Origin of the sequence: Kitasatospora sp. NPDC058032 (assembly GCF_042885845.1) — a bacterium.
Taxonomy (GTDB): Bacteria; Actinomycetota; Actinomycetes; order Streptomycetales; family Streptomycetaceae; genus Kitasatospora.
This window is the reverse complement of record NZ_JBHVRK010000007.1, coordinates 14869-245554: the sequence shown is the minus strand read 5'-3', so window position 1 is coordinate 245554 and position 230686 is coordinate 14869. Positions and strand designations below refer to the sequence as shown.

Sequence of the window (230686 nt, the reverse complement as noted above, 5' to 3'; positions counted from 1 at the left end):
ACGAGGACCGCGACGCCCCCGGCGTCTTCGTCTTCTACGAGGCCTGGCGCAGCGAGGAGGACCTGGACGCCCACCTCGCCCTGCCCCACATGCGCGACTTCTGGGAGCACCGGATGGACTACCTGGAGCAGGACCTGGAGATCCGCCGGCTCACCATGCACAGCCCGTACGAGTCCCCCGAGCGGCGCACCGCCCCGGTACGCTGACGCGATGCTGCTCCCCGCCGTCCCGCGCATCCGTCTGCGGCCGCCGTTCCGGCCGACCGTCGACACGCCGTTCGGCCCGCTCGCCTTCGAGACGGACCTCGGGGACGCCGCCCTCCTCCCGGCGCGGCCCGACGAACTCTTCACGCTGCCCGGCCCGGACGGCCGCCTGATCGCCCGCTGGACCCGCCCCTCGGCCCGCGTCGAACTGCTGCTCACCGCGTACGACCCGGAGCTGGACCCCGGGACCTGGGGGCCGCTGACCGACTGCCGGGCGGCCGTCTGGCGGATCGACGCCCGGGTGCCGCTGCGGCGGGTGCGGTTCTCGGCGTCGCTGCCCACTCCGCTGCCCGCCGGCGCCGACTCGGGCTGGGACGGCGGCCAGGCACTGGCCGCGTTCACCGTCGAGGACGAGCGGACCCGCCTCACCGTCGGCGGTCACGACGAGGAGGCGATCTGCGGGGCGGCCGCGGCGCGCGAGGCCCCTCGGCGCTGGACGGCGCTGCTCGACGAGGTGTACGCGCGTTCGTTCACCACCTGGGGTGTCGACGCCGGCGGCGGCCCCGACATGACGTGGACCCTGCCGCCCCTGGAGCCCGGCGACCACTGCGAACTCCCGGTGGTGGCCGCCTGGGCGCCGGTCGAGGACGACACCGCCAACACCTGGTACGCGGTCATGCCGTCGTCGACGGTGGTGCTGCGTCAGGTCGCGGCCACGGTCCCGAACGGCCCCGCGCAGCGGCCTTGATCGACCGCCCGCCCCGGCCCGCCGCGGCAGGCTAGGCTGCGACGATGGACCGCTTGACCGACGCGCCCGAGACCCCCGCCGAGCTTGCCGCGGAGCCGCCCGCCGAACTCTCCGTCGAGCCCGAGCTGCCCGCCCCGGCTCGGGTGAACGACTACGACGGCTTCGCCGAGGCGTTCTCGGCGGAGACCGAGAACAACCTCCTCAACGCCTACCACGCCCGGCCTGCGATCCTCGCCCTCGCCGGGGAGGTGGCCGGCCGCCGGATCCTGGACGCGGGCTGCGGCTCCGGCGCCCTCTCCGCCGACCTGCGCGAGCGCGGTGCGACCGTGGCCGGCATCGACTCCAGCGCCGGCATGCTGGAGCTGGCCCGCCGCCGCCTCGGCGAGGACGCCGACCTGCACGTGGGCGACCTGGGCGACCGACTGCCCTTCGAGGACGGGGCCTTCGACGACGTGGTCGCCTCGCTGGTGCTGCACTACCTGGAGGACTGGGGGCCGACGCTCGCCGAGATGCGCAGGGTGCTCAGGCCCGGTGGCCGCCTGATCGCCTCCGTCCAGCACCCGTTCGTCGACTACGCGATCCAGAACCCCCGGCCCGACTACTTCGCCACCACCAGCTACACCGACGAGTGGACGTTCGACGGCCGGACCTACCCGGTGACCTTCTGGCGCCGCCCGCTGCACGCGATGACCGACGCCTTCACCGCGGCCGGCTTCCGCCTCACCGCCCTCAGCGAACCCCAACCCGACCCGGCCGCCCGTGAGTTGTTCCCCAAGGACTTCCACCACCTCTCGACCAAGATGAGCTTCCTCTTCTTCGTCGTCGAGGTCCCGGAGCCCGTGCCGGCCGTGGCCGACTGACCCCGCACCGCCCGGAACGGGGGGCGGGTCGAGGCCGAAAACGATCGTGCACCACCCGGGCGGTCGCGAAGCCGGGCCTAGGATGTGGGGTGGATCATCGCCCCCAGTGGGAGGTTTCGCACGGATGAGTGGCACGGTCGCCGCGGTCAGCGGCAACGGGGAGTACTCCTTCACCAAGCCGAACCGCGACAGCATCACGCTGCTCGCCGGGCTCGGGGTGGAGGGCGACGTGCATGCGGGGGTGACCGTCAAGCACCGGTCACGCGTCGCGAAGGACCCGACGCGGCCGAACCTGCGGCAGGTCCACCTCATCCACGAGGAGCTGTTCACCGCGGTGGGGGAACAGGGATTCGCCGTTTCGGCCGGCCAGTTGGGGGAGAACGTCACCACGCGCGGCATCGACCTGCTCGGCCTGCCGACCGGCACGCTGCTGCGGATCGGCACGGAGGCGGTGGTCGAGGTCACCGGCCTGCGCAACCCGTGCCTGCAGATCGACCGCTTCCAGGCCGGCCTGCTGAAGCAGGTCCTCGGCCGCGACGAGGCCGGGAACGTGGTGCGCAAGGCCGGGATCATGGGAGTGGTCCGGGAGGGCGGGCCGGTCCGCCCCGGCGACACGATCGAGATCGAGCTGCCGGAGGGACCGCACCGCCCGCTCGAATGCGTCTGAGGCAGGGCCTGGCGGACGACCTCGGGAACCGGGCGCGCGTAGCCGCGGTCCGCCGGGGCGAGCGCGGTGGCGGGACCGGGCGCGCCGCGACTCCTGGTGGCACGGGCGCCGTTCCCGCGCTGAGCAGCGGGTTCCCCCCGGGCCGCGTCCGGCCCGGGGGAAACCTCAGGTGTTCACGAGGCCGGCTCAGGCGAGCTGCAGGCCCCAGGTGTTGTAGATGTCGACGACCTCGGTCCAGCGGATGGTGGTCCCGCCGCCCCAGCTGTTGATGCCGCGGGCCTGGCGGGTGTCGCCGGTGATGCCGAACACCAGCCCGCCGCTGTCACCGCCCTGGATCGCGGTGTAGCCGCTCACCTGGGTGCCCTCGACGCCGCGGTGGCCGACGCCGTTGCTGCCGGTCCAGGACTTGTCCTGGTCCACGACCTTGATGCCGCACATGACGCCGGTGGTGTAGCCGTCCTGGCAGACGAAGTCACCGTTGTACGAGTACGCCGAGCTGGTCAGCGTCAGGGTGAAGGAGTTGTTGACCGGGCCGTCCCACTCACGGCCGGCCGTCCAGCCGGTGCCCTGGACGTCGATCGCGATCGCGTCCCACTGGTCGGCGCGTGCCACGACGTTCCCGAGGTAGTTCCGGCCGCCGTTCTCCCACCCCGTGTAGACGGAGGCCCCGTCGGAGAAGCAGTGCGCGGCGGTGATCAGGAACGAGCGGTTGTCCGACTTGCGCCGGGTGGGCACGCCGGACGTGCACTTGTACCCGCTGCTCCAGCCCGCGTCGGTGAGGGCCTCACCCGCGATCCACGCCGGGGTGTCCCGCAGCCGCGACATGTCGGAGCCCTCGGTGGAGGGTTCCAGGACCGTGTCGACGCCGGCCGGGTCGCTCGCGGTCAGCGCCCGGCTCGCGGCCGCCTTCTGCTTGGCGCGCTCGACGTTCTTCACACCGATCCGCAGCCCGCTGCCGTCGGACGGCACGGAGACGCTGTCGAGCTCGTTGCCGTACTCGCCCTTCGCCCCCAGGACGCGATCACGGGCCTCGTGCAGCGCCTGGCGCGTGTACTTGGCCTGCTTGATCCGGGCCAGGTTGGTGTCGATGCTCGGGTCGGCGGCCTTGGCCGCCGCCAGGAACCGCTTCGCCTCGCTCCGGTCGGTCAGGTAGACGTTGACCGTGTGCGCCCCCGCGTTGAGCTCGACACCGGCGTAGACGCCGGCCAGGTCCGCCTTGCCGACCGCGTCGGCGGCGCTCGCCAGCGCGCGCAGCGGGTTGAGCAGCTTCGCCTGCTCGGCCGGCGCCATCGAGGCGATCTGGATGTCCGACAGCGACGGCAGCGGGCTCGCCGCGAACGCGGAGCCCGGAACCACGGCCGTGACCGTCACCACCGTGGCAGCACTGACCAGGGCAGCCTTCAGCGACCTCTTCATACGTCCCCCCTAGGAGTATCACCGAGTGCGAACGTCTGTTCGCTGGAGGAGAACCTAGCCGAATCGCGCTGCGCGGAGGAGGGGGTTCGGAAAGGTTTCCGGAAGATCCGAGGTGCTCCCTACTTGCCGGAATCTGCCATGAATTGACGGCCATTCATCTATTTCCGGCGATGGGGGAGGGGGTGAAGCGCAGGGAAAGGCGACGCCCCCCTCCGTCATGGACATGCTGTATGCACGTCATCGCAGTTCAGGGCCGACGGCCTGGCTCGGCCATTCCGGCGTGTCGATGACGAACACCGCGAGACCGGGTATTTCCGGGCGTGCCGGTTCCCCCACCCGTGGACGCCGGTTCGGCGCGAACCCTCCGCGAGCGGGAGAGCCCCCGCCTGTGCGACAGCGGATTCCGCTTCGGTGTGTGAATGATGAAACCCGCTACCGCACAAGGTAGTTGTGGAGGTGTGCGGCGGCGTTCAGCATCGCCAGGCCGCGGTCCGTCAGTCGTTGCTGCCAGCCTGCGAGGGTGGCGGCGAGGGCGCTGGTGCCCCCTGCTGTGCGGATCTGCTCGACGACCGCCGCGATGTCCTGGAGTCGGTAGCCGCCGCGGCGCAGCAGGTGGGCGAGGTCGGCGTCGCGAACGTCGCTCGCGTGGAAGACGCGGTAGCCGGTGGCGGGGTCGCGGGCGGGTCGGAGGATGCCCGCCGCCTCCCAGGTGCGCAGGGTGGCGGGGGTCAGCCGGAGGCGGTGGGCGAGTTCGCCGATGCTGCGGGGGAGGGGGCCGGCGGGGTCTCCGGGGGCGGGGACGGGGGCGGTGATGGTGGTGGTGGCGAGGTGGTCGACGGCTGCGCGGACGGCGGTGAGGGTTTCGCGGTCGCGGAGCAGCTGGGTGTGCCCGCCGTGGACGGCGGTCAGGGCGTCGTCAGTGCGCCCGTCATGCACGGCGTTCATGATCGCTCCGGCGGTCCGGTGCCCGTAGGCCCGCACGAGCGCGAGGAAGGTGCGCAGCGCCGTCGCGTGCAGCTCGGTGTAGATCCGGTACCCGGTGGCCGTCCGCTCGGCGGGCGGGAGGAAGCCGTCCTGCTCGTAGTTGCGGACGGCCTGCGGGGAGAGACCGTGCTCGCGTGCGAGGTCGGCAGGGCGCAGGGTCGTCCGTTTGCTGCCGGGGTTACCGGGGCTACCGGGGTTGCTGACCACTTTGAGACTTTATAAGAGATTCCTCGGGCCGAGAACCGAAAAAGTCTCAACCGCTCTTTCAGAGATACGCTTGAGGCTCATGACACAGGACATCCGAGACTTCCTGCCCTCGTCGTGCGGCCTGGTGGCGTACGGGGAGCCGACGCACCAGGAGCCGGCCTTCGGGCGGGCCCGCAACGAACTGTTCGCCCAGTTGGTCGGGCACGGCTTCCGGTCGATCGTGCTGGAGACCGACCGGGTGGCGGCGCTGACGGTCGATGCCTTCGTCCGGGAGGGGGTGGGGTCGCTGGAGGACGTGATGCGGGACGGCTTCACCCACGGCTTCGGCGAGCAGGAGCCGAACCGGCGGCTGGTGGCGTGGATGCGCGAGTACAACCGCACCCGGCCGGCGGAGGAGCGCCTGGCGTTCCACGGCTTCGACGCCCCGACCGAGAACGCCTCGGCCCCGAGCCCCCGCCCGTACCTCGAACACGCCCGTGACTACCTGGGGATCGACTTGGACGTGGTGGCCCTGGTCGGCGACGACGAGTGGTGGAGCCGGACGGAGGCGGTGATGGACGCGGCGATGTCGCCGGGCGCTTCGGCGGAGGCGGACCGGCTGCGGGCGGTCGCCGACGATCTGCTCGGCCGGCTGCACGCCCGCGCGGCGGAGCTGATCGCGGCCACGTCGAGGGCGGAGTGGGAGGTGGCGAGGACGCATCTGACGGCGGGGGCGGGGCTGTTGAGGTATCACCGGCAGGCGGCGCGGCCGATGGAGCCGAGCGATCGGCTCGCGGGGCTGTTGGGGGCCAGGGACGAGATCATGGCCCGGAACCTGCTCGACATCCGGAGCCTGGAGGCCGGGCGGGGTGGGACGTTCGTGTTCGCCCACGACGCCCACCTCCGGCGGAACCCGAGCGTGTGGCGGATGGGAGAGAAGGACGTGACCTGGAACGGAGCCGGCCGGATCGTGGCCGCGTTGGTGGGCGGGGAGGACTACTTCTTCGTGGCGGGAGGCCTCGGCCGGCCGGGGCCGTGGCGGCTGGAGCCGGTGGGGGAGGAGTCTCCGCTCGCCGACGCCGATCTGCTGCTGGAGGTCGAGGGCGGTGGTTCCGAGGCCGGCTGAGCCGGTTGTCGGAGGCTGCCACTACGGTGAACACCCATGAGCTACGACGTGTCCTTCCTCGACCTTCGCCGGTATCCCCTGTGGGAGGCGATCGCGGCCGACGGCAGCGACCAGCGGACGACCGTTCCGCAGGACCTGGTCGACGCATGGCAGCGGATCACCCCGAGGGCGCTCGAGCTGCTGGGTGACGCGGAGGTGGGCGGGAACGAGCGGTGGCTCGGCCTCGACCACAACGCGTCCGGCCTCCAGCTGTCGGTGCGCGGCGGGGACGTGATGATGAACGTGCCCTACTGGCACCAGGGCGAGCAGGCCGAGCGGGTGATGGCGCTGGTGCACGCCCTGGCCGTGATCGTGGAGGAGGAAACCGGCCTGAGCGCCTACGACCCGCAGACCGGCAACCTCCTCACCGAGTCCCCGGCTCAGGAGGCCGCCGAGGTGGTGAACAGCACCGCCGCCTGGGTCGAGCGTTACTGACGGAGACGGTCGAACTCCCCGGCGCGGGTGGCGCGCCCTGCACGCCCGGACCGGCCTCCACCGCAGCGACCTCTTCGGTGCCCGCCTCGCCGACCCCCGCGACCTGCCCACCCTCCTCAGCCCCGCCCTCCTCAGCCCCGCCCACAACGCCCGCACCCAACAGGCCCCTCGCCACCCTCGGCCGCACCCTCCCCCTCCTCACCCACGGCCAACACGCCGCCCCCTGGCCGGGGCCCTGGAGCAGGAAGTCGGCGGGCCCGACTTCCCACTCCGGGGTCGTTCACCCTCAGTCGACCGTGAGCGGTTCGTCGGCGGGGCCTTTGGTGTAGTCGTCCACCCACCGGAGCTCGTGCTCGCAGTTGCCGTAGGCGTGGCCACGGGGGTTGAGGCACTGGTAGCGCCAGTAGCCGCTCACCGGTCCGCTGTAAGGCGGCCACCGTGGCACGTCGATGTCGGCCGTGTCGAAGTCGGGGGTGAACTCGGCGATGCCATAGGCGTATTCGAGGCCGTCGAGGCTGTCGAGGTCGTCGGGATCGTCGGAGTCGTCGTCGGCGGTTCCACGGGCGACGGCGACGGCGATGACGCCTCCGACCACCGCGGCGGCCACGCCGATCAGACGCGCCCGTTCGGCGGGCCCGAGGTTCTTCCACCGGTCGGCGATGCGCCGACCCAGGGGCTTTCTCCTGCCGCCCTCCTCCGGCGGCGGGTCGGACGGCGGCTCGGGCGCTGGTGGCTCGTCGGTCATGTGTCGCCCTCCGCGGGGAGTTGCCAGGGCCGCCCAGTCTGCCAGGGCCCAAGCCCCTCTTCATCCACGGCCAACATGCCGCCGCCTGAGCGGGTGTGACCTTCTCTGCGAGGATGACCGGATGCCGCACTTCACGTCATATGACGGAACGACGTTGTTCTATGAGGTCACCGGGACGGGCCCCGCGCTGCTCTGCCTGGCGGGCGGGCCGGGTGCGGACGTCCGCGACCTCGGCAGCCTCGGCGGACTGGACGCGTTCCGCACGCTGATCATGCTGGACGGCCGGGCCGCCGGCCGTTCCGAAACCCCAGAGGACCGGGCCGGTTGCGCGTTCACCGCGCAGGCCCGCGACCTGGAGGAGCTGCGGGGGCGGCTGGGGATCGAACGCCTGGACGTGCTGGCCCACTCGGCCGGCACGCTGACCGCTCAGGCGTTCGCGGCCGACCACCCGGTGAACACGGGCCGGCTCGTCCTCGTCACCCCGGCCGGCCTGGTCTCCCGGGAGGCGGACGAGCCCGACGTGGCGGCGATCCGGGCCCGGCGCGCCGCCGATCCGGGCACCGCCGAGGCGGTGGCGGCCGGGGCGGAGCCCTGGCACTACGGCGCCTGGTCGGAGGCGGCGCGTCGGCACCACGAGGCCGGGGGCGACTGGCCGCAGCCGCCGTCGTGGCTGCGCGAGGCCTTCTACGTGCGGCCGGCCTCCGAGGCGGCCGCGGCGACCGAGGCCGCCCGACGGGCCGCCGTGCGGTGCCCGGTGCTCGTGGTCGCCGGGGCCGAGGACGGGGTGGCGGGCGTCGACAAGCCGCGCCACGTCGCGTCCTGCTACCCGGCCGGACGCCTGGAGGTGCTCACCGGGAGCGGACACTGGCCGTGGGTCGACGAGCCGACGGCCTTCCGTGACCTGGTCACCGGCTTCCTGGCCGACTGACGGCGGTCACGGAGCCTCGACCAGGCGGAACGCCAGGCAGACCACGGGGGTGCCGTCCTCCACCCGGCTGCCCTCGCGCTCCCAGAAACCGCGGTGCCCGGCGCGCCACTCCTCCAGCGAGGCGTCGCCCTCCCCCTCCGCCCGGGCGTGCTCCCAGTCGACCTCGGCGAACGGCTTCACCTCCACTCCGGTGATCTCGATGACCCCGACGGGCCGTCCGTCGTCGTCCAGCAGCACCAGCCGCTCACCGGGGTGCTCCAGGTCCTCCGCCTCCTCGGCGTACTCCGCCAGCAGGCCGGTGGTGGCGGTCTTCCGACCGGCCAGGGCCAGGGAGTTCAGCTCGGCCCGAAGTCCTCCAGGAGTGCCGAGTTCCATCGACCGCATGCCATTGACCCGTGGCCACATTCCGCCATCGCCCCTTCCGAGTGCCGCCGACCGGTTGATCGTCCCCACCTGACGATAGGGGGTCCGGGGTGGCGGCTGGGGACGAACACCTCGTTAGATAGGTTAGCCTTACCTAAATCAAGGTGAGAGGAGACGGCCCTGACCAGCACCAGCGCCCCCGCGCGCTTCCTGCTCTTCCCGCTCCAGGTGGTCCGGGCCACCCGGATCACCCCGCACATGGCCCGCATCACCCTCGGCGGTCCCGCCCTCGCCGGGTTCGTCAACGGCGGCCTCGACCAGCGGGTGAAGCTCCTGCTGCCCCTCCCCGGGCAGACCGAACCCCTGGTGGTGCCCGAAGGCGAGGAGGAGTTCGGCTGGTACCGGAGCTGGCAGGCCATGGACCCGGCCGTCCGCCCGGTACCGCGCACCTACACCGTCCGCGCGCGGCGTCACGACCCGGACGAGGTCGACATCGACATCGCCGTCCACGGCGACCACGGACCGGGCTCGCGCTGGGCCGTGACGGCGGCGCCCGGCGACCGGGTGATCGTCTACGGGCCGGCGGTCGAGGAGGCCGGCGGCGTCGAGTTCCGGCTGCCCGACGGGGCGGACTGGGTGCTGCTCGCAGGGGACGAGTCCACGCTGCCCGCCGTCGCCGCGATCCTCGGCGAACTGCCCGCGGGCCTGCCGGTGAAGGTCTTCGCGGAGGTCGAGGGGCCGCGGGAGCACGCCTATCTGCCCGCCGGCCGGCCGGGCACCGACATCACCTGGCTGCACCGGGGCACCCCGGGGACCCCCACCCTCCCCGACGCCGTCCGCGCGGCCGAACTGCCCGGCGGCGCGCCGTACGCGTGGATCGCGGGCGAGGCGGCGGCCGTCCGTGAGCTGCGCCGCCACCTGGTGCGCGAACGCGGCTACGACCGGCGCGCCGTCTGCTTCATGGGCTACTGGCGGCTCGGCCGCACCGAGGACCAGCGCGCCGACAAGCCGGTGGAGGCGGACACGGAGTGAGGCGGGCACGGAGTGGGGCGGGCGCGGCCCGAGCGGCCCGGCGTGGTCGAGTCCGGATTCGAGGAGCGTCGAAGGGCTTTGCCCGGCCGCCCCGCGCGCGGTGAGACTCTTCGAGGCAATCCGCCACCAGGAGAAGTGACCTGAGGAGAGTGTCCGTCATGAGGATCGCGCGTTCCCTCGTTCCCCGCACCGGTGTCGCCCTCGGTGCCGTGCTGATGGCGGCCGGACTGCTGGGCGGCACCGCCGCCCAGGCCGCCGACGGCGCCCCGGTCGCGAGCGCCCCCGCCGCCACCGCTGCCGCCGCGGTGTCCGACGCCGACCAGACTGTCATCCACGGCACCGCGGGCCTGAACCGCGGCGAGAGCTGGTCCTCGCCCGACGGCAGCACCGTGCTCTTCCAGCAGTGGGACGGGCATGTGGTGCTGTACAAGAACAACGTCGCCATCTGGACGGCCGTCGGCACGTACGGCGTCGGCACCTACCTCTACATGCAGGCGGACGGCAACCTCGTCGCGTACGACGCCGCCATGCGCGCCGTGTGGAACAGCCGGACGCCGTACCACCCGGGCGCGTACCTCGCCATCCAGAACAGCGGCAACCTGGTCATCTACTCGGGCAGCACCCCGCTCTGGTGGTCCAACTACCGCCCCGGCGGCTCCGACCCGACCGACCCCGAGTGCCGCCCGGGCCGTCTCTGCCCGTGACCGCGGCCGTGATCGCGACCGTGATCGCGAGACGACGCGACCGCGTGCCCGCGTAGCCGGGCAGCCGGATGGCCCGGAAGCGCGGCAACCCGAGGACCCGCCCCGCCCGGCCCCCGTCCGGGCGGGGCGGCACCCAGCGCGTCGTGCACTTTGCAAAGTTTGCAAAGTCTCACACTTTGCAAAGTGTGAAGTCCGAGCCCCACCGGTTGCGTTGGCGCGCTGACCTGTAGGTATCCGTCAGAACTTTGCAAAGTGACACTTTGCAAAGATGCGGAGGGGAAGGCGGAAGCGGGCGATCGCTGGAGGCCGGTGAAGGCCGGTGAAGGCCGAACCGGCCGGCTTCCGCCACGCCCCTACCGGCGCGGCGGGTCGATCCGGGTGCGGGCCGGGGCGAGGAGGCGGTTGAGCAGTTCGGCACCCTCGGCGGTGTCCAGCGCGACGGGCGCCGCGCCCGTCGGCTTGACCATGGCGGGCGCGTCGCCGCGCTCGTAGAGGATGCAGGCGCTGCTCCCCAGGTCCCGCTTGGACGGCCACCGCAGGCCGTGCGCCCACGGTGCCTGGCCGCGGATCCAGGCCGCCCAGCGGCGGGTGCGCGGGTAGGCGTCGGGGGTGGAGTGGATCAGCCACTCGTCCTGGTGGACGGCCGCGAGCTGGTCGAGCGTCATCAGGCCGACCAGCGGGATGTCGCAGGTGGTCTCGATCCGCGAAAGCACCCTGCCCCGCACCGCGGCACGCCGGATCCGCCGCCAGCCGCGCTCGTCGAACGGGACGCCGCGCACCAGGGTCTCCATCACCGCCGTCCGCTCGGAGAACCCGGCGTACAGGTACGGCAGGTGAGCGCCGTCGCCCTGGTAGGAGCAGAACCGCCCGCCCTCGTAGTGGGTGTCGGAGGGGTTCGGGTTGAACGTGGTGGCCGGGTACGCCGCCAGGTGCACGCGGTGCAGGACGGTACCGGCGGGCAGGACGTCGCGGTGCGGGGTGGCGCGCACGGTCGGGGCGGGGACCTTCACGTCGGGCATGCCCTCACCACTCCGCGATCTCGGCGCGGGCGGCGGCGAGCAGTGTGTGCTCACCGGCGGTTCCCAGCAGACGGGCGGGCACGGTGTCCAGCCAGGCGTTGGCGCCCAGCCACCAGTCCGCCACGCCCCACGGGTCGTCGTCGGCGTCGAGCAGGCGGTTGACGGCCACGACGACGGGCAGCGGGCGGCCGGAGTCGCCGTCGAACTGGAACGACGGCAGGCGGACGGTGCCCTGGCGGTCGGTCAGCCGGATGAGGTCGGGGTCGGCGGGGTCGTGCCCGCCCGCCCGGTAGTCCGCGGCGGTGACGGAGTCGGCGGCGAGCAGCCAGTCGTCGGCGTCGTCGGGCGGCGTGGGCGGGCCCAGGAGCAGCGCCCCGAGGTTGCCCACGCCGACCGCCAGGGCGCCGGACGCCGTCACGTCGCCGCCCCGGGCGTAGCGCACGTTGTCGTCGAGGAGCTCACGCACCGGGTGCCCGTCGGGAAGGGCGGCGCGCACGAGTCGCTGGACCTTGCGCGCGATGCGCTCCGGATCGCCGCTCGTGTCCGCGGCGAGCGCCCGGAGTCCGGCCCGGGACGGTTCGTCGAGGAGGTCCCAGATCTCGTCCCAGTGCTCACGCAGGGCTGCCAGTACGTCCTCCGGCACCATCGTCCCTCACCCCCGCCCGCTCCCGCTCCCGGCCCGATCTGCCGCGCGCCTGTCGGCCGTCCGTCAGGGTAGCGCGTCGCGGCGTTCCGCGGGCCGTGATCTCGGATTCGCAAAGGCAGGACGGATCCGGCCGGTTCTGCGGCATGATGGTCGTTCAGCAGCACCTCGGGGGCGGTGCCGGTCTGCGAGCGGTCGTTCGTCATGTGGCGTGTTCCCGGTTCGTGCCGCAGGTCACGACTCGCGCCAGGAGGGCGGCCGGTGAGCAGTTCTGCGGGATACGGGTGGTCCTATGTCGATCAGGAGGCCGAGCGCCGGCGGCAGTTGCGCGCCCGGTTGGCGGCTGAGGGCCAGCGCGCCGAAAACCTCCGGCAGATCGAGGAGGCTCGGGCGGCGCTGTGGGCCAGGCTGGCCGCCGAGGAGCGCCGGGCCGGGCTGCGGGCCAAGCTCAACGAGCTGGGCGAGGAGGCGCAGGGGCTGCGCGGTGAGGCCGAGCGGCTGCGGCGCGCCTACCGGATGGACCGGGTGACCGTCGAGACGGTCACCGTCCGGGCGGGGGCGGACGAGGCCGAGCTGACACGGGCGGTCGAGCGGGCGTGGGCGGCCAACGCCCGTGCGGCGCGGGAGCTGGAGGAGGCGGTCCAGGACGTCTGGTCGGCGGTGCTTCCGGAGGCGGTGGTCGAACCGGAACGCCCGCGTCCGGCCCGCTCGGGCCATGGCGCCCCGGCCGATGCCGCCCGCGCGGCGGCGGAGGCCGCCGAGCGCGAACGGGCCGAGCGGATCGAGCGGGTCCGGTCCGGCGCCCTCGTCGAGGCGCAGGCGATCCTGGACCGCGACGTGCCGCGCTGCGACCCGGCCGACCTCGAACGGGTGGCCGGCCTGGTGCGCACCCTGAAGGCGGCCGGCACCGTCTCCGACGTACGGACGACCCTCACCGACCTCGCCGCACTCGTCCAGCACTCGGTGCAGCGCCGCACTCGCGAGGAGGAGCGCGCCGAACTGCGCGCCGCCCTGGTCGAGCTGGCCCAGGACGCGGAGCCGGCCGACCGGGACCGGCTGGTCGCCGACCTCGCCGCCGCCGAGGACCCGGCGTACCTGCGGCCCGCCGTGGAGGCGGCGGTGGCCCGGGCGGACGCGCGCCGCCACCGGGCGCCGGTCGCGGCCGCGCTCGCCGAGGTGCTGCGCGAGCGGGACTACCAGGTGGGCGCGGACTTCGCGGACCTGCTCGCCGAGGAGGGCGAGGTGGTGGTGCCGTTCGGCGACCCGGACCCCGAGCGGACGGCGACACCCGGCGCGGGGGAGGCGGACGACGAGCCGCCCGCCGCCGGCTACGGGCTGCGGCTGGTGCTCGCACCGGACCGGGCGACCCTGTCCACGGCGATCGTCCGCCGCGACGACGCCGGAACCGCCGACGGGGAACACGGTGAGCAGGAGGAAGAGGAGCGGGACGAGGCCGTCCAGCAGTGGTTCTGCGACGAGCAGTTGCCCGCCATCGAGGACGGCATCCGGCAGCGCGGCGTCCAGGTGCAGCGGACGTCCGCGATGCCCCCGGGCGCGCTGGCGGCCGGGCTCGTCCCGGGCGGCTGGTGGCCGCAGCCGCCGTCCGAGGCCGCGCCGCCGCGCCGCCGTCCGAAGCCGAAGAAGCGCGACGCCAGGACCGAGTCGACCGGCTTCCGCACCAAGCCGCAGGAGCGCCACCGTGACCGCTGAGCCCCCTCCCGAGGACCGCGCGAACCTGCGAAAGGACGCCCCGGCGGCGCCGGACGAGGACAACCCCACAGCCGGCACGCCCAGTTGGATCCGCGAGCTGGACATGGCGCTCACCGTCTACCCGCAGGTGCTGCTCACCGGCAACGTCCGCGACCAGTACCTGCTGCCCGACGACCACGCCGCCGGCAGCAGCGAGTCGCTCGCGCCGTACAGCCTCGGCGGGGTCGTCGAGTCGCTCTGCACGGCCCGCGAGTACGGGGCGATCGCGTTTGTCGACCAGGTCAACGACCGCATCGCCCTGCTGCGGCTGAGTGCCACGGTGGAGCAGATCCCGCGGGCGATCCGGGAGTTCGTCGAGCGCGACGAGCGGTGGCGGCGCGGCGGCGGCGGTCCAGGGTCGGACGGCTCCGGTGAGGGTGGTTCCGGCGAGGAGGACGACGGTGAGCCCGACATGCTGGACCGTCTGCGCGACGCGATGGTCGCCGTCGTCCAGCACCCCGGCCCGCCGATCGCCCTGGTCGTCCCGTACGCCGGCCGGCTGGGCTCGCCGCAGGCGCCCGTCGCCGGTGAGGCCGCCAGACTCTTCGCCGCCGCCGAGGAGTTGGGCCACACCGCGCGTCCGGTGCAGGGCGCGACCGCGGTCACGCCGTACAACACGGTGGTCTGGGTGGTGGAGCGGCAGGAGGAGCTGCCCAGGGAGTTCGCGGTCGGCAGCCGCGCCCTGCGGGTGATCAACGTGCCGGAGCCGCCGCACGACCAGCGGCTCGCCGCGGCGCGGCACGTGGTCGGCGGACTCGCCCGCTACCAGGCGGCGACCGGCGGACCGTCCCTCACCGCGGAGGAGACCGCGGCGGCGGCCAAGGCACTCGCCAACTCCTCGCACGGAATGGGCAGTTCCGAGGTCATGGCGATCGGCCGGATGGCCCTGGACCGCGGCCTTCCGGTGCAGCGGCTCGACGAGGCCGCCCGCCTCTACCGGATCGGCGTGCTCGACAACCCGTGGGCGACCGCCGAACTGCGCGAACGCATCGTCGACGGTGAGGAGTTCCTCAACAGCAAGGTGATCGGCCAGCCGCACGCCGTCCGTCGCACCCTGGAGATCTTCATGCGCTCGGCGGCCGGGCTCAACGGCGCCCAGGCCTCCAGCTCGCCCAGCCGGCCGCGCGGCACGCTGTTCCTGTCCGGCCCGACCGGAGTCGGCAAGACCGAACTCGCCAAGGGCGTAGCCGAGATGATCCTCGGCAAGGACGCCCGGCCGATCCGGTTCGACATGAGCGAGTTCGCCGAGGAGCACGCCCGCGACCGTCTGATCGGCGCCCCGCCGGGCTTCGTCGGCCACGACGCGGGCGGTGAACTCACCAACGCCGTCAGGGCCAACCCGATGAGCGTGCTGCTCTTCGACGAGATCGACAAGGCGAACCCGCGACTGTTCGACCTCTTCCTGCAGATCCTGGAGGACGGGCGGCTCACCGACGGGCACGGTGCCACCGTCTACTTCACCGAGTGCGTACTGATCTTCACCTCCAATCTCGGCATCACCGCGATGGTGGTGGGCGATCCGCCGAACGGCGGGGCCAAGGCGGGCGGCGACGCGCCCGGCGGCGAGGCGGCTGTCGCGGACGGGAGCGCCGGGAACGGAGAGGGTGGCGGGAGCGCCGGGGCGTACGGAAGCGCCGGGCCTCGCACGGTCCGGCGGGAACTCAGCCGTCACGACGATCCGGTGGCGGTTCGGCAGGCTCTGCGCGACGCGTTCGACGTCTTCTTCAACGACCAGATCAAGCGGCCCGAGCTGCGCAACCGCTTCGGCGACAATTTCATCCCGATGGACTTCATGCAGGAGAAGTGGGTGCCGCAGATCCTCGACAAGGCCATCGCCTCGGTGGCGTCCCGGGTCCAGGAGGTCCACGGCGCCGCACTCACCCTCTCCGACGACGCCTGGGAGGTGCTGCGGGTCGAGGCCACCCGGCGGCTGGACCATGGCGGTCGCGGCGTGCTGACCGCCGTCGAGTCGGCGCTGGTCAACCCGCTGGCCAGGGAGATCTTCCGGACCCCGCCCCGGCGCGGCGACCGGATCGAGGTGGTCGCCGTCGAGGGCGACGAGGACGGCGAGGGCTACCGCCTGGAGGTCGAACGGTGGCCGGCCTGAGCGCGGACGGCGTGGCCGACATGGACGACACGGACAGGCCGGTCGTCCCGGCTGCCCTGGTCGCCCAGGTCTCGCGGCCGGTGACCGCGCTCGGCCCCGGCCGGCGGCTCGGCGTCTGGTTCCAGGGGTGCACGCTGGCCTGTCCCGGCTGCATGTCCCGGCACACCTGGGACCCCTCCGCCGGGCGGGAGTTGACGGTCGACCGGTTCGCCGGCCTGTGGCGGGCCGCGCTCGCCGACGGTCTCGACGGCCTCACCGTCAGCGGCGGCGAACCCCTGGAGCAGCCCGTCGCGCTCGCCGCGCTGCTCGCCGCCGCCGACGCGGAGCGCCGCCGGGCCGGGGCCGTGGCCGATCTGCTGGTGTACACCGGCTGGGAGCCGGAGGAACTGGCCGCCGACCCGGCCACCGCCGCCGCCCTGGACGGGGCGGACGCGGTGATCACCGGCCGCTACCGGGCCGGGCAGCCCACCCGGCTGGCCTGGCGCGGCTCGGCCAACCAGCGGCTTGTCACCCGCACGGCGCTCGGCCGCGAGCGGTACGCGCCCTTCCTGGAGCACCGGCCGGAGCGGCCCGAACTCCAGGTGCATGTGAGCGAGGGCGAGGTCCGGGTGATCGGGGTGCCGCGCCCCGGGGACCTGAGCCGGATCGAACGCGACCTGGTCCGGCGCGGCGTGACACTTCGGGAGAACTCTTGGCGACCGTGATCTACCGCTGCCCGGTGGGCGCGCCGGGGGAGTGTCCGACCTCGGCCACCCGGGGGTACTGCCAGGTGCACATGTTCCAGCAGCTGGAACGGTACGACCCGGCCGAGGACACACCACCGCCCTCGCCGCCGACACCGCCTGCGCCAGCCACCTCGCCGGCACCGCCGACACCGGCGGCCGCACCGCCCGCCGACGTCGCGGACCGCGAGCCCGGGCCCGGGCCGGTGACCCGTCCGGCGAGTCCTGCCCGTCCGGCCGGTCCGGCCCGGCAGCCGGTGGTCCGGCTCGCCCTGGTCATCGCCGGGACCCTGCTGCCCGTCCGCGCCGAGAGCCGGCGCGGGGGCGGCGGACTGGCCGTCGGCCGCGACGAGCCCGACTGTGTCGCCGTCCCCGGCCTGGCCGCCCTCGACCAGCTTTCCCGCCACCACGCCCGGCTGCGCTGGATCGACGGCGCGCTGCACGTCGAGGACCTGGACTCGACCAACGGCACGTTCGTCGACGGCCGCCGGATCACCATCCCGACCCGCGTCTGGCCGGGCGTGCGGCTGCGGTTCGCGCTGGACGTGGACGCCCAGGTGGTCGAGATCGACGAGTTCGGCGCGCCCCGGTGAGCGGGGGACGTGAGGAGGAGAACGGCGCGATGGCCGACACACCGCCGGAGCCGAGCCCGGCCACCCGTAAGCAGGGCGGCGGGCGGGCGAACGGCCGGGGCCGCGCTGCCGGCCGGCCCCCGCAGCCGGACCCGGGGGACGGCGACACCGCCACCGCCGAGAGCCCGCGCACCCGCGTCCAGCGCGCGCGTCCGACGCCCACCCCCGCTCCCACTTCCGCTCCCGAACCCGGTGGCGCCGTCCCGGGGCCGCGCACCCGCGTGCAGCGCGGCGCCCCCACCCGCGTCCAGCGGCCGGGCGGCCCCGTCGGATCCGCCGAGCCCGGAGAATCGGCCGAACCCGCCACCCCCGCCACCCCCGCTGCGTCGGCCTCCGACCCGTCCGGCGCCTTCCCCGCCGCCCTCACCGACCGTTACCACCCCCTGGGCCCCGTCGGCTCGGGCAGCGAGGGCACCGTCTGGCACGTCCGCCGCGCCGACGGCGCCGGCGAGGCGGCCGTGAAGGTCGGCAATCCCGGCGTGCGGGCCGACACCGAACTCCTCGCCCACCTCGCCGGCGACCCCGCCTTCCGCCGGCACGTCCCCGAGATCCTCGGCCACGGCCAGGTCGAGCACGCGGGCGCGCTCTGCGACTGGATGGCCATGGAGTACCTCCCGGTCACCCTCGCCGATCACGTCGACGAGCTGCGCACCCGGCGCCGCCTGGACCGGCGCGGCGAGAGCGAGCGGATCATCCGTGAACTGGTGGACCTGCTGGCCTTCTGGCAGAGCACCATCGCGCGCAACCCGGTCGACTTCAAGCCCGCCAACATCCTGGTCCGCCCCGCCGGGACGGACGGCCGCTCCGCCGCCCAGTTCGTGGTGGCCGACTTCGGCGGCGTGGCGAAGCTCACCGCCAGCCGCCGCTTCTCCGCCGACATGCAGGTCACCGTCGCCTACATGGCGCCGGAACAGCTCGCCGGCCACAACCACCCGGCGGGCCCGTGGTGGGCGCTCGGCACCATCCTCTACGAGGTGTTCACCGGCGCCGGCCGCTACCGGCGCGCGGACGGCGGGCTGATCAGCGACGAGGCGCTGCAGATCCGGCTGGTGATGGACGCCGAGGTGGACGTCTCGGCGGTCGCCGACGAGCGCCGCCGACTGCTGCTCCAGGGCCTGTTCACCAAGGACCCCACCGACCGGTGGACCGCGGACCAGGTGCGCGCGTGGCTGACCGGCGGCAGCCCGGAGGTGGTCCGCAGCCGGATCGACCCGCCGCGGCCCGAGCCCGCCCCGACCGCGCCCACGCACCGTCCGATCGCCTTCCGCGGCCAGGACTTCCGCGATCCGGCCGCGCTCGCCGAGGCGCTGCTCGGACGGTCGGCGGACGCGGCGGCGTGGCTGGTCAGCGGTGGTGCGCGGCGGCTGCGCGACTGGCTCCGGGACGAGGTGAAGGACACCGTCCTGGACCTGCACTACCTCGAGGACGTCGAACGCGGCACCCCGGCCGACACGTCGGCGGCGGCCTCCCGGGCGGTGCTGGCGCTCGGCGTGGCGTTCACGCCGGAGGCCGTCCCGTACGTGCGGGACCGCCGGGTGGACGCGGCCGGGCTCGCCCGGCTGGCGGGGGAGGCCGACGGGCCGGCGTTCGTCGAGGAACTGGTCGCCGCCGGGCTGGTCGGGCTCGCCGCCCGTTTCCACTGCGGGCACGCCGACTGCCCGGAGGGGGCCTGTGCCCGGCTGCTCGGGCTCAGCGGGATGGCGGCCGTGCTGAACGCGGTCGAGCGCGAGGCCCGCACCCTCGGCGGGCGCACCGGCGGTGGACTGACCGAGAACGAGCGGGTGGCCGCGCGACGCTGGGTGCTGCTGCTCGCCCTCCAGCCGAAGCAGCAGCGGCGTGCCGTCGTCCGGCGGCTCTCCCTGCTGCCGGGCCCGCTGGCGGCGTTGCCCGCGGGGGTCCAGCGGGTGGCCGCCGCCGTCGAGGCAGCGGTGGGGACCGTGGCGGCGCGGGTGCGCGTCGGTGATCGTGACGGGTTCCGGCGGTGGTCGGACCTCAGGCGCCGCGCGCTCGCCGCCGATCCGACGACGGCCGACGGACGGGGCGTGCTCGCGGCGGCGGCCGTGCTGCAGGTGCGCGGCCTCCGGGCGGGCGGCGCAGATCGCGGGCGCGCCCGCGGGGAGCGAAGGGTGGACCTGCGCGCCTGGTGGGGCGGCGCACGCACCGCGCTGCCCCGGCGCGCGGTGGCGGCCGTACTGCTGTTCCTCGCGCTCGGCCTCACGCTCTGGTCGGGGGCGGTGCTGCGGTCCGCCGTCGACTTCGGCGCGGGCGGGCGGCTGCTGCCGGGCGGTCCCTTCGACGGCCCGCTGCGGACGGTCGGCGAGGCCGCGGCGCTGGCGACGTCCGGCCGGCTCGGTGCGGCGCTGGTCGCGGCGGTGGCGGTGGTGGCGTTCCCGGGCCGGGTCGGGCGGCGGATGCTGTTCCTCGTGGTCGCGGCCTCCTTCACCATCGGCTATCTGCACCTCGGACCGCCGATGACGGTGCTCGAAGCGCCGCAACCGGTGGTCGAGCGGGTGGTCAGGTTCGGTGGCGGAATGGAGAACTGGACGGGCGTCGGCGCGCTGGTGGCGATCGTGCTCGCGCTGTACCTCAACAACCGCCCGGTGACCTGGCTGCTCACCTCCGCCCACACGGCCTCGGAACGGGCGGCCGGCGACCGTCGGCTCGCCGAGGCCCGCCGCCGCGCCGCCCGCGGGGGCGGGGCCGCCGACTTCCGCGACCGGCTGCTGTTCTGGCTGGGCGGGACCCTCGTGCTGACCCTGCTGCTGTGGTCGGCGGTCGAGGTCCGGATCGCCGTGGTCGACCGGGACCGCCACCTCACGCCGGAGTCCTGGGGCACCGGCCGGATCGGCGCCGCCTACCAGGCCGACTACCTGCTGCTCCTGGCCTTCCTCGCCTTCCTCGCGGCCTGCGCCACCCCCCGCGCGGCCCGCCGCCTCCTCGCCGGCTCCGCGGTCGGCACGGCCGTGCTCGGCGCCTGGCCCCCGCCCCTGGGCCCCTTCGAAGCCCTCCGCATCCCCGTCCTGGGCCCCTGGTTCCGCTCCCTCGCCACCCTCTGGGGTCACGCCGCCTTCTGGGCCGCCGTCCTCCTCATGCTCCCCCTCGCCTGCCACCTCGCCCGCTGGACCACCCGCCGCCTCCCCACCCCCGCGGTGGAGTAGGAAGTCGGACCGGCCGACTTCCCACTCCACCCGCCCGCGCAATCTATGCGCGTAGATACCCCGGGAGTGGGTGGTGGATGGGCTTCGGAAGTCGGGTCCGCCGACTTTCTGTGCCGCCTGCGCTGGCCCGCGGGTGCGGGTGGCGTGTGGGAGTGGGAAGTCGGGTCGGCCGACTTCCTGTTCCGCCGTGCGCTGTGCGGTACGTCGCGCCCGCCTGCCGGCGATCGGGCGCTCCGCGTGGTCTATGCGCATAGATGCCCCGGGGGTGGGTGGTGGGTGGGATGGAAAAGTCGGACCGGCCGACTTTCTGCTCCCGGCTCGGGCTCAGTGCGGGCGCAGGCCGTCGAGGAGGACCGTCAGGACGTGTTTGCGGGCGGCCGGGTCGGGGCCCAGCTGGTCCAGGGCGGTGGTGGTGCCGACGAGGAGGGCGAGGATTTCGGGCAAGGTCAGCTCGGGGCGGGCGGTGCCGGCGAGTTGGGCGCGCCGCAGGAGGTCGGCCAGCAGTTCGCGGATCGCGGTCGAGGGGGCGCGCAGGGAGGTGTGGACGTCGACCCCCGCCGCCGTGAGTGCTTGGGCGAACGCGTTCTTGCCCACCGACTGTTCGGCGATCAGCCGGAAGCAGGCGGACAGGGCTTCGGCGGGCGCGGATTCGGCGGCCACCCGGGCCGCCCCGGCGGCGATCGCCTCCAGTCGGCGCACCATCACCGCTTCCAGCAGTGCCTCCTTGGTGGGGAAGTGGCGGAACAGCGTGCCGACCCCGACCCCGGCGGCGCGGGCGATCTCCTCGGTCGGGACGCCGACGCCCCGGGTGGTGAACACCTCGGTGGCGGCGTCCAGCAGTCTGGCCCGGTTGCGGGCCGCGTCCGCCCGGAGCGGGCGGTCCTGAGTGCCGGTCAACTCTCCAACTCCCTTTCCTCGTCGGCGGGAACGGCGGACGTCCGGCCCTGGACAACCGGAGTGGCCAGTCCGTATGGTCTAAACGGAGCCACTGGTCCGGTTCCGGTGGCGCAGATGTCGTTCCGGGGGTTGATCATGTCCGAAACACGCTCGCCGCGCGAGGTCTTCCACGCGCTGCTCGACGGCATCACGGCCGGTCGGTTCGCCGAACTGGCCGGGCTCTACGCCGAGGACGCCGTGGTGGAAATGGTGTTCGAGCCGGTCGGCCCGCGTCGGTTGGAGGGGCGGGCGGCCCTGCGGGAACGTTTTCTCACCGTCGGCGAGCACTCACCGCTGGACCTGGGCGCCCGCAACGTCGTGGTCCGCGCGACGGACGACCCCGAGGTGGTCGTCGGCGAATGGGACTACGACGTCCGCCACCGCACCACCGGGCGGGAGCTGACCGTCGCCAACCTCCAGGTGCTGCGCGTGCGCGACGGCCTCATCGTGCACAGCCGCGACTTCCACGACCACCTCGCCCTCGCCGGCCTCCTCGGCTCCCCGCCGCGACCGGCCGCGCGGTAGCCGCCGCCGTCCGGGTACTCAGCGCGCGAGGATCCGGCGGAGCCAACGGGTCCGGGCGTCGCGGGCGTCCCGGCTGAGCGCCGCCTCCGGCGCGAAGGTGTCGAAGCCGTGGAACGCGCCCGGCCAGACGTGCAGTTCGGCCCCGCCGCCGGCCCGCCAGATCCCGTCGGCGTAGGCCACGGCCTCGTCGCGGAAGGTCTCGGCCGACCCCACCTCGACGTAGGCCGGGGGCAGTCCCGACAGGTCCGCGGCCCGCGCCGGGGCCGCGTACGGCGGCAGGTCGGGGGCGCCGTGGAGCTCGCCGAGCGCGGCCCGCCAGGCCGTCGCGTTGGAGGTCCGGTCCCAGGTGTCGTGGCCGGCCGACTGGCGGGCGGAGAAGCTGTCGTTGCGGTCGTCGAGCATCGGGCTCAGCAGCAGCTGTCCGACCGGGACCGGTCCGCCGCGGTCGCGGGTCAGCAGGGCGAGCGCCGCAGCGAGGCCGCCCCCGGCGCTCTTGCCGCCGACCACGACGCGCCCGGCGTCGACGCCCAGCCGCTCCGCCCGGTCGGCCGTCCAGCGCAGCCCGGTGAAGCAGGCCTCGACCGCAGCGGGGTACGGCGCCGCCGGCGCCAGCGGGTACTCGACGGAGACCACGGCGATCCCGAGCGGCTCCGCCAACTCCCGCAGCAGACGGGGGAGCACCGACCAGGCGTTGCCGGTGATCAGCCCGCCGCCGTGCAGGTAGTACAGCAGCGGCAGCGGGCCGCCCGCCCCGGCGGGCCGGGCGCTCACCAGCGGCACGCCCGACGCGTCGAGCTCCGCCACCTCGAACCGCCCGCCGTCCCGCAGCGCCTCCACGGTGGGGCGGGGGCGGACGGCGGCGTCCCGCTCCTGCCACGCGGCGAGGTTCTCCGGGGTGACCGGCCCCCGTGCCACCGCGCCCGCGGCCGTCAGCGCGGCACTCAACTCCGGATCGAACGGCGGGGGAGCCGCAGCCCCGGCGCCCTCGCCACCGTCCCGGCTGCCGTCCCCCATGAAGACCGCCCGCCCCTCGTCCCGTCGTCCCCGCCGGAGGCCCCGACCCGCCCAGCTTGCCAGGCCGGGCCGCCCGCCACCCCGCCGGAGTGGAAAGTCGGCCGGTCCGACTTCCCACTCCGCGGCCCGGTTCCCGGCCTCGGGGCTACTTGCCCGGCGGAATGTCGTAGATGTGATCGGGGGTGATCACGCTCGTGATGGCCCGGCCGAGCAGGGTGCTGGGTTCGGAACCCTCGGACGAGATGTCGGTGTTGAGCAGCACGACCAGGGTCGCGCACTCCTCCGGCAGGTAGATGGTGAGGCTCTCGTAGCCGGGCAGCGAGCCGTTGTGGCCGATCCACCCGTTGATGTCGAAGATCCCGAGGCCGTAGCCCGCGCCGGGGACGCCGGTCGGCAGGACGGCCAGGCGCTGGGCCTGGGTGCCGGGCGACAGCAGGGTGCCGGTGGCGACGTCCTTCGCCCAGCGGCCGAGGTCGTGCAGGTCGGAGACCAGCGCGCCCGCCGACCAGGCCCACGAGGGGTCCCAGTGCGTGGAGTCGGCGACCGCGCCGCTGGGGGTCTGGTCGGTGTAGCCGTGGGCGTACGGCTCGGGGAGCTCGGTGCCCCGGGGGAAGAGGGTGCGCCGCAGCCCGCTGGGCTCGGTGATCCGGTCGTGGACGAAAGCCTCCAGGCTCCGGCCGCTCACCCGCTCGACCAGCAGGCCGAGCAGGATGTAGTTGCTGTTCGAATACTGGAACTGCGAGCCCGGCGCGAACTCGTTCTCGTGCTTGTAGCCGTATGCGAGCAGTTCCTCGGGGGTGAAGACGCGGTCGGGGTCGGCGAGGAACGCGTTGATGAAGTCCTCGTCCGAGCTGTACGGGAAGAGGCCGCTGCGCATGTCGAGCAGGTCGCGCACCCGGATCTCCTCGCCGGACGGGACGCCGTCGAGGTACTTCGCGATCGGGTCGTCGAGGCCGATCAGGCCCTCGTCCACCAGCTGCAGCACGGCGGTGGCGGTGAAGGTCTTGGTCTCGCTGCCGATCCGCATGTTCAGGCGGTCGGTCATGGGCGCGCCGGTCTCCTTGTCGGCCACGCCGAACGCCCGCAGGTAGCCGCCCTGACCGGGGATCCACAGGTCGACCTGTACACCGGGGATGCCCGCCTCCCGCATCACCTGCTGGATCGTTTCGTCCAGCTGCGCCTGAAGCTCCGGGCTCAGCTCCCGGGCCTCGGCGGAATCCTCGCCGGCCGTCCTCACGGCCACGGGTGCGGCGGCGGGCCCGGCGGCCGGCGCGGCGCCGAGCGTCAGCGGGAGCAGCCCGACGACGGCGAGCGCCGCCGCGCCGAGCGTACGGGCCGGGGAACGTCTTCTCATGGTGCGGGGCCTCTCTGCGGTCCGGAGGGGGTCTGCTGGGCCGATCGTCGGCGACGAGGGCCCGGCCGACCGCCCACCCGATCCGCAGGCCGGGTGAAAAGACTGATGATCCATCCGATCGGCCCCGCCACCCCTCACCCGCCCGGAGCCGGGGCCGCGGCCGGTTGTCGGGGGTTCCACGCCCCGTGGGACGGTGGCTACGACACCTGAGAACGCCCGCTCCCGGGTGGCCGGGGCGGCGTCGTCCGGCACGGGTGCGTCCGGTCCGCCGGTGGCCCGGCGGCGGCCCAGGTGGCCAGGGTGGTGAAGTCGGCGATGGTCAGGCCGGTGCGCGGGTCCACGTGGTGGAGGAAAGTCCTGACAGGGGGAGCCTTCAGGGCGGAGTATGAGCACCGGCTCAGGTTTGCAACTGAGCGCAACCGGCTCGACACGGGAGGATCAGATGGCACTACGGTTCGTTGCGAAGGACGAGAAGTCGGGGGATCACGGCTCTCCCACTGTGTGGGTAGACCCCGAGACAAGGGACTTCGTCATTCAGGGGTGGAAGATTGACGAGGCCACGACGGCGGACTGCTTGGCTGACGGTCCGATCCCGGATCATGAGACCGTGGTCCGCATCCCTGCCCGCATGGCCAAGGCGCTCAAGGAGGCGTTGGATGTCGCAGAGCTTGAACAGCTTCGCTGACCTTTTGAGGTCTGCGCGGGAGTCGGCGGTCCACCTGGAACTGCGCGATGTCTACGCGGTCGACAACGAGGACGAAGGCTTTCGCGCATGGAAGTCCGGTCACCGACTCGACCCTGCTGATCGCGCGTCGTGGTGGAGGCCGTGGCTGGACCTCGTCCAGGAGGTAACCGCCAACGGTGTCTCCCTGCGACGAGCCAGGGTCATTTCGGAGCCCGCCAGCGAGTACATCCGGTACGAGCACTCGTTCACGTTCACCAACGTGGCCGGCGGCGAGCAGGTGCGCTGGCTCCCTCGCCGGGGCGCCTCTGATCTCCTGCTGCCCGGAAACGACTTCTGGCTGTTCGACGGCAAGACCGTCCAGTTCAACATCTTTGACGGCGACGGCCGATGGGTGCACACCGATCAGAGTGACGATCCCGCTGTGGCGCGCAACTGCGCGGCGGCTTTCGACGCTGTGTGGGAGCGTGCTGTCCCTCATGAGGCATTCAGCGTCGCCGAGTAGTCACCGCAGCCGGCCAGTTCATGTCCTCTTCTCCTCTCTCCAGTGCCCAAGCCGCACGGAAGGCGCTCGCCGATCAGCTCGACCAGATCCGGCGGGACGCCGGACTTTCAGGGCTTGAACTGGCCGCGCGGTGCGGGTGGCACAAGTCCAAGTCATCCCGCATCGCCCGCGGCCTGACGGTTCCCTCCGACAGCGACATCCGTGCTTGGTGCACAGCGTGTGGGTCTGCGGAGAAGGCAGCGGATCTGATCGCAGTGTCGCGGACCGCTGAGTCGATGTACACGCAGTGGCGAGACCTCCACCGCGACGGCATGAGGCGGGTGCATCAAAAGACGCTGCCGCTCTACCAGCGGACACGAAAATTCAAGGTGTACGCCTCCAACGTCATGCCGGGGATGACGCAGACGGCACCGTACGCGACCGGGCTTCTCCGTTCGATTACGACCTTCCAGGGCACTCCGGACGACGTGGAGGACGCGGTCAAGGCCCGGCTGAAGCGATCCCGTGTCCTGCACGATGCCAGCCATCAGTTCGCCCTGATCCTGGAAGAGGCCGTTCTCTACTACGGCGTCTGCGATGACGAAGCACTCGCTGGTCAACTTGACCACTTGCTCGGGGTCTCGTCCCTTCCGAACGTCTCCGTCGGCGTGATCCCGTTTCGGGCTCGCCGGACCGTCTGGCCCCTCGAAGCGTTCTACGCATTCGACGAGAGCCTTGTGGCAGTCGAGACGCTTGCGGCGGAGGTCAACGTCACCGCTCCTGGTGAGATCCGCACCTACCTTCGTGCCTTCGCCGAACTGGCCAAGATCGCAGTTCACGGAGCCGAAGCACGAAGCCGAATCGCCAAGGCCCGCAGCGCTCTCGGGTGAACCTGTGCAACCGCGTGCAACTTCGTGGCACCGTCTGTAGCCGACTCCCTACGGTCTATCACGCACCCCCCACCGCCGCGGCGAAGGAGGACAGACCGATGGCGAGACGCAACCCCCCCCGCGTGAGTACCGCGAGGTCGTGACCGGCCCGAGCAAGAGTGAGTCGAACCGACCGGCCGCTGGCTGGAACCCGCTGGACGACTACCGAGCAGCGAACCCCACTGGCAGTCCCCCCTCCGTGGGCTCCCTGCTCCAGCGGGACGCCGTGCTCTCCTCCTGCGTCTGCCGGGACTGCAAGGCCCGCAGTCCGGCGGCATGACCGCCATGCCCAAGGCCGCACGCCAGCGCATGGAACCGCCGCCGCTGTGCCCGTTCTGCTTCCTTCAGACGGCGTACGACTCCCCGTCGCCCACCGACGACACCTGGGGATGCGACATCTGCGGGCGCTACGGCTTCCTCCTGTCGGCCGAGTACATCAGGGCCCACCCCGGCATGGACGCGGTGGTCGTGGCGGGAGTCAACCGCCACCCCGCCGGCCGCGCGGCCTGATCGGCAACGAGCACCACCACACCGCACGCCAGTGTGATCCAGGGAGACCCGGTCCGGCACCGGACGGCCGGCTGGACGGGCACCGTCGCCGAGACCCCGAGCAAGCTCGCCAACCACGCCTGGGTGAACCCGGACAGCTCCAGCGACCCCTACCCGCAGATGGTCCTCCTGACCGACTTGGAGCCCGCGGAATGAGCGCCCAACCGCTACCCGTCCGCGTGACCTCGCCGCTCCCCGTCCGAGGGGACATCCCCCCGCCGACGCCGGTACGGATCGTGGGCGAGGGGGTGGTCGTGGACCGCCCCGACGGCTACCGGCAGGGGACCTGCTGGGTCTGCCACCGCGAAACGCTGGTCTGCGCGGGCACCACGCTCCAGGCCCCCGGCGACAACGAGAGCACCTGCCACTCGATCTGCGACGACTGCATCGCCCGCGCCCGCCGGCCCCGCCGCCGCGCCGCGATGCGGGCCGCGCTCGACAAGCGCCCGGCGTAGGCCGCCGTGGACGACGGACAGGAGGAGTACCGCGAGGCCGCCGACCGGGCCGCCCGAGGACTCCCGACCCCGCTGCCGGTGGCCATCGCGCAGACGGTCGCGCTGGTCCTGCTCGCGGTCGTGGCCACCGCGCTCATCGCCTCCGGCCGCTGCTGACCGTCGAGTCGCGCCCCCGGGAGCCCCATGAACTCCCGGCTCGTCGTGAACCCCCGACGGGCCGGGGCACCACGCACGACTGCCCGTTCGCACCCGGGCGAGCAGAGCCAACCCGATTGGAGAGGCACGTGAGCACCGCCACCACCCCCAGCTCCACCGTGGAGCTGGACGAGCTGGGCAAGTTCTTCACCATCACCGCCCGCCGGATCGACGCGGGCGACATCGGCCCGCAGATGTTCTCCGGCGCGATCGACGCGGCGTGGCACACCCTCGTCGCGGACCCGGCCGCGCACGAGGCGTTCACCCTCCGGCACGCCGGCCGCAAGCTGGCCCACGCCGAGAGCGCGGGCAGCGGCTTCATCTCGTGGGTGAGCGCCTACGAGGAAGCGTACGGCCCCCTGCCGGAGGCGTGGTTCACCGACGCCAACGGCACCGTCAACACCGAGGCCCTGGCCCGCTACCGTCACACCGGCCAGGTCTGGGCGGAGTGGGACTGCTCGCCCACCGGCGGCGACGGCGACGACGTGGCCCCGGCGGCGTCCTACCTGTGATCACCGCACCACACGACGGGGCGTCCCGGCTCACCGCCGGGGCGCTCCGCCTCACCGAGGCCCGCACGGAGAACCCCGTCAGCGTGGACGTGGACGGCTACCTCGCCGACCTGACCGAGCACTGCCCGTTCCTGCGGCCCTCCGCCCGCCGGGGCATGACCGGGTGGACCGTCTACGAGATCGCCCCGGGCAGCCACCGCTACGCCGTGGAAGCGGAGTTGTTCTACGCCGGGGTCCAGGCCGCGGAGTGGGTTCGCCCGCTCATGGGCCGCCCGTTCGGCCTCCTGGCGTGCGAGAACGTGGTGTTGGTCGGGCACTGCGAAGGGGCGGACCACCGGGAGCTGATGGCCTGGCCGCACTGGGCCCTCAAGAACCTCTACACCCCGGTCGGCGTGATGTTCGGGAAGTTCGCCCAGGGGGCGGTCGAGACCGGCCGGCGCGGGCAGAGCATCCCGCCGCCGCCGTTCTCGTTCCTGCCGGTGCGGGCGGGCGTCCGGCCGCTGGACCCGAAGTTCCTGGAGGCGACTCCCGACCTCGCCACGGCGCTGTCCGTGGCGGTGGACGACGGCCGGGACGTCTTCGAGCACATCCCCTGCGAGTGGAAGGCAGTACGAGAATGGGCGAGTTCCCTTCCGAGGCCAGAGCGGCACTGAGGGCAGCGGAGGCCGCCTGCGGGGCGCTGGAGCTGGAGGAGGTCAGCGACCGGCGGGGCTCGGCGGTGTGGAAGGCCAGCGGGCCGCGCGGGGTGGTGAGCATCAAGCTCGGCACCGGCGAGGCCGCCGAGGTCACCGCCCGCGAAGCCTCCGTGCTGGACCAGCTCCCCGGCTACACCGTGACCGTCGGCCGCTTCGACGGCGGGGTCTGGTTCGTCACCCCGTGGCTGACCGGACCGTCCACCTGGGACGTCTTCCGCCCGGTCCGCACGGGCGAGGGCGGGCGGGTCGAAGCCCTCGCCGCTGCGGTCGATCTGTGCCGGGCGGTGACCGACCTGCACGAGGCCGGATGGGTGCACGGCGACCTCCAGCCCCAGCACGGCATCCACACCGAGCAGGGTGTTCGGCTGATGGACTTCGCGTGGTCCCGCCGGCTCGGCATCACGCCGGGGTCGACGTTCGACGGCACGATGATCCACCTCACCGCGCCCGAGCTGGCCGCCCGGATCATCAACGGACCCCAACCCGTCGAGACCACGCAGAGCGCCGACGTCTACGCTCTAGCCGGCACCCTGTGGACCTGCGTCACCGGCACCTGGCCGCTGGACTACGAGACGGCCGGGCTCGCCAAGGGAACGCCGCTGGATGCCCTGCGCAAGGCCATCGCCCACCGCGCCGTCCCGCTGACCACCCGCCTGCCGTGGCCGTCCCTCCAAGCCCGCCTGCGGCACGTCCTGCTGGCCGCCCCCGACCACAGGCCGAGTGCCGCCGAGCTGACCATGCTCGTGAAGGCAGCGGACGCGTGATCGAGCTGCGGGAGCTGGAGCCCGATGACGCCGAATCGGTGCAGCGGATCTACGGCCCGGAGTCGGTCAGGTGCCTGGGGCGGGGCCCGATGGAACTCCGCGACGCGCAGGAGTTCGTGGCCGATGCCGTCGCTGCGGCGAAGCAGAGCCCGCGCACGCTCCACACCCTCGGCCTGGTCGTGGACGGTGACCTGCTCGGCGTCCTCAAGCTCCACGTGGACCGCCCCGCCGCCGCCATCAGCTACATCCTGCGCCCCGACTCCTGGGGCCGGGGCTACGCCACCGAGGGGGTTCACAACATCCTCGCCCTGGCGTTCGGCCGCCTCGGTCTGCCGGAGGTCCACGCCAAGCACCACCCTGACAACCCGGCCTCCGGCCGCGTCCTGCTCAAAGCGGGATTCGTCCCGACCGGCGAGCACACCGACTGCCACACATACGTCGTCCGGCCAGTGCGAACGGTCGGCGGCTCCCTTTTCGAACCCGCACTCCCGACCCCCAGGGACACCCCCATGAGTGACAGTTCCGGCCCCGGCACCTTCGACCCCGACGGCAAGCAGTGGCACGCCGAGTACACATTCCTGGGACAGGCCGCGGTGCCCGGCCCGGATGGCCTGCCGGGCCTGCGCGGAATTCCCGACAACATCGGCTGGTCGGCCGCCGACGACTTCGAACGGCTCGCCGCGCAACTGATCGCCTCCGCCGCGCGCCAGTGGAGACCGCTTGAACTCGACCCGAGCGTGTACCACTTCGGCGAGGCCCTGCTCAAGCACGCGCGGCGCGTTGCCCAGGATGTGGGCCGCTGGACGTACGAGCCGAACACGAAGCAGCAGTGGGCGGACGTCGTCGTGACCTTCCGCGCTGCTGGCAACTGACCACCTCGCACCCCCGCCGCCCTCAACCCCCGGCGGCGGGCCAGCCCCCGTTTCGTGACGACCCCCGCAGTCACGAAACGGGGGCGCTCTCGACATGCCCGGAACCCGCAAGACCGAACGGACCTCCGTGCCACCCAAGATCCCCGAGCCCACCGGCAAGGCCCGCACCGACCTGATCACCGCGTACGCGAACCGAACCCCGGTGATCGTGCTCGCCCAAAGCCACGGGGTGTCGGAGGGCACCATGGCCAAATGGCTCCGGAACTGGGAAGCCACCAAGGGCCCGGTGGACAGCGACCCCGCCGTGGACCGCGAAGAGGCCACCCGCCTCTACAAGGGCGGCACCTCGCTCTCCACCCTCATGGCGTACTACGGCGTGACCCGCCGCCGCATGGAAATCCTCTTCGAAGCCTGGAAGATCCCCCTGCGCAGCCGAGAAGAGGCAGCCCGCGCAGCCGCACGGGCCGGCCGGGCAAACCAGGCGGGGGCTGCCACCGAGCTGTGAGGTGCTACGGCAGCATCGTCGCCTCTTGCACCTCACGCCGTTTCCGCAGGTCGGGAACAAGGTGCAAGGGTGATCCGTTCTCCCAGGTCGTCGCCCAGACCAGATCGAAGGGCAGCGCGGTGAGGGACGGACCGTGTTCCGGGTTGAGCCAGACGCGCAGGGGTTTGGCGGTTCTGTCGGGCAGTCCGTACGCGGTCAGGCGTCGGCGTTCGGCGGCCTCCCAGCGCGGGGTGAGGAGGCGGTGCGTGGTGTAGCCCTCGGGGCGGCGGTGCGGCTTGGCCGCGTAGGGGTTCAGGGGGCCGTCGACGTCGATCAGCAGCAGCGGCCGCATCGGCTTTCTTTCCTGGTCGGTGCCGTGGTGTTCAAACCACTCGAACGAAGGATCGGACGGGGTGGTTCCGGCGGTTGGCGGCGGGGATTGACAAGGTGTCGGCGGTGCGGTCGCCCGTCGTCCGAGATCGTGGTGCGAGATCGTGGTGCGGGGAGGGGAGGACCGGTGGCGGTGGTGGACGAGACGCAGGTGCTGGTCGGGCGTGGTCGGCGGCTGCTGGAGGAGTACGACGCGGCGCCCGATCGGCGGCGGGCCGGCCTGGCGCTGTCCGGGGCGCTCACCGCGTTCTCGGCGGCGCGCACCCAGCTGGAGGAGGCGGGTCCGGAGGTGCCGCCGGGGGCGCTCGCCGAGGCGCGCTACCTGGTCGGGCTGACGCTGTCCGTGCGCTACTGGTGGGCCGCCGGACAGCCGGAGTTCGTCGAGGACGAGGAGCTGCGGCCCGCCGTGCTCGCCGAACGGGCCGAAGCGGCGGAGCTGTTGGCGTTCACGATGGCCGCGTTCGACCGGGAGGCGCCGGAGTGGGCGGAGGCGGCGTTCCGGCTCGGGCTGCTGCTGCACGCGCGCTTCGAGGACGGTGCGGTCGTCGGCGTCGCCGACCCGGCGGCCCGCCCGGAGGACCTGGACCGGGCGATCGACCTGCTGCGGCTCGTCTGTCCCCTCCCGGTGCCGTCCGATCCCTGGCGGGCCGAGGCCGGGGACGTCGCGGCGGAGGAGGCGGAGGCCGCGTACGACGCGCAGCACCACTTGGCGCTCGTCACCCTCGGCCGCGCCCTCGCCGACCGGGCGGAGCGCGACGGCGTCGACCGCGACCGCAACGACAGCGACGGCGACCGCGCCGCCGCTGAACGAAAGGCCGCCGAAGCCGTGTTGGAGAGTCTGCTCGAACGGGTGTACCCGGAGCCGTGGGGCGAACCCGGGGAGCCGCCGTACCGCCCCGCCCCCGACGCCGAGCCGGGACCGGACGAGGTCGCCGACCCGATCGAGCTGTTGGCCCGGGAACGCCTCGCCCGGCTGCTGCTGGACGGGCCGGGCGACCCGGACGAGCGGTGCACCGAGCGCGCCCTCACCCATCTGGAGGCGATCACGGCCACCGCCGCGCCGGACTCCCCCTTCCGGCTGTTCGCCGCCCTCCGGCTGGTCGACCTGTACGCCGCCCGGGGCGACGGCGGGGGTATCCGCCCCGAGGACGCCGCGCACCGGCTCGCCCGCCTTCGCGAGCTGCGCCGGCTGCTTCCGCCCGAGCACCCGCAGGGCGGGACCGTGCGCTGGCTGCTCGGCAACACCCTCTCCGCCCTCGCCCGCCGGCGGGGCCACACCGTCAGTGCCGAGGCCCGGGAGGCGGTCGGGGTGCTGCGCGAGGGCGTGGCCGGCATGGCCGAGGACGACCCGGTGCGGCCCCCGTCGCACGCGGTGCTCGGCTCGCTCGTCCACACGCTGGGCCAGCACGACCCGCAGACGTACCGCATCGAGGACGCCGTCCACCACCTCACCCGGGCGGCGGACACCATGGAGGAGGGGGAGCACGGCGTCCTGCGCGGCGAGATCCTCCAGCACCTCGCCGACGCATCCCTGTCGAGGACGGAGTTCTCCACCGACCGGGCCGAGTTGGACCGGGCGATCGACCTGCTCGAGTCCGCCCGCTCCGCCCGCGACCGGCCCTCGGACACCCTGTGGTCGGAGGAGCAACTGCACGGCTCACTGGCGGCGGCGATGGCCAAGCGGTTCGCGCTCACCAACGCCGTCAGTGACCTCGACGCGGCGATCCGCCACCAGCGCGCCGCGTTCCGCCGGGCGGCGCCGGACGACGTCAACCGGGTGGTCTACCTGGAGAACCTCGCGGGCAGCCTCTACCAGCGCTACCTCGTCGGCGGTGACCACCAGGACCTGGAGGCCTGCCGCCGCTACATCGACGAGGTGGTCGCGCACCTGTCGGCCTCCGAATACCCGGGCGTGGAGCGGCTCCTGGCCACCCAGCGGCCGGCCCTGGAACGGACCCGGCTGATGCTGGACCTCCAGGTGGCCGTGACGACCGGTGACGTCCCGTCGATGGCCCGGACGGTGACCGCGCTGGAACCGCTGGTCGCGGCGATCCCCGAGGACGACCCCCTGCGGCTGCTGGCCCTCGGCGACTTCGGCTCGGCCATGTTCGTCCTCGCGCTCCACGGGCCGATGGACATGCTGCCGCGCGCCGTCGCACTGATGGTGGAGGCGGCGGAGCGGACCCCGGCCGGGCACCTGTACAAGGGCATGCTCACCATGCGGGCGGCCAGCGCGCTCGGCGGGCTCGCGCTGTTCTCCGTGTCCGCCGCCTTCTCGGAGCGCCAGGTCGAGACCGCGCTGCGGTACCTCGACACCTTCCTCGCCGAAGCGGACCCCGACCCCGCCAGCAGGGAGGGCATCCGTGCCCAACTGCTGCGGGCCGTCCTGCTGATGCTGCGCTACCGTACCGCGCGCCGGCCCGCCGACGCCGTCGACCTGCTGGCCACCGCCGGGGCCCTGCGCGAACGGCTGCGGCGCGGGACGCCCACCCAGGTGCTGGCGGCGGTGAGCCGGCTCATCGCCGACGCCCACCGCGCGCGGCTGGGGCCGGGCGACCGGCGGGCCGGCCGCGAGGCCGGGCTGGCCGGGCTGCGCGAGACGGCCGCGGCCACGCTGCTGCAGGCGGCGGCGGCCCCGGCGCTCGTGGTGGCCCGGGAGAGCGCGGCGCGTGCGCTGACCATCGCCCGGTGGTACCTCGCCGACCGGGAGGAGGAGCCGGAGGAGGCGCCGGAGGAGGCGTCGCAGGAGACGCCGGACGGGGCGGCGCCCGGCGGCGAGCCGTACCTGCGCGCCGCCGTGGAGGCGCTGGAGCTGGGCCGGGGCCTGGTGCTGCACGCCTCCACCGCCACCACCGACGTCCCGGACCTGCTGCGCACCACCGGACACCCCGAGCTCGCCGACTCCTGGCTGGCCGGTGGCGCCCCCCAGGACGGCCCGGCCGCCGACCCCTTCGACTTCGACGCGTTGCTCGGCCTGCCGGGCACCCTGCTCGACTCCCTGCCCGACGGTGCCGGCATCCCCATGCCGGACGACCTGCGCCGCCGCGCGCTCACCGCGCTCGCCGCCTCCCCGGCCGGGGAGGCGCTGATGGCCCCGCCGCCGCTCGACGAGATCGCCCGCGGCCTGCGCGCGGCCGGCGCCGACGCCCTCGTCTACCTGCTGCCGCCCGGCACCGGGCGCAGCGGCGAGGCGGTGCTGGTCACGCCCGGCGAGGACGGCGCGGGTGCCCTGCACCTGCTGGCGCTCACCCTGGTCCGCGCCGACGCGGTGCGCTCCGCCGGGCGCGGTCCGCTCGCCGCCTACCGGCAGGCGCACCTGGACCGGCAGGCCACCCTGGACGGTCTGCCGCCCCGGCACCCACGGCGGGTCGCCGCCCGGCGCCGCTGGCGGGCCACCCTCGCCGAACTCTGCGACTGGGCCGGTACCACCGTGCTGCGCCCGCTGCTGCGCCATCCCGCCCTGCGGGCGGCCGTTCGCCGCGGCCCGGACGCACCGCCGCGGCTGGTCCTGGTGCCGTTCGGCGAACTCGGCGGCGTCCCCTGGCACGCGGCGCTGCTCAGCAGCGGGCTGCGGGACGGCGGCCGGCCGGTGCGGGCCGTGGAACGGGCGGTGATCTCGTACGCGGCCTCCGCGCGGCAGTTCTGCGAGGTGGTCCGGCGGCCCCGGCTGCCGCTCGCCGAACGGCCGGTGGTCGTCGGTGATCCGACCCGGGAGCTGATGTTCGCCGAGGCCGAGGCCGAGTACCTGCATGCCGACTACTACCCGCACGGCACGCTGCTCGGCTACGTCGAGGACGCCGAGGGGGAGGGCACCCCGGCGGAGGTGCTGGCCGCGCTGCCCGCGCCCGGGCGGGCCGGGGCGTCCGTCCTGCACCTGGCCTGCCACGCGGTGCCGTCCGGGGAGTCGCCGCTGGACGCCTATCTCGGGCTCGCGCCCGGCCCGCGGGCCGGGGAGCGGTCGGGCCGGCTGCCGGTGGGCGACATCCTGCGCCAGGCCCAGGGCCGCCCGCCGGACTCCCCGGGCGGCCTGGTCGTCCTCGACGCCTGCGTCAGCGACCACACCGGCGGCGACGTGGACGAGGCGCTCACCCTCTCCAGTGCCTTCCTCGCCGCCGGGGCGACGGGGGTGGTCGGCTCGCGCTGGGAGGTGGTGGACGAGATGGTGTGCGTGCTGATGTACGTCTTCCACGGCCGCCTCGCCGCCGGTGACCCGCCCGCCGAGGCGCTGCGCCGCACCCAGCTGTGGGCGCTCGACCCCGACCGTCGCCTGCCTCCGGACGCGCCACCCGAACTCGTCTCCCTCGCCTGCCGTGACCCCGACGCCCTCGACGTCTGGGCGGCCTTCGCCTACCAGGGCAGCTGACGGGGGCACACGGCGGTCGGGGGGCCCGGCGGGTAGGCGGCTCGGGGGAGGGTGGACGGGGCTAGGGAAGGTCGAGGTCCTTGCGCGCCTCGGTGATCTGGCGCAGGATGCCGTGGGCCTCGGCGGTCGTGGCCAGTTCGGTCGCCTCGGCGAGGACGGCTGCGGCGTCCTCGCGCCGGTCCTGCTGGGCGGCGAGGTAGCCGAGGCCGACCAGATTGGCGGCGACGCCGGGCAGGAAGCCCAGCTCCCAGCGCAGGCGGGTGGACTCCTCCAGCCGTTCGCGGGCCTCGGCGAGCCGCCCGCCGGCGTGGGCGGCGATGCCGAGGTGCCGCAGCGCGTAGGACTGGGTCAGCAGGTCGTCGGCGCCGGTGGCGAGGGCGAGCGCGCGTTCCAGGACGGGGAGCGCGGCGGGCGCGTCGTCCCGGACGACCTGGTGGAACGTTCCGGCCCAGAACAGCGCCTCGCCCTCGCCCCGGGTGTCGCCGAGCTCCCGGTAGAGCGCGGCGGCGCGCTCGAACAGCTCCAGCGCGCGGGGGTCCGCGACCCGGTCCGCCAGGAACCGGGCGTGCAGCAACCGCCCCCGGGCCAGCGCCAGGTCCGCCTCGACCCCGTCCAACCCCTGCTCCGCCGCCGCCAGTCCGCTGCCGTCGCCACCGAACACGGCGCTCTCGTAATGGAGTTCGGCCTGTTCGATCCGTGTGTCCCTGGTCATGCGCCGATCCTAGGGCTTGCGGCGGAAGAGCGCGGTGAGCGCGCACGTCCCCGGTGCGGGTGGGGTGCTTCGGGCCGAGCCGGGCCGGGTGGAGACGTTCACGGGGCCTGCGGCGGCGGCACCGTGGGAGCGGCCGGCCGCCACCACCGGTGCTCCGCGAACGCGCGGGTCGAGCCCATCGGCTCCCCGCTGACGGCATCTCGGGAGTGCGGGGAAACGCGCGCCGCTCCGCCAACGGTCCGAGTTGCGGATGCTCGGTGCGGAGCGAAGGCTGGAGAACAGACGTATCGGGTGACTTGCCGGACCGGAAGCCGTACGCGCCGGTGGGACGGACCCCGGCCGGCCGGTGCGGTGGGCAGTCGTCTCCGGAGTCAAGGCGATGAGGGGAAGATGGCATGGCAACCTTCGAGACGTCCAACGACGCCGCCACACCTGCCGTCGAGGGAGAGAACACGGCGGGAGGCGACGCGCTTTTCGGGCAGGCGGCACCAACCGGCCGTGGTGTCGTCGGAGTCAGCGCGGCCCACACCGCCGTTGAGGGGAACACCAAGACCGGTTACGGGGTCCTGGGCACCGCGGACGGACCCAACGGCCGCGGTGTTGTCGGCACCAGCATCGAGCAGGCCGGGGTCGTGGGTTCCAGCCGGAATTTCGTCGGTGTATGGGCGGAGACGAAAAACGCGGATCAGCCGGCCTTGCTGGCCAAGAATCCGACCGGATACGCCGGAAGGTTCGAGGGAGACGTCGTCGTCACCGGCACCTTTGTCAATCCACAGGTGGATCAGCGCCTCACCCAGTTGGAGAACGAAGTGGCCGATCTGCAGAAGACCGTTGCGGTGCTGGTCGGCATGGCGCATCCGCAGGGAACCGGGTGAGGCCAGTGCGCCGGTTGCCTCGCCGGTTGCCTCGCCGGGTTCCGCGCCGGGTGCGCAACGTTGAACGCCGAGTTCAGAGTTCGGCGCAGGAGGGCGGGGACCGCTACGTCGTGCGCATGGCGGCGATGGCGGTCATCCGGGCGACGCGGCGGGCCGGAAGGACGGCGGCGGCGAGGCCGGTGAGGACGGTGAGGGCGAGCGCGGCGAGGACGGGGAGCACGGGCGGGCCGCCGAGGGTGCCGAGGGTGGCGGTGACGGAGCGCGCGCCGGCCCAGCCGTAGCCGATCCCGAGGGCGGTGCCGAGCAGGGCGGTGGCGAGCGAGAGCAGCAGTGCCTCCAGGGTGAGCATGCGGCGCAGCCGGCTGCGGGACATCCCGACGGCGCGCAGCATGCCGATCTCGCGGGAGCGTTCGTTGATGCTGAGGACGAGCGCGGCGGCGACGCCGAGGCCGGCGATGACCACGGAGGAGCCGAGCAGGGCCATCGAGATCAGCATCATCCGGTCGAGCAGCGAGCGCAGGCTCTCGGCCTGGGCGGCGGTGTCGGTGACGGTGAGTCGCGGGTGGGTGGCGAGGGCGCGGTCCATGGCGCGGCGGGCGGTGGGGCGGTCGGTGCCGGCGGCGGGGGTGATCCAGACGGTGGTGGCGGGGGCGCCGGGGGCGATCCGATCGAGGGTGGCGGGGGTGACCAGCAGGGTGGCGTCGGTCTGGAGGGTGAACGGGAGGGGGCTGCGGCCGGGTTCGACGCGCAGGGTGGTGTCGGGGCGGCCTGCGGTGCCGGTCACGGTGAGGGTGCGGCCGCCTTCGATGCCGCCGAGGGCGGTGCCGTCGGTCAGCGCGCGGGCGCGGTCGACGTCGTCGGCGGTGGGGTTGAGCCCGGTGGGGTCGACGGCGGCGACCACGGTGTCGCGGCCGTCGACGCGCACGGTGGCCGAGCGGACCGGCGTGACGGAGAGTTCGCGCTCCCCGGCAAGCGCCGCGAGCGCCCCGGCGGGCAGGGCGCCACCAGCGGCGCCGCCACCACCGGCACCGTCACCACCGGCGGCCGTCGCGGAGAACACGCCGGGCTGGCGGGCGGAGAGCGCGGGCACCAGCGAGTGGGAGGTGATCGACAGGGCGGTGACCGCGCCGACCATCACGGTCACCCCGAGCAGCAGCGCGGAGCCGGTGGCGCCGGTGCGCAGCGGGTTGCGGCGCAGTTGCTGGGTGGCGAGCCGGCCGGCGGTCCCGCCGAGGCGGCGGGCCGGGCCGCCGAGCAGGGCGACCGCGGCGGGCAGCAGCCGGTGGGCGAGCCGCAGGACGCCGAAGAAGCTCGCGATGGCGCCCACGGTGACGGCGAGCAGCGAGAGCGGCGGCGCGGTGAGCGTGCCGAGCACGACCAGGGCGGTGCCCGCCACCAGCAGGAACACCGCCCACACGGTGGCCCGGACCCGCGCGCCGGTGCCGCCCGCCCCGCCCTGCCCGGCGCCGTGCCCGGTGCCGCCGAGCGCGGCGATCGGCGGGACGGCGGAGGCGGCCTTGGCGGGGCCGCGGACGGCGAGCAGCGTGAGCAGGATGCCGAACAGCGCGGCGAGGGCGCAGACCAGCGGCGAGGGGGCGAGCGAGAGGTGGACCGGGCCGAGGTCCGCACGGGCCGCGACGGCCTGGCCGGCGGTGCAGACGCCGAGGCCGAGCAGCACGCCGGCGGCGGAGGCGCCCGTGCCGAGCAGCAGGCCCTGGCGGCGGATCAGCCGGCGGACCTGGACGCGGTCGGCGCCGATGCAGCGCAGCAGCGCCAGCTGGCGGGTGCGCTGGGCGAGTACGACGGTGAAGGTGTTGCCGACGACCATCCGGGCGACCGCGAGCGCGATCAGCACGAAGGAGAGCGCGGCGACCAGCACCACGCCGTACAGGGTGCCGCTCGACCGGGTGGCGTCCCGCACGGAGACCTCCCGGGTGTGCACCTCGGGCGCGGGGGCGGTGCTGCCGGGCGCCCCGCGCAGTGCCTCGCGCAGCGCCTCGACGGTACGGGTCGGCGAGGTGCCGGGGGAGAGGCGGAGGTCGAGCCGGGTCGCGACGGCGCCGACGGCGTACCGGTCGACGGCGTTCTCCGGGACGGCGATGACGGGGTGTCCGGAGAGGCTGGGCGCGCCGCGGCCGTCGAGGGTGCCGGTGAGCCGGGCGGTGGCGGGCGTGCCGTCGGCCCGGGTGAGCCGGACGTCGGAGCCGGGGCCGAGGCCCAGGCCCAGGCGCTGCGCGGTGTCGGCGTCGAGCATCACCTCGTCCGCTCCGGCGGGCCACTGCCCGGACTTGAGCAGCTGCCAGCGCAGGCCGGGGTCGGCGGCGACGGAGCTGACGACGGCGGCCGCGTCCAGCGGGCGCCCGTCGGCGGTCAGCAGTCCGCCGCGGCCGGTGAGGCGCGGGGCGAGCGCGGCGACGCCGGGCACCTGCCGCGCCCGGTCGGCGGCGTTGGTGGCCGTGGCGGCGGCAGTGTCCGGCGCGTCGGCGGCCGGGAGGGTGATCTGCACGTCCCCGGGTCCGACCTCGGCCGCGGCGCTCTGGCTGAACGAGTCGACGAGGGCGCCGCTGCCGCTGACCGAGGCGATGAGGAAGGCCACGCCGAGGGCGATGGCGGCGCCGCTGAGGAGGAGCTGGCGCAGCTGCCCGCGGAGTTCGGCGAGGGTGTGGCGGTAGGTGGTCATCGTTCCCGGTCTGTCCGTGCGCGGCCGGTGTCCGGCTCGTCGTCGCTGGTCACCGGGGGTGTTCCCGATGATCGACTTCGAGCGTAGGAGGCGGGTGACGCCGGTTCGGTAGGCATGAGGTCGTGTTCATGTTCACACCGGCGTCGGAAGGCGGGCCCGCCCGTCTCCTCCTTGGGAGGTACGCCGCCCCCGAGGGGCCGGTTGTCCCGGGGCGTCCCCGCTCGTCCCATTGGTCACCCCGGTCCCACCGGCCAAACTGGTCCAGACCATTGACGCTGCAAGGGGGGGCTTCCTAGCATGATCGACGTTGCGGCGGCCATACGGGGGCCCGCCGCCGATCCGCCGAGCGCGCTACTCCCTCCCACCCCGCGGGCATGTGGCCGGGCGTTGTCCGAGACTGCCGTTCCGCCGTGAGGCGAGTGCCGAGGAGTGTCATGTCCACGACCTTCCAGGAGTCCGTCCACGAACCCGGCCGGAGCGCCGAACCCGCACAGGAAAGCGCCCTGACCGTCGGCCAGGAACGCCTCTGGTTCCTCGACCAGCTGGACCCGGGCGACCCCTCCTACAACATCCCGCTGGTGCTGCGCCTGACCGGCGAGCCGTCGACCGCGTCGCTGCGCGCCGCCCTCGACGCCGTGGTGGCCCGGCACGAGGCGCTGCGCACCCGCTTCCCCGCCGAGGACGGCCGGCCCGCCGCCGTCGTCGACGCGCCGACGCCCGTCCCGCTCGACCTCGCCGACCTGCGCGGACGCCCGCAGGACGAGGTGGCCGCCGCCCTCGCCGAACGGGTCAACCGCGGCTTCGACCTCGCCGCCGGACCGCTGCTGCGCGCCGCCCTGCTGCGCACCGGCGAGCAGGAGCACGTGCTCTGCCTCGTCCTGCACCACATCGTCGCCGACGGCTGGAGCCTCGGCCTGCTGCGCACCGAACTCGCCGAGCGCTACGCCGCCCACCGCGCCGGCGTCCCCGCGCCCGAGCCGCCCGCCCCACCCTCCTACGCCGCCCACGCCGCCGCCGAACGCGCCTGGCTGGCCGGGCCCGAGGCCGCCGAGGCGCTCGCCCACTGGCGCGAGCGGCTCGCCGACGCGCCCGCCCTGGACCTGCCGCTGGACCGGCCCCGGCCCGCCGAACCGAGCAGCGCGGGCGCCTTCCACACCCGGATCCTGCGCGGCCTCGGCCCCGAACTCGACGCCTTCGCCCGCGCCCGCCGGCTCACCCCGTTCATGGTGCTGGCCGCCGCCTACCAGGCCCTGCTGCACCGCTGCACCGGCCAGGACGACTTCTGCGTCGGCGTGCCCACCGCCGCCCGCACCACCGTCGACAGCGAACGGACCGTCGGCTACTTCTCCTCCGCGCTCGTGCTGCGCGCCGACCTCGCCGGCGCCCCCACCTTCGACACCCTGCTGCGCCGGGTGCGCACCGACTGGCTCGGCGCGCTCGGCCACGGCCGGGTGCCGTTCGAGCAGCTCGCCGAGGAGCTGCGCCCGGACCGCGACCCGGGGCGCACCCCGCTCTTCCAGACCCTGCTCACCGTGCACACCCAGGACGGCGGCGCCCTCGGCGAGCACGCCTTCGCCGACCTGCGCTGCGTCGAGATCGACGGCGGCCACACCGCCGCCAAGTTCGAACTCGCCCTGGACGTCCGCCCGGACGGCGACGACCTGCAGGCCGTCTTCGGTTACCGCGCCGACCTGCTGGACGAGCCGTGGGCCGTACGGCTCGGCCGGCGCTTCGACACCCTGCTGCGCGCCGCCCTCGCGGCCCCGGACACCCCGGTGCACCTGCTGCCGCTGCTGGACGCCGAGGAACGCGCCGAGGCGGCGGCCGGCTCGGCCGGGCCCGCGCTGCCCGCGCACCCGGCGACCGTGCTCGACGCGATCGACCGGGCGGCTTCCGAGCAGCCGGATGCCTCCGCCGTCGAGGGGCGGGACGCCGACGGACGCGACACCCGGCTCACCCGCGCCGGACTCGCCGACGCGTCGCGCGCCCTGGCCGCGCGACTGGCGGCGGCCGGGGTGAGCCGCGGCGACCTGGTGGCGTTCTGCCTGCCGCGCGGACCGCGCGCCGTGGTCGCCATGCTCGCCGCCTGGCGGGCCGGCGCCGGCTACCTGCCACTGGACCCGGAGTACCCGGCGGCCCGGCTCGCCTTCATGCTGACCGACAGCGGCGCCACCGCACTGGTCACGACGGACGGCGCGCCCGTCGAGGGACTGCCGGCCGCCGTGCCGGTCCTCGCCGTGACCGGGGGAGCGGACGCCCCGCCCGCCGCCGCAGCCGACGACGCGGCCGCCGGCCCCGACGACCCCGCCTACCTCGTCTACACCTCCGGCTCCACCGGAACCCCCAAGGGCGTGCTCGTCCCGCACCGCGCGCTCGCCGCCCGGGTCGCCTGGATGCGCGAGGGCTACCGCCTCACCGCCGCCGACCGCGTCCTCCAGTACGCCTCGCTCTCCTTCGACACCTGCGCCGAGGAGGTCTTCCCGGCCCTCGCCGCCGGCGCCACCCTGGTCGTCGCGCAGGCCGGCGCCGCGCTGCCCGACCAGCTCGCCGAGCCCACCGCCGCCGGCCTCACCGTCCTCGACCTGCCCACCCCGTACTGGCACCAGCTGGTCGCCGACCTCGACGCCACGCCCTGGCCGGCGAGCCTGCGGCTGCTGATCCTCGGCGCCGACCAGGTCCGCCCGGAGGCCGTCGCCGCGTGGCGGGCCCGGTTCGGCGACACCGTCCGGCTGGTCAACTCCTACGGGCCCACCGAGACCACCGTCATCGCCACCACCGCCGACCTCGGCGCGGCCGACACCGCCCGGCGCCCCCCGATCGGGCGGCCGATCGGCGGCACCACCGTCGCCGTGCTCGACCGCCACGGCCGCCCCGTGCCGCCCGGCACCCCCGGTGAACTCGTGGTCGGCGGGGCCGGCGTCACCGACGGCTACCTCGGCCGCCCGGGCGCCACCGCCCGCGCCTTCGTGCCCGACCCGGACGGTCCGCCCGGCGCCCGCCGCTACCGCACCGGCGACCTGGTGCGCCGGCGCGGCGACGGCGCGCTGGAGTTCCTCGGCCGGATCGACGCCCAGGTGAAGGTGCGCGGCTACCGGGTCGAGCCCGGCGAGGTCGAGTCCGCGCTGCTCGCGCAGCCAGGCGTCGGCCAGGCCGCGGTGCTGGCCCGCGCGGACCGCCTGCTCGCCTACGTCGTACCGGAGGCCCCCGCCGACGCCCCCGCCGACGCCCCCGACCCCGCCGCGCTGCGGGCCGCGCTCGCCGCCACCCTGCCCGGCCACCTCGTCCCCAACGCCGTCCTCGTGCTCGACGCCCTGCCGCTCACCCCCAACGGCAAGCTCGACCACCGCGCGCTGCCCGACCCCGACACCCGCCCCGAGCTGCGCGCCGCCTACCTCGCCCCGCGCACCGAGGCCGAGGAACTGGTCGCCGAGGTCTGGCAGGAGGTCCTGGGCCTCGACCGGGTCGGCGTCCACGACGACTTCTTCGACCTCGGCGGCCACTCCCTGCTCGCCACCCGGGTCGTCGCCCGCATCCGCGCCGCGGCCGACCTCGCCGTGCCGCTGCGCACCCTCTTCACCCACCGTACGGTGGCCGCCTTCGCCGACGCCGTCGAAGCCGCCCTGGTCGCCGAACTCGACGCGCTGTCCGACGACGACGCCGAGGAACTGCTCGCCGCGCAGGACGCCCTGGAAGGGACCGCTACGCCGTCATGAGCACCGACACCGCCCCCGCCGCCACCCCCTCAGGGTCCTCCGCCGGGCTCACCGCCGCCAAGCGCGAACTGCTCAGCCGCCGCCTGCGCAGCCGCACCGCCGCCCGGCAGACGATCGCCCGCCGCGCCGCCGACGCGCCGGTGCCGCTCTCCTATGCCCAGGAACGGCTCTGGTTCATGGAGCAGTTCGCCCCCGGCACCGCCGCCTACAACATCCCGGTCGTGCGCCGGCTGCGCGGCCCGCTCGACGTCCCCGCCCTGCGCCGCGCCCTGGACGCCTCCCTCGCCCGGCACGAGACCCTGCGCTCGCGCTACCCGGCCACCGACGACGGCCGTCCGCTGCTGGTCATCGACCCGCCCGGCCCGGCCGACCTCACCCTCGCCGAGGCCGACGACGCCGCGCACGCCGAACGGCTGGTCGACGAGGCCGCCGCCGTCCCCTTCGACCTGGAGCACGGCCCGCTGCTGCGCGCCCACCTCGTCCGGCTCGCCGCCGACGACCACGTGCTGCTGCTGGTCGTCCACCACAGCGTCAGCGACGGCTGGTCCAGCGAGGTGCTGCTCGGTGAGGTCCTGCGCGGCTACACCGCCCACGTCGCGGGCCAACCCGACCCGCTGCCCGAACTCGCCGTCCAGTACGGCGACTTCGCGATCTGGCAGCGCGAGCGGCTGAGCGGCGACCGGCTGGCCGCCGAGGTCGCCCACTGGGCCCGTGAGCTGGCGGGCGTCGAACCCCTCGAACTCGCCTGCGCCGCCCCCCGGCCGCCGCGCCAGACCTTCGACGGCGCCGGCTACGGCTTCGAGGTCGACCGCGCACTGCTCGACCGGCTGACCGCCCTCGGCAAGCGGCACGACGCCACCGTCTACATGGTGCTGCTCGCCGCCTTCCAGGCCCTGCTCGCCCGGTTCAGCGGCCAGCGCGACTTCGCCGTCGGCTCACCCATCGCCGGCCGACCCGAGCCCGAACTCGAAGCGCTGGTCGGCATGTTCGTCAATGTGCTGGCGCTGCCCGCGCGGCTGGACGGCGACCCGACCTTCACCGAGCTGCTCTGCCGCACCCGGGACACCTGCCTGGAGGCCTACGCCCACCAGGAGCTGCCGTTCGCCCAGCTGGTCACCGAGCTCAAGGTCCCCCGCGACGTCAGCCGCCCGCCGGTCTTCCAGGCCGTGCTCGCCGTGCAGAACTACGCGGTCCAGCGCGAGGCCGCCACCTCCGGCGAACTCCCCGTCGAGGTCGAGCCGTTCGGCGTGCGCGCCAGCGGCACCCGGTTCGACCTGGAGCTGTTCCTCCAGGAGTGGCCGCAGGGCCTGCTCGGCTCGTTCAACTACAACACCGACCTCTTCGCCGAGGCCGACATCGCCCGCCTCGCCGAGCACCTGGGCCGGCTGCTGACCGCCGTCGCCGACCGCCCGGACGCCCCGCTGTCCGCCCTCGACGACCTCCCCGAAGCCGAACGCGCCTTCGAGATCGAGCGGTTCAACGACACCGCGACCGACCGGCCGGCCACCACCCTGACCGCCCTGGTCGCCGAGCAGATCGCCCGCACCCCCGAGGCCGTCGCCGTCTCCTTCGAGGACGGCGCGAGCCTGACCTACCGTCAGCTCGACGCCGCCGCCGACCGGATCGCCGTCCGGCTGGCCGCCGAGGGGGTCGGACCCGGCAGCCTGGTCGCGATCAGCGCCGAACGCTCGCCCGAACTCGTCGCCGGCCTGCTCGGCGTGCTGCGCACCGGAGCCGGCTACACCCCGCTGGAACCGGGCTACCCCGCCGAACGGCTCGCCTTCCTGCTCGCCGACAGCGCCGCGCCCGTCCTGCTCACCCAGCGCCGGCTGCCCGTCCCCGACGGCTGCACCGCCCGGGTTCTGCTCCTCGACGACCCCGCCGAGTGGCCCAAGGTCCGCGCCAAGGCCCCGCGGCCCGCCGGGCCCGCCCCCGACGACACCGCCTACCTGATCTACACCTCCGGCTCGACCGGCCGTCCCAAGGGCGTGCCCAACACCCACCGGGCCATCGCCAACCGCCTCCAGTGGATGCAGGACACCTACCGGATCGGCCCCGCGGACCGCGTCCTGCAGAAGACCCCGGCCGGATTCGACGTCTCCGTCTGGGAGTTCTTCTGGCCGCTGATCACCGGCGCCCGGATCGTCCTCGCCAAGCCCGGCGGCCAGAAGGACGCCGGCTACCTGCGCGACCTGGTGGTGCGCGCCGGCGTCACGGTCGCCCACTTCGTGCCCGCCATGCTCACCGTCTTCCTGGCCGAGGACGGCATCGAGCGCTGCACCACCCTGCGCCGGGTGGTGTGCAGCGGCGAGGCCCTGCCGCCGGACACCGCACGGGAGTTCACCACCCGCCTGCCCGACTGCGCGCTCGCCAATCTGTACGGGCCCACCGAGGCCGCCGTCGACGTCTCCTCCTGGGAGTGCGAGGGCCCGCTGCGGGTCGTCCCGATCGGGCTGCCGATCGACAACACCCGCCTGTACGTGCTGGACCGCGCCCTGCGGCCGGTGCCGCCCGGCGCCCCCGGCGAACTCCACATCGGCGGCACCGCCGTCGCCCTCGGCTACCACCGCCGCCCCGGCCTCACCGCAGCCCGCTTCGTCCCCGACCCCTACGGTCCGCCCGGCTCCCGGCTCTACCGCACCGGCGACCTCGCCCGCCGCCGCCCCGACGGCACCCTCGAACACCTCGGCCGGATCGACCAGCAGGTCAAGATCCGCGGCCTGCGCATCGAACCCGGCGAGACCGAGGCCGCCCTGCGCGCCCAGCCCGGCATCGCCGACGCCGCCGTGGTGGTCCGCGAGGATCGGCCCGGCGACAAGCGCCTCACCGGCTACCTCGTCCCCGCCCCCGGCGCCGACGAGCCCGACCCGGCCGCCCTGCGCGCCACCCTCAAGCGCACCCTGCCCGACCACCAGGTGCCCGCCGCCTTCGCCGTCCTGCCCGCCCTGCCGCTCACCCCCAACGGCAAGCTCGACCGCCGCGCCCTGCCCGCGCCGCAGATCCGCCGCGACGCCGGGGCCGCCAAGCCCGTGACCGAGGCCGAACGGGTGCTCGCCGCGATCTGGGCCGAGGTGCTCGGGCTGCCCGAGGTCGGCACCGACGAGGACTTCTTCGACCTCGGCGGGCACTCGCTGCTCGCCACCCAGGTGGTCGCCAAGGCCCGCAAGCGGCTCACCGAGGCCGGCGCCCGACCGGTCAGCGTGATGGACCTCTTCACCTGCCGCACCGTCCGGGACCTCGCCGCCCTCGCCACGCTCGACGAGCAGGACCGCGGCCCGCGCCGCCTGCTGCACCGGCTCACCCGGCCCGTCCCGGCCGAACGCCGCCGGCTCACCCTGGTCTGCGTCCCGTACGGCGGCGGCAGCGCCGTCGTCTACCAGCCGGTCGCCGACCTGCTGCCCGCCGACACCGAACTGTGGGCCGTCGCGATCCCCGGCCACGACATCGGGGTCACCGAACAGCACCTGCCCTTCGACGAACTGGCCGAGCAGCTGGCCGCCGAGGTGCGCGAGCGGGTCGACGGGCCGGTCGTCGTCTACGGCCACTGCGGCGTCGGCACCGCCCTCGCCGTCGCCACCGCCCGGCTGCTGGAGGCCTCCGGCCGGGAACTCGAAGCCGTCTACGCCGGCGCCCAGTTCCCGTTCGCCAAGCCGCGCAGCAAGGTGCTCACCGCGCTCAGCGGGATCGCCGCCCTGGAGCCGTTGCTCGGCGACCGGGTCTACCTCAACTGGCTCACCGGCATGGGCGTCGACACCTCCGAACTCGACCAGGAGCAGGTCCGGTTCATCGTCGGCAACATGCGCCGCGACTCCAAGGCCGCCGAGGCGTACTTCACCCGCGCCATCGAGGAGGTCGACGCCGGCGCGCCCCGGCTGCGCGCCCCGCTGGTCTCGCTGGTCGGTGACCACGACCCGGCCGCCGACTTCTACCAGGAGCGGTACCGCGAATGGCTGCTGCTCGCCGAGCGCTCCGCCGTCGCGGTGCTCGACCAGGGCGGGCACTTCTTCGTCAAGTACCGTGCGGCGGAGGTCGTCGAGGCCGTCACCACGGTGCACCGCGCCGTGCTCGACGGGCGGACCGACACCCTGCCCGCGCGCGGCCCGGACAGCTCCTGGTGGTTCCACGGCGAGACCGGCGCACCGGTCCGCGAGGAGGAGGCCCGGGCGGAGGGGTCCGCTTCGGCGGGACCGGCTTCGGCGGGGCCGGCTTCGACGGGGTCCGTTCCGGAGGGGCCGCAGCCCAGCATGGGCCGCTTCCTGGCCGTCGCCGCGGGCCAGTTGGTCTCCATCACCGGCTCGGCGCTCACCGAGTTCGCGCTGCCGATCTGGATCCTGCTGGAGACCGGCTCGATGGCCCGGTACGCGCTCTACGCCGTCATCGCCATGCTGCCCGGCATCGTCGTCGGCCCGCTGGCCGGCGCCCTGGTCGACCGACTGGACCGGCGCAAGGTCATGCTCGCCGGGGACATCGGCGCCGGGGCCACCCAGGCCGCCATGCTGGCCCTGCTGCTGGCGGGACAGCTGCACTCCTGGCAGGTCTACGTCCTGCTCGGCGTGCTCTCCGTCGCCCTCACCTTCCAGCGCCTCGCCTACGCCTCCGCGGTGCCCCAGATCGTCCCCAAGCAGTACCTGGGCCATGCCAACGGCGTCGTCCAACTCGCTTTCGGAGCGGCACAGTTCGTCGTGCCACTGGTCGCGGTCGCACTGCTCGCCGCGATCGGCCTGCGCGGCATCCTGATCATCGACGTGGCCAGCTACACCGTCGCCGTGGGCATCCTGCTGGTGGTGCGCTTCCCGCGCACCCTGCCGTGGACCAGGCGCGAACCGCTGGTGGAGGAGATCAAGCAGGGCTTCGGCTACTCCTGGCGCCAGCGCGGCTTCCGCTCGATGCTGCTCTGGTTCGCCGGACTGAACGTCTTCCTCTCCCCGCTGTTCCTGCTCACCACCCCGATGGTGCTCGCCTTCTCCGACCTGAACGGCGCCGCCCGGGTCGCCGTCGCCGGCGGCGCCGGGGCCCTGCTCGGCGGCATCGCCATGGGCTTCTGGGGCGGACCGCGCCGCCACCGGCTGCGCGGCATGCTCGGCCTGGCCGCCGTCCTCGCCCTGGCCGGCGCCGTCACCGGCCTGCACGCCGGACTCTGGGTGATCGCCGCCGGCGCGTTCGGGATGTCCTTCGCGCTCTCCCTGGTCAACGGCGTCTACTCGACGATCGTCCAGGTCAAGGTGCCGCAGCGGTTCCACGGCCGGGTCTTCGCGCTGAACACCCTGGTCGCCTGGTCCACCCTGCCGCTCGGCCACGGCGTGATCGCCCCGCTCGGCTCGGCCGTGTTCGGCCCGCTGATGGAGCCGGACGGCGCGCTCGCCCCGGTCTTCGGCCCGCTGATCGGCACCGGACCCGGGCGCGGCATCGCCCTGATGTACGTGCTGTTCGGGCTCGCCATGCTGGTCCTGGTCGCCGTCGGCCTGCGGCTGCCAGCCCTCGCCCGCTTCGACCGCGAGGTGCCGGACGCCGAGCCGGACGACCTCGTCGGCCTGCGTGAACGCGCCCGCGTGGCAGCCGCCCGCACCGCCGCCCGCAGGACCTCGGACGCCACCCGGGAGGCCGCGTGAACCGCGCCGTCCCCACCGGCCTGGCCCAGCTGCTCGCCCACCGGGCCGCCGCCCACCCCGAGCGGACCGCCGTCGTCAACGGCGCCGACCGGCTCGACTTCGGCGCCTGGCAGGCCCGCTCCGGCGCCCTCGCCGCTGCCCTGCGCGGCGCCGGACTGCGCCCCGGCGACCGGGTCGGCCTGCGCCACGGCACCGCCGACTGGGCGGCCTACGCCGTCGCCCACCTCGCCGTGCTGCGGGCCGGCGGCGTCGCCGTCCCGCTCTCCGACCGGCTCGCGCCCGCCGTCACCGCGCACGCCCTCGCCGACTCGGGCGCGGCGCTCCTGCTGCACACCGGAAGCACCCCGGACGTGCCCGGGGTGCGCACGCTGACCGAGGCCGACGCCGCCGGCCACCCCGCCGAGCCGGACCTGCCGCCCGTCGACCCGGGCGCGCCCGCCCAGATCCTCTACACCTCCGGCACCACCGGCACCCCCAAGGGCGTCACCGCCACCCACGCCAACCTGGCGTACGGCTGCACCCTCGACGAGCGCCGCCGCCCGCTGCGCCACTCCCGGGCCTTCCTGCACGCCTTCCCGGTCGGCACCAACGCCGGGCAGACCATGCTGGTCAACGCGCTCAACGCGCACGCCACCTGCGTCGCCGCCCCGCAGTTCACCCCGCTGCGGTTCGTCCGGCTGATCGCCGAACACGGCATCGGCAGCGTCTTCCTGGTCCCCGCCATGGCGATCGAACTGCTCGCCTCGGCGGCCCTGGCCAAGGCCGACCCGAGCGGCGTGCGGCTGGTCGGCTCCACGGCCGCCGCGCTGCCCCAGCCGGTCGCGCTGGCGCTCAGCAAGGCCTTCCCGCGCGCCCAGATCGCCAACTACTACACCTCCACCGAGGCCGCCCCCGCCCAGATCACCCTGCTGTTCGACCCCGAGCACCCGGACTCGCCCGGGCAGCCCGCCTCGCTCGCCGACCTGCGGATCACCGACGCCGACGGCCGGCCGCTGCCGCCCGGCGAGGCGGGCGAGCTGTGGCTGCGCTCGCCCACCGCGCCGCGCGGCTACCTCGGCGAGCGCGACGGCGCGGTGTTCCAGGGCCGGTGGGTGCGGATGGGCGACCTCGGCCGGATCGACGCCGACGGTTTCCTGCACCTGCTCGACCGGGAGAAGGACGTCGTCAAGTCCGGTGCCCACAAGGTCTCCACGCTCCAGGTCGAGAACGCCCTGCACGCCCACCCGCTGATCGCCGACGCCGCCGCGTTCGGCGTCCCGCACCCCGTGCTCGGCGCGGTGGTCGCCGCCGTCCTGGTGCCCGCCCCGGGCACCGAGCCGCCGACCGCCGCCGAGCTGCGGACCTTCCTGCTCGGCCATCTGGCCGCACACGAACTGCCGGCCACCGTGCTGTTCCGCGAGGCGCTGCCGCGCAACGAGGGCGGCAAGGTGCTCAAGCGCGAGCTGCGCCGACTGGTGGCCGGTGACGGCCCCGTCGCGCCCCCCACCGCCGGCCGGACCCCGACCACCAGCGAGGCCAACCGATGACCACCCCGCTCAGCCCCGCCCAGCACGGCATCTGGCTCACCGAGCAGACCCTCGACGCCGGCGCCGCCTACCACCTCGCCGTCACCGTGGAGTTCACCGGCCCGCTCGACACCGCGGCCCTCGCCGGGGCCTGCGCCCGGGCGGTCCGGCGGCACCCCGTGCTCGCCGGACGGATCGACCCCGACGGCCCCGCCCTGCGGCCCGGGTCCGCGCCCGGGCTGCGGACCGTCGACTGCCCGGCCGAGGACCTGGACAAGCTGCTCGCCGACGAGAGCGCCGCCCGCTTCGACCTCGCGGCCGGGCCGCTCGCCCGGTTCACCCTGTACCGGACGGCCGCCGAGCGGCACGTGCTGCTGGTCACCGCCCACCACCTGGCCTTCGACGGCGAGTCCAAGGACCGGCTGGTCGCCGATCTCGCCGCCGCCCACCGGGGCGAGCCGCTCGCCGCCCCGCCCGCCGTCGCGGTGGCGGACGGCGCGCCGTCCCCCGAAGCCGCCGCCGGGTACTGGGCCGAGCGGTGGCGCGAACCCGGTCTGCCGGTCCTGCCCGGGCTGCGGACCGTCACCGACCCGGGCACCGCCCCCGGCACCCTGCCCGGGCCCGGGACCGCCACCGGGTTCCGCCTCGACGGAGCCCGGCACGCCGCGCTCGTCGCCACCGCCGAGCGCCTGGGCGTCACCCGCTTCGAACTCCTCACCGCCGCCTGGCACGCCCTGCTGCTGCGCTACGGCAACCCGGCGCCGGCCACCGCCGTCGAGCTGTCCGTCCGCCGCCCCGGCGAGCCGGTCGCGGTCGGCCTGGCCGTCAACGAACTCCCGCTGTTCACCGCCCCGTCGGCGGACGTGTCGTTCGCCGACTTCGCCCGCGCGGTGCGCGCCGAACTGCGGGCGCTCTACCCGCACCGGGACGTCCCGCTCGGGCGGGCGGTGCGCGGACTCACCCCGCGCACCGCGCTCACCCCGCTGTCCGTCAGCTACCGCCGCCGCCCCGCCGGCACGCCGCGGCCCGACTTCGGCCCCGGCGTCGCCGCCACCGTCCGCTGGATCGGCTTCGCGGGCACCGCCCGCAACCTCGCCCACCTGCAACTCGTCGACTCCGAAGGATCGTTGGACGTCAGCCTGCAGTACCGGACGGAGGCCTTCGGGCCCGGCGCGGCCGAGCGGATCGCGGGCCACCTCGCCACCCTGCTGGACGGCGCCCTCGCCGATCCCGCGACCCCGGTCGGCGATCTGCCGCTGCTCGGCGCCGACGAGCTGGCCGCCCAACTCGCCGCGCCCGCACCGGAACCCGCTCTCGCCCGGGCGACCGTCCCGGCGCTGTTCGCCGCCCGCGCCGCCGCCACCCCGGAGGCCGTCGCCCTGGTCGCCGACGGCACCGCGTACCGCTACCGGGAGCTCGCCCGGCTGGTGGCGCACGCCGCCGCCGCGCTCACCCGGCACGGCGCCGGGCCCGGCACCCTGGTCGGCATCGTCCTGCCGCGTGGACGGGACCAACTCGTCGCGATGCTCGGCGTGTTGGCGGCGGGCGCGGCCTATCTGCCGCTCGACCCCGAGTACCCCGCCGACCGGCTCGCCTTCCTGCGCACCGACTCCGGCCTCACCCTGCGGATCACCCGCGAGCCGTCCGCGCCCGGCGACCTCGCCCCGGGTGACCTCGCGCCCACCGATACGGCCGCGGGCGCCGACGCGGACACCGACGCGGACACCGAGGCCGACGCCGACCTGCCCACCGGCCCCTCGCCCGAGCACCCCGCCTACGTCCTCTACACCTCCGGTTCCACCGGCACCCCCAAGGGCGTCGAGGTACCGCACGGCGCGCTCGCCAACCTGCTCGGCAGCCTGCGCGACCACCTCGGCGCCCGCCCCGAGGACCGCTGGCTCGGCCTGACCTCGCTCTCCTTCGACATCTCCACCGTCGAACTGCTGCTGCCGCTCGTCACCGGCGGACGCGTCGTCCTCGCCCCCGAGGGCGCCCACCGCGACGGTCCCGCACTGCTCGACCTGATCGCCCGGGAGGGGGTGAGCCACGTCCAGGCCACGCCCAGCGGCTGGCGGGTCCTGCTGGAGGCGGGCCTCGCGGAGGCACTCCCCGGCGGCCTGACCGCACTCACCGGCGGCGAGGCCCTGCCCGCCCCGCTCGCCGCCGACCTGGCCGCCGCCACCGCCCGGCTGGTCAACGTCTACGGCCCCACCGAGACCACCGTCTGGTCCACCCTCGCCGAACCCGCCGCCCCCGACGGCCGGGTGAGCATCGGCGCACCGCTCGCCAACACCCGCGCCTACGTCCTCGACGAGCGGCTGCGACCCGTCCCGTACGGGCTGCCCGGCGAGCTGTACCTCGGCGGCGCGGGCGTCGCGCACGGCTACCGGGGCCGCCCCGGGCTGACCGCCCGCCGCTTCCTGCCCGACCCCTACGGCCCGCCCGGCGCCCGGATCTACCGCACCGGCGACCTCGTCCGGCGCCACCCGGGCGGCGGACTGGAGTTCGTCGGCCGCGCCGACACCCAGGTCAAGCTGCGCGGCCACCGCATCGAACTCGGCGAGATCGAGGCGCGGTTGGCCGGCCACCCGGCCGTCGCCCAGGCCGCCGCCACCCTGCACGGTCCCGACGGGGACCGCCGCCTCGCCGCCTACGTCGTCCCCGCCGGGACCGCCGCGCCCAGCTCCGAGGAACTGCGTGCCCACCTCGCGGCCACCCTGCCGGCCGCCGTCCTGCCGGGCACGTACACCGTCCTCGACGCGTTCCCGCTCACCCCCAACGGCAAGCTGGACCGCGCCGCGCTGCCCGAACCCGCCGCCGAACGTGCCGTCGAGCGCGCCGGGTCGGCGGACCCGGGCGGTGCGGGGGAGGAGTCGGACACCGACCCGGACACCGTCGCCGTGCTCGCCATCTGGCGCGAGGTGCTGCGGCTGGACGACCTCGGCCCCGACGAGGACTTCTTCGACCTCGGCGGCCACTCGCTGCTGATCACCGCGATCGCCGCCCGGATCCGCCAACAGCTCGGCGTGGCCGTCCCGTTGGACGTCTTCTTCGACACCCCCACCGCGCGCGGCGTCGCCGCCGCCGTCACCGACCTGCGTCAGGAGTGAACCCCGTGAGCCCTGTGAGCCCCGTGAACCCCGTGAGCAGCACCGAAGCCCCGTACCAGGTGGTCGTCAACGACGAGGAGCAGCACGCCCTCTGGCCCGCCGCCGCCCCGCTGCCCGCCGGCTGGCGCGCCGAGGGGTTCAGCGGCACCGAGGAGGAGTGCGCCGCCCACGTCGACCGCGTCTGGCCGGACATCCGTCCGCTCGGCCTGCGCCGCCGCCTCGCCGAGCGGACCGGTGGTGATGCCCGATGACCGCCCCAGCCGACCTCGCCCCCGTGCGCGCCCGCCTCGCCGAACTGGTCAGCGCCGCCACCGACGGGCAGCTCACCGTCGCCGAACTCCTCGCCTCCGAGGAGTCGTTGACCGCCCTCGGCGTCTCCTCGCTGGCCCTGCTGCGGCTCGCCGACAGCCTGGAGGAGGAGTTCGAGGTGCTGATCGACCTCGGCGACCCCGCCCTGCACGCCGAGGGCCTGACCGCCCTCGCCGCCCGTCTGTACGAGCACGCCGGATGAACGGAGCGACCACCGCCGCCGGCCCCGCTTCCGCAACGGTCCGCACCGCCCCCTCGGCCGTTCCCTTCACCGGCGCCCGGGCCGGTCGCGCCCCGCTCACCTGGGGCCAGCGCGCCATCTGGCACGCCATCGGCCGCACCGCGCCCAACGACCACTACTTCAACCTCGGCCGGATCCTCCCGCTCGCCGACCGCGGCGCGCCCGTCGACGGGCCGCGGCTGGCGGCGGCCGTCGCCGCGCTGCTCGGCCGGCACGAGGCGCTGCGCACCCGGCTCGCCCTGGGCGAGGACGGCGAGCCCGGTCAACTCCTCTTCGCGGAAGGGGAGATCGCCGTCGAGGTGTACGAGGAACCCGACCCCGCGCGCACCGACCTGGCCGCCGAGGAGCTGCTGGCCGGGCTCACCGGACGGCGTTTCGACTACACGGGGGAGTGGCCCGTGCGCTTCGGCGCGGTGCGCTGCGGCGGGCGGATCACCCACGCCGTGTTCGCCCTGTGCCACCTCGCCGCGGACGGGCACGGCGCCGAGGTACTGGTGCGCGACCTGCGGCTGCTGGTCCGGCGCGGCTCGGCCGGCCGCCCCGCCGCCGGTACCCCGTACGACCTCGCGCACGCGCAGGCCGGTCCGGCCGGGCGTCGCCGGGGCGCGGCGGCGCTGGCCCGCTGGGAGGCCGACCTGCGGCGGATGCCGCCGACGATGTTCGCCGAACCGGTGGCCGAGCCGCGCGCGCCCCGGTTCTGGACCGGGCGGCTGGTATCGGCGGCGCTGCCCCGGGCGGTGGACGCGCTCGCGGCCGTCCACCGGGTCAGCGGCTCGACCGTGCTGCTCGCCGCCGCGGCGGCCCTGGTCGCCGCCGACCGCGGCCACCCGTCGGCGGCCATCATGCCGATCGCCGGGAACCGGGCCGCCGCCGACCACCGCGAGCTGGTCAGCACGCTCTCCCAGGACGCCCTGGTCGTGCTCGACCTGCCGGAGGACCTCGACGGCGGAGCCGTCTTCACGGACCTGCTGCCCGCGGCGTGGCGGGCCGCCCTGGCCGGCTACCGGGCCGCCGCCTACGACCCGGTGGAGTGGGACGCGCTGCTCGCCCGGATCGCGCGGGAACGCGGCACCGAGGTGCACCCGTACTGCTGCTTCAACGACATGCGGCTGGTGGAACGGCCGTTGTCGGCCGCGCAGTTGCCGACGGCGGAGGAGCTGGACGGGCTGCGGCGGCGCACCGTGCTGGACTTCCCGGCCACCCAGGAGCTGGTGGCCTGCCGGTACTGCCTGCACCTCACCGGCGACGACTCGGCGCTCACCGTCACGCTCACCGCGGACACCGCCCACCTGCCGCCGGCGGCGATCCACGCTCACCTGCGGGCGATCGAGGAGGTGCTGGTCGCCTCGGCGGCCGGCGACCCGCCCCGGCTCGCGGCGCTGCCCGGGCTGCTGGACCGGTTCACCGACCGCGAGTTCACCGAGCACGGGTTCACCGAGCACGGGCCCGCCGAGCACGCGCCCGCCGCCGAGCACCGGGACCCGGCCTCGTGACGGCGGCCGGCCCCGACGGCGTCCCGCGTCCGCTGGCCGCCGCCGAGGCGACCTCGTGCGTCCAGGGCGGCCGGCTCCGCTTCCGGCTCGGCGCCCGGGGCACCGCGGGCCGTCCGCTGCGCGGCCGGGTGGTCGTCACCGACGAGGTGAGCGGGGAGGTGCGGCTGAAGGCGGCCCTCACCGGCGTCACCCGGTGGGACCTCGACGTCCCCGCGCACTGGCCGAGTTCGCTCTACCGGGCCAGCTTCCACGACGAGCGCCCCGAGCAGCCCGCGCCCGAGCGCGACGCCGAGCACGAGGTGTGGTTCGTCGTGCGCGCCGCCCGCCCCGGCGCGGGCTCCGGCACAGTGGTCTCGATCCCGTTCGCCACCTGGCGCGCCTACCACCGGGCCGGGCAGCCCGGCCGGGGCCTCTACTACGCCGAGCAGCCCGGTCGCGCCGCCCGGGTCCGGCTCGACGCCCCCGGCGGCGGACCGCCGCCCGAGCGCTGGGAGGAGCCGCTGCTGCGCTGGCTGCCCCGGGCGGGGTACCCGGTCGAGTACTGCTCGGGCCTCGACCTGGACGACCGCTCCTTCACCCGAACCCTGTCCCGCTACCGGCTGTTGGTGGTCAACGGGCACGACGAGTACTGGTCCGCCGGCATGCGCGACAGCGTGGAGGAGTTCGCCCGCCGGGGCGGCAACCTGGCGTTCTTCGCGGCCAACACGGCCTGGTGGCAGATCCGGATCGAGGAGGAGCCCGGCGGCGGTCGCTCGCTGGTCTGCCACCGTGACGCCGCCGCCGACCCCGTGACCGCCACCGACCCGCGCCGGGCCACCGTCGAGTGGTCCAGCTCCCCGGTGGAGCGGCCCGAGAACGCCATGACCGGCGTCAGCTTCCGCAACGGCGCTGGAGCCTGGGGCGACGGCATGGCGGTGATCGGCCGCGAGTCCTACACCGTGCGCTTCGCCGACCACTGGGTCTTCGAGGGCACCGGCTTGGCCGACGGCGACGGCTTCGCCCGCGGCTCGCTCGGCTACGAGACGGACGCCGCCGAACTCGACTGGTCCGCCGGTGTGCCCCGGGCCACCGGGCGGGACGGCACACCGCGCTCCTTCGCCGTGCTCGCCACCGCCGACCTGCGGCACTGGCGCCGCCACGGACAGGGCGGCTGGGCGACCATGGGCGTGTTCCGGCTCGGCGCCGGCACCGTCTTCAACGCCGCCACCATCAACTGGGGCCGGGCGCTGGGTGATCCGGTGGTCGACCGGATCACCCGCAATGTGCTGGACCGGCTCGGCGGCGCCGCACCGGTGCCGCGCTGGCACACCGTCGGGCGGGCGGACGGCGTCCGCGCGCTCGCCGCCTGCGAGGGACTGCTGTTCGCGGTGGCCGCCGACGGCACCACGCTGCTGCACCGGGAGCCGTCCGACCAGAACCTGCCGTGGACGCCGTGCCCGCCCGCCGAGGGCCCGTCGGCCGAGGGCCCGCCGCCGAGGATCCGCTGCCTCACCGCACCGCGCGAGGCCGCCGGCCCGATCCCGCTGGCACTGCTCGCCGTCACGGAGGACGACCGCCTCCTCGCCCGCGACCCCGTCCCCGGCCCGGCCCCCTGGACCCCCGTCGGCCGCACCCCGCCCGGCACGGCCGCCCTCGCGATGTGCGACGGCACGCTGTTCGCCGTCACCCCGCACGACGACACCCTGCACCACCGCCCCGCCACCGACCCGGACGCGCCCTGGCGCCCCCTGTGCCGCGCGGGGGCCGCCACCGCCCTCACCGTCCTGGCCGGCCGGCTGCACGCCACCACCCCCGCCGGCCTCACCACCCGCCCGCCGACCACCACCCCGGACCCGCCCTTCACCCCCGCCACCCCGTTCCCCCCGACCCGCACCCTCACCTCCTACGCCGGCCGCCTCCTCTCGACCACCCCCACCGGCCACCTCCTCACCCACCCCGGGCCGGGGCCGTCCGGTACGGTGAGGGCGGACGAGAGGAGGGGCGGGGCGGATGTCCACAGTGCCCGGGGACGACGGTCTGAGTGCGGATGAGGCGGTCCGTGCGATGCTGCTCCTCATGCCGAGGGTGGCGGCGCGGTTGAAGCGCACGCCGTTGCCCGAGCGGTTGCGTTCGGCGAATCTGGCGCCCCGGCACCTGTCGATGCTGTCCTATCTGGTGTTCGACGGGCCGATGCCGGTGAACCAGTTGGCGGCGCGCCTCGAGGTGGCGCCGACCACGGTGAGTCTGATGGTGAGCGACCTCAGTCGGCAGGGTGTGGTGGAGCGCGAGGCCGATCCGGCGGACCGTCGCCGCACGATCGTGGCCATCACGGAGGAGCCGGAGACCAGGGCCGCGATCGAAGGCTGGCTGGCCAACGGCGCGGCCTCCTGGCGCAGCGCCTTCGAGCCGCTGGCGCCCGAGGAACGGGCCCTGTTCGTCCGCACCATCGAGGCCTACGAGAACGGCGCCTCCGGCTCCCGCGACTGAACCACCCCCGCGACCGGACCACCCCCGCGACCACCACGCGGTTCGTCGGACGCGTCCGGGCAACGGGTCCTGGCACGGGACGGCGCGGTGGACGCCGGCGCCGCCCGCCACCCGCACCCCGGGTGGCGGGCGCCGCCGCGTGGCGGGTCAGTCCGCCGGCAGGTGCGCGAGCATCCGCTCCATGCCGCCGATCCAGTTGGCCCGCAGTGCCGTGATGGCGCCCGGCAGGTCGTCCGCCAGGAGCCGGCGGGCGATCTCGCAGTGCTCCTCCGACTCGCGGGCCACCGGCTCGTCCTCGGCGACGACCAGGTTCTCGTAGCGCCGCATTCCGGCCTTGACCCGGGTGAGCAGGTCCAGCAGCCGCTCGTTGGCGCAGCCGCTGAGCAGCAGGCCGTGCCACTCGTCGTCGCGCCGGTCGACGGTGGAGTGCGCGGCCACCTGGTCGGGGAAGCCCTGGGCGAGGTCCAGCAGCCGGGGCGCGATGGTCCGCAGGTGCTCCGGGTCGGAGGACTCCAGCGCCAGCGCCTCCAGGGCCGCGACGATGGCGACCAGTTCGCGGAACTCCTTGCGGCTGACCGGCGCGAAACGGAAGCCCCGGCCCTGGCTGCTCTCCAGCACGCCCTCGCCCGCCAGCGCGATCAGGGCCTCCCGCAGCGGGGTGCGGCTGACGCCGAGTTCGGCGGCCAGGACGGCCTCGTTGACGTCGGTTCCCGCCGCGAACTCGCCGCGGGTGAGGCGGTCCATCAGCTCGTCGCGGATCTGCTCGCGCAGCGGACGGCGCTCGATCGCCATCGCGTCCCCCTGACTTCCGGATTGAGGCCCACCTCTTGACCCCCTCCAGTGTACTGCACTATGCATTTTGAATACAAAATGCGGAACGAGATGGAGACGGGGTGGCCGACCCCGGGAAAGGGGCATGGCATGGGCCTGACACGGTTACCGGGTCTGCTGTTCGGCGGCGACTACAACCCCGAGCAGTGGCCCGAGGAGGTGTGGCGGGAGGACGTCCGGCTGATGGCCGAGGCCGGCGTCAACCTGGTCACGGTCGCGGTCTTCTCCTGGTCCCGGCTCGAACCCGGGCCCGGCCGCTACGAGTTCGACTGGCTCGACCGGGTGCTCGACCTGCTCCACGCCAACGGCATCGCCGTCGACCTCGCCACCGCGACCGCCACCCCGCCGCCCTGGCTGGTCCGCGCCCACCCGGAGATCCAGCCCGTCGACGCGGCCGGCACCCGGCTGGAGTTCGGCTCGCGCCAGGGCTACTGCCCCTCCTCCCCGGTGTTCCGCGCCGCCACCGTCCGCCTCGCCCGGGCGATGGCCGAGCGCTACCGCGAGCACCCGGCGCTGGCGATGTGGCACGTCAGCAACGAGTACGCCGACCACACCGCCGAGTGCTTCTGCGCGGAGTCCGCCCGCGACTTCCGCCGCTGGCTCCAGGACCGCCACCGCTCCCTGGACGGCCTCAACGCCGCCTGGGGGACGTCCTGCTGGGGCCAGCACTACACCGACTGGACGCAGGTCGAGCCGCCCCGCAAGGCCCCAGGACCGGTCAACCCGGCCCAGCTGCTGGACTGGCGGCGGTTCTCCAGCGACGCGCTGCTCGCCTGCTTCGAGGCCGAGCGCGCCGTCCTCAAGGAGGTCACCCCGGACATCCCGGTGACCACCAACTTCATGAGCGTGCTGCGCGACCTGGACTACTGGACGTGGGCCGCCGGCGAGGACGTCGTCACCGACGACGCCTACCCGGACCCGGCCGACCCGCGCGCCGCGGTCAAGGCCGCGCTCAGCTACGACCTGATGCGCTCGCTGAAGCGACAGCCCTGGCTGCTCCTGGAGTCCGCGCCGAGCGCCGTCAGCTGGCGCGCGGTCAACGTCCCCAAGGACCCGGGGGTGATGCGCCTGCACAGCCTGCAGGCGCTCGCCCACGGCTCGGACGGCGTGATGTTCTTCCAGTGGCGCCAGGCCAGGTACGGCCCGGAGAAGTTCCACTCGGCGATGCTCCCGCACGGCGGCACCGCCACCCGCCGGTGGCGCGAGACGCTCGCCCTCGGCGCGGACGTCCGGCGGCTCGCCGAGGTGGCCGGCACCGACACCCGGGCCGAGGTCGCGCTGCTGCTCGACTGGGACAGCTGGTGGGGCCTGGAGGCACCCGAGTCGATGCCCTCCGACCGGCTGCGGCTGCACGAGCTGCTGCTCTCCTGGTACGCGCCGCTGCACGCCCGTGGCGTCGCCGTCGACCTGGCCCCGCCGGGGCGCGACCTCGCCGGCTACCGGCTGGTGATCGCCCCCAACCTCTACCTCTGCACCGCCGAGCACGCCGCCGCGCTGGCCGGCTTCCCCGGGCGGCTGGTGGTCGGCCCGTTCAGCGGCGTGGTCGACGCCGCCGACCGGGTGCACGAGGGCGGCGCGCCCGGGCCGCTGCGCGAACTGCTCGGGGTGAGCGTCGAGGAGTGGCGCCCACTGCCCGACGGCGTCACCCAGGAGGTCGTCACAGCGGACGGGACCGCGCTGACCGCCCGCACCTGGACCGAGTGGCTGGACACCTCCGGGGCCACCGAGGTCCTGGCCCGCTACCGGGGCGGCCCGCTGGACGGGCGCCCGGCCGTCACCCGGCGCGGCACCGCCACCTATCTCGGCTGCCTGCCCGAGGACCCGGCCCCGCTGCTGGACGAGCTGCTGGCCGACGCCGGGATCACCGGCGTCACCGGGCCGGGCCTGCCCGCCGGCGTCGAGGCCTGCCGCCGCGGCCCCTACCTCTTCCTGCTCAACCACGGCATCCGGCCCGCCGCGGTCCCGCTTCCCGTGGAGACCGGCTTCACCGACCTGCTGACCGGCCGTCCGCTGCCCGGCGGCCCGGTGACCGTCGCACCGCGCGACGCCGTGGTCCTGAAACCCCGACCGACGCCCTGAGGAGTGTGCGTGTCCCACCCCTACATCCCCAACGCGGGGCCCGAGACGCGGGCGGCGATGCTCGCCGAGATCGGCGCCCCCGACGTCGCGGAGTTCTACCGCGACATCCCCGCCGACCTGCGCCTGGACCGTCCGCTCGACCTCCCCGAGCCGTTCGCCGACGAGCAGGGCCTGACCCGGCACGTGCGCGGCCTGCTGGCGCGCAACACCGACCCGGCCGCGCTGCTGAGCTTCCTCGGCCACGGCTGCTACCCGCACTACGTGCCCGCGGTCTGCGACGAGGTCAACGGCCGCGGCGAGTTCCTCACCGCGTACGCGGGCGAGCCCTACGAGGACCACGGCCGCTTCCAGGCGCTCTTCGAGTACGTCTCGATGATGGCCGAACTGCTGGAGATGGACGTCGTCAACGTGCCCACCTACGACGGCTACCAGGCCGCCGGCACCGCCCTGCGGATGGCCGCGCGCCGCACCGGCCGCTCCAGGGTGATGGTCGGCGCGGCGATCGCGGCCGACAAGCTCGCCAAGATCCGCGACTACCTCGCCCCGGACATCGAGGTGCTGCTCGCCCCGGTGGCCGACTCCGGGGAAACGGGCGAGGTGCGGCTCGACGACACCTTCGCCGCCCTCTACCTGGAGACGCCCACCGTGCACGGCGTCGTCGAGACCCGCGGGCGCGAACTCGCCGACCTGGCGCACGGCGTCGGCGCCCTGCTGGTGGTCGGCACCGACCCGATCACGCTCGGCGTGCTCGCCCCGCCCGCCTCCTGGGGCGCCGACCTGGTCTGCGGGGACATCCAGTCGCTCGGCATGCACCCCCAGTACGGCGGCGGCCAGGCCGGGTTCATCGCGAGCCACGACGACGAGCGGCTGGTCGCCGAGTTCCCGTCCCGGCTGTTCGGCATCGCCCCGACCGCGGTCCCCGGCGAGTACGGCTTCGGCGACGTCTCCTACGACCGCACCTCCTTCGCGCTGCGCGAGGAGGGCAAGGAGTGGGTGGGCACCGCCGCCGCCCTGTGGGGCATCACCGCCGGCGTCTACCTGGCGCTGATGGGCCCGCAGGGCATGCGCGAGATCGGCGAGACGATCCTCGCCCGCACCCGGTACGCGATGCGTGCGCTGGCCGCCGCCGGAGCCGTGGTGCGCCACCAGGAGGCCCTGCACTTCCGGGAGTTCGCCATCGAGGTGCCGGACGCCTGGGCGCTGCTCGCCGCCCTGCGCGGCCGCGGCATCCTCGGCGGGGTGCCGCTCGGGCCCCGGGAGGTGCTGGTCTGCGTCACCGAACAGCACTCCGTCGCCGACATCGACACCCTCGCGGCCGCCGTCGCCGAGGCCCTCACCGCTCCCGGAGGCACCGAGTGAGCACGCACGGAGCACCCGAACCGTTCGCCGCCCTGCCGGTGGCCGCCAAGCCCGGCCTGCGCCGCTTCCACCAGGCCCGCTGGGACGAGGAGATCGTCTTCGAACTGTCCCGGCCCGGCCGCCGCGGCGTGGGCGTGCCCGCCCCGGACGCGCCGCTCGTCGAACTGCCCGAGGGCGTCGCCCGCCGCACCCCGCCCGCGCTGCCCGAACTCTCCCAGAACCAGGTGGTCCGGCACTACCTGCGGCTCTCCCAGGAGACCCTCGGCGCGGACTTCAACATCGACGTCGGCCAGGGCACCTGCACCATGAAGTACAGCCCCAAGGTCAACGACTCCTTCGCCCGTGACCCGCGCGTCGCCGCCCTGCACCCGCTGCAGCCCGAGTCCACCGTGCAGGGCGTGCTGGAGATCTACTGGCGGCTGGAGCAGATCCTCAAGGAGGTCTCCGGCATGGCCCGGGTCTCCCTGCAGCCCGGCGCCGGCTCCGCCGCGATCTACGCCAACATCGCGATGATCCGCGCTTTCCACGCCGCCCGCGGCGAGGGGGAGCGGCGCGACCAGGTGATCACCACGATGTTCTCGCACCCCTCGAACGCGGCCTGCGCCAAGGTCGCCGGCTACGAGGTGATCACCCTGATGCCGGACGCCGAGGGCAACCCCGACATCGAGGCGCTGCGCGCCGCCGTCGGCCCGCGCACCGCCGCACTGATGATCACCAACCCGGAGGACACCGGGATCTTCAACCCGCGGATCCGCGCGTTCGTCGACCTGGTGCACGCGGCGGGCGGCCTGGCCTGCTACGACCAGGCCAACGCCAACGGCATCCTCGGCATCACCCGGGCCCGGGAGGCGGGCTTCGACCTGTGCCACTTCAACCTGCACAAGACCTTCTCCACCCCGCACGCCTGCGGCGGTCCGGCGGCCGGGGCGTGCGGCGTCTCCGCGGCGCTGGTGCCGTTCCTGCCCGGGCCGGTGGTCGACCGGGCGGGCGAGTCCTTCACGCTCACCGTCCCGGAGCGCTCGGTCGGCAAGATCCGGCCCTTCCTCGGCGTCACGCCCAACGTGGTGCGCGCCTACGCCTGGGTGATGGCGCTCGGCGCGCGGGGCCTGCGCGAGGTCGCCGAGACGGCCGTGCTCAACAACAACTACCTGCTGGCCAAGGTCGCCCGGATCCCCGGCGCCGGCGTGCCGTGGGCCGAGCGCCGACGGGTCGAACAGGTCCGCTACTCCTGGCAGCGGCTCACCGAGGAGACCGGCGTGCACTCGGAGGAGATCGGCGTCCGGGCGGCGGACTTCGGCGTGCACTACTGGACCAGCCACCACCCCTACGTGGTGCCCGAGCCGTTCACCCTGGAGCCGACCGAGTCCTACTCCCGGGAGGACCTCGACGAGTACGCGGCGATCCTCGCCCACGTCGCCGACGAGGCCCGCAAGGACCCGGAGTTCGTCCGCGGCGCGCCCTACCGGCAGAGCGTGCACCGGATCGACCCGGCGACGCTGGACGACCCGGCGCAGTGGGCGCCCAGCTGGCGCGCGTACCTGCGCAAGTACGGCGCGAAGCGGCCCGGATGATCGTCGGCCTGATCGTGAACCCGGTCGCGGGCCTCGGCGGCGCCGTCGCCCTCAAGGGCAGCGACGGGGCGGAGGTCCAGGCCAGGGCGCTCGCGCTGGGCGCCGTCCCGCGGGCCCGGGCGCGCGCCGCCGCAGCCCTGCGCGCCCTGCGCGCCCGCCGCCCGGAGGTCCTGGTGCGCACCGTGGCCGGGCCGATGGGGGAGGAGAGCGCGCTCGCGGCGGGCGTGCGGTACCAACTCGCCCACCGGCCGCCCGCGTCGGGCACGGGCGCGGCCGACACCCGGGCGGCGGTGGCGGCGCTCGGCGTGGTGGACCTGCTGCTGTTCGCGGGCGGCGACGGCACGGCGCGCGACGTCCTGGACGCCGGCCCGCGCCCGCCGGTGCTCGGCGTGCCGGCCGGGGTGAAGGTCTACTCGGGCTGCTTCGCGGTGAGCCCGGCCGCGGCGGGCGCGGGCGCCGCCGCCTTCGACGGGCGGACCGTCGAGGCGGAGGTGGTCGACCTCGACGAGGAGGAGCACCGCGCGGGCGGCCCCGGCGTCCGGCTGTACGGGACCGTGCGGGTGCCGGCCGGGCGGGTGCGGCTGAGCGGGCGCAAGACCGGCTCCTCGGCGGCGCCGCCCGGCTCGGCGGAGTCCATCGCCCGGGCGGTGGTGGCGGCCATGCGGCCCGGCACCGCGTACGCGCTCGGGCCCGGCGCGACCACCCTGGCCGTCGGGCGGGCGCTCGGGCTGGAGCTGACGCCGCTGGGCGTGGACGTCGTGCGGGACGGCGCCGTGCTCGCCCGGGACGTCACGGAGCAGCGGCTGCTCACCCTTGCCATGTCACACGTGACGCAGGGCGTGCTGTCGGTGATCGGCGGCCAGGGCTTCGTGATCGGGCGCGGCAACCAGCAGTTCAGCCCCCGGGTGCTGGACGCGCTCGCCGGGGTCACCGTGCTCGCCACCCAGCAGAAGCTCGCCGCGCTCGGCGGGAGACCGCTGCTGGTGGACAGCGGCGACCCGATGGCCGACGCCGCGCTCGCCGGCCACGTCCGGGTGGTCACCGGACACCGTGAATCCGTGCTGTACCGCATCCAGTCGGCAAGTGAGGAGCTCCCATGAACGGCACCAACGGCATGACCGGCATCCCTGGCACGACCGGCACCCCCGGTACGACCGGCACCGGAACCCTGCGCAACAAGGTCGCCGTCGTCACCGGCGGTGCCTCCGGCATCGGCCGGGCCACCGCCCGGCTGTTCGCCGCCGAGGGCGCGGCGGTGGTGGTCGCCGACCTCGCGGACGCGGGCGAGGTCGTCCGCGAGATCGAGGCGGCCGGCGGCCGGGCGGTCGCGGTGCGCGCCGACGTCTCCTCCGAGACCGACTGCGAACGGATCGTCACCATCGCCGTCGAGACCTTCGGCGCCCTGCACGTCCTGTTCAACAACGCCGGCATCATCCGCCGCCAGACGGCGCTGGAGATCTCCGCCGAGGACTGGGACCGGGTGATGGCCGTCAACGTCCGCTCGGTCTACCTGATGTGCCGCTTCGCCGTCCCGGCGATGACGCAGGGCGGCTCGATCGTCAACACCGGCTCCGGCTGGGGGTTGAAGGGCGGCGGCAACGCGCTCTCCTACTGCGCCTCCAAGGCCGCGGTCGTCAACATGACCCGGGCCCTGGCGATCGACCACGCCGCCGCGGGCATCCGGGTCAACTCGGTCAACCCGGGCGACACCATGACGCCGATGCTCCGCGACGAGGCGCGCCAGCTCCGGGAGGAGTGGGCGGTCTTCGAGAAGGACGCCGCCGACCGGCCGATGGGCCGGGCCGGCTCGCCCGAGGAGATCGCCGCCGCGGTGCTGTTCCTGGCCGGTGACGCCAGCAGCTACATGACCGGCTCCGCCCTCGTCGTCGACGGCGGCGGCCTCGCCTGACCTGCGCGCCCGTCGTTCCCCCACCCTCATTTCCCTCACGAAAGCCCAGGAGGCACCCGTTGTCCGCTTTCACGAGAAGGTCAGCCCTGGTCGCCGCGGCGATCGCCCTGACCACCGTATCCGCCTGCAGTGGCAGCGGCTCCGGGGGCGTCGCCGGCGGCGGTGACCCGGCCGACGGCGGCAAGGTCACCCTGCGCTGGTCCACCTGGGGCTCGGCCGAGGACACGGCGGTCTTCAAGGCCTTCACCGACGAGTTCGCCAAGAAGCACCCGAACATCACCCTCAAACTGGAGCAGGTCGCCTCCTACGACGACTACCAGCCGAAGCTGCTCACCCAGCTCACCTCCGGGACCGCCCCCGACGTCTTCTACGTCGGCGACGACTACATCGGCAAGCTCGTCGCCGACGGCGTGCTCGCCCCGCTCGACGACAAGCTCGCCGGACCGGACAGCCGCAGCAAGCCCGCCGACTTCTTCGAGGGCATCTACGGCGGCGCCAAGAAGGACGGCGTCACCTACGGCGTCCCCAACGACACCAACCCCGAGGTGCTCTGGTTCGACAAGAAGGCCCTGGCCGCGGCCGGCATCACCGAGGACCCTGCCGCGCTCGACGAGGCCGGCCAGTGGACCATGGCCAAGTACCTCGAGATGAACGCCAGGCTCAAGGCCGCCGGCCTGACCGGCTCGATCTTCTGGAACTGGTACGGCGCCAACTACAGCGTGGTCAACGGCTTCGGCGGCAAGGTCTGGGACGGCGGGAAGTTCGCCGCGACCAGCGACCCGAAGACCCGCCAGGCGCTCAAGACCCTTGCCGACGGCTACCGGGACAAGACCTTCGCCTCCGCCGACCTGCTGCCCGAGGGCAACGGCGCGGCCACCCAGTTCGTCAAGCACAAGGCCGGCTTCTACGCCGGCGGCCGCTGGGTGATCGAGGGCATCGACAAGGGCGGCGACCGCGCGAACTACGACATCGTGCCGTTCCCGTCCGAGTCCGGCCGGCCGATCCCGGGCGCCGTGGCCGCCTCCTACCTGGCCATCAACAAGGACAGCAAGCGCCAGAAGGAGGCCTTCACCTTCCTGACCGAGTTCGTCAGCAAGGAGGGCCAGCAACTGCGGCTCAAGGGCGGCAGCGGCGTGCCGTCCGTGCGCGGCGCCGAGAACCTGGTGACCGACGGCAACTACCCGCCGCACGCCCGGACCTTCCTGGACGTGCGCGACCGGGGCTTCGCCAACTACCCGGACGAGGTCGCCGTCCCCGGCCTGACCAAGGCGATCAACGACCAGCTGATGAGGATCTGGGAGGGCAAGGTCGGCTTCGACGAGGGCCTGAGCCGGCTGCAGACCCTGGTCGACGACATGAAGGGCAAGCAGGGGTGAACGCCGTCACCCAGGCGACCGACCGGCGGCGGCGCAAGCGCTCCGCCGCCGGGCCGGCCCCCGCCGTCCCCGCCGCCCCCGCCTCGCACGGCGGCCGCGAGCCGCTCTGGCGCCGCCGCGACCGCCGCTGGGCGCTGCTCTTCCTCGCCCCCCAACTGCTCGGGCTGCTGGTCTTCCTGGTCGGCCCGCTCGGCTTCGCCGTCGTCCTGTCCTTCATGCGCTGGGACGGCCTCGGCGACGCCACCTGGGTCGGCCTGGACAACTTCCGCGCCCAGCTGACCGACCCGGAGTTCGGCCGCGCCGTGTGGAACACCGTCAAGATCGGCCTGATCACCGTGCCCGGCGGCCTCGCCCTCGCCCTGCTGATCGCCCTCGCCCTGCACGGCGTGCGCGGACGCACCGCGTACCGGATGGTCTACTTCCTGCCCGTCGTCACCAGCTCGGTCGCGGTCTCGGTGATCTGGCAGATGATCCTCGGCGGCGGCACCGACGGCATCCTCAACGGCACCGTCCACGACCTGTTCGGCCTCACCCTGCCGGACTGGCTGGCCGACCCGGACTGGGTGGTGGTCGCCGTGGCGGTGGTGACGATCTGGTCCTCGCTCGGGCTCAACGTCGTCATCTTCCTGGCCGGCCTCGCCACCATCCCCACCAATCTGCTGGAGGCCGCCCGGATCGACGGCGCCGGGCCGTGGCAGACCCTGCGCTCGGTCACCCTGCCGCTGCTCTCGCCCACCGTCTTCTTCACCGTGGTGGTGTCCGTGATCAGCTCGTTCCAGGCCTTCGACCTCGTCTACGTCCTGGTCAACCCGGACCACAACGAGGGCGCCCAGACCATCGTCTACAAGGTCTACCAGCAGGGCTTCCGGGAGTTCCACTTCGGCCTGTCCAGCGCCGCCGCGCTGCTCCTGCTGCTGCTCACCCTGATCGTCACGGCGGTCCAGTTCCAGGCGCAGAAGCGCCTGGTCCACTACGAGTCCTGAGGCGCCGCCATGACCGTCCGCCACACCACCGCCCCCCGGCAGCTGCTCCTGCACACCGGGCTCGTCCTCGGCGGCCTGCTGATGCTGTTCCCGTTCGTCTGGATGGTGCTGACCTCCTTCAAGGGCGTCGGCCAGATGATCAACGAGCCGCTGTCCTGGCTGCCCTCGCCCTGGCGCACCCGCAACTACCCCGACGTGCTGCGCGAGGTGCCGATCGGGCGGGCCTACTGGAACAGCATGTACATCGCGGCGATCACCGTCGCCGCCACCCTGCTCACCGGCGCCATGGCCGCCTACGCCTTCGCCCGCATCCCGTTCCGCGGCTCCGGACCGCTGTTCGGCCTCTTCCTGGCCACCCAGATGGTCCCGGCCCAGGTCACCATCGTGCCGCTGTACATCATGCTGGCCAAGCTCCAGCTGATCGACTCCCACCTGGCGCTGATCCTGCCCGCGATCGCCAACCCCTTCGCGGTCTTCCTGCTGCGCCAGTTCATCCGGGCCGTCCCGGTCGAACTGGAGGAGGCCGCCCGGATCGACGGCGCCGGCCGCTGGACGATCTTCTGGCGGATCGTCCTGCCCAACATCCGGCCCGGCCTGTGGACGCTCGGCATCATCGTCTTCCTGGCCAGCTGGAACAGCTACTTCTTCCCGCTGGTGTTCCTCAACTCCTCGGAGCTGTTCACCGTCCCGCTGCTGCTCGACTCCTTCAACTCCCAGCGCGGCGGCATCGACTACGGACTCACCGCGGCGCTCTCCGCGATGACCGTGGTGCCGATGCTGATCGCCTTCCTGATCGGGCAGCGCAAGATCCTCGACAGCATGGCCTCCTCGGGCCTGGGAGGGCGCTGATGTCCCCGTCACCCCGGGTCGAACTCGACCTCGTCGAACGGCCGTTCACCGAACGCGGCGCCCGCCTGCTGGTCACCGCCGAACCGGAGCGGGACGGCGGCCTGCGGGTCGCCCGGGCCGCGTACGAGACCCCGCTCGCCGCCACCACCGAACTCACCACTCTGCGCGTGCACGACGCCGCCGGGCGCCCGCTGCCCGTCGTCCGGGCCACGCCCGTCGAGGTCGCTCTTGCCGGCGGGGTGTCGCTGCTGTTCGCCGACCCCGCCACCCTGGTGCTCACCGGGCACGGCGCGCGGGCGTCCTGGCGGCTGCCGGACGGCACCGCGCGCACCCTCGCGCTCGACGGCTGCCACGTGCTGGCCGGCCCGCCGGGGCGGTGGTCCGCCCCTGCCGTTCGGGCCGCCGCCGAGGCCCGCTGGGCCGACTGGTTCGCCCGGATGCCGCCCGTGCGCCCCGACCTCGCCGAGCGCGCCCGGATGGCCTGGTGGACGCTGGCCGTCAACCTGCTGCCGATCGCCGGACGGGAGGGCCTCGTCCCGTCCAAGTACGGCTACGTCGGCGTCTGGAACTGGGACGCCCTGTTCCACGCCGTCGCGCTGCGCCACGGCGACCCGGCGCTCGCCCGCGACCAGATCCTGCTCGTCCTGGACCACCAGCTGCCCGACGGCCGGCTGCCCGACGTGGTGCACGACCACGGCGTGCTCGCCGACACCACCGACCTGCCGCGCGCCGACCACGCCCGCCTCGCGGAGCACGTCGGCAGCGCCAACGGCGCGCGCCCCGAGCGCGCGCCGGTCCCGGTCACCAAACCGCCCCTGGCCGCCTGGGCCGTCTGGAAGGTCCACGAGACCGCCCCGGACCTCCCCTTCCTCGCCGCCGCCTACCCGCGGCTGGTGCGCGCGCACACGTGGTGGTTCGCCGCCTCCGACCCGGACGGCGACGGCCTGCCCGAGTACCTGCACCCCTACTCCTCCGGCCTGGACGACAGCCCGGTCTGGGACCACGGGCCGCGCGCCGAGCCTCCCGACCTCAACTCCTACCTCGTCCTGGAGGCCGACCGGCTGGCCGACATCGCGGCCGCCCTCGGCCGCCGGGCCGAGGCCGCCCGCTGGCGCGAACGGGCCGCCGCCCACGCCCGGCTGCTGGTCGAACGGCGCTGGGACGGCGCCCGCTTCACCACCCTGGCGGGCGGATCGCCGGTGCCCGTGCGCACCGCGCTCGACCTGATGCCGCTGTTCAGCGGCCGGCTGCCGGCCGGGATCGCCGCCGCCCTGGAGCGGACCCTGCGCTCACCCTCCTACTGGGGCGGGCGGCCGGTGCCGACCGTGGCCTTCGACGACCCCGCCTTCGACCCGGAGGCGATGTGGCGCGGCCCGGTCTGGCTCAACGTCAACTACCTGCTGGCCGAGGGCCTGGAGCGCTCCGGCTTCCCGGGGACGGCCGCCGAGCTGCGCGAGCGCACCCTCGCCATGGTCCGGGACGGGGGTGGCCTCTACGAGTACTGGAACCCGCTGACCGGCGCCCGCGCGCGCCGTGCGACCTCCGGCTTCGGCTGGTCCGCGGCGCTCTTCCTGGACCTCGCCAGGATCGTCGGATAGTACGACTGTCCCTTTCTCCCTTCATCACCTGACGCACCCTCACTAACCTTCCCCCCGGACGGAGGCCCACCACCACAGAGATGGAGCACCGACCATGCGACCGACCATGCGACCGACCGCGCGACCGACCGCGCGAACCCTGTTCAGGACCACCCTCGTCGTCCTCCTGACCACCCTGCTCGCCGCCGCCGCGGCACTGACCGCCGCCGCCCCGGCCGGCGCCGTCGTCGGCGGCACGGCGGCGAGCGCCGGCCAGACCCCCTACCTCGTCTCCCTCGCGCGCGGCTCGCACTTCTGCGGCGGCGCCCTCCTCGACCCCGGCACGATCGTCACCGCCGCCCACTGCGTCAAAGGCGTGAGCGCCGACGCCCTGACCGTGCGCGCGGGCAGCCTCCAGCACGCCTCCGGCGGCGTCCGCGCCAAGGCCGCCTCCGTCCTGCTGCACCCCTCCTACGACCCGGCGACGCTCGACTACGACCTCGCCCTGGTGCGCCTCGCGGCCCCGCTCGGCGGCAGCGGCGTCGCCGCGGTCCCGCTGCCGGCCCGGGACAGCGACCCGGCGGCCGGCGGCGCCCAGGTCTCCGGCTGGGGCGCGACCGCCCAGGACGGCCCGCTGTCCGCGTCCGCGCGCATCGCCGCCGTCCCCCTCATCACCCGCGACAAGTGCCGCACCGAGTACGGGCCCGCCAACGTCACCGACCGGATGATCTGCGCCGGGGAGGACGCCGGCGGCAAGGACGCCTGCCAGGGCGACAGCGGCGGCCCGCTCGTCGCCGGCGGCGTCCTGGTCGGCGTGGTCTCCTGGGGCCTGGGCTGCGGCCGCCCCGGCTACGCCGGCGTCTACACCCGGATCGGCGCGCTGCGCTCCTGGATCGACTCCCACCGCGGCGGCTGACCCGCCCGGAAACCCGTTGCGCGGACGGCGGAGGGCCGGTGATGATCCGTGGCATGAGCGCCGACCCCGTCCTGCACCCCTACCCCAAGATCTCGGCGCGCGGCGGCGTCGCCGCCTCCGGCGCCCGCGGCTGGGTCGCGGCGGAGAAGGTGCACGGCGCGCACTTCGCCGTCGTCTGCGACCGGGAGGGCGTGCGGCCCGCGAAACGGCGCGAACTCCTCGGCGACGACGCGCTCGACGACTTCTTCGGTGTCAGCCGGATCTGGCCCGCGCTCGCCGTCGCGGCGGCCCGCCTCGCGGCGGCGGTGCGCGAGGGCTCCGGCCCCGCCGCCGTGGTGACCGTCTACGGCGAACTCGCCGGCGGCGGCTACCCGCACCCGGAGGTGCCCGCCGCCGACGGCGTCCAGCCGGTGCAGACCGGCGTCTGGTACGCGCCGGGGCTGCACTGGCTGCTCTTCGACGCCACCGTGGAGACCGCCGACGGCCGGTGCTGGCTCGCAGACCGCGCCCTGCGCGAGGCCGCGACCGCCGCCGGGCTGACCTGCGTCCCCGCCCTCGGCCACGGCGCCCTGACCGCGCTCCAGGAGCTGCCCGCCACCTTCCCCAGCCGTGTCCCCGCGCTGCTCGGCCTGCCCGGGCTGCCCGGCAACCTCGCCGAGGGCTACGTCCTCAAACCGGCCGGTCCCTGGCCGCCCGAGGCCGGTCCCCGGCCGCTGCTGAAGGTCAAGCAGCCGGCCTTCGCCGAGGACGAGCGCTTCGACGGCTCCCGCCCCTACCTGCCGCCACCGGACGGCGCGGCCGGCGTCCCCGCCTGGCTCCTCGTCCAGGCCGCCGCCCTGCTCACCCCCACCCGCGCGGCCGCCGCCGTCAGCAAGCTCGGCCCCCGCACCCCGCCGGACACCGTCGCCGCCGAGATCGCCCACGACATCGCCGCCGAACTCGCCGAAGCCCTCGGCGGCCTCCCCGCCCCCACCCGTCTCGCCCTCCGGCGCGCCCTCACCCCCGCCGCCACCGCCCTCGCCCACTTCGACGCGGAGGACCGCCGCACCGCCTGAGCGGCACCGCCTGCCCCGGCGGCCTCCCCACCACCCAGCACCTCCTCGCCGGCCCGGTGCCGAGGGCCGGCCCATCGCCGCGCGCGTCGAGCCTCGGCATCCGGGGCTCCACGGCGCGCGTGTGGCCCCGGCGTCGGAGGCCGGGCCGGGAGCACGGTCGAGGAGCCTGGCGGCGCTCGGGAGCAGGAAGTCGGCGGGGCCGGCTGCTGAATCCGCGCCCCGGTCCGCTTCGGCGGGGCGGACCGGGGCGACGGCGGCGGTTCGGGCCGGGCGGGCGCGTCAGGCCCGGGTGACCTCCGCGTCCTTCCGCTGCGGCGCCGCCGGGGGGCGGGTGGCCGTGAAGACCAGGCGGCCGGCGGGGAGGATGAGCGCGGCCGGGGCGGCCAGCAGGTAGAGGCCCGCGGCGGCCAGCAGGCCGGTCGCGGCGGAGCGGATCGGCGGGTGGCCGCCGTCCAGCAGACCGAAGTAGACGGTGCCGAGCAGCGCCACGCCGGAGGCGGCACCGATCTGGATGGCCGTGTTGACCAGTCCGGCCGCGGCGCCCACGTGGTGGCCCGGAGTCTTCGCCAGGACGGTGGCGATCAGCACCCCCGAGGTCATCGACATGCCGACGCCGCTGATCAGCAGACCGGGGATCAGCTGCCAGGAGTGCAGCCCGGTGCCGTAGCGGACCACCGCGAGGGCGGTGAGACCCAGGCCGAGGGCCAGCACCAGGCAGCCGAGCACCGCGAGCGGCCGGCCGAGCTGCCGGAGCCTGGTGGCGAAGGGGGAGAAGAGGCCGACGCCGACGGCGGCCGGCACCAGGGTGAGCGCGGTGTGCAGCGGGGAGAAGCCGACGGTGCTCTGCAGGTGGACCGTCACGATCACCGGGTACGCGGCGCCGGCGAAGAACAGGACGGCGACCGAGAGCCCGCCGAGGACGGCCCGCCTGCGCAGCAGGGCGGGATCGATCAGCGCGCCGTGGCCGCGTGCGACGACAGCGCCCTCGTAGCGGCCGAAGAGCCACAGCAGAGCCGGGCAGGCGGCCATGTCGGCGAAGGTCCACCAGGGCCAGTCCAGGGTCCGGCCCTCGACCAGCGGGTAGAGCAGGGCGAGTACGGCGGCGGTGGCGAGGACGAGGCCGCGGATGTCGGTGGTGGTGGCGTGCTCGGAGCGGGAGTCCCGGCAGAGCACTGCGGTCCCGATCAACGCGGCGATGCCGACCGGCAGGTTGACGAAGAAGATCGGCCGCCAGCCGAGGCCGAACAGGTCGGCGTCGAGCAGCAGGCCGCCGAGCAGCGGGGCGCCGACGCCGCCGATCGAGAAGGTCAGCCCGTAGACGGTGGCGGCGCGCTGCTGCTCGACGGGCGGGAACTCCACCCGGAGCATCGCGAGCACCTGCGGCACCATCAGGGCGGCGGAGGCGCCCTGGAGGATCCGGGCGGCGACCAGCATCTCCGGGTTGACGGCGGCTCCGGTGAGCAGCGAGGTGAGGGTGAAGGCGATCAGTCCGGCCTGGAAGACCTTGAGCCGGCCGTGGCGGTCGCCGAGGCGGGAAGCGGTGATCATGCCGGAGGCGAAGGCGAGGGTGTAGCCGGCCATCGCCCATTCGAGCTGGGTGGAGGAGGCGCCGAGCTCGCGGCGGAGCGTGGGTAACGCCACCTGGAGAACCGTTCCGTCGATCAGGTCCATCACGGTGGCCGCCATGGTGACCACCAGGGCGGCCCAGCGGCGGGGGTTGTACGGCGTGGTTGCGGGCCGGGGCACGGGCATGTGAGGCCCCTTCCGGTACTCGGCGGGAGCGGACAGGATGCTTTGCTTTGAAAGCAAAGCTATTGGGCCCGTGAAGAGGTGTCAACGGACGCCCCACCGGCCGGGCCGGGCGCCATACTGGGCGTTCGTGCGTTCATGGGCGCGTGTGTTCGTGCGCTCGGGTGTTCATGCGGCCGGACGGGCAGGGGAGGAGCGGCGGGTGGTGGAGCGGACGTTGCGGGGAGCGGTGGCACTCGCCGAGGCCGTCGTGGAGGTCGGCCACGCCCCGCTCGGGCTGGACGTGCCGGTGGCGGGGCTGGAGGTGTTCGACCGCGCCGAACCCGGGGCGGACCCGGGCACCCTGCTGGTGGCCGTCGGGCTCGACCCGCGCTCGGAGCGGGCCCTGACCCTGGTCCGCGCGGCGGGGCGCGACCGAGCCGCCGGGGTGGTCTTCCGCGAGGAGGGCGCCGGCCCGCCCAACGACGCGCTGCGCACCGCGGCCGACGAGGCCGGCACCGCCCTGCTGTTCCGCCGGACCTGGGCCGACTGGGCACAGCTGATCGGCACCCTACGGGCCGGCCTCGCCGTCGCCGAGGAAGCCGAGGTGGCCAACGTGCCGCTCGGCGACCTGGACGCGCTCGCCGAGGCGCTCGCCGCGCTGGTGGGCGGCGCGGTGACGATCGAGAGCCCCGACTCCCGGGTGCTCGCCTACTCCTCCAACAACCGGGACGTCGACGACATCCGCCGCTCCACCATCCTGGCCCGCCGGGTGCCGGCCGAACGCCGGGCGGCGATGCGCGAGGACGGCTTCTACGCGCTGCTGCGCCGCACCCCGGGCGCGCTGCACCGCCGGGCCGACGGCACCGCCCCCGAGCGCGCGGCCGTCGCGGTACGGGCCGGCGAGGAGGTGCTCGGCTCGCTGTGGGTCGCGCCGACCGGCCGCCCGCTGCCGCCGACCGTCGCCGAGGCGCTGCGGGCGGCGGCCCGCATCGCGGCGCCGCACCTGCTGCACGACCGGGCCCGCCGCACCGGGCAGCGCGAACTGGTGCTGGAAGCGGCGCGCGCCCTGCTGGCGGGGCGCGGATCGGCGGACGTCCTGGCCGCCCGCACCGGACTGCCGCCGGCCGAGCCGTGCGCGGTGCTGGCGCTCGCCCTCGCCCCCGGGCCGGATCCCCGGCCCTCCGGCGCCGCCCCGGTCAGCGGCGGGCGGCTGGCCCGCTCGGCGCACGCCGCCTGCGCCCGGCGCGGCCACGCCACGGTGGCGGTGGCCGCCGACGGCGGCGCCCGGGTGCTGCTCGGCGGCCTGGAGCACGATCCGCGGCAGGCCGCCGCCCGGCTCTCCCGGCTCGCGGGCGCGCTCGCGCCGGAGCTGTCGGCGGAGCTCGGCCGGCCGGTACGGATCGGCATCGGCGAGGTCCGGGCCGCCCTCGACCGGGCCGCGGACTCCTCCCGCACCGCCGAGCAGGCATTGCGCGCCCTGCGCCTCGGCCGCTCGCCGAACCCGCCGCCCGCCGCCGGCATCGGCGAACTCGCCGACACCGTCGCCCTGCTGACCGCCCTGGACGCGCTGCGGGCCCACCTGGCGCCGGCGCCGGAGAGCTCGGTGGCCCGATTGGTGGCCCACGCGGCGAAACCGGGGGAGGAGGTGCTGCTCGACACCCTGCGCGCCTATCTGGAGCACGCCGGGGACAGCGCCCGGGCCGCCGCCGCCCTGGGGGTGCCCGCCAGCACCTTCCGCTACCGCAAGCAGAAGGCGGAGAAGGTCTGCGGCATCGACCTGGACGACCCGGACGCCCGGCTGCTCGCCCAGCTCCACCTGCGCCTGCTCGCCCTGGACGCCGCCGAACGCGACTGACGTCGCCCGGCGAAACTCGCGTGACCCCACGGACGGTACCGGCCAGACTGACGCCATGACCGGAGCCGCACCGCCCCGACTGCTTCGACCGCGCGCCCTGAAGCCCGGAGACCTCGTGGTCATCGCCGCGCTGTCCGGACCGCTGCCGGCCGCGTACGAGCCCAACGTCGAGCGGACGGTGGCGGTGCTCGAACGGATGGGATTCCGGGTGCGCCGGGCCCCGCTGCTCGAAGCGGGCCGGTGCCGCTGGTGGAGCGCGGCCACACCGACGGAGATCGCCGGGGAGCTCAACGGCCTGCTGCGTGACCCCGAGGTGCGCGCGATCGTCGCGAGCGACGGCGGCCAGACGGCGCTCGGCTACCTCGACCTGATCGACGTCGAGGCGGTCGGGGCCGACCCCAAGCCGATCCTCGGCCACAGCGACATCTCCCTGCTGCACCTGGTGCTCCACGCGCGCACGGGCCTGGTCGGGTTCCATGCCGACATGGCCGTCCCCGGTTTCGGCGGCCACTGGCAGTCCGCACCCGCGGCGCGCCGAGCGGAACTGGAGAGGCTCTACACCGGGTTGCTGACCGGCACCGAGGCGATCGGCGCGCTGCCCGCGAGCCCGTCGTGGGAGTGCTGGCGCCCCGGCCGCGCCGAAGGCCGGCTGATCGGCGGGGTGATCAACCGCATCGTGCTCGCCCAGGCGACGCCCTTCGCGCTGCCGCTCGAACGGTTCGACGGCGCGGTGCTGTTCTGGGAGGAGATGGGCGGCCTGGCATCGTACGTGTGGAGCTATCTGCAGGTGCTGCGGCACTGCGGCATCCTCGACCGGATCGCCGGCATGGTCGTGGGCGTCCCGCACGAGATCGGCGGACTCGAACCCGGCGCCTCCCCGACCCTGCGCGAGATCGTCCTCGACGTCCTCGGCGACTGCGACATCCCGGTCCTGGGCAACGTCGAGTTCGGGCACGCGGGCCCGAACCTGCCGATGCCGGTCGGCCTCCGGGTCGGCCTCGACGCCCGACGGCGGACGCTGTCGCTGCTCGAACCGGCGGTGTCGCCGTCCCGCTGAACGTCCGCGCCCCGGATGCGCCCCGGACCGGGACCTTCGAGCTCGGTACGGACGTGGGAAGCGGTCCGCTGCCGCCGGTTGTCAGCCCGTGGTCGACTGCGGGTGGCGGAGCGTCATTCGGTGGGCCGATGCCGCCCACCCGCCCCGCGTGACAGCGTTCCGCGCATGGACACCACGCCGAAGGACATCGCGCCGATCGCAGGCAGTACCGGACCGACCCGCCGCCGTCTGCTGGGCGCCGCCCTCGCCTTGAACGTCATCGCGCCGCTGGGCCTCGCCCGCGCCGCCTCGGCCGCTCCCGCCTCCTCCGGTGCCGTCCGCTCCGGCGGCACCGGCTCCCCCGCGCGGCTCACCCTGCCCGCTCCCACCGGCCCCTTCCCGGTGGGCATGGTGCCGCTGCACCTGCGCGACGAGTCCCGGCTCGACCCGAACGCCAGGCCCGGAAGGTTCCGCGAGCTGATGGCCACCGTCTGGTACCCGGCCCGGGTCGCGAACGCCGACGCGTACCCGCTCGCCCCCTGGATGACCGAGGGCGCCCTGAAAGCCTTCCTCGACGACACCGGCTTCCCGCTCCCTCCCGAGCTCGTCCCGCTCACCGCCGGCCACCAGGGCGCGCCCGTCCACCGGACCGGCCGGCCGCTGCCCGTCGTCCTCTACTCGCACGGTGCGGGCGGCCACCGAGGCGACCACACCATCATGGTGCAGGAGTTGGCCAGCCACGGCTTCGCCGTCGTCACCGTCGACCACACCCACGACGGCATCACCGAGTTCCCGGACGGGACCGTCGTCACCCGGGACGGCGTCGCCCCCGGGCTGTACCCGAAGGACTACGCCGCCGATCTGCTCTTCCTGCTCGAACGTGTCGTCGACCTCGCCGACGGACGCAATCCCGATGTCGACGTCCGTGCCCTGCCGGCCGGCCTGCTCGGCGGCCTGGACGCCCGGAACATCGGTGTCTCCGGCTGGTCGAAGGGCGGCACCGCCGCCGCCCTCGCCATGGTCGCCGACCGGCGCATCCGCGCCGGTCTCACCCTGGACGGCCGGATGGAGTCGAACCCCGCCATCACCACCGACATCGACCGGCCGTTCATGATGATGACCGCCGTCTACGCCCGGGCCACCAGCCCGTACGTCGAGACCTTCTGGGGCCACCTGCGCGGCTGGCGCCTCGATGTCCAGGCCACCGGCGCCCTGCACGTCTCGTACGGCGACAACATGGCGCTGATCCCCCAGGCGGGCAGGCTGATCGGCATGACCGAGCAGCAGATCCAGTCCCAGGTCGGCACCCTCGACCCCGACCGCGGCGCCCTCATCCAACAGGCCTACCCGCGCGCCTTCTTCGACCTCCACCTGCGCAACCGGCACTGCGGCAACCTGCTCGACGGACCGTCGAAGGCCTTCCCTGAGGTCGTGTACCACCCGTAGGCCCGGTACGAGCGGTGGGCGGCAGCCCCGGGGAGAACCACCGCGACCGCGCCATGCCTAGTACTGCAACGGTGCTTACCGTGACGTCCGTTGGGTTCACTCGTTGGGCTGTTCGGACCTTCAGGGGCAGATCGGTGTCGGTCAGGCACTGGTGGAGGGCCTCCCAGTGGGAGCCGTCGTCGAGGGCGACGGGGTCGGGCCGGGGCCGGAGGAAGGACGGTGAGGTCGCGGCTATGGCCGCGGTGTCGCGCCCGCACAGGGTGCTCGCCTGCGGGTCCTCCGGCACGTCGGGGTCCGCCCCGGCGGCGTGCACGGCGACGACCGCGGGCTCGGCCCGGCCCGGGTCAGGCACCTCGCTGGGGTGCAGTTCGAAGAGGACGACGATCGAGGCCATGGTCCGAGGATCGGGCCCCGGGGCGGTTGCCACACCCGGGGTCGGCCTGTCGGCCCACGCCGACCACCAGCCCCTGCCCCGGGCTCGTCGGTGGCCGGCGAGCGCGTCCTCGCGCGTGGCGTGCGGCGTACGGTGGGGGTATGGGCCGCGCCGCTTCGTGCACCCGAGGTCCCGCCACCCGCATGCGAGGCCTTGTTGAGCGCACTGTGCAGGCCGCGCCTGCGCCGGTGCTCCGGCGAGAGCGGCAGGTCCGCCGGCGTCTTCACGGGGGGCGTCCGTGCACAGCAACGCGTCGGCCGATTCGAACAGCGTGTCCTGGCGTTCGTCCAGGCAGTCGTAGGGTTCACCCGGCAGAGTGGCGGTTCCGCGAACGCCTTCCGCTGGGCCTCGCTCTTCGTCACACTCGTTCATCGTGGCCTTCACGTCGATTCCCGTACCTGATAGCCGAGTTCAAGATCACATGAAGGCCGTTCCGGCGTCCGCCGAACCCCCGTGTGGGCGACAAGGCGGACCACCCAAAAGTTGGCATGCCCACGCCTAAATTCGTTGCCGTCCGGTATAGAACAGCAGGGACCATCGGGCCCTGCGAGCCGAAGGACATCCGGCACTTCGGCAACTCACTCCTGGAGTAGCCCGTGTTCCGCACCACACTTCTCGCCGCCGCACTGGTCATCGCGTCGGCCGGAGCCACCACGGCCCCCGCCATCGCCCAACCCGCCACTCTGAACGCTGTCCTGCACTTCAGCGGCAACAGGTGCCCCGACGACAGTCTCTGTCTCTACAAGGACGGCAATTTCACCGGCGGCGGGGTCGGCCTCCAGCGCGGGAACGAACTCCCGGCTCTCAACAACGTCCGAATGAACGACATGCTCTCGTCCTGGTCCAACGACTCCGGCGTCACGTGTTACTGGTACGAGCACGAGAACTTCAAGGGCGCCTCGCACGACATGAAGAACGGCTACCGCGTCAACCTCCCCGACAATGAGAACGACACGGCATCCTCGGTCCGCTGCGACAGGTAGCACCGCGAGGATCGACCTACAGCCGACGGCGGCACCGCGATTGGCTCTCGGGGGCGGGCCGTGCCCCGCCGGGGTGGCCGCCGCGAGGCGGTTCCCGGCGGGGAGGCCTCCGCGCACGTCGGCACGGACGTCTCCCCGAACGGCAGGAACGGGTCGATGTCAGCTGGACAGGGCGAGTTGGCGGATCTGCTCGATCTCGACCTTCGGGCCGGGCAGGCCGCGGGGGGCGTTGATGTAGGTTCTGAGCTGGGCCCCAAGTCCTAGTACTGCAACGGTGCTTACCGTGACGAGGCTTCAGCCGTCGGGCTGTGGCCTCGTCTCTTGTAGTGGCTGATCCGGGCCGGGTACTGCCGTCGGCGGCGCCAGCGGGACCAGTGCAGGACGTGGGCGATGCTGCGGCGGACCGGCTGGGCGAGGCGGGTGACCAGGCGGCGGATTTCGGGGACGGTCAGCGGTATAAGGTCTGGCGTTCGAGCGGGTCCAGCCCCTTTTCGAGCCGCTGGGCGCGCAGGACGGCGAGGTAGGCGTGGACGGCCATGGCGAGTGTGATGTGCCGGTACCAGCCCTGGTGGCGACGGACCTGGTAGTCGTCCAGGCCGCACTGGCCCTTGGCGCTCTGGAAGCACTCCTCGATCGCCCAGCGGGCACCCGCGACGGCGACCAACTCGTTCAGGGTGGTGTCGGCGGGCGCGTAGGCGATGTAGTAGGCGACCTTCGTCGGATCGGTGATGCTGCGGCGGGCGGGCACCCAGTGCCGCCGGTCCGGGCGATGCCCGGGACGGACCTCCACGCGTGCCCAGTCGTAGATCCGCAGGCCGTGGGCGCCTTCACCGCACGAGCGGCGCTTCCACTTCTGCCGGGACAGGCCCGCAACCAAGTCGTGAAGCCGGTGGTCCATCGCCCACCGAGTGACGACCGTGTCGTGGCGGGTGGTGGCCACGACGTGGAAGACGTCGGCCTGTTCGAGCTCGGTGCGCCAGCCCTTGCTGTTGCCGTAGCCGGCGTCCGCGGTCATCCACCGGAACGGGATCCCGTCGTCGATCGCCCGGCGGGCGATCTGGTGCTTGGTCGCGAACTCGACCTCGTCGCCGATCCCGGCGGCCCGGCAGCGCTCGCGGTCGTCGGTCCAGGACTTCGGCAGGTAGAGCGCCCGGTCGATCAGGGTCCGGCCAAGCCGTCTGGAGTAGGCGAGGAAGACGCCGACCTGGCAGTTCTCGGTGCGGCCGGCGGTGCCCGAGTACTGCCGCTGAACCCCGGCCGACCGTACGCCCTTCTTCAGGAACCCGGTGTCGTCCACGATCAGCACGCCGCCCGGGTCGGCCAGGTGCTCGACGACGTACTCGCGCACGTCGTCGAGCACCCCGTCCGCGTCCCAGTCGATCCGGTTCAGCAGTCGCTGGATCCGGTCCGGCCCGCCGTGACCGGCCTCCTCGGCCACCGTCCAGCCGTTCTTGCGTTCCAACGGCGCCAGCAGACCCCGCATGTACGCCAGCGCGGACTCCCGCGACTCACTCCGCGTGAACCGCTGCGCAAACCGCTCGTGCAGCCCAGCCAACCCATCCGACCAGAAACGAGCATCGACCTCGGATATGTCCCCACCCATGAACAGCCCAACGAGTGAACCCAACGGACGTCACGGTAAGCACCGTTGCAGTACTAGCAGGCGACAGGCGTTTTCCGGCGCCGTTCATTTCTGTCGGCGGGGTCGACAATTCCTAGCACTGCTCCAACTCTCCCGGTGTGACCGATTGGCCGCACGCGACGGTGCTCCGGCCCCGGGTTCGCCGTCGGGCACCAACCCGGCGGTTCCGGGGGCGGCGTCCGGGCGGGTGACGCGGGGCCGTGCCCGGAAATCCGCGCCGTGGGACGAAGACGCGGCAGCCGTCCGCCGGGCAGCCTGGTGCCACGCCCGGGCCACCCTGTCCCCGGTCCCGGGCGTCGGGCGGCCCGATCATCCGGCCGCCGCCCGGCCCCCGACCGCCCGACGAGCCCGTGGAGCGCGACACCATGACCCTTCCCCAGCCCGCCACCGGCCCGGGCGCCGCCGGCTCGCCCGCCACCGGCCCGGGCGCCGCCGCCCGCCGCGAACTCGTCCTGCGCGAGGCCGTCCGCCGCCGGCTGCTCGACCCGGAGGACGCGCTGCTCGCCGTCTTCGTCGACCTCGACGGCGTGGCCGCGAGCGTCGCCGAGCTGCACGCCGCCTTCCCGCCCGAGGTCGAGGCGCTGCACACCTTCGCGGCGAAGGCCAACTGCCTGGTCCCGCTGCTGGCTCGGCTGCGCGGGCTGGGCATGGGCTGCGAGGTGGCCAGTCCGGGAGAGTTCGCGCAGGCCCTGGCGGCCGGCTTCGACCCCGCGCGGATCGTCTTCGACTCGCCCGCCAAGACCCGCCGGGAGCTGGTCCGGGCGCTGGAGCTCGGCGCCGCCGTGAACGTCGACAACTGGCAGGAGCTCGACCGGGTCGACGACCTCCTGCGGGCCGGTGCCTCCGCCTCCCGGATCGGCGTGCGGGTCAATCCACAGATCGGCGGGGGCAGCATCGGGGCGATGAGCACCGCCACCCCCACCTCCAAGTTCGGCATCGCCCTGGCCGACGAGGGCAACGCCGAGCGGCTGGTGGAGGCGTTCCGCGCACGCCCCTGGCTCAGCTGGATCCATGTGCACGTCGGCTCGCAGGGCTGCCCGCTGGACCTGATGGCCGAGGGTGTCGCCCAGGCCGTCGCCTTCGCCGAGCGGGTCAACGCCGAGCTGGGTCGCCGCCAGGTGGAGGGCATCGACCTCGGCGGCGGACTGCCCGTCAACTTCGCCGACGACACCACCGCTCCCGGCTACGCCGACTACGTCGGGCGGTTGCGGGCGCACGCCCCGGCGCTGTTCGACGGCCGCTACCGGCTGGCGACCGAGTTCGGCCGCTCGCTGCTCGCCAAGAACGGCTTCACCGCCGCGTACGTCGAGTACACCAAGGAGTCCGGGGGCCGGCGGATCGCGGTCACCCACGCCGGCGCCCAGGTCGCCACCCGGACGGTGTTCATGCCGGACGCCTGGCCGCTGCGGATCACCGCGCACCACCCCTCGGGCGCCGCCAAGGACGGCGGCGACCCGGTGCCGCAGGACGTCGCCGGACCCTGCTGCTTCGCCGGCGACCTGCTCGCCAGGAACCGTCCGCTGCCGCCGCTGGAGCCGGGCGACCTGGTCGCGCTGCTCGACACCGGCGCGTACTACGCGACGACCCACTTCCAGTACAACAGCCTGCCCGAGCCGGCCGTGCACGGTTTCACGGTGGACGCCGGGGGAGCGGTGCACTTCGAGCCGCTGCGCCGGGCCCAGCCGATCGAGGAGCTGCTCCGGCCGGTCGACTGACCCGACTCCGGGTCACGGTGCGGTGACGGACGGTCAGAACGGCAGGCGGGAAGGGGTTCGCGGGCGGCGTGGCGCGGGTATCACCCTGCCGCGACCGCCGGCCCCGGCCGCGGTCCGACAGCCTCGGCTCGTTCAAGGAGGCCTCGTCATGACCGCCCGCATCCCCGCCGAAGCCCGACCCCCCGCCGATCCACAGGCCCAGGACGTGCGCACCGTGCGCCGGCTGCGCCTCGGGATCGGCCTCCTCGGCTTCCTCCTGCCGATCGTGCTGCCCGTCGGCAACAGCCTCACCTCCGCCCGGATCGCCCTGCTCGACTCGATGAGCGCCTCCTACTACACCCATATGCGCAACGTCTTCGTCGGCGGTCTGTGCGCCATCGGCGTCTTCCTCATCTGCTACCGCCACGACCGCCGCGAGGACCGGCTGAGTTCGGTGGCCGGGGTGCTGGCGATCGGGGTGGCGCTCTTCCCCACCGAGCCGCCGGCCTCCGTCACCGCGCACCCCAGCGGTGTCCAGACGGTCGTCGGCGTGCTCCATCTCGTCTTCGCCGCCGGGCTGTTCGGCGTGCTGGCGTACTTCTGCCTGCGGCTGTTCGCGGACTCGCCGGCCACCGGTGGCCGCCGCCCGGCGCGTGACCGGATCTACCTGGTCTGCGGCTGGGTGATCGTGGCGGGCATCGGGGCGGTCGCCGTGGCCGGGGTGCTCCACCTGGCCCGGGACTGGCCGCTGACCGTGCCCTACCTGGGCGAGGCGGTCTCGGTGTTCGCCTTCGGTGTCGCCTGGCTGGTGAAGGCGGAGGCCCTCACCGGCCTCGCGCCCCGTCCCGCCCCGGCCGCCGCCCCCGCCGGTCCCTGACGGCCACCCGACCCGCCTGCCGGGCCCGGCCGCCCGACCCGACCCAGCGGCGTGCCCGACCCGCCCCGGCGGCGCGCCCGGCCCGCCCCGGCCGCAAGCATCCCGCCGATGGCAGGATGCTTGCGGCCGGTGTCGGACCGGCCGGGGCGTGCCGCGGCGCCCATCGGCACCGCGGGGAAGTGGAGAGGGTCCGATGGGCCGCAGGAAGCACCAGGTGGCCGTGCTGGTCCTGGAGGGCGCGAAGCCGCTGGACGTGGGCATCCCCGCCCAGGTGTTCTCGAGTCGGCCGAGCATGCCCTACACGGTGCGGGTCTGCGGCCCGGCGCCCGGGCTGGTGGCCGGCGGTGACGGCCTCTCCTACCACGTGGCCGAGGGCCTGGAGGCGGTCGAGCACGCCGACACCGTCTTCGTGCCCGGGTACCGCGACCCGGCCACCACCGAACCCCCGGCCGCGGTCGTCGAGGCGCTGGTGGCCGCGCACGCCCGCGGTGCCCGGCTGGCCGCGATCTCCACCGGGGCGTTCGCACTGGCGGCCACCGGTCTGCTCGACGGCAAGCGGGCGACCACCCACTGGCACTACGCCAAGATCCTGGCGGAGCGCCATCCGCGGATCCGGGTCGACGAGAACGTGCTGTTCGTGGACGAGGGCGCGGTGCTCACCTCGGCCGGCGCGGCCTCCGGCATCGACCTCTGCCTGCACCTGGTGCGGCGCGACCACGGGGTGGGCCTGTCCAACCACGTGGCGCGGCGGCTGGTGGCCGCGCCCTACCGCAGCGGCGGCCAGGCCCAGTACGTGCCGCGCAGCGTGCCCGAGCCGCTGGGCGACCTCTTCGCCGACACCCGGGAGTGGGCCCTGGGGCACCTCGCCGAGTCGCTGACGCTGGAGGGGCTCGCCCGGCACGCCCGGGTCTCCGCGCGCACCTTCTCGCGGCGGTTCGTGGAGGACACCGGCTACACGCCCATGCAGTGGGTGCTGCGGGCCCGGGTGGACCTGGCGCGCGAACTGCTGGAGCGCACCGACCTGGGGGTGGAGCAGATCGCCGACCGGGTCGGGCTCGGCACGGGGGCGAACCTGCGGCTGCACTTCCACCGCGTCCTCGGCACCTCGCCCACCGAGTACCGCCACACCTTCGCGGCCCGCTCGGACGGGTGAGCACGCGGGTCCGGACGTCCGCGCCGCGTTCGGTGCCCGATCGGGCAGAGAAGGACCGGTCCCGTCCCGCGGGGGCCCCGGATCGTCGATCGTTGACCTCAAAAGTGGTCTAGTCCATCGCGGTCGGACGGGCCGGTAGGAGTCGCCGTCCGGGACACAGTCACGATCTCGACTCCGCGCCCTCACGCCGCATTTGACGATCAGACGGAGAAGCGCGCACCATGCAAAGAGTCTGCCTCGCCCTGCCCACCATGCGTCCCTGTCCCGGCACCATCGTGGACCTCGCCGAGGAGGCGGCCTACGCCGTCGCGAACTTCGGGGTCGAGGTGCACCTCCTCATCCTCGACACCACCGACGCCGCCGGGGTCGCGAAGAACGCGGCGGCCGTGGCCTCCCTGCCCCTCACGCCGGGCGTGTTCGTCCACCACCTCAGCGAGGCGCAGCAGCGGGAGTTCTTCCGCCGGGTGGCCGAGCGCTCCGGTGCCGCCGACCCCGAGCTGCTGCTCGACATGATGCTCCCGCCGGCCGTCGCGTACGGCTCCTGCGTCAACCGGATCTTCCTGGGCGCCGCCGCCCTGGGCTGCACCTCGGCGCACCTGCGCAACGACGACGCCGACTTCCAGGTCCTCGACGGCCGGAAGATCTTCCCGATCCACCACGAGCTGCTCTCGATCGGCCGCCCGGCGGGCGAGGCGGCGGCCGATGTGACCCGCTCCGAACTCGACCCGGCCGACGCGGACATGCCGGTGCTGCTGGTCAGCGGCTCCTTCATGGGCGAACTCAACGTGGACATCGGCGAGATCCGCGAGCTGGACCCGGCCGTCTACCGCGACGTCGTGCGCCTGTGGACCCCGCCGGTGTGGCCGGACGAGGACCGCGACGCGATGGTGGACGTCTCCTTCAAGGGCACCGGCACCGAGCCGTTCACCGCCGACGAATCCGTCCTCGGCGCGCCCGACATCTGGAACGTCTTCATGTGCAACGTCGCCCTGGACCACCGGGCCTACGAGGTGCTGCCGCTGCTGCCCTCGATCAAGACCCTCGGCTGCGACTACGCCCTGCTGCACGCCCTGGTCCACGCCCGGATGCCCGCCGTCATCCACAACCGGCACATCGTCAACTACTACACGCCCGAGCGCCGCACCGGCGCCGGCTTCGTTCCCTACCAGATGGGGTTCGTGAAGCTGCTGCTCTCGATGCTGTACCTGTACCCGGTCTACGGCGGGATGATCGACCTCGGCCGCGGGCTGCTGGACGAGCGGCACGGGCTGAAGGTCGAGCCGATCCTCGACCTGGTCCGGGGCAGCGTCGACTGGGACCGGGCCGGGAACGAGCACTGCCTGGACGTCCTGGACCGCTCCTACCGCAAGCTGGGCGGCAAGTACGCCGAGCTCGCGGACGTGGTCGCCGGGCAGCGCGAGCAGCTCCTGGACGAGGCGCAGGAGGACGCCCGGCGCTGGGCGGTGCTGATCGAGGCCTGGGCGCCGATGGTGGCCGCCTCCCGCGCGGAGGGGCTCGGCGCCGCTTCGGAGGTCCCGGCCCGGTGATCGAGGACCTCCGGATCCGGCGGCTGACCGACGAGGACTGGGACGCCGTGGTCGCGCTGGAGCACGACGCCTACGCGGCCGACGGCCTGTCGGAGGGCCGGGAGGCGCTGCAGTCCCGTGCCGTCGGCTCGCCGGAGACCTGCTTCGTGCTGGAGCAGGACGGCACGGTCCGCGGCTACCTGCTGAGCCTGCCGTACCCGCCGCTGCGCTGCCCGGACCTCGCCGGCCCGGAGAGCGCGGCGTTCGAGTCGAGCAACCTGCACGTGCACGACCTGGTGATCGCCGAGGACCTGCGCGGCCGGGAGGTCGCGCTGGAGTTCATGCGGTACTTCCGGGCGCGGGCGCAGGAGCTGGGCTTCGAGCGGATCTCGATGGTCGCGGTGCGCGGGGCGGACATCCTGCTGCGCCTGCTCGGCTACCGCGCGCACCGCGAGGTGGCCGTCCCCGCCTCCTACGGGCGGCGTGCGGTCTACATGTCGATGCCGGTCTAGGGCCTGCTGGTGGCGGCTGCACCCCGGGTGCAGCCGCCCGTGGCGGGATCCTTGCGCTCGATGGCAAGGTGTCTGGCGGGATCCTTGCGCACCATGTCGATCCGGCCCCTGTCCGGGCTGTTCCGATTTTCGGATGATTGAACCGTCATCAAACGGACGGACACCCGGACCACCCGGCACGACCCAGGGAGCCCTCATGACCCGCATCGCCATCAACGGCTTCGGCCGCATCGGCCGCAACACCCTGCGCGCCCTGGTGGAGCGCCGCAGCGAGCTGGAGGTGGTCGCGATCAACGACCTGACCTCCGTCGACGCGCTCGCCCACCTGCTCCGCTTCGACAGCTCGCTCGGCCGCTTCCGCCGCCCGGTCGCGGTCGAGGGGAGCGAGCTGGTCGTCGACGGCCGCCGGATCAAGGTGCTCGCCGAGCGCGACCCCGCCGACCTGCCGTGGGCCGAGCTCGGTGTGGACCTCGTGCTGGAGGCCACCGGCCGGTTCACCTCCGCCGAGGCCGCCCGCGCCCACCTCAAGGCCGGTGCCCGGAAGGTCCTGGTGAGCGCCCCGTCCGACGGCGCGGACGTCACCCTGGCCTACGGCGTGAACACCGACGAGTACGACCCGGCCGAGCACGTGATCGTCTCGAACGCCTCCTGCACCACCAACGCGCTGGCCCCGCTGGCCGCCGTGCTGGACGAACTGGCCGGCATCGAGCACGGCTTCATGACCACCGTGCACGCCTACACCCAGGAGCAGAACCTCCAGGACGGCCCGCACCGCGACCAGCGCCGCGCCCGCGCCGCCGGCGTCAACATCGTGCCGACCACCACCGGCGCCGCCAAGGCGATCGGCCTGGTGCTGCCGAACCTCGACGGCAAGCTCTCCGGTGACTCGATCCGGGTGCCGGTCCCGGTCGGCTCGATCGTCGAGCTGAACACTACGGTCGAGCGCGAGGTCACCCGCGACGAGGTGCTCGCCGCCTACCGCGCCGCCGCCGACGGCCGGCTGAAGGGCATCCTCGACTACGCCGACGAGCCGCTGGTCTCCAGCGACATCACCGGCGAGCCCGCCTCCTCGATCTTCGACGCCGCCCTCACCCGGGTCGACGGCAAGCACGTCAAGGTGGTCGCCTGGTACGACAACGAGTGGGGCTTCTCCAACCGCGTCATCGACACCCTGGAGCTGCTCGCCCGGGGCTGACCCGCCCCGGCCCGCCCCGGCCCGCCCCGGCCCGCTCCGAGGACGCCGCCGGAACCGCTGCGGGAACGTGACACGTGTGTTGCGCCCCGTGGCGATCCTCCGGCGGCCCTTGAGCGGCCCCGATCGGTGTGTGACGGTGGACGGCACGCCCGTCCCGTCACCCGCCGGGCGGGCAGAGCCGAAGAAAGAGGACACCGGTGCCGACCCACGACCAGCCCTTGCGGAAACTGGGATTCCTGACCATCGGGCTGTTCGACCCGGCCGACCCGGCCCGCGGCCACGAGTCCACGCTGCAGCTCATCGAACTCGGCGAGCAACTGGGCTTCGACAGCGCCTGGGTGCGCCACCGTCACCTGCAGCACGGCATCTCCTCCCCGGTCGCCGTGCTCGCGGCGGCCACCCAGCGCACCCGGCGCATCCAGCTGGGCACGGCGGTCATCCCGGTCGGCTGGGAGAACCCGCTGCGACTGGCCGAGGACCTCGCCACCACCGACCTGCTCTCCGGCGGACGGCTCAACCCGGGCGTGAGCGTCGGCCGGCCCGGCCACTGGGAGCAGGTGGCCGGGGCGCTCTACCCGGACACCGCCGAGGCCGAGGACTTCGGCTACCGGCGGGTGAGCCGGCTGCTGGGCTTCCTGCGCGGCGAGCAGGCCACCGACTTCAGCGGGGTCGAGGGCATCGAGGTGTACTCGGACAAGGTCCAGCCGGTCTCGCCCGGCCTGGCGGACCGGCTCTGGTACGGCGGCGGGAGCCTGCGCTCCGCCCGCTGGGCCGGTGAGCAGGGGCTCGGCCTGCTCACCAGCAACGTGGTGCGGGCGGAGGAGTCGGAGGACTTCGCCGAGATCCAGCGCTCGCAGATCGTCGCCTTCCGCGCGCACCACCCGCTGGGCGCGCGGGCCCGGGTCTCGCAGGGCCTGGTGGTGATCCCCACCGACAGCGCCACCGCCGGTCAGCGGGCGCGCTACCAGGAGTACGCCCGCAACCGCACCGCCCGCACCGCGACCCCGCAGGGCCCGTCCCGGGTGATGTTCGCCCGCGACCTCGTCGGCAGCTCCGCCGAGATCGCCGAGCAGCTGTACGCCCACGCCGGGTTCCGGGAGGTGGACGAGGCGGTCTTCGCGCTGCCGTTCACCTTCGGCCACGAGGACTACGTGCAGATCCTCACCGACATCGCCACCGTCCTCGCCCCCGCCCTCGGCTGGAAGCCGGCCACCGGCGCCTGAGCCACCGCGCCCGGGCCACCGCGCCCGGGCCACCGCGCCCGGGCCACCGTGTCCGGCCACCGCGCCCGGGCCGGCGGGCGGTCAGAGGCGCTCGGGCACCGGGTTGCCGACGGCCTCGATCGCCCGCCGCACGGGCACCTTCAGCAGCACGGCGAAGCCGATCACGAAGAACACCAGCAGCGAGATGATCGCCGACCGGTAGCTGCCGGTGACCTGGTAGGCGAGGCCGAACACCAGCGGCCCCATCCAGCTGGTGCCGCGGTCGCTGACCTTGTAGAGGCTGAAGTACTCGGCCTCCTTGCCCGGCGGGATCAGGTGCGAGAACAGCGAGCGCGACAGCGCCTGGCTGCCGCCGAGCACCAGGCCGATCATGCAGGCCAGCGCGTAGAACCAGGCCGGCTGATGGGCCGGCATGAAGTAGCCGAGGGCGAGGGTGACCACCCAGCCGACCAGGGAGCCCAGGATGGTCCGCTTGGCGCCGTAGCGGTGGGCGATCCGGCCGAGCAGCAGCGCGCCGGCGATCGCCACGACCTGTACCAGCAGCACGGCGGTGACCAGTGAGGTCTGGTCCATGCCCAGTTCCTCGCTGCCGAACAGGGAGGCCTGCGAGACGACGGTCTGGATGCCGTCGTTGTAGCAGAGGAAGGCGGCCAGGTAGAGCAGGGTGAGCGGGTGGCGCCGCATGCCGCGCAGAGTCCGGCCGAGCTCCCGCAGGCTGCCGGCGGCGGGCTCGGTCCCGGGCTCGGTCCCGGGCTCGGTCCCGGGCTTGGTCTCGGCCTCGGTAGCGGCCCCGGTCCCGGCCTCCACGGCCTTCGGCGCGTGTCCGGGGAGCACCCCGGCCCGGGACGGCAGCCGGAGCATCGGCACGATGGTGAACAGCGCCCACCACAGGCCCGCCGAGGCCAGGCAGATCCGCACCGCGGTGCCCTCGGAGAGCCCGAAGGCCTCGTGCCCCTGGAACAGCGCCAGGTTGGCGATCAGCAGCAGCCCGCCGCCCGCGTACCCGTACGCCCAGCCCTTGGAGGACACCGCGTCGCGCTCGTCGGGCGAGGCCAGGCCCGGCAGGTAGGCGTAGGAGAGCGCGACCGACACCGCGTAGGCGAGGTTGGCGACGACCAGCAGCGCGCCGCCGAGCAGGTAGCGGTCGCCGTCGAGGAAGAACATGCCCATCGTGGCGGCGGCGCCGAGGTACGCGAAGGCGCCCATCAGCTCCTTGTGCCGCCCGGTCCGGTCGGCGACCGTCCCGGCCAGCAGCATGGCGCCGACCGACAGCAGCACGGAGAAGGAGACCGTGTAGGGGAAGAAGGAGCCGGCCCGGATCGCCAGGCCGAAGGGGTGCACGTCGCCGTTGGCGTCGGCGGCCTCCTTGGCGACCGAGGTCAGGTACGGCCCGAGGAACACCGTCAGGACGGTGGCGGAGAAGGCCGCGTTGGCCCAGTCGTTGATGTACCAGCCGACCTGTATGCGGCGCAGTGCGCGGCCGTCGTCGGTGGCGGTCGCCGGGGGCTCCGGCCGGTGGGTCGTGGTGGTCATGGTGTTCCAATCCCCGTGCTGGAGCCGTCGCCGCCGGGGGTCCAGCGGCCGCGCTCGCGGAGGACGTCGCGCAGGACGTCGATGCGATCGGCCATGATGCCATCCACCCCCAGGTCGAGCAGAGAGCGGATGCGTGTGGCGTCGTCCACGGTCCAGACGTGAACCTGCAGGCCCAGGCGGTGCGCGGCGCGTACGAAGGCCCGGTCGACCACCCGCACGCCCCGGTGCCGCTCGGGCACCTGTGCGCAGACGCCGGCCCACGGCGCCCCGTCGCCGCGCAGCAGCGGCCCGGCCAGTGAGCGCAGCCGCAGCCGGGCGACCTCGCGCGGGCCGAGCGAGGTGGCCAGCCGGGGCCCGGCGGCGGCGCGGACGGCGGCGAGCCGGGCGTCGGAGAAGCCGCCGACGCAGACCCGGTCCCAGGCGGAGGTCCGGCGGACGGCCTCGACCAGCGGTCCGACGGCCGGCATCGCCTTGACGTCGATGTTGAAGCGGGCGTCGGGGAAGGCGTCGAGCAGGTCCTCCAGCAGCGGGACCGGCTCGGTGCCGCCGATCCGGGCCTGGCGGACGGTGTGCCAGGGCAGTTCGGCGACCGCCCCGGTGCGGTCGGTGACCCGGTCGAGCCGGTGGTCGTGGAAGGCCACCAGCACGCCGTCGGAGGTGGCGTGCACATCCGTCTCCAGGTACCGGTACCCGAGGGCGACGGCGGCCTCGAAGGCGGCGAGCGAGTTCTCCGGACGGCCGAGGTCGCCGCCCCGGTGGGCGAAGGCGAGCGGCCCCGGGTGGTCGAGGAAGGGATGCATGTGGTGCTCCGTGCGCTGTGCTGCCTGGTGCGTGACATTGTTACACCTACTGTCAAGCTGTAACGCCCGCCGGGGCCGCCGGGCCGCCTATCATGCCGGTGCGGCAGGGCCGGCCCGGCGCCTGCCGCGTCCGTCGCTCACGTACCGCCCGAGAGAGGAGCCCCTGAGTGGGTAGCACTGTCGAGACGCTGGAATTCCAGGCCGAGACGCGTCAGTTGCTCCGGTTGGTGATCCACTCGATCTACTCGAACAAGGACATCTTCCTGCGCGAGTTGATCTCCAACGCCTCCGACGCCTTGGACAAGCTGCGGCTGGAGTCACTGATCGATTCCGGCCTCGACGCCGACACCTCCGACCTCCACATCACCCTGGAGGTGGACCCGCAGGCCCGGACGCTGACCGTCCGCGACAACGGCATCGGCATGAGCCGCGACGACCTCGTGGAACTGATCGGCACGATCGCCAAGTCCGGCACGGCCGGCCTGCTGGAGAAGATCAAGGAGACCGACGACGCCGCCGCGGCGCAGAGCCTGATCGGCCAGTTCGGCGTCGGCTTCTACTCGGCGTTCATGGTCGCCGACCGGGTCACCCTGACCACCCGCCGTGCGGGCGGCGAGGCCGGCACCCGGTGGGAGTCCGACGGCGAGGGCACCTACGAGGTCCAGGCCGTCGACGGCCTGCCCGTGGGCACCTCGGTCACCCTGCACCTCAAGCCCGCCGACGGCGAGGACGGGCTGGCCGACTACCTGGCCGAGTGGAAGATCCGCCAGATCGTCAAGCAGTACTCCGACTTCATCCGCTGGCCGATCCGGATGGCGAGCGAGCACACCGACGCCGAGGGCGCCACCACCCGGCAGGTCGACACCCTCAACTCGATGAAGGCGCTCTGGGCCCGGCCGCGCAGTGAGGTCACCGAGGCCGAGTACACCGAGTTCTACCAGCAGATCAGCCACGACTGGCTCCCCCCGGCCGAGACCGTCCACATGCGCGCCGAGGGCACCTTCGAGTACGAGGCACTGCTGTTCATCCCCGCGCAGGCGCCGTTCGACCTGTTCTCCCGCGACGCCAAGCGCGGCGTGCAGCTGTACGTCAAGCGGGTGTTCATCATGGACGACTGCGAAGCGCTGATGCCCGACTACCTGCGCTTCGTCAAGGGCGTCGTGGACGCCCACGACCTGTCGCTGAACATCTCCCGCGAGATCCTCCAGCACGACCGCCAGATCCGCGGCGTGCGCCGGCGTCTGGTGAAGAAGGTGCTCGGCGCGCTGAAGGACGTCCAGGCCAAGGACGCCGAGCGCTACGCCAAGCTCTGGGAGCAGTTCGGCCGGGTGCTCAAGGAGGGCCTGATCGAGGACGCCGACAGCACCGAGGCCCTGCTGGAGCTGGTGTCGGCCACCTCCACCCACGACCCGGAGCGCTCCACCACCCTGCGCGAGTACGTCGGGCGGATGAAGGACGGCCAGGAGGCGATCTACTACCTGACCGGCGAGGACCGGGCCACGGTGGAGAACTCCCCGCACATGGAGGCCTTCGCCGCCAAGGGCTACGAGGTGCTGATCCTCACCGACCCGGTCGACGAGGTCTGGGTCGAGCGGGTGCCGGGCTTCGACGGCCACCGCCTGCAGTCCATCGCCAAGGGGCAGGTCGACCTCGACGAGCCGGCCGACGGCGACGAGCAGGCCGGGGCCGAGAAGGCCCGGCGCGAGCAGGAGTTCGCCGCCCTGCTGCCGTGGCTGACGGAGGCGCTGTCCGGCCAGGTGAAGGAGGTCCGGCTCTCCTCGCGGCTGACCACCTCGGCGGCCTGTGTCGTCGGCGACGCCCAGGACATGACGCCGACCCTGGAGAAGATGTACCGCGCGATGGGGCAGGAACTGCCCCCGGTCAAGCGGATCCTGGAGCTCAACCCCACCCACCCGCTGATCGTCGCGCTGCGTACGGCGCACGAGGCGAACCCCGGGGACCAGGCCCTGGCGGAGGTCGCCGAACTGGTCCACGGCGGCGCGCTGCTCGCCGAGGGCGGCGACCTGCCCGACCCGGCGCGCTTCACCCGGCTGCTCACCGACCGGCTGGCCCGCGGCCTCTGACCGCACCCGCCCTCACCCCTTTGGCCCGTCCGACGACCCGGCCGCACCCCGCGGCCGGGTCGTCGGACGGGCCGTCATCCCTCCTGCGTCACCTCGTCAATGGGTGACGAAAAGAAGGCCCTGCCGGGCCGGGGCGGTCGGACGCCGATCGATCCGGACGGGGCGGTCCTCGCCCGGTGCCCGGAGGGCTCGAGGGCGGGCTTCCGGGCGGCTTCGGTGCAGCCCGGCCGGAGCGGTCTTCTTCCGCGCGCGGTAGGCCGCGGCCTTGATCCTGTTGCCGCAGGACCGGCCCCGGGTACGACCCGGACGGCCCCTTCAGGTTCTGCAACCGCCTGACCGTCGACTTCGGTCTGTAGCGGCCGGCACGTCTCCGGTACCGCCCGCCGGTCCGCCCGCCGCCCGGGTGACCCGGCGGAGCGGCGCGGCCGGGTGCCCCGGGGGCCGGGGAGATGATCGCCGGGTTCACGGGTGCCCACGCCGCCGGAGGCGCACATGCGGATCCTGCTCGTCGCGAGCGCGTACAACAGCCTCACCCAGCGGGTCCACGCCGCGCTGCGGGACCTGCGCCACCCGGTGGAGGTCCACCTGGCCGGGGACGACGGGGCGCTGCGGGCGGTGGTGCGGCGCCACGCCCCGGACCTGGTGGTCGCGCCGATGCTCACGACGGCGCTGCCCCGCGACGTCTGGTCCGCCGTCACCTGCCTGATCGTGCACCCCGGCCCGCCCGGCGACCGGGGCCCGTCCGCCCTCGACTGGGCGATCCACGAGGGGGCCGCCGAGTGGGGCGTGACGGTGCTGCAGGCCGACGAGGTGATGGACGCCGGCCCGGTCTGGGCCTCGGAGCCCTGCCCGCTGCCGCCCGTCGCCAAGAGCGACCTGTACCGGGGCGAGGTGGCCGACGCCGCCGTCGAGGCGGTGCTGCGCGCCGTACGGCGGTTCGCCTCCGGCACCCACACCCCCCGCCCGCAGAGCGGCCCCGACTGGCGGGTGCCCGACCGCACCCGGCCCTACCTGCGCCAGGAGGTGCGGCGGATCGACTGGGCGCACGACACCACCGACACCGTGCTGCGCAAGCTCCGCGCCGCCGACTCCCGGCCCGGCGTGCTGGACGAACTGCTCGGCGCCGAGTGGTACCTGCACGGCGGCCACCCGGAGCGGGCGCTGCGCGGGCGCCCCGGCGAGCCGCTGGCCACCCGGGCCGGCGCGCTGTGCCGGGCGACCGCCGACGGCGCGGTGTGGATCCCCGAGCTGCGCCGGCGCCGCACCCCGGGCGGGCCCGCCACCTTCAAGCTGCCCGCCGTCACCGCCCTCGCCGCGGCCGGGCCCGGCCGGCCGGCCCTGCCCCGGCTGCCGGAGCTGCCCGCGCCGCTGATGCCCGCCGAGGACGACCCGGTCTGGTCCGACATCCGCTACACCGAGCGGGGACCGGTCGGCCTGCTGCGGTTCTCCTTCCCCGGCGGCGCGATGAGCACCGCGCACTGCCGCCGCCTGCTCGACGCCTACCGCTTCGCGCTCACCCGGCCGACCGCGGTGCTGGTGCTCGGCGGGGGCCGCGACTTCTTCTCCAACGGCATCCACCTGAACGTGATCGAGGCGGCCGCCGACCCCGCGGCCGAGTCCTGGGCCAACATCAACGCCATCGACGACCTGGTCGAGGCGGTCCTCACCACCACCGACCGCCTGGTGGTCGCCGCCCTCGGCGGGAACGCGGCGGCCGGCGGGGTGATGCTGGCACTGGCCGCCGACGAGGTGTGGTGCCGCCGGGGCGCCGTGCTCAACCCGCACTACCGGCTGATGGGCCTGCACGGCTCGGAGTACTGGACCTACACCCTGCCGCGCCGGGTGGGCGCGGCGCAGGCCCGCCGGCTCACCGAACGGGCGCAGCCGGTGACCAGCGCCGCCGCCCTGCGGATCGGGCTGGTCGACCGCGTCCTCGCCTGCACCCCGCAGGAGTTCGGGCCCGAGGCCGCCCGCCTGGCGCGGCTGACCGCCGCCTCGCCGACCGTGCACGGCCGGATCGCCGCCAAGAAGGCCGCCCGCGAGGCCGACGAGCGCATGCGGCCGCTCGCCGACCACCGTACGGCGGAACTGGCCGTGATGCACCGCCAGTTCTTCGACCCCGAGGCGCCGTACCACGCGCTGCGCGCCGCCTTCGTGCGGAAACTGCCCGCTCCCGCCGCCACGGCGTGACCCGGACGGCCCACCCGGATTGCGGCCGTCCGGCTGCTCCGCCCGGCTGCGTGGACCGGCGGGCCGGGCCGGGGGCTGTTATGACGGTTGTGAGCCACTTCGTCCGGCTCCCAGTTCCGAGGAGGCATCCTCATGGGTGCTGCAGCAACGAGCGCCACCGACACCGGCGTGGTGCACATTCTCTGGATCAACGCGGGCCTCAGCTGCGACGGCGACTCGGTCGCGCTGACCGCCGCCATGCAGCCGAGCATCGAGGAGATCGTCACCGGCGCCCTGCCGGGTCTGCCGAAGGTCGCCGTGCACTGGCCGCTGATCGACTTCGAGTGCGGCCCGGTGCAGGGCGCCGACAACTTCGTCGAGTGGTTCTTCAAGGCGGACCGCGGCGAGCTCGACCCGTTCGTCCTGGTCGTCGAGGGTTCCATCCCGAACGAGCAGATCAAGGAGGAGGGCTACTGGTGCGGTTTCGGCGACGATCCGGCCACCGGCCAGCCGATCACCACCAGTGAGTGGCTGGACCGGCTCGCCCCCAAGGCCACCGCCGTGGTCGCCATCGGCACCTGCGCCACCTACGGCGGCATCCACGCCATGGAGGGCAACCCGACCGGCGCCATGGGCGTGCCGGACTACCTCGGATGGGAGTGGAAGTCCAAGGCGGGCCTGCCGATCGTCTGCGTGCCCGGCTGTCCCATCCAGCCCGACAACTTCGCCGAGACCCTGACCTACCTGCTCTACCAGCTGGCCGGCTCCGCGCCGATGATCCCGCTGGACGACAAGCTGCGGCCCACCTGGCTGTTCGGCGCCACCGTGCACGAGGGCTGCGACCGCGGCGGCTACTACGAGCAGGGCCAGTTCGCCACCGAGTACGGCCGGCCGGAGTGCCTGGTGCGGCTCGGCTGCTGGGGGCCGGTCGTCAAGTGCAACGTCCCCAAGCGCGGCTGGATCAACGGCGTCGGCGGCTGCCCGAACGTCGGCGGCATCTGCATCGCCTGCACGATGCCCGGCTTCCCCGACAAGTTCATGCCGTTCATGGACCCGCCGCCCGGCTCGACGGTGTCCACCCGGGCCAGCCGGACCTACGGCTCGGTGATCCGCCGGTTGCGCGGGATCACCCTCGACACGCTCGACAAGGAACCCAGGTGGCGCCACAAGGGGCGCACCCTGACCACCGGCTACCGCCCGCCGCGGTGACCGGACGGGCCGCCGCGCCGTGTGCGCGGCGGCCCCGCCGTCCATCCCCTCCCGCCTCCAGAAGGGCACGACAGACACGATGACGACGACGAGCAGGGCGGCCGGGGACGGCAGCGGCCTGGTGGAGATGTCCTGGGACCCGATCACCCGGATCGTGGGCAGCCTGGGCATCCACACGAAGATCGACTTCAAGCAGAAGAGGGTCGCGGAGTGTTACAGCACCTCCTCGGTCTTCCGCGGCTACAGCGTCTTCATGCGGGGCAAGGACCCGCGCGACGCGCACTTCATCACCAGCCGGATCTGCGGCATCTGCGGCGACAACCACGCCACCTGTTCGGTCTACGCCCAGAACATGGCGTACGGCGTCAAGCCCCCGCACCTCGGTGAGTGGATCATCAACCTCGGCGAGGCCGCCGAGTACATGTTCGACCACAACATCTTCCAGGAGAACCTGGTCGGGGTCGACTACTGCGAGAAGATGGTCCGCGAGACCAACCCGGGCGTGCTGGAGCTCGCCGAGCGCACCGAGGCCCCGCACGCCGGCGACCACGGCTACCGCACCATCGCCGACATCATGCGCTCGCTCAACCCCATCGAGGGCGAGTTCTACCGCGAGGCGCTCCAGGTCAGCCGCTACACCCGGGAGATGTTCTGCCTGATGGAGGGCCGCCATGTGCACCCCTCCACGCTCTACCCGGGCGGCGTCGGCACGGTGGCCACCGTCCAGCTGTTCACCGACTACCTGACCCGGCTGATGCGCTACGTGGAGTTCATGAAGAAGGTCGTGCCGCTGCACGACGACCTCTTCGACTTCTTCTACGAGGCCCTGCCCGGCTACGAGGAGGTCGGCCGGCGGCGCGTCCTGCTCGGCTGCTGGGGCAGCCTCAACGACCCCGACCACTGCGACTTCACCTACCGCAACATGACCGACTGGGGCCGGCGGATGTTCGTCACCCCCGGTGTCGTGGTCGACGGCAAGCTGGTCACCAACGACCTCACCCGGATCAACCTCGGCATCCGCATCCTGCTCGGCAGCTCCTACTACCAGGACTGGCAGGGCGAGGAGCTCTTCGTCACCCACGACCCGCTCGGCAACCCGGTCGACCCCCGCCACCCCTGGAACCAGCACACCATCCCCGCCCCGCAGAAGCGCGACTTCGACGACAAGTACAGCTGGGTGATGTCCCCGCGCTGGTTCGACGGCACCGAGCACCTCGCCCTGGACACCGGCGGCGGCCCGATCGCCCGCCTGTGGTCCACCGCGCTCTCCGGGCTGGTCGACATCGGCTACGTCAAGGCCACCGGGCACAGCGTGAAGATCAACCTGCCGCGCTCGATGACCAAGCCGGAGACCACCTTCGAGTGGAAGATCCCGCAGTGGAGCAACGCCATCGAGCGCAACCGCGCCCGCACCTACTTCCAGGCCTACGCGGCCGCCTGCGCCCTGCACTTCGCGGAGAAGGCGCTGGACGAGGTCCGGGCCGGGCGCAGCCAGACCTGGGAGCGCTTCGAGGTGCCCGACGAGTCCATCGGCTGCGGCTTCACCGAGGCCGTGCGCGGCGTCCTGTCGCACCACCTGGTGATCCGTGACGGCAAGATCGCCAACTACCACCCGTACCCGCCCACCCCGTGGAACGCCAGCGTGCGCGACAGCTACGGCACGCCCGGGCCCTACGAGGACGCGGTGCAGAACACGCCGATCTTCGAGGAGAACCCGCCGGAGAACTTCAAGGGCATCGACATCATGCGGGCCGTCCGCAGCTTCGACCCCTGTCTGCCCTGCGGCGTGCACATGTACGTCGGCGGCGGCCGGACCGTGCAGCAGCTGCACGTGCCCACCGGCCTGAGCGGGCTCACCGCATGACGGCGGAACAGACCGGGCAACGCGTCCAGGAGGCCCTGGACCGGCTGGAGGGGCTCGACGGGGACGGCGCCGGCCGGCAGGCCGGCGAACAACTGGCGCGCGACCTCATGGACTTCTACCACGACGGCCTCGCCCGGATCGTCGCCGCACTGCCCGGGCCCGCCCTCGCCGCGCTGCTGGACGACCCGGCGGTCGCCGGACTGCTCGTCCTGCACGAACTGCACCCCGAGGACACCGGGGCCCGGATCGCCCGGGCGCTGGCCGCGCTGCCCGAACCCGTCGAGCTGGTCGGCTTCGACCCCGCCACCGGCACCGTCCGGCTGCGCCGCACCCGCGGCGGCTGCGGCTGCTCCGAGGAGGACGTCGAGGCCGTGCTCGCCTGCCACGCGCCCGAGGTGACCAGCACGGTGTTCGAACGCGCGCCGCAGCTCCTGCAGATCGGCACCCGCCCGGACACCTCGGCGGGGGCCGCCCGGTGAGCACCCGCCGACTCGCCCGCCCCGGCACCGCCCTGCTGCACCGGCTGCGCGAGCCCGCACCGCCGCAGGCCGAGCGCTGCGCCTTCTGCGGCCAGGGCGTCCCCCCGTCGCACCGGCACCTGGTGGACACCGAGGAACAGACCCTCACCTGCGTCTGCACCGCCTGCGGACTGCTGTTCCGCCGGCCCGGCGCGGCCGGCGGACGCTACCGGCACGTCCCCGACCGCCACCTCGCCGAGACCGGCCACCGGATCGACGAGCAGGCCTGGGCCTCCCTCGGCATCCCGGTCGGCACCGCCTTCCTGTTCCGCAACTCCCGCCAGGACCGGCTCGTCCTGCTCTACCCCGGCCCCGGCGGCGCCACCGAGAGCGAACCCGACGAGGCCGCCTGGCGGAGCGCCCTCGGCGGCAGCCGGCTCGCCGCCGCCCTGGAACCCGACGTGGAGGCGCTGCTGCTGCGCCGCACCGACACCGGGATCCACTGCCTGCTGGTGCCGATCGACACCTGCTACGAACTGGTCGGCCGGCTGCGGCGCTGCTGGAAGGGGTTCGACGGCGGGGCCGAGGCGAGGGCCGAGCTCGACGCCTTCTTCGCCCGGCTCGCGGGCCGGGCCCGGCCGCTGGGAGAGGACGGACCCCGATGACCCCGCTCGCCTTCTCCTGCACCGCCGTCCGGGCCGCCGAGCACGCCGCCGGGCCGACCCTGCTCTTCCGGCTGCGGATCACCGCCCCGCCCGAGACCCGGGTGCACGCCCTGGCCCTCCGTTGCCAGCTGCGCATCGAACCCGCCCGGCGCGGCTACGACGAGGCGCAGGCCGGGCGGCTCACCGACCTGTTCGGCGAACGCGCGCGCTGGGGCACCACCCTCAACCCGGTCGAGTTCGCCCAGGTGCCGCTGATGGTCCCCGGCTTCACCGGCTGGACCGAACTCGACCTGCCCGTCCCCTGCAGCTACGACCAGGACGTCGCCGCCGCCCGCTACCTGCGGGCCCTGGGCGACGGCGAGGTCCCGCTGCTGCTGCTGTTCTCCGGCACCGCCTTCGCCGGACCCGGCGGATTCCAGGTCTCCCCGGTGCCCTGGGACCGGGAGGCCACCGTGCGGATGCCGGTTCGGGTGTGGCGCGAGGCGATCGACCGGCACTTCCCGGGTTGCGGCTGGCTGCGGCTGCCCGAGGACGTGATGGACGCGCTGCTCGCCTACCGCTCGCGCCGCGCCCTGCCGACCTGGGAGGCCACCGTGCGTGAACTGCTGGCCGGCGCCGAGGTCGGGGAGGCGGCCCGGTGACCGCCCCCGCCACCGCCTTCACCCCCGAGGTCGAGGCCAGGTTCGCCCAGGCCCGGCAGATCGCCGACGCCGTCCTGTTCGAGGGCTACGTGCTCTACCCCTACCGGGCCTCGGCGGCCAAGAACCGGCTGCGCTGGCAGTTCGGCGTCCTCGTCCCGCCGGGCTACGGAGCGGACCGCGGCGAGCACTTCCACCAGCGCACCGAATGCCTCATGGAACCGCGCCCCGGCGACCGGCTGGCCGTCGAACTGCGCTTCCTGCGGGCGCGGCGGCGCACCGTCGAGCGGGCCACCCGCGGCGGCTACGAGGAGGTCGAGGAGCTGGAGCTCGCCGACCGGGTCCTGGTGCCGTGGGACGAGGGCGTCGAGGACCGCGTCGAACTCGTCGTCGGGGTGGAGGAGTTGGCCGGCGAGGTGGTCCGGCCCTTCCATCTCCCGGCCGGCCGGGAAGTGGAACGGCTGCGCGCGGACGGCGCCACCGTCGGCCGGCTGCTGCGCCGCTGGGAGCGGACCGACGGCCTGCTGCGGCTGACCGCCCGGGACGTCCCCGGACCGTACGGGGTGCGACTGCTGACCGCCGTGGTGGAGAACACCACCGACTGGGCGCCGCGGCCCGAGGACGGGCGGGACGCGGCACTGGCACGCTCGCTGGTCTCGGCGCACCTGCTGCTGGGGCTCGACCACGGCTCCTTCCTGTCGCCGACCGACCCGCCCGAATGGGCCCGGGCGGCCGTGGCGTCGTGCCGCAACGAGCACACCTGGCCGGTGCTGGCCGGCCCGCCCGGCCGCGACCGGGTGGTGCTCTCCTCGCCGATCATCCTGGAGGACCACCCGGCCATCGCCCCCGAGAGCCCCGGCGCCCTCTACGACGCCACCGAGATCGACGAGATCCTCGCGCTGCGCACCGCCGCCCTGACGGACCGCGAGAAGCGGGAGGCCCGGGGCACCGACGACCGGGCCGGCGCGGTGATCGACCTCGCCGACTCGATGCCGCCCGAGGTGCTGGAGCGGCTGCACGGCGCCGTGCGCGGCCTGCGCGCGATCACCGGCAACGCTCCCGACCGGCCCTGGTGGGACCCGGGCGACGACCCCGAGGTGGACCCGGACCGGGACAAGGTCCTGGTCGACGGCCGCGAGGTCGGCGCCGGCAGCCGCGTCCTGCTGCGGCCCGGACGGCGGCGCACCGACGCCCAGGACCTCTTCCTGGACGGCCGGACCGCCCTGGTGGAGGCCGTGCTGCACGACGTCGACGGCTCGGTGCACCTGGCGGTCACCCTGGAGGACGACCCCGGCGCCGACCTGTGGCGGGCCCAGGGCCGCTTCCGCTACTTCCAGCCCGACGAGATCACCCCGCTGGAGGCGCCGTGACGGAGGGAAGGGCGGAGGGAAAGGCGGCAGGGGGAAAGGTGCTGGTCGCCGGGGTCGGCAACATCTTCCTCGGCGACGACGGCTTCGGCGTGGAGACCGTGCGGCGGCTGCGCGAGCACCCGCTGCCGCCCGACGTCGAACTGCTCGACGTCGGCGTGCGCGGGGTCCACCTGGCCTACCAGCTCCTGGACGGCTACCGGATGCTGGTGCTCGTCGACGCCACCGCCCGCGGCGGCGAGCCGGGCACGGTCTACCTCATCGAGGCGGACGCCGGACCGGTGGAGGCGCCCGTGCTGGACGGGCACCGGATGGGCCCGGACGCCGTGCTCGCGCTGCTCGGCACGCTGGCCGCCGGGACGGGCGGCTCCCCGCCCGCCCGGGTCCTCGTGGTGGGGTGCGAGCCGCGGTCGCTGGAGGAGGGGATCGGACTGAGCGCACCGGTGGCCGCCGCCGTCGAGGAGGCGGTCCGGCTGGTCCTGCGGACCGTCGGTGCCCGGGAACTGGCCAAGAGAGAGGTTTCACCGTCATGAGGAAGCTGCTGTGCCTGGCCGTACTGGCCGCCGTCGTGGCGCTGGTCGTGCAGAACCTGGACGACCTGAAGCGCTATCTGCGCATCCGCCGGATGTGAGCGGGGTGTTGGTGCGTCCGGTGTAGTCCCGGGCGCGGCGGCGGCGCGGCTTCGGGCCGCTGCCGCCGCCGCGGCCTGTAATGAGGCCTGTTGCCTCCCACGGCGGGAACGGGGCCCCATGCACGAGATGTCGATCGCGACGGCCGTCGTCGAGCAGGTGGACGCCGCGGCGCGCGCGCACGGCGCGGACGCGGTCGCGCGGGTGCGCCTGCAGGTCGGCGAGCTGGCCGGGGTGGTGCCCGCGGCCCTCGACTTCTGCTTCGAACTGGCCTGCGCCGGAACGCTGGTGGAGGGCGCGGTGCTGGAGACCGAGGCGGTTCCCGCGCGGGCCAGGTGTCTGCCGTGCGCGGGCGAGTGGGCCGTCGGCATGCCGCCCGACCTCGGCTGCCCGCACTGCGCCGCCGGCGGCCGGGTCGAGCTGCTGGCGGGCCGCGAACTGCAGATCCTCGGCGTCGAGTGGGCCGCACGCCCGCCGGGCGCCGGGGCCGGTGCCGGACAGGAAGGCTGAAACCCATGTGTCGCTCGGTGGAACTCCGGCAGGCGGTCCTCGCCCGGAACGACGAGGGGGCCCGTGAGCTGCGCGCCCGGCTGCTCGCCCGGGGCACCGTCGTGGTGAACCTGCTCTCCAGCCCGGGCAGCGGGAAGACGGCGCTGCTGGAGGCCGAACTCGGGCTGGCCCGGGAGCGCGGGATCGCCGTCGCGGCGCTCACCGCCGACCTCGCGACGGAGAACGACGCGGTGCGCCTCGCCCGTTCGGGCGTGCCGGTGAAGCAGGTGCTCACCGACGGGCTGTGCCACCTGGAGACCGGGATGCTCACCGGGCAGTTGGCCGGCTGGCTCCCCGAGGGCACCAGGCTGCTGTTCGTGGAGAACGTCGGCAACCTGGTCTGCCCGGCCTCCTACGACCTGGGCGAGTCGCTGCGGGTGGTGCTCGCCTCGGTCACCGAGGGGGAGGACAAGCCGCTCAAGTACCCGACGGCGTTCGGGCTGGCCAACCTGGTGCTGGTGACCAAGGCGGATCTGGCGGCGGCGGTGGAGTTCGACGAGGCCGCGTTCCTGGCCGCCGTCGCGCGGGTCAACCCCGGCGTGGAGGTGGTCCACACCTCGGCCCGTACCGGGCAGGGGGTGGGGGAACTGCTGGAGCGGGCCCTCGCGGTGCTGGACGGCGTGCCGGTCCACCGGCCGGTGATGGCGGGTGCGCCGCAGCACGGGCACACGCACGGGGACGGGCACGGACACACCCACCCGCACGCGCATCCGCACGAGGACGAGCACGACCACGAGCACGCGGTCGCGGAGACGTCGTGACGCCGGCTGCGGCACCGGCGGGCCGGGAGCGGCGCCGGGTGGCCGTCAGCGGGCTCGTCCAGGGCGTCGGCTTCCGGCCTTTCGTCTTCGCGCTCGCCACCGAGCTGGGACTCGCCGGCACCGTCACCAACACCGGCGAGGGCGTCCTGGCCGAGGTCGAGGGCGAACGCGCGGCGGTCGAGGCGTTCTGCCGCCGCGTCGCGGGCGACGCGCCGCCGCTCGCCCTGGTCGCCGCCGTCGAGCACACGCCCCTGCCCGCCACCGGCGACCGCGGCTTCGCCATCACCCCGTCCCGAGGCGACGGCCCGCGCCGGACCCTGGTACCGCCGGACACCGCCACCTGCGCCGACTGCCTCGCCGAACTCGCCGACCCGGGCGACCGCCGCCACCGCCACCCGTTCATCAGCTGCACCAACTGCGGCCCGCGCCACACCATCGTCACCGGCCTGCCCTACGACCGGGCCAACACCACCATGGCCGGCTTCCCGCTCTGCCCCGACTGCACCCGGGAGTACACCGACCCCGCCGACCGGCGCTTCCACGCCCAGCCGGTCTGCTGCCACGCCTGCGGGCCCCGGCTCGTCCTCACCGTCCCCGGCCGGCCGGACGTCGAGCGCGAGGCCGCCCTCGACGGGGCCCGCCGGCTGCTGCGCGAGGGGGCGGTCCTCGCCGTCAAGGGCCTCGGCGGCTACCACCTGGCCTGCGACGCGCGGAACGAGGAGAGCGTCACCCGGCTGCGCCTGCGCAAGCGGCGCGGCGCCAAGCCCTTCGCGCTGATGGCCCGGGACCTCGCGGAGATCGCCGCCCTGGTCCGGCCGGGCCCGGTCGAGGAGGAACTGCTCACCGGCGCGGCCCGGCCGATCGTGCTGCTGCGCCGTTCTGGGCGGGCGCTGGACGCCGTGGCGCCCGGCAGCCCCGACCTCGGCGTCATGCTGCCCTACACCCCGCTGCACCACCTGCTGCTCGCCCCGCCCGGGCCCGGGCTGCTGGTGATGACCAGCGCCAACCTGTCCGGTGAGCCCATCGTGACCGACGACCGGGAGGCCCTCACCCGGCTCGCCCCGCTGGTCGACGCCTGGCTGACCCACGACCGGACCATCCACGTCCCCTGCGAGGACTCGGTGGTGCGGGTGGTCGACGGGGAACAACTGCCGCTGCGGCGCTCGCGCGGCTACGCGCCGCTGCCGCTGCCGCTCCCCGTGCCGGTCCGGCCCGCGCTGGCCGCCGGCGGCGACCTGAAGAACACCTTCGCGCTGGCCGAGGGCGGCTACGCCTGGCTGTCCGGCCACATCGGGGACATGGACGACCTCGCCACGCTGGGCGCCTTCGACCGCGCGGCGGCGCAGCTGGGGGCCGTCACCGCCGTGCGTCCGGAGGTGCTGGCGGTGGACCGCCACCCCGGCTACCGCTCCGCCCGGCACGCCCGGCGCACCCACCCGGCGGCGCAGGTGCGGACGGTGCAGCACCACCACGCGCACGTCGCCTCGGCCATGGCCGAGCACGGACTGGACGGCCGCCGCCCGGTCATCGGCGTCGCGTTCGACGGCACCGGCTACGGCGACGACGGCGCGGTGTGGGGCGGCGAGGTGCTGCTCGCCGACTACGACGGCTTCCGCCGGTTCGGCCGGCTGGCGTACGTACCGCTGCCGGGCGGCGACGCGGCGGTGCGCCGCCCGTACCGGATGGCGCTCGCCCACCTGTGGGCCGCGGGTCTGCCGTGGACGGCCGACCTGCCCGCCGTCCGGGACTGTCCGGGTGATGAACTGGCCGTTCTTGAGCGTCAGTTGGAGCGTTCGCTGAACTGCGTGCCGACCTCCAGCATGGGGCGGCTGTTCGACGCGGTGTCCGCGCTGGCCGGGGTCTGCCGGCTGGCCGGGTACGAGGCGCAGGCGGCGGTCGAGCTGGAGGCGGCGGCGCTGGAGCACGGACCGGCCGACGGGTACGCCTTCGCGCTGCGCCACGAGCACGGCGTGCTGGTCGGGGACCCCGGGCCGGTGCTGGCGGCGGCGGTCGCCGACCTCGCCGCCGGGGCGTCCGCCGGCCTGGTCGCCGCCCGCTTCCACGCCGCGGTGGCCGACCTGGTCCGCGCCATGTGCCGGGCCGCCCGGGAGGAGGGCGGACCGGAGACGGTCGCGCTGACCGGCGGGGTCTTCGCCAACGCGCTGCTCTCCGCCGACTGCGGCCGGGGCCTGCGGGCCGACGGGTTCACCGTGCTGCGCCACCGCCGGGTGCCGCCCAACGACGGCGGGCTGGCGCTCGGCCAGCTGATGGTGGCGGCCCGGGCCGACGGGCCGTACGTCGCTTGAGAGTTGCGAGTCGAGAGCCGAGTCGAGAGCCGAGTCGAGAGTCGAGAGTCGAGAGTCGATGGGAGAGAGCGCATGTGCCTGGCGGTGCCCGGCAGGGTGATGGAGATCGCGGAGCGGGACGGCACGCGGATGGCGGTCGTCGACTTCGGCGGCGTCGTCAAGGACGTCTGCCTGGAGTACCTGCCCGATCTGGCGGTGGGTGAGTACGCCATCGTGCACGTGGGGTTCGCGCTGCAGCGGCTGGACGAGGAGTCGGCCCGGCGGACCCTCGACCTCTTCGCCGAACTCGGCCTGCTGCAGGAGGAGTTCGGAGACCCGTGGGAGGCGGCGGCCGGGCCGGCCGGAACGGAGGAGCGGAATTGAGGTACCTGGAGGAGTTCCAGAACCCGGAGCTGGCGGGCGGACTGCTCGCCGACATCCGGGCGGCGGTGACCCGGCCGTGGGCGCTGATGGAGGTGTGCGGCGGGCAGACGCACAGCATCATCCGGCACGGGATCGACCAACTGCTGCCCGAAGAGGTGGAACTGATCCACGGGCCGGGCTGCCCGGTGTGCGTGACCCCGCTGGAGGTGATCGACCGGGCGCTGGCCATCGCCTCCCGGCCCGGGGTGATCTTCTGCTCCTTCGGCGACATGCTGCGGGTGCCGGGCACCGACCGCGACCTGTTCCGGGTCCGCGGCGAGGGCGGGGACGTGCGGGTGGTCTACTCGCCGTTGGACGCGCTGCGGATCGCCAGGGAGAACCCGGACCGCGAGGTGGTGTTCTTCGGCATCGGCTTCGAGACCACCGCCCCGCCGAACGCCATGGCCGTCCACCAGGCGAGGAAGCAGGGCGTGCGCAACTTCAGCATGCTGGTCTCGCACGTACGGGTGCCCCCGGCGGTCGAGGCCATCATGAACGCGCCGGAGTGCCGGGTGCAGGCCTTCCTCGCCGCCGGGCACGTGTGCAGCGTGATGGGCATCGAGGAGTACCCGGCGCTGGCCGAGCGCCACCGGGTGCCGATCGTGGTCACCGGCTTCGAACCGCTGGACATCCTGGAGGGGATCCGCCGCACCGTGCGGCAGTTGGAGCGCGGTGAGCACACCGTCGAGAACGCCTACCCGCGGGCCGTCCGTCCGGAGGGGAACCCGGCGGCCCGGGCCATGCTGGCGGACGTCTTCGAGGTGGCCGACCGGGCCTGGCGGGGGATCGGCGTCATTCCGGACAGCGGGTGGCGGCTCTCGCCGCGCTACCGCGACCACGACGCCGAGTACCGCTTCGACGTCACCGGGATCACCACCCGCGAGCCCGAGCAGTGCCGCAGCGGCGAGGTGCTGCAGGGGCTGCTCAAGCCGGACCGGTGCGAGGCGTTCGGCACCGTCTGCACCCCGCGCAACCCGCTCGGCGCGACCATGGTGTCCAGCGAGGGGGCCTGCGCCGCCTACTACCTCTACCGGCGGCTGGGCGCGCCGGGCGTTTCCCGGGAGGCGAGCCCCGTTGGCTGACACCGAGACCCTGACGGAGAACCCGGCGGGGACCCCGGCCGAGCCGTCCGTCGCGGCCGACTTCTCCGGGTGGAGCTGTCCGCTGCCGCTGCGCGACCACCCCCGGGTGGTGATGGGGCACGGCGGCGGCGGGGCGCTCTCCGCCGAACTGGTGGCGGGCGTGTTCGCCCCCGCCTACGGCGGCCGGACGCTGGCCGGCCTCGCCGACTCCGCCGTGCTCGAACTCGGCGGCGCCCGGCTCGCGTTCTCCACCGACTCCTACGTCGTGCGGCCGCTGTTCTTCCCCGGCGGCAGCATCGGCGACCTGGCCGTCAACGGAACGGTCAACGACCTCGCCATGAGCGGGGCGCGGCCCGCCTACCTGTCCTGCGGGTTCATCCTGGAGGAGGGGGTGGAGATGGCGGTGGTGGACCGGGTGGCCCGCGCCCTCGGCGCCGCCGCGCGGGCGGCCGGGGTGGAGGTCGTCACCGGGGACACCAAGGTGGTCGAGGCCGGCCGCGGTGACGGCGTCTACCTGAACACCGCCGGGATCGGGCTCGTCCCGGCGGGCGTGGACATCCGGCCGCAGCGGGCGGTGCCGGGCGACGTGGTGATCGTCAGCGGGGCCATCGGGCTGCACGGCGTGGCGATCATGAGCGTGCGCGAGGGCCTGGAGTTCGGGGTCGCGATCGAGAGCGACTGCGCGGCTCTCGGCGGCCTGGTCGAGGCGATGCTGGCCGTCACGCCCGACCTGCACGTGCTGCGCGACCCCACCCGGGGCGGGCTGGGCGCGGCGCTCAACGAGATCGCGGCGGCGGCTGGCGTGGGCGTGGTGGTGAACGAGCGCGCCGTCCCCGTGCCGCCCGAGGTGGCCAACGCCTGCGCCGTGCTGGGCCTGGACCCGATGTACGTCGCCAACGAGGGCAAGCTGGTGGCCTTCGTACCGCGCGCGGAGGCGGACGCGGTGCTCGCGGCGGTGCGGGCGCACCCGCTGGGCGCGGGCGCGGCGGTGATCGGCGAGTGCGTGGCCGAGCACCCCGGCACGGTCGTCGCCCGGACGGCGTTCGGCGGCACCCGGGTGGTCGACCTGCCGATGGGGGAGCAGCTGCCGAGGATCTGCTAGCCGGCAGGGCGGGGCGGGCCCCGGTGGACGGCGCACCCGTCCGCCGGGGCCCCGCGCTGTCCGGTCGCCCACGAACGGCGGTCGGGGTAGCGTCACTCCTGGTCACACGGTCGTCGCGGACCGCATGCCCGGGACGGGGTGCGGGTGGGGGCCGGCGTGGCCCCGCCGTCCCACCCGTCGACCCGACAGGAGTGTTCCACCGTGGCCGTACCCACCGCCTTCGACCAGCAAGCCACCGGATTCAGCCTTCCGCTCGCCTACAACCTGGCCGAGGCCGCCGAACTGGCCTACAAGGACGAGGCCACCATCGAGGCGCAGGCCCGCGAGTGGGGCTTCGACACGGTGCGTCACCATCAGACCCGCTTCACCCCGCCGTTCCCGCTCCAGGACACCCAGGCCTACACGATGGCCGGCGACCACATGATCGTCACCGCCTTCCGCGGCACCGAGCCCGCCCAGATCCGCGACTGGCTCACCGACGGGACCACCCCGCCCTGGCCCGGACCCGCCCGCACCGGCTACGTCCACTACGGCTTCGCCGAGGCCCTCGAATCCGTGTACCCCGACGTCGCCAAGGCCATCGCCGACCTGCGCACCGACGGGCAGAGCGTCTGGTTCACCGGCCACAGCCTCGGCGGGGCCCTCGCCATGCTCAGCGCCGCCCGGCTGAGCCTGGAGGACCCCCGGCTCCAGGCCGACGGCGTCTACACCTTCGGCCAGCCCCGCACCTGCGACCGGCTGCTCGCCGCCGCCTACGACAAGGGCCTCCAGGGCCGCACCCACCGCTTCGTGCACGACAACGACATCGTGCCCGAGCTGCCCCCGGAGCCCGCGTTCACCCATGTGGAGACGCTGCACCGGATCGACTCCGAAGGCCACGTCCGGGGCAGGAACGGGCTGGTCGGCGCGGTGGGCGACCGGGCGAAGGGCCTGGGTGCCGCCGCCTTCTCCCCGGACGGCGAGGGCATCCGCGACCACCTGATGCGCAACTACCTGGCCGCCCTGGAGAAGGCGCTCGCCTGACGGCGCGGGCGGCGCCGGAGGCCGGCCGGGACTTGACACGCCCCGCGTGCGGTTTCGAGGCTGGGCGGCATGTCGCCGAACCGCCGGCTGGGCCAGGCCCCAGCGATGACCTCCGTGGACGCCGCAGCGCACACCGGGCCGACCGCTCCGATGGGGCCGACCGGGCCGACCGGGCCGGAGCACCTCGACGTCCTGATCGTCGGAGCCGGGCTGTCCGGCATCGGCGCCGCCTGTCACCTGCGGCGCGAGCACCCCGGGCGGTCCGTCGCGATCCTGGAGGCGCGGGACGCGATCGGCGGCACCTGGGACCTCTTCCGCTACCCCGGCGTGCGATCCGACACCGACATGTTCACCCTCGGTTACGCCTTCGCGCCCTGGACCGGCGCGAAGGCGATCGCGGACGGCGCCTCCGTCCGCGAGTACATCCGGCGCACGGCGGGCGAGTACGGCGTGGACCGCCTGGTCCGCTACCGGCACCGGGTGGTGCGCGCCGAGTGGTCCAGCGCCGAGGCCCGCTGGACGGTGACCGCCGAACTCGGCGACCCGGGTGGCCCCGGTGGCGGCGGCGGGACGGTGACGCTCACCTGCCGGTTCCTCTACGCCTGCAGCGGCTACTACCGCTACGACCGGGGCCACACACCCGACTTCCCCGGCGTCGAGGACTTCGCGGGCCGGCTCGTCCACCCGCAGCTGTGGCCCGAGGACCTCGACCACACCGGCAAGCGCGTCGTCGTCATCGGCAGCGGCGCCACCGCGGTCACCCTGGTCCCGTCGCTCGCCGCGCGGGCCGCCAAGGTGACGATGCTGCAGCGTTCCCCCACCTACCTGGTCAGCCTCCCGGCCCGGGACGTCCTCGCCGACACGCTGCGCCGGGCGCTGCCACCGCGCACCGCCAACCGGATCGTGCGCTGGAAGAACATCCGGGTGGGCCTGGCCACCTACCGACTCGCGCGCCGGGCACCCCGGTTGGCCCGCCGGCTGCTGATCGCCGGCGTCCGCCGCAGCCTGCCGGCCGGCTACGACGTGGCGACGCACTTCACCCCGCGCTACGCCCCCTGGGACGAGCGGCTGTGCGCCGTACCGGACGCCGACCTCTTCCGGGCGATCCGCTCGGGCCGCGCCGAGGTCGTCACCGACCGGATCGGGCGCTTCACCCCGGACGGCCTGCGCCTGGAGTCCGGTGCCGAGCTGCCGGCCGACATCGTCGTCACCGCCACCGGGCTCAGCCTGCTCGCCCTCGGCGGGATGCGGCTGGCCGTCGACGGCCGGGAGATCGAGCTCGGCCGGCACGTCGCGTACCGGGCGATGATGCTCTCCGACGTCCCCAACTTCGCCTTCACCATCGGCTACACCAATGCCGCCTGGACCCTCAAGGCCGACCTGGTCGCCCGCTACGTCTGCCGCCTGCTGGCCCACCTGGACGGGACCGGGCAGCAGGTGGTCACCCCGGTCGCGCCCGCGACCCTGGAGCGCGAGCCCCTGATCGGCCTGAGCTCCGGGTACGTCCGGCGCGCGCTGGAGGACTTCCCCAGCCAGGGCACGACCGCCCCGTGGCGGGTGCACCAGAACTACCCGCGCGACCGCCGGACCCTGGCCGAGGGCCCGGCGGCCGACGGCGCCCTGCGCTTCTCCTCGCCCGCCGCGGCCGGGCCGGCGGGGGGCGACGGCCCGCGAACGGTCACGGTGGACGGGCGGCGCGTGCGCTACCGCGACACCGGGACGGGCCGGCCGGTCCTGCTGATCCACGGCCTCGCCCGATCCCTGGAGGACTGGAGCGAGCAGCACCGGCTCCTCGGCGAGGGACACCGCGTCATCAGCCTCGATCTGCCGGGCTTCGGCGGCTCCGAACGGCTGCCCGGTCCGACGACCCTGCCCGCCCTGGCCGCCGCGGTGCGCGCCTTCCTCGACGAAGTCGGCGTGCGCGAGCCGGTCCGGGTGGCGGGCAACTCGCTCGGCGGCGCCGTCGCCATGCGGCTCGCCGTCGACGCGCCCGACCGGGTGCACAGCCTGCTGCTGGCCGGCAGCGCGGGCTTCGGCCGCGAAGTCACCGCCGCCCTGCGGATCCTGGCGGTCCGCCCGCTGGGCCGGATGCTGCTGAGCCGCCCCGGCCGCTCCGCCGTCGCCCGGGCCGAGCGGGCGATCTTCCACGATCCGTCGTTCGCCACGACCGCCCGGATCGAGCACGCGCTGCGCCTGGCCGACCGGCCCGGCGCGGCGGACGCGATGCTGGAGGTCCTGGCGGACCTCGGCTCGCCGCGCGGCGCCCACGAGGCCTGGCGCCGCACCCTGCTCGCCGGGGTCGGCGCCCTGGGCCTGCCGGTGTTCGTCGTCTGGGGCGACCGCGACCGCGTGCTGCCCGCCCGGCACCTGGCCGCGGCCCGCGTGGCCCTGCCGAAGGCCCGCACCCGCCTGTTCCGGGCCACCGGCCACATGCCGCAGATCGAACGCGCGGAGGACTTCGCCGAGTTGGCGCTGGACTTCTGGGCCTGACCGGGCGGCGCGGGCCGGCCCCGGGTCGGGCCGCGGCGGGCAGTCGTCGTGGGGGGTGTCCCGGTGCGCGTCGGGTGCGCACCGGGACACCCTTCGGCCGACCGGCCTCAGCGCCGCACGGTCAGTTGGCGACGACCCGGGCCGTGGTGGTGACGCGGTTGAGTTCGAGGTCCGCGATGTACAGCGAAAGGTCGACCGAGGACCTGCTCCACGCCTGGTCGGCCGAGGCGGTGGTCACCGGGACGGTCACCTTGCCCGGCACGCCGACGCAGGGGACGTGGATCGAGCCCCTGCCGGACACGCCGGACTGGGTGCCCTGCACGGTGATGGCGGCCGACTGGAACTCCGGGAGGCACTGGTAGGTCACGGAGACGTTCAGCGTACGGCCGGAGTCCGCCACCGTGGCACCGTCGGCGGCGATCGAGATGGAGCGGGCGTAGGCGGGCGCGGTCGCGAGGACCACGCCGGCCGCGGCGACGGCGGGGACGGCCAGGAACCGGGTGAACTTCGTACGGGCGGACGAGCGCATGGTGATCTGCTCCAGTGGTGAGATGACGGCGGGGAATTCCCGCGCCCCATCGTGCTGTCGGCAATCGCCGGGATCGGCCGGAGAATCGGCGGGCGTCCGAAATGGCACGGCGAAATGGCGTGGAGTCGTCCGCCGGAAATCGCGTGTACGGCGTGTGTACGGAACGTAGACCGCATTTTCCTAGGGTTGGAATTTTCCGGGCCCGCGAATTCGGGACGACGGTCGAAATCGAAGTCCGGGGAGAACCGGTCTCACCCGCCGAAAAGGCGGGCGTGCTGCCGGAGGTATTCGCCGACGCCGGTGGCGGGGCGTCCGGTGACCTGCCGGACGCCGTCGGCCCGGCGGTCGTAGCGGTTCTCGGCGTGCAGGCGGGCCATGGTGGAGATGTGCTGGAAGGTGTGCTCCGACAGCGCCAGGGGTTTGAGGTCGCGGTCGATCCACTCGTCCAACGGGACGTCGGCGTAGCGGACCGGCCGGCCGAGGGCGTCGGAGGCCTCGGCGGCGAGGGCGGGGCCGTCCAGGGAACGCGGGCCGGTCAGTTCGAGGACGCGGCCGAGGTACGGGGCCGGTTCGGCCAGGACCTCCGTGACGACGGCGGCGACGTCGGCGGCGGCCACGGGGGAGGTGCGGGCCCGGCCGAGCGGCAGTCGGACGGTGCCGTCCACGGCGATCGAGGACAGGCCGGCCCGGAACAGCGGGTTCTCCAGGAACACGGTGGGCCTGATCTCGACCACGGGCAGTCCGGACCAGGTGAGGGCCTGTTCCACCAGCCACTGCTGACGGTGCTGGTGCGACTCGCCCGCGTCCCTCGGGCCCAGCTCGGAGACGGTCAGCTGCGACATGTTGACGAACACCTCCGGCCGCTGCCGCGCGCGGGCCACGGCCGCCGTCGTCAGGGCGGCTTCCAGGTACCCGGCGGAGACGCCCATGCCGAAGTACACGCGCGGGCAGCCGGCCATGGCCGCCGCCACGTCGTCGATGCGGGTCAGGTCCCCGACGACGACCTCGGCGCCGGTCGCGCGAAGGGCGTCGGCGCGTTCGTCCGCACGGCGTACCAGGGCGCGGACCGGGAGGCCGCGTCGGCGCAGGTTCTCGACCACGGATCGTCCGACGGCGCCCACGCGGCCGGCGGCGCCGGTCACCAGAATCGGTTGCACGGTGTCCCTCCAGGGTGTGGGTACGGCACACCAAGGGTGACCGCTCGCCCGCCCGGCCGCCGAGCGGGAGGGCGGGCGGGAGGGCGTCAGTGGGTGCGGTAGGCGTCGACGACGGTCTGGTCGAGAGTGTTGCCCTCGGTGTCGGTCAGCTCCGCGCGCAGCGAGACGGCGGTGTCCGCCGCCGCCGGGTTCGGGACCGTGACGGCGCCGGCGTCGACCGGGAGCCGGGTCCAGGAGGCGCCGCCGTCCGCGGACATCGAGACCGTCAGCGAGCGGACCCGGCCGTTCGCGGCGGCGCCCTGCACGGTGACGGGCACCCGGATCGGGCTGCCGGCCGCGGCGGTGCCGTCCGGGTTCAGCTCGGGCGAGAACCGCACGACGCTCACCGGCAGCGGGGTCGGCCCGGTCGTCGCGGCCGAGGGGAAGGTCCACGAGGCGTTCACCCGGGTGGTCGCGCCGGTCGCGGCCCTGCGGGTGACGGTGGCGGCCAGGCGGTACGAGGCCGGGGCCGCGGGCACCGTGAACGCGGCGCGCCCGGCCGCGGCGTCCGCCCCTGAGCGGGTGCCGATCAGTGCGCCGTCGCGGTGGAGCGCGGTGTAGGCCGTGTCGAAGGACGGCGCCGAGGGCACGTGGCCGTCGCCGTCGGCGAGCAGCGGGAGGTTCGCGGTGATGGTGTCGCCGTCGCGTTCGACGCCGGCCCGGTCGGTCAGCGCCGGGCCGAGGACCGGGCCCTCGAAGGTCTGGGTCGTGGTCGTCCCGGCCCGCAGGGCGAGGCCGTTGGCGAAGTAGCGGTTCGTCCGGGCGCCGTCGCCGCCGGGCGGCGCGAAGCTGAGGTCCCAGGTGCCGCGGTGGGGCGTGACGTGGACGGTGGCGGTGCCGGGGAACGGCATGCCCTGCGAGAGCCCGATGGTCGGTCCGGCGGCCGGTCCGGGGGTCGGCCCCAGATCGAAGGTCGCCGTCCCCGCGCCGCCCGGCCGGGCCGCGCCGCGGATCCGCAGGGTGGCCAGCTCCTGGGCGGTGTAGTGATGGGTGAGCCCGGTCAGCGCGCGGGTGCCGGAGAAGGTCCGGCCGAGCGCGTAGGTGTCCGTGTCGCTCGCCCAGTACGTGTCGTACCACTGCCTCACCGAGCCGGGTTCGCTATCGGGACCGAGGTGGGCCACCCGCAGCGGGTTCGGCGTCAGCTTGACCATGCTGGCCATCCTGGTGGCGCCCTCGTGGGTGACGTCCAGGAACATCCCGGCCTGCAGGAAGCGCGCGGAGCCGTCGGCGGGCCGGACGTCGACGGGGGCGGTGGTCCGCGCGTCGACGGTGACGGTGGTGTCCTGGTCGAGGTCGAGCCGGGGCTGGACGATCCAGTCGGTGCCGTCGGCCGGCCGCTCGGTGAACAGCGTGCTCTCCAGCAGGTACCGGCCCTTGGGCAGCCGCAGGGTGGTGACGCCGGAGGCGTCGTAGGGCTGCTCCGTGCGGTCGGCGCCGGCGCCGGAGATGCCGAAGACGGAGGTGACGTACCTCGCGGGCGCCTGGCCGGCGCGGTCCAGGTGGCGGATCGTGAGGGTGTACGTCGGCGGCTCCGCGGCGACGGCCGCGCCGCTCCAGGCGGGCGTCAGGCCGCCGACCAGCGTGACGGCGACGGCCAGGACACGGAGGACGGTCCGGCGGGGTGTGGAAGTTGTGCTCATGCCCTGACCTGGCCGCAGGGGCCCCGGAGTTCCTGTGATCCGGGCCACGTGCGCGGGCCTGCCGTCCCGGCGGGCTCGCCGGCCCCACGGTTTCCGGGTGCGCCGGGCGGCCGGGATCGGCGATGTGCGGGTCTTGCCGCCGTGCCGTTGCCACGGCCGCCGTGAGCTGCGGATCACGCTCCGGGCGGACGAGGGGACCGCCGTGATCGACGTGCCGGTCGAACCGGTGCGCCGCCGGCTCCACGATCGGGCCTTCGCCCTGGTGCCCCGCGGTGGGGGGCCGAACTGGTCGACTGGGACCTCGAGTCGGGCCGCTTGGCCGGGGGCGGTCCGGGACGCTGCTGTCCGCCCGTACCGGGTCTCCGGGTACGGGCGGACAGCGGGCGTTCGGCGGGCGCGCTCAGCGGGTGCCGCGGCGGCGGGCGACGCGGGTGAGCACCGCGCCGGAGAGGATCGCGGTGGCGGAGGCTGCGCCGATGGCGGCGAGGGCCTGGGCGGGCGAGCCGGTGGCCGCGAGCTCGGCCGGGGCCGTGCTGTCGCGCCCATCGCGTCCGTCGCGTCCGTCGCGTCCGTCGCGTCCGTCGCGTCCGTCGCTTCCGTCGCGGCTCGTGCTCGCGGCCTCGCGGATCTGGCGGGTGACGACGTCGGGGTGGGACATCATCGACACGTGCGAGGAGTCGACCTCGACGGTGCGCGACCTGCCGCGTTGGGCCTCGAAGCGTTCGAGGTCGGGGGCGATGGCCTTGTCCTGTCCGGAGACGACGAACCAGGACGGGATGTCGTGCCAGGCGGCGGCGGTGAGCTTCTCGCCGAACCCGGCCTCGGAGACCGGACGCTGCTCGGCGGCCATCCGGCGGGCCCGGGGCTCGGGCAGGTCGGCGGCGAAGACGTCGTGGAACCTGTCGTTCCTGATGTACAGGTCGGTGCCGCTGCCGCCGCGGTCCTTGAAGGGCACGGGGTTGAGCGAGGTGCCGAGCTCGCTGCCGGTGAACTTGGCGGACAGCTCGGCCGGGGACTCGCCGACGTCGGGCATGAACGCCGACACGTAGACCAGGGCCTGCACGTTCGGGTTCCCGGCGGCGGCCTGGGTGATGACGGCGCCGCCGTAGGAGTGGCCGGCCAGCACGATCGGGCCGATGATGCTCTTCAGCAACTCGGCGACGGAGGCGGCGTCGTTGGCCACGCCGCGCAGTTCGTTGGGCGGGGCCAGGACGGGGAAGCCGTCGGCGAGCAGGCGTTCGACGACGGCGTCCCAGCCCGAGGCGTCGGCGAACGCGCCGTGCACCAGGACCACCGTCGGCTTCCCCCCGCCACCCGGTCGACCGCCACCACTCGGCCCGCCCCCGGCCTGGGCGGCGAGGGCGGGGGCGGCGGTGGCGGCGACCGCACAGGTGGCGAGTGCCACCGTGGCGGCGGTGAGGAGCGGGGAACGGGGCAGTGATATGCCCATGATTCCAACCTTTCGAATGGGGTGGGGCTGCAACCACCCTGTGCACACCCGAGCGCCGGCAGCACCTCGCGCTGCGCACGGGGAGTGAACCCGCACGGCCGTTCGGGTTCCGTGGCGGTCGGCGGGGGCCGACCGGCGCGCGACCGGGAAACGACCTGGCGCGCGGGGTCGCGGGCGGGGCCGGCGGCCCTAGCATCGAGGCGGCGGGGGGAACTTGTCGCGATGCTGTTCCGCGCTCGATCATTGCCGTATGACGGCTGGTACTCCGCAGTTTGACGTTGCGTCGATTCTCCGCGAGGTGAAATTGGTCCGCTCCGAGGGGCTGGTCCGGATCCGTGACCTGGACCTTCCGTTGCTTCGTGGGATGGCCGTCTGGGCGCCCGGGGCCGTCGTGGAGGCCTGGCCGGTCGAGGTGGAGAAGCTGCTGCGCGAGGCGGTCTCCCGGCTGGGCGGCGGGGACCTCCAGGAGGCCGCCGAGCTGACGCTCGGGCTCGCGCCGGGCATGCGGGACAGCGTGGCGGCGGAGCGGCGCAAGCGCGCCGCGCGGGTCTACAGCCTGAGTACCGAGCGCTTCCGCAAGAGTCAGGAGGGGACGGTCCTGGCGCAGGTGGTCGAGCAGCTGTGCTGGATCGCGGGGGCGGGCGCGCGCGACGTTCCGGGGGCGGGCGGAACGGTGCCCGCGCCTTACCGCCAGCACCGCGAGTTGCGGATCGATCGCCAGGGGCGCGCACGGCGGGTTCTGCTGCACATTCACCCGGTCGAGTGGCTGCGCTGCGTGGACGTGGTCGTCTCGCCCAGCAACACCCACTTCGAGCTGCCCCCGGTCTACAAGTCCTCGGTGGCCGCCTCGCTGCGGCGGGCCGCGGCCGGGCGCGACGCGACCGGCGAGGTGGTCGCCGACCACCTCGCCGACGCCCTGGCGGCGGCGCGGCACGAGCGCGGGCTGCCGGCCGGGCCGGTGCCGCCGGGGGCCGTGCTGGCGACCGCCCCGGGGGCACTCGCCCGACGCGGCGTGCGGCGGATCTACCACGCCGCCGTGACGGCGCCGAGGCCCGGCACCAACGACTACGACACCACACCGCAGGGCGTCGCCGACGCGGCCGCCCGGGTGCTGGAGCTGATGTCCCGGGAGGGCGCCGCCTGCACGCCCCCGCTGCGCTCGGTCTGCTTCCCGCTGCTGGGCGCCGGCCGCGGCGGCCTGCCGGTCGAGGCCAGCGTCGGGGCCATGTGGCCCGTGCTCGACGCGGACGGCGGTCCCGACCGGGAGGTGCACCTCATCGTCCGCCGCCCGGACACGGCGGACCAGTTGGCGAGGTTCCTCGGCGCCGAGCAGCTGCCCCCCGACGGCGCGGCCGCGTGCTCCGGCGGACCGGCGGAAGGAGAACGGCCGTGGTGAACGCCGTGGCGTTGCTGGCCGGGTTCGCCGCGAGCTGGTCGCGGCTGTCGCCCCTGCTCGACCCCGGCGCGCGCCGGGCCCTGGTACCGATCCTGGCCGAGTTCAGGACGGTGGCGGGCGCCGACGAGGCCGACGCCCGCACGCTCGCCGCCCGTGCCGTCGCGACGGTGCTGGACGGACTCCCGGCCGACGAGGCCGAGCGGCTGCGGGCCGACGCGCAGGGCGCGCGGTTCTCCGACGCCTCACCGGACCCGCGCCACGACGGCTACAGCGCCGCCGACCTCTGTCTGCTCGTCGTCGACCGCAACCCCATGGTCGGGCCGCTGCTCGGACCGATCCGCGAACGGCTCCTCGCCGCGCCGGCCGTCGTCCGGCCGGTCTGGGAGGAGATCGACCCCAGGCTCGTCGTCCTGACCGGTCCGGACGGCCGACGACGGCTGCCCGCCTTCCAGTTCGAAGCCGCCCTGATGCCCTGGGCCGTCGTCCTGGACGTCAACGCCGCCCTACGGGCCGACGCCGACCCCTGGGGCGCCGCCGACTGGTGGCTCTCCGGCCACAGCCTGTTCGGGGCCGCGCCCGCCGAACTGCTGGGACGCGGCCGGGACGCCGAACTGCTCGGCGCTGCCAGGGCGTTGGCCGGCCTGGACGGGGAGGGGTAGTCGTGCCGAGGTACCCCTGCCCCGACAGCCTGCCGGGCGAGCCGATCCGCGCCGTCCTGGCCGCCGGAACGACCCTCTACCGCGTGCACTCCACCCACCGCTCCCCGGTCGCGTTCAACTCCGTCCCCGCGAAGGCGCTCTACGACGGCGGCCGGTTCGACGGCACGCCGAACGACGAGTACGGCTTCCTCTATGCCGGGTTCGGCCCCGGCGCCGCGCTCTGCGAGGTCCTGCTGCGCTCCATCCCGTTCGACGCGAGCGGAGGCCCGCGACTGCTCCAGCGGGCCGCCTTCGAGCGGCGCAGCCTGTCCGTGCTGCGACTGCGCGAGTCCGTCCAGGCGGTCTCCCTGATGTCCGGTACGGAACTGGCCGCCGTGGGACAGGACTCCTGGCTGATCCACGCCGAGGGCCTGGAGTACCCGCAGACCCGCGACTGGGGCCACTGGATCAGGGAGCGGACCAAGACCTGGTCCCAGGGCTTCGTCTGGCCGTCGAAGCGCGAGCCGGCCGACCGGGTCGTCGTGCTGTTCGAGGACCGCTGCGGCGACGCGCCGCTCGAACCGACCGGCCACACCGTCGACTTCGGCACCGAGGAGGGCGAGGAATGGCTGAACGCGGCGCTCTCCCCGTACCTCACCCGGACCTCCCCGAAGCAGCCCGGAAGGTGGCTCTGACATGGCGGCGGACTACGACCTCCACGTGCTGTTGTACGAGATCCAGGAGGCGTCCCGGGGCGGTCTCCTCCTCGCCCAGGACATGAACCGGATCACCGGTACGGTCCTGGACCACCTCGGCTGCGCCACCGGCGACGAGGCCTTCGAACTGCTCTACCGCGACTGGAAGGCGCTGCCGGCCGGCACACTGCTGTCCGGGATGCGCGCCGGCCAGATCATCTCCGTCCTGCCGCTGCTCCAGCTCGACCGCAACGCGCCGCTGCACGGCCGGGACGCCGAACTGCTGGCCGCCGCCAGGTCGCACGGGCCGACCGGGAAGCCCTGGCAGACGGACATCGGCGCGCTGGCCGCCGGGCTGCAGGCGCGGGGCGACCTGACGTCCCCGGCCGAGCTGGAGCGGACCCTCGCCGAGGTGGACCGCCTGCTCGCGGACGTGCCGCAGGACGGCGATGCCCACGGCGCGCTCACGTTCATGCGCGCCTCCCTGCTGTTCAACCTCGCCCAGATCGCGGGCGGTCAGGACGACTTCGACGAGGCGGTCGACGAACTCGTCCGCCTGGCGGACCGACCGGTCTTCGCCGCCCCCGGGATGCGCCAGGTCTTCCCGGCGCAGCTGGCGATGTTCCGATCCAGCCAGGCCACCCGCCGCGAGGACGAGCCCGCGCTCGCGCAGGCGATCCGGGAGATGGAAGCGGCGCTGGCCGAACTGCCGCCCGACTTCATGGACCGCGCGAGCTTCATGACGGTGATCGACACCGCCAAGTACAACCTCCGCGCGCTGCGGGCCCGACGCGGCGGCGAGGGGGACTGGAAGCTCACCCCCGACGCCCTGACCGCCCCGGCCCCGATCGAGGAGATCCGCCGGCACTGCGCGCTGCTCCCGCCCGGCCCCAGGGCCGACGCGCTCACGGATGCCGCGATCGGCCGCAGTGCGCACGCGCTGGCCGCCGGGGACGGGGTCCTGCTGGCCGAGGCGATGGCCCTCGTGGAGGACGCGCTGGAACTGACCGACCCGGACAGCGACAACTGGACCCGCCAGACCCACCTCCTGGGCGTCGCCCACTGCGCGGCACCGGAGCTGGGCCCTATGCCTCCCGGTCTCCGCCGGCACCACCTGGACCAGGGCATCGCCCTGCTGAGACACTCCGCGCGGGCGGCCAGGGGACCGGAGCACACCCTCTGGGGCGCCACGACCATGAGTCTGTCCCAGGCCTTTCGCCGACGGGGCCGGACGCGTCAGGTCCGCGCCGGGTCCGCGGGCGGCGACCACGCGGAGTCCCGGCGCCTCGGCCTCGACGCCTTGCGGGCCCCGGCCTGGAGCGTCCTGCTGCAGTCGGGTACCGCCCACGCGGCCGAGGTCGCCCGCCTCGCCGGTGCGCAGGCCCGCGAGGTGGCCCGCTGGAGCCTCGCGGACGGCGCGTACGAGGACGCCGTCCGCGCGCTGGACGCCGGCCGGGGGCTCGCCCTGCACGCGGCCACCGTGAGCGCCACCGTGCCCGACCTGCTGGTCTCGCTGGACCGGGCGGACCTGGCCCGGGAGTGGCGGGCCGCCGGAGCCGAACCGGTCGTCGACCACGGCGCGGCACTGTCCGCGCCCGGTTCGCCCGCGGGGCCGTCGAGCCGCTTGCGGCGCCGGGTGCTGGAGACGCTCGCGGCCTCGCCGGTGCGCGGGCGGGTGCTGGAGACCCCGGAGCCCGGTGAGATCGGGGCGGCGCTGCGCGCGCTCGGGGCGACGGCGCTGGTGTACCTGCTGGCGGGCGACGACATGGGCCAGGGCGCCGCGCTGCTGGTCCACGCGAACGGCCGGGTCGAGGCGATCGTGCTGGACGGGCTCAGGACGGACGCCCCGCCGCTGACGCGCTACCGGGCCGCCGGGACCCCGGGACGGGTGGCCGGTGCGCCGCCCGGCGGGCCCGCGCCCGCCGGGCCCGCCGCCGGGACGGCCGCCGACCGGGCGGACGCCCTCGCGGAGCTCTGCGACTGGGCGGGGCGGGCGGTGATGGGCCCGCTGCTCGACCGGGTCGGCCGCAGCCCGGGCCGGGCGCCCACCCTGGTGCTCGTCCCGATGGCGGAACTCGCCCTGGTGCCCTGGCACGCGGCGCGCGTCACCGGGCGTCGCGGTCGGCGGAGCCGGGCCTGCCAGGAGGCCACCGTCTCCTACATCCCCTCCGCCCGGCTGCTGTGCGAGGTGGCCGCGCGGCCCGCGTCGGCGGCCCGTGAGGTGCTCGTGGTGGGCAACCCCACCGGCGACCTGCACCACGCCGGGGCGGAGGCCGCCGCCGTCCACCGCGACTTCCACCCGGACGGCGCCCTGCTCGACGCCCGCACCGCGACCCCGGCGGCCGTCCGGGACTGGCTGCGGCGCCAGCGCGGCGGCGTGCTGCACCTCGCCTGCCACGGGACGGTCCGCGAGGGCGAGCGGCACAGCGCCTACCTCGCGCTGTCGGGCGGCACCCTGGCCGCCGAGGAGCTGACCGAGGACCTCACCGGCCGCCGTGCGCTGGAGCTGGTGGTGCTCGCCGCCTGCCGTACCAACGTCTCCGGGCGCGGCTACGACGAGGCCTACAGCCTGTCCACCGCGTTCCTGGTCAGCGGCGCGCGCTCGGTGCTGGGCTCGCTCTGGCCGGTGCCCGACGAGGCGACCTCGCTGCTGATGTACCTGACCCATCACTACCTGAGCCGGGAGGGCCTGTCGCCGGGGCAGGCCCTGCGCCGCGCCCAGGCGTGGTACCTGGACGACCGCCGGCAGGCGCCGCCCGGGATGGCTCCGGAACTGGCCGCCCAGGTGCCGGGCGTCCGGGCCGACGATCTGGTGAGCTGGGCGGGGTTCACGCACCTCGGCTGGTGAACCCCGCCCGGGCCGGCCCGGGCACCTCGGCTCCTCGGCTCCTCGGCTCAGGGAACCTCGGTCCGTACCACCAGCGCGGCCGTCCCCCACCGTCCGTGGCCGCCCGGCGCCGCCCCGGCGACCCGGTCGCCGCTCGGCGGACCCAGGTGGACCAGCGGTCCGTTGTCGGCCGGGTCGGCCGAGCGGGCCGACCATCCGGTCCACGCGTCGAGCTGGAACGGCACGGTGTTCAGCACGTTCTCGGCCGCGATCACCTTGAGCACGTCGACGGTGGACGCCCCGCTGCGCGGCGGCTGTGTGTGGGGCAACTGGAAGCACACCGGCTCGTTCGCGCGGGCGACGCCCCGGTACCGACCGACGACGAAGTCGCCCGGGTAGTTGTCCGTCGTGGCGGCGTAGTCGGTGCTGAGGGAGACCAGGGTGCACCACAGGGTGCGGTCGGAGTCGTTGTGGATCAGGACCCTCAGCTGCGGGGGCCGGCCGTCCCGGGTGTACGAGCAGACGATCTCGCCGGTGCCGGTGCGCCGGCAGGTGCCGACCGAGGGGGAGTCGACGGTCACCCGGAGCAGGGTGGAGAGCCACGGGTCCGGGTTGGCGAGGTCCCTGATCCGGTGCCAGCGCGTGACGTGCGTCAGGAAGTCGGCCAGCCGGGTCGCGTCCGCCGCGGAGCGCAGCGGCAGGAACGGGGCGTCGCCACCGGCGCCCAGGACCTCGGCCGCGCCGTCGCGCAGCACCACGCGCAGCGGCAGGCCGTCGCCGCCGCGGGCGAGCAGCGGCGCGGCGGCCACCGCCCGCTCGACCAGCCGGACCGCGGCCCGGTCGTCCCCGGAGACGGTGACGGCCGCGGGCGGGAACGCCAGCGAGGACGGGGTCACCGGGTAGGCCGCGCCCGTGTCCTCCCGCCGGGCCCACGAGCCGACCGGGTCGACCAGCGCCGACTCCGGCCGCAGTTCGCGCACCACGACCTTCCGGCCGGCTCGTGAGGCGTCGGTGCCGGCGTCCGGGAGCAGGGTGAACTCGGCGCCGATGCGCCGGAGTCCGTGCGCCAGACCGCAGTTGACCTCGAAGCCGGCCGAGGTGGAACGGAGTACGAACGGGGCGGAGGTGAGCTCGTCGCCGTGCAGGAAGCGGCGGTTCTCGGCGCCCCGCAGCTCGGGGTGCTGGGGGCCGGAGGTGCGCCGACGGACCTGTTCCTCGGCGAGCGCGTGCAGTTGGCCGTAGGTGGTGTGCGGCCCGAGCCGCTCCAGGGCGTCGAGCAGGGCGTGGCTGAAGTGGCCGCGGTGGGTGCCGTCGATCAGCCCCTCGTGGGCCTTCTCCTGCGGCCGGCAGGCGGCGAGCAGGACGTGCCGGGGCGGCTCCGGGCCGGTGCCGCCCGCGCCCCGGGCGCCGGTCGGCGTGTCGGCGGACGGCCCGGTGGGCGGCTGCGTCGAGGGACCGGCGGCCGGCTCGGCGTCCCACCAGGGCATCCACTCCACGCCGCGGGTGGTGAGGCCCGGGTCGTCGTCGCGGCTCGCTCCGCCGGCGTGGCAACAGTCCAGGACGGCGACCACGTGCGTGCCGCCCCGGGCGAGTCCGTCCAGCAGCGGGCCGAGGGTGGTGTCCTGGAGCAGGGCCCGCCCGCCCTCGGTGAGGCTGTCGTGGCAGACCAGCGCCTGGTACCGGCCGGTCGCCTCGCGCGGGTCGCCGGTGGGGCGGGAGGCGCCGTGGCCGCTGAACCACAGCAGCGCGGTGTCGCCCGGCCCGCACCGGCCCAGGTGGTTCCGGATGCCCTGGCGCACCGCGGCGGTGCCGGCCTGTTCGTTGAGCAGCGTCCGGATCCGCGTCGGCGGTCCGGGTCGGCGGGTCAGCCAGGCCTCCACCGCGCGGATGTCGTTCTCACATCCCTTGAGCGGTTCGGTCGGGTAGCGGTCGATGCCCACGAGGAGGGCGTAGACGGTGCGCATGCGGTGATCCTTCCAGCCCGGGCCGGTCGGGCGCGGGTCGTTCGTCGGGCGGGTGGTGGGCGGGGTGCGGGCGGGCGGCAGTAGGGTGCGGCGCTGCAGGGTTGACTGGGTGTCGGCAAACGGGCAGCGCGCGCGTGAGGAACTTGGTGTGACGTACGGAAATCAGAACTCCTTTCCCCGGCGGGACGTTTCGCTGCGGCAGCGGTTCCGGGGTGAGGAGTGGCCGACCCTGCGGGAGCTGGTGGCGCCGGTGTGGCGGGCGGTCAGCGGGTGGGTCCTGGTGCCGGTGCTGTTCTGTCTGTGGCCGTTCCTGATGTTCCTGGGGCTCTACCCGATGGCCCGGTCGGCCCGGCGGCTGGCGCGGCGGGTGTTCACGGTGGCCGGGCCGCAGGGGATGACCGACCTGGCGGTGCTGCGGGTGCAGAAGGTGCGGGCGCGGCTGGCCCTCGCGGCAGGGTTCGTGGTGCTGGTCGTGTACGGGACGCCGGAGGACTGGGGAGGGATCGGCGATCAGGTGCAGCTGCGGCTGCTGATCACGCCGTGGCTGGTGCTGGTGAGCGCGCCGGTGGTGGTCGGGGTGCTGTTCCGGCTCGCCGGACCGGACGCGCGGCCCGCCATGCGGGCCCGGGTGCGGCCGGCGGTGCGGATGGCGCTGCAGTACGTGGGCGCCTGTTCGGCGGTGCCGGTGCTGCTGTGGCTCGCCGACCGGGTGCAGGGGTCGGTCCACACCCTGCTGCTCGGGCAGGTCTTCGACCTGCTGGTCCTGGCGGTGCCGATCTGGGTGCTGATGTTCGTGGCCTTCGCCTCGCCGACGGTGGTCCGCACCGCCTTCACCCTGGACCGGGCCCACGCGGCGCTCCCGCCGGTGCTGACCGGTGTGCTGGTCTGGGAACTCGCCCTGACCGGCCTGCTGTTCGGCGGTCCGCCGCCCGGCCCGCTGCCCGTCCAGCTGTGCGCCGTCCTCGGCGGACCGGCCGGCGTGACCGCCGTGGCCTGGTGGGAGGTGCGGCGACTGCGCACCCGCTTCGGGGTCTCCCTGCGCGGTACGGCCGCGGCGGTGAGCGCCGCCGGGTAGCGTCTACGGGGCCATGGTCAGGCCCGCTGAGGCGGCGCCGCGGCTGAGGACCACGGAGCGGATGTGGTCCAGGGCGCGGGCGTAGTCGGTGCGGCCGGGGGCGCGGTGGGTGGCTTCGCGCAGGTCGAGGACGCGGTAGGGCGGGCCGAGGTCGGTCAGCTGGGGGATGAACTCGGCCTTGGCGACCGTCCACCGCAGGCCGGGGGCGCTCGGCGGGGTGAAGGTGAAGCGGGCGATCGAGCTCCAGTTGCCGCGCGGGTCCTCGGCGCCGTCGTAGGTGAACATGTGGCCGGCGAGCTGGTCGCCGAGGCCGTACACGGCCCAGGTGTCGTTGATCTTCTCGTACGCCTGGGGGATGTGGGCGTGGGTGCCGAGGATCAGGTCGATGTCCGGTCGGCCCTCGCCCTGTCCGGTGGCCAGCTCGCGGGCCAGGGTGAGCTGTTGCTCGTTCGGGGTGTCCTGCCACTCGGTGCCCCAGTGGACGCTCACCGCGACGACGTCGGCGCCGTTCGCCCGGGCGGCGCGGGCGTCGGCGAGGATCCGGTCCCGGTCGATCAGGTTGACCGACCAGGGGCGGTCGGCCGGCAGCGGGATGCCGTTGGTGCCGTAGGTGTAGGCGAGGTGGGCCACGGTGGCGCCGCCGGCCCGGAGCAGTGCGGGTCCGCCCGCCTCGGCCTCGTCGCGGGCCGAGCCGGTGTGCGCCAGGCCGACGGCGTCCATGGCGTCGAGGGTGCGCCGGATTCCGGCGGGGCCGTCGTCGAGGGTGTGGTTGGAGGCGGTGTCGCAGGAGGTGTACCCGGCGTCCTTGAGGGCGCGGGCGACCTGCGGCGGCGACTTGAAGGTCGGGTAGCCGGTGAACGGCCCGCCGTCGGCGCCGTAGACGGTCTCCATGTGGCAGATGGCCAGGTCCGCGCCGCTGATCAGCGGTGTGACGCCGGCGAACATCCGGGTGAAGTCGTAGCCGGTGCCGCCGGCGTCCTCCTGGGCCTGCCGGATGATCTCGGTGTGCGGCAGGACGTCGCCGGTGGCGACGAGCGTGAACGCCCGCGGCCCGGTGGCGGTGGTGGCGACGGCGGGGGTGGCGGGGGTGCGGTCGTCGACCGGGGGAGGGGTGGCCGGGGAGCCGCAGCCCGCGGCGGTGAGGAGCAGCGGGACGGCCAGCGCGGTGGCGGGTCGGCGGGGCAGGCGCATGGTCGACTCATCTCATGATCGGAAGGTGTCGCCGGCACTCCGACTATGCGACGCCCCGGCGCCTCCTCCGCGCCCCCACGCCCCGGGGTCACCCGGGGACGAAACCCGGTGACAGGTGCCCTGCGGGCAGGTTGACTGGCTCCCGAGGACGGAGATGACGGATGCGGACGGGTGAGGGACGGGGGCGGCAGGGTGGCACTGGCCAGGAAGGGGTCCCGCCGGATCGTCGTGGACGGTGTCGAGTACCGCTGGCGGGTGGGCAGGCGGCACCTGTGCTGCGACTACGAGGGCAGCACCTTGGGCTATGTGGCGGAAGCCGCGGTCGGCCCGGGATCGACGCTGGTCGTGGAGACCGGCCGTCCGGCCCTCGTCGGCCCGCGCCCGCTACCGGAGGAGGTCGTCCTGCCGCGGGAGGTCGCCGCCGGCATCCGGGCCGCCCGGGCGAGGGGCTGGACGCCCGGTGCCGACGGCTCGCCGTTCAGGCTGTCCTTCTCGCCGGGAGCCGATGACGGCTCCGGTGCGCGGGCGGACTACGGTCGGGGTCGAGAGGTGTCGGAGGAATGAACCGGAGGGCGGACGGATGCGGATCACGGTGCTGACGGTGGCGGGCTGCCCCAACGCCCGGCCTGCGGTGGAGCTGGTCGAGGCCGCTCTGGAGGGGCGGGAGGCGGAGGTGGAGCTGGTCGAGGTGCGGGACGAGGCCGAGGCCGTCGAGCGGGGCATGTACGGGTCGCCGACCGTTCTGGTCGACGGTACCGACCCGTTCGCCCCGCCCGGGGCCGTGCCGAGCCTGTCGTGCCGGCTGTACCGGGGCGCCGACGGCACCGTGTCCGGCGTGCCGGGGGAGGCCGCCCTGCGCCGCGTGCTGGCCGGGGCCCGCTGAGCACCCGCGGTCAGCGCTCGGCGGTGGTGGGGGAGGCGCTCAGCAGGTCGAGCCGGGCATCGGCGGGGAAGCCCGCCGCGGGGCCGCCGGCGAGGCGGGTGAACTCCGCGATGCCGAGCAGCTGCCGCGGGCCCAGGCCGTAGTCGAGCGCGCGGGTGAAGTAGTGGCGCAGGGCCGCGGCGTCGAACGGCTCCCAGCGGGCCGCCCGTCCGCACAGCCGGTCCACCTCGCGCAGCCCGAGGTCCCGGGCGGCCAGCAGCTGGGCGTGGACCTCGCGCACGGTCGCCGGATCCCGCCGCACGAGGTCGCGGCGGGCGGCGAAGAGCGCGAAGACGAAGGGCAGCCCGGTCCACTCCCGCCAGAGCCGGCCCAGGTCGTGCACCTCCAGGCCGGCGGGCGCGGGGTGGCGCAGGGCGGCCCGCAGCGCAGGGTCGCCGATCAGCACGGCGGCGTCCGCGTCGGCGAGCATCACCGGAAGGTCCGGCGGCCGGACCCGGTAGCGGGGTTCGACGCCGAACCGCTCGCGCAGCAGCAGCCGGGCGAGCCGCACCGAGGTCCGGCTGGTCGAGCAGAGCGAGACCGTCCGGCCGTCGAGCCGGGACAGCGGCACCCTGCTGACGATCAGGCAGGACATCACCGGTCCGTCACTGCCGACGGCGATGTCGGGCAGGGCGACCAGCCGGTCGGTGTTGCCCAGGTAGTCCGCCAGGCTGATCGGGCCGATGTCCAGCTCGCCGGCCACCAGGGCGGCTCCGAGCCGGCCGGGGTGGCCGGTGGTCAGGTCGAGGTCGAGCAGGCTGCCGGTCCTGGCCAGCCCCCAGAGCAGGGGCAGGCAGTTGAGGAACGCGATGTGGCCGACCCGGGGCCGTCGGCGGGAGGGGGCGGTCGTCATGGCGCCTCAGCGGGCCCGGTCGGCGGCGTCGCGGGCGACCGTCCAGGAGGGGTGGGAGTTCACCTGCGCGACGGTGGCCAGGGCGAGTTCCTTGTAGCCCCGCGCGATGGCCTCGGCCCGGTCGACGGGCAGCGGACCGCCGTGCTCCGCGGCCCGGGCGATGATCTCCTCCGGTCCCAGCTCCCGGTTGCCCAGCACGATGGCGTTGACGGTCGGGCGGCGCAGCTCGTCGTACTGGCGCAGGGCGGCCACCGGGTCGTGCTCCCGGGCCAGGCACCAGGCCAGCACCCGGGCGTCGACGACGGACTGCGAGCCGCCGTTCATCCCCATCGGGAACATCGGGTGCGCGGCGTCGCCCAGCAGGGTGACCCGGCCGAAGCTCCAGCGGGGCAGCGGGTCGCGGTCGAGCATCGGGTACTCGAAGATCGCCGAGGAGCTCCCGACCAGGGTGGGCAGGTCGATCCAGGGCAGGCTCCAGCCCGCCAGGCCGGCGAGCGCCTCGGCCGGCGCGATGCGGCGGTTGGAGCGGTCCAGCGGTGCGGCGGACGGGTCGTGCCGCACCTCCAGCACCCAGTTCATCAGGGCGTCGCCGCCCTCGGTGGCGGGGTCCTCGATGGGGTAGGCGACGAACTTGGCGCCGGGGCTGCCTCCGGCCACGGCGATCGACCGGCCGCCGAGGACGTGCGGGTACGGCGCGACGCCGCGCCACATGTGCACGCCGTTCCAGTGGGAGGGGCCCTCGTGCGGGTGGAGCTGGGCGCGGACGGCGGAGTCGATGCCGTCGGAGCCGACCAGCAGGTCGGACTCCTCGACGACCGGGGCGCCGCTCGCCCGGTCCAGGAAGTGGGCCCGGACGCCGTCCGCGCTCTGCTCGAAGCGCCGGAACCGCTGGCCGGTGCGGAAGGCGTCCGGCCCCAGGCGCTCGCGCGCGGCGGCGAGCAGCAGCAGGTGCAGCCGGCCGCGGTGGACCGAGTACTGCGGCCAGCGGTAGCCGGCGTCGACGCCGAGCGTCTCCTCCCACACCGGCGAGCCGGCCCGGTCGTAGTAGTTCAGCCGGCGCGGGCGCAGCGCGACGGCGTCCAGTTCGTCGGCCAGGCCGAGTTCGGAGAGCTCCCGGGCGGCGTGCGGCAGCAGGTTGATCCCCACGCCGACCGCCTCGATGCTCCGCGCCGCCTCGCACACCAGCGGCTCGAAGCCGGCGGCGTGCAGGCTCAGCGCGGTGGTCAGCCCGGCGATGCCGCCGCCCACGATGGTGATCCTCATCCGTGCGAGCCTGCCTTTCGTCGGCGCACCACGACGGGGACTCCCCGGCGGGGGCGCATGGCCATGATGCTGACCGGGGTCACCGGGCCGGCCGGCGTTAGTTCGGTCCGCCGGAGCAGCTCCACGAGGACGGTCTTGAGTTCGGCGGTCGCGAACGGCGCGCCGATGCAGCGGTGGCGCCCGCCCCCGAACGGCAGGAAGCCGGCCGGGGTGACCTCCCGGTGCAGGGGGTGGCCGCGCTGCCACCGCTCGGGGACGAAGCGGGAGGGCTCGGGCCAGACCCGGGACATCCGGTGCGTCACGTAGGGGCTGATCGCCAGCCGGGTGCCGGCCGGCAGCCGCCGGCCGGCGAACTCGACCTCCCGGGCCGTGACCCGGGGCAGGACGACCACCGGCGGGTGGAGGCGCAGCGCCTCCTGCACCACGCCGTCCAGGTAGTCGAGCTTCTCCAGCGCCTCCACCGTCACCGGTTCGTCGCCGAGCAGCGCGGTGACGGACTCCCGGGCCCGCTCCCACGTCCCGGGGGTGCTCAGCGCGGCGTGCACCACCCAGGCCATGGCGGCGCTGGTCGTCTCGTAGCCGGCCACGATCAGGCTGATCACCTGGTCCTGGATCTCGCCGTCGTCGAGCGGGCAGCCCTCGCCGTCCGTGGCCGCGAGCAGCGCGCCGAGGCCGTCGCCGTCCGGTTCGGGGTGGCGGCGCCGGTGCTCGATCTCGGCCTGGACCCGCTCGGCGACCCAGCGGCGGGCCCGTTCGGCCCGGGCGGTGACCGGGTTGGGGACGCGGGTGAGGAAGAGCTGCAGCCCGAGGGGCAGGTCGGTGGCGTCGAGGGCGATCTGCAGCCGGGCGCCGATGGCGTCGTTCTGGGCGGCCAGCCGGGAGCCGTAGAGCGACTCGACGGTGTTGCGGCGGATCAGCGCGCGCAGCTCGCGGTAGAGGTCGACGCGCCGGCCGGTGTCCCAACGGTCGACCGTCGCCGCGGTGTTGCGGGCCATCAGACGGACGTAGTCCTCGATGCGGCGGCGGTGGAAGGCGGGCAGCACCAGGTGGCGGCGCCTGCGGTGGCTCTCGCCGTCGCTCACCAGCAGGGCGCTCTCGCCGAGCACCGGCAGCATCACCTCGAAGGAGTCGCGCCAGGAGAACAGCTGGGGGTTGGCGAAGACGAAGGAGTTGGCCTCCGGCCCGAAGAGGAAGGTCGAGCGCTGGCGGCCGTACCCGACCTCCACCACGTCGCCGTGGACGCGCTGGGCGCGCAGCATGCCGGTGAACGGGTCGGCGGCGAACCGCAGCACCTCGGCGGGCGTGAGCCTGGGAACCGCCGCGGTGCTCATCCCGCCGCCTTCGCGGAGCGGGCCGTCCCGGGTGGGGCGTCGAGCAGCTGCGCCACCTCGGGCAGGAGGCCGGCCAGCATCCGGCGCAGCGCCGGTACGCCGTGCGGCCGGGGCAGGTCGGCGGCCTCCAGGCAGTCGAAGGCCGTCCGCAGCCGGGCGCCCGCGGTGTCGGCGGCCCGTTGCAGGGCGCCGCAGTCGCGCAGCACGGCGAGCACCTCGGTGACCGTTCGGTCGTGGTCGCGGTCGTGGTTCTGGTCAGGAGTGGACAGCAGTGGGCGCAGCCGGTCGCCGGCCGTCTCCAGCCCGAAGAGGACGGGCAGGGTGTAGACGGCGTTGCCGAGGTCACGGCCGGCGCCCTCGCCGGGCGCGGTGAGGTCGCCGAGGTCGTTCCAGATCTGGAAGGCCACGCCGAGGTGGTGGCCGAAGGCGGCCAGGGCCCGCCGGCGGCTTTCGTCGGCGCCGGCCGCGATGGCGCCCAACAGCGCGCTGAAGGAGAGGAGTTCGGCGGTCTTGCCGGAGACGGCGGCGAGGTAGCCGGGGACGGTGCGGTCCGGGTCGCCGGTCGCGCGGAGTTCGACGAGCTGTCCGACGCAGATCCGCCGGGCGCAGTGCGCCGCGGCGGCGGCGGCCTCCGGGCCCAGGGTGGCGGCGAGGCCGAGGGCGGTGGCGAGCAGGTAGTCGCCGAGCACCAGGGCGGCGCTGTCGCCGTAGCGCGCGTTGACGGTGGGTACGCCGCGGCGGACCCCGGCGCGGTCGCACAGGTCGTCGTGGCAGAGGGTGGCGAGGTGGAGCAGTTCGACCGCCGCGCCCGCGGTGACCACCTGCTCACTGGCCGGGGTGTCGGCGCCGAGCAGGTCGGCGGCGCCGAGCACCAGGGCGGGGCGCAGGAACTTCCCGGGGTGGCGGACCAGGTGCTGCAGGGCGTCCTCGATCGCCGGGTCGTCCAGCGTCAGCTCCTTGACGACGCGGTCGCGGACGCGCGACAGGTCGCCGGCGAGCCGGGGGAGATCCGGGCCCTGCGGGGTGGGGCCGGTTCCAGCGGGCGGCATCTCAGATCCACGCTCCGATCGCGAAGAGGACGAAGTCGGCGATCATCAGGTAGTACAGCCAGGCCCAGGAGATCATCGACGGGCCGATCCGGGACCGGGCGACCGAGACGGCCAGCGCGGCGGCCCAGGGCAGGGTGAGCAGCGGCAGCAGCACGCCCGCCGCGTGCAGCCGCCCGGCCACGGCGGCGTCGACCAGGTAGAAGCCGGCCAGGCAGCCGCCGTACAGCAGCTTGGTCACCGCCGGGCTGACCACGTGCGGCAGGGTCGTCTTGCCGACCGCGGCGTCCTTCTCGGTGTCGCGGGCGTTGTTGTGCAGCATCAGCGCGGCGAACAGGAACCCCGGGCCCAGGGCGGCGAGCAGCAGGGTGGTGTCGACGCGGCCCGCGTTCAGCCAGGCCAGGATCAGGGTGACGCCGAAGCCGGTCACCACGAAGTCCAGCAGCTCGCCCAGCGCCCGGTGGCCCAGCGGCCGGGGGCCGCCCGCGTAGCCGAAGTAGGCGAGGTAGCAGAGCGCGATCAGGGGCGGCAGCCACCAGGAGGTGGCGGCGGCGAGCACGGCGAGGCCGATCCAGGCGACGGCGAAGCAGCCGAGCCCGGCCAGCCGCAGCCGGCGCATGTCCAGGCCCTGCGCGAGGGCGCTCTCGGGGCGGACCCGGTCCGTCCTGTCGAGGCCGCGCACGTAGTCCTCGTAGTCGTTGACGTAGCGCCGGCCGACGCAGTCCGGGACCAGCACGAACAGGGTCAGCGCCACCCGCCAGGGCTCCAGCGGATGGACCTGGCGGGCGACGGCCACCGCGTACAGGCCCTGCAGCACGATGACCAGGACCAGCGGCGGTCCGGCGGCCACCAGCCAGGCCCGCGCGCCCGGGCGGGTCCGGGCGGACGCCGCCGTCGCGGACTCCACCGTCACCGCGCGCCGCCCGAGGCCGGCAGGCGCTTGGTGCCGATCGCCTGGAACATCACGTTGGTGGAGCGGGTGGGGAACATCGGGACCGTCGACCGGAGCTTGAAGAACCAGGGGATGAGTGCCCGGGCCTGCGGCCAGAGCCCGTACAGCCGCAGTTCGACCCCGCCGAGCGCGGCGGTCTGGGCCAGGCGCAGGCGGTTGACGAAGAGCCGGTGGTCGTGGCAGCCCTTGGGGGCCATCCCGGGCAGCGGGAGGTTCTCGGTCAGCGTGACGATGAGGATCCGGGCCAGGAAGGTGTCGGCGATGGTGTCGAGCAGCAGGGTGCCGCCCGGGCGCAGGATCCGGCAGCACTCGGCGACCACGGCGTACGGGTCCGGGACGTGCTCCAGGCACTGGCCGGCGACCACGACGTCCACGCTGTCGTCCTCGAACGGCAGCTTGGCGACGTCGGCCAGGACCGTCTCGTCGACCCCGTGGGCGGCGGCCACCTCCAGCGAGCGCTCGGACTGGTCCACGCCGATGTGCCGGTAGCCCTTGCTGGCCAGGTACGGGTGGAGCAGACCGCCGCCGCAGGCGACGTCGACCAGGCGGGCGCCGGGCCGGTCGGCGGGCGGGATGAGCTCGCCGCGCTTGGCCGCGATCCAGCCGAGCGCGGCGAAGGGGCCGCGCGGGTCCCACCACTGGTCGGCGAGGTCGTCGTACTGGGTGAGGTCGTTGGCCTTGACCCTGGGCTTCTTCACGGAACTCCGTTCGTGGTGGTCGTCGGTGGTTGCCGATGGTTCGGGGCGGCTCCGGTCCGGGGGGGGCTGTGCCGGTGGTCCGGGGAAGCGCAGGCCGAGGGCGGCGCCGGTGGTCCGGGGGGGCGCCGGTGTTCTTCGGGGTGGCGCGGGTCAGCGCTGGTAGCGCCCGAGCGCCATGACGGGGAAGAGGTGGCGGTACATCGGGTAGCTCATGTAGAACTGCCGCGGCAGGACGGTGCCGGTGAACGGCTCCTCGTCCCAGCCGCCGTCCTCCCGCTGCGCGGCGACCAGCCAGGACAGCCCCCGGTCGACCCGCTCGTCGTCGGCCGGCAGGCCGGCCGCGTGCAGGGCGAGCAGCGCCCAGGAGGTCTGGCTGGGGGTGGAGGGGCCGCGGCCGCGCCAGGCCGGGTCGTCGTACGAGCGCAGGCTCTCGCCCCAGCCGCCGTCGGTGTTCTGATGGTTCGTCAGCCAGTCGACCGCGCGCCGCACCGGCCGGCTGTGCGGCGGGACGCCGGCGCTCAGCAGCGCGGTGACCACCGCCCCCGTGCCGTACAGGTGGTTGGCGCCCCAGCGGCCGAACCAGGAGCCGTCCGCGTCCTGGTGGCGCGCCAGCCAGCGTGCGGCGGCCCGGATCCTCGGGTCGGCCGCCAGGCCCTGGCGGGCCAGGCTCTCCAGGGCGTGCGCGGTGATGTCCGGACAGGGCCGGTCGGTGAGTTCGGTGAAGTCGAGGGTGCTCAGGCGGGAGACGGCCCACGAGGTGTTGTCCGCGTCGTAGGCGGCCCAGCCGCCGTCCGAGGACTGCATGGCGAGCAGCCAGGAGGTGCCGCGGACGGCGGCGCCGCGCAGCCGGGCGGCCTCGGCGGGGTCGGGGGCCGTCACCCGGGAGAGCGCGTCGACGACCACCGCGGTGTCGTCGCAGTCGGGGAAGGCCTGCTCGACGAAGCCGACCGACCAGCCGCCGGCGGCCCGTCCGGGCCTGGCGACGGCCCAGTCGCCGTGCGAGGTGACCTCCTGTCCGGCGAGCCAGCGGGCGGCGCGCAGCAGGGCGGGATGGTCGGTGTCCAGGCCGGCGTCGGTGAGCGCGGTCACGCACAGGGCGGTGTCCCAGACCGGGGTGGGCATGCAGTTCATCCGGCGGACCGGGCCGTCCGGGCCCTCCTCGTGGACCGCGAAGCCGTCCAGCCCGCGCAGTCCGGCGCGGATCGCGGGGTGCTCGGCGCCCAGGCCCGCGGCGTGCAGGCCGAGCAGGCAGAACACCGAGGCCACGTTGCAGGCCAGCCAGGCGCCGTCGGCCTCCTGGCGGTCGGTGATCCAGCGGACGGCGCGCTCGACGGCCCGGCCGCGCGGCAGGCCGAGCGCGTGCTCGTTGTACCAGCCGACCGCGCGGTCCACGGCCCGCAGGGCCGGCGGCAGTGCGGGTGGGACGGGCTGGCCGGTGCGCAGTTCGTCGGTCCGGAAGCCGGGGTCGTGGCGGGGCCGGGAGCGGTGCACCAGGCCGAGCGGCACCATCGTCAGCCGGGCCCAGGTGGACATCCGGTAGAGCGAGAGCGGAGCGCGCGGCGGCAGCAGCACCGCCTCGGTGAGCACGGTGGGCACGGCCCGCCAGTCCTCCTGGCCGAACAGGGCCAGCCACAGGTGGGCTTCGAGGCGGCAGCGTTCGGCGCCCCCCTGGGCGCGGACGAAACGGGCCGCGGCGGCCATGTGCGGTTCCTCGGGGGTGTCGCCGGCCAGCCGCAGCGCGAGGTAGGCCTCCACGGTGGTGGACAGGTCGCCGGGGCCTCCCGGGTACAGGCCCCAGCCGGCGTCGGGGAGTTGGCGGGAGCGGATCCAGCGGGCGGTGGCCGCGAGGACGTCCTCGTCGCGCACCCCCAGCAGCTCGCGGATGAAGAGGTCGACCGCGTCGACCATCACATTCGCGTCCGGACAGCGGGACCACCAGCCGTCCGGTTCCTGGATCGACAGCAGGTGGTCCACCCCACGGGAGACGGCCACTTTCAGATCAGTGCGCACGATAGTAACCCTCGGTATCTGGACTAGTGGCCAGTAGCGGGTGGGACGTGACACTCGGGAGCTCTCGGTCGTACTATAAAAGCATTGGGGCCGCACTGCTCCCACCCGTCGATGTATTCACAACTGGGGGATCATCTTCCATGCGGTTACTGATAGTTGGTGCAGGAATCGGCGGCCTGGCACTCGCCCGGGGACTGCTCGCGACCGGGCACCAGGTGACCGTACTGGAGCAGGCGCCGAGCCCCCGGACCACCGGCTCGGCGATCACTGTCTGGAGCGGCGGAGTCGGCATCCTCCGCGCGCTCGGGGTCTCCGGCGAGGGGCTGGGCGCACGGATCGACCGGCTGGAGAACCGGACCGACGCGGGGGAGCACCTCTACTCCATCGACGTCGGGCACGCGACCCGGCGGCTGGGCCACCCCAGCATCACCGCGCCGCGCCGCGACCTGCTCGCCCGCCTCGCCGACGGCCTGCCGGAGGGCACCGTCGAGTACGGGCGCCGGTTCGTGCGGGCCAAGGAGGGCGGCTCCGGCGTGCAGGCCGTCTTCGCCGACGGTGGCACCGTCGAGGGCGACCTGCTGATCGGGGCCGACGGCCACCACTCCGCGGTACGGCGGCACCTGTGGGGCCATGACCCGACCGAGCCGGCCGGCTGGGCGACCTGGCAGGGCCTCACCGGCCTCCGCTCCCGGATCACCGGTCCGCACCACGGGCTCATGATCAACGGGCGGGCCGGCTTCTGCGGACTGCTGCCCGCGGGGCCGGACACCCTGCAGTGGTGGTTCAGTTTCCCGTGGCGCCCCGGCGCACCCGGCGCACCCGGCGTGTCCGGAGCACCCGAGGCATCCGGTGCACCCGACGCACCCGACGCACCCGACGCACCCGCCCTGCCGCTGCTGCGCGAGCGCTTCGCCCACTGGGCCGCGCCGGTGCCGGCGCTACTGGAGGGACTGCGGGAGGCGGAGATCGAGATGTTCCCGCACCACACCCACCGGGTCCGCCGGGTCTGGGGCGGCGAGCGCTCGACCCTGCTCGGCGACGCCGCCCACACGATGCCGCCCATCGTCGCCCAGGGCGCCAACCAGGCGCTGGAGGACGCCTGGGTGCTCGCCCGGCTGCTCGCCCACCGGCCGGGGAACCTCACCGCGGCGCTGCGCCGCTACGAACACCTCCGCTCCCGGCGGGTCTCCCCGATCGCCCGGCTGGCCGCCACCGAGTACACCTACCGCTACCACCCGCCGCGCTGGGACCGCCTGGTGCCCAGCCCGCTGGTGACCCGGGCGTACGGGCGCTGGCTGTACGCCACCAGCGACTACCTGCGGGGCCGCCGACGCTGGTGGTAGGGGTGGCCGCCGCTCTTGGCCGGGGTCGGGGAGCTATGTACGTTAGAACATAGATCCGGGCGAGAGGCCCAGTCCGATACGAAGAGGACCCGCGCATGACCGACCCCACCGCGCCCGCCCGCTGCTGCATGCCGTCCGGAGGCGGCGCGGTGACGCCGCTCCCGCCGACGGTCCCGGCGCCGTCGCCGCGCCGGGCGCCCGCCACCGACGGGACGGTGCTGCTGCCCGGCGGCGGGTTCCTGATGGGAACCGAGGACGCGGAGGGCTTCCCCGCCGACGGGGAGGGCCCCGTGCGCCCGGTGCGGCTGAGGCCCTTCCGGATCGACACCCACGCCGTCAGCAACGACCGCTTCGCCGCGTTCGTCGCCGACACCGGGTACCGCACCGAGGCCGAGCGCATCGGCTGGTCCTACGTCTTCGCGGCCTTCCTGCCCGCCGAGCTGCGCCGCGGCGCCCCGCGCCCCGAGCGCACCCCCTGGTGGTGCGGGGTGCCCGGCGCCGCGTGGAACCGGCCCGAGGGCCCGGGCAGCGGCGTCGAGGACCGCGGCGACCACCCGGTGGTGCACGTGTCCTGGAACGACGCCGCGGCGTACGCGGCCTGGGCGGGCAAGCGGCTGCCCACCGAGGCCGAGTGGGAGTACGCGGCGCGCGGCGGCCTGGAGCAGGCGCGCTACCCGTGGGGCGACGAACTGGACCCGGCGGGGGAGTACCGCTGCAACATCTGGCGCGGCACCTTCCCGGTGCGCAACACCGCCGCCGACGGCTTCCGCGGCACCGCCCCCGTCGACGCCTTCGAGCCCAACGGCTTCGGGCTGTACAACGTGTCCGGCAACGTCTGGGAGTGGTGCGCCGACTGGTGGGCCACCGACCACCCGGCCGGCCGTCCGGCGGTCGACCCCACCGGCCCCGCCGGCGGAACGGACAAGGTCATCCGCGGCGGGTCCCACATGTGCCACCGCTCCTACTGCAACCGCTACCGGGTGGCGGCCCGCACCGCCAACAGCCCGGACAGCTCCAGCGGGCACGCGGGCTTCCGCTGCGCGGCGGACGCCTGAGGAGTCCGCGCCGGAAGTCCGCACCGGAACCTTGACATCCGGCTACCGGCGGGTAAGTCTGTCGGTCATAAGTTCCTCAGAACATAGGTGCCGCCGATGCAGCTCGACTATGTGATCCTCGGGGTGCTGACCCTGCGCCGGCTGTCCGGCTACGACCTGCGTCGCTGGATGGAGGGGCCGGGCCGGTTCATCGGGTACGGCGTCCAACTCCCGCACATCTACCGCCGGCTGGCCAAGCTCCTGGAGCGCGGCTGGGTGGACTTCGAGGTCGATCCGCGCGAGGGCCGGCCGGACGCCAAGGTGTACCGGCTGACGGAGGAGGGCCGCGCGGCGCTCCTGGAGTGGGCGCGGTCCCCCTTCGTCCCGTCCCCGCGCGCCAAGGACCCCGACTTCACCCTGCGCTTCTTCTTCGCCGGCCAGCTCGACCCCGCGATCGCCCTGGACGTGGTCACCACCGAGCTGGAGTACCGGATCGAGCAGCACGCGGCGTCGGGCGCCATGCCGCTGCCTGACGCCTACGACCCGCAGATCCCCGAACTCGACGCCGCCTGGGCCCGCGAGGTCCACACCGCGGCCCACGAGCACGGCTACGCCTTCGCCGCCTCCCACATCGCCTGGCTCCAGCTCACCAAGGCCCGCCTGGAGGCGCGGCTCGGCCGCTGACCGCGGCCCATCGCGCCCACCGCGCGGTCACCCCGGCCGTCACACCCCCGCGCGGCCACCCCCCCCCCGCCAGCCGCCGTACCCCCGCGCGCGGCCACCCCCCCCACCCCCACCCCCACCGGTCGTCCGACGTCCCCCGTCGGCCGCACCGGCGCGGGCCCCTGCCCCCGCTCCCCCCGGAGTCCCCCCATGCGCATCATCTACGTCGACGTGGACACCCTCCGCGCCGACCACACCACCCCCTACGGCTACCACCGCCCCACCACCCCCCACCTCCAGGCCCTCGCCGAGAAGTCGGTCACCTTCGAGCGCTACTACTGCTCCGACTCGCCTTGTCTGCCGTCCCGGACGGCGCTGACGAGCGGTCAGTTCGGCATCACCAACGGCGTGATCGGCCATTTCGGCGAGGCCGCCCGGTTCCGGCTCGACCCCGGGCACGGCCCCGAACCCGACCGCCCCCTGCTCGGCCAGGTCCTCGGCTTCGGCGGCCACTACACCGCCGCCGTCTCGGTGTTCGCCGAGCGCCACCGCGCCTACTTCTTCCACGCCAACTTCCGCGAGTCCGTCCGCGCCACCGCCCGCCTCGGCGACGAGGAGGCCCAGGACGTCAACCGCGCGGCCACCGACTGGATCCGCCGGCACGCCGCCGACGAGAACTGGTACCTGCACCTCACCTACTGGGACCCGCACACCGACTACACCCAACCCGCCGAGTGGACCGAGAAGATGGCCGCCTCCGGACCCGTCCAGGAGTGGCCCGACGAGGAGACCATCGCCTCCCACGCCGAGGTCTACGGCCCGCGCAGCGCCCTCGACCTGCACTACTCGCTGACGGGCGACGGCACCTCCCCGGTCCCGCACAACATGCCCGACGCCGTCCGCTCCCGCGCCGACTTCGAGCACCTGATCAACGGATACGACGGCGCGGTCCACCACTGGGACCACCACTTCGGCCAACTCATGGCCACCCTGGAGGAGTTGGGCATAGCCGACGAGACCGCCGTGATCGTCAGCGCCGACCACGGCGAGTCCTTCGGCGAGCAGGGCTCGTACGCGGAGCACGGCCTGGCCAACGAACCGACCCACCGGCTGCCGCTGGTCGTGTACTGGCCCGGCGTCACCGACCGGCTGCCCGCCGAGGCGCGGCGCAACGACGCGCTCCTCTACAACATCGACCTCGCGCCCACCCTCTGCGACCTCCTCGGCCTGCCCGTACCGGCTGGCTGGCAGGGCACCTCCTTCGCCCCCGCGGTGCGCGGCGCGAGCATCGAGTCCCGCCCGTACCTGGTCCTCGGCCACGGCGCCCACACCTACCAGCGCGCGGTGCGCACCCGCGACCACCTCTACATCCGCACCTACCACCCCGGGGCCTTCCGCGCCGAGTGGGAACAGCTCTTCCACGTCACCGAGGACCCCCACCTCACCCGCGACCTGCTCGCCGATGAGCCCGAACTCGCCGCCGTCATGCGCTCCCACCTCGCCGAGTGGTGGCACGAGCACGCCGGCCGCCCCGGCTGCCTGCCCGACCCGATGCAGGCGACCCTCCAGACCGGGCCCACCTACTACAACGACCCCGCGCGGTACGCCCGGCACCTGCGCGACACCGGCCGCGAGCACCTCGCCGAGGACCTCGAAGCCCGCCTCGCCTCCCTGAACGTGCCGGTCTCCTGGCACGCCCCCGACCGCCCGCGCACCGCCGAACTCGCGGCCCGCTGGGCGGCCCTGCTGCAGACCCGTGACCAGCGGTCCGTGCGGCCCAACTGACGCGCGCCACGCCAAGGGAGTTCCACATGACCGCCAATTCCCCGCCGCCCGCCGCGGTGGCCTCCCCGCCCGCCACCTCCGCGGACCGGGGCAGCCCGGGCCGCTGGCGCCAACTGGGCCTGCTCAGCGCCGCCATGGCCACCGACAACGGCGAACAGGGCGCCGTCTCGGTGCTGTTCCCCGCGATGCGGTCCGCCCTGAACCTGCCGCTGTCGGCCCTCAGCATGCTCGTCGCCCTGGGCAAGGTCGTCGGGGTGGTCTTCGGACCGCTCTGGGTGAGCCTCGCCCAGCGCTTCCCGCGCAAGTACGTGCTCGCCGTCAGCTCCGGCCTGTGGGGCGTGTGGACGATCGCCACCGGATTCGCCCAGAGCTACCTTCAGCTCGTGGTGCTCTTCGGGATCGCCGCCGTCGGCGTCGTCGGCAGCGGCCCCCTCATCAACGGCATCCTCGCCGACCTCTTCGACGACCGGACCCGCGGCCGGGCGGCGGGTGTCCTGTTCGGCAGCGTCGCCCTGGTCACCGCGGTCCTCGGCCCGCTGCTCGGTCAGCTGTCCCGGGTCGACGGCGGATGGCGGTACGGGTTCTTCGCCGTCGGCGCCCTGCAACTGCTGGCGGGGCTCGGCATCCTGCTGTTCTTCCGGGACCCGGGCGTCGGCGGGGCCGAGCACCAGCTCGCCGCGGTGAGGACCGGATCCGCCGCGCCGCGCGGCCGCTCCTTCGACCGGGCGAGCCTGCGCCGGCTGGCCGGCATCCGCAGCTTCCCGCTGATGTGTCTGCAACGCGTGCTCAGCGCCCAGTTCGTGATGGTCGCCTTCGGCGTGGTGTTCCTGGTCGACGACCGCGGCTTCAGCAACGCGCAGGCCTCACTGGTGGTCTTCCCCACCTCGCTGTCGTACCTGATCGGCACCCTCGCCGGCGGGCTGGCCGCGGACCGCGTGCAGCGCCGCTTCCCCGGCTCGGGCCGCATCGCCGTCCTGCAGACCGCGTTCCTCGGGTACGGTGCCGTCGCCTACACCGCCACCCAGATCGCCTGGACCCACCTCGGGATCTACGCCGTCCTCTTCTCGCTGCTGGGCCTGCTGCAGGGCCTCCAGCCGTCGGTCAACCGGCCGGTCGTCATGGCCATCACGCCGCCGGAACTGCGCGGAGCGGCCTTCGCGGTCTTCCTCGGCCTGGAGGGGATCGGATGGGCCGTGATCACCCTGCTGGTCGGCTTCCTCGGGGACGCCGTCGGGCTGCAGGCCACCTTCCTGTGGATGGTGGTCGTCGTCGTCCTCGCGAACGGCCTCCTCGCCACGCCGCTGTACCGCACCTACGGCCGCGACGTCGCCGCCGTCCAGGCCGAGCTGGACCGTCGGGCCACCGACAGCCGGCCGCTTCCGAACGAAACGCAGAGCTAGGAAACGCACATGACCCGCCGTCCCAACTTCGTGATCCTCATGCCCGACCAGCTGCGGGCCGACGCCGTCGGCGCGTTCGGCAACCCGTACGTCCGCACCCCGCACCTGGACGCCCTCGCCGCCCGCGGCACCACCTTCAACCAGGCGTACGTCCAGCACCCGGTCTGCTCGCCCAGCCGGGCGTCCGTCCTCACCGGCTGGTACCCGCACACGGCCGGCCACCGGACCCTCACCCACCTGCTCAAGGAGCACGAGCCGAACCTGCTGCGCATCCTCAAGGACGCCGGCTACCACGTCACCTGGGCGGGCGCCCGCGGCGACACCTTCGCCCCGGGCGTCACCGAGGCGAGCGTCCACGAGTACGGCTTCTCGGTCATGCCCACCGTCGGCTACGGAGGGGAGTACCCCGACGGCGTCTGGTCCCGCCTGTTCTACCGGGGCGCGGTCCCCGACGACGGGCGGATCGACCCCGACGAAGCCGCGATCCGCTCCGCCGAACGGTGGCTGGCGGACCCGCCCGAGCAGCCCTGGGTGCTGTTCGTCCCGCTGGTGGCGCCGCACTGCCCGTTCCAGGTCGAGGAGCCCTGGTTCTCCCAGGTCGACCGGGACGCCCTCCCCGACCCCGTCGCCCCCGGTGACCCGTCCGGCGAACCGCGGTACATGGCGGCGATCCGCGAACGCTACGGCATCGGCGAGGTCACCCCGGAGCAGTGGCGCGAGGTGGTGGCCACCTACTACGGGATGATCGCCCGCCTGGACGACCAGCTCGGGCGGGTGATGGGCGCGGTCGCGGACGCCGGTGCCGCGGACGACACCGTGACCCTGTTCTTCGCCGACCACGGCGAGTACCTCGGAGACTTCGGGCTGATCGAGAAGTGGCCGTCGGCGATGCACGACTGCATCACCCGCGACCCGCTGATCATCAGCGGCGGAGGCTTCGCCGGGGGACAGGCCAGCGACGCCATGGTGGAGATGGTCGACGTCCTGCCCACCGTGCTGGAGCTGGCCGGCGTCGAGGCCCCGCACCGCCACTTCGGACGCAGCCTGGTGCCGCTGCTGCGCGACCCGGCTGCCCCGCACCGCGAGTACGCCTTCACCGAGGGCGGCTTCACCGTCGAGGAGGAGCCCCGGATGGAGCGCCCGGGCTTCCCGTACGACCTCAAGGGCGCCCTCCAGCACGAGGACCCCGCGCTGGTGGGCAAGGCGGTCGCCGTCCGGGACCGCGAGTGGACGTACGTCTGGCGGCTCTACGAGCCGGCGGAGCTGTACCACCGCGCGAGCGACCCGCAGGAGCGCAGCAACCTGGCGGGCCGCGCCGAGCACGCCGCGGTCGAGCAGCGCCTGCGTGACGCGGTGCTGCGGTGGATGGTCGAGACCGCCGACGTCATCCCGCCCACGCCGGACCCCCGGCTCCCGCAGGTGGCCCTGCCCGCCCCCGGCGGCCCGGTCGCCGGGTAGCCCGGTCCGCCCCGTGGGGAGCCCACCGCAACCACCATGTCCAGCGCGTCCACCACGTCCAGCGCGTCCGGCGCGTCCACCACGTCCGGCGCGTCCTGCACCGGCCGCGCGACACCGCGGTAGCCGTCCCTGAACGGGCCGCGGGCGCGGGGTGGTCAGGCCAACGGGGCGAAGGTCTGCCGGAGGTCGACCACCGTGGCCGGCCCGGTCACCCAGGCGAGCGGGGCGTGGTGGACCCGCACGCCGGCCGGGGGCCGCAGCAGCGCCTCGCCGGCGGCGTTCTGCGGCCACTCCACCGAACCGGTGGCGGTCCGGGCCGGAACGAGCCAGTAGTCGCCCCGGGTGTACTCGCCGCACGGCCGGAAGTACACCTGGACGCCGTCCTCCAGGTCGAGCCAGGTCCCCTCCTGGACCCGCAGCGCACCGCCGGCCGGCGGCAGGGCGTCCCGGCCGCGCGGCGCCCGGTGGTCCCAGCGGCGCAGGAAGGGGTGACGCCCGGCCAGCCGCCCGACCTCCGGCACCGGTTCGGCGGACAGCCGCACCCGGCGCCCCGGCAGGTCGGTCTCCGCCACCTGCAGCAGGTCCGCCGGCTCCTCCCGGCTGACGTAGGCGCTGTCCGCGACCTCGACCCAGTCGCCGACCGAGAGGCCGAGCCGGTCGTCGTCGCCCAGCGTGGTGAGATCGACCCAGACGCCCTCGATCGAGACGACCGGCAGGACGACCGAGCCGTTCTCCCGGGACCACTTGAACGTGGCCCCGCCCCCGGCCGAGCCGCCGCGGTGGACCTCCACCCGGTACAGCTGGTTCTCCGGGCCCCGGTAGCCGGCTTCCGGGTGGGCCAGGCACGGGTCCTCGCTCGCCCGCTCCGGCCGCCGGGCGCGCGCGGCCAGCCGGGTGGCGGGCCGCTCCCGCGCCTCGGCCCAGGCGTCGAAGGCCTCCCGCACCCGGGACTCCCCGCCGTCCGGCGCTCCCAACTCCGAGGCCGGCAGGGCGAGTACCTGCCAGACGACCTTGGCCCGGGCCGCCGTGTCGGGCATCGCCGCACCGAGCGCGACCTCGCGGATCTCCGGGTCCTCGACGGCCGTGACACTGCGCTCCCAGACCTTCAGGTAGACCAGGAACGGGAATTCGCCGGGCAGCCGGTCGCCGGGCCGCTCCTGGTCCCGGTAGGCGTCCGGCTGGTCCCAGTACGTCCAGCCGGCGGGCTCCTGCCGGACGTCCGCCTCACCGCCGCCCGGATCACCCTCGTCGGGCACGGCGGGGTCGGGCCCGGGCCGGTCGGCCTCGCACAGGATGCCGTCCACGTAGTAGCGGCCGCCGCCGATGCCGAGGTCGTCCAGGTCGTGGTTGCCCGGCAGGTGGACGATCGCGAACCCGGCCGCCGCGGCCGGTCCGCCGTGGCGGCCGATCAGGTCGGCGGCGAGCGTGCGCAGCTGGTAGCGCTCGATCGCGGCCTGCTCGTTGGCGTCGGCGTCCAGCTGGACCCGGCCCTGCTGGGTCAGCACCGCGGAGTAGTGCCTGCCGGGCCGGAAGGTCAGGCGCGAGAAGTCTGCGTGCACGGTTTCCCTCTCACAGTCGGGGGTCGGGAGCGGGTCAGGAGGCGAAGAAGATCCCGGCGTCGGTGCCGGCCGGCGTGTACTCGGCCAGCCGCGCCCGCAGGTTGTCCTCGCGCTGGGGCTGGAACAGGTCGTGGAAGGCGCCCAGTTCGGAGCGGTCCTCGGCGCCCCGGGTGATCTCCGGCGCGCACCCGGCGGCCGGCCGGCCGTAGTCGGGCGTGCCGTAGCGCAGGGAGGCGAACAGCGGGCGGACCCGCTCGGCCTCCACCTCGCGCAGCCGGGCGGCCTGCGCCGGGGACAGCTCGCCGCGCTCGGCCAGCTCGGTCACCGCCGCGCGCACCAGGTCCGGCTGGCACGCGTACCGGCGCGGGGAACGCGAGCCCGGGGGGACGTAGCAGAACCGCAGGCAGCCGGGTGAGCGGCGGGCCACCCGCAGCCGCCCGGTGAAGACGCAGTCCTCGGCGATCGGCACCGCGTGGGTGTGCACCTCGCCGAGCACGGTGGAGCGGTGCGCGTGCAGCAGCGCGTGGGCGTGCTCGCAGTCGGGTCCGGAGAGCGCCGGCCGGTCGGGCCCGGTGGCGTCCAGGATGCTGTCCGCGAGGTGGATCTCCAGCGGGTCGGTGTCCACCTCGTCGCCGATGACCTGGATCGCGCCCAGGACGCACCGCTCGATCCGGACGCAGGCCGTCGTGCGGTCCAGCACCAGGCTGGGCTCGTGCGGCGCGTGCGGTGCGCAGTGCGGCTCCAGCGACCAGCCCGGCACCAGGGTGCAGTGCCGCAGGGTGACGGAGGCCAGCGGTCCGGTGACGTTGACGCCGCGACCGGTGATCAGCAGGCCGTCCAGGACCAGCCGCCCGCCCGGGCACGCGCCGCGGACGTTGAGCGCGTCCGGCCGGTTGCTGTACCAGTCGAGCAGCCGGATCACCGGGCGGGTGCCCTCGGCGGCGCGCAGTTCGAGGCGGTCGTCGGCCGCCAGGTCGAAGTCCAGCTGCTCCTGGTAGGCGCCGCTGTGGGTGATCTCGATGACGGCGGCGCCGCCCGCGGTACCGGCCTGCTGATCGGCCCGCCACCGCTCGTACGCCTCGTTGATCCGCTCGTACGACTGGCCGGGCCCGACCCGGTAGACCGGCCGGTGCCGGGCCTCCGGGCGGTCGCGCGGGTACTCGCCGCCGCCGGTGTCGTCGGCGAACGCGTAGTGGTGGTCGACCAGGACGCCGCGGCGCGGGGCGCAGCGGGCGCCGAAGGCGATCCGGCCGAGCACCGGGTCGACGGCGACCTGGCCGCGGGCGGGCCGGTAGGTCCAGCCGGTCAGGTCGGCCACCGTGATCTCGGCGGGCGGGATCGGCTCCTGGGCGCCGTCGCGCCAGATCGCGAAGCTCTTGCCGGGCCCGTAGTAGTCGGCCAGGCGCTCGGCGAGCTGCCGGCGCCGGATCGGTGCCGGCACGTTGTCGATCGCCGCGAGGTGGGAGGCCGACGGCTCCGGCTCGGGCCGGGTGAACAGCGGGGTGTCGTTGCCGAGGACCGAGAAGGTGAAGAGGTTCCTGGCCCGGTCGACGCAGTAGGCGGGCGCCCGGGTGACGGAGTACGGCCTCAACCGCCAGACGTACAGGGCGACCCCGGCCGGCGTGCGGCCGCCCCGGCGGCGGGCGGAGGCGGCCCGGCGGACGTCGGCGGTGTGCGCCTGGCCGTCGAACGGCCCGTCGAGCAGGTCCAGCGCCGCGCCGTCCCGGACGTCGACCAGCCGGCCGCGGCCCAGCCGCAGCCGGTCGGCGCTCTCCTCGTCGGGGCGCAGCAGCCGCACCGGCTGGGTGCCGCCGAGCAGCCGGGAGAGCTCCACGGCCCGGGCCGGCCAGTCGGCGACCGAGGCGGACAGCTCCTCCAGCAGGGCGAGCGTGCCCTTGCGCCGCCGGTTGGCGACGGTGTTCGCGACGTCCTGGCGCGGCGCCAGCCGGGCGGCGAGCCGGTCGCGGGCCGCCGCCCGCTCGGGGGAGGCCTCGCCGTGCAGACCGGTGGCGAGCACCTCCTCGTAGCCGGGCAGGATCCGGTAGCCGACCAGGTCACCGAGGTAGGCGACGGCCCAGTCGGCGGCGGTCTCCACGAACCAGTCCCGGTAGCCCTGGTCGATGCCCTCGCGCACGAGGTCCACCTGCTCGGCGACGACGGCCAGCAGGGCGCGCAGCGGCTCACCCGCCTCGGCGTCCCGCAGCCGGTGCCACTGCGGCAGCAGCTCCAGCAGCCCGTCCGGGTCCCGCTCGCTCGGGCCGGTCATGTGCGGACCTCCTTGAGGATCAGCGTGTCGGGCAGATCCGCCGACAGCAGGGCGAGTTGGGCCGGGCGGATGCCGCGGAAGACCGTCAGCACCCGGCCGGCCGACAGCGGCCGGGTGTCGGTGATGCCGGGGTTGAGCCGCAGCAGCTCCGCGAGCGGGATGCCGTGGCGGGCGGCGATGTCGGTGAGGCTCTCCCCGGCGGGGTCGCGCACCCGGTACCGCTGCTCCTCGAAGCGGGCGAGCCGGGCCGGGACGGTCGGCCACGGCCGGGCGAGCTGCTCGGGCAGCCGCTCCAGGCCCTCGGGGGTGAGGCTGCCGGGTACGCCGGTGAAGGCGTCGACGTCCGCGCGGTCCACGCCGGGGACGGCCTGGGCGGTGGCGAGCACCTCGGACAGGTGGGCGCTCTGGCCGAGTTGGCGACCGGCGTAGCCGAGGCGGTCGAGCAGGGCGCGGCGCAGTGCCGGTTCGACCACGTCCCAGGAGTGGTCCGGGTCGAGCTCGACGCTCAGGGCGACGACCAGCAGGACGAGTTCGCGCGGCGCGACCTCGACCGGCAGCCTCGGGTCGCCGCAGGCGGTGAGCGCGGAGCGCAGGGTGCGGACCGGGTCGGAGCCGTCGGTGAGCGGGATGTCGTCCACCCCGGCCACCGTGACGTGCACGAGTTCGCGCCGGCCGTCCGAGAGCCGGGTGGCGGCGGCGCGCCCGATGCCGGCCCGGGAGCGGGTGAAGTCCTCGTAGTCCGGGACCGAGACCAGCCGGTCCAGGGCGGTGACGGCGAGCGGGACGGTGCGCCGGGCGAGGCCCGGGCCGTCGGGGTCGGCGCCGCCGGTGGCGGGCAGCGGGTTGACGACGGCGGAGACGCCGAGCGGACGGGTGGTGAGCTGGGTGATCCGGCCGGCGCCGACGTTGCCCGGCGCGCCGATGCCGATCCGGTAGCGGGCGCGGACGTTCTCCCGGCCGGTGGGCAGGCGCGAACCGTGCACGCCGTCGCCGAAGGTGACGGTGGTGCGGCCGTCGGACGCGGTCGCGGTGACGTAGACCCGTTCGTCCGGGCCGCGCCCGGCGAGGCTGTCGACCTCGTGCCAGCGCACCCCGTCGACCCGGACCTCCAGGGTGCTGCGGGCGCCGCCGGGGGTGTCGGCGGCCAGCCAGGTGAGCGGGGACTGCCAGAGGGCGAAGCGCTGGCCGGGGACGCCGGCGTCGCCGCTGCCGATGGCCTCGTCGCGGGTGGCGCCCTGGGTGGCGCGGACCACGTTGCCGAGGATCCGGACGGTGTCGCGCCGGTAGCGGTGGGCGAGGTCGGCGCTGAGCGTGATCGTGGTGCGGACGGTGTCCCCGGGCAGTCGCGGGTCGACGCCCTGCTCGACACCGGCGATCATGGCGAGTTCGCTCGCCCGGACCCCGGTGGTGTGCGGGATGTCGGTCCGCTCGCCGTCGACCACGATCCACCGGCCGGGCGTCAGCCCGTCGTGGAGCCGGGCGAGTTCGATCCGGTCGCCGTGCACGTCCTCGGTGACGGGCTCGTCGGCGAGCCGCAGGGACTCGCCGCGGGCGTAGACGGTGGCGTCGCGGATGTGCGAGAGCTGGGTGTCCTGGTCGTCCAGCCACTGCTGCTGGAGCGACAGTTCGGTCACCTTGCCGGTGATGCCGAAGTCGGCGCGGGAGATCACCCGCACGTCGGTCACCCGGGTGATGACCTCGGCGAGGTCGCGGCTGCCCGGGATGCCGCCGTCGAGCCCCTTGCGCGGGCGCTGGATGACCACCCAACTGCCGGGCGCGATCTGGTCGTACACGGCGTCGAGGGTGAGGACCGTGCCGGAGACCGGTTGCAGCTTGGTGGTGAACACCACCTCGACGGCGGGCGGTGACTGCTCGGTGGCGGGGTAGCGGTGCACCCGGACGTTCAGCTCGCCGGACTCGCCGGTCTTCTCCTGGCCCGGGTCGAGCCGGTAGTCGAGCGTGGGGCCGGGGCCGCCGTCGATCGTCACATGGACGCGGTCGTCGGCCTGCGGGCGGGACACCGAGACCCTGCGTTCGGGCAGCCCGGGCAGGAACCGGGCGCTGACGCCGGGTTCCGGGTCGGAGGAGGGCACGGCGGAGGCGTGCGGGCCCGGCGCTTTGGGCGCGTTCGGAGGATTGGGTGGGTTCGGCGGGTTCGGTGGAGGCGTCGGCGGCTCGGTGGTGACCACCTCGACCTGGCCGGGCCCGAACGGGAAGGTGTGGTCCCACGGCAGCGAGAAGCCGCTGTGCAGCAGGCTGCCGGCCTCGACATAGGTGAAGTCGGCGGTCCTGGGGACGGCGCCGGCGGCGTCGAAGGTGACCCGGACGCCGATCAGGGTGCTGCCGGAGAGCGGCCAGTCCACGTAGCGGTCGATCCGGCCGTCGGCGCCGTAGACGGGCTTGAGCGGCGCGGTGGCGCCGAACGGGGTGGCCACCACCCGCATCGCCTGGATCTCGTGCACGGCGGGCGGCACCGTCAGGTCGACCCGGCGCCAGGCGGGGTAGAGGCCGTCGCGCAGCCGGGGGTCGAGGGCGGCGAGCAGCTGCGCGCCGAGGTCCGAGCCCGGGGCGAACAGGCGCTTCGGGTCGCGGGCGAGGTCCCGGGCGCCGAGCGGGGGCCGGGCGGCGGTGGTGCGCAGCGCGGCCAGCAGCGGGCCGAGTCCGCGGACGGCCGGGTCGCCGGCCGGGGGGCCGCCCGGCTGCGGTCCGGTCCCCTCGGGGACCTGCGGCGGCTCCAGCTGGTGGGCGCGGTCGCGCAGGGCGGACAGTTCGTCACCGAGGCGGCCGAACCAGTCGGCCACCGGCTTGCGGGGGCGGGCCAGTTCGGCGGCCTCGGCGGTCCGGACGAGCACCGGGGCGAGCCGGTCGGCGTAGCCGGCCGGGGTGCTCAGCGGGCCGGAGGGCCGGTCGAGGTCGGCGCGCAGCGGGGCCAGCACCTGCGCGTCGAAGTCCCGGACGATCCGGCTCGGGCCGGGCCGGGGGTTCGGGGCGGTCTCGGACTCGGTGATCCAGTCCGCCAGCTCGGCGCGCAGGTCCTTGAGGGTGCGCAGGTCCCGGGGGAGTCCGATCACCGTGACGTCGTTCTCGCGGTCGAGCCGCACCTCGGGCACCAGCCGCAGCACCCGGTGGACCGGGTCGGCGGCCTTGTCGGCGCTGAAGACGAACAGCAGCCGGTCGCCGGGCCTGATGTTGTTGGCGGTGCCGGCGGCGAACAGCTCGGCCCGACCGCCGGGGTTCAGCCGGCCGGGCGTCAGCTGGTACGGGCGGCGGCGCAGGACGGCCAGTTCGTTCCAGGCCGCGCGGGCGGGGAGGTCCTCGGCGGTCTCGAAGGACTGCGGGTCCTCGCCGGGGCCGGGGACGCTCTGGCTGCGGGCGCCGCGCGGCACGATCACGACCGGGTCCTCGGCGGCCCGCGGGTCCTGGTCGAGCGTGTAGGCGAGGTGGGTGCCGGCGGCCACGCCGGGCCGGGGCCGGTGTCCGACCAGCCGGCCGAGCAGGGTGAGCGAGCCCTCGTCGGTGGCGGTGCGCAGATAGCCCTCGTTGGCGATCCGCTCCGAGTGGAAGGTGAGCAGGTCGGCGAGCACGGCCCAGGAGTCCAGCAGCGCGATCGCCGGGTCGTCCGGGGTGCGGACCGTCAGGTCGCGCAGCGCGGGGTAGGCGGGGCCGGACAGCCGGGCGAGCAGGCTGTCGAGGAACTGCCCGTAGCGGCCGACCCGGTAGCCGATGGCGTCCAGTCCGGGCGGGTTGAACAGCGGGGCCGGGGTCGCGGTCGCGGTGCCCGCGCAGCCGCAGGTGCACTGGCCGTTCACCGGCCACCTCCGATCACGAGCGAGAGCCGGCCGTTCTCCGGCCGGTCGGGGTCGTTGTCGCAGCAGGCGATCTCCAGCGCGCCGATCCGCAGCAGCCCGTCGGCCGGCTCGCCGTCGTCCCGCCCGAACTGCCGCCGCAGCCGCGTGACCTGGGCGCTGACCACGCCCGGCACGGCGGCCGCCGCGGCCACCAGCCGCGAGACCCGCACCGGCTCGCCGAAGTCCAGCGCGTCGGGGTGGAAGAAGCCGAGCCGGCCGTCCGGCAGCGCGCGGCTGCCCAGCACCCGCCGCAACTCGGCCAGCAGATGGCCGCGTTGGTGCCCGGGGGCGGCGCAGATCCGCAGTTCGAGGTCGAGCGGCACCAGCAGGGCGGGGCGGACGACCAGGTCGTGGCCGATCCGGCGGTACACCTCCAGGCCCTGTCCGACCGCCTCCAGCAGGGCGGGGTCCGCCGTCGCCTGCCCGTACGGCTCGACGGCGACGTGGACCTCCTGGACGCTGCCGGTCCAGCGGAGCTCGGCGGCGGCCCGCCGCACCCCCGGCCGGGCGGCGGCCAGCTCCGCGTAGTCGGCGGCCGTGACGGCGCGCAGCCGAGTGCGGCTCAGCGCGAGCGGGGCCGACTGGCGCACCTGGTCGAGCGGTTCGGGGCCGACGCCGCCGGTCGCGGGCAGCGGGTTGCGGACCAGGCGCACCGCGTCCTGCGGCCGGGTGGCGGGGCCGCCGTCCTGCGGTCGGTGGCAGACCACCAGATGGTTGACGGCCTCCGCGCCGACGTTCCCGGCCGTGCCGTTGCCGATCCGGTAGCCGACCCGCACCTGCGCGCCGGGCCGCGGCGGCAGGCCGTGCCGGCCGTCGCCGAAGCGCAGCGCGAGGCGGCCGTCCTCCTCCGGCTCGCCCACGAAGTGCCGGTCGCGCCGGCCGTCGGCGAGCAGGTCCTGGCGGGGTGTCCACTCCTGGCCGTCGGCGGTGGCCCGGACCGCGGGCAGGGCGGAACGCGGGTCCTGGACGGCGAGCGCGCTCGCCGGGCCGGCCAGCGCGGGGGAGTCGGGGTCGAGCCCGGCGGCGTACCGGGCGCCCCAGCTCCGGGCCACCTCCCAGACGCCGGAGCGCCGCAGCACCCCGCCGGCGCGGGCCCGCGCGGTGAGCAGGTCGAGACGGCGCTGCTTGGCCGCGAGCAGCCGGGTACGGCGGGCCAGTAACTCGCGCAGGGCGGCGGCGGGCCGGTCGGCGAGGTGCAGCCCGGCGACCACCCGGGCGCCGAACAGGACGGTCAGTTCGGCGAGTTCGGCGCGGGACGGGGCGTGGCCGCGGTGCGCCCGGTGCCACAGCTCCTCCAGCCGTGCGCGGACCCGTTCGGGAATGCCGGCGAGCAGCGCGGCCTGCCCGGCGCAGACGTGCGCCCGGTCCGGGTAGCCGGCCGCCCGGGTGACCGGCGCGTAGCGCAGCACGGGGCGGAAGGGCGGCGGCAGGACGGGGTAGCGGGTCTGGTCGAGCAGCGTCTCCAGCGCCGCCGCCTGGGCGTCGGCGGTGGGCGGCTCGACCACGGCGCCGCCGTCCTCGCCCTCGGCGCCCGCGCCGGGCGCGAGGCGTACGCTCAGCCCGGCCCGCCGCACCGCCGCCTCGCCGACCAGCGCGGACAGCGCGTGGAGCTGCTCCGGGTCGAGCCGGCGGCCACTCCGGGTCCGCGTGAGCAGCTCGTGGACGGCCTCCGCCGCGGGGCTGCCCCCGGTGCGGTCCGCGCAGCCGGACCCGTCCGGTCCGCAGGGCGCCACCCGGACCGGCTCCGGCGGTACCGCGAAGGTCTCCGGGGCTCCGTCGCAGAAGGTGAGGGAGCGGCCGTGGTCGACCGGGACGACGTTGCCGCGGGCGACGCTCACATCGGCGATCGGGGCGCAGTCGCTCCCGCCGTGCGACGACAGGCAGACCGGGAAGGCGAGCGCGTCCTCGGGCGCCCAGGTGACCTCGACCACGGGCTGTCCGTACAGCTCGTCGACCAGCGGGGTGACGGAGGTGAGCCGCACGGCCTGGCGGTGCGCGGGGTCGGCGTCGGCGGCGGCGCCGGTGCGCGGGCCGAGCACCTCCTCGATGATCAGCAGGTCGCCGGGGTGCAGCGCCAGCTGCCGGGCATGGCCCTGCGGCCGGCCGGTTTCGTGCGGGCCGGCTTCGTCCGGGCCGGTTTCCTGCGGGCCGGTGTCCTGCACACGGGCTTCCGGCACGCCGGTCGCCTGCGGTCCGGTCGCGGTCCGGCCGTCGCGCAGGGTCGCGGAGGTCGCGCCCCGGGGCAGCACGCAGTCCTGGTCGCCCCAGGTCCAGAACCGGATGGTGTTGTGCGCCGGGTGCAGCACCACGTCCGCCCCGTCGAGCGGCTCGAACACCTCGACGGTGGCGGACCCGGCGAGCGCGTCCAGTTGCTCGTCCGGGATCACCGTGGACAGCTCGGGGCGGTCCTGCGGGCCGAGCCGGCCGGCGTCGACGGCGGCGAAGCGGAAGGTGCCGTGCCGCAGGGTGAGCGGTCGGTCGGCCGTCAGCGCGACCAGCGCCCGGGCGTTGCAGCCCTCGTGCACGGCGTAGTCGACCAGCCGGGCGTGCCGGCGCACCGACACCCGGCGGCGGGCGGTGTCGAGGTACGCCTCGGTGGCCACCGCGTCCTGCTGGTAGGAGAGCTGGTCGGCGGTGTGGGCGAGCAGCTCGACCAGGGTGATGCCGAGGTCGGGCAGGTGCCGCTCGGACCAGCCGGGCACGGTGAGGCTCATCCGGTCCAGCACCAGCCGTCGCAGGCTCTCGTAGTCGCGGGCGGTGTAGTCGATGACCGGGGCCGGCCGGACGGCGGGCGGACAGTCCTCCCCGGTGCGGCAGTCGAAGGGCGAGGGGCAGTCGGCGCCGAAGGAGAACCCGGTGCTCGCGTAGCGCGGATCGAAGCCCGGGTACGGGCGGGTGCCCGGCCGGCCGTGGGCGTCCGGCTCCACCACGGTCAGCCGGTAGCGGGAGGTGTCGCCACGGCGGTCGAGGGTGACGTGCATCCGGTCGTCGAGTTCCGGGTCGTCCGCGCGCTCGATGTCGACCGCGAGGGCGCGCAGGCCGGTGATCCGCCGGCCGCCGTCGACGCGGACGTTCTGCGGGCCCAGCTCGTCGGGGGCCCGGCCGAGGAAGGTCACGCTCAGCGTGCGCCCGTCGTCGCCCGGTTCGGCGCCGTCCAGGCCCAGCAGCCGCGCCGCCCGCACGTCGGCGCGCCGTTGTTCCGTCCCGCACCGGACCGTCGGGTCCCCGGATCGCCCGGTCATGCCGCCACCCCGCCCTCGAAAACGTCCTGCCGCTGCGAGCCGGTCCGGCTGACGACGTACGCCAGCTCGACCCGCACCACGTTGTCCTCGCTCGTCACGTCGAGCGAGGCCACCTCGATCACATCGCCGAGCCAGCGTTGCAGCGCCGCCTGCACGGACAGCCGCAGGGTGGCCGCCAGCTCCGGGCTGTTCGGCGCGAACACCAGGTCGAGCAGCCCGCAGCCGAGGTCCGGGTACATCACCCGCTCGCCGGGGCTGGTGAACAGCAACTGCTCGATCAGGTCGCGCACATGGTCGTCGTACGCCGCCTCGGCGGTGCGCCCCCGGCGGTCGGTCCGGAACGGGAACGCGAGGTCCGTCCGGGCCGGACCGGCGCCGCTCCCCGGGTACCCCGTGCCGCTCATGTGCCCACCGCCCGCTGCTGGACGACGGTCACGACCGGCGGCCCCTGCGGGATCTGCTCGGCGCTCCGGCACAGCCCGACGGCGGACCGCGGCAGCGCGGGGGAGCCGTTCACCCGGATCCGGGCGGAGGGCACCACCCAGTGCACCGTGACGCAGGGCTGCGGCTTGCCGGCCACGGTGAAGGGGCAGCCGGTCACGGTGTACGGGTCGGCGGTGGCGGTGACGGCCTGCCCGGCGACCAGCACCCGGGCCTGGACGGGGCGGGCGGTCGCCTGGGCGCCGTGCGGGCAGGTGACCGTCGCATTGACGTGCAGCAGGTGTCCGGACACGAGACTCTCCCGTCAGGTCACGCTCAGGGCGTCCTGGTTGATGGATACGGTGGCGCCGACGAGCGAGATCGAGGCGCCCTGGCCGTTGCTGATCCGGATGCCCGAGTCGTCGAGCACGATCGAGGCCCCGCTCGGCGTGCGCAGGGTGATCCCGGTGGTCGGATCGTCGGACAGCACGATCACCCGGTGCCCGGAGGTCTCCAGCACCGTGTTCGGCGCGCCCGGCGGTCCGGTCAGCGCCTCCACCGGGACCTCCGAGGCGGAGCCGTACCAGCAGCCCGTCCAGACCGGGTAGCTCTGGTCGCCCTGCTCGAACTCCAGCCACACGCCCGCCCCGACCGGCGGGACCGCGTAGTGGCCCATGCCGGGACCGGCCACCGGGAAGCACGGCATCGCCCAGCCCGAGGTGACCTCGCCCAGGACGTCGGGCACCTGGGCCTGGATGCGGCCGATCCCGAGCGGGTCGGTGTTGTTCACCACCGTCCCCCGGAACTTGCCGAGGTAGCGGGTCGGTTCGGCCATGCCGGCACCTCCTGGTGGTCACGGGACGACGGTGGGTCCGAGGGCGATCAGGCCCTCACGGGTCAGCGTGAAGTTCTGGGTGTACGAGCCGGGTCTGAGGTTGTGGGTGACGCTCTTGACGAAGTACAGGCCGTCGTAGGTGAGCCCGGCGCCGCGGACGCCGACCAGCTCGCGCGGGCGCAGCACGTGCCCGTACCGGACGACGTCCAGCTGCCCGGAGCCCGAGACGGCGTCCGCCGACTGCATCGCCTGGGCGATGATCTCGGCGACGGCCTGGCCGGTGTCCTTCTTGGCGGTGTCGGCGACGACCTTCTTCTTCAGCGCCGGCGCGGGCCTGAGCGCGAGCGGCGGGCGCAGCACGCTCACCTCCGGCACCGGCAGGACGGCGGACACCTTGGTCGCCGGGAGCTGGATGCGGGCCTCCGGCTCCTCGCGGGCGGTGCCGTCGAAGGCGAAGGTGAGCTGGTCGACGTTGGACAGCACGTCCAGGTTCACGTTCAGCGCGTGCTGCGGGACGCCGAGCCGGTTCTCCGGCCCCCAGTAGGCGCGGCTCATCCCGGGGACCGGGCCCGGGTCGAGGTAGAAGACGTACCCGTTGGCCTTCGCCAGCTCGTTGACGTAGCCGAGGTCGGTGCCCTTCTGGAAGTCGATCCGCCGGGTGGGCATCGGCGTCTGCGGCACCAGCTCGGGGATCACCAGCGGGGCGATGCCGTACTGCCCGTACTTGCCGATGATCGCGGCGACCCGGGCCGCCGGGGACATCGCCGGGAAGGGCACCGCGGCCTGCTCCTCCAGGTCCATCAGCACCGTGAGGTCCTCGCCGGTGACGGTGAGGGTGGACTGGCCGGGCTGGTTGCTGATACCGACCTCCTGCCGGATGATCACACCGTCCATCAGCACGGTCGGGGTGCCGGTGACGGTCACCATCAGCACCACCCTGATCTTCGGGTCGAAGAAGCCGCCCGGCAGCAGCGCGGTGTCGATCAGACCGTTCTTCGACAGGTCGAAGGCGAGCTGGAACCCGCTGCGCTGCCCGGACGCCACCGTGACCTGCGCCGACAGCAGGGCGTCGGTCACCGGCTGGGGCACCGGCACCGGGAGCTGCGGGCCCATCAGCAGGCCGAGCCGGATCGACCCGACCGGCCCGTTCCCCGTGACGGCCGCGGCGTCAGGCACGGCCCACCCCCGGTACGGCGCCGGGCAGCGCGACGGTGATCCGCCGGCCCGGCGTCGCGGTCAGCTCCCGGGGATCGATCACCGGGTTGGCGTCGGCGATCCGCCACCACTGGTCGGCGCTGCCGAGGTAGCGCTGGGCGAGCAGATCGAGGCGGTCGCCGGCGCCGACGGTGTGCTCGGCGAGCGGGGTCAGGCCGTCCGTGGGCGGCAGCAGCCGCCGGGTCAGGTACGGCACCTGCCGTCCGTCCGGTGCCGTGTACAGCGCCACCGGGACGCCGTGGTAGCGGCTGGTCAGCGGGTACGACGAGGACGCGGGCAGCGCGGCGAACGGGTCGTCGGGGGTCGACGGGGTCCTCGGAGGCATCGGGGTCATCGCAGTCCACCGCCCAGGCCGAGCGCGCTCAGCCGGCCGTCGGCCGCGCCGGCGACCAGCCGCTCCTGCTGCGCCAGGTGCGCGAGGTAGAGCTCGGCCCCGCGGTGGCCGGTCGGCAGGTCGCTGACGGTCAGGACGCGCAGGCCGATGGCGACGGTGGCCCTGATCGGGTTCAGATCGATGTCGAACGCCTCCTCGGTGATGGTGAGTTCGGTCAGCCGCACCGGCAGGATCCGCTTGCCGCCCCAGGTGAACAGGGTGAGCGGGGCCTCGATCGGCGTGATCTCCAGGGTGCCGACCGCCGCGAGCGCCTGATTGCTCCGCAGCCGCGCACTGGGCGGCTGCACCAGCAGCTCCAGCGTGGCCAGCTGCGGATGGATGCCGTTCGGGGCCGGCAGGTCCAGCTGGTCGGTCGCGTCCAGCTCCGCGGTGAGCTTCCAGGTCTCCACGGCCGGCCCCTTGAGCCGCAGGGCCTCCGTCCGGTCCCCGCTGCCGTCGGCCCCCGCCACCTGCGGGGCCAGCGAGCGCTCCAGACTGTCCGGGTTGAACTGCAGCACGATGATCCGCTGCGGCGTGCCGCGCTGCGGATCGACGATGACCAGCCCCGACCGCACGGGCCTGGGGGCGTCCGTGTAGGGCATCAGGAGTCGCCTTCCGTTCGGGCCAGTCCCTCCAGCAGGACCCCCGCGTTGTGCCGGATGTGGTCCACCGGGTCCGTCCGGCCCAGCTCCTCCACCAGCGCCACCAGGCCGGGCCAGGGGAGGTACCCGGTCGCGACCACCACCGCCTGGCGGATCCCCGGATCGGCGTCCCGGGCGGCGCCGGCGAACGCCTCGACCACCGACCGGTCCTCCGGGCCCTCGGCGGTCAGCGCGGCGGCGTAGAGGGCGACCAGCCGGTCGTTGCGGTTGGACCCCTCGGCCCCCGCGGCCCCGTCGGCCCCCACGGTCGACGCCTCGTGCAGCGCGGTCAGGGCCTCGTCGAGCGTCCACACCCGGCAGCGCGGACGCAGTTCCGCCTCCGCCTCCGCCGCGCCGTCGCCCCGGATCGTGACGTACCGCATGCCGGTGATCCGGTCGTCGACGTAGTGCACCTCGGCGCCGCCGTCCGGGGTGAGCCAGCTGTCGACGACGGCGCCGTCCTCCTGCCGTCCGAGGTCGAGGAGGTCCCAGAAGAGGTCCCAGACGACCAGCTTGAAGTCGTGCTCGGTGAACTCGGGCCTGAGGACCAGGCGGGTGAACGATCGGGTCATGGGGTCTTCCTCTTATCTCAGGCCGTAGAACTGCCGCAGGAACTGGCGGACGAGGGCCTCGCCCTTCTTGACGGTCTCGGCCTCCGTCGCGGCCAGGATCCCCCGGCCACCGGTGCGGGCCTTCGCCCAGGCCTCGCCGAGCTCCACCTCGCGGAGCCGCAGCTCGGCGCGTTCGGCCACCGAGCCCTTCAGGTACGTCCGCTGGCCCGCCTCCTCCTGTTCGAGACCGGCCGCCGCGGCCGCGGCGCCCTCCATCGACATCGGGAACAGCCCCCGGTTGCCCAGGCGGTTGCCCTCGTGCCCGGCGAACGCCTGGTCCCGGTCGAAGCCGCCGGCCCCCGGTCCGCGGGCCAGCAGATCGGTCGTCATGGCCGCGAAGCCGAGGTTGGCGGGATTCCGGACGGACTCCCGGACGAACAGCAGCCAGTGCGCGTTGCGGACCAGCTCCTGCTGCTCCGGCGTGAACGACGGGGGCAGCCGCTTGTTGGTGCTGTACGCCCGCAGCGCCATGGCGAAGTTCATGTCGGTCAGACCGACGCGGGTCAGATCGGTCGGGATCTCGGGGTACTTGCCGACCCCCCTGGTGATCTGGTTGAAGGCGCCCGCCCACTGCTGTTCGCTGACCGGTCCGCCCTCCGGGCCGACCAGGTAGCGGTCCACCTTTCCCCAGCGGAGCCTGTACGGCGGGAGGGTGAGCGGACCGCCCTGCGCGGCCGAGAGTTCGAGGTCCGTGCCGCGGTTGCGCAGGTACCGGACGACGCCGGGAATGTCCTTCCGCCCCTGCGTCCGCAGCTCCTGGTCCCCGGCGGCCGCCCCGGCCCGGTACTTGAGGATCCGCATGTGCGTCGCGACCGCGATCACGTCGGCCCGTTCCAGGAGGCCCTGGGCCTGCTTGCGGATGATCGCGCGGACCTCCTCCGCCGTCAGCTCGAAGCCGCCCCCGGCCGCTTCCCTGGGGTTGAGCAGCGCCTCGATGGTGAAGGCCGGACTGCCGACCTCGGAGAGACCGGTCAGCCGGTACCAGGCCCGCATCCCGGCCAGGACCGGTCCGAGCACCGGCTGCGGCACACCCCGGGCCAGCAGGCGCTGGATCCGCGGGCGGATGCGGGCGACGATCAGGTCCAGGCGCTGCTGCTTCGCCTGCGGCGAGTTCTCGCGTGCGCGGCGCTCGGCGCGCTGCCGGCGGTGCCTGCTCTGCCAGTCGCGCAGCCGGTCGCGCTGCTTGCGGTAGCCGTCGCGGATCCGGTGGGCGCCGTTGGTGAGGGCGCGGCCCAGCCGGCTGCCGAGGAGCTTGCGGCCGAGGGCCCGGGCGGCGCCGCGGACACGGGTGAGGGCGGCCCGGACCGTCCGGCGGGAGGCGTCCAGCGCGCGGCCGACGGCCGAGCCGGGGCGGCGGGCGGCGGCGGACCGCGGACGGGCGGCCTCGCGGCGCGGGCGTCCGGTGGCGGGGGTGGGGTGCTGCGTGCCTCGGCCGAATCGCCGGGCGGGGCGGGCCCGTTCGGGCAGCGGCCGGGCGGCGCGGGTGGGGGAGGGGCTGCGGCGCAACGACCGGGTGGCCCGGCGCAGGGTCTCCCGGGCCCGGTTGACGGCGCGTCCGGCCGCCCGGCGGGCGCCCCGGCCGGCCCTGGCCAGGCCCTTCAGGATCCGTTGGGCGATTCCCTTGAGCCGGTTGCCGACCGCCTTGCCGGCTCCCTTGAGCTTGCCGAGCAGGAAGTTGGAGATGAAGTCCAGCAGCGCGACCACGCCCGACGCGACCGCGTCGGCGAACAGGCAGGCGGCCGATCCGGACCTGACCGCCTTGAGGAAGGCGACGAACCTCCCGATCGCGGCGACGATCCTGCTGACGGTGTTCCACGCCGCGACCAGGCCCTGGATGATCGCCATGACCGCACCCGCGGCCGGCACGATCAGTGACACCAGCTTCTCGATGACGATCGAGACGATCATCCCGGGCAGCGCGGCCACGATCGCCTGCCAGGCCATCCGGCCGATCCGGGCCATCGAGACACAGCCCTTGACCAGGACGTTGACCAGGGCGGAGGTCAGACCGACGACCGACTCCACCTTCTCGTCGAACCACTGCTTGACCGCCCGCTTGATCGCCCCCCACAGGTGGAGCCGGATGCCGTCGACCGCGGCGGTGCCCAGCTTGCGCAGCCACCCGCCCGGGTCGGCGGCGATGTCGCCGATCAGGACGGCGAACTCGCCGAACACCGCGATGGCCTTCCGCACGAAGTCGATCGCGTCCAGCACCGTCCTGCGGACCGCCTCGATCGCGGCCTTCAGCCCGGCCTCCAGCGTGTCCAGCAGCGCGCTCAGCCCGGCCGCCAGCGCGTCGAGCAGCTTGTCGACGGCGTTCCTGAGCCTGTCCGCCCACGCGTTGACCTTGGCGACGGCCCGGTCGCGCCACTCCTCGATCTTCCGGCGGAACCGGTCCCGCAGGTCCGGGAAGGCCGCCAACAGGACGTCGCAGATCGCGATCAGCGCGTCGGCGAGCTTGTCGATCAGCTCGACGGCGAACTTCCGCGCCTGGTCGATCGCCCAATCGGCGAACGTGCGGAAGCCGTCGATGATGTCGTTGATCAGACCGCGGAAGTAGTCGAAGACCCTGGTCACCGCCTGGACCAGCGCGTCGAAGGCCGCCTTGACCTTGGACTTGACCCAGCCCCACCAGCCCTCGGACTCCTCCTTCTTGCGGTCCTTCTCCTGCCGCGCCTTCTCCTCGGCCTCCTTCCGCTTGTCCTGGATCTTCCGGTTGTCCTGCTGCTGACGGTCCCGGACGTCCTTGTCGGCCTGGGTGCGCCTGCCCTCGATCCGGCCGGTCCGGTCCCGGTGCTCCGCGTCGGCGTCCCGGTCCGCTCCGGCGACCTTCCGGTCCTGCTCGGTGCGCCACTGCTCGCGCTCGGCGGCGACCTTCTCCGCGGCGTCGCCCCGCTCGCCGGCCTGCGCCCGGGCGTTGTCGGCCACCTCCTGGTCGATCCCGGCCTGGTTCTGCCGGCGCGCCTCGGCCTCTCCCTGCTTCTGCCGGGCCTGTTCGGAGCCCAGCCGGCTCCGGCCCTGGCCGACCGCGGCCTCGATCTGCGGGCCGCGCTCCTGCCGGGCCACCAGGCCGATGCCCGGCCCGGTGCCTGGGCCGGTGCCGACCGCTCCGCCGGTGCGGGCGCCCCCACTCCGCCGGCCGCCCCCCGGCACCGAGGCGGTCAGGGTCTCCTTCGGCACGTCCGGGTAGATCCGGTCCTCGCCCATCGGCTTGGCGGCGTCCTCCCGGCCGACACCGAGGATCCTGGCGGAACCGTCCTTGAGCTTCGCCGTCTGCAGATCGGTCCGCACCGGGTCGCTCTCACCGGACAGTTCGACCCGGGGCGCCGGACCGACCGTGGTGTTCAGCGCCGGGTCGGTCGAGGGCACGCCGTCGACCGCGCCCTGAACCTGCTGCACCTCCTGCGGCGAGACCTGGCCGCCCGCGTCGTCGGTGACATGCGGTGGGGCGACCCGCTCGGCGGGGTTCGGCCCCTCGACCCGCTTCCGTTCGGCCTCCTGCTGGGCGCGCTCCGTGTCCGCCGGGCCGACCCGCTCCAGCCGCTCCGTCACCGCCTCCGCGGGCGGCGCGGCCTCGGGCGTACCGGACTGGGTCCGCGGGGCTCCCGACGGCCGCTGCACGGCGGGCGGGTCCGCCTGCAGCCGGGCGTGCTGCTCGCCGACCGTACGGTCCACCGAGCCGTCCACGCCGTCCAGCGCGGTGGCCATCCGATCGGGCGGCAGGCTCGCGGCGGTGGCGAGCGCGCTCTGCGGGTCCTGGGCGGAGACGTCGGGCGGGGCCGGTGCCTCCTCCTGCTTGGCCGGGGCTGCGGCGCCGGCCGCGCCGCCCCCGGCCGCGCAACCGCCGGCTCCCGCGCCGGTGGCGTCGGGCTCCGCCTCGGTGGTGGGCTGCTGCGGGCCCGCGCAGGCGCCGCCGCCGGACTCCAGGGAGGCCTCCGCGGCGGGACCGGCGGCGAGGTCGGCCGGGGTGTCGGTCTGCTCGGCCGCCGGACCGGGGGCCGTGGACGGCGCGGAGTCGGGCGGCGCGGCGTCGGGCGCCGGCCCGGGTGCGCGGTCCGGGGCGTCGGCGGTTCCGGTCGGGCCCTCGCCGCCTACCGGCCCGGCTGCGGTGGGGGCGGCGGTGCGCTGCGGGGCGCGCGGCTCGGGCCCGCGCGGCTCCTCGGCTTCCGGCTGCCGGCCCGGCTGCTGTTCCTGCCCCGGCTCGGGCTGCTCCCGCTGCTCCCGCTGCTCAGGGGCGGCGGGCTCGGCGGCCGGGCCCCCGTCCGGGCCGCCGTCCGACGCGGGATCGGGGCCGACCTCCTGCGCGCCCGGCCGTTCCGGCTGGAGGTCGCGGCCACCCGCGTCCTCGGCCTCGGCCTGCGCGGGCTCCTCGTCGGTCTCCGGCCGGCTCCCACGCTCGTCCTGGACCTCCTCGGCCTTGGTCGCGGGGGGCTCCGGGAACGACGGGGCCTCGTCGTCGACGGCCGACATGCTGTCGGCCGACGGCGGGATCCGGTCGAGGGTCGGGACGGCGGAGAGGTCGAGGTCCGAGGAGGGCAGGAAGTCCCCGGGCCGCAGCTCCGGCCCGTCGGCGGCCGACGGCGCCCGGCCGTCCCGGTCCTCGCCGGGGGCGGCCCGGACCTCGGCGTCCGCGTCGGGCTCCATGCCCAGCGGCCGTTCCTCGTCCCGGACCTCGTCCTGCGGCCGGTCGCCCGCCAGCAGCCCGTGCCGGGCGAGCGGACTGTCCGGGGCCTGCACGATCGCGTCCAGGCGCTCGGGCCGGACGGGCGCCGGCTGCGGCGGCGGCACGGCGGCGGGCTCGCGTGGCGTGGTACCCGCCGAGGGCTGGGCGGCGGCGTCCGGCTGCGCGGCTTCGGGCGGGTTGGTGACGGGGACGGCCTGCGGCGGGGCCGACTCCTCCGCCGTGGCGAGCGCCTGCGCTGCCGCTGCCGGTGCTGCCTCGGATGCTGCTTCGGGTGCTGTCTCAGGGGCCGTTGCGGAGGCCTCCGGGGCGGCCGTGGGTTGTTCCGCCGGCTGCGCGCCCGGCGGAACCTGGTCGGCCGCGCCTTCCGGGGGTTGCGCCTGCTGCTCGTCCTGCTGCTGCTCCGGCCGGTCGGCCTCCTGCTCCGGCGGCCGGTTCTGCTCCTGACCGGGCTCGGCGGTCGGCTCGGTCGGCTCGGTGGCCTCGGTGACCGGCGCGGGCGTCTGCGCGCCGTCCACCTCGGCCGGGCGGTGCTCGGCGGCCTCGACCAGCTCCAGCACCCGGGTGTAGTCGGAGGAGGGCAGCCGGTCGGCCAGCCGGTCGAGCACGGAGGCCTGCAACTCGGGGGCGAAGCGTGCGAGTTGAAGCCTGACCCGACCGGAGGAGTCGGTCGGGTCGCCGCGCAGCGAGCGCAGGATGCCGGCCGCCAGCCGGTCGACCAGGGTGGCCGGATCGAGCCGCTCGGTGCGGAACCGGTCGGCGTCGACGGTCGCGTAGCGGAGCCAGCCCGGCGTGGCCCCCGGCGTGGCACCCGGTGTGGCCGCCGCCGGCCGGTCGTCGCGCGCGCCGCGCTCCGCCTCCCGTTCGATCGGGTCCTGCGGCAGACTGACCGCGCCCAGGTCGCGGCCGGCCCGCAGCGCGCCGAGCGGGTTCGGGGCCTGGACGGTGTGCAGCAGCTCATGGGTGAGCAGCCGCCGGCCGTCCTCGGCGGCGGGCCGGTACTTGCCCTCGCCGAAGAAGAGGTCCTGGCCGACGGCGACGGCGTCCGCGCCGATCAGTTCGGTCAGCGCGGCGGAGTCCCGGTCGGTGTGCACCCGGACCCGGCTGAGGTCGTGTCCGAGCCGCGCCTCCAGCTCCCGGCGCAGGCCCGGGTCGAGCGGCTGGCCGGCGCCGGAGACGATCTCCTTCGGCTCCGGCGTCCGGGACTTCGGCGTCCGTGCGCGCTTCCGCTCCGCGCCCCGCTCGGCGTCCTTCGAGGCGACGGCGGGCGTGGCGGCCGTCGCGGCGGGCCGTGTCATGGCCGCCCCCGTCCCGTGGGCCGGCCGCCGCCCGACAGCCCGCTGTGCACGGCACGGGCGAGCGCCTCGCCGAGCCGCCGCGCGGAGACGCCCGCGGGCAGCGGCGGCAGCCCGGCGAGCCGGTCCAGCGCGCGGTCACCGCCGGCCGCGAGCGGCACGCCGCGTGCGGCGACCAGACGGGCCAGTTCGCTCCGGAACGCCGTCGTCAGCCGGTCGTGGTCGATTCCCGCGAAGCCGTCCAGGACCAGCTCGCCGATCTCGACCTCGATCCGTCCGGCACTCCCGCGCCCGGCGCCATCACGCCCGGTACCGGGCTCCCGCCGCTCCTCGGTCAGATCCATCCGCCGACCTCCGAGGGCGTCAACGGGCGCTCCAGCTTCAGGTACTCGGTGCGCGCGGCGGCCAGCAGGTGCCGCATCTGCAGGGGGCAGTCCTCGTCGGCGGCCTGGAAGGCGGCGGAGAGCGCGATGTTGCGGATGGAACCGCCGGTCACGGTCAGCTGGGCGAGCCGCTCCGGGTCCACGCCCTGGCTGGGGGTCCGCGCGGGGATGACCCGCCGCCAGATCTCGGCGCGCTCCGGCACCCCGGGGAACGGGAAGTCGACCACGAACCTGATCCGCCGCATGAACGCCGGGTCCAGCGCCTTCTTCATGTTGGTGGTCAGCACCGCCAGGCCCCGGTAGGCCTCCATCCGCATCAGCAGGTAGCTGACCTCCAGGTTGGCGTAGCGGTCATGGCTGTCCCTGACCTCGCTGCGCTTGCCGAACAGCGCGTCGGCCTCGTCGAACAGCAGCAGTGCGCCGCCGCGTTCGGCCGCGTCGAAGACCCGTCGGAGGTTCTTCTCGGTCTCGCCGATGTACTTGCTGACGACCTGGGAGAGGTCGATGACGAACAGGTCCACCCCGAGCTGCCCGGCGACCACCTCGGCCGCCAGCGTCTTTCCGGTGCCCGACCCGCCGGCGAACAGCGCGGTGACGCCGAGGCCGTGGCGCAGCACGGCTTCGAAGCCCCACTCCTGGTAGACGGTGCCGCGTCGGCGGACGTGGGCGACGATCTCGCGCAGCGTCGCGCGCTGGCGATCCTCCAGCACCAGGTCCTCCCAGCCGGCGCGCGGCTCGACCCGTCGGCCCAGCTCGTCGAGGCACATCCGGGCTTCCGCCAGCCCGGCGTGCCACGCCAGCGGGCTGATGTCCCGGCCGTTCCCGGCCGCCCGCCGGGCCGTCGCCGCGGCGGATCGGATCACATGGCCGGGCAACGAGAACTGTGCGGCCAGCGAACGGAGTTCGCGCTCGGTGATCCCCGGCGCGCCGTCCAGGGCGGCGGTCCAGATCGCCAGCTGGTCCTCGGGGCCGAGCGGGGGCACGGCCAGCCGGGGACGGTCGGAGGCCCCGGCGGGCCGGGGCTCGTCGCCGGACACGACCAGCGGAACGGTGAGGCCCGCGAGGAAGGACTCCACGCCGTTCGGGCTGTGCGGGCGCTCCCGGCCCGGCTCCGCGCCCTCCACCAGCAGGGCGGCCGGGATCAGGATCGCCTCCCGCTGCCACAGCCGGGCGAGCCGCTCGCGTTCGGCCGGCTCGGTGGGCAGGTCCTCGCGGTGGGCGGCGTAGAGGCCGAGCCCGGCGCGGTGGGCCGCTGCCGCCGCGATCTCCCAGCGGGTGCGGCGGTCGGCGCCGGTCAGTTCGCTGTGCGGCGGTCCGTGCGGCCCGTCCGGTCCGGCCGCGGTCCACGTCCGCGCCAGTTCGGCGGCGCACCGTTCGTGCGGGCCGGGCAGTTCGCCGGGCGGGCCGACCCGGGTGAGCAGCCCGTGCAACCGCACGTCCAGGTAGGGCACGCCGACCAGGAAGTGCAGCACCCGCTCGTCGATCCGCAGCCGGGAGGTGGTGAGCGCCGTCTCGTCCTCCGGCTCGGCCAGCCGGAAGCGGCGCAGCGGGCCGACCGGGGTGAGCGCGCTCCAGTGCGGTCGGTCCAGGGCGGCCAGGGCGAGCGAGAAGGTCGGGTACGCGCGCCCGGGGTCGCCGCTCGCCGCGGCGCACCGGGCGGCGGCGGTGGGGTCGATCGCGGGGGCGGCGGCCAGGACGAGGAGGTCGCGCTCGAACGGGGTGAGGCCGAAGGAGGCGGTGAGCGCGTCCAGGGCCGTGACGGGCGGTGGCTGCCCGACCCGGTGGCCGTCGGTCGCACCGGCCGCATCGGTCGTCCTGCCCGCCCTGCCGGCCCCGGACGCACCGCTCGGCCGCCGGCCGGTGCGGCCCGCCGCGTGCGCGTCGACCCGTTCCAGCACGGCCGTGACCGCGGCCGACAGCGACCGCCGGTGCGGCTCGTCCGCCGGGCCGTCGTGGCCCTGCCCTCGGCGCGTGCTCATCGTGTCCCCCCGTCCCCCGGTCAGTGCGTCAGATCCACGACGGGGCCGGTGAAGGACCCGTCCCCGTCCACCGTCAACTCGCTGGGCACGCCGTCCACCTGCACCCGGGCCAGGTACACCGTCGGGCGGAGGCCGGTGACCGGCACCCGGACCTCGAACGGGTCGCTGCGCGGCCGCGGCGGCGCGGGTGCGCGGAACTGGTGGCTCGCCCCGGCCCGACCGGTGGGCGGGTGCAGCTCGTCCAGCAGCAGCAGGACGTGCTGGTCGTCCCGGAGCGGCAGGTCCAGCCGGACGTCCAGCCGGGCCGAGACCCCGGCCGGTCCGTCGGCGCGGTCCGCCGTGCCGATCGGCGCCAGGATCCGCGGTTGCCGGGCGAAGGTCTGCGCGTTGGACTCCACGGCGAGGTGCTCGGCGGCCGGCCGGCCGTCCAGCGCCAGTCCGTGCAGCACCTGCACCTGGTGGACGCCGGGCGGCAGGTCCTCCGGGACGGCCAGCACCAGCCGGTCGTCCCGGACGGCGCCCGGGCCGACCGTCACCCGCTGCTCGCCCAGCCGGACCACCACCAGGTCCGCGCGCAGGCCGGAGCCGTCCACCACCAGCTCCCGGTCCTTGGTCACCGGCCCCTCCTCGGGGGCGTCCCGGGACCCGGCCGGCCGGGAGAGCACCCGTTCGACGACCGGTCCGCGGGACGGCACAGCCCGCACGGTACGGCGCAGCACGGGCTTGCCGGCCACCGGATCGGTCCTGCCCTCCACCAGGACGGCGGTGGCTTGGTAGGCGACGGACAGCGCGAACGGCGTCTGGAACAGCGCGGTCCACAGCTTGGACAGCTCGTCGACGTCCATCGACGCGGCGGTGAAGCGGACCCGCTGCGGCGAGGCGGCCAGGTCCGCGCCCGCCAGGTACGGCTGGGCGGCTGCCTCCTCGATCAACTGGCGGGACAGCACCGGCTGTTCGGTCAGCGCCCGGACCACGCAGCCGAGCAGCCGCTGGCCGATCAGCCGGGACTCCTCGCCGTAGCAGCTGATCAGGTAGTGCAGGTCGAGGGCGGCGGTCGGCCGGGTCAGCAGGGTGCCGTCCGTCGTGCGGGTGGGCGCGTCGAGGTTGCGCAGCGAGGCGTTGGGCGTGACCTGGTAGAGGAAGACGGTGATGGCCGGGTCGGTCGGCGGCTCGCTCGGCGGCTTGCGGGTGCCGACCTCGACCGCGAACGGGATGTCGGGCGAGAGCGCGCGGATGATGAGCAGCCGCAGCGCCTCGCTCACGGTGGCGATGGCGAGGTGGTTGCTCATGGGCCCGCCCGCTCGGTCATGAGGGCTCCCGGGTGAGGTAGGTGTCCAGGCCGAGGGCCGGGGCCGGGCGGGCCGCGGCCGGCCTGCGCGGTTCGGCCTGGACGCGTTCGGCGGCCCTGACCTCGACCCGCCCGATCCGCACCCGCACCACCCGCTCGACCGGCCGCGGCCGACGGCGGGTCCCGGCCCCGTTCCCGGACGCGTGTCCCGGGGCGGCCACCGCGGCGGCCCGCCGTCCGGATGCCGGTGCGACGGCCGGCCGTACGGGCGCGGGCGGCGCCCCGGCCGGTGGCTCGGCCGCGACCGTGCGCTGCGGTGCGGCGACGGGCGCCGCGGTGACCGGCGCCGGGGCCGCCGGGCGGGCGGCCCCGGTCCGCGGCGGTGGCTCGTCGGCCCGCGCGGTGGCGGGGGCGATCGGCGGCGCGAGCAGCAGCGGTGTGCGCGGCAGCGGAAGGGCGGGCGCGGCGGCCGGGCGGGCGGCGCCGACCGCCGCCGGGGGCGTCTCCCCGGCCGGCGTCGGATGCGGTGTCGCCGACCGGGGGAGCAGCGCGAGAACGGGCCGCCCGTCCGGCAGGCCCGGGGCGACCGGTTCTCCGCCCCCGGCCGGCAGCGTCGGTCCGAGCGCGTCGATCCGTTCGAACGGCCCCGGCAGGCGCGGGCGTACCCGCACGCCGGCTCCGGCCCCGGCGGGGTCCCGGCCCGGGGCGCCCTTGGCCACCAGGCGGTCGAAGTGGTCAGGCATCTGCACACAGCTCCAGGTAGTAGCGGCGCCGCAGCGGGCTGAGGGCGAGGATCTCCGGCTCGCTCCAGCCGTAGGCGGTGGCCAGCAGATGGACGTCGAGCAGGGTGGCCCGGGCCCAGTCGTCCAGCTCCTCCCAGAGGTAGGAGGCGATGTCCAGCTCGGCGAGGGTCTGCCGCCCGCATTCGGGGCAGCCGAGGTTCAGCCGCACGTCCGCGCAGGGGTCGGCGGTGGCAGCGGCCTCGGCCATCCGCCGCTGCACCGGCTCGGGGAGCTGCCGCGCCGCCACCGGCTCCCCGCCGTGCTCGGCGGTCAGCACGCACCGCTCCAGCAGCACGGCCCTCGCCCGGCCGGCCGGGGCCTGCTCGGCGGCGGCCAGGTCGGCGGGGGTGGCCGGTCGGAAGCCGACCCGCCAGCCGTCGAGCTCCACCCGCAGCGGCCCGGGCGCCGGTCGCGCGGCACCGGCCACCCGTCCGGCGTCGAAGGTGAACTCCATCTCCTCCGAGCAGCCCGGGCAGCCGAGCCGCATGGTGAGCTGGTCGCCGAACAGCTCGGTGCGCAGTCCGAACAGTTCGGCGTCCCGCTCGCCGAGCGGTACGGCCAGCAGCTCCTCCGCCCCGGCGCCGGGACGGGCAACGGTGTGCAGCAGCAGGGCCCGCCCGACGTTCCCGGCCGCCTGCCCGGCCTCCCAGGTGGCCAACAGGGCCGCCTGCCCGGTGAGTTCCATGGTCCGACCGCCGCTCAGGCCGGTTGCTGGAACGACGGCTCTTCCGGTTCGGGCGTCTCCTCGTCCCGCTCCCAGCCCTCCACCTCCAGCTTGAGGCTCTGGATCGCCACCGCGTTGGCGTTGGCGTCGAGTTCGCCGAGCACCTGGTACTCGCTCGGCCAGGCGCGGTACAGCTTGTGGGCGACCGCCACCTGACCGGCCTCGTTGAGCACCTGGATCACCAGGTCCTTGCGGAAGTCCCGCAGCGAGACCTCGGCCCCGCGGCCCGCGCCGACCATCCAGACCTTGTTGGCCCAGCGGTCGAACTCCGGGTCGTGGGTGACACCGCGCTCCAGGGTGACCGCCTCGAAGTCGGTGCGGCCCGGCGACTTCCGCGGCGCGCTCGAATCTCCCCCGCTGCGGTGCTTCACCACTTCGGTGGTGCGCTTGAGCGGACTGACCTTGCTGATGCCGGCGACGATCCGGCCGTCCCAGACCACCAGGAACTTGAAGTTCTTGTACGGATCGAAGCGATGTGGATTGACGGTGAACTCGACCATGGAGATCCTAAACCTCGAACTGTCCGGCGAGCTGCTCGATCTTGACAATCACGAATTCCGCAGGTTTGAGCGGCGCGAATCCGACCACGACGTTCACCACGCCGCGATTGATGTCGTCCTGGGTGGTGGTGTCCCGGTCGCACTTGACGAAATAGGCCGAGCGCGCGGACGTGCCCTGGAACGCGCCCTGCTGGAACAGCGAGTGCAGGAACGCGCCCACGTTCAGCCGGATCTGTGCCCACAGCCGCTCGTCGTTGGGCTCGAACACCACCCACTTGGTGCCGCGGTAGAGGCTCTCCTCCAGCATCAGCGCGAGGCGCCGCACCGGGACGTACTTCCACTGCGAGCCGAGCACATCGGCCCCGGCCATCGTCCGGGCGCCCCACGCCACCGGGCCCACCACCGGGAAGCTCCGCAGGCAGTTCACCGCGAGCGGGTTCAGCAGGCCGTTCTCCCGGTCCGTCAGCGGAACGGTCAGCGCGCGCACCCCGGGCAGGCCGGCCTCGGTGCCCGCCGGGGCCTTCCACACTCCCCGCTGGCCGTCGGTGCGCGCCATCACGCCGGCGATGGTGCCCGAGGGCGGGAAGGCGCGCAGCCGGCCGGTGAGCGGATCGACCAGCTCCAGGTGCGGGAAGTACAGCGCCGCGTGGTCGCTGCGCACCGAGTCGAAGGCGGACAGGCCGGCCCGGGCGGCGTCCAGCGTCGTCCACGCCTGCGGGGAGTCGACGATCAGGAACATCCGCTTCTCCACGCAGAGCGCCTGGGCGGCCGAGACGACCGTGACCGCGTCGTCCACGTCGGCGTAGCCGGCCAGTTCCGGCAGCACCAGCAGGTTGACGTCCTGGACGTCGCGCAGGGCCTGGATGCCGGTCTTGGCCGCCTCGCTGCCGATCAGGTCGGTCAGGCCGGGGGGCGCGCCGTCCTGGCCGCCGGTGAGGGCGAGGACCGGCGGGCTGACCGAGCCCTCCAGCCCCAGGTTGTTGGCGGCCTCGCCGAGGAAGCGGACCACGTCGGCCGGGTCGGTGGAGCCGGCGACGACCTGGAGCCGCCGGCCGAACACGCTCACCCGGGTGCCCGCGAAGGCCCGCCGGCCCGGGGCGTCGGGCAGGGCGCGCAGTTTGCGCTCCAGCAGCAGGGCGAGTTCGGTGACGGTGGTGGGTGCGGGGCCGTCCGCGGCCGGGTCGTGGACGGTGACGGTGCGCGAGACGTCGCCGATCTTGACCTGGATCGGGTGGGTGAGGTCCGGCAGGGTGGCCGCGAAGGGCTTGGAGACGGTGCCCACCGGGTCCGGCCGACTCTCCGTCAGGACCTTGACCCGGACGACCGCCGAGCCGTCGTTCACCACCGTCTCGGCGAACCGGGGGTCGGCGGCCCGGACCGACAGGTCCGCGAAGGACTCCTGGACGGCGCCGGAGGTGTCCAGGACCTGGAGGTTGAAGGTGTCGGCCGGGGTCGGCGTCCGGTAGTCCACGGCGACCCGCAGCGCCGCGCCCCAGGCGCCCGGCTCGACGGCCGTGACCTCCAGGGCCGGGGTGGCGGTGGAGGTCTGCGTCGAGCCGAGCGTGACGCCCGCCGGGGCGCCGGTGCCGGCCGCCGCGACCCGCACCACGACCCCGATCGAGCCCCCGTTGAGGAAAAACTGCTGGACGGCGTAGCTGACCGGGCTCTGGCTCGCGAGCCCGCCGAAACGGCGCTCGAAGTCCGCGAAGCTCGTGACGGTGACGGGCTGGTCGAGCGGGCCGCGCCGGGTGGCCCCGACGAAGGCGGTGACCGAGGTGCTCACCGCGGCGATGGTGCGGACGCCACTGGGAAGCTCTTCGATGTAGACGCCCGGGTAGGTCGGTGTCGTCGGCAATTCCCCCTCCGTTCCCTTCGTGCATCAAGAGACTCGGGGAAATGGTGCTCCGAGTATTCCTGGTGCGTTGACGGCAGGCCCAGTTTCATCGTGGGCGGGCTATTCGTCAAGGCTTTTATTGGGGAGGGCAATTGTATTACTTTGCTTATTATCTGGGATTGTGGAATTGCCTGCTCCGCAACTCCTCGGCCAAGCCGTCCGCGCCGGGAACGCGCGCCCTTCACTCCGGCGCACTTGCCGTTGTCGTGCGCTCGTGACCGGGTGAGGTCGTCACGGCCGTGGCTCATGCCTTAGCGTGAGGGCGCTATGGAAGACGTGACTGACACCGCCCGCTCGCCGCTTCGGAATCAGCTGCTCGACGCGGCCTACGACCTGGTGGTCGAACACGGCTGGGCCAAGCTGCGGTTGACGCACATCGCCAAGGCGGCCGAGGTCGGCCGGGCGGTGGTGCACGACCACTTCCCCTCCCTGGACGCGGTGGGGGAGGAGCTCGTCGCGCGGGAGATCGAACGCTTCCTGGGCGGCATCGTCGACGAGCTGAGCAAGCATCCGGACGACCTGCGGGAGAGCGCCGCCGAGGGGGTGGGGTTCGCCCTGCGGTTCGCGGCCGAGAACCCGCTGCTGAACGGGGCGGTCAGCAGCGCGGTCGGCGGGGACCGGGCGCTGCTTTCGCCGCTCACGACGCGCTCCGAGAGCGTCTTCGACTGCACCTACGCGCTGATCGCCGGGTACGTCGACCGGGCGTGGCCGCAGGTGAGTCCGGAGCGGCGGCGGCTGATGGTCGACGCCGCCGTCCGACTGACGATCAGTCACATCATGGCCCCCTCCGTACCGGTGCCGGTCGCCGCCCGGGACATCGCCGACATCGCGGCCTACATCGCCGGCGTAAACGGCGTGGACGGCGCGGGCGGCGCGGGCGGTCCGGCCGGTCCGGCCGGACCGGGCGGCGCGACCGAGGCGTGATCGGGGGCCGGGTTCACGGACCCGGCTCCTCCGCCGCCGCCAACTCGGCGCACCCGCGGTCGAGGACACGGCCGAACACCTCGGGGTCGGTCAGCGGGAGCAGGTGCGGCCCCGGGACGTGCACCAGCCGGGCCGGGGTGCCGACTTCCCGGACGCGGTCCAGGAAGCGCCGCTCCTGGAGCCGGAACAGCGGGTCGCCGAGGCCGTTGGCGAGGATCACCGGAGTGCGGACGCGGGAGATCGTCGACAGCATGTCCGTACGGGAGATCACGGCGATCGCCTCGCCGAACCCGCGCTCCGACAGCCCGCCCGCCATGATCGCCCGATAGCTCTCCGCGGGCAGTCCGCGGCGCAGGGCGGCCCGGTTGAGCCGGAGCGACCACCGTTCGCCGAGCCCGCGCTGGACCAGGGCGGCGGCCCGGTGCGGGAGCAGCAGCGGACCGTCGGTCCGGAGCGTGGCGCCGTGCGCGAACAGGCCCACCGCGCCGCCGTGTTCCGAGGCGCCGTAGGTGAGCGCGGCGAAGCCGCCGAGCGAGCTGCCGGCGACGACCGGACGGCGGCCGGTGGAGCGGCTCGCCTCGGCGACGGCGGCCGCGATCCGCTCGACCGCTCCTTCGAGGGTGAACGGGCGGTCGCCCAGGGCGCCGTGGCCCGGCAGGTCGCACGCGGTGATCCGGTACCGGTCGGCCAGCCGGCCGGCGACCGGCAGCCACATGCGTGCGGACAGCCGGATGCCGTGCACGAGCACCAGCGGGCGGCCGTCGTCGGGGCCGGCGGTCCAGAGGCCGGGCTCCCGGGTCTGACGGAACATGAGGCACCTTTCCTTCGGGGGAGTGGGGACGGGTTCGGATTCGACCGCTCCGGTCGGTCCGGACGGATTGATCAAACGCTGTGCAAAGGGATTCCGGCCGGATTCGCAATTACCATCGGACACCGGCGTGCCGTCAGGTCGTCGAATCACGAGAGCGTGCGAACCGAAATTCGGGAGAGGGAGCAGCAGCGTGCAGATCGCAGAGAGCGTCGCCCTGGTCGCCGGGGGCACTTCGGGCCTGGGGCTGGCCACGGCCCGGCGGCTGGTGGCGGCCGGCGCCCGGGTGGTCATCGTCGGCCGGCCCGGTGGGCGGGGTCCGCAGGTGGCCCGTGAGCTGGGCGATCGGGCGGTCTTCGCGGCGGCCGACATCACCGGCGAGGCGGAGCTGGCGGGCGCACTCGACGTTGCCGAGGCGCTCGGCCCGCTGCGGGTGGTGGTGAATTGCGCGGGTGCGACGAATGCCGTGAAAATCGTCGGGAAAACCGGCCCCTACCCGCTCGCCGAGTTCCAGCGGATGGTCACGGTCAATCTGGTGGGCGCGTTCAATCTGCTCCGGCTCGCCGCCGACCGGATGTCCCGGAACGCGGAAGTGGACGGGGAACGCGGGGTCGTCGTCCATACCGCCTCGATCGCGGCATTCGACGGGCAGGTGGGCCAGGCCGGGTACGCCGCGGCCAAGAGCGGACTGGTGGGCCTGACCCTGCCGGCCGCCCGGGACCTCGCGCCGCTGAAGATCCGGGTGGTCACCGTCGCGCCGGGGGTGTTCGACACCCCCATGCTCAGCGCCCTGTCGGCGGAGGCGAAGTCCTCGGTCGGCGACCAGGTCCCGCATCCCGCGCGGCTCGGCGACCCGGACGAGTTCGCGGCCCTGGCGCTGCACATCGTGGCGAACCCGATGCTCAACGGCGAGACCATCCGGATCGACGGCGCCATGCGGATGGGCCCGCGCTGAGCCGGGGGAGCCGTGCCCGGACGCTTCCGGCCGGGCACGGCTTACCAATTCCTTTGAACGAGACCTAAACTGGCGATCAGTCAGCACAACGTCAGGGCGGCCGCTCATCGGGACGGATCGAAGACGACCTTGCCGAACACTGCGCCGTCCGCCAGGACCTGGAAGCCCTCCCGGGCCCGGCTCAGCGGCAGCACCCGGTCGACCACCGGGGCCAGCCGGTGCGCGGTGCAGAACGCGGCCAGCTCCACCAGCTCCTCGCGGGTGCCCAGGGTGGAGCCGACGATCGTCAGCTGCCGGAAGAAGACGTGCGCCAGGTCGGCGGGCGGCATCGCCCCGGTCGTCGCGCCGCTGACCACCACCCGGCCGCCGGGGCGCACGCTGCGCAGTGAGTGGGCCCAGGTGGCCTCGCCCACCGTCTCCATCACCGCGTCGACCCGGTCGGGCAGGCGGGCTCCGGCCGCGAAGACGCCCTCGGCGCCGAGCCGCAGCGCGCGCTCGCGGCGTTCCTCGCTCCGCCCGGTCACCCACATCCGGTAGCCGGCGGCGGAGCCCAGCGCGATCAGCGCCGTCGACACCCCGCCGCCGGCACCCTGCACCAGCACCGTCCCGCCGGGCCGGACCCCGGACCGCTTGAAGAGCATCCGGTACGCGGTCAGCCAGGCACCGGGCAGGCAGGCGGCCTCCTCGAACGACAGGCCCGCCGGCTTGGGCACGAGGTTGCGGCGCGGTACGGCCACCCGCTCGGCGAAGGTGCCGTCGTGCTCGTCGCCGAGCAGGGTCCGGGCCGGGTCGAGCGTCTCGTCCCCGTGGCCGGCGGCGGGGTCGCCGACCACCGGGTGGATGAGGACCTCGTTGCCGTCCTCGTCGACGCCGGCCGCGTCGGATCCCAGGACGACGGGCAGGTGCCGGGCTCCCGGGCCCACGCCGCGCAGCGTCCACAGGTCGTGCTGGTTGAGCGAGGCGGCGCGGACCGTGACGGTCGTCCAGTCGCCCTCCGCCCGGGGCGCCGGCCAGTCGCCGACGTGCAGCCCGGCCAGCGGGTCGGCCCGGTCGGCGCTCTTGGCGACCACCGCGAGCACGTTACGCCTCGCCGAACGGGTCGAAGTGCCGGAAGCAGGCCGAACCCCAGAGGAAGCCCGCGCCGATCGCGGACATGATCAGCAGGTCGCCGTGGCGCGCCCGGTTCTCGATGGTCTCGTGCAGCACGGTGAACACACTGGCGGCGGCGGTGTTGCCGAACCGCTGGACGGTGGTCGGCACCCGGTCGGCGGAGACCCCGAGGGCCTTGGCGGCCTCGTTGATGATGTTGAGGTTGGCCTGGTGCAGCAGGATGTGCTGGACCTCGTCCAGCTCGACCCCGGCGTGGCGGGCGGTGCGGCGGATGCTCTCCGGGAGCTTCTCGGTGGCCATGTTCCACACGGCCTTGCCGTTCATCTTGAGGTACTGGGAGCGCGCCTCGACGGTCTCCGGGCTGGTGGGCAGCCGCGAGCCGCCGGCGGTGATCTCCACCTCGTAGGAGAGCTCGCCGTCGGTGTCCCAGCCCAGCAGGCCGAACCCGGCCGGTGTGCGGCCGAGCAGGGCGGCGCCCGCGGCGTCGCCGAGGAAGACCCGGGTGGTGCGCTCCTGCGGGTCGGTGCCGCGCGAGCCGGCGTCGGCGCCGATGACCAGGACGTACCGGTGGTTGGTGTTCTGCAGCAGGTGCGCGGCGGTGAGCAGGGCGTAGATGCCGCCGGAGCAGGCCGACTGGGTGAGGTCGAGCGGCATCGCCCGGCGGGCGCCGAGCGCCTCCCCGATGATCATCGCGGTGGAGGGCAGCGGCTGGTCGGGCGTGAACGTGGCGACCACGATGGCGTCCAGCTCCGAGGCCTCGACCCCGGCCCGGGCGAGCGCCTGGCGGCCGGCCTCGACGGCCATGTCGGAGGTGACGCGGCCCTCCTCCAGGAAGCGCCGTTCCCGGATGCCGGTGCGGGAGGTGATCCACTCGTCGGAGGTGTCCAGGGTGCGGGTGAGGTCCTCGTTGGTGACCACGGTCCGGGGCACGTGCAGGCCGGTGCCGAGGATGCCGACCGGGTGGGTCAGTCCGGTCCGTGTGGCCACCGGCGCTGTGGATTCCAGAAGGTTCATGTCGGGTTCCCCGTTTTCTGTGGGATGGGAGGCCGGGGACGGGGCGCCGCGAAGGGTGGCCGCGGCGCGCCCGGGACCGTCGTGGTCGACGATGGTCCGTGACGGGCTTCGTCCCCGAGGCAGTGGCGTCGGGCAGGTGCGGACCGCCGGCAGGAATGCGTCGGCGGCGTGCGGGCAGGGTGGTCGACCACGGTCCGGAGGACCCTGGGTCCTGCCGCGCGGCGCCGAACGAGCCTCCCGGACCGGGTCGCTTCAGGGGTGTGGAAGCCCGCTGACCCGCGGTGCGGTGAAGGCACTGGTGACGATAGCCGCCCGACCGCGCGCCGCGCACCCTCGGCCCTCGTGCTGTGCAACCGCGGATTCTGCGGCAGTTGCACGGCGACGGCCGGTGACGGTCCCTCAGGCCCGGCCGTCGAGCCGGTCGGCGAACTCCGCCCAGGTCTCGGCGCAGGCCCTGGCGGCCTGGCTGACCAGCGGGAGGGAGTGGCCGGGGACGGCGTTCATCAGCTCCCGCCAGTACTGCGGGGGCAGCGAGGTGGCGCTGAGCAGGCGTAGCAGGAGACGGCCGTTCTCCGCATACTTGAGCGAGGGGTCCTTCGCCAGCAGGGCGAGCAGCGCTCCCTGGTCGCGGGCCGGCTCGGCGGCCGGCGGCTGTTCCGTGGGCGGCCGCTGCTCCGCGATCTGCCGCTGCTCGGTGATCGGCGGGTGTTCGCGCCCGGGTTCCCGCTCGGCCTCCCGTTCGACCCAGCCGGCGGGCCTGCGGTGCGCGTGCCGTTCGGCCGCGGACGGCGCTGACGGACGATCAGCTCCGCTGCTCCGGCGGGTGTTTCCGGCCATCGACGGGGGCACCGGATCCTCGCCGCGGTCGATCCGGGCGCGGACGTCCCGGACGGTGCCGGGGGAGATGCCGGCCAGCTCCGCGATCTGCCGCAGTGAGGCGGTGGGCATCTCGGCGATCAACCGACCGGCGAGCACCCGCCCCCGGGCGCTGCTCAGCGGGCGGGTCCGCCCGTCCCGGCCCAGCCGTACGGCCGGCTGGTCGGCCTCGTCGAGCGTGACCCGGCGGATCTCCCGCACCGTCCTGGCGGACAGGCCGGTCGTCTCGGCGATCGCCCGGTCCGCCCAGGTCCCGTGCGAGCGGATGATGCGGGAGGCCGCGGCCGCGCGGTCGCTCAGGGACAGCGGCAGGCCGTGCGCCGTGTTCTCGCGCACGGCGAGCAGGAAGGCCTCGCACGCGGTCCCCTCGAAGAAGCGCACCCGGATCAGTTCCTCGCCGCGCGCGACGGTCGCGCGCAGGCGGTGCATGCCGTCCACCACGCGCATCGAGCCGCGGTGCACGGTGATCGGCGGCAGCACCGCCCCGGACTGGGCGAGCAGTTGGGTGTGGTGCGGGTCCTCGCCGGCGCTGCGCGGTGAATCGGCGGGCAGCAGTGCGCCCACCGGTACGAGTTCCACGGCGGAGAGCCCGGGCCGGCCGTCCCCGCCGGACTGCTCCCCCCCGCTCTCCTCTGCGCGAGAAGACCTGGCGGATTCCTGCTGTCGGACCTTCACCGATCCCCCTTGATTCTGGTGCGTCGCCGCCCAATGGTAGTCAGCGGGCAGGCCATTTCAAGGGTTCCGGATGCCCGGTCCGACGGGGCCTCAGAAACTGGCCGAAGAACGTGATTCGGGTTATCAGGGATGCGTAAACGGAGGCGGCAGTTCCTTGACGGCCACCCGGGCCGGGCCTAGTGTGGGTCGAGTCGATCCGTTCTGGAAAGCTCCACCGCCCGGCAGCATCGCGCCCGACCTGCAGGTTCTTCTTCACTGCCGGGACGGGGCGGCGGGCCCCGAACCCCGACAGCGATGCCCGCGGAGAGTCACGGCATCCGCACAGCGGGCAATCGGCCGCCGTGTCGCGAGATTTTCGTCAGTGCCTTATTCGGCATATCCAGATCGCCGGGACCGAGCCTCCACGGCAATCAGCAAGCCACTCATGGGGGATGTCAGAAATGCCCGAGACGGTACGCGCTCTCACGGCCGCTCAGCGAAAGCTCTATCTGCACGGAAAAGTTCATCCCCGCGACACCTCGTACGATCTGACGTTCGCCTTCCGTATGACCGGGGACATCGACTCCGAGCGCCTGCGCGGAGCGGTCGAGGCGTTCCTCAACGCCAACGTCGCGTTCAACACGGTGTTCGCGGAGCGCGACGGCGAGGTCAGGGCGGTGTACGACCCGGAGCGCCGCTACCGGGTACCGCTCACCCGCTGCGCGGGCGACGCCACCGAGCGCGTCCGGGAGCGGATGTCGGGGGAGGCCCGCCGGCAGATCCCCGTCGACCGCTGGCCGCTGTACGACTACACGCTGGTCGAGGACGACCACGCCACCTTCCTGACCATCCGGATGTCGCACCTGATCTGCGACGCCTTCGCCTTCTACAACGTCGGCCCGGAGATCGAGCGCCTCTACCGGGACCCCTCCGCGCGGCCGGCCGGCGCCGAGCTCAGCCCGCTGGACTTCCCGGACGGCGACGCCCGGGACCCCGCCGCGAAGGAGTTCTTCGGCTCGATGCTGGGCGGCCTCTCCGCGCTCGCGCTGGAGGAACTGGAGGCCGGCCGCAACGGCGAGGGGATCCTCGAGGGCTCGCACCTGTGGCTGCCGCTGGACGCGGAGCTGAACGCCGCGATCGACAAGACGGTCGCCGAGCTCGGGGTGCGCAAGTTCAGCTTCTTCCTCGGTGTGCACCTGCTGCTGCTCGGCACCCTGAGCGCGAGCCGCACCGTCACCACGGCCATCCCGCTGGGCAACCGCCGCAGGGACGAGCGCCGGCGCCTCGCGTACGGCTACTTCGTCAACACCCTGCCGCTCGCGGTGGACCTCGACGCCTACGCCACCTTCGGCGACCTGTGCCGGGACGTCGAGGAGCGGATGGGCTCGATGATCCGGTACGAGGACTTCGACCTGACGGCGCACGCCGACGAGGTCATCCCCGCGGTCCGGGCCGGACGCCACACACCGAGCAGCTCCTTCACCTACTACCGCCAGGCACTCGCCTTCCGGATCGCCGACTGGACGGCCGAGAGCCTCGAACTGCACCGCCGCGACCTGGTCTACCCGCTCGTCGCCCGGGTCGAGGACCTCGGCGACGGCTACGGCTACCACCTCGCGCACACCGACGCCCTGGCGGCCGGCGACCCGCCGGCCACCCTGCTGACCCTGCTGGACTCGGTGGCCGTCGGCCGGGACGTCGACCTCGCCGAGGTGCGCGGCGTCTCCCCGGACCGCGCCCGGGCCATCGACGCCCTGGTCAACCGGCACCTCCCGGTCCCGACCGCGCCCTCCGTCCAGGCCGTCTTCGAGCAGCGGGCCGCCCAGTACCCGGACCGCACCGCGGTCGAGTACGGCACCGAGCGGCTGAGCTACCGCGAACTGGACGAGCGGGCCAACCGGATCGCCCGCCGGCTGCGGGCGACCGTGCCCGCCGACCACGTGGCCGTCGCGATGGACCGCGGCTGCGACCTGATCGCGGTACTGCTCGGCGTGCTGAAGGCCGGCAAGGCGTACGTGCCGCTCGACCCGGCGGCGCCCGAGGCCCGGGTGCGCCACATCATCGGCCGGTTCGCGGAGCTGCCGCTGATCTGCGGACCGGACGTCTTCGCCGGGATCGGCCACGACGCGCGCCTGCCGCTGGACGAACTGCTCGGCGCCGCCGCGGACCTGCCCGGCACGCCGCTCCCGGTGCGGGACCTGCGGCAGCGCCCCGCCTACGTGATCTTCACCTCCGGGTCGACCGGCAAGCCCAAGGGCGTCCAGGTCACCCACGCCAACGTGCTGCGGCTGTTCGGCGCCGCCGACCGGGAGTTCCGCTTCACGGCCGACGACACCTGGTGCCTCTTCCACTCCTACGCCTTCGACTTCGCGGTCTGGGAGATGTACGGCGCGCTGCTCTACGGCGGCCGCCTGGTCGTCCCGTCCGAGGCCGAGCGGAAGTCGCCCGACCGGTTCGCCGACTTCCTCGCTGAGACCGGCGTCACGGTGCTCAACCAGACGCCCTCGGCCTTCCGCCGGCTCAGCGGGGCGCTGGACGAGCGCCACGTGGACCGGATCCGGGTCCGCTACGTGGTCTTCGGCGGCGAGGCGCTGCAGTTCGACAGCCTGGCGCGCTGGGTCGAGCTGCTGGGCCCGCGGGCGGAGCTGGTGAACATGTACGGCATCACCGAGACCACCGTCCATGTGACGTCCTACCGGGTGACGCCCGAGGACATCGCCGAGCGCCGTCCCAGCATCATCGGCAAGCCGCTCGCGGACCTGGCGGTCCGGGTGGTCGACCACCACCTGGCGCCGGTCCCGGTCGGCGTCCCCGGCGAGATCCTGGTGTCCGGCGCCGGGGTGTCGCTGGGCTACCTGGGACAGCCGGAGCTCACCGCCGAGCGCTTCGTCGAACTCCCCGGAGAGCAGGGGCGGTTCTACCGCTCGGGCGACCTCGGCCGGGTGCTCGCCGACGGCAACCTGGTCTACCTGGGCCGGATGGACCAGCAGGTCCAGCTGCGCGGGTACCGGATCGAGCTGGGCGAGGTCGAGACCGCGCTGCGCGAGGTGCCCGGCGTCACCGACTGCGCCGTCCTGCTGGACGAGCGGGCGGCGGAGCCGCAGCTGGTCGGGTTCGTGGTGCGCCGCCCGGAGGCGGACGACCAGCGGATCCGCGCGGCGATGAAGGACCTGCTGCCGGGCTACATGCTGCCCGCGCGCTACGCCGAGGTGGCGGCGCTGCCGCTGACCGTCAACGGCAAGGTCGACGCGGCCGCGCTGCCGTGGTCCGAGCCCGAGCCGGACACCCGGCTGTCCTTCGCCGAGGCGGACGGCACGGCGACCCCGGCGGTCGTCCGGGTCGCCCGGGTCTGGCGGGAGGTCCTCGGCTTCTCCGAATTCACCGCCGACGACCGGTTCTTCGACATCGGCGGCAGCTCGGTACAGGTGCTCCAGGTGCACCGCCGGCTCGCCCAGGACGTGCCCGGCCTGGAGATGATCGACCTGTTCATGCACACGACCGTGCGTGAACTGGCCACCCACCTGGACCTGTTGACCCTCGCCGCCGGTGGTGCGGCATGACCAAGGAGCGTAGCAACGACATGACTGCCGCCAATCCCGCGGAGCCCGTGGCCATCGTCGGCATGGCGGTGCGCCTGCCCGGTGCGCGCACGGTGGACGAGTTCTGGCAGAACCTGGTGGACGGCGTCAGCGCCGTGCGCGGGTTCACCGACGAGGAGATGGCCGCGGCCGGCGTCGACGAGCGGCTACGGGCCCAGCCGGGCTACGTGGCCCGGGGCGTCCCGCTGGAGGACGTCGACCGCTTCGACGCGGACTTCTTCGGCTACACCCCGCAGGAGGCGCGGGTGACCGACCCGCAGCACCGCGTCTTCCTGGAGACCTGCTGGCGCGCCCTGGAGGACGCCGGGACGGTGCCGCGCGCCGGCGACGCCGCGATCGGGGTGTTCGCCTCCTCCAGCATGAGCACCTACCTGCTCAACAACATCCTGCGCGACGAGCAGGAGGGCGCGCCGACCGAGCTCAGCTACCCGGTGCTGATCGGCAACGACAAGGACTTCCTGGCCACCCGGGTCTCCTACAAGCTGGGGCTCACCGGCCCCAGCCAGACCGTGCAGTCCGCCTGCTCCAGCTCGCTGGTGGCGCTGCACCAGGCGGCGGCCGCGCTGCGCGGCGGCGAGTGCGACGTCGCGCTGGCCGGCGGGGTGAGCATCACCGTTCCGCAGCACTCCGGCTACCTGCACAAGGAGGGCGGCATCGCGTCCCCCGACGGCGACTGCCGGCCGTTCGACGCGGCGGCGGGCGGCACCGTGCGGGGCAACGGGGCCGGCGTGGTCGTGCTCAAGCGGCTCGCGGACGCCCTCGCCGACCGCGACCGGATCTACGCGGTGGTCCGCGGCAGCGCCGTGACCAACGACGGCTCCGACAAGATCGGCTTCACCGCGCCCGGCGTGCGCGGCCAGGCCCGCGCCGTCACCGCCGCACTGGCCGCGGCCGGCACCTCGGCGGACGAGATCGGCTACGTCGAGGCGCACGGCACCGGCACCGCGATCGGCGACCCGATCGAGATCCGGGCGCTGTCGATGGCGCACGAGCACGCCACCCGGGAGTGCGCCCTGGGCAGCGTCAAGGCCAACCTCGGGCACCTGGACGCGGCCGCGGGCATCGTGGGCCTGATCAAGACCGCGCTGGTGCTGCACCACCAGACGGTGCCCCCGCAGATCAACTTCGCCGCGGTCAACCCGCTGATCCCGCTGGAGCGTTCGCGCTACGTGGTGCACACCGACAAGCACCTGCCGGCCGAGCCGATCACGGCCGCCGCGGTCAGCTCCTTCGGGCTCGGCGGCACCAACGGGCACTGCGTCCTGGGCCGCCACGTCGCGGCGGAGCGCCGCCGGGAGCCGGCGGGGGAGCCGTACCTGCTGCTGCTGTCCGCGCGCGGCCCCGAGGCGCTGGTCCGGCAGGCCGAGCGGCTGCGCGGCCACCTGGAGCAGGCGCGGCCGCGCCTGGACGACCTCGCCCTCACGCTCGGCACCGGCCGCACCCACTGGACGGAGCGCCTGGCGCTGGTCGCCGGGTCCCTGGACGAGGCGCTGGCCGGACTGGACGCGTTCCTGGCCGGCGGCGGGCGGGCCGGCGACCACCCGGCGGCCCGGGACTTCGTGGCGGGCGGCAGCGTCGCGCCGGAGCTGCTCGGCGACCTCGGCTCGGCGGTGAAGACCGTCCTGCCCGGCTACCCGCTCGAACCGCGCAGCCACTGGATCGAGCCGGCGCTCCGCGAGGCCGCCGCCCCGGTCCCGGCCCCGGCCGCGACGCCGGCCGCGCCGGGGGCCGCCGCCGGGGAGCTGCTGGCGGAGGTCGTCGCCGTGCTGCAGCAGCTGCTGGGCATCGACGGGATCGGCCCCGACGACGACTTCTTCGACCTCGGCGGCGACTCGCTCACCGCGGTCGACGCGGCGAGCCTGCTGTCGCAGCGCTACCACGTGGAGGTCGACTTCGAGGCGTTCGCGGACCGCCGCACCCCCGGCGGGATCGCCGAGTACCTGACGGAGCTGGTCCACGGCACGGCCGAGTACTCCGCCATGGTCCGGGTGCGCGAGGGCGAGGGCCCGCACCTGTTCCTGATCTACCCGGCGGGCGGCACCAACTTCTGCTACTTCCGGCTGGCCGAGCACCTGGACTTCGACGGCCCGCTGACCGCGTTCGCGTACCCCCGTGAGCTCGGCGACGGACCGGTCACCATCCGGCAGCTGGCCGCGCTGTACATCGAGCGGATGCGGGCGGTGCAGCCGCACGGGCCGTACCGGCTCGCGGGCTACTCCTTCGGCGGCAACCTCGCCTTCGAGGTCGCCCTGCAGCTGCAGCGGGCCGGCGAGGGGGTCTCCGGGCTGTACCTGTTCGACGCGCACCCGCCGGAGGCGTACGTCGGCGAGTCCCTGACCGAGCAGGAGTTCCTGGTCGCGCTGCCGCAGATGATCGCCTCGGTGATGCCGGACGCCGGCATCCGGCGCGACGCCGCTCCGCCGCGCAGCATGGCCGAGGTGGCCGAGGTGCTCAGGACCCGCCCGGACTGGCTGCCCGCCGGGGAGGAGGAGTTCCTGCGGTTCGTGCGGATCTGGCGCCGCAACCACGAGGCCCTCAAGGGGTACTACCCGGACGGGAAGGTCAGCGGACCGGTGGTGGTCTTCGACGCCGAGCAGCCGCACCCGGAGGAGGAGGTGGCGGTGCTGCGGATCAAGCTGCTGAGCAAGGACTACTGGCGCTCCCACGTCGACGGCGAGATGTCGGTCGTCCCGGTGCCCGGCAACCACTACACCATGTTCACCGACCTGGCGCTGGTGCCGAGGCTGGCCGCCGCCTTCCAGGCGGTACTGGACGGGCGCGGCGCCTGAGGCCGGCGCGGCGGGGTGCGTGCACGGCGGTGCGCGCACCCCGCCGCAGCCCGGCGCACCCCGCCGTACCTCGCCGCAGCCCGGCGCGCCGCGGACGAGGTGGCCCGGCGCGGCGCAGTCATGATAGAACGGTCCGACTCGTTCTTTTCTGATACCGGCCACGTCCGTCGCCGCAAGTCACTTCCGACGCCAGGGGATTGAGAAGCAGTGGGTACCAAGCGCACGCTGACACGCGTGGACGGCGCGTCCGGGGCGGCCATGCGGGACCTGGAGGCCCGTCGGCGGATCCTGTCCGTCACCCACCAGATGCTCGTCGCCCAGGGCTACGCCAAGCTGACGATCGGCGGGGTGGCCGCCAACGCCGGGGTCGGCAAGGCGACGATCTACCGCACCTGGCCCAACAAGCCGTCCCTGGTGCTGGACGCCCTGCGCGACTCCTTCCCCGAGGTGCCGACGGCCGACCTGGGCGACAGCCGGGCGGAGATGCTCGCCGCGGCCAACACGCTGGCCAGGCTGTTCGGCCTGCGTGAGGTCCGTGCGGTGCTGCCCGGTCTGATCGCCGACACGGCGGCGAGCTCCGAGTTCGAGAACGTGCTGCGGGACAACTTGGTCGGCGAGCGCAAGAACCGCTCGACGCAGGCCCTGGAGCGGGCGATCGAGCGCGGCGACCTGCCGCCGGACACGGACGTCTCGCTGGTGCTCGACAGCTGGGCGGGCGTGATGCTGTTCCGCTGCCTGTTCTTCGACGAGACCTTCTCCGAGGCGGACGTCGAGCGCCTGGTCGACGGCACGCTGAACTCGCCCTACCTGCGCTCCGAGTGACACCCGGGCCGCGCCGTGCGGCACGGCGCGGCCCGTTCCTCGAACCCTCCTAGCCGCGCTCGACCGCGCGCTTGAGCCGTTCCAGCGTGGTGCGCATGCCCTGGCGGTTGATCCGCGCCCGGTCGATCGGGCGGGTGGCGGTGAAGACCAGCCCGAGCAGCTCGGTGAGCCGGGCGCCGGGCCCCTTCCGCAGGTCCTGCCAGTACTCGGTGACCGTCGTGCCGCCGTCCGGGGCCGGCTCGAAGCGGTACCCCCAACTCGCCACCGGCAGCCCGAAAATGCCGACCCGGAAGGCGAACTCCCGGCCCTCCTCGGCCCGGGTGACCCGGCAGGTGGTGAACCACACCGCCACGCCGCGCCGGTTGAACCCGACGAACGGCGAGCCTGCGGCGGCCGGCCCGCGCCGGGCCAGTACCGCCTTGCACTCGGGGCTCCACTCACCCATCCGGCGGATGTCGCTGACGGCCCGGTAGACCACTTCGGGGCGGGCCCCGATCAGCATGCTTTCCTCGACCGACCACTGTCGGTTCACGCAAACCTCCCTGACATGCGGGTTGTTGACGGGGGGACAGGCAGACTCTACCGTAGGACGAGACGGATCGTTCTGGAGGAATCGGCCTCGCGGTCCGAACGGCGCGGTGTTCCCGCGGCCCGCCCGGACCGGAGCGTCCGGAGGCCCCCCGCGCAGGGAGTCCACGGTTGTCCGGCACAGTCCTGCCGCGGCCGGAATCGACGAAAAATGCGACGAAGAACAGGAGTGACGCGATGCTGAGTTACGGTTCCTACATCGCGGGGCAGGACCGCCCTGGCACCGACTGGGTGTACACCCTGCGGTCCTCCGCGATGGTGCGCGACTTCTTCGGGTCGCTGGCGCTCAAGCGCGGCCTGGAGAAGGGCCGGATCGCCCCGGCCGACGCCCCCGAGCAGGTGGTGGGCCGCTGCTCCCTCGCCGACGGGCACGACCTGGACGCCGCCCTGGTCGCCGCCTCGACGGCGGCCCGCGAGTGGCGGGCCTTCCCGCTGGCCGCCCGGATGCGGCTGGTCGAGGAGTTCCGCGCCCTGGTCGTGGAGCACTTCGACGAGATCGTCGACCTGATGGTCGCCGAGGGCCACCCGCGCACGCTGGCCCGCTGGGAGCTGACCGGCTGGCTGGCCAACACCGGCGAGGAGACCCGGGAGTGGTGCCGGGGCCAGATGGAGCACCAGGCCGTCATCGGGCCCCGTCGGATGACCGTCCGACGGGTCGCGGACGGCGTGGTCTGCCTCAACCCGCCGCAGAACGCCTCGGTGGCCAACTCGATGCTCGGGGTCTGGGCGCTGGCCGCCGGCAACGCCCTGGTGGTCCGGGCGCCGGTGAGCGCGCCGCTCGGCGTGCTGCACGCGCTGCACCGGCTGGTGGTCCCCGCGCTGGAGCGCGTCGGCGCGCCGGCCGGGGTGCTGAACGCGGTCTGCGCCGACGCCCGGCAGACCCTGCAGCACTGGCTGGACAGCCCGCTGGTCGACGACATCATGTACTTCGGCGGCAGCGAGAAGGGCGTCGCGTTCGGCGCCGAGTGCGTGGCCCGCGGCAAGAAGCCGGTGCTGGAACTGGCCGGCAACGACACCGCCGTGGTCTGGCACGACGCCGACCCCGACCTGGCGGCCGAAGCGCTCGCCGAGGCCTTCTACGGCTCCGGCCAGATCTGCATGGTGCCCAACCGCGCGGTGGTCCACCCGCGGATCGCCGACCGGCTGATCGAACGGCTGCGCGCCCGGGTGGCCGAGATCCGGCCCGGCTTCCCCGAGGACGAGGGAGTGCTGCTCTCGCCGGTGCTGCGCGCCGACTCCTTCTTCGAGGTGCTGGAGCAGGCCGTCGCCGGCGGCGCCCGACTGCTCTGCGGCGGCGAGCGGGTGGACGTCGACGGCAGGCCCGACCCGATCGGGCTCTTCCTGGAGCCCACCCTGCTCCGGGTGGACGGGCTGAAGGCGGCGGACGACCTGGACGCCGTCCGGCACGAGACCTTCTTCCCGCTGCTGCCGGTGGTCGTCCCCGAGGACGCCCCGGACGACGAACTGCTGGAGTCCGTCATCGAGTTCACCAACGCCAACGCCTACGGGCTGCGCAACTCGCTCTGGGCCCGGGACGCGCGGGTGGTGGACCGGTTCGTCGCCGGCGTCACCAACGGAGGCCTGATCAAGGTGAACGACTCGCACATCGGCTTCCTGCCGCTGCTGCCCACCCACGGCGGCAACGGCCTGACCGGCGGACCCGGCGGCGAGGCCAACTTCCCGATCCTGCGCACCTCGCGCCTGCAGGGCGTCAGCGTGGCCGACGGGATCCGACCGGTCGAGGCCGCGTTCGAGGCGCTCGTCCCGGCACGGGAGGCGGCCGAATGATCCGCTCGATGGAGCTGGCCCGCGAGGCCTGCGACACCTTCCTGCCCGGACTGCGCGACGCGCTCGCCGACGTCCCGCTGGAGGTCCTGGAGTCGGCCGAGAGCCCCGGCCTGGACGCCTTCCGCCGGGCCGGCGGCCCGGGCCTGCTGGTGCCGACCGCCTACAGCGGCGGCGGCGCCGGCCCGCTCGAGGCGGTCCGGGCGACCCGGGCGATCGGGGCGCTGTCGCCCTCGCTCGCGGTGGCCGCGACCATGCACAACTTCTCGGTGGCCAGCCTGGTCGCGCTGCTCGGTTCGGCCGACGCGACCGGCCTGGAGTGGCTGCTGATCGAGGGCATCGCCCGGGACCGGCTGCTGGTGGCCTCCGGCTTCGCCGAGGGGCGCGCCGGACAGGGCATCCTCAGCGCGACCATGACGGCCCGTCAGGTCAAGGCCGGCTACCTGGTCACCGGCGCCAAGAAGCCGTGCAGCCTGTCCCGGTCGATGGACCTGCTCACCGCGAGCGTGGCGGTCCCGCTGCCGGACGGCGGCACCGAACTGGGCGTCGCGCTGATCCCGGCCACCTCGCCCGGGATCACCCGGCACCCGTTCTGGGCCAGCGGCTTCCTGGCCGGGGCCGAGAGCGACGAGGTCCGGCTGGTGGACGTCGAGGTGGCACCCGAGCTGATGCTCAAGCCCAAGCAGGAACTGGGCGGCGGACTCGACACCCTGCAGACCGTCGGCTTCGTCTGGTTCGAGCTGCTGGTGACCGCGGCCTACACCGGCGCGGTCGCCCGGCTGGTCGAGCGGGCGCTGGACGAGGGCCGGGGCAGCACCACCGACCGGGCCGCACTGGCCACCAAGCTGGAGGCCGCCATCGCGGTGGTGGAGAACCAGGCCCGGGCCGCCGAGTCCGGCGAGGTCGGCCACGACGAGCTGGCCGCCGTGCTCACCGCCCGCTACGCCGCCCAGGACCTGCTGGTGGAGGCCGCCGACCGGGCCGCCGAACTGCTCGGCGGCATGGCCTACATCGGCTCCTCGGAGGTCGGCTACCTGCTCGCGGTCAGCCGGGCCCTGGCCTTCCACCCGCCCTCCCGGTCCAGCAGCGCCCAGGCCCTGCTGGACCACCACGCGGGACAGCCGCTGCTGCTGTCCTGACCCAGACCGGCACGTGCGCCCGGTCGGCGCATCCCCCGTCGACCGGCCGGGCGCACGTCGCCACCCCACCGACCCCAGGAAGGACCCGGGCAGTGACCCAGGCGCTCGAAACCACGGCACCGGCCCCGCACGACCCGGCCGGCATCGCCGCGCTCTACCGGGCCCACCTCAGCCGGGGGCGCGGCAAGCTCGGCGAGATGTTCGGCGGCCAGGTCGAGGCGTCCTCCTCCGGCTCCGTGGTCCGCACCTCGGACGGCCGCGAGTACCTCAACTGCGGCGGCTACGGCGTCTTCCTGGCCGGCGCCTGCCACCCGAAGGTGGTCGCCGCCGTCGAGCACCAGCTGCGCACCCACCCGCTGTCCACCCGGCTGCTGCTGGAGCCCTCCGCCGCCCACGCCGCCGCCGCCCTGGCCCGGGTCGCGCCGCCCGGCCTGGAGCGGGTGCACTTCTGCGGCTCCGGCGCCGAGGCGGTGGAGACCGGCATCAAGCTGGCCCGCAGCGCCGGCCACCGGCGGCTGGTCTCCATGGTCGACGGCTTCCACGGCAAGACGCTCGGCGCGCTCTCCGCCACCGCCAAGCCGCTCTACCAGGACCCGTTCCGGCCGCTGCTGCCGGACACCGCCCACGTCCCGTACGGCGACATCGACGCGCTGGCCGCGGCCCTCGGCCCGGACGCCTCCGACGCCTGCGTGATCCTCGAACCGGTGCAGGGCGAGGCGGGCGTGGTGATCCCGCCGGACGGCTACCTCAAGCAGGTCGAGCAGTTGTGCCGCCGGACCGGCGCCTTCCTCGTCCTGGACGAGGTGATGACCGGGCTGGGCCGGCTCGGCACCATGTGGGGCGCCGACCGCGAGCAGGTCGTGCCCGACGTCCTGCTGGTCGGCAAGGCGCTCAGCGGCGGCGTCGTCCCGGTCGCGGCGGCCATCGCCACCCCCGCGGCCTTCGCCGCCTTCGACCGCGACCCCTTCCTGCACACCTCGACCTTCTCCGCCGCGCCGATCGCCATGGCCGCCGCCCGCGCCGCGGTCGAACTGATCGAGGAGGAGGACCTGGTCGGCCGCTCGCACGCGCTCGGCGGCCGGCTGCTCGCCATGCTGACCCGGGTGCTCGGCGAGCACTGCCCGCACCTGGTCGCCGACATCCGCGGCCGCGGGCTGCTGATCGGCGTCGAGTTCCACGACGCAGGCCTGGTAGGGGAGTTCATCCTCGAACTGCTGGACCGGGGGGTGGTGGTCAACCACTCCCTGAACGCCCACGCGGTGGCCCGCTTCACCCCGCCCGCCGTGCTGGAGGAGCACGAGCTGGAGCGGCTGGAGGCCGCCGTCACCGCCGCCGCCCGCGCGCTCGCCGCCCGGCTCCCCGCCCCGTCCCGCCCCTCCGCGTAGTACTCCTCCCCGAGAAGTGAAGGTGACGACCCATGAGAACCGTGGACCTGGACGTCCGCTACGACAGCGTGGCACCCGACGACGCGTACGCCCGGATCGGCGACTTCGCCCGCTACCCCTCGCTCGTCGAGGCCGTCCGGCAGGTGACCGTCCACCCCGGGCCGCGGACCGAACCGCTGCACAGCGACTGGGAGGTGGACTTCCGCAACGGCGTGCTCAGCTGGTCGGAGGCCGACACCTTCGACGACGAACGGCGGCTGATCTCCTTCGAGCAGACCACCGGCGACTTCGACACCTTCACCGGCCAGTGGCAGGTGCGGGAGGAGGGCGAGGGCTGCGCGGTCCGCTTCAGCGCGGAGTTCGACTTCGGACTGCCCAGCCTGGCCGGCATCATCGACCCGGTGGCCGAACGGGTGCTGCGGGAGAACATCCTGGGCATCCTGGAGGGCCTGCTCGGCGCCGGACCGGCCCGGACGGAGGCCTGATGGACGCCGCCAACCGCTTCGAGTCGCGGGTCACCTACCGCCTGCTGCGCGCGGAGTACCTCACCGGCCTGCTGATCTGCGCCGGGCTGCTGATCTACCACTTCGACGAGGTGCGCTGGCTGCCCGCCCTCGCGCTGTTCGGCTACATCGACGTCATCGGGTACCTGCCCGGGGCGCTCGCCCACCACCGGGCCAAGGGCGGACGGATCCACCGCGCCTACTACGTGCTGTACAACACCATGCACAGCGCCCTCACCGCCGGCGCGGTCGCCGCGCTCTGGGCGTGGCTGGTCGAGCCGGAGTGGGCCCTGCTCGCCATCCCGCTCCACCTCTGCGGCGACCGCGGGCTGCTCGGCAACTTCCTCAAGCCGTTCAGCGTGCCGTTCGAGCCCTCCCCGCACCCGGCCTTCGTCGACTTCGACGAGCAACTCGCCGGCGGTTCCCCGACGTTCGCCCGGCCGGCCGGGCCGAAGGAGCGGGTGTGACCACCCCGGCCGTTCCCCGGGCCGACGCCGCCGAGACCCTGCGCCGCCACGCCGACCACCCCAGCGGCTTCCTCGCCCTGAACTCCGGCACCCGGCACCACCACGGCGGCGACGACCGGGGCCTCATCGCCTACACGCTCCGGGGCCGGCACGCCATCCAGTTCGGCGGCCCGTTCGCGCCGCCGGCACACCGGGCGGCGCTGCTCGCCGAGTTCCGCGCGGCCGTCCCGGCCCGGCTGACCGTCGCCCAACTCCGCGCCGCGGACATCCCGTTGTACGCCGGACAGGGCTTCGCCGTGAACCAGATCGGCAGCACCTACGCGATCGACCTGGCCGCCTTCACCACCCGCGGCCGGGCACTCGCCAAGGTCCGGCAGAACACCGCCCGCGCCCGCCGGGAGGGCGTGACCGTCACCGAGCTGGCCCAGGGCGAGGGCGAGGACCCGGAGCTGTCCGCCATCGACGCCGCCTGGCTGCGCGACAAGGGGCGGCACGTCAAGGAACTGCGGTTCCTGATCGGCGAACGGGGCGGCCCCGGAGCGTCCTGGCGGCGCACCTTCGTCGCCCGGCGCGAGGGGCGGACCATCGGGTACATCAGCTACTCCCCGGCGTACGGGGCCCGCTCCGGCTGGCTCTACGACCTCACCCGGCGCCGGCCCGACAGCCCGGTGGGCACGGTGGAGCTGATCAACCTCACCGCGCTCACCCGGTTCCAGTCCGAGGGCGCCGGCTGGCTGCACCTCGGCCTCACCCCGTTCGCGGGCCTCGCGGCCGAGCACGACCCCCCGGCGGCCAGCCGCACCCTGGCCCGCGTCGTCGGCCTGCTGGCGGAGCACGGCCGGGCGGTCTACCCGGCGCGCAGCCAGGAGGCCTTCAAGCTCAAGTGGGACCCGCAGGTGATCGAACCGGAGTACGCGGCCTTCGAGGGCGGCGTCTCGCCCACCGCGGTGTGGAACCTGATGCGGGCCACCCGAGCGATCTGACGAATCGTCAACCATCGATCTTCACGCTGACCTGGAGCCACCATGACCATCGGCACGACCCCGGACCTCCCCGCGGAGGTCGACCTCAGGTCCGCCCCCGGCGTCCTCGAAGGCGCCCGCGACCTCGAACTCACCCCCGAGCAGTGCGACCTGCCGTACTGGTTCGACCACGTCGCCGGCGGCATGCTGCGCCAGCTGCGCGACGGCACCGTCCCCGACCCCGGGCCGACCCCCGCAGTGCTCACCCCCGGGCCGCTGCGCGACGCCCTGGTCGCGGAGTTCGCCTTCCGCCACCTCGCCGAGTCCAAGGCGACCAGGGCGCTGACCCAGCTGGTCTTCCACGCCCCCGACGAGAGCTGCCTGGAGTTCTTCTCCACCCAGCTCATCGACGAGGCCCGGCACTCCCGCGCCTTCCGCGACCACCTGCTGCGCCTCGGCGTGCCGGCCGGCGAACTCGCCGCCACCGTCCAGCGGGTCGCCGGAGCGGACGGCGCGGCCGTGCTCGACCCGCTGGAGGAGTTCGGCCTCGGCGTGCTCCGCGACAACGCGGACTTCTACGGCGGTGTCCTGGTGCTCACCGTGCTGGTGGAGGGCGTGCTCGCCCCGGCGGCGGAGCTGAGCGAACGCAAGTGGCGCTGCTTCGACCCGGCCGCCGCGCTGATCGAACGGGCCGCCAACGTCGACGAGATCCGCCACCTGACCGTGGGCAGCGCGGTGATCCGCCGACTGCTGACCGAGCAGCCCGGGCAGCGCCGGCGGCTGCTCGACGTGATCGGCCGCGGCTACGAGCTGTGGCAGCGGCTGCCGATGCAGGAGATGCTGATGCGCCGCGAGACGCTCTTCCAGCGGGGGATGGAGGAGCACGCGGCCCTGGCCGCCGGATACCAGGTCTGGCCGGACCGGCTGCTGCTGGACACCACCCCGCAGGAGCGGCTGGCCACCGCCGAACGCTGGTCGCACGAGACCCAGCAGTCCCGGCTGGAGCACATGCTGCTCGGGGCCGCCGGATGACCACGGTCGAGCGGCTGACGGTCCCGGTCCCCGGCCGGCCCGCCACCCTGGCCGCGACCGTCACCGTGCCCGACCGGGCGCCGAGCGCGGTGGCCGTGCTGTGGCCCGCGCTCGGCGTCAGGGCCGCCCACTACGAGGCGTTCTGCGCCGAACTCGCCCGCGCCGGCTTCGGCGTGGTCTGCGCCGACCTGCGCGGGCAGGGCGCGAGCGGGCCCCGGGCCGACCGCTCGGCCCGGCACGGCTACCACGAACTCGCCACCCTGGACTGGCCCGCCGTGCTGGGCGCCGCCCGCACCCGGTTCGGCGCACTGCCGGTCTACTCGGTCGGCCACAGCCTCGGCGGGCAGGTCTCGCTGCTGCACGCGGCGGCCGACCCGGAGGCGCTCACCGGTGTGGCCCTGGTCGCGACGGGCTCGGTCGACCACCGCGGCTTCCCCGGCCTGCACGGCGCGCGGGTCCTGGCCGCCACCCACCTCACCGCGGCGGTGGCCACCGCCGTCGGCCACTGGCCGGGGGACCGGCTGGGCTTCGCCGGGCGCCAGTCGGCCGTCCTGATGCGCGACTGGGCCCGGATCTGCCGCACCGGCCGGTTCGAGCCCGCCGGGGCCGACCGGGACTACGAGACCCTGCTGGCGGAGCTCACCCTGCCGGTCCTGGCGCTCTCGGTGGCGGGCGACGACCTGGCCCCGCTGCCGGCCGTGGACCGGCTCTGCGCGAAGATCCCGTCCGCCCGGCTGGACCGGGACCACCACGCCGGCGACGCGGGCCGGCGGCCGGACCACTTCCGCTGGGTCCGCGACTCCGGGGCGATCGCGGACCGGATCCGCGCCTGGGCCGACACCCACCGCTGAGCCCATCGCCGAGCCCATCGCCGAGCCCATCGCCGAGCCCGTGGAGGGCCGGCCCCACGAGAGGAAACCCATGCGCGCATCGGCCATCTGGCGCCGGCCCAAGGCCTGGCTCACCGCCGTCGCCGGCGCACTGCTCGCGATCATCTGCACGTCCGCCTACCTCGGGGCGAGCATCGACCCGCAGGGCCGGCTGCACGGCCTGCCGGTCGGCATCGTCAACGCCGACACCGGCGCCCTCGCGGGCGGCGAGCGGGTGGACTTCGGCGGGGCCGTCCGGGACGGCGTCCTCCAGCAGCGCGCGACCCAGGACCGGATCGCCTGGCAGGACCTCGGCACCCGGGAACAGGCGCTCGACCGGCTCGCGGACGACGACGTCTACGCCGTCCTGGTGATCCCGCCGGAGTTCAGCCGCGCGGCCCTCGGCCTGCTGGCGTCCGACGGGCCCGCCGAGCGCCCTGCGCTGACCGTCCTCACCAACCCGGGCGCCGGCGGCCTGGCCGCCTCGCTGTCCCAGAACGCCGCCACCGCCGCCGCCGCGGACGCCTCCGCCGAACTCGGCCGGCGCCTGGCGGTCCGGGCCGGCGCCCCGGACCCGGCCCTGCGCCTGCTGCTCGCCGACCCCGTCCTGGTGAGCGCCGTCCCCGGCCACCCCGTCCCCGCCAAGTCCGGCGGCGGCACCCTGCCCCTCTACTACACGATCATGCTGCTGCTGGCCGGCCTGTTGCCCGCCATCATGGTCACCACCGGCCTGGACGTCGCCCTCGGCTTCCTGCCGATGGAGGTGGGCCCCAAGCGGGTGCTGCAGCTGATCGCCCCGATCAGCCGGACCCAGACCCTGCTCGCCAAGACCGGCATCGGGGCCGGGGCCGCGGTGCTCAGCGGTACCGCGGTCCTCGCCACGGCGACCCTCCTGCTCGACATGCCGGCCTCGCACCCGTTCCAGCTCTGGCTGCTCTCGATCGGCACCACGATCACCATCGCCACGTTCACGCTCTGCCTGGTCGCGGCGCTCGGCACCCCGGGTCAGCTGCTCGCCCTGCTGCTGGTCACCCTGTTCGGCGCGCCCACCTCGGGCGGCGCGATGCCCGTCGAGGCCATGCCGCCGGCACTCGCCGCCCTCGGGTCGGTCCTCCCGGCCCGGCACGTCGTGGACGGGGTACGGGCGGTGCTGTTCTTCGACGCCCGCGGCGCGGCCGGCCTCACCTCGGCCTGGGTGACCCTCGGGTGCTACCTGCTGCTCTCCCTGGCCGTCGGCTTCGGCGCCAGCCGGCGCTACGACCGGCGCGGCCACGCCCGCGTGCACCGGCACGAACTCGCCCGCACCCCCGCGCAGGCCCCCGCACCCGCGGCGGGCTGAGCCCCGCGGCCGCCGGGGGAGCGCGGCTCAGGGGCGTATCGCGACGGCCCCGTAGCAGGAGGCCTCGGCGTCCGTGACGGGCTCGGCCTCGTCCTCGGGCGTCGGGTGCCAGCGCTGGGTGGCGACGACACCCGGCGCCATGAGGTCCCAGCCGGTGAAGAACTCGCCGAACTCGCCCCGGGTCAGGGCCGCGACCGCGGTGCCGGCGGCGGTGTAGACCTGGATCAGCCGCTCGGTCTCCTCGGCCGCGAAGTCCTGGGTGAGGTGACTGATCACCAGCGCCGAGCCGCCGGGCAGCTGCTCCTTGAGGCCCTCGGTGATCCGGTGGGCCTCGGACGGGACGAAGTGCAGCAGGGCGTTCATGCTGAGCGCTATCGGCCGGGTGAAGTCCAGGACCTCCCGGGCCGAGTCCAGCAGCGCCCCGGGCTCGCGCACATCCGCCTGGACGTAGGCGGTGACGCCCTGCTCGGTGCCGCGCAGCAGGGCCTGCGCGTGGAGGAGCACGATCGGGTCGTTGTCGGCGTACACGACCTTGGCGTCCGGGGAGACCGACTGCGCGACCTCGTGCAGGTTCGGCGAGGTCGGGATGCCGGTGCCGATGTCGAGGAACTGCCGGATGCCGGCCTCGGCGAGCAGCCGCGTCGAGCGGCGCATGAAGGCGCGGTTGGCGCGGGCGGCGGAGCGGGCGTAGGGGAAGACCGCCAGCGCCCGGCCGGCGGCCTCCCGGTCGGCGGGGAAGTTGGTCGTTCCGCCGAGGTAGTAGTCGTACATCCGCGCCGAGTGCGCCAGATGGATGTCGAGGTTGACCTCCACGTCGTCGCTCCGGGCCGTGCCGTCGGTCATGCGCTCCCCCTGCCAGGTCGTCGGAGCGCCCCCGCGCGGGGCGTCGACGGTGCCACAAGTGTCGAGCAGGATAACCGAATCGGGTCGCGCAGCGGTTCGCTCCGGGTATGTTCGCGCGACGTTCGCCCCGCGGTCGCCTCACCATATGTCTGATCTTCAAACCTCTTGTTGCGATTTAACATCTCGCCACCCAATACGCCTTAATGTGCCTACCGGGGAAGCGAGTTCCCGCTGTCACCGCGAAGGGCCGTAGGGTTCCACCCGAGGCCGGCGGCCCGCACCGGGTGCCGCCCGGCCGGGGTGCCGCAGGGGAGGATTGGGACTTGACCGAGAGCGACTGGGTGGTCGGCGACCGGGACCGCCTGACGTTCGACGCGTTCTGCGACACGCACGGCAGGGCCTGGACCGGGTTCGCCCGCGCGCGCCTGCGCGACGACGCCGTCGCGCACACGGTGGTGGAGATCGCCAAGGCCCGGGTGTGGCAGGAGTGGCCCCGCATCCTGCGCGAGCAGATCCCGCCCTTCCACGCCTGGGCGATCCTCAAGGAGGAGATCGGGGCCTGCCTGGCGGAGCTGATGATGAACGGCGAACCGCTGCCCACCCAGACGAACGTCCCCGGGTGGGTCCAGTCGGTGCGGGCCGCCGCCGAGCGGGCACACCACCTGCTGGAGACCGAGGGCAGCCACGAGCAGCTGTACGCCGCGCTGCGCCGGCTGTCCGAGCGGCGCCACGACGTGATCGTGCTGCGCTACCTGCTCGGCCTGCCGGACGACCAGATCGCCAGCTACCTGGGGACGACCGAGGCCAACGTCCGCTCGACCGTGCGCCAGGCCCTCGACCGGCTGGCCGCGGCGCTCGGCGGCCGGCGCGGGGAGGGCCGGTGAGCACCGAGCACGACCGGGCCCTGCACCCGAACGCGACCGGCGTCCACACGCCCGCCCGGGCCCCGCGGCCACAGCCGGGGGGTGCCGGCGTCTCCTGGGAACGGCTGCTGACCGCGCCGAGCCCGATGTCCTCCGAGCACAAGCAGGCGGCCCACGAACTCGACCTCGCCGCCTCCCTGGTCCTGGCGATGCCCTCCGCCGCGGCCTCCCTGAGCCTGCTGGTCAACGGCGAACGGATCCACCCCGAGGGCGCCCTGGTGCTCGGCGCGCTGCTGTACGTCGCGGACCACCGCGACGGCGCCCAGTTCTGGTGGCAGTTCGCGGCCGGCGGCGGCTCCTACACCGCGGCGTCCTTCCTGAGCCTGCTGCACCGCAGCCTGGGGGAGTTCCTGGACGCCGAGGTCTGGCGCCAGCAGGCCGAGGCGATGGCCACCCTGCCCCGCCCCCCGCAGCGGGTGCTGGACGCCCCGCGCGCCCTGCTTCCGGCCAGGGTGCTCGCCGACATACTGGCCCGCTGCCACCACGGCCTCGACGTGCGGCTGCCGCCCCGCATCGCGGCCGTGATCCATCAGCTCCCGGTCGACGGCGACGACCCCGAGTACGGCGAACTGCCCCAGGTCAGCAGCACCCTGGTCCGCGACCTCACCGGCGAGCCGTGAAACGACGGCGCCCGCCGGGCCGGCCGTGAGGCCTTCCCGGCGGGCACCTTCGTCGAACCTCCGACGGTGTCGTGCGCTACGGCGGGTCGCTAGTCCCAGTCGCTCTGACGGGAGTAGTGGTCGGAACTGATGTACTCGGCTGCGGCCTTCGAGATCTCCGCGTTGAGCTCCTGTAGCGACGCCTTGGGATGCTCGCGCCTCAGGCGTTCACCGAGTGCCTGGCCGTACTCGTTGTTCAGCAGGTCGGTCTTGTGGTCCGTCTCCTCCGACTTCGGGTAGTACGCCTCGTGGGCCTCCCCCCACCGTTCCGCGCTCTTCTTCCCGAGCACCACGGTGAGCCTGGCCTGCCAGACCACATGGCGGTAGGCGTTGATCTGCTCCGAGCCCGCCTCGTGCTGTTCGAGGTAGGCCTCCGCGAACGCCCCGGCGCTGATCGAGGCGTAGTCCTCGCACTCGAAGGGGTGCAGGACGCAGAGCGCGGTCTCCACCATGTTGAAGGTGAAGCCGTTGGAGCGGTTCAGGTCCTTCCGTTCCTTGTCCGGGACCTTGTCGTAGTCCATCCTCTTCTTGTCCTCCGCGAAGAGGAAGTCGGCCCGCGCCTTGCGCTCCTCCTTGTTCAGGTTGCCCTTCGAGTTGCGGTGCGGCGCCGGCGGGGTCGGCGGCGGCGGGGAGCAGTCGTGGGTGGCGCAGTACTCGGGGGCCGGGGTGCCGCCCTCGTTGCGGGTGATGTTGAGGTAGTTGCTGCCGTAGTCGACCGGCTGGGTGCCCTTGTTGGTGCAGGTGTACTGGCCGGAGTAGCACTCGGGCAGCGCCTCGCCGGACGGGTCGCTGGTGGTCAGCGGGTTGTTGTTGGCGTAGGTGTAGGCGCCCATCTCCTGGGAGGCGGTGGTGTCCATCCGCGGGTCGACGCTGATGAACCGGCCGGTGTTGGGGTCGTACTCGCGGGCCCCGAGGTGGGTCAGGCCGGTGTCGCCGTCCCGGGTGCCGCCCAGGAAGCCGTGGTCGCCGAGCCAGCCGCTGCCGGGTGCGGCGCCGCGCTCGGCGCCGAACAGGGTCGTCTTGCGCCGGGTGACGGCCTGGGTGGCCGAGTCGACGTGGACGGTCGCGGTGCCGTGCTGGTCCGCGAGCACGAAGGACAGCTTGCCCGCCGTGCGCACGGCCGCGGTCCTGCCGCCGTGGCTGTAGTAGCGGGTGCCGACCGGCGTGGCGGCGCCGGGCGCGAGCTTCAGCTCGTTGCCGCCGGGCAGGTAGAGCGTGGTGCCGGTGGAGTCCCTGCGCACCAGCCGCCCGCCGTCGGCGTCGTAGACGTACGTGTTGTCCGTCCCGGTGCCGGTCAGCTTGGCGAGGTGGCCCTGCTGGTCCCACTCCAGGGTCTGGGCGGGGGCGGAGCCGATCGTGCGGCCGGTGGTGTTGCCGGTGACGTCGTAGGAGTAGCTCTCCTTGACGGTGCCGCCGGGGCCGGTCTGGGTGACCTCGGCGAGGGCGTTGGGCTTGCCCTGGACCGGGGTGTAGGTGCGCACGGTGTCCGCGGCGCCGCCGAGGCCGTGCCGGGTCTCGCTGCGGCGGTTGCCGACGCCGTCGTAGCCGAAGCTGGTCCAGTAGGCGTCCGGGCCGCCGACCGTGCTCGCCGACGGCGCGGCGGCGCAGTTGTCGGTCGCGGTCCAGGCCTGGGTGATCCGGCGCAGCGAGTCGGTGATGACGCACTGGGTGTCGGTCGCGACCGGCGCGTCCTGACCGGACCTGGTCGAGGTGCTGGTCACGTTGCCGACCGGGTCGTAGGTGTAGCGGGTGTCGTCGATGCGCTGCGGGGCGGCCTCGCGGTCGCTCACGGCGCGCAGCAGGCTACCGGTGTGGGCCTCGTACTCGTACGAGGCCCACAGGTGCGAGCCGAACGCCCCGTACTCGTCGCGCAGGGTCCGGCCGTAGTGGTCGTAGGTGCTGACCGAGACGATCGGGGCACCGCCGGCGTACGTGCTGACGGGCAGTCCGGTGGTCGGGGTGTAGGAGTGGACGATCCGCTCCGCCGGCAGTCCGCCGAGCGCGGGCTGCTGGGTCCACATCGGCTGGCCGGTGTTGGGGTAGTAGGACGTCGTCCACTTGTAGGTGTTGGCGAGCTGGCCCTCCGCGGACGGGACGGTCAGCTGGGTGTTGACCGGCTGGTAGAGGGCGTTGTACGAGGTCACCGCCGAGACGTAGGCGGCGCCGTTCAGGTAGCGGGTGCTGGTGTCGGGCTTGCCCTTGGCCGCGGTGTCGTACGTCCACTCGGCGAGCTTGGTGGCACCCTGCTTGACGGCGGTGGTGCGGCCGAGCGCGTCGTAGTCGGTGTGCAGCACCACGCCGCGGGCGTCCTTGACGTCGGTGACACGTCCGCCGGCGTCGAAGGTCAGCTCGGAGGTGCCCTTGTCCGGGTCCTCGACCCTGACCTGCCGGCCGCGGCTGTCGTAACCGTAGCGCCAGACGTTGCCGACCGGGTCGGTCATCTCGACGACCTGGCCGCGCTGGTCGTAGCGGTAGAGCACCGACTGGCTCGCGGTGCGGTCCTCGTTGGTGTACTCCTTCATCTCGACCACGTTGCCGCGTGCGTCGGCGAGGTTGGTCTTGGCGGTGCCGCCCTTGGGCGGGACGACCGTGATGCCGTCACCGTGGTAGGTGGTCGTGGTGCGCTTGGTCTCGTCGCCGAACCGCTTGCCGATGACGGCGGTCGGCCGGGCGGCGCCGTCGTAGAGGGTGTCGGTCGAGGACGGGTACTTCAGCTCCTGCCCGGTCACCAGCACGCCCTCGGCGGCGCCGTCGGCGTAGTACGAGCCGGAGTCGCGCCAGGCCAGGCCGCGGCTGTCGTAGAACTGCTCGGTGACGAGGCGTCCCGTGCGGTCGGGCGAGGTGCGCTGGGTCTGGCGGGAGCGCATCAGGCCGTCGTAGATCGCGTACGAGGTCTCGTAGGTGGAGTCGAACTGCAGGGTGCGGGTGGTCACCACGACCGGGCCGTTGTTGCGCACCTGGTAGTCGAACCCGTAGTTCGGCGAGTCGGGGTAGGTGGCGGCCGAGCGGGTGGGCAGCCAGACGCCGGTGAGCCGGCCGAGCGCGTCGAAGCGGCTGGTGGTCACCTTGGCGTTGGGGTCCGAGATCGTCAGCGCCTGGCCGCGCAGCGGCTCGTAGCCGGTGGTGGTCGTGTGGCCGAGCGGGTTGGTGACCACGGAGGAGGCCGCGACCTCCCCGGCGGCCGGGGTGTAGGCGGTCGTCGTGGTCTTGCCGTAGGCGTCGGTGGCCGAGACGACGCGGCCGTAGGCGTCGTAGCCGGTGCGGGAGAGGGTGTCGTAGCCGTTGCCCGCCCCGTTGATGCCGCGGCTCTCGGTGGCCAGGCCGGCGGTGGGCGCGGCGCCGACGGTGGTGGTGTTGTCGTAGAGGGTCTGGGTGTCGGTGATGACGTCCGCCGGCCGGTTGACCGGCGCGCCGCAGGCCGCGCCGACGAGCTCCACCCGGCTCGGCTTGTTCAGCATCCAGGTGCCCGTGTTGCGGGCGTACGTCGTCGTGGTGCACCGCTCGTCACCGCTCTTGGACTCGTCGCCGAGCTCGCTGAGGGTGGACAGCAGGCCGTACTCGTCGAAGGTGCGCGACAGCGAGGTGCGGCGCTCGCCGCCGGTGACCGCGGTGCGGGTCCGCTCCTTCTGGATGCCGGTGAAGCGGGCGGTGAGCGCCGGCAGCCCGGCGCGGTTGCGGGTCGCGGTGGCGGTGGAGCTCCACGGCGTGTACGAGGTCGCCGACACCAGCGCGCCGCCGTCCCCGTTGTAGACGGCCTTCTCGCGCAGCTGGCCGGCGAACTCGGGCCGGTCGGTGACGGCCTCGCCGGCCGAGTCCTTGACCGCCGCCCCGTCGAGGCCGCGGAAGTAGCGGGTCTCGGTGAGGGTCCGGGCGTCGTAGCCGGCGCCGGTGCGGGTCTGGACGCGGCCGTAGCCGCGGGCGACGGAGAAGGTGCGCTCGTCGGCGTTGGTGAGCTCGTCCTCGTTCATCGCCCAGGCGGCGCCGTCGGGGTAGGAGTACTCGGTGACCTTGTCCGGGGTCTCGGCGAGGTTGTCGCCCTCGACGACCTTCTCGACGACGTAGCTGTTGAACCAGTCGTCCTTCACCGTGCTGCCCTCGCGCCGCTTGACGGGGTAGCAGCGGCTGGTGTTCGAGCCGTTCGCCGCCGGCAGGCTGGTCGCGGTGCAGCCGGGCTGGGAGTAGTAGACGCCGATGGTGCCGCCGGTCTCGGTGGTGATCTGCGACATCCGCAGCCGGATGAACGGCGCGAGGCCGTCACCGGTCCTGTCCACCCGGTTCGCCAGCTGCTCGCCCTCGAAGGTGACCGCGGGCAGGTCCAGTTTGCCGCCGGTCCAGCCGGTGCGGGTGACGGAGGAGAGCCACATCGGGGTGGAGAGGCCGTCACCGGAGGGCGGGAAGCCCTGCTTCAGGCTCCAGCTGTCGACGTCCTTGTGGGTGCCGCCGGTCAGGGCCCTGGTGGTGACGGTGACCAGGCGCTTGCGGGACCAGAAGGTGGGGGAGGCGTTGGACTTGCAGTCCGCGCCGTCCGCGCAGTACAGGTCGAACGGGACGTCCGGCCAGTTCTTGGCGTGGGCCTCGTCGAAGGTGCCGCAGTCGGCCAGGCAGCGCTCGTCGACGTCGAACTTGACGACGCCCATCGGCTTGGCGGAGTACACGGTGTCCGCGCGCAGGCCGTACTCGACGCGGTCGAGCCAGCCGCCGTGCACGTACGGGGTCGCGGTGCCCTTGCCGGTCGTCGTGCTCCAGTTGCGGGCGTAGTTGTTGGTCTCGGTGTTCCAGTAGTACGCCATCGCGTTGCCGCGCGCGTCGACCACGTAGTCCAGCTGCCAGCGCCAGGCCTGCTGGCACCAGGCACTGGCGAAGGACGCGTTGTAGCAGGGCTCGCCGGACTGGTTGCCGAACACCGGCACCGTCCAGGTCGACCTGGTCTCCGCCGATCCCGGCTGGAAGCCCGGCAGGCGGTTCAGGCCGAAGAAGTACTGGGTGCCGTCGGTCGAGGTGATCTTCCAGTGCTCGCCGTCGTTGTCGCCGTTGGCGGCGCCGGTCAGCTTCTCGACCTTCTCGCCGCTGTCCGCGGCCGGGTGCCAACCCTTGCCGGCCTCGTACACCAGCTCGGTGTTCTTGCCGCCGAGGTTGAGGACGGCGTTGTCGTTGAACCAGCACAGGTCGCCGACCTTGGCGGTGTTGGTGCCGCCGGTCCTGTCGTCGTCGCACGGCTTGTAGCGCCGCTCGATGAAGCCCGGCTCGTACGACCAGCCGTCACCCAGCCAGCCGGCCTGGTTGTTGGAGGCGCTGCTGCGCCCGTCGACGGCCTGCGAGGAGTAGCCGAGCGAGACGCCGGGCTGCAGTCCGCCGGGCACCGGGGGCACCGACATCGGGTAGGACCAGGTGAAGGTCCCGGTGGAGCCGCCGGCCGACCAGGCCCCGGACGCCTGGAGCTGCGTGGCCTTGTAGTCACCGGTGGGGCCGCTGGCGTCGGCGAGCGCCGCGAGCACCGTGACGCCGCCGGCCGCGGTGGACCCGGCGGCGAGCGAAAAGCCCTTCGCCTGCGCCGGGCGGGCGGCGGGGGCGTCCACGCTCGCCGACACGGCGCCCTTGGCGGGCTCGTTCACCGACTCCAGCGGCACCGGCGTGCGGCACTCCGGGCCGTCCGGAGTGGTCAGCGCACACTCGGGGAGCTGGACCAGCCGCAGCCGTGACGCCCAGTCACCGCCGTAGGCCTTCGCGAAGGCCGAGTAGTCGAGCGTGACCTTGACCTTGTCGCCCTCGGGCGCCCGGTCCGCCGCCGTGAGCGAGAACAGCACGCCGTCGATTCCGGCGGCACGGGTGTGCTGCCGGTCGGCGACGGTGACCTCGACTCCCTTCGGCTGTCCCGAAGGGAGTGTCTTCGCGCGCGAATCAACGTTTGCCGCAAGCGACTTGCCCGATTCGGATGCCGATTCCACGGATATCGCACCGGGGCCGGGCCATACCGCCTCGGGGGTCTTCTCCGTGGCGGTCGAGGCCAGGCGGGCCCGCTTTTCCCGGCCGATCGGTGCCGTCTTCACGGGCACCGGCCGGGTCTGCTGAAGGGCCGGCAGATCCGGTCCCCTGCCGCTGTTCTCGGCGGCTGACGCTGCACCTGGCAGCGCCGATGTCAATGCCGTGGCCACGACTGCGGTCGCCAGCCAACGGACGACGAAATGCCTCACTCGTCCCTCCGATGATTCTGAATGAGTCGACGAAGGCTAACAAGGCCCTACCGCAGATTTCTTGCGCTCACCTGGAGAAATGATGGGCGCAATGTCCCGTGTGCGATCATTCGTCAGGATCGATGGTGTGCGCTCTTGTCTTCCGTCAGCACAGATGGACCGGAGTGAAGTTGACTTTGCATCACGAAGATGAAGGCGATGTGAGAGGACCAAGGGGGTGCCTCGCGGTGGGGTATAGAGTCCTACCGCTTTCGGTAAATGCACTCATCGTGAAGGAAGCAGTGTGACCATCCTTTCCAGTAGGAACGGGCGCAGTGGTGTGCGTCCGACCGGGGCGATAGCCCTGGGCCTCGTGGGAGGGCTCACGGTCGGCCTCGCCGTCGTGCCGCCCTCCGTCGCCCGGGCCCTGCCGGCCGCCCCGACCTCCCCGACCGCGCCGGCTGCTTCGGGCGTCGCCGTGAACCCGTCCGACGACGACGGCTCGGTCAGTCCCGAGGAGAAGGCCCTCCAGCAGGCCAAGTCCACCAACGCCCCCGCCGAGCTCGTCACCGCCCGGACCGAGCGGTCGGACACCTGGGCCAACCCCGACGGCACCTTCTCGGTGCGCCACTACGGGACCCCGGTGCGCGTACTGCGCGGCGGCGCCTGGGTGGCCACCGACCCGACGCTGCAGCTCGCGGCCGACGGTTCGGTGAAGCCGAAGGCCGCCTCCGTCACCATCGCCTTCTCCGGCGGCGGCGCCGGCCCGCTGCTGACCGGCGTCAAGGACGGCCGCACCCTCTCGCTCTCCTGGCCGAAGCCGCTGCCCCAGCCCACCCTGGCCGGCAACGTCGCCACCTACGCCGAGGTGCTGCCCGGCGTCGACGTGCAGCTGAAGGCCGAGATCGAGGGCTTCTCGCAGCTGGTGGTCGTCAAGACGCCCCAGGCTGCGGCCAACCCCGAGCTGGCGACGCTCAAGTACACGATGTCGACGGTCGGTGTGACGGTCGCCACCGACGCGGCCACCGGCGCCGTGCAGGCCACCGACCCCGCCGGGCGCCCGGTGTTCACCAGCCCGCCGCCGATGATGTGGGACTCCACCACGATCAGCAGCGCGCCGTCCGCCGCAGGGTCCGCGAAGTCCGCCGCCGCCCCGGCCGCCCCGGGCACCGAGGCCTCCGCGCTGACGGTCGGGGCCGCCGGCGACCCGGCGAGCGGGTTCGAGCAGCCGGTCGGCGCCAAGGACGCCGTCATGCCGACCTCGGTCAGCGGCAACACCCTGCAGATCACACCGGACCAGGCGCTGCTGACGGCCGCCGACACCCGGTACCCGGTCTACATCGACCCGTCCTGGGCGTGGGGCGGGCGGCAGAACTGGACGCGGGTCTACAAGAAGTACCCGAAGATGAGCTTCTGGAACGCCAACGAGGTGGCCCGGGTCGGCTACGAGAACGAGACCAACGGGCTGTCCCGGTCCTTCTTCCAGCTGGACACCAGCAACATCAAGGGCCGGAAGGTGATCAAGTCCACCTTCCGGATCAACAACACCTGGTCCTGGTCCTGCCAGGCCCGTCCGGTCCAGCTCTGGCACACCGGCGGCATCGACAAGAACACCACCTGGGAGAAGCAGCCCGGCAAGATCGACTGGCTGGGGACCGTCAACGACGCCAAGGGCTGGAACTCCGGCAACTGCCCCGGTGGCAACCTCGAATGGGACGTCACCTGGAAGACGCAGCGGGTCGCCGCCGCCGGTGACCCCAACATCACCCTCGGCCTGTACGCGGAGAACGAGGGCGACACCTTCGGCTGGAAGAAGTTCGACTCCAAGTCCGCCTACCTGGAGACGACGTACAACGACCCGCCGATGACGCCCTGGGACCTGGGCACCAACCCGCGCACCGACTGCGCCACCGGCGGCCTGATCGGCAACACCACGGTCAGCCTGTACGCCATGGTCGACGATCCCAACGCGGGCAACCTCTCGGCGCAGTTCCAGATCTTCCGCGGCGGCTCGCTGGTCGCCGACAAGTGGATCCCGGCGCTCAAGAACCGGGTCTCCACCCTGGTCGTGCCGGACGCCGAACTGCCCACCGGCGACTACACCTGGCAGGTCCGGGCGTACGACGGCAGCGAGTACTCGGGCTGGAGCACCAGCTGCCGCTTCAGCGTCGACCGGACCCGCCCGGCCAAGGCGCCCAAGGTCGACTCCTCGGCCTTCCCCAACGGCGAGAACGGCTGGCCGGCCGGCACCGGCAAGGCCCGCAGCAAGGGCCTCTTCACCCTCTCGTCCAACGGCATCGGCGACGTCGTCCGCTACGGCTACTACACCGACTGGGAGCAGTCGGTGAAGACCAAGGACGCGGTCCACCCCGGCGACCCGGTCACCGTCGAGCTCACCCCCTCCGGTGTGGGACCGCACTTCGTGCACGCCTTCAGCCAGGACGCCGCCGGCAACCGCTCCGACACCGCGACGTACATCTTCTACGCCGCCCGGTCGACGGAGAAGGACCCGCTCTACGACCTCAACGGCGACGGCAACAAGGACATCTGGAGCGTCGACACCAACGGCACCCTGCTGACCTACGCGGGCCAGGGCAACGGCCAGTTCTCCGCCGCCACCAACGGCGGCCTGAGCTTCACCGACCCGCGCATCACCTACTCCGGCGACTGGGGCGACGACGGCTACAACGACCTCGTCACCCTGGAGTACGACAGCGTCGACAAGCGCCGCAAGCTGTTCAGCTACCCCAACAACGGCCTCGGCAGGGCGACGACCGACTTCGGCAAGAAGAAGCAGGAACTCAGCGTCTACTGCCCGGTCGCCAACGACACCTGCCCGTCCGGCAACGACCACTGGCAGAACCCGAACACCCAGATCCTGTCGCCCGGCGACCTCAACGGCGACAAGGTCCCGGACCTGCTAGTGCGCGAGGGCAAGCTGCTGTGGGCCTACTACGGCTCGCGCGACAACTTCCTGGACAACTCCGACCCGGTCCTGGTCGGCGGCGACGACTGGGACAAGTACACCGTGATCGCCCCCGGCGACCTCAACGGTGACGGCGTCCCGGACCTCTGGCTGCGCGACGAGGTCGGCGGCGACATCCTGCGCTCCTACGGAAGCAAGGACGCCAACGGCGTCGTCGATCTGGCCACCTGGGGCACCAAGGACCGCACCAAGGTCGGCTACGGCGTCACCAAGGACCTCTGGCCCACCGTCGGCTCGGTCGGCGACATCAGCGGCGACGGCGTCCCGGACCTGTGGGCGCGCAAGGCCGACAGCACCCTGTTCGCCTGGTACGGCCAACTCGCGGGCGGGGTCGTCGGATCCTTCTCGGGCGGCTGGACCGTCGACGGCGTGGCCGGCGCCCGGATCCCCTCCGGCACCAACCTGACCTCCGGCCAGGAGTACGCCACCGGCACCGCCAAGCTCACCATGCAGGCCGACGGCAACCTCGTGCTGACCAAGGCCGGCAAGGTCTTCTGGGCCTCCAACACCGGTGGGAACCCGAACGCGTACGCCCGGATGCAGGCCGACGGCAACCTGGTGGTCTACAGCGCCGACGGCTCCAAGGCGCTCTGGAGCTCCCGTACCCACGGCAAGCCCAACTCCTACGCGATGCTGCTCGAACACGGCGTCCTGGTGATCTACAACGCCGTCGGCCAGGGCCAGTGGACCAGCGGCACCCAGGGCCGGCCCGACTTCAACGCGGACGGCAAGACCGACATCCTCACCCGCGACGCCAGCGGCGACGTCTGGGTCTACCCCGGCACCGGCGGCTCCGGCACCTCCACCTTCGGCGGCCGGTACTTCGCCGGCAACGGCTGGTGGCGCGACTACTGGACCAACGTCTACGCCACCGACCTCAACAATGACGGGCACACCGACATCATCGGCCTCACCCGCGAGGGCGACATGTGGCTCTACTCCGGGACCGGCAACTCCGGCACCAGCACGGTCGGTGCCCGGACGCTGATAGGCGTCGGCTGGGGCGGTTACACCACGCTGGCGTTCGGCGACGTCACCGGAGACGGGAAGACCGACGTCGTCGCCCGCGACAGCGGCGGCGAGCTCTGGGTCTACCCGGGCACCGGAGGCGCCGGTACCTCCACCCTCGGCAACCGCTTCTTCCTCGGCAACGGCTGGTGGCCCGCCAACTGGATCACCATCCGGATCGCGGACGTCAACGGCGACTTCAAGCCCGACATCATCGGCCGCACCGACGGCGGCGACCTCTACATCTTCCCGAACACCAGTGACGCCCAGAGCACCAGCTTCGGCCCGCGCTATTTCTGGGGCAACGGCTTCTGGCCCGGGGAGTGGAACCCGTTCGTCAGCGACTTCAACAACGACGGCGCGGCGGAGGCGGTCGGCATCACCCAGAACGGTGACATGTACGACTTCATCCCGAGCGGCCGCACACTGGTCGGCACCGGCTGGACGTCGGTCTTCGATGTCGTCCTGTAACCACCGGAGCCGGTGACCGCGCACGACGCGGTGACGGCGCGGCGACGACACAGGCGCCACCCCGCGGGAAGCGGGGTGGCGCCTGTTCGTTCGTCAACTGTGCAGTGCGGCAGTCCGGCCCACCGATCACCGCGACCTCAGATCACGGGCAATTCCTCAACCGAACACCGGAGAGGTGCCAAGGAGGTCTCCATCCCGTCACCACCCGTACCGCTCGGAGGAGCAGATGCGGATGTAGTCCTGAACATTCATGATGTAGCAGTCGACATCGAGGCCTCCGGTGCCTGTCGCCTGCAAGTGGACTGCGGTCGGGATCCCTGTCTGGTTCGCACTGTAGATGTCGGTCACCTCGAAGTCGACGCGCTGCCTTCCCGACCGAACCTCGTTGGCGATCTTGTTCTCGACCTTGGACATTTCCAGGTTGGCGTTGCCGTGCAACGGGACGAGGTTCCGGAGGTCTGTTCCGGATCCGCCGAACTGCCGGCCCATGTTGTGTCCGCGTGCACGGCACCCCTGGCAGTCCGGCAGATTCCAGAAGTCGGGCGGGGTGACCATTTCGGGGAAGTCGCGGGAGTTCCACGCGGTTCCTGTCCCGTCCTCCAAGTCCTGGGGTGAATCGAAGTGGCCGTAGGCTCCGGTGGCACGGCAACCGGCGGGGCCCGGTCGGAAGCGCTCCCTCGGAAGGTAGGTGATGTTGCCGTGCACGTTGGTTCCCGCGTTGTCACCACACGACTCGTCGTCGTCCTCTGTCCGACCGCCGGTGCGACCGATCGGAAGAGGCTTGTCCTTCAACTGCGGATTGGTACCGATCCGCCGTTCCGAGCCGACCGACAACGCGTCCACAAGCCCTGTGACGAGGAGAGATCCCGCAAAGGCCGCGACGGAGGAGATGAAGGTGGCGCCGCCCGCGGTGATCCCGGTGAGGAGTGGGGTGCCGATCTGGACGACCGTGTCGATCAGCCAGTTGAGCGGGTTGGGGGAGGCTTTGGGGCGGTCGGCGTCATTGATAGGGCGGATGTTCGGCTTCGGCTTCGGCTTCGGCTTCGGGGTGCCGGTACTCGGGTGCCCGTGCGTTGACTTCGTATTGTGGTGGCCGCCGCCGGGGCCATGGCCGCCACCGCCGCCGTCGTTGCGGGACCCGGAGCCACCGCATGTCGTTGTCCACCAGTGGCCGTCGCAGAAGAGGTCCTTCTGCTGGTCCGGAGCATAGGCCTGGTCCGGATCCGAGAAGTCTGCGCCACTGAAGTCGTCACCGAGGAGTTCGTCGGTCAAGTCGTCGATCGTGCTCTTGTCGATGTTTTTGCATATCAGCCCCCAGTTGATTCGGTTGTTCGACCTCAGCCGCCGGAGGTTCGCGGCGTAGCTGCAGTCCATGTGCCCGCTGGGGTCGACCCGGTCGAGAGGGTCGCCGCTGCCGTAGGTGAACCGGTTGCCCCGGATGGAGGGGCTGGGGTTGAGGTTCCAGGAGTCCCGGGCGGTGAAGGTGCCGGCGCCGGGCTGGTACCAGCGGGCGGCCATGTTGACATCGCCGGTGGTGGGGTCGGTCCAGCCGCTCTGGTAGCCGAGGGCGGTGCCGGTGCCGTTGGTGGCGGTCGGCTTGCCGAAGGGGTCGTAGGCGGTGCTGCTGCCGAGCGTGCCGGTGGCTGGGTCGAACGTGGCGACGACGTCGCTGTGGGCGTCGGTGAGTTCGATGCGGGAGGTGGGGGAGGCACCGGTCCCCGCGGTGGCGAGCAGGACGCCTGCGGGGGTGCGGCTGTAGCGAGAGGTGCCGTCGGAGACCTGGTTGTTGGAACTGCCGTCGTAGGTGAACGTGGCGGTGCCCGACTGGGTGACACGGTCGAGGGAGTCGTAGGTGTAGCCGACGGGGCCCCGGCCGGTCATCCGGTCGAAGGCGTCGAACCGGACGGCGGTCGGCTGGGCTCCGTGCACGGTCCGGCTGTTCATGGTGCCGCGGGGCGAGTAGGTGTAGCTGTTGCTGCCGTCGTCGAGGAGTTCGTTGCGTTCGTCGTACGTGCTGGTGACGCCGCCCGCGCTGGTGCGGTTACCGGCCGCGTCCCAGGTGTACGCGGTCGTGGTGGTGCCGCTGGTCCAGGAGGTGAGGCGGCCTGCGAGGTCGTAGGCATAGGTGTTCTGGCCGGCGCCGGCGGTGCCGGTGGTGGCCTTCCCGGTGATGCGGCCGTTGGCGTCGAAGCCGTAGGCGATGGAGGAGACGGTGGAACCGGCGGGGTTCTTGACGGTGTCGGTGGCGAGGCGCCCGGCCTGGTCGTAGCCGAAGTCGCGGGTGGAGCCGCCACTGCCGTACCGGGTGGTCTTGAGGCGTCCCGCAGCGTCGTACTCGTAACCGAGGGTGCGCCCGGTGAGCGGGTCCGCCGCGGTGAGCAGTTGGCCGGCGGCGGTGTAGGTGTAGGTGGTGCTGCCGGCGGCGTCGGAGCGGCCGGTCAGGTTGCCGTCGGCGTCGTAGGCGTAGCCGGAGTTGCCGCCGGGCCCGGCGCTCGTGAGCAGCAGGCCGCGGTCGTTGTACGTGTAGGCGTTGGTGCCGGTGGGCGCGGTGGCACTGGTGAGGTGGCCGTCGAGGTCGTAGCCGAGGGTGCGGGTCGGGGTGGCGGCCTCGCCGCCGGTGCCGGTCTCCTCGGTGGTCCGGCCGAGCGGGTCGTAGCTGCGCCGGCGGAGGATGCCGCCGGGTTCGACGAGGGTGGTGGCGCGGCCTGCGGCATCGTAGCTGGTGGTGAACGTGCCGTCGGCGGTGGCGGGGGCGGCCGTGGTGGCGGGTTCGACGGTGGATTCGGGCAGGCCGAGGCTGTTGTAGGTGTAGTAGGTGGCGAAGCCCTTGCCGTTGGTGAAGCGCGTGCGGTGGCCGGCCGCGTCGTAGCCGAAGGTGGTGGTGATGGTGGACTGCGGTCCGACGGGTTCGGTCTGGCGGATCAGGTTGCCGGCCGGGTCGTAGGCACGGGTGGTGGTGTGGGCCACGATGTCGGCCGGGTCGGTGACGTTGTCGGTGCTGCCGGTGGGGGCGCTCTGCAGGTCGTAACTGGTGTAGGTGGTGCCGATGACGGTGCCGGCGGCGTCGAACCGGCTGCTGGAGACGGCGTTGCCGAGGGCGTCGTACGCCGTGGTGGCGGCGGTTCCGTCGGGGTGGGTGGTTTTCTGCGGGCGGCCGAGGGCGTCGTAGGTGGTGCGGGTGGTGAGCCCGGCAGGGTCGGTGACGGTGACGGGCTGGCCGGCGGCGTTGTAGGTGGCCTTGGTGATCCCGCCCTTGGGCTGGGTGGACGTGATCTGGTTACCGGCGTCGTCGTAGCCGAAGGTACTGGTGAGGGCGACGGGGACGGGGTACCGCTCGACCTGGGTGGCGCTGATGCGGCGCCCGAGGTCGTCGTAGGTGGCTTCGGTGCGGCTGCCGAGCGGACTGGTGGCCGTGATCGGTTCGCCGTTCAGGTCGTGGGAGTACGTCCAGGTCGGAACGGTGTCTCCGACGGCGGGCAGCTTCTGTTCGACGAGGTTGCCGAGTTGGTCGTAGCGGTTGCTGGTCGTGAGGTTGAGTCCGCCCGGGTCGACGGTGCTGGAGGTGATCCGGTCGAGGGCGTCGTAGACGGTGGTGGCGGTCGGCGTGAAGCCGGTGCCGGTGCGCGGGTCGATGTACGCGGTGCCGGTGGTGGCGGTGCGGCGTCCGGCGAGGTCGTAGGTGTGGGTCGTGACGGTGCCGAGCGGGTCGCGGGTGGCGGTGACTTCGCCAAAGGTGTTGTAGCCGGTGGTGGTGCGGGCGCGGCCGGCGGTCGGCGCGCCGGCGCGGGTGGCCGGGTCGTAGGTTTCCGCGGTGACCAGTGGCCCGGCGGTGATGGTGGGCCTGCCGAGCGCGTCGTAGGCCTGGGTGCTGGTGTACGCGTCGGGGTCGGCGCCGGTGGCGTGGCCGTTGGGGCTGGTGGTGCTGGTCCGCAGGCCGAGCTGGTTGTAGGTGTGGCTGGTGACCGCGTCGGTTCCGTTGCCCTTGACGGCCCGGGTGAGCAGCAGGCCGGCGGGACTGTAGGTGTTCTCGGCGCGCTCGGTGAGGCCGCCGCCGGTGGCGGTGGCGCTGAGAACACGGTCGCCGGCGTCGTAGGTGTAGGCGGTGGTGCGATTGAGGCCGCCGGGGTCGAGGGTGGTGGAAGTGGTGCGGCCCGCGGCGTCGTGGGCGGTCACGACTGTGGTCTTGCCGCCGCCGGTGGTCTGCTGGACGAGTTGGCCGGCCGGGTCGTAGGTGTTCTGCTGGAGGACGACGGTGCGCTGGGTGCCGTCCGTGTTGCGGTAGCCGTCGAGGTCGGTCTCGGCGACGGTGTTGTCGTCGTTGTAGTAGGTGTGGGTGGTGCGGCCCATGGCGTCGGTGACGGTGGCGAGCCGGCCGGCGGGGTCGTAGGCGCGGGCCTCCAGGACCTGGAAGCGGGAGGGGACGGGGTTGAGCGGGCTGCCGGTGTAGTTGTTGATGCCGGTGCGCAGGAGTCGGCCGTTGCCGTCGTAGGTGTAGCTCCAGGAGGTGCCGGCGGGGTCGGTCCGGTTGATGGGGTGGGCCTCGGCGTCGTAGACGTAGCTGGTGGCACGGCCGGCCGGGTCGGTGGTCCTGGACAGCTGGTTGTAGGAGTTGTAGGCCCAGGTGGTGGTGCGCGGAGCGTCGCCGCCGGTGGTGTCGTCGACGGTCTGGGTGGTCCGGTTGCCGTCCGTGTCGTAGCCGGTGGCGGTCCTGCGGGTGTGGACGGTGCCGGTGACGGCGTCGGTGGTGGCCGGGTCAGTCCGCGTCAGGGGGTTGCCGAGACCGTCCCAGGTGTAGGTGGTGGTGGCGGTGGGGCCGCAGTCGGTGCAGGTGGTGCCGGCGGCGGTGCGGCGCCCGAGGTTGTCGTACGTGTAGCTGGTGACCAGGCCGGTGGGTGCGGTGGCGCGGGTGAGGTTGCCGGCCCTGTCGTAGACGTAGGTGGTGGCGGCGCCGGCGGTGTCGGTGGTGGTTGCGGGCAGCGCGGCGGGCTGGGTGCCGGTCGAGCCTACGGCCGCCTCGGTGCCCGTCGTGTAGCTGACGGTCGCGGTGCGGCCGTTGGGGAAGTCAGGGGTGGCGGGGGCGGTCGTGGCGGTGGGGTCACCGAGCGCGTTGTACGTGTAAGTGGTGCTGTAGGTGGTGTCGTTGGCGTTCTTCGACCGGGCGTCACTGCTGCTCAGGGGCCGGTCGTTGACGGGGCTGAAGGGGTTGGCCTGGTCGAGCGCGTAGGAGGCGTATGCCGTGTGGCAGTGCGCGGCGTCCGTGCAGGTGGTGGTGGAGACGGTGTTGCCGCGCTCGTCGTGGCCGGTGGTGATGGTGTGCCCGTCGGGGTCGGTGACGCTGTGGAGGAAGCCGTGGCTGTCGTAGCTGTACCGGGTGGTGGCGGCGTTGGCGTCGGTGACGGCGGTGAGTTGGCCGGTTCGGGTGTCCCAGCGCCAGGTGAGGGTGTGGGAGAGCGGGTCGGTGACGGTGGCGGTGGTGAGCTTGGTCTGCGCCGCGGCGCTGCCCATGGCCTTGTAGTGGGTGGTGACGGCGTCCGCGTTCAGGACGGAGGGGTAGTAGGCGACTTCGGCGATGGTGCCGGTGAAGCGCCCGTCGGGGCTGGTGGGGTGGTTGGGCCAGGTGCCGTCGGCGGTTCCGGCGCCGACGTAGGCGTAGGCGGTGCCGTTGGCGAACACGGTGTGCCTGGCGGTGGACCCCGCGGTCTTGGCGCCGTCGAGGTAGAGCGTCTGACTGTTGTCGTCGCCGGCGAGGACGGCGTGGTGCCAGGTGTTGTCGTTGACGTTCTTGGTGGAGGTCAGCGCCGTGGCGACGTCACCGGTCCACAGGGCACCGTGGAGCTTGCCGTCGGTGCCGACGTAGAGGGCGGGGTTCCACTGGTCCACCCCCTCGGCGTGGGCGGCACCGAGCGGGAAGGACTGGTAGGCGTAGAGCACGCCGGCGGTGGTGGTTCTGAACCACAGCTCGATGCTGTTGGCTCCGCGCACGGGTATGGCGGTGCGCGGCAGTTGCAGTGCGGAGGTGGTGCCGTTGAACGAGGCGGCGGTGCCGTCGGAGCTGCCGGAGGGGCCGGTGACACCCAGGTTGGTGCTGGTGTAGGTACCGTGTCCCTGTCCGGGCAGGGCGGTGCCGAGGGTGTCCTGGACGATGCCGGCACCGGCGGGCTCGTTCAGCCGCCAGTAGGCCTCGGGGGTGGAGCCGATCACGCCGGTGCGGTAGTTCCCGGACTGGGTGACGGCCTCGCCCGCGGGGGCGGTGGCGTAGCCGTAGTGGCGGCTGATCGTACTGGTCTCCAGGGCGTAGCCGTAGTAGGAGAAGTCGGCGATCTGGCCGGTGAAGTGTCCGTTGCCGTCGGCCGGTTGGCTGGGCCAGCCGCTGACGGTTCCCGCGCCGAGGTAGGAGTACCGGGGGCTGGTGTACTTGGTGGCGCCGCTGACGGGGCTTCCACTGGCGGCGCCGTCGACGAAGAGCTGCTGGTAGAAGGAGCCGTTCGCGTAGCCGACGACGAGGTCGGCCATGTGCCAGGCGTTGTCGTTGACGGCGGTGGCGGAGACGGCGGTGTTGGTGTTGTCTCCGTTCCAGACCTGGCCGCGGAGTCGGCCGTCGGCGCCGACGTACAGGACCGGCGTGTAGGTGGCCGGGGTGGTGCCGCCGATGGGGTCGGACTGGTAGCTGTAGACGACGCCGGGTTTCGCGGTCTTGAACCAGACCTCGACGGTGGCGGTGTTGCCGATGTGGGGGGCGGCGTCCGCGGGCAGCCGGACGTAGGAGGTGGTGCCGTTGAAGGTCGCCACGCTGGTGTTGCCGGTGGAGTATGGGCCGCCGGCGGTCAGGGAGGTGTCGGAGTAGCTGCCCTGGTTCTCGGCGAGCGCCCCGGAGGTGAGCAGTTCGGTGGCCTGGTTGCCGGCGGTGTCGGACAGCCGCCAGTACCCGGACGGGCGGGCGTCGATGACGGCGGCGTCGTACGCGGCCGTGCCGTTGGCCGCCTGGGCGTAGAGGGCGGCGGCGTTGACGGGGTGGTCGAAGGCGGCGACGTCGGCGATCTGGCCGTTGAAGTGGCCTGACGGGTCGGTGGGGGCGGCGGGCCAGCCGATGTCGGAGGCGCCGGCGCCGACGTAGACGTGGAGGCGGCCGTTGGGCTTGATCTCACCGGCGAGGGAGCCGGCGGCCTGGCCGTCGAGGTAGAGGGTCTGGCTGGTGGACGTGTCGGTGGACAGCACGGCCTGGTGCCACTTGCCGTCGGTGACGGTGGCCCCGGTTGCGAGCGTGCTGGAGGCCTTGCCGGTCCACAGCTGGCCGTGGAGCTTGCCGTCGGTGCCGACGTAGAGGGCGGGGTTCCACTGGTCCGTGGCCTGGACGTGGGCGGCGCCGATGGGGAAGGACTGGTAGCCGATCAGGACGCCGGGCGCTGTGGTTCTGAACCACAGCGCGAAGGCGCCGGTGCCGGTGGTGGGGGCGTACGCGGCGGGGAGCTCGGCCCAGGAGGTGGTGCCGTCGAAGGTCGCTGCCGTGCTGCCGCTGGTCGGGCCCGGAGCGCCGAGGGCCACATTGGAGTAGGTGCCGTTGTTGGGGGTGGGACGCGGGGTCTGGACGGCGTTGGTGGCCTGTCCGGCCTTCCCCTCCGCCAGACGCCAGTAGCCGCCGGGGCGGGAACCGAGAACCGCGCTGCGGTACTCCTGTTCGGATCCGGAGACGGTGGGTTGGTTGAGCTTCCAGACACCGCCGTCGGGGTCGGTGTACTGGGTGGCGCGGTCGTTGACCGTGTCGTAACTGACGGCCAGGCCGGTCTTGCCGGAGGGCAGGGTGACGGTGGTGAGTTCGGCGGACGGCCTCTGCGCGGCGGCCCATTGGGCGGAGACGGCGGGTGCGCCGAGGGTGCGGTTGTAGAACGCGACGTCGCTGATGGTGCCGTTGAAGTAGCCGGCGTGGCCGGTGTTGTCGCTGCCGTTGTAGTACGGCTCGTCGGGCCAGCCGCCGCCGATAAAGCCGCCGCCGACGGTGGCGACGCGCTGCCCGGGGGCGACGACCTGCCCGGTGCGGGTGCCCTGGGCGGTGCCGTCCAGGTAGAGGGTCTGGGTGTCGCCGGAGGCGGTCAGCAGCGCGTAGTGCCACTTGCCGTCGTTGACCTGGCCGGTGGAGGCGATCGGGTTGACCCAGCCGTTCCACAGCTCACCGTAGAGCTTGCCGGAGGTGCCGACGTACAGGGCCGGGGTGTAGTTCCCGGTGGTGGTGGCGGCGGGGAAGGAGTCGGTCTGGTATCCGAACAGCACGCCCTGGCCGGTGGTCCTGAACCACAGGCCGATGGTGGCGTAGGCGGAGGCGTCCAGGAGGCTCCGTGGGAGGGTGACGACACCGGAGGTGCCGTTGAAGGTGGCCGCCGTGGCAGGGGAGCCGTTGCCCGGGCCGGCGGCGCCGAGGGTGACGCCCTGGGCGGAGTAGGTGGCCCTGTCGGTGCCCTGGTTGGCGATGGTCTCGCTGTTCGCGGTGGTGCCGGAGGCCTCGCCCAGGCGCCAGTAGGAGACGGGCGCGGCGTCCAGGACGGCCGAGCGCAGGTGCGAGCCCGAGGTGTAGGCGTAGCCGGTGCAGGGGCGGGCGGTATTGGTGCCCGCAGGCGGGGTGCAGACCTGAGCGAGTCGGTCGGCGTCGGTGGCGTCGTAGCCGTAGGTCCAGGTGAGCGCCGTGGTGGTGTCGCCGGCGGTGGCCGGGTCGGTGGCGACCTGCGCGACGTGCCGGCCGTCGGTGGTCCAGGCGAAGTGCAGGGCGCGGCCGGACGCCTCGTCGGTAACGGTGTCGAGCTTCCCGCCGGTGTAGTGCAGGGCCTGGGTGTGCTGCTGGCGGTCGGTGATCTGCGACAGCAGGTAGCCGCTACCGGAGGGCTGGGCGAAGTTGTAGACGGTGCCGGTCTTGTCGGCGAGGGTGTAGCCGCCGCCGGCCCGGGCCGCGAGGGTCTCGAACTCGCCGGCGGGGGACGTGTAGACAGGCATGCCGGTGGTGGTGCGCGCGGCGGCGGACCACTGGGGGGAGCCGGCGGAGTGGTACAGGTACTGGCTGCCGGTGGCCTTGTCGACGGCGAGGATGTCCGTTCCGGGGTCGCCAGGGATGCCGTCGACGGGAGCGAGGTCGCGCAGACCGTCCCAGCCACCGCCGAGGTCGACAGGGCTGTTGAAGGTGGAGGCGCCCAGGACCGCGTTGCCGGTGCCCGGGTACAGCAGCAGGTGGCCGCTGGTGTTGATGACGGCGAGATCGCCGCGGCCGTCATGGTTGAAGTCGCCACCGATGGCCTCGCGCAGGCCGTTCCAGCCGCTGCCGACGGCGACGCGCGCACCGAGCGAGGAGCCGCCGGCAGTGATCGGGTAGGCGTAGAGCGTTCCGGTGGCGGGGTCGACGGCCAGCAGGTCCTTTCGTCCGTCGGTGGTCAGCGGAGGGGTGACCGCCACGTTGGTCAGGGTCTTCCAGCCGCCGGTGGCCAGGGTCGTGACGGCACCGAGGTTGGTGCCGCTGACGCCGGTGTTCAGGGTGATCGAGTCGTTCGACGTGTTGACGGCGAGCACGTCACCCACGCCGTCGCCGGTGACGTCGGCGCCGACGATCCGACCGGCGCCGTTCCAGCCTTCGCCGAGCAGACGGCGCTTGGTCTGGGAGAAGTCCGGGCCCGGGTAGAGCCACAGCTTGCCGGTGCTGGAGTCCACCGCCACCGCGTCGTCGACGCCGTCACCGGTCTGGTCGCCGGTGGCGGCGAGTCGGGTGAGCTGGAAATCGTTCCGCCCGAACCGCTCGGTCCGGCCGTTGGCGGTCGTCAGCACCACTCCGCCGCCGCCGTCCGCGTCCGGTATCACGCTCATGTCGTACACCGACGACCAGCCGGCACCGAACATGGCCCCGGTACGCGGATCGAGCGAGTTGTACGTCCGGTTCACGGCCAGTGCCGGACCGACCGCGGTGACCGAGGCGTCGGTGGCGTCGGTGGTGTAGTTGCCGGCCTGCGGGTCGAAGCTACGGGTGCTCCCGTTGCCGACGGCGCCGCCGAGCCGGGAGGTGATCAGGGGCTGCTGCACCGAGGTGGTGAAGCGGATGGGGGCCGATTCGAGGCTCTCGCCCTGGTGGTCGCCGGCCTTGACCGTCCACTGGTACGTCGCGTTCCAGGCGAGCAGTCCGCTCGGCACCTTCCAGGAGTTGGACGGCTGCCAGCCCGACTCCGCGAGCAGTTGCGGGCTGCCGAGCGACGGGTCGGTGAACACCTTGAAGTCGTAGTCGACGCCGGTTCCCGGGCTGTTGTCGGGATCGTGTCCGGTGGCGTAGAGCTGCGGCGACAGGGTGCCCACCGAAGTGCCGCTGAGCGGCTCGACGAGGTCGATCTGCGGCGGGATGTTGCTGCTGGAGATCCATGTGCACGGTCCGGTGGGGACGCCGTAGGAGTCGCGCAGGGAGGCGGTGCCTCCGACGTAGCCGTCCCAGCAGAGGATGTACGACCGGTTGGCGGGCAGCGCCGGAATGACGCCGGTGACCGTCACGGACTCGCCGGTCCGCACGAGGCCCGGAACACCGGTGAGCGGCGCGTTGACGTTCAGCTCGTTCCAGTTGCTGTCGAATATGCGAGCCTTGAGCTGCATGCTGGTGGAGTTCCACCAGTTCGCGGCGAGGTTGGTCATCACCACCTGCTGCGAGCCGGCCGTATTGGCAGTCGGCGGAATGTAGTCGGTTCCGAGGCTGTACGAGGCAGCCCAGTCGCTGTACACGACGGACAGGTAGGGCGGGTAGGCGGTGTTCACGCTGGAGAACTTCTTCCAGCTGTAGGTGTCGGTGTTGCTGGTGGTGACGGCGAGACCGTAGTTGGCGCCGGCGTGCGCCCAGCTCTCGACCAGCTGGACACCCGCGTCGCCGTGGCTCCCGCCGAGGCTCACCCAGTCCCAGGCCGGCCCGCCGCAGCCGTCGCCGTGCGACCAGGAGCGAGAGCCGAGCTGCTGTCCGATCGAGACACCGGGGTAGTCCCTGATCCCGGAGGGGTCCCAGCCGCTGGTGATCTGGCTGACGTTCACCGGGTGGGGTGAGCACTCGTAGGAGTGGGTGTTGTTCAGGTTGAGGGTGACGGCCTCGACGTAGTTCATGCCGATGTTGGCCACGGCAGGGAAGTAGAGGTAGGTGTTGAACCGGTCGGTGCCGCCGTCGTAGGTGCCGATCCGGAGCACGGAGTCGGCCGAGTTGTTGGCCCGTGCCGTGTTCTGAACGAACGTCGACTGGCCGGCGTTGATCCCGTTCGTGGTGGTCGGGTCGACCTTCACCGGGTAGACCCGGTTCGGGTCCTTCAGCCAGGACGTGTCGAGCGACATCCGCAGGACCGGAGTGTCGTTCTCGGTCACGAGCGTGTACGTCACACCGCCGGTACGAGCGCCGTCCCCCGACGCCGGGTCAATCCGCGAGTCCTCCATGAACCCCGTCGGGATGGTCAGGCGGACATCGCCCTTCTCGTCCCGGAACTCGACCTGGCCGCCGTCGCCGACGGCCGCGCTCAGCCCGGTGAGCGCCAGGGGGAAGTCCCAGACGGCGGGAGCGGAGGAGTCGTGCAGTACCAGGGACTCCTTGATGCCCTGTGCCATGCCGTTGTAGACGACATCGGCGCCCGGCAGGACCCCGGGGTAGGTCAGCTGCTCGCCGGAGACCGCACCGGCCACGGCGGTGGCGCCCTTCAGGCTGTAGGAGACCTGGTGGGCTGCGTCCAGCTGCCAGCTCAGCAGGGCGGTGGCGTCCGAGGAGGCCGCGAAGGTCACGTCCTGGTCGTTGGCGGCCTCGCGCCAGCGGCCGGCCCGGGTCTGGGACAGCGTCGTGTCGATGTCCGCCCACGTACCGTCAGCGGCCTTGTAGTGCACCGGGCGCGAGTACACCCGGACGGTTTTGGTCCCGTCCGGATTCACGAAGACGGAGGTGCTCTCCGTCCGCTTCGCGGTGTCCTCCACGCCATCGGTGGCCGGTCCCGGAAGTGCGGCCCCCGGCTTGCCGGTTCCGTCCCGGACGTCCTTTCCGCCGCGGCCGGAGGCGGAACGGTCCCTGGGCTTGAGATTCGCCGGTATCGTGGCCTCCTTCCCTGTCGGGACGGGGTTCTGCGCGAGCGACTCCTGCGGACTCCCGGCCTCCGGGCCTTCCTCTGCCGCCCCCAGCTCGCCCGGTCCGGGCGCATGCTTGCGCGGGTCACCCGAGGCCGGGTGCCGGGATGTCGCCGACGCATCGACGCTGCCGCCCCTGCCGTCCGCCGAGCCACCCGCTTGGGTTGGTGTGGAGGGCTGCTGATGGTGTACTGGGACACGGTCCGCGGTGAACGCGAGCGCATTCTGGGTGCCGAGCGCCAGCACGATCGCGAGGCTGAGTGACAGTGACACCCATCGGACTTCACGTGCGGCCCGCCGCCGGGTGCCCCGAGGGGGTGGCCGGCGGTCGGCGGCGAACCACAGCAGGACTGCACGAAGCCGCGGAAGTTGCATGGATATCCCCCACCCAGCGATCGGCTCATCACCCGGGCGGCGACGGCCACCATTTGATAGCAGGGAACCAGCCCGGCCGCACGCATAGAGATCTGTCGATTTATCCGTTTCTTATGCGATTGCCCGGTATTCGAAAGTCGCAGGGTGGAAATTATTTACCAATCCTTTGCTTGTGTGAACCAGGGTTTATCGTCTCCAATCAGCCCCCCGGTGGATCTGTTTCACAAATCCGTGTACGCGGCTACGAACTTCTCGATCGCACGCGAAGTCGGTCATCCCGGTCCCGGATCGCCAGGAGCCGGCGGACGTCGGGGCGAGGGAGGGGGCAGCAGGGTGGTGGCGGGTCACACGCCCGAGACGTGGGCGAGTTGGCCGACGGCGCGGTGACGGCGATGGCGAGGCCGTAGCGGGTGACAGCGACGATGAGCCGCAGGCGTGCGGTGCCGGAGGAGGCGAGGAACCCGAGGAAGGGGGCGAGGCCGCCGACCAGGAAGCTGGTGGCGGAAGCGAGGGCGGCGGCATGTCTCTCGGCGTGGGGACGATCCGGTCGTGGCGGCCCACCCCACCGGCTGCTCCCGTCGGGAGGTCACGGTCGACTGTGGGCGGCAGACAGCCTGATTGTCGTACCGGGAAGGTCGGACGCGGGCGGGCTCAGGGGTGGGCGGGCTGGGCGAACTCGCACGGCACGGACCGGTACAGGCCGAGCAGCCGCAGCACCTTGGCGGGCTGCCGGGAGACGCCGCGCAGGAACAGCCGGGTGCCCTTCGACAGGCGCCGGTTCAGCTGCAGGAAGGCGTCCGCGCCCGAGCTGTCGCAGAAGCTGACGCCGGACAGGTCCAGCACGAGCTCCCGGTCGCCCTCGTCCGCGAGTCCCAGGAGCTCCGGGACGAGGCCGGACGCGGTGAGCATGTCCAGTTCGCCGCTCAGCCGCACCACCGTGGTGCGGGCCCGCGGATCGCGGGTGACCGATCGGACCACGCCGTGCCCGACCGCTGTTGCCGTCGCGCCCACCACAACCTCCTGGGAGTCCCGTCGTCTCGCGGCCCCGGGCGCGCGACCGGTCCTCCGGTCGGCGCGGTGCCGTGTCGTACCGGAGTCAACCAACTGCCGCGCTGTGCCGGGAAGAACCGATGGGCCCCCGCCGTAGGGCCGGTGGTCCCGGGCCGCCCGGACGGCCCCGGCGGGTGTCGACGGGCGCGGGCTCAGCCGGCGTCGTGCCCGTTGGCCGCGGCGTCGGTCCGGCCGGCGCGCAGCAGCTGCTGCCCGAGGTCGATCAGGGCCCGGCCGGCCGCGTACTCGTCGCCGATCTCCGGAACCGGCGGGTCGTGCGGGTTGCGGTGGGCGGTGGTGCGGCTGTGCAGGGTGTTGTCGCCGGTGTCGAGAACGGCATGGACGTTGGTGACGTCGCCCTCCTCGAAGAGGTCGAGCCGCAGGGTCCAGCGCTTGGTGCGCAGCGGTGTCGTGGTGGTGTGTGTGCTCATCACGGTTCCGTCCTTTCGCGTACGGTCATCCCTGGAGGAGGGCGGCGCCCCGGGCGCGGGCGCGGCGTCGCGGGTCCCCGATCGTGTCCGCACTTCCATGGCACCACCACCGGGCCCTGCGCGCAGTCTCCGCCGGTTCCGCGCCTGCCGTGTTCATCGCCGCCTCCGGTCGCCTTCGTCGGTTCCCCGGGGCGCGGCGTCACCGGTCGCCGTGGTCCGGTCCCCGGCCTGCGGTCCGGTGTGCGGTCGGTCGTGCGGTCCGTCGTGCGGCCCGAACCCGCCGCCGCCGGGGGTGAGGATCTCCACGGCGTCACCGGCCGCGAGCTCGGCGCTGCCGCAGCCGGGCACCTCCTCCACGGTTCCGTCGTGGCGCAGCACGCGGTTGGCGCCGAGCGCGCCGGGAAGGCCGCCGGCGAGGCCGTACGGCGGGACGCGGCGGTGGCCGGAGAGGACGCTGATCGTCATCGCCTCGCGGAACCTCAGCCGCCGGAGCACGCCGTTGCCGCCGTGCCGGCGTCCGCCCCCGCCGCTGCCGGGGCGCACGGCGAACTCCTCGACGAGAACGGGGTACCGCCACTCCAGGACCTCCGGGTCGGTGAGGCGGGAGTTGGTCATGTGGGTCTGGACGGCGTCCGCCCCGTCGAAGGTCGGCCCGGCGCCGGAGCCGGAGGCGATGGTCTCGTAGTACTGGTGCTCCGCGTTGCCGAAGGTCAGGTTGTTCATCGTGCCGGAGCCCTCGGCCTGGACGCCGAGCGCGCCGTAGAGCGCGCCGACGATGGCCTGCGAGGTCTCGACGTTGCCGGCGGCGACGGCGGCGGGGTACTCGGGGGCGAGCATCGAGCCGGGCGGGACGAGGATCCGCAGCGGGCGCAGGCAGCCGTCGTTGAGCGGGATGTCGTCGGCGACGAGGGTGCGGAAGACGTACAGCACGGCGGCGGTGACGACGGCGGAGGGCGCGTTGAGGTTGCCCGCGAGCTGGGGGGACGTCCCGGCGAAGTCGATGGTGGCGCCGCGCTTCCGGCGGTCGACGCGCACCGAGACGGCGATCACGGCGCCGGAGTCGGTCTCGTAGCGGTGGCTGCCGTCGCCGAGGCCGTCGACGGCGCGCCGCACCGCCTGCTCGGCGTTGTCCTGGACGTGCCGCATGTACGCCTGGACGACGTCGAGGCCGAAGTGCTCGATCATCGCGTTGACCTCGTCGACGCCCTTGCGGTTGGCGGCGATCTGGGCGCGCAGGTCGGCGAGGTTGGTGTCCGGGTCGCGGGAGGGGTGCGGCGGGTCGGTGAGCAGCCGCCGGGTCTCCTGCTCGCGCAGTCGTCCGTCCACCACCAGTGGCCAGTTGTCGAAGAGCACGCCCTCCTCGTGGATCTCACGGCTGTCGGCGGGCATCGAGCCGGGGGAGATGCCGCCGATCTCGGCGTGGTGGCCCCGGGAGGCGACGAGGAACAGGATGTCGCGGCCGTCCGGGTCGAAGACCGGGGTCACGACGGTGACGTCGGGCAGGTGGGTGCCCCCGTGGTACGGGTCGTTGACGGCGTAGGCGTCGCCCGGGCGCATCCGCGGACCCTGCCGGCGGAGGACCTCCTTGACGGTGGTGCCCATCGAGCCGAGGTGGACCGGGATGTGCGGGGCGTTGGCGACGAGGTTGCCGTCCGGGTCGAAGAGCGCGCAGGAGAAGTCCAGCCGCTCCTTGATGTTGACCGACTGCGCGGTGGACTCCAGCCGGGCGCCCATCTGCTGGGCGATGGCCATGAAGAGGTTGTTGAAGACCTCCAGCAGGACCGGGTCGGCGCGGGTGGGGACGCTCTCCTCGGCGGTGGCCCCGACCTGTTCGACCAGCAGGTGCCCGGCCGCGGTCACGGTCGCCCGCCACCCGGCGTCCACCACGGTGGTGGCGTTGGCCTCGGTGATCACCGCCGGGCCGGTGACGGTGTCCTGCGCCCGCATCGACTCGCGCTCCAGCAGCGGGACCCGGTGCCAACGGCCGCCGGTGTACAGGCGGACGGCGACGGGTCCGGCCGGGGCCGGCGCGGGGGAGAGGGTGTCGAGCGCGGGCCGCTCGGTCAGGCCGGTGCCTTCGACGGCGAGGGCCTCGACGGTGAGCGGGCGGTCCATCAGGAAGGAGTAGGTGGCCCGGTGCCGCTCCTCGAACTCGGCCCGCATGCCGGCCGGTTCGCCCAGCGGGACGCCGATGGTGCTGTCGGTGCCCTGGTAGCGCAGCCGGACCCGGTGGGTCAGCCGGATCCGTTCCCGGGGCACGCCCTGGTCGAGCAGTTCGCCGAGGGCCGCGCGCGCCAGCTCGTCGGCGAGGGCCCGCACGGCGCCCATCTCCTCCTCGGCCAGGGGCCGTTCGACGGCCCGCTCGCGCAGGACGGTGGTGTCGGCCAGGCCGATGCCGAGGGCGGACAGCACCCCGGCCATCGGCGGGACCAGCACGGTGCGCACGCCCAGTGCCTCGGCCACCGGACAGGCGACCTGGCCGCCCGCGCCGCCGAAGGTGGTGAGCGTGTAGCGGGTGACGTCGTGGCCCTGCTGGACGGAGATGCGCTTGATCGCATTGGCGATGTTGCCGACCGCGATCCGCAGGAACCCGTCGGCCACCTCCTCGGCCGTACGGTCGCCGATCTCCCCGGCCAGTTCGGCGAACCGGCGTTCGGTCGGTCCGCGGTCGAGCGGCTGGTCGCCGTCCGGTCCGAAGACCCGGGGGAAGTGCTCGGCCTGGATCCGGCCGAGCAGCAGGTTGGCGTCGGTGACGGTGAGCGGCCCGCCGTTGCGGTAGCAGGCGGGGCCGGGGAAGGCGCCGGCCGAGTCCGGGCCGACCCGCAGGCGTTCACCGTCGAAGCGGAGCACCGAGCCGCCGCCCGCCGCGACGGTGTGGATCGCCAGCATCGGCGCCCGCAGCCGCACCCCGGCGACCTGGGTGGTCACCACCCGCTCGTACTCGCCCGCGAAGTGCGAGACGTCGGTGGAGGTGCCGCCCATGTCGAAGCCGATCACCCGGCCGTGGCCGGCGAGTTCCGACATCCGCACCATGCCGATGATGCCGCCGGCCGGGCCGGACAGGATCGCGTCCTTGCCCCGGAAGTGGCCGGCCTCGGCGAGCCCGCCGTTGGACTGCATGAACATCAGCCGGACACCGGCCAGTTGGTCCGCCACCTGGCGGACGTAGCGGCGCAGCCCCGGGTCGAGGTAGGCGTCGACCACCGCGGTGTCCCCGCGCGGCACCAGCTTCATCAGCGGGCTCGCCTCGCTGGACAGTGACACCTGGTCGAAGCCGAGCCGCTCGGCGAGCCGGCCGATCGCGCGCTCGTGGGCGGGGTGCAGACAGCTGTGCAGGCAGACCACGGCGACGGAGCGCAGGCCCTCGCGTCGGCAGTCGCGCAGCTCGTCCGCGAGCCGGTCGAGGTCGGGCGGGCGCAGGACCCGGCCGTCGGCGGCGATCCGCTCGTCCACCTCGACCACGCGGCTGTACAGCGGCTCGGGCAGGACGATCTCACGGGCGAAGATCAGCGGCCGGTTCTGGTAGCCGATCCGCAGGGCGTCCGCGAAGCCGCGCGTGACGACCAGGACGGTCGGCTCGCCGGTGCGCTCCAACAGGGCGTTGGTGGCCACCGTGGTGCCCATCCGGACCGAGTCGATGTCCGCCCCGGCCGGCAGGAGGGCCCGGATCCCCGCCACCGCGGGGTCGCGGTCGAGCGCCGGGTCGTGCGAGAGCAGTTTGTGGGTGAGCAGACGGCCGTCCGGCGCCAGTGCGACCACGTCGGTGAAGGTCCCGCCCCGGTCCACCCAGAACTGCCAGCCCCTGGCCGCCATGACCGGTTCCCTCCGCCCTGCCGTGTGGCATTCCGTGCGCGAGTGGCCCCGCGCACGAGTATCCGGCCGGGCGAACGGCCGGGGCAACCGGAACCCGTCGCGGGCCGGACCCGGGCCTCAGGCCCCGGCCTGCGCGAACAGCACGGCATGGCGGGCGATCGCCCCGGCACGGTCGGCGCACTGCTGGTAGCAGCAGGCCAGCAGGACGAGGTCGGTGACGTCGACCGGGTCCGTCGCCTTCTCGCGGGAGTCCTCGCGGGAGTCCTCGCGGGCGTCCTCGCTGGAGTCCGCGCGCAGCAGCAGCCCGTACAGCAGCCGCTGCCGCTGGCCGACCTCGTGCAACTCGCTCAGCACGTCCGCGACGCCCTCGGCCGCCCCGGACCGCAGGACGTCGGCGGACCGCGCGACCAGGTCCAGCGCCGCACCGGCGAGCCCGTGCAGCGGGTCCCGCAGCCGCCCGTCGAAGGCCCCCCGCTCCTGGCGGGCCCACGCCGCCTCCAGCAGCCGCCGGGTCAGCTGCGCGAGCGCCTCCAGCTCGCACCCGACGTGGACGCCCACGACGACCCCGGCCCGCCCGCCGGGCGTCGCGGCGGCGTCCTCCTCGACCCGGGCCAGCAGCTCGCCCAGGGCCTTCTCCGCGATCGCGATCCCGTCCTCGCCGTCGTCCGGCTCCATGAGGACGGCCGTCACACCGCCCAGCGCGGTGTGCGCCAGTCCCACCAGCGCGGCGAGCTCGTCGACCAGCGCGCGGTGGCCGGCGTCTGCGCCATCGGACATCGCATTCACTCCCGTCGTCCCCGCTAGGCCGCTCCCGCGCCCACCGGGGTCCGTCGTCGGATCCGTGCCCCCGGCCGTCCCCGCCGGAGCCCGGGGTGCTTCCATCGTCCCGTGGGGCGGCTCCGTTGTCCTGGGGCGAGGACAGCCCCGAGGGCCGGATCCCTCAGCCCGTCGGCCCGCCGACGAAGGTGTGGGCGCGGGTGTACGTGGTGAACCCGAGGGATTCGTAGAGCCGCTTTGGGGACGGGGTGGGCGGCGTCGTCCCGTGAGCGGACGACGGCGCGCCGGCCGCCGGCCCGGGCGAAGGCGTGCAGCACGAAGGCGTGCAGCCCGGCCGTGCGGACGGCGTGGGCCAGGCCGCACCGGCGGTGGTCGGGGTGGGTGCCGACGGCCGTCGGGTGTTCGTCGCCGCGGTCGAGGGACGGGCACCAGTTCCCCGGTGGGGGCCCGGGTTCCCGACGCACCGGCGCGGCATGGAGAATCACCCCCATGCGGATCCTGATCGTCACCACCGGTTCCCGCGGGGACGTCGCGCCGTTCACGGGCCTGGGCCGGTGCCTGGTGGACGCCGGGCACCGGGTCGCCGTCGTCGCCCATCCGACCTTCGAGACGCTGATCGAGGGCTGCGGGCTGGAGTACCGGCGGCTGCCGGGGGACCCGGAGGAGCTGATCCGCGCCAGGGCCCGCGCGACGTCCCGGGAGGAGACCCGCGCGCTGATGACCGCCTTCGTGGACGGGCTCGCCGACGGTGTGGCCGATGCCGTGGAGGGCGGGGCGGACCTGCTGCTCACCGCCTTCGCCCCGTCGTCGTTCAGCCGGACGGCGGGGGAGGCCCACGGCGTGCCCGTCCTCGGCACGTACCTCACGCCGGCCTTCGCCACCACCGCGTTCCCGCTGCCCGGCCCCGGCGTCGCCGGGGACCTCGGGCCGGAGGAGAACCTGGCGGTCGGCCGGGAGCGGCTCCGGAGTGCGGAAGGGCTGTTCTCGGGCGCGGTGGCCCGGCTGCGCGAGCGCCTCGGCCTGCCCGGTACGACGCCGCCGGAACCGCTCGGACACACCCGTCCGGTCGTCCACGGTTACAGTCCGCTGCTGCTGCCGCGTCCGGCGGACTGGCCGGCCCCGGTCGAGGTGGCGGGCTTCTGGTGGCCCGCCCGGCCGCTGGACTGGCAGCCTCCCGCCGAGCTGGTCGACTTCCTCCAGGCCGGTCCGGCACCGGTGTTCATCGGTTTCGGCAGCATGGCGCCGGGGGAGGGTGAGCGGCTCGGTGAGCTGGTGACGGAGGCGGTGCGTCGGGCGGGCGTGCGCGCGGTGGTCCAGGCCGGGTGGGCCGGACTGAAGGCGGCGGGCGACGACGTGCTGTCCGTCGGGGACCTGCCGCATGACTGGCTGTTCCCGCGTACGGCCGCCGTCGTGCACCACGCCGGAGCGGGTACCACGGGCGCCGCGCTGCGGGCCGGCGTTCCCGCCGTGCCGGTGCCGGTCATGGTCGACCAGCCGTTCTGGGCGGAACGGCTGCACCGGTTGGGAGTCGCCCCGGAGCCCGTGCCGTTCGCCGATCTCACCGCCGAGCGCCTCGCCGCCGCGATCACGGCGGCGCTGGCGGAACCGGTCCGCCGCCGCGCGGCCGCCGTCGGCGCGCTGATGGCGGCCGAGGACGGTGCCGGTGCTGTGCTCTCCCACGTCGACCGGATCGACGGCTACCCCGGCTGACCTGCCGGTACTCCCCGGGGGAGAGCGGTGGTCGCGGTGGTGCGGCTTCCGGGTCGACGGCCTGCGGTCGCGGTGCTCAGCCGCCGAGGCGGGCGAGGAGCAGACGCGCCCGACGGGACTTGGCCTCGGCGCGGTTCTTCAGGTAGAGCGCGTGGGCGAGGCGGTGCTGCTCGGCCTCCCGCATCCGCTCGTTGATGATGGCCCGCGCGGTGTCGAGGTGGTAGGTCATGACGGTCTTTCCCCCTGCCGGTGGGAGGCCGCCGACGCCTTCAACGTCGGCCCCAAGGCCTCCTTGCGCCTATGATTCTACATCAACCTTTGAACATCGCTCGCCAATTCCCAGCCGCGACGGGTTGTTCTCCTGCTGTTTGAAGGATCGTCGGTTGGTGAGGATTGGGTGTGCCGGGGGGGGGCGCCAGCCCCCCCCCCCCGGGGCCCCCCCCGGGGCGCCCCCCCCCCCCCCACCCCCCCCCCCCCCCCCAACCCCCCCCCCCCCCCCCCCGCGCCGCCCCCCCCCCCCCCGGTTGGGCCCCCCCCC

Annotated in this window: 171 protein-coding genes and 2 pseudogenes (1 of these 173 cut by a window edge); 111 read left to right on the top strand and 62 right to left on the bottom strand. The window is 74.2% G+C overall.

Annotation, left to right across the window (positions count from 1 at the left end; translation table 11 throughout):
- The 4 genes from ACFVUH_RS14545 to ACFVUH_RS14530 all read left to right on the top strand — a co-directional run.
- Window positions 1–206, top strand: partial view of a putative quinol monooxygenase gene (locus ACFVUH_RS14545; RefSeq protein WP_387913423.1) — the 3' portion only. 133 nt of this gene lie to the left of the window's left edge; 206 of the gene's 339 nt are visible here — the last part of the coding sequence; the start codon falls outside the window, past its left edge; its stop codon occupies window positions 204–206.
- A gap of 4 nt (window positions 207–210) precedes the next feature.
- Window positions 211–951, top strand: coding sequence for a hypothetical protein (locus ACFVUH_RS14540; RefSeq protein ID WP_387913421.1), 741 nt, complete (start codon window positions 211–213; stop codon window positions 949–951).
- Between the two features lie 44 nt (window positions 952–995).
- Window positions 996–1811, top strand: coding sequence for a class I SAM-dependent methyltransferase (locus tag ACFVUH_RS14535; RefSeq protein WP_387913420.1), 816 nt, complete (start codon window positions 996–998; stop codon window positions 1809–1811).
- Window positions 1812–1935: 124 nt separating this feature from the next.
- The gene (locus ACFVUH_RS14530) at window positions 1936–2478 is read left to right on the top strand and encodes an MOSC domain-containing protein (protein WP_387913418.1); all 543 of its coding nucleotides are present in this window, start codon (window positions 1936–1938) and stop codon (window positions 2476–2478) included.
- Between the two features lie 186 nt (window positions 2479–2664).
- On the opposite strand, the gene ACFVUH_RS14525 is transcribed toward ACFVUH_RS14530, so the two are convergent.
- A complete protein-coding gene (locus ACFVUH_RS14525) occupies window positions 2665–3894 on the bottom strand; it encodes a hypothetical protein (RefSeq protein ID WP_387913416.1) in 1230 nt (409 codons plus the stop codon).
- Between the two features lie 432 nt (window positions 3895–4326).
- Window positions 4327–5085: a TioE family transcriptional regulator gene (locus ACFVUH_RS14520; protein WP_387913414.1), complete on the bottom strand. Its 759-nt coding sequence runs from the start codon at window positions 5083–5085 to the stop codon at window positions 4327–4329.
- A gap of 79 nt (window positions 5086–5164) precedes the next feature.
- On the opposite strand from ACFVUH_RS14520, the gene ACFVUH_RS14515 reads away from it, so the two are divergent.
- Together ACFVUH_RS14515 and ACFVUH_RS14510 are read left to right on the top strand one after the other, a co-directional pair.
- Window positions 5165–6190 carry an erythromycin esterase family protein gene (locus tag ACFVUH_RS14515; protein ID WP_387913413.1) on the top strand — a complete coding sequence of 342 codons (1026 nt, stop codon included), beginning with the start codon at window positions 5165–5167 and terminating at the stop codon, window positions 6188–6190.
- 36 nt (window positions 6191–6226) lie between these two features.
- Window positions 6227–6664 (top strand): hypothetical protein, encoded by a 438-nt coding sequence (locus ACFVUH_RS14510; RefSeq protein WP_387913411.1) that lies wholly within the window; start codon window positions 6227–6229, stop codon window positions 6662–6664.
- A 286-nt stretch (window positions 6665–6950) separates the two neighbouring features.
- Here ACFVUH_RS14510 and ACFVUH_RS14505 read toward each other — a convergent pair whose 3' ends face one another.
- On the bottom strand, window positions 6951–7409 hold the full coding sequence (locus ACFVUH_RS14505) for a hypothetical protein (RefSeq protein ID WP_387913410.1): 459 nt from the start codon (window positions 7407–7409) through the stop codon (window positions 6951–6953).
- Window positions 7410–7530: 121 nt separating this feature from the next.
- Here ACFVUH_RS14505 and ACFVUH_RS14500 point away from each other — a divergent pair, with 121 nt between their 5' ends.
- The gene (locus ACFVUH_RS14500) at window positions 7531–8337 is read left to right on the top strand and encodes an alpha/beta fold hydrolase (RefSeq protein ID WP_387913408.1); all 807 of its coding nucleotides are present in this window, start codon (window positions 7531–7533) and stop codon (window positions 8335–8337) included.
- Window positions 8338–8343: 6 nt separating this feature from the next.
- On the opposite strand, the gene ACFVUH_RS14495 is transcribed toward ACFVUH_RS14500, so the two are convergent.
- On the bottom strand, window positions 8344–8721 hold the full coding sequence (locus tag ACFVUH_RS14495; RefSeq protein ID WP_355363052.1) for an ASCH domain-containing protein: 378 nt from the start codon (window positions 8719–8721) through the stop codon (window positions 8344–8346).
- Between the two features lie 207 nt (window positions 8722–8928).
- On the opposite strand from ACFVUH_RS14495, the gene ACFVUH_RS14490 reads away from it, so the two are divergent.
- Window positions 8929–9732: a siderophore-interacting protein gene (locus tag ACFVUH_RS14490; protein ID WP_387913405.1), complete on the top strand. Its 804-nt coding sequence runs from the start codon at window positions 8929–8931 to the stop codon at window positions 9730–9732.
- Between the two features lie 158 nt (window positions 9733–9890).
- Complete coding sequence (locus ACFVUH_RS14485; RefSeq protein ID WP_387913404.1) at window positions 9891–10436, top strand: hypothetical protein; 546 nt, start codon at window positions 9891–9893, stop codon at window positions 10434–10436.
- Window positions 10437–10789: 353 nt separating this feature from the next.
- Here the strand turns inward: ACFVUH_RS14485 and ACFVUH_RS14480 are convergent, their stop codons facing one another.
- Window positions 10790–11455, bottom strand: a complete 666-nt coding sequence (locus ACFVUH_RS14480) for an RES family NAD+ phosphorylase (RefSeq protein WP_387913402.1) — start codon at window positions 11453–11455, stop codon at window positions 10790–10792.
- A gap of 4 nt (window positions 11456–11459) precedes the next feature.
- Window positions 11460–12101 carry a hypothetical protein gene (locus ACFVUH_RS14475; RefSeq protein ID WP_387913401.1) on the bottom strand — a complete coding sequence of 214 codons (642 nt, stop codon included), beginning with the start codon at window positions 12099–12101 and terminating at the stop codon, window positions 11460–11462.
- Between the two features lie 258 nt (window positions 12102–12359).
- Here ACFVUH_RS14475 and ACFVUH_RS14470 point away from each other — a divergent pair, with 258 nt between their 5' ends.
- The 5 genes from ACFVUH_RS14470 to ACFVUH_RS14450 are packed head-to-tail and all read left to right on the top strand — an operon-like array spanning window position 12360 to window position 20466.
- Window positions 12360–13808, top strand: a complete 1449-nt coding sequence (locus ACFVUH_RS14470; protein WP_387913399.1) for a hypothetical protein — start codon at window positions 12360–12362, stop codon at window positions 13806–13808.
- On the top strand, window positions 13798–15954 hold the full coding sequence (locus ACFVUH_RS14465; RefSeq protein ID WP_387913397.1) for an AAA family ATPase: 2157 nt from the start codon (window positions 13798–13800) through the stop codon (window positions 15952–15954). The genes ACFVUH_RS14470 and ACFVUH_RS14465 overlap by 11 nt, the downstream gene beginning before the upstream one ends.
- Complete coding sequence (locus ACFVUH_RS14460) at window positions 15942–16658, top strand: 4Fe-4S cluster-binding domain-containing protein (protein WP_387913395.1); 717 nt, start codon at window positions 15942–15944, stop codon at window positions 16656–16658. The genes ACFVUH_RS14465 and ACFVUH_RS14460 overlap by 13 nt, the downstream gene beginning before the upstream one ends.
- Window positions 16655–17269, top strand: coding sequence for an FHA domain-containing protein (locus tag ACFVUH_RS14455; RefSeq protein ID WP_387913581.1), 615 nt, complete (start codon window positions 16655–16657; stop codon window positions 17267–17269). Before ACFVUH_RS14460 ends, ACFVUH_RS14455 begins: the two co-directional genes overlap by 4 nt.
- Before the next feature lie 29 nt (window positions 17270–17298).
- A complete protein-coding gene (locus ACFVUH_RS14450) occupies window positions 17299–20466 on the top strand; it encodes a hypothetical protein (RefSeq protein ID WP_387913394.1) in 3168 nt (1055 codons plus the stop codon).
- 324 nt (window positions 20467–20790) lie between these two features.
- On the opposite strand, the gene ACFVUH_RS14445 is transcribed toward ACFVUH_RS14450, so the two are convergent.
- Window positions 20791–21363: a TetR/AcrR family transcriptional regulator gene (locus ACFVUH_RS14445; protein WP_387913392.1), complete on the bottom strand. Its 573-nt coding sequence runs from the start codon at window positions 21361–21363 to the stop codon at window positions 20791–20793.
- Window positions 21364–21498: 135 nt separating this feature from the next.
- Here ACFVUH_RS14445 and ACFVUH_RS14440 point away from each other — a divergent pair, with 135 nt between their 5' ends.
- Window positions 21499–21927 carry a nuclear transport factor 2 family protein gene (locus ACFVUH_RS14440; protein ID WP_387913390.1) on the top strand — a complete coding sequence of 143 codons (429 nt, stop codon included), beginning with the start codon at window positions 21499–21501 and terminating at the stop codon, window positions 21925–21927.
- Window positions 21928–21945: 18 nt separating this feature from the next.
- Here ACFVUH_RS14440 and ACFVUH_RS14435 read toward each other — a convergent pair whose 3' ends face one another.
- Complete coding sequence (locus ACFVUH_RS14435) at window positions 21946–22941, bottom strand: alpha/beta hydrolase (RefSeq protein WP_387913388.1); 996 nt, start codon at window positions 22939–22941, stop codon at window positions 21946–21948.
- Window positions 22942–23086: 145 nt separating this feature from the next.
- On the bottom strand, window positions 23087–24295 hold the full coding sequence (locus ACFVUH_RS14430) for a serine hydrolase domain-containing protein (RefSeq protein WP_387913386.1): 1209 nt from the start codon (window positions 24293–24295) through the stop codon (window positions 23087–23089).
- A gap of 442 nt (window positions 24296–24737) precedes the next feature.
- On the opposite strand from ACFVUH_RS14430, the gene ACFVUH_RS14425 reads away from it, so the two are divergent.
- The 12 genes from ACFVUH_RS14425 (at window position 24738) to ACFVUH_RS14370 (ending at window position 30937) form a co-directional block, all read left to right on the top strand.
- Window positions 24738–24980 (top strand): hypothetical protein, encoded by a 243-nt coding sequence (locus ACFVUH_RS14425; RefSeq protein WP_045704700.1) that lies wholly within the window; start codon window positions 24738–24740, stop codon window positions 24978–24980.
- Entirely contained in the window at window positions 24952–25482 is a 531-nt protein-coding gene (locus ACFVUH_RS14420; protein ID WP_387913384.1) for a DUF6879 family protein, read from the top strand. Before ACFVUH_RS14425 ends, ACFVUH_RS14420 begins: the two co-directional genes overlap by 29 nt.
- A 20-nt stretch (window positions 25483–25502) precedes the next feature.
- The gene (locus ACFVUH_RS14415; protein ID WP_387913382.1) at window positions 25503–26351 is read left to right on the top strand and encodes a helix-turn-helix domain-containing protein; all 849 of its coding nucleotides are present in this window, start codon (window positions 25503–25505) and stop codon (window positions 26349–26351) included.
- Between the two features lie 315 nt (window positions 26352–26666).
- On the top strand, window positions 26667–26900 hold the full coding sequence (locus ACFVUH_RS14410) for a hypothetical protein (protein ID WP_387913380.1): 234 nt from the start codon (window positions 26667–26669) through the stop codon (window positions 26898–26900).
- 33 nt (window positions 26901–26933) lie between these two features.
- Window positions 26934–27095, top strand: coding sequence for a hypothetical protein (locus ACFVUH_RS14405; protein WP_387913378.1), 162 nt, complete (start codon window positions 26934–26936; stop codon window positions 27093–27095).
- Window positions 27096–27193: 98 nt separating this feature from the next.
- Entirely contained in the window at window positions 27194–27394 is a 201-nt protein-coding gene (locus tag ACFVUH_RS14400; RefSeq protein WP_387913377.1) for a hypothetical protein, read from the top strand.
- Between the two features lie 6 nt (window positions 27395–27400).
- Entirely contained in the window at window positions 27401–27550 is a 150-nt protein-coding gene (locus ACFVUH_RS14395) for a hypothetical protein (protein WP_387913375.1), read from the top strand.
- Between the two features lie 128 nt (window positions 27551–27678).
- Window positions 27679–28101 (top strand): hypothetical protein, encoded by a 423-nt coding sequence (locus ACFVUH_RS14390; RefSeq protein WP_387913373.1) that lies wholly within the window; start codon window positions 27679–27681, stop codon window positions 28099–28101.
- Window positions 28098–28754: a hypothetical protein gene (locus tag ACFVUH_RS14385; protein ID WP_387913371.1), complete on the top strand. Its 657-nt coding sequence runs from the start codon at window positions 28098–28100 to the stop codon at window positions 28752–28754. The genes ACFVUH_RS14390 and ACFVUH_RS14385 overlap by 4 nt, the downstream gene beginning before the upstream one ends.
- Window positions 28718–29560: a hypothetical protein gene (locus ACFVUH_RS14380; RefSeq protein ID WP_387913369.1), complete on the top strand. Its 843-nt coding sequence runs from the start codon at window positions 28718–28720 to the stop codon at window positions 29558–29560. Before ACFVUH_RS14385 ends, ACFVUH_RS14380 begins: the two co-directional genes overlap by 37 nt.
- Window positions 29557–30432, top strand: a complete 876-nt coding sequence (locus ACFVUH_RS14375; protein ID WP_387913367.1) for a GNAT family N-acetyltransferase — start codon at window positions 29557–29559, stop codon at window positions 30430–30432. Before ACFVUH_RS14380 ends, ACFVUH_RS14375 begins: the two co-directional genes overlap by 4 nt.
- A 94-nt stretch (window positions 30433–30526) precedes the next feature.
- The gene (locus ACFVUH_RS14370) at window positions 30527–30937 is read left to right on the top strand and encodes a hypothetical protein (protein WP_387913365.1); all 411 of its coding nucleotides are present in this window, start codon (window positions 30527–30529) and stop codon (window positions 30935–30937) included.
- A 46-nt stretch (window positions 30938–30983) separates the two neighbouring features.
- Here ACFVUH_RS14370 and ACFVUH_RS14365 read toward each other — a convergent pair.
- A pseudogene (locus tag ACFVUH_RS14365) lies at window positions 30984–31268 on the bottom strand (hypothetical protein); the annotation flags it as partial.
- A gap of 174 nt (window positions 31269–31442) precedes the next feature.
- Here ACFVUH_RS14365 and ACFVUH_RS14360 point away from each other — a divergent pair.
- A complete protein-coding gene (locus ACFVUH_RS14360; protein ID WP_387913363.1) occupies window positions 31443–35669 on the top strand; it encodes a CHAT domain-containing protein in 4227 nt (1408 codons plus the stop codon).
- A 61-nt stretch (window positions 35670–35730) separates the two neighbouring features.
- On the opposite strand, the gene ACFVUH_RS14355 is transcribed toward ACFVUH_RS14360, so the two are convergent.
- On the bottom strand, window positions 35731–36381 hold the full coding sequence (locus ACFVUH_RS14355; protein ID WP_387913362.1) for a tetratricopeptide repeat protein: 651 nt from the start codon (window positions 36379–36381) through the stop codon (window positions 35731–35733).
- Between the two features lie 395 nt (window positions 36382–36776).
- Here ACFVUH_RS14355 and ACFVUH_RS14350 point away from each other — a divergent pair, with 395 nt between their 5' ends.
- Entirely contained in the window at window positions 36777–37256 is a 480-nt protein-coding gene (locus ACFVUH_RS14350; RefSeq protein ID WP_387913361.1) for a hypothetical protein, read from the top strand.
- A 103-nt stretch (window positions 37257–37359) separates the two neighbouring features.
- Here the strand turns inward: ACFVUH_RS14350 and ACFVUH_RS14345 are convergent, their stop codons facing one another.
- Window positions 37360–39936, bottom strand: coding sequence for an FtsX-like permease family protein (locus ACFVUH_RS14345; protein ID WP_387913359.1), 2577 nt, complete (start codon window positions 39934–39936; stop codon window positions 37360–37362).
- A gap of 434 nt (window positions 39937–40370) precedes the next feature.
- Here ACFVUH_RS14345 and ACFVUH_RS14340 point away from each other — a divergent pair, with 434 nt between their 5' ends.
- Genes ACFVUH_RS14340 through ACFVUH_RS14300 form a run of 9 tightly spaced genes read left to right on the top strand, consistent with a single transcriptional unit; the run spans window position 40371 to window position 58382 of the window.
- Entirely contained in the window at window positions 40371–43649 is a 3279-nt protein-coding gene (locus tag ACFVUH_RS14340; RefSeq protein WP_387913357.1) for an amino acid adenylation domain-containing protein, read from the top strand.
- Window positions 43646–49258: an amino acid adenylation domain-containing protein gene (locus tag ACFVUH_RS14335; RefSeq protein ID WP_387913355.1), complete on the top strand. Its 5613-nt coding sequence runs from the start codon at window positions 43646–43648 to the stop codon at window positions 49256–49258. Before ACFVUH_RS14340 ends, ACFVUH_RS14335 begins: the two co-directional genes overlap by 4 nt.
- Entirely contained in the window at window positions 49255–50784 is a 1530-nt protein-coding gene (locus tag ACFVUH_RS14330) for a class I adenylate-forming enzyme family protein (RefSeq protein ID WP_387913353.1), read from the top strand. The genes ACFVUH_RS14335 and ACFVUH_RS14330 overlap by 4 nt, the downstream gene beginning before the upstream one ends.
- Complete coding sequence (locus tag ACFVUH_RS14325) at window positions 50781–53873, top strand: amino acid adenylation domain-containing protein (protein ID WP_387913352.1); 3093 nt, start codon at window positions 50781–50783, stop codon at window positions 53871–53873. Before ACFVUH_RS14330 ends, ACFVUH_RS14325 begins: the two co-directional genes overlap by 4 nt.
- A gap of 32 nt (window positions 53874–53905) precedes the next feature.
- Complete coding sequence (locus tag ACFVUH_RS14320; RefSeq protein WP_355363095.1) at window positions 53906–54124, top strand: MbtH family protein; 219 nt, start codon at window positions 53906–53908, stop codon at window positions 54122–54124.
- A complete protein-coding gene (locus tag ACFVUH_RS14315) occupies window positions 54121–54384 on the top strand; it encodes a phosphopantetheine-binding protein (RefSeq protein WP_355363097.1) in 264 nt (87 codons plus the stop codon). Before ACFVUH_RS14320 ends, ACFVUH_RS14315 begins: the two co-directional genes overlap by 4 nt.
- The gene (locus tag ACFVUH_RS14310) at window positions 54381–55916 is read left to right on the top strand and encodes a condensation domain-containing protein (protein ID WP_387913350.1); all 1536 of its coding nucleotides are present in this window, start codon (window positions 54381–54383) and stop codon (window positions 55914–55916) included. The genes ACFVUH_RS14315 and ACFVUH_RS14310 overlap by 4 nt, the downstream gene beginning before the upstream one ends.
- On the top strand, window positions 55913–57946 hold the full coding sequence (locus ACFVUH_RS14305) for a N,N-dimethylformamidase beta subunit family domain-containing protein (RefSeq protein ID WP_387913348.1): 2034 nt from the start codon (window positions 55913–55915) through the stop codon (window positions 57944–57946). The genes ACFVUH_RS14310 and ACFVUH_RS14305 overlap by 4 nt, the downstream gene beginning before the upstream one ends.
- Window positions 57906–58382: a MarR family winged helix-turn-helix transcriptional regulator gene (locus ACFVUH_RS14300; RefSeq protein WP_387913346.1), complete on the top strand. Its 477-nt coding sequence runs from the start codon at window positions 57906–57908 to the stop codon at window positions 58380–58382. Before ACFVUH_RS14305 ends, ACFVUH_RS14300 begins: the two co-directional genes overlap by 41 nt.
- A 147-nt stretch (window positions 58383–58529) precedes the next feature.
- On the opposite strand, the gene ACFVUH_RS14295 is transcribed toward ACFVUH_RS14300, so the two are convergent.
- A complete protein-coding gene (locus tag ACFVUH_RS14295; protein ID WP_380686076.1) occupies window positions 58530–59174 on the bottom strand; it encodes a GntR family transcriptional regulator in 645 nt (214 codons plus the stop codon).
- Between the two features lie 129 nt (window positions 59175–59303).
- On the opposite strand from ACFVUH_RS14295, the gene ACFVUH_RS14290 reads away from it, so the two are divergent.
- From ACFVUH_RS14290 to ACFVUH_RS14240, 11 genes are all read left to right on the top strand, one after another.
- The gene (locus tag ACFVUH_RS14290; RefSeq protein WP_387913344.1) at window positions 59304–61292 is read left to right on the top strand and encodes a beta-galactosidase; all 1989 of its coding nucleotides are present in this window, start codon (window positions 59304–59306) and stop codon (window positions 61290–61292) included.
- Window positions 61293–61301: 9 nt separating this feature from the next.
- Window positions 61302–62651: an aminomethyl-transferring glycine dehydrogenase subunit GcvPA gene (gcvPA, locus tag ACFVUH_RS14285; protein ID WP_355363109.1), complete on the top strand. Its 1350-nt coding sequence runs from the start codon at window positions 61302–61304 to the stop codon at window positions 62649–62651.
- Window positions 62648–64222 carry an aminomethyl-transferring glycine dehydrogenase subunit GcvPB gene (gene gcvPB, locus ACFVUH_RS14280; RefSeq protein WP_387913343.1) on the top strand — a complete coding sequence of 525 codons (1575 nt, stop codon included), beginning with the start codon at window positions 62648–62650 and terminating at the stop codon, window positions 64220–64222. The genes gcvPA and gcvPB overlap by 4 nt, the downstream gene beginning before the upstream one ends.
- Complete coding sequence (locus ACFVUH_RS14275; RefSeq protein ID WP_355363113.1) at window positions 64219–65322, top strand: NAD(+)/NADH kinase; 1104 nt, start codon at window positions 64219–64221, stop codon at window positions 65320–65322. Before gcvPB ends, ACFVUH_RS14275 begins: the two co-directional genes overlap by 4 nt.
- A complete protein-coding gene (locus ACFVUH_RS14270; RefSeq protein WP_387913342.1) occupies window positions 65319–66131 on the top strand; it encodes an SDR family NAD(P)-dependent oxidoreductase in 813 nt (270 codons plus the stop codon). The genes ACFVUH_RS14275 and ACFVUH_RS14270 overlap by 4 nt, the downstream gene beginning before the upstream one ends.
- Before the next feature lie 59 nt (window positions 66132–66190).
- Window positions 66191–67507, top strand: coding sequence for a sugar ABC transporter substrate-binding protein (locus ACFVUH_RS14265; RefSeq protein ID WP_355363117.1), 1317 nt, complete (start codon window positions 66191–66193; stop codon window positions 67505–67507).
- Complete coding sequence (locus tag ACFVUH_RS14260; protein WP_387913339.1) at window positions 67504–68490, top strand: carbohydrate ABC transporter permease; 987 nt, start codon at window positions 67504–67506, stop codon at window positions 68488–68490. Before ACFVUH_RS14265 ends, ACFVUH_RS14260 begins: the two co-directional genes overlap by 4 nt.
- Before the next feature lie 9 nt (window positions 68491–68499).
- Entirely contained in the window at window positions 68500–69339 is an 840-nt protein-coding gene (locus ACFVUH_RS14255; protein ID WP_355363120.1) for a carbohydrate ABC transporter permease, read from the top strand.
- Window positions 69339–70937 (top strand): amylo-alpha-1,6-glucosidase, encoded by a 1599-nt coding sequence (locus ACFVUH_RS14250; protein ID WP_387913337.1) that lies wholly within the window; start codon window positions 69339–69341, stop codon window positions 70935–70937. The genes ACFVUH_RS14255 and ACFVUH_RS14250 overlap by 1 nt, the downstream gene beginning before the upstream one ends.
- Before the next feature lie 94 nt (window positions 70938–71031).
- Window positions 71032–71832 carry a serine protease gene (locus tag ACFVUH_RS14245; RefSeq protein ID WP_387913335.1) on the top strand — a complete coding sequence of 267 codons (801 nt, stop codon included), beginning with the start codon at window positions 71032–71034 and terminating at the stop codon, window positions 71830–71832.
- A 53-nt stretch (window positions 71833–71885) separates the two neighbouring features.
- Window positions 71886–72887: an RNA ligase family protein gene (locus ACFVUH_RS14240; RefSeq protein ID WP_387913333.1), complete on the top strand. Its 1002-nt coding sequence runs from the start codon at window positions 71886–71888 to the stop codon at window positions 72885–72887.
- A 279-nt stretch (window positions 72888–73166) separates the two neighbouring features.
- Here the strand turns inward: ACFVUH_RS14240 and ACFVUH_RS14235 are convergent, their stop codons facing one another.
- The gene (locus ACFVUH_RS14235) at window positions 73167–74639 is read right to left on the bottom strand and encodes an MFS transporter (protein ID WP_387913331.1); all 1473 of its coding nucleotides are present in this window, start codon (window positions 74637–74639) and stop codon (window positions 73167–73169) included.
- A 199-nt stretch (window positions 74640–74838) separates the two neighbouring features.
- Here ACFVUH_RS14235 and ACFVUH_RS14230 point away from each other — a divergent pair, with 199 nt between their 5' ends.
- From ACFVUH_RS14230 to ACFVUH_RS14215, 4 genes are all read left to right on the top strand, one after another.
- On the top strand, window positions 74839–76473 hold the full coding sequence (locus tag ACFVUH_RS14230; protein WP_387913329.1) for a PucR family transcriptional regulator: 1635 nt from the start codon (window positions 74839–74841) through the stop codon (window positions 76471–76473).
- Window positions 76474–76528: 55 nt separating this feature from the next.
- A complete protein-coding gene (locus ACFVUH_RS14225) occupies window positions 76529–77530 on the top strand; it encodes an LD-carboxypeptidase (protein ID WP_387913328.1) in 1002 nt (333 codons plus the stop codon).
- 165 nt (window positions 77531–77695) lie between these two features.
- A complete protein-coding gene (locus tag ACFVUH_RS14220) occupies window positions 77696–78955 on the top strand; it encodes an alpha/beta hydrolase family protein (protein WP_387913327.1) in 1260 nt (419 codons plus the stop codon).
- Window positions 78956–79984: 1029 nt separating this feature from the next.
- On the top strand, window positions 79985–80371 hold the full coding sequence (locus ACFVUH_RS14215; RefSeq protein WP_387913326.1) for a peptidase inhibitor family I36 protein: 387 nt from the start codon (window positions 79985–79987) through the stop codon (window positions 80369–80371).
- A 448-nt stretch (window positions 80372–80819) separates the two neighbouring features.
- On the opposite strand, the gene ACFVUH_RS14210 is transcribed toward ACFVUH_RS14215, so the two are convergent.
- On the bottom strand, window positions 80820–81974 hold the full coding sequence (locus tag ACFVUH_RS14210; RefSeq protein ID WP_387913579.1) for an IS701 family transposase: 1155 nt from the start codon (window positions 81972–81974) through the stop codon (window positions 80820–80822).
- 404 nt (window positions 81975–82378) lie between these two features.
- Here ACFVUH_RS14210 and ACFVUH_RS14205 point away from each other — a divergent pair, with 404 nt between their 5' ends.
- The 7 genes from ACFVUH_RS14205 to ACFVUH_RS14175 all read left to right on the top strand — a co-directional run bounded on the left by ACFVUH_RS14205 (window position 82379) and on the right by ACFVUH_RS14175 (window position 90193).
- Entirely contained in the window at window positions 82379–83728 is a 1350-nt protein-coding gene (locus ACFVUH_RS14205) for a diaminopimelate decarboxylase (protein WP_387913325.1), read from the top strand.
- A 148-nt stretch (window positions 83729–83876) separates the two neighbouring features.
- Window positions 83877–84584: a DUF998 domain-containing protein gene (locus ACFVUH_RS14200; RefSeq protein ID WP_387913323.1), complete on the top strand. Its 708-nt coding sequence runs from the start codon at window positions 83877–83879 to the stop codon at window positions 84582–84584.
- 193 nt (window positions 84585–84777) lie between these two features.
- Entirely contained in the window at window positions 84778–85737 is a 960-nt protein-coding gene (locus ACFVUH_RS14195; RefSeq protein ID WP_355363139.1) for a helix-turn-helix domain-containing protein, read from the top strand.
- Between the two features lie 221 nt (window positions 85738–85958).
- Window positions 85959–87284, top strand: coding sequence for a DUF6271 family protein (locus tag ACFVUH_RS14190; protein ID WP_387913321.1), 1326 nt, complete (start codon window positions 85959–85961; stop codon window positions 87282–87284).
- The gene (locus ACFVUH_RS14185; protein ID WP_355363143.1) at window positions 87281–87775 is read left to right on the top strand and encodes a GNAT family N-acetyltransferase; all 495 of its coding nucleotides are present in this window, start codon (window positions 87281–87283) and stop codon (window positions 87773–87775) included. The genes ACFVUH_RS14190 and ACFVUH_RS14185 overlap by 4 nt, the downstream gene beginning before the upstream one ends.
- A 196-nt stretch (window positions 87776–87971) precedes the next feature.
- Entirely contained in the window at window positions 87972–88970 is a 999-nt protein-coding gene (gene gap, locus ACFVUH_RS14180; protein ID WP_387913319.1) for a type I glyceraldehyde-3-phosphate dehydrogenase, read from the top strand.
- A 197-nt stretch (window positions 88971–89167) separates the two neighbouring features.
- Window positions 89168–90193 (top strand): LLM class flavin-dependent oxidoreductase, encoded by a 1026-nt coding sequence (locus ACFVUH_RS14175; RefSeq protein WP_387913318.1) that lies wholly within the window; start codon window positions 89168–89170, stop codon window positions 90191–90193.
- 81 nt (window positions 90194–90274) lie between these two features.
- Here the strand turns inward: ACFVUH_RS14175 and ACFVUH_RS14170 are convergent, their stop codons facing one another.
- Window positions 90275–91726, bottom strand: a complete 1452-nt coding sequence (locus ACFVUH_RS14170; protein ID WP_387913316.1) for an MFS transporter — start codon at window positions 91724–91726, stop codon at window positions 90275–90277.
- Window positions 91723–92526 (bottom strand): glycerophosphodiester phosphodiesterase, encoded by an 804-nt coding sequence (locus ACFVUH_RS14165; RefSeq protein ID WP_355363151.1) that lies wholly within the window; start codon window positions 92524–92526, stop codon window positions 91723–91725. Before ACFVUH_RS14165 ends, ACFVUH_RS14170 begins: the two co-directional genes overlap by 4 nt.
- A 167-nt stretch (window positions 92527–92693) precedes the next feature.
- Between ACFVUH_RS14165 and htpG the strand changes: the two genes are divergently transcribed.
- The 18 genes from htpG to ACFVUH_RS14075 all read left to right on the top strand — a co-directional run bounded on the left by htpG (window position 92694) and on the right by ACFVUH_RS14075 (window position 113324).
- Window positions 92694–94610: a molecular chaperone HtpG gene (htpG, locus tag ACFVUH_RS14160; RefSeq protein WP_387913315.1), complete on the top strand. Its 1917-nt coding sequence runs from the start codon at window positions 92694–92696 to the stop codon at window positions 94608–94610.
- A 492-nt stretch (window positions 94611–95102) separates the two neighbouring features.
- Window positions 95103–96800, top strand: coding sequence for a hydrogenase maturation protein (locus ACFVUH_RS14155; protein ID WP_387913313.1), 1698 nt, complete (start codon window positions 95103–95105; stop codon window positions 96798–96800).
- A gap of 132 nt (window positions 96801–96932) precedes the next feature.
- Window positions 96933–97988, top strand: coding sequence for a hydrogenase expression protein HypE (locus ACFVUH_RS14150; protein WP_355363157.1), 1056 nt, complete (start codon window positions 96933–96935; stop codon window positions 97986–97988).
- Window positions 97989–98067: 79 nt separating this feature from the next.
- Window positions 98068–99852 (top strand): nickel-dependent hydrogenase large subunit, encoded by a 1785-nt coding sequence (locus tag ACFVUH_RS14145; RefSeq protein WP_355363159.1) that lies wholly within the window; start codon window positions 98068–98070, stop codon window positions 99850–99852.
- The gene (locus ACFVUH_RS14140; RefSeq protein ID WP_387913311.1) at window positions 99849–100331 is read left to right on the top strand and encodes a thioredoxin; all 483 of its coding nucleotides are present in this window, start codon (window positions 99849–99851) and stop codon (window positions 100329–100331) included. The genes ACFVUH_RS14145 and ACFVUH_RS14140 overlap by 4 nt, the downstream gene beginning before the upstream one ends.
- Window positions 100328–100975, top strand: coding sequence for a DUF5947 family protein (locus ACFVUH_RS14135; protein ID WP_387913310.1), 648 nt, complete (start codon window positions 100328–100330; stop codon window positions 100973–100975). The genes ACFVUH_RS14140 and ACFVUH_RS14135 overlap by 4 nt, the downstream gene beginning before the upstream one ends.
- Window positions 100972–101616, top strand: a complete 645-nt coding sequence (locus ACFVUH_RS14130) for a DUF6084 family protein (protein WP_355363165.1) — start codon at window positions 100972–100974, stop codon at window positions 101614–101616. Before ACFVUH_RS14135 ends, ACFVUH_RS14130 begins: the two co-directional genes overlap by 4 nt.
- Window positions 101613–102983 carry a hypothetical protein gene (locus ACFVUH_RS14125; protein WP_387913309.1) on the top strand — a complete coding sequence of 457 codons (1371 nt, stop codon included), beginning with the start codon at window positions 101613–101615 and terminating at the stop codon, window positions 102981–102983. Before ACFVUH_RS14130 ends, ACFVUH_RS14125 begins: the two co-directional genes overlap by 4 nt.
- The gene (locus ACFVUH_RS14120) at window positions 102980–103513 is read left to right on the top strand and encodes a hydrogenase maturation protease (RefSeq protein WP_387913307.1); all 534 of its coding nucleotides are present in this window, start codon (window positions 102980–102982) and stop codon (window positions 103511–103513) included. The genes ACFVUH_RS14125 and ACFVUH_RS14120 overlap by 4 nt, the downstream gene beginning before the upstream one ends.
- Window positions 103510–103611, top strand: coding sequence for a DUF6893 family small protein (locus tag ACFVUH_RS14115; protein WP_387913305.1), 102 nt, complete (start codon window positions 103510–103512; stop codon window positions 103609–103611). The genes ACFVUH_RS14120 and ACFVUH_RS14115 overlap by 4 nt, the downstream gene beginning before the upstream one ends.
- Before the next feature lie 118 nt (window positions 103612–103729).
- Window positions 103730–104119 (top strand): hydrogenase maturation nickel metallochaperone HypA, encoded by a 390-nt coding sequence (gene hypA / locus ACFVUH_RS14110; protein ID WP_355363171.1) that lies wholly within the window; start codon window positions 103730–103732, stop codon window positions 104117–104119.
- Window positions 104120–104124: 5 nt separating this feature from the next.
- On the top strand, window positions 104125–104919 hold the full coding sequence (gene hypB / locus ACFVUH_RS14105) for a hydrogenase nickel incorporation protein HypB (protein WP_387913304.1): 795 nt from the start codon (window positions 104125–104127) through the stop codon (window positions 104917–104919).
- Window positions 104916–107225: a carbamoyltransferase HypF gene (gene hypF, locus ACFVUH_RS14100; RefSeq protein WP_387913303.1), complete on the top strand. Its 2310-nt coding sequence runs from the start codon at window positions 104916–104918 to the stop codon at window positions 107223–107225. The genes hypB and hypF overlap by 4 nt, the downstream gene beginning before the upstream one ends.
- A 72-nt stretch (window positions 107226–107297) precedes the next feature.
- A complete protein-coding gene (locus tag ACFVUH_RS14095; protein ID WP_355363177.1) occupies window positions 107298–107588 on the top strand; it encodes a HypC/HybG/HupF family hydrogenase formation chaperone in 291 nt (96 codons plus the stop codon).
- Window positions 107585–108709, top strand: a complete 1125-nt coding sequence (hypD, locus tag ACFVUH_RS14090; protein WP_355363179.1) for a hydrogenase formation protein HypD — start codon at window positions 107585–107587, stop codon at window positions 108707–108709. The genes ACFVUH_RS14095 and hypD overlap by 4 nt, the downstream gene beginning before the upstream one ends.
- 112 nt (window positions 108710–108821) lie before the next feature.
- Window positions 108822–109811 carry a hydrogenase expression/formation protein HypE gene (gene hypE / locus ACFVUH_RS14085; protein ID WP_387913578.1) on the top strand — a complete coding sequence of 330 codons (990 nt, stop codon included), beginning with the start codon at window positions 108822–108824 and terminating at the stop codon, window positions 109809–109811.
- Between the two features lie 201 nt (window positions 109812–110012).
- A complete protein-coding gene (locus ACFVUH_RS14080; RefSeq protein WP_387913301.1) occupies window positions 110013–110834 on the top strand; it encodes a lipase family protein in 822 nt (273 codons plus the stop codon).
- Between the two features lie 69 nt (window positions 110835–110903).
- Entirely contained in the window at window positions 110904–113324 is a 2421-nt protein-coding gene (locus tag ACFVUH_RS14075) for an alpha/beta fold hydrolase (protein WP_387913299.1), read from the top strand.
- 121 nt (window positions 113325–113445) lie between these two features.
- Here ACFVUH_RS14075 and ACFVUH_RS14070 read toward each other — a convergent pair whose 3' ends face one another.
- From ACFVUH_RS14070 to ACFVUH_RS14060, 3 genes are all read right to left on the bottom strand, one after another.
- Entirely contained in the window at window positions 113446–113853 is a 408-nt protein-coding gene (locus ACFVUH_RS14070; RefSeq protein ID WP_355363187.1) for a hypothetical protein, read from the bottom strand.
- 251 nt (window positions 113854–114104) lie between these two features.
- Window positions 114105–115010: an NAD(P)H-binding protein gene (locus ACFVUH_RS14065; protein WP_387913297.1), complete on the bottom strand. Its 906-nt coding sequence runs from the start codon at window positions 115008–115010 to the stop codon at window positions 114105–114107.
- An 86-nt stretch (window positions 115011–115096) separates the two neighbouring features.
- Window positions 115097–116689 (bottom strand): serine protease, encoded by a 1593-nt coding sequence (locus ACFVUH_RS14060; protein WP_387913295.1) that lies wholly within the window; start codon window positions 116687–116689, stop codon window positions 115097–115099.
- 34 nt (window positions 116690–116723) lie between these two features.
- Between ACFVUH_RS14060 and ACFVUH_RS14055 the strand changes: the two are divergent.
- A pseudogene (locus ACFVUH_RS14055) lies at window positions 116724–116951 on the top strand (SsgA family sporulation/cell division regulator); the annotation flags it as partial.
- A 138-nt stretch (window positions 116952–117089) separates the two neighbouring features.
- Here ACFVUH_RS14055 and ACFVUH_RS14050 read toward each other — a convergent pair.
- A complete protein-coding gene (locus ACFVUH_RS14050) occupies window positions 117090–118139 on the bottom strand; it encodes an alpha/beta fold hydrolase (protein ID WP_387913293.1) in 1050 nt (349 codons plus the stop codon).
- A 298-nt stretch (window positions 118140–118437) separates the two neighbouring features.
- Between ACFVUH_RS14050 and ACFVUH_RS14045 the strand changes: the two genes are divergently transcribed.
- The 4 genes from ACFVUH_RS14045 to ACFVUH_RS14030 are packed head-to-tail and all read left to right on the top strand — an operon-like array spanning window position 118438 to window position 123716.
- A complete protein-coding gene (locus tag ACFVUH_RS14045) occupies window positions 118438–119535 on the top strand; it encodes a hypothetical protein (RefSeq protein ID WP_387913291.1) in 1098 nt (365 codons plus the stop codon).
- The gene (locus tag ACFVUH_RS14040; RefSeq protein WP_387913289.1) at window positions 119529–120194 is read left to right on the top strand and encodes a hypothetical protein; all 666 of its coding nucleotides are present in this window, start codon (window positions 119529–119531) and stop codon (window positions 120192–120194) included. The genes ACFVUH_RS14045 and ACFVUH_RS14040 overlap by 7 nt, the downstream gene beginning before the upstream one ends.
- Window positions 120195–120196: 2 nt before the next feature.
- On the top strand, window positions 120197–120868 hold the full coding sequence (locus tag ACFVUH_RS14035) for an RES family NAD+ phosphorylase (protein ID WP_355363199.1): 672 nt from the start codon (window positions 120197–120199) through the stop codon (window positions 120866–120868).
- Between the two features lies 1 nt (window position 120869).
- On the top strand, window positions 120870–123716 hold the full coding sequence (locus ACFVUH_RS14030) for a CHAT domain-containing protein (protein ID WP_387913287.1): 2847 nt from the start codon (window positions 120870–120872) through the stop codon (window positions 123714–123716).
- A gap of 47 nt (window positions 123717–123763) precedes the next feature.
- On the opposite strand, the gene ACFVUH_RS14025 is transcribed toward ACFVUH_RS14030, so the two are convergent.
- Window positions 123764–125659, bottom strand: coding sequence for a caspase domain-containing protein (locus ACFVUH_RS14025; protein WP_387913286.1), 1896 nt, complete (start codon window positions 125657–125659; stop codon window positions 123764–123766).
- 148 nt (window positions 125660–125807) lie between these two features.
- Here ACFVUH_RS14025 and ACFVUH_RS14020 point away from each other — a divergent pair, with 148 nt between their 5' ends.
- A complete protein-coding gene (locus tag ACFVUH_RS14020; protein WP_387913284.1) occupies window positions 125808–126734 on the top strand; it encodes a hypothetical protein in 927 nt (308 codons plus the stop codon).
- A 3-nt stretch (window positions 126735–126737) separates the two neighbouring features.
- On the opposite strand, the gene ACFVUH_RS14015 is transcribed toward ACFVUH_RS14020, so the two are convergent.
- Window positions 126738–127925, bottom strand: coding sequence for a CapA family protein (locus tag ACFVUH_RS14015; RefSeq protein ID WP_387913283.1), 1188 nt, complete (start codon window positions 127923–127925; stop codon window positions 126738–126740).
- Window positions 127926–128117: 192 nt separating this feature from the next.
- Between ACFVUH_RS14015 and ACFVUH_RS14010 the strand changes: the two genes are divergently transcribed.
- Window positions 128118–128489 carry a hypothetical protein gene (locus tag ACFVUH_RS14010; protein WP_387913281.1) on the top strand — a complete coding sequence of 124 codons (372 nt, stop codon included), beginning with the start codon at window positions 128118–128120 and terminating at the stop codon, window positions 128487–128489.
- Between the two features lie 16 nt (window positions 128490–128505).
- Window positions 128506–128808: a thioredoxin family protein gene (locus ACFVUH_RS14005; protein WP_387913280.1), complete on the top strand. Its 303-nt coding sequence runs from the start codon at window positions 128506–128508 to the stop codon at window positions 128806–128808.
- A 10-nt stretch (window positions 128809–128818) separates the two neighbouring features.
- On the opposite strand, the gene ACFVUH_RS14000 is transcribed toward ACFVUH_RS14005, so the two are convergent.
- The 7 genes from ACFVUH_RS14000 to shc all read right to left on the bottom strand — a co-directional run bounded on the left by ACFVUH_RS14000 (window position 128819) and on the right by shc (window position 137000).
- The gene (locus ACFVUH_RS14000) at window positions 128819–129700 is read right to left on the bottom strand and encodes a menaquinone biosynthetic enzyme MqnA/MqnD family protein (RefSeq protein WP_387913278.1); all 882 of its coding nucleotides are present in this window, start codon (window positions 129698–129700) and stop codon (window positions 128819–128821) included.
- Window positions 129701–129706: 6 nt separating this feature from the next.
- Window positions 129707–130963 (bottom strand): FAD-dependent monooxygenase, encoded by a 1257-nt coding sequence (locus tag ACFVUH_RS13995; protein WP_387913276.1) that lies wholly within the window; start codon window positions 130961–130963, stop codon window positions 129707–129709.
- Window positions 130960–132294: a cytochrome P450 gene (locus tag ACFVUH_RS13990; protein ID WP_387913274.1), complete on the bottom strand. Its 1335-nt coding sequence runs from the start codon at window positions 132292–132294 to the stop codon at window positions 130960–130962. Before ACFVUH_RS13990 ends, ACFVUH_RS13995 begins: the two co-directional genes overlap by 4 nt.
- Window positions 132291–133343: a polyprenyl synthetase family protein gene (locus tag ACFVUH_RS13985; protein ID WP_387913272.1), complete on the bottom strand. Its 1053-nt coding sequence runs from the start codon at window positions 133341–133343 to the stop codon at window positions 132291–132293. Before ACFVUH_RS13985 ends, ACFVUH_RS13990 begins: the two co-directional genes overlap by 4 nt.
- Before the next feature lies 1 nt (window position 133344).
- Complete coding sequence (locus ACFVUH_RS13980; protein WP_355363221.1) at window positions 133345–134253, bottom strand: UbiA family prenyltransferase; 909 nt, start codon at window positions 134251–134253, stop codon at window positions 133345–133347.
- A complete protein-coding gene (locus ACFVUH_RS13975; RefSeq protein WP_387913270.1) occupies window positions 134250–134990 on the bottom strand; it encodes a methyltransferase domain-containing protein in 741 nt (246 codons plus the stop codon). The genes ACFVUH_RS13980 and ACFVUH_RS13975 overlap by 4 nt, the downstream gene beginning before the upstream one ends.
- A 150-nt stretch (window positions 134991–135140) precedes the next feature.
- A complete protein-coding gene (shc, locus tag ACFVUH_RS13970; RefSeq protein WP_387913268.1) occupies window positions 135141–137000 on the bottom strand; it encodes a squalene--hopene cyclase in 1860 nt (619 codons plus the stop codon).
- 140 nt (window positions 137001–137140) lie between these two features.
- Between shc and ACFVUH_RS13965 the strand changes: the two genes are divergently transcribed.
- The 6 genes from ACFVUH_RS13965 (at window position 137141) to ACFVUH_RS13940 (ending at window position 144683) form a co-directional block, all read left to right on the top strand.
- Window positions 137141–138343: an FAD-dependent oxidoreductase gene (locus ACFVUH_RS13965; protein ID WP_387913267.1), complete on the top strand. Its 1203-nt coding sequence runs from the start codon at window positions 137141–137143 to the stop codon at window positions 138341–138343.
- 95 nt (window positions 138344–138438) lie between these two features.
- The gene (locus ACFVUH_RS13960; protein ID WP_387913265.1) at window positions 138439–139398 is read left to right on the top strand and encodes a formylglycine-generating enzyme family protein; all 960 of its coding nucleotides are present in this window, start codon (window positions 138439–138441) and stop codon (window positions 139396–139398) included.
- 96 nt (window positions 139399–139494) lie between these two features.
- A complete protein-coding gene (locus ACFVUH_RS13955; protein WP_387913263.1) occupies window positions 139495–140061 on the top strand; it encodes a PadR family transcriptional regulator in 567 nt (188 codons plus the stop codon).
- Between the two features lie 189 nt (window positions 140062–140250).
- Window positions 140251–141825: a sulfatase gene (locus ACFVUH_RS13950; RefSeq protein WP_387913261.1), complete on the top strand. Its 1575-nt coding sequence runs from the start codon at window positions 140251–140253 to the stop codon at window positions 141823–141825.
- A 26-nt stretch (window positions 141826–141851) separates the two neighbouring features.
- Window positions 141852–143225, top strand: a complete 1374-nt coding sequence (locus tag ACFVUH_RS13945; RefSeq protein WP_387913259.1) for an MFS transporter — start codon at window positions 141852–141854, stop codon at window positions 143223–143225.
- 9 nt (window positions 143226–143234) lie between these two features.
- A complete protein-coding gene (locus ACFVUH_RS13940) occupies window positions 143235–144683 on the top strand; it encodes a sulfatase-like hydrolase/transferase (protein ID WP_387913257.1) in 1449 nt (482 codons plus the stop codon).
- Window positions 144684–144838: 155 nt separating this feature from the next.
- Here the strand turns inward: ACFVUH_RS13940 and ACFVUH_RS13935 are convergent, their stop codons facing one another.
- The 19 genes from ACFVUH_RS13935 to ACFVUH_RS13845 are packed head-to-tail and all read right to left on the bottom strand — an operon-like array spanning window position 144839 to window position 173180.
- Window positions 144839–146242 (bottom strand): DUF6519 domain-containing protein, encoded by a 1404-nt coding sequence (locus ACFVUH_RS13935; protein WP_387913256.1) that lies wholly within the window; start codon window positions 146240–146242, stop codon window positions 144839–144841.
- A gap of 34 nt (window positions 146243–146276) precedes the next feature.
- Window positions 146277–148508 carry a hypothetical protein gene (locus ACFVUH_RS13930; protein ID WP_387913255.1) on the bottom strand — a complete coding sequence of 744 codons (2232 nt, stop codon included), beginning with the start codon at window positions 148506–148508 and terminating at the stop codon, window positions 146277–146279.
- On the bottom strand, window positions 148505–152317 hold the full coding sequence (locus ACFVUH_RS13925) for a putative baseplate assembly protein (protein ID WP_387913254.1): 3813 nt from the start codon (window positions 152315–152317) through the stop codon (window positions 148505–148507). The genes ACFVUH_RS13930 and ACFVUH_RS13925 overlap by 4 nt, the downstream gene beginning before the upstream one ends.
- The gene (locus ACFVUH_RS13920) at window positions 152314–155598 is read right to left on the bottom strand and encodes a putative baseplate assembly protein (RefSeq protein WP_387913252.1); all 3285 of its coding nucleotides are present in this window, start codon (window positions 155596–155598) and stop codon (window positions 152314–152316) included. Before ACFVUH_RS13920 ends, ACFVUH_RS13925 begins: the two co-directional genes overlap by 4 nt.
- The gene (locus ACFVUH_RS13915) at window positions 155595–156002 is read right to left on the bottom strand and encodes a GPW/gp25 family protein (protein ID WP_387913251.1); all 408 of its coding nucleotides are present in this window, start codon (window positions 156000–156002) and stop codon (window positions 155595–155597) included. The genes ACFVUH_RS13920 and ACFVUH_RS13915 overlap by 4 nt, the downstream gene beginning before the upstream one ends.
- Window positions 155999–156331, bottom strand: a complete 333-nt coding sequence (locus tag ACFVUH_RS13910; RefSeq protein WP_355363237.1) for a hypothetical protein — start codon at window positions 156329–156331, stop codon at window positions 155999–156001. The genes ACFVUH_RS13915 and ACFVUH_RS13910 overlap by 4 nt, the downstream gene beginning before the upstream one ends.
- Before the next feature lie 12 nt (window positions 156332–156343).
- Window positions 156344–156853 (bottom strand): phage baseplate assembly protein V, encoded by a 510-nt coding sequence (locus tag ACFVUH_RS13905; protein WP_355363239.1) that lies wholly within the window; start codon window positions 156851–156853, stop codon window positions 156344–156346.
- Window positions 156854–156871: 18 nt separating this feature from the next.
- Window positions 156872–157966: a hypothetical protein gene (locus ACFVUH_RS13900; protein ID WP_355363312.1), complete on the bottom strand. Its 1095-nt coding sequence runs from the start codon at window positions 157964–157966 to the stop codon at window positions 156872–156874.
- Window positions 157967–158021: 55 nt separating this feature from the next.
- Window positions 158022–158393, bottom strand: a complete 372-nt coding sequence (locus ACFVUH_RS13895) for a LysM domain-containing protein (RefSeq protein ID WP_355363241.1) — start codon at window positions 158391–158393, stop codon at window positions 158022–158024.
- Window positions 158394–158398: 5 nt separating this feature from the next.
- The gene (locus tag ACFVUH_RS13890; protein ID WP_387913248.1) at window positions 158399–159043 is read right to left on the bottom strand and encodes a hypothetical protein; all 645 of its coding nucleotides are present in this window, start codon (window positions 159041–159043) and stop codon (window positions 158399–158401) included.
- Window positions 159043–159654 (bottom strand): hypothetical protein, encoded by a 612-nt coding sequence (locus tag ACFVUH_RS13885; RefSeq protein ID WP_387913246.1) that lies wholly within the window; start codon window positions 159652–159654, stop codon window positions 159043–159045. The genes ACFVUH_RS13890 and ACFVUH_RS13885 overlap by 1 nt, the downstream gene beginning before the upstream one ends.
- A gap of 12 nt (window positions 159655–159666) precedes the next feature.
- Complete coding sequence (locus tag ACFVUH_RS13880) at window positions 159667–165672, bottom strand: DUF4157 domain-containing protein (protein WP_387913245.1); 6006 nt, start codon at window positions 165670–165672, stop codon at window positions 159667–159669.
- A complete protein-coding gene (locus ACFVUH_RS13875; protein ID WP_387913243.1) occupies window positions 165669–166013 on the bottom strand; it encodes a hypothetical protein in 345 nt (114 codons plus the stop codon). Before ACFVUH_RS13875 ends, ACFVUH_RS13880 begins: the two co-directional genes overlap by 4 nt.
- Window positions 166004–168031: an ATP-binding protein gene (locus tag ACFVUH_RS13870; RefSeq protein ID WP_387913241.1), complete on the bottom strand. Its 2028-nt coding sequence runs from the start codon at window positions 168029–168031 to the stop codon at window positions 166004–166006. The genes ACFVUH_RS13875 and ACFVUH_RS13870 overlap by 10 nt, the downstream gene beginning before the upstream one ends.
- A 20-nt stretch (window positions 168032–168051) precedes the next feature.
- Window positions 168052–169320, bottom strand: coding sequence for a DUF4255 domain-containing protein (locus ACFVUH_RS13865; RefSeq protein ID WP_387913239.1), 1269 nt, complete (start codon window positions 169318–169320; stop codon window positions 168052–168054).
- Window positions 169321–169336: 16 nt separating this feature from the next.
- Window positions 169337–170062: a hypothetical protein gene (locus ACFVUH_RS13860; RefSeq protein WP_387913238.1), complete on the bottom strand. Its 726-nt coding sequence runs from the start codon at window positions 170060–170062 to the stop codon at window positions 169337–169339.
- On the bottom strand, window positions 170055–170786 hold the full coding sequence (locus ACFVUH_RS13855) for a hypothetical protein (RefSeq protein WP_387913237.1): 732 nt from the start codon (window positions 170784–170786) through the stop codon (window positions 170055–170057). The genes ACFVUH_RS13860 and ACFVUH_RS13855 overlap by 8 nt, the downstream gene beginning before the upstream one ends.
- A gap of 14 nt (window positions 170787–170800) precedes the next feature.
- Window positions 170801–171325 (bottom strand): phage tail protein, encoded by a 525-nt coding sequence (locus ACFVUH_RS13850; protein ID WP_355363257.1) that lies wholly within the window; start codon window positions 171323–171325, stop codon window positions 170801–170803.
- Between the two features lie 7 nt (window positions 171326–171332).
- Window positions 171333–173180 (bottom strand): phage tail sheath family protein, encoded by a 1848-nt coding sequence (locus ACFVUH_RS13845; RefSeq protein ID WP_387913236.1) that lies wholly within the window; start codon window positions 173178–173180, stop codon window positions 171333–171335.
- A 315-nt stretch (window positions 173181–173495) separates the two neighbouring features.
- Between ACFVUH_RS13845 and ACFVUH_RS13840 the strand changes: the two genes are divergently transcribed.
- The gene (locus ACFVUH_RS13840) at window positions 173496–174143 is read left to right on the top strand and encodes a TetR family transcriptional regulator (RefSeq protein ID WP_387913235.1); all 648 of its coding nucleotides are present in this window, start codon (window positions 173496–173498) and stop codon (window positions 174141–174143) included.
- Window positions 174144–174156: 13 nt separating this feature from the next.
- Here the strand turns inward: ACFVUH_RS13840 and ACFVUH_RS13835 are convergent, their stop codons facing one another.
- Window positions 174157–174954: an alpha/beta fold hydrolase gene (locus ACFVUH_RS13835; protein WP_387913233.1), complete on the bottom strand. Its 798-nt coding sequence runs from the start codon at window positions 174952–174954 to the stop codon at window positions 174157–174159.
- A gap of 190 nt (window positions 174955–175144) precedes the next feature.
- Here ACFVUH_RS13835 and ACFVUH_RS13830 point away from each other — a divergent pair, with 190 nt between their 5' ends.
- The gene (locus tag ACFVUH_RS13830; protein WP_355363265.1) at window positions 175145–175906 is read left to right on the top strand and encodes an SDR family NAD(P)-dependent oxidoreductase; all 762 of its coding nucleotides are present in this window, start codon (window positions 175145–175147) and stop codon (window positions 175904–175906) included.
- Between the two features lie 104 nt (window positions 175907–176010).
- Here ACFVUH_RS13830 and ACFVUH_RS13825 read toward each other — a convergent pair whose 3' ends face one another.
- The 3 genes from ACFVUH_RS13825 to ACFVUH_RS13815 all read right to left on the bottom strand — a co-directional run bounded on the left by ACFVUH_RS13825 (window position 176011) and on the right by ACFVUH_RS13815 (window position 179485).
- Entirely contained in the window at window positions 176011–176985 is a 975-nt protein-coding gene (locus tag ACFVUH_RS13825; protein ID WP_387913230.1) for a zinc-binding dehydrogenase, read from the bottom strand.
- A gap of 1 nt (window position 176986) precedes the next feature.
- Window positions 176987–178030 (bottom strand): 3-oxoacyl-ACP synthase III family protein, encoded by a 1044-nt coding sequence (locus tag ACFVUH_RS13820; protein WP_387913228.1) that lies wholly within the window; start codon window positions 178028–178030, stop codon window positions 176987–176989.
- Window positions 178031–178429: 399 nt separating this feature from the next.
- The gene (locus tag ACFVUH_RS13815; RefSeq protein ID WP_387913226.1) at window positions 178430–179485 is read right to left on the bottom strand and encodes a ParB N-terminal domain-containing protein; all 1056 of its coding nucleotides are present in this window, start codon (window positions 179483–179485) and stop codon (window positions 178430–178432) included.
- 527 nt (window positions 179486–180012) lie between these two features.
- Between ACFVUH_RS13815 and ACFVUH_RS13810 the strand changes: the two genes are divergently transcribed.
- From ACFVUH_RS13810 to ACFVUH_RS13800, 3 genes are all read left to right on the top strand, one after another.
- Window positions 180013–183120: an amino acid adenylation domain-containing protein gene (locus tag ACFVUH_RS13810; RefSeq protein WP_387913224.1), complete on the top strand. Its 3108-nt coding sequence runs from the start codon at window positions 180013–180015 to the stop codon at window positions 183118–183120.
- Window positions 183117–185948, top strand: a complete 2832-nt coding sequence (locus tag ACFVUH_RS13805; protein WP_387913222.1) for a beta-ketoacyl synthase N-terminal-like domain-containing protein — start codon at window positions 183117–183119, stop codon at window positions 185946–185948. Before ACFVUH_RS13810 ends, ACFVUH_RS13805 begins: the two co-directional genes overlap by 4 nt.
- 234 nt (window positions 185949–186182) lie before the next feature.
- Window positions 186183–186770, top strand: coding sequence for a TetR/AcrR family transcriptional regulator (locus ACFVUH_RS13800; RefSeq protein WP_355363277.1), 588 nt, complete (start codon window positions 186183–186185; stop codon window positions 186768–186770).
- Window positions 186771–186819: 49 nt separating this feature from the next.
- On the opposite strand, the gene ACFVUH_RS13795 is transcribed toward ACFVUH_RS13800, so the two are convergent.
- On the bottom strand, window positions 186820–187302 hold the full coding sequence (locus tag ACFVUH_RS13795) for an SRPBCC family protein (RefSeq protein ID WP_355363279.1): 483 nt from the start codon (window positions 187300–187302) through the stop codon (window positions 186820–186822).
- A gap of 233 nt (window positions 187303–187535) precedes the next feature.
- On the opposite strand from ACFVUH_RS13795, the gene ACFVUH_RS13790 reads away from it, so the two are divergent.
- The 9 genes from ACFVUH_RS13790 (at window position 187536) to ACFVUH_RS13750 (ending at window position 196839) form a co-directional block, all read left to right on the top strand.
- On the top strand, window positions 187536–189146 hold the full coding sequence (locus ACFVUH_RS13790; RefSeq protein WP_355363281.1) for an aldehyde dehydrogenase family protein: 1611 nt from the start codon (window positions 187536–187538) through the stop codon (window positions 189144–189146).
- Window positions 189143–190282 carry an acyl-CoA dehydrogenase family protein gene (locus ACFVUH_RS13785; RefSeq protein WP_355363283.1) on the top strand — a complete coding sequence of 380 codons (1140 nt, stop codon included), beginning with the start codon at window positions 189143–189145 and terminating at the stop codon, window positions 190280–190282. The genes ACFVUH_RS13790 and ACFVUH_RS13785 overlap by 4 nt, the downstream gene beginning before the upstream one ends.
- A 92-nt stretch (window positions 190283–190374) precedes the next feature.
- A complete protein-coding gene (locus tag ACFVUH_RS13780) occupies window positions 190375–191667 on the top strand; it encodes an aspartate aminotransferase family protein (RefSeq protein ID WP_387913220.1) in 1293 nt (430 codons plus the stop codon).
- A gap of 32 nt (window positions 191668–191699) precedes the next feature.
- Window positions 191700–192152, top strand: coding sequence for an SRPBCC family protein (locus tag ACFVUH_RS13775; RefSeq protein WP_355363285.1), 453 nt, complete (start codon window positions 191700–191702; stop codon window positions 192150–192152).
- Window positions 192152–192637, top strand: coding sequence for a hypothetical protein (locus ACFVUH_RS13770; RefSeq protein ID WP_387913218.1), 486 nt, complete (start codon window positions 192152–192154; stop codon window positions 192635–192637). Before ACFVUH_RS13775 ends, ACFVUH_RS13770 begins: the two co-directional genes overlap by 1 nt.
- A complete protein-coding gene (locus ACFVUH_RS13765) occupies window positions 192634–193620 on the top strand; it encodes a bifunctional lysylphosphatidylglycerol flippase/synthetase MprF (RefSeq protein WP_387913217.1) in 987 nt (328 codons plus the stop codon). The genes ACFVUH_RS13770 and ACFVUH_RS13765 overlap by 4 nt, the downstream gene beginning before the upstream one ends.
- A gap of 42 nt (window positions 193621–193662) precedes the next feature.
- Window positions 193663–194631: a VlmB-like protein gene (locus ACFVUH_RS13760; RefSeq protein ID WP_355363291.1), complete on the top strand. Its 969-nt coding sequence runs from the start codon at window positions 193663–193665 to the stop codon at window positions 194629–194631.
- The gene (locus ACFVUH_RS13755; protein WP_387913215.1) at window positions 194628–195482 is read left to right on the top strand and encodes an alpha/beta fold hydrolase; all 855 of its coding nucleotides are present in this window, start codon (window positions 194628–194630) and stop codon (window positions 195480–195482) included. The genes ACFVUH_RS13760 and ACFVUH_RS13755 overlap by 4 nt, the downstream gene beginning before the upstream one ends.
- Window positions 195483–195552: 70 nt before the next feature.
- Window positions 195553–196839, top strand: a complete 1287-nt coding sequence (locus ACFVUH_RS13750; protein ID WP_387913213.1) for an ABC transporter permease — start codon at window positions 195553–195555, stop codon at window positions 196837–196839.
- Between the two features lie 27 nt (window positions 196840–196866).
- Here ACFVUH_RS13750 and ACFVUH_RS13745 read toward each other — a convergent pair whose 3' ends face one another.
- Entirely contained in the window at window positions 196867–197682 is an 816-nt protein-coding gene (locus ACFVUH_RS13745; RefSeq protein ID WP_387913211.1) for an SAM-dependent methyltransferase, read from the bottom strand.
- Window positions 197683–198005: 323 nt separating this feature from the next.
- Here ACFVUH_RS13745 and ACFVUH_RS13740 point away from each other — a divergent pair, with 323 nt between their 5' ends.
- Together ACFVUH_RS13740 and ACFVUH_RS13735 are read left to right on the top strand one after the other, a co-directional pair.
- Entirely contained in the window at window positions 198006–198566 is a 561-nt protein-coding gene (locus ACFVUH_RS13740) for an RNA polymerase sigma factor (protein WP_387913210.1), read from the top strand.
- A complete protein-coding gene (locus tag ACFVUH_RS13735; protein WP_387913209.1) occupies window positions 198563–199225 on the top strand; it encodes a hypothetical protein in 663 nt (220 codons plus the stop codon). The genes ACFVUH_RS13740 and ACFVUH_RS13735 overlap by 4 nt, the downstream gene beginning before the upstream one ends.
- An 89-nt stretch (window positions 199226–199314) precedes the next feature.
- Here ACFVUH_RS13735 and ACFVUH_RS13730 read toward each other — a convergent pair whose 3' ends face one another.
- The gene (locus tag ACFVUH_RS13730) at window positions 199315–205068 is read right to left on the bottom strand and encodes an RHS repeat domain-containing protein (protein ID WP_387913208.1); all 5754 of its coding nucleotides are present in this window, start codon (window positions 205066–205068) and stop codon (window positions 199315–199317) included.
- Here ACFVUH_RS13730 and ACFVUH_RS13725 point away from each other — a divergent pair.
- Entirely contained in the window at window positions 205052–205333 is a 282-nt protein-coding gene (locus ACFVUH_RS13725; protein WP_387913207.1) for a hypothetical protein, read from the top strand. The genes ACFVUH_RS13730 and ACFVUH_RS13725 overlap by 17 nt on opposite strands.
- Window positions 205334–205738: 405 nt before the next feature.
- Entirely contained in the window at window positions 205739–209899 is a 4161-nt protein-coding gene (locus ACFVUH_RS13720) for an FG-GAP-like repeat-containing protein (RefSeq protein ID WP_387913206.1), read from the top strand.
- 198 nt (window positions 209900–210097) lie between these two features.
- On the opposite strand, the gene ACFVUH_RS13715 is transcribed toward ACFVUH_RS13720, so the two are convergent.
- From ACFVUH_RS13715 to ACFVUH_RS13695, 5 genes are all read right to left on the bottom strand, one after another.
- Window positions 210098–221845 (bottom strand): LamG-like jellyroll fold domain-containing protein, encoded by an 11748-nt coding sequence (locus ACFVUH_RS13715; RefSeq protein ID WP_387913205.1) that lies wholly within the window; start codon window positions 221843–221845, stop codon window positions 210098–210100.
- Window positions 221846–223018: 1173 nt separating this feature from the next.
- On the bottom strand, window positions 223019–223378 hold the full coding sequence (locus tag ACFVUH_RS13710) for an STAS domain-containing protein (protein WP_387913203.1): 360 nt from the start codon (window positions 223376–223378) through the stop codon (window positions 223019–223021).
- 191 nt (window positions 223379–223569) lie between these two features.
- On the bottom strand, window positions 223570–223848 hold the full coding sequence (locus tag ACFVUH_RS13705) for a dsRBD fold-containing protein (RefSeq protein ID WP_355366345.1): 279 nt from the start codon (window positions 223846–223848) through the stop codon (window positions 223570–223572).
- Window positions 223849–224001: 153 nt separating this feature from the next.
- On the bottom strand, window positions 224002–227661 hold the full coding sequence (locus tag ACFVUH_RS13700) for a hydantoinase B/oxoprolinase family protein (RefSeq protein WP_387913201.1): 3660 nt from the start codon (window positions 227659–227661) through the stop codon (window positions 224002–224004).
- A gap of 117 nt (window positions 227662–227778) precedes the next feature.
- Window positions 227779–228438, bottom strand: a complete 660-nt coding sequence (locus ACFVUH_RS13695) for a hypothetical protein (RefSeq protein ID WP_387913200.1) — start codon at window positions 228436–228438, stop codon at window positions 227779–227781.
- Window positions 228439–228927: 489 nt separating this feature from the next.
- On the opposite strand from ACFVUH_RS13695, the gene ACFVUH_RS13690 reads away from it, so the two are divergent.
- Window positions 228928–230148 carry a glycosyltransferase gene (locus ACFVUH_RS13690; protein WP_387913199.1) on the top strand — a complete coding sequence of 407 codons (1221 nt, stop codon included), beginning with the start codon at window positions 228928–228930 and terminating at the stop codon, window positions 230146–230148.
- A gap of 76 nt (window positions 230149–230224) precedes the next feature.
- Here ACFVUH_RS13690 and ACFVUH_RS13685 read toward each other — a convergent pair whose 3' ends face one another.
- Window positions 230225–230377: a hypothetical protein gene (locus ACFVUH_RS13685; protein ID WP_355366329.1), complete on the bottom strand. Its 153-nt coding sequence runs from the start codon at window positions 230375–230377 to the stop codon at window positions 230225–230227.
- Window positions 230378–230686: the final 309 nt, after the last annotated feature.

What these genes read in the sequence shown, in the direction of transcription:
- ACFVUH_RS14540 (WP_387913421.1), top strand. Translation starts at nt 211, where the DNA reads ATGCTGCTCCCCGCCGTCCCGCGCATCCGTCTGCGGCCGCCGTTCCGG.
- ACFVUH_RS14535 (WP_387913420.1), top strand. Translation starts at nt 996, where the DNA reads ATGGACCGCTTGACCGACGCGCCCGAGACCCCCGCCGAGCTTGCCGCG.
- ACFVUH_RS14530 (WP_387913418.1), top strand. Translation starts at nt 1,936, where the DNA reads ATGAGTGGCACGGTCGCCGCGGTCAGCGGCAACGGGGAGTACTCCTTC.
- ACFVUH_RS14525 (WP_387913416.1), bottom strand. Translation starts at nt 3,894, where the DNA reads ATGAAGAGGTCGCTGAAGGCTGCCCTGGTCAGTGCTGCCACGGTGGTG.
- ACFVUH_RS14515 (WP_387913413.1), top strand. Translation starts at nt 5,165, where the DNA reads ATGACACAGGACATCCGAGACTTCCTGCCCTCGTCGTGCGGCCTGGTG.
- ACFVUH_RS14510 (WP_387913411.1), top strand. Translation starts at nt 6,227, where the DNA reads ATGAGCTACGACGTGTCCTTCCTCGACCTTCGCCGGTATCCCCTGTGG.
- ACFVUH_RS14505 (WP_387913410.1), bottom strand. Translation starts at nt 7,409, where the DNA reads ATGACCGACGAGCCACCAGCGCCCGAGCCGCCGTCCGACCCGCCGCCG.
- ACFVUH_RS14500 (WP_387913408.1), top strand. Translation starts at nt 7,531, where the DNA reads ATGCCGCACTTCACGTCATATGACGGAACGACGTTGTTCTATGAGGTC.
- ACFVUH_RS14495 (WP_355363052.1), bottom strand. Translation starts at nt 8,721, where the DNA reads ATGCGGTCGATGGAACTCGGCACTCCTGGAGGACTTCGGGCCGAGCTG.
- ACFVUH_RS14485 (WP_387913404.1), top strand. Translation starts at nt 9,891, where the DNA reads ATGAGGATCGCGCGTTCCCTCGTTCCCCGCACCGGTGTCGCCCTCGGT.
- ACFVUH_RS14480 (WP_387913402.1), bottom strand. Translation starts at nt 11,455, where the DNA reads ATGCCCGACGTGAAGGTCCCCGCCCCGACCGTGCGCGCCACCCCGCAC.
- ACFVUH_RS14475 (WP_387913401.1), bottom strand. Translation starts at nt 12,101, where the DNA reads ATGGTGCCGGAGGACGTACTGGCAGCCCTGCGTGAGCACTGGGACGAG.
- ACFVUH_RS14450 (WP_387913394.1), top strand. Translation starts at nt 17,299, where the DNA reads ATGGCCGACACACCGCCGGAGCCGAGCCCGGCCACCCGTAAGCAGGGC.
- ACFVUH_RS14440 (WP_387913390.1), top strand. Translation starts at nt 21,499, where the DNA reads ATGTCCGAAACACGCTCGCCGCGCGAGGTCTTCCACGCGCTGCTCGAC.
- ACFVUH_RS14435 (WP_387913388.1), bottom strand. Translation starts at nt 22,941, where the DNA reads ATGGGGGACGGCAGCCGGGACGGTGGCGAGGGCGCCGGGGCTGCGGCT.
- ACFVUH_RS14430 (WP_387913386.1), bottom strand. Translation starts at nt 24,295, where the DNA reads ATGAGAAGACGTTCCCCGGCCCGTACGCTCGGCGCGGCGGCGCTCGCC.
- ACFVUH_RS14425 (WP_045704700.1), top strand. Translation starts at nt 24,738, where the DNA reads ATGGCACTACGGTTCGTTGCGAAGGACGAGAAGTCGGGGGATCACGGC.
- ACFVUH_RS14420 (WP_387913384.1), top strand. Translation starts at nt 24,952, where the DNA reads ATGTCGCAGAGCTTGAACAGCTTCGCTGACCTTTTGAGGTCTGCGCGG.
- ACFVUH_RS14415 (WP_387913382.1), top strand. Translation starts at nt 25,503, where the DNA reads ATGTCCTCTTCTCCTCTCTCCAGTGCCCAAGCCGCACGGAAGGCGCTC.
- ACFVUH_RS14410 (WP_387913380.1), top strand. Translation starts at nt 26,667, where the DNA reads ATGACCGCCATGCCCAAGGCCGCACGCCAGCGCATGGAACCGCCGCCG.
- ACFVUH_RS14380 (WP_387913369.1), top strand. Translation starts at nt 28,718, where the DNA reads ATGGGCGAGTTCCCTTCCGAGGCCAGAGCGGCACTGAGGGCAGCGGAG.
- ACFVUH_RS14370 (WP_387913365.1), top strand. Translation starts at nt 30,527, where the DNA reads ATGCCCGGAACCCGCAAGACCGAACGGACCTCCGTGCCACCCAAGATC.
- ACFVUH_RS14355 (WP_387913362.1), bottom strand. Translation starts at nt 36,381, where the DNA reads ATGACCAGGGACACACGGATCGAACAGGCCGAACTCCATTACGAGAGC.
- ACFVUH_RS14350 (WP_387913361.1), top strand. Translation starts at nt 36,777, where the DNA reads ATGGCAACCTTCGAGACGTCCAACGACGCCGCCACACCTGCCGTCGAG.
- ACFVUH_RS14345 (WP_387913359.1), bottom strand. Translation starts at nt 39,936, where the DNA reads ATGACCACCTACCGCCACACCCTCGCCGAACTCCGCGGGCAGCTGCGC.
- ACFVUH_RS14340 (WP_387913357.1), top strand. Translation starts at nt 40,371, where the DNA reads ATGTCCACGACCTTCCAGGAGTCCGTCCACGAACCCGGCCGGAGCGCC.
- ACFVUH_RS14335 (WP_387913355.1), top strand. Translation starts at nt 43,646, where the DNA reads ATGAGCACCGACACCGCCCCCGCCGCCACCCCCTCAGGGTCCTCCGCC.
- ACFVUH_RS14325 (WP_387913352.1), top strand. Translation starts at nt 50,781, where the DNA reads ATGACCACCCCGCTCAGCCCCGCCCAGCACGGCATCTGGCTCACCGAG.
- ACFVUH_RS14315 (WP_355363097.1), top strand. Translation starts at nt 54,121, where the DNA reads ATGACCGCCCCAGCCGACCTCGCCCCCGTGCGCGCCCGCCTCGCCGAA.
- ACFVUH_RS14310 (WP_387913350.1), top strand. Translation starts at nt 54,381, where the DNA reads ATGAACGGAGCGACCACCGCCGCCGGCCCCGCTTCCGCAACGGTCCGC.
- ACFVUH_RS14300 (WP_387913346.1), top strand. Translation starts at nt 57,906, where the DNA reads ATGTCCACAGTGCCCGGGGACGACGGTCTGAGTGCGGATGAGGCGGTC.
- ACFVUH_RS14295 (WP_380686076.1), bottom strand. Translation starts at nt 59,174, where the DNA reads ATGGCGATCGAGCGCCGTCCGCTGCGCGAGCAGATCCGCGACGAGCTG.
- ACFVUH_RS14290 (WP_387913344.1), top strand. Translation starts at nt 59,304, where the DNA reads ATGGGCCTGACACGGTTACCGGGTCTGCTGTTCGGCGGCGACTACAAC.
- ACFVUH_RS14275 (WP_355363113.1), top strand. Translation starts at nt 64,219, where the DNA reads ATGATCGTCGGCCTGATCGTGAACCCGGTCGCGGGCCTCGGCGGCGCC.
- ACFVUH_RS14270 (WP_387913342.1), top strand. Translation starts at nt 65,319, where the DNA reads ATGAACGGCACCAACGGCATGACCGGCATCCCTGGCACGACCGGCACC.
- ACFVUH_RS14255 (WP_355363120.1), top strand. Translation starts at nt 68,500, where the DNA reads ATGACCGTCCGCCACACCACCGCCCCCCGGCAGCTGCTCCTGCACACC.
- ACFVUH_RS14250 (WP_387913337.1), top strand. Translation starts at nt 69,339, where the DNA reads ATGTCCCCGTCACCCCGGGTCGAACTCGACCTCGTCGAACGGCCGTTC.
- ACFVUH_RS14245 (WP_387913335.1), top strand. Translation starts at nt 71,032, where the DNA reads ATGCGACCGACCATGCGACCGACCGCGCGACCGACCGCGCGAACCCTG.
- ACFVUH_RS14240 (WP_387913333.1), top strand. Translation starts at nt 71,886, where the DNA reads ATGAGCGCCGACCCCGTCCTGCACCCCTACCCCAAGATCTCGGCGCGC.
- ACFVUH_RS14235 (WP_387913331.1), bottom strand. Translation starts at nt 74,639, where the DNA reads ATGCCCGTGCCCCGGCCCGCAACCACGCCGTACAACCCCCGCCGCTGG.
- ACFVUH_RS14225 (WP_387913328.1), top strand. Translation starts at nt 76,529, where the DNA reads ATGACCGGAGCCGCACCGCCCCGACTGCTTCGACCGCGCGCCCTGAAG.
- ACFVUH_RS14220 (WP_387913327.1), top strand. Translation starts at nt 77,696, where the DNA reads ATGGACACCACGCCGAAGGACATCGCGCCGATCGCAGGCAGTACCGGA.
- ACFVUH_RS14210 (WP_387913579.1), bottom strand. Translation starts at nt 81,974, where the DNA reads ATGGGTGGGGACATATCCGAGGTCGATGCTCGTTTCTGGTCGGATGGG.
- ACFVUH_RS14205 (WP_387913325.1), top strand. Translation starts at nt 82,379, where the DNA reads ATGACCCTTCCCCAGCCCGCCACCGGCCCGGGCGCCGCCGGCTCGCCC.
- ACFVUH_RS14200 (WP_387913323.1), top strand. Translation starts at nt 83,877, where the DNA reads ATGACCGCCCGCATCCCCGCCGAAGCCCGACCCCCCGCCGATCCACAG.
- ACFVUH_RS14195 (WP_355363139.1), top strand. Translation starts at nt 84,778, where the DNA reads ATGGGCCGCAGGAAGCACCAGGTGGCCGTGCTGGTCCTGGAGGGCGCG.
- ACFVUH_RS14190 (WP_387913321.1), top strand. Translation starts at nt 85,959, where the DNA reads ATGCAAAGAGTCTGCCTCGCCCTGCCCACCATGCGTCCCTGTCCCGGC.
- gap (WP_387913319.1), top strand. Translation starts at nt 87,972, where the DNA reads ATGACCCGCATCGCCATCAACGGCTTCGGCCGCATCGGCCGCAACACC.
- ACFVUH_RS14170 (WP_387913316.1), bottom strand. Translation starts at nt 91,726, where the DNA reads ATGACCACCACGACCCACCGGCCGGAGCCCCCGGCGACCGCCACCGAC.
- ACFVUH_RS14165 (WP_355363151.1), bottom strand. Translation starts at nt 92,526, where the DNA reads ATGCATCCCTTCCTCGACCACCCGGGGCCGCTCGCCTTCGCCCACCGG.
- ACFVUH_RS14155 (WP_387913313.1), top strand. Translation starts at nt 95,103, where the DNA reads ATGCGGATCCTGCTCGTCGCGAGCGCGTACAACAGCCTCACCCAGCGG.
- ACFVUH_RS14150 (WP_355363157.1), top strand. Translation starts at nt 96,933, where the DNA reads ATGGGTGCTGCAGCAACGAGCGCCACCGACACCGGCGTGGTGCACATT.
- ACFVUH_RS14145 (WP_355363159.1), top strand. Translation starts at nt 98,068, where the DNA reads ATGACGACGACGAGCAGGGCGGCCGGGGACGGCAGCGGCCTGGTGGAG.
- ACFVUH_RS14140 (WP_387913311.1), top strand. Translation starts at nt 99,849, where the DNA reads ATGACGGCGGAACAGACCGGGCAACGCGTCCAGGAGGCCCTGGACCGG.
- ACFVUH_RS14130 (WP_355363165.1), top strand. Translation starts at nt 100,972, where the DNA reads ATGACCCCGCTCGCCTTCTCCTGCACCGCCGTCCGGGCCGCCGAGCAC.
- ACFVUH_RS14115 (WP_387913305.1), top strand. Translation starts at nt 103,510, where the DNA reads ATGAGGAAGCTGCTGTGCCTGGCCGTACTGGCCGCCGTCGTGGCGCTG.
- hypA (WP_355363171.1), top strand. Translation starts at nt 103,730, where the DNA reads ATGCACGAGATGTCGATCGCGACGGCCGTCGTCGAGCAGGTGGACGCC.
- hypB (WP_387913304.1), top strand. Translation starts at nt 104,125, where the DNA reads ATGTGTCGCTCGGTGGAACTCCGGCAGGCGGTCCTCGCCCGGAACGAC.
- ACFVUH_RS14095 (WP_355363177.1), top strand. Translation starts at nt 107,298, where the DNA reads ATGTGCCTGGCGGTGCCCGGCAGGGTGATGGAGATCGCGGAGCGGGAC.
- hypE (WP_387913578.1), top strand. Translation starts at nt 108,822, where the DNA reads ATGGGGCACGGCGGCGGCGGGGCGCTCTCCGCCGAACTGGTGGCGGGC.
- ACFVUH_RS14075 (WP_387913299.1), top strand. Translation starts at nt 110,904, where the DNA reads ATGTCGCCGAACCGCCGGCTGGGCCAGGCCCCAGCGATGACCTCCGTG.
- ACFVUH_RS14070 (WP_355363187.1), bottom strand. Translation starts at nt 113,853, where the DNA reads ATGCGCTCGTCCGCCCGTACGAAGTTCACCCGGTTCCTGGCCGTCCCC.
- ACFVUH_RS14060 (WP_387913295.1), bottom strand. Translation starts at nt 116,689, where the DNA reads ATGAGCACAACTTCCACACCCCGCCGGACCGTCCTCCGTGTCCTGGCC.
- ACFVUH_RS14050 (WP_387913293.1), bottom strand. Translation starts at nt 118,139, where the DNA reads ATGGGCATATCACTGCCCCGTTCCCCGCTCCTCACCGCCGCCACGGTG.
- ACFVUH_RS14030 (WP_387913287.1), top strand. Translation starts at nt 120,870, where the DNA reads ATGGCGGCGGACTACGACCTCCACGTGCTGTTGTACGAGATCCAGGAG.
- ACFVUH_RS14025 (WP_387913286.1), bottom strand. Translation starts at nt 125,659, where the DNA reads ATGCGCACCGTCTACGCCCTCCTCGTGGGCATCGACCGCTACCCGACC.
- ACFVUH_RS14015 (WP_387913283.1), bottom strand. Translation starts at nt 127,925, where the DNA reads ATGCGCCTGCCCCGCCGACCCGCCACCGCGCTGGCCGTCCCGCTGCTC.
- ACFVUH_RS14005 (WP_387913280.1), top strand. Translation starts at nt 128,506, where the DNA reads ATGCGGATCACGGTGCTGACGGTGGCGGGCTGCCCCAACGCCCGGCCT.
- ACFVUH_RS14000 (WP_387913278.1), bottom strand. Translation starts at nt 129,700, where the DNA reads ATGACGACCGCCCCCTCCCGCCGACGGCCCCGGGTCGGCCACATCGCG.
- ACFVUH_RS13995 (WP_387913276.1), bottom strand. Translation starts at nt 130,963, where the DNA reads ATGAGGATCACCATCGTGGGCGGCGGCATCGCCGGGCTGACCACCGCG.
- ACFVUH_RS13990 (WP_387913274.1), bottom strand. Translation starts at nt 132,294, where the DNA reads ATGAGCACCGCGGCGGTTCCCAGGCTCACGCCCGCCGAGGTGCTGCGG.
- ACFVUH_RS13985 (WP_387913272.1), bottom strand. Translation starts at nt 133,343, where the DNA reads ATGCCGCCCGCTGGAACCGGCCCCACCCCGCAGGGCCCGGATCTCCCC.
- ACFVUH_RS13965 (WP_387913267.1), top strand. Translation starts at nt 137,141, where the DNA reads ATGCGGTTACTGATAGTTGGTGCAGGAATCGGCGGCCTGGCACTCGCC.
- ACFVUH_RS13960 (WP_387913265.1), top strand. Translation starts at nt 138,439, where the DNA reads ATGACCGACCCCACCGCGCCCGCCCGCTGCTGCATGCCGTCCGGAGGC.
- ACFVUH_RS13955 (WP_387913263.1), top strand. Translation starts at nt 139,495, where the DNA reads ATGCAGCTCGACTATGTGATCCTCGGGGTGCTGACCCTGCGCCGGCTG.
- ACFVUH_RS13950 (WP_387913261.1), top strand. Translation starts at nt 140,251, where the DNA reads ATGCGCATCATCTACGTCGACGTGGACACCCTCCGCGCCGACCACACC.
- ACFVUH_RS13945 (WP_387913259.1), top strand. Translation starts at nt 141,852, where the DNA reads ATGACCGCCAATTCCCCGCCGCCCGCCGCGGTGGCCTCCCCGCCCGCC.
- ACFVUH_RS13940 (WP_387913257.1), top strand. Translation starts at nt 143,235, where the DNA reads ATGACCCGCCGTCCCAACTTCGTGATCCTCATGCCCGACCAGCTGCGG.
- ACFVUH_RS13930 (WP_387913255.1), bottom strand. Translation starts at nt 148,508, where the DNA reads ATGACCGGCCCGAGCGAGCGGGACCCGGACGGGCTGCTGGAGCTGCTG.
- ACFVUH_RS13920 (WP_387913252.1), bottom strand. Translation starts at nt 155,598, where the DNA reads ATGACCGGGCGATCCGGGGACCCGACGGTCCGGTGCGGGACGGAACAA.
- ACFVUH_RS13915 (WP_387913251.1), bottom strand. Translation starts at nt 156,002, where the DNA reads ATGAGCGGCACGGGGTACCCGGGGAGCGGCGCCGGTCCGGCCCGGACG.
- ACFVUH_RS13905 (WP_355363239.1), bottom strand. Translation starts at nt 156,853, where the DNA reads ATGGCCGAACCGACCCGCTACCTCGGCAAGTTCCGGGGGACGGTGGTG.
- ACFVUH_RS13900 (WP_355363312.1), bottom strand. Translation starts at nt 157,966, where the DNA reads ATGGGCCCGCAGCTCCCGGTGCCGGTGCCCCAGCCGGTGACCGACGCC.
- ACFVUH_RS13895 (WP_355363241.1), bottom strand. Translation starts at nt 158,393, where the DNA reads ATGCCTCCGAGGACCCCGTCGACCCCCGACGACCCGTTCGCCGCGCTG.
- ACFVUH_RS13890 (WP_387913248.1), bottom strand. Translation starts at nt 159,043, where the DNA reads ATGCCCTACACGGACGCCCCCAGGCCCGTGCGGTCGGGGCTGGTCATC.
- ACFVUH_RS13885 (WP_387913246.1), bottom strand. Translation starts at nt 159,654, where the DNA reads ATGACCCGATCGTTCACCCGCCTGGTCCTCAGGCCCGAGTTCACCGAG.
- ACFVUH_RS13880 (WP_387913245.1), bottom strand. Translation starts at nt 165,672, where the DNA reads ATGACACGGCCCGCCGCGACGGCCGCCACGCCCGCCGTCGCCTCGAAG.
- ACFVUH_RS13875 (WP_387913243.1), bottom strand. Translation starts at nt 166,013, where the DNA reads ATGGATCTGACCGAGGAGCGGCGGGAGCCCGGTACCGGGCGTGATGGC.
- ACFVUH_RS13870 (WP_387913241.1), bottom strand. Translation starts at nt 168,031, where the DNA reads ATGAGCACGCGCCGAGGGCAGGGCCACGACGGCCCGGCGGACGAGCCG.
- ACFVUH_RS13865 (WP_387913239.1), bottom strand. Translation starts at nt 169,320, where the DNA reads ATGAGCAACCACCTCGCCATCGCCACCGTGAGCGAGGCGCTGCGGCTG.
- ACFVUH_RS13860 (WP_387913238.1), bottom strand. Translation starts at nt 170,062, where the DNA reads ATGCCTGACCACTTCGACCGCCTGGTGGCCAAGGGCGCCCCGGGCCGG.
- ACFVUH_RS13855 (WP_387913237.1), bottom strand. Translation starts at nt 170,786, where the DNA reads ATGGAACTCACCGGGCAGGCGGCCCTGTTGGCCACCTGGGAGGCCGGG.
- ACFVUH_RS13850 (WP_355363257.1), bottom strand. Translation starts at nt 171,325, where the DNA reads ATGGTCGAGTTCACCGTCAATCCACATCGCTTCGATCCGTACAAGAAC.
- ACFVUH_RS13835 (WP_387913233.1), bottom strand. Translation starts at nt 174,954, where the DNA reads ATGTTCCGTCAGACCCGGGAGCCCGGCCTCTGGACCGCCGGCCCCGAC.
- ACFVUH_RS13820 (WP_387913228.1), bottom strand. Translation starts at nt 178,030, where the DNA reads ATGAACCTTCTGGAATCCACAGCGCCGGTGGCCACACGGACCGGACTG.
- ACFVUH_RS13810 (WP_387913224.1), top strand. Translation starts at nt 180,013, where the DNA reads ATGTCAGAAATGCCCGAGACGGTACGCGCTCTCACGGCCGCTCAGCGA.
- ACFVUH_RS13805 (WP_387913222.1), top strand. Translation starts at nt 183,117, where the DNA reads ATGACCAAGGAGCGTAGCAACGACATGACTGCCGCCAATCCCGCGGAG.
- ACFVUH_RS13790 (WP_355363281.1), top strand. Translation starts at nt 187,536, where the DNA reads ATGCTGAGTTACGGTTCCTACATCGCGGGGCAGGACCGCCCTGGCACC.
- ACFVUH_RS13785 (WP_355363283.1), top strand. Translation starts at nt 189,143, where the DNA reads ATGATCCGCTCGATGGAGCTGGCCCGCGAGGCCTGCGACACCTTCCTG.
- ACFVUH_RS13775 (WP_355363285.1), top strand. Translation starts at nt 191,700, where the DNA reads ATGAGAACCGTGGACCTGGACGTCCGCTACGACAGCGTGGCACCCGAC.
- ACFVUH_RS13770 (WP_387913218.1), top strand. Translation starts at nt 192,152, where the DNA reads ATGGACGCCGCCAACCGCTTCGAGTCGCGGGTCACCTACCGCCTGCTG.
- ACFVUH_RS13760 (WP_355363291.1), top strand. Translation starts at nt 193,663, where the DNA reads ATGACCATCGGCACGACCCCGGACCTCCCCGCGGAGGTCGACCTCAGG.
- ACFVUH_RS13755 (WP_387913215.1), top strand. Translation starts at nt 194,628, where the DNA reads ATGACCACGGTCGAGCGGCTGACGGTCCCGGTCCCCGGCCGGCCCGCC.
- ACFVUH_RS13750 (WP_387913213.1), top strand. Translation starts at nt 195,553, where the DNA reads ATGCGCGCATCGGCCATCTGGCGCCGGCCCAAGGCCTGGCTCACCGCC.
- ACFVUH_RS13745 (WP_387913211.1), bottom strand. Translation starts at nt 197,682, where the DNA reads ATGACCGACGGCACGGCCCGGAGCGACGACGTGGAGGTCAACCTCGAC.
- ACFVUH_RS13705 (WP_355366345.1), bottom strand. Translation starts at nt 223,848, where the DNA reads ATGAGCACACACACCACCACGACACCGCTGCGCACCAAGCGCTGGACC.
- ACFVUH_RS13700 (WP_387913201.1), bottom strand. Translation starts at nt 227,661, where the DNA reads ATGGCGGCCAGGGGCTGGCAGTTCTGGGTGGACCGGGGCGGGACCTTC.
- ACFVUH_RS13695 (WP_387913200.1), bottom strand. Translation starts at nt 228,438, where the DNA reads ATGTCCGATGGCGCAGACGCCGGCCACCGCGCGCTGGTCGACGAGCTC.
- ACFVUH_RS13690 (WP_387913199.1), top strand. Translation starts at nt 228,928, where the DNA reads ATGCGGATCCTGATCGTCACCACCGGTTCCCGCGGGGACGTCGCGCCG.
- ACFVUH_RS13685 (WP_355366329.1), bottom strand. Translation starts at nt 230,377, where the DNA reads ATGACCTACCACCTCGACACCGCGCGGGCCATCATCAACGAGCGGATG.